Raw genomic sequence first — 188,880 nt, 5'->3', positions numbered from 1 at the left:
GTTGTACCCGGTGAACCCCGCTTTCGTATTTCAGTCTGAAATATGCACCCCCCCCCTTGATCATGAAGGTAACCTCCTTAAAGCCGCCGATGCCGTTCTCATTGAGGCTGAGCATCTCGGTTTTCCAGCGGCGGGACTCCGCGTATTTTACATACATACGATAAATCTCTGCTGCAAAAAGTGCTGCCTCATCACCGCCTGCACCTCCACGGATCTCAACGATAACGTTCTTGCTGTCGTTAGGGTCCTTCGGAAGAAGAAGGATCTTCAGCTCATGCTCCAGCTCCTCCACTCTCTTTTTTGCATCGGAAAGTTCTTCCTTCAGCATTTCACGCATCTCTTCGTCCTTCTCGCTCTCCAGCATGGAAAGACTGTCCTCGATGGTTTCCTTATTTTTCTTATATTCTTTATATGCGTCAACGATTGGCTGCAGGTCGCTCTGCTCCTTCATCAGCTTCTGAAAATGTGCCGGATCGTCGGTTACTCCCGGTTCTCCCAGCTCATTGAGAAGCTCTTCAAAACGTACCAGCAGATCATCCAGTTTATCAAACATGTATTTCCTCCTGTTTCTGTCCAAGCACCACACGGTCAAGGCCCGGCAGATCCTTTACGATCTGAACCCCGGTAAACCCGGCTGCTTTCATCATTGTACTGACTGCCTCACCCTGGGTGCAGCCGATTTCATACAGAAGCCATCCGCCTGGTTTCAGGTACCTTCCGGCCTCTGCTGTGATCTTTCTGTAAAAATAAAGCCCGTCTTCCATTCCGTCAAGAGCCTTCCTCGGATCATGAAGGCGGACTTCTTCCATCAGTGTTTCAATTTCTTCTGTTGCGATATAAGGCGGATTTGAAATAAGGATATCATATTTCCCACTATCTTTTCCACCTTTTTCACAAAAATACGGTGCTGAGAACAGATCGCTTTCCACAAAATCCGCCCGGTTCTCCACCTTTAGAATACCTGCATTCTTTTTTGCCACTTCCAGTGCTTCCGGTGAAACATCCACACCGGTCCCACAGGCATCCTGCCGTTCCAGAAGAAGGCTGAGCAGGATGCAGCCGGAGCCGGTACACATATCCAGGATCTCCGGTTTTTCCACATCCCCAAGGTGTTTCAATGCCTCTTCCACCAGAGTCTCCGTATCCTGTCTAGGAATCAGCACGTTTTCGTTTACATAAAACTCATAGCCCATAAAAAAAGCCTGATGAGTCAGCTGCTGTACAGGAATATGTCCTGCCCGCCTGTCGATCAGCGTAAGATACTCTGCTGCGGTCTCATCAGACACCGGTTCATCTCCATGCGCAAAATAATATGCCCGATTCTTTCCGGTCTTAAATTCCAGAAGGAGCCAGGCATCCAGCCCGGCTTCTTCCAATCCGTTATCTTTCAGTATTGTTGTACCTTTTTTCAGAAGGGACTCAAGAGTCTGCATTTTCTGTCTCCTCTGTCTCATATGGGATGTCCAGGTCAAATTCCTCTTTCAGATAAGCTCTCCAATCAAAAACAGCCTCAACTGCTTTAATGGCTACCTCTGCCATATCTGCAGCAGGCTCCTTTGTGGTGAATTTCTGCATGGCAAGACCTGGTTTACTCATAATGTCCGCAAATTTACTGTCTGTTCTTCCTGCCCACTGGATGATCTCAAAGGAAATCCCCGCAACTACCGGTACCATGAGAAGTCTTCCCAGCAGTCTCACCCAGTAAAACGGCACCGCCACAAACATAAAATGCAGCACAATACTTACCAGCATGACCAGAAACAGAAAGCTTGTTCCACAGCGCTTATGAAGCCTGGAGCTCTTTAACACATTCTCTACCGTCAGAGGCAGACCATGCTCCACACAGTTGATACATTTGTGCTCCGCACCGTGATACATAAATGTCCTCTGGATATCCTTCATTCTGGAGATCAGGAACATATATCCCATAAACAGTGCCAGCTTCACAAAGGCTTCCACTATGGTGACCAGAAATTCCGAAGCACCTACCCCTCGGATCAGACTGGCCAGTACATACGGAAGAAACATAAAAGCAGCCACAGAAACCACCATGGAGATAGCTACCGTAATGTAAAGAAGCCACTTGAACTGCTTATCCTCTTTGGCTTTCTTTGCAGAACGCTCTTCTTCTGTAAGCTGCTCATTCTTCCTGGCTGTTTCCTCATCTTCCTCGTCTCCTGCGATCTCCGCAGAATACATCAGGCATTTCGTGCCTACCACAAGAGAATCCACAAAGCTTACCACACCACGGATGATCGGTTTCTTCAGAAATGCGTGATTTCCGAAGATACATTTATAATCCTCTACCTTCAGCTCGATCTCCTGGTCCGGGCGGCGCACTGCGATAGAATATTTGTCCTTGTGGCGCATCATGATGCCTTCCATGACCGCCTGTCCGCCGATATTCGATGATCTCATTCATTCTCTCCTGTGCAAATTTAAAATTTTTCAGTTAAAGAAAGGTTGAGATTTCCCAACCTCAACCTTCTCATTTCCTGTATTCGCAATAATTACTTATTCAGGCCGTATTTCTTGTTGAACTTATCGATACGTCCACGAGCCTGTGTAGCCTTCTGCTGTCCTGTGTAGAACGGATGGCATTTGGAACAGATCTCAACATGGATGTCCTCTTTAGTAGAACCTGTTACGAAAGTGTTTCCGCAGTTGCAGGTTACAGTTGCCTGATAGTAGTTCGGATGGATTCCTTCTCTCATGATTTTCACCTCTCTATATATTTAATATTATTCGTATTCAATTGACGAATTCCATTTTAAACAGCTTGCTAAGTATAACATAGCTTTCCGTAAAATGCAAGGACTTTATAAAAATTTCTGTTTCTTTACAGTCTGTACCAGTTCTGCATTGTTCCTGGTTCTGGCAAAGGTATTCAGGATCTGTTCTACTGCCTCATCCGCTTTCATTCCGTTAAGAGCTTTTCGCATAATATAAACCGCTTCCTGTTCATCCTTGCTGAGAAGCAGATCCTCTCTTCTGGTTCCGGATTTCTGGATATCAATGGCCGGGAATACCCGTTTCTCCTGTAATTTACGATCCAGGACAAGCTCCATATTACCGGTTCCCTTGAACTCCTCATAAATAACATCGTCCATCTTGCTTCCAGTATCCACAAGTGCGGTTGCCAGAATCGTCAGGCTTCCGCCCTCGCGCATATTACGGGCTGCGCCAAAAAATCTTTTGGGCATATGGAGAGCCGCCGGGTCAAGACCACCGGATAAGGTTCTTCCGCTTGGCGGGATGATCAGATTATAGGCTCTGGCAAGTCGTGTGATCGAATCCAGAAGAATAATCACATCCTGTTTATGCTCTACAAGACGGCGCGCACGCTCCACAACCATCTCGGAAACTCTCTTATGATGTTCCGGAAGTTCATCAAATGTAGAATAGATCACTTCCACATTCGGTCCCTGGATCGCCTCTCTGATATCGGTAACCTCCTCAGGACGCTCATCGATCAGAAGAATGATCAGATGCATATCTCTGTTATTCCTGAGGATAGACTTGGCAACGTCTTTCAGAAGGGTTGTCTTACCTGCCTTTGGCGGAGATACGATCATTCCTCGCTGGCCCTTTCCGATAGGACTGATCAGATCCACGATACGCATGGCCGTTGTACCGCCTGCACGCTCCATGACAAGTCTCTCATTCGGAAAGATCGGTGTCATATCTTCAAAATTATACCGTCTCTGTCCCTCACTCGGATGGAAACCGTTAATGGAAGATACGTAGAGAAGGGCACTGAACTTCTCTCCCTGGGTCTTGATGCGGATATTTCCCTGGATGATATCACCTGTCTTTAAATTAAAGCGGCGGATCTGGGAAGGAGAAACATAAATGTCGTTCTCACCCGGCATATAATTCTCACATCGGATAAAGCCATATCCATCCGGAAGGACCTCCAGGATCCCGTTAGCCTTTTCACCACTGTCCAGCTGGGTGGATTCTGACGGAACATTCCCGTTCTCCCTTGTAGCTTCCCGGTTATATTCACGGTTGTACTCTCTGCGGATATTTGTGCTTCTGTGTTCCTGCTCATTCTTATCACTACGATATTCCTTCCGCTGCTCCTGAAGTCCTTCCCCTGCCGGACGGGTACGATATTCTGTTTTTTCCGAATCATAGCTTTTTTCTTTTACAGTATTTTCTGCCGGTGTACTTTTGTGTACTTCTTCGGGATTTCCTCTGTCGGACTCTTTGGCGTCCTCCTCCAGCATCCGCTCAATCAGTGCCGGTTTTCTCAGAGTAGAAATTCCCTTCATCCCTCTCGCCTTTGCCAGATCCTTCAGCACCGCCAGAGATAATGATTCATACTTTTCTCTCATATTAAATCCTCTATTCTTAAATCTGATAAATTATATATTTGTTGTTTATGGAATCAGATACAACCTGACATGGCTGCACTTTTTTTGAATGAAAGCGTGTTTTCAGCTTATGTTTCATTATACACACCTTATAGAGTCTATTGCAAGAAATATTTATCGACATTTTTTTTATACTTTTCTCACAAAAAAGAAAAAATCTGCCCGGGAGATCTCTTCCCGGACAGATCCAACGTTCCTGTATGCTTCTTTTTTAGCTCCAGAACGGTCCGTATATATCCATGACCCTCTGGATACGTTCATCAGTAATTTTATTCAGAGCCGCCACGATCGCTGCATACGTTTTTGGTCTCTGTCTCTTAAGTGTTGACGGACTTGTTACATACTCAAGCACTGATTCTGCAAAATATTCTGAACTGTTCTGCGTTGCATAGCTTCTGTTGATACCTGTAAATTTGGATTTTTCGCTGTTATAAACTGCGGCAAAATCACTTGTTCTGTCTACGTTTCCCGCAACAAAAGCAAGGAAATGTCCCAGTTCATGGTAGATTGTCTCATTCTCAAAACGAAGGATGATGCTTCTTGAATGTGCGTTAAAGCAGCCTCCGTAGTTAACAGACGGATCGATCGTTACAGTAAATCCAAGCTTCTTGTAGGCTTTGAGCACCCTGCTGTCCATCTTCGGTGCAATGGAAGCAATATTGCTTACTGAATATTTGCTGTCCATGTTGATGCTTTCTACTTTTTTTGTGGAAGCTGCATTCGCTTTGCCGGCAGTAGCTGAAGCCGCCATGACTGTTGTGGTCGTCTGAATGGTTGTAGTTACTTTCCGTGTCTGAACGGCTGTTTTTGATTTCTTTGTGTATTTCTGTGTTGTTGCAGTCTTAACTGTCTTTAATGTTTTTACGGTTGTATTTCTGTTTGTTTTCTTTGTGGTCGTACTCTTCTTATTGGTAGTCGGAAGCTTCTTGGTATAAGTCTTGGTCGCCGCTTTTTTCAGCCTAACTTTTTTTCTGGTTGTCTTGGTATTTGAAGTCGTTTTGGTAGTCACCTTCGGTTTTGAAGCAAGTGGAGTGTCGTCCTCTGTGATGGTAGTCTCCACTACCGGATCTGTAAAATCCGGAAATTCCGGAACCTGTGACGACTGCCAGACATTAAAGCCACCTGCCAGTACAATAACAGCTGCAAGGCATCCTGCTAAAGCTTTTTTCCTGCCTGTAAAAATTTTACGGATATCTGTTCTTTTCATATCATTCACACCTTTCTGAAAGCCGACGTTTCAGTTTCCAACCTAAACCGGATTTTAGGCATCAAAAAAGCCGCTTATTCTAACGAAATAAACGGCCGCATTAACACACAGATTCTTGTTCATAGATGTTATCTGAATACGTCATTAAATCGGAATTTAATGCGGCAACCGGCTGTCATAGTCATCCTTCGGACCTTAGACCCATGGCTTTGCGTCCCTGTCTTTCAACAGGTTTGCCTTTATATATAGAGTATATGTTTTTTTCCCTGAAATGTCAACATTTTCCACTGCATTTTGAGCCCTGCTCCTGTCTTTTTTTCACGGAATCTGCTATACTGTTCAAAAAGAAAGCATGATATAACAGGAGAACGGAAACAATGTCAAAATTTTTACCAGTCCGTCTCTTTTTTGTATGGCTGCTTTTCGGAATCCTGCTGGCAGGCTGTGGAAATTCTCCTTCCTCCGATGAAGAACCTCCGGTATATTCTCCGGCCAGAGTCCTCACCCCGGAGGCCCCCGGCAAAAAAACACTGGGCAGTTCCCCTCTGATCCTGGATATTTCCAATCAGGATCAGGGATATCTGACTGCAGAATCCGATTCCGATGATTCCCGCATGAACATTCAGCTTACTGCTCCCTCCGGTGTGGTCTATTCCTATTTTCTGGAACCTGATGAACAGACGGTACTTCCTTTTTCCGAAGGCTCCGGTGAGTATCTCATCACCTGCTATCAGCAGGTTGATGGAAACCAGTATGCCGCCCTTTACACGGAAACGCTCACAATAAAGCTTCAGAATGAATTTCTTCCGTTTCTATATCCAAACCAGTACGTGGACTTTTCTTCCAAAAGTGAAGCCTGCAAACTGGCAGCCTCTCTTGTCAAAGAAGACATGACCGATATCGACATCCTGAAAACCTTCTATACATATGTTACCAGTCATATTTCCTACGATTATGACAAAGCTGATTCTGTCGAAGCCGGTTATCTTCCTGATGTAGATGATACGTTAAGCACCGGCACGGGGATCTGTTTTGATTACGCTGCACTGACTACTGCAATGCTCCGCAGCCAGGACATTCCCTGCAAGCTTCAGATCGGCTATTCCGGTGATGTAAAGCATGCATGGATCGATGTTTATATCCGTGGCAGAGGCTGGGTGACAAAGGCAGTATCTTTTGACGGCGACACCTGGAAGCTGATGGATCCCACCTTTGACGCCAACAGTGATGGTGATGAAGCGATCCAGGAATATATCGGTGATGAAAGCAATTATACGGTACAGTTCACGCGCTGACCAACTAAAGGAGACCTTATTATGAAAAACAAACTGACAGCCCGGGAATTATCCAGTTTCTGCGGGCAGATGGGAATGCTTCTGCATTCCGGCATATCCACAGCGGAAGGACTTCACATCCTCTGTGACGAAAGCAAGACCGATGCAGACCGGCAGATCCTCACACCCCTGATCCGTTCCGTGGAAGAAAACGGTTCTCTTTCCCGGGCTCTTGACGAATCCGGGATCTTTCCCACATCCATGACCGCCTATGTCCGGACCGGTGAGGAAACCGGCTGCCTGGATGAGATCATGGAAAGTCTCAGTTCCCACTATGAACAGGAGGAAGAAATCTCAGGACAGATACGGTCTGCAGTCACTTACCCGCTGCTCATGCTTGGCATGATGGCTGTTGTGATCCTGGTCCTTCTGATAAAAGTCCTGCCAGTATTTCAACAGGTATTTAACCAGATGGGAATGGAAATGAACGGGGTTTCCCGGGGACTTCTGAATGCAGGTAACGTGATCAGCCGGTATTCCTCTGTTTTTCTGATCCTCGCCGCAGCCCTCATTGGCTGCATCCTGTTTTTCAGTCTTACGGAAAAAGGCCACAGCCTGCTGCGAAAAATGGTCATCCATCTCCCGTTTTTCCGTGAGATCCCGGTTGCCATGGATTACAGTCGTCTGGCCCAGGGCCTTTCCCTGGGGCTTCGGAGCGGACTTTCCCCTGAAACCAGCCTGGAGCTTACAAAGGATCTGATCTCACAGCCGGTGATACTCGAAAGACTCCGGAAGGCTTCCTCTATCCTGGATAGCGGAGAAACTTTTTCCAGGGCTCTTACAGAATCCGGTCTGTTCGGCGGCATGGAAGGCCGTCTCATCACGATATCCTTCTATTCCGGTTCCAGTGACGAAACCTTCCGCAGGCTTTCCCGGCAGTACACCGAAAGATCCATAGATCTGATCTCACAGGCAGTCTCCATTGTGGAGCCTACCATCGTGATCCTGCTGTCTCTTCTTGTGGGGCTGGTCCTTTTATCCGTCATGATGCCGCTTCTGGGGATCCTCTCAGATTTTGCAATGTAAGGTGGTGACCGCATGGAACTTTTTGAAAGCCGCAGAACAAAATTTCTCAGAGCATTTTTTCTTCTCTTTCCGGCGCTGCTTCTGGTTTTATCCTGCACCTTGTTTGTGGCAGGTGTCAGCAGCACCTCCGATCAGGCCGTACACAAAGAACAGGATGCTCTGGAACAGGCACTGAAAAACGGTGCCATCCGCACCTATGCCCTCACAGGCACATATCCCGAAAGCCTGTCCCAGCTTCTCTTGGATTATCATATCACTTATGACAAAACCAAATTCGTAGTAGAGTATGTTCCTAACGGTTCCAATCTCCTGCCGTCTATCAGCGTGATCGCTCTGTCCGGCAGTACGAAAGGAGGGAATGCCTCATGAATCACCGGAAGAACACCGGACATTCCGTTTCTTCTCTTTTTTCGCTTCTTCTTTTTGGTGTTTTTGTTCTGTTCCTTATACTGATGCTGCTATTTTCCGCCCGGATTTACCAGCAGACTGTGAAACAGACTGACTCCGATTCCGAGCTTGGGACCGCAGCAACTTATCTGACTACCAAATTCCGGCAGCACGACCGCGGCGATGAGATCTTTTCCGGTTCCCTGGATGATATTCCTGCCCTTTGTTTCCGGGATGATATCAAAGGAAAAGAATATATCACGTATATTTACCTGAAGAATGACAGTCTGATGGAGCTTTTCACTGCAAAAGGCTCTCAGGCCAGTTCCGATGCAGGAACCGTCATCTCACAGCTTTCCGATTTCCGGTTTTCGGAAATGGAAAATGGTTTTTACCACTTTTCCCTGGAAAGTACCACGGGAGTCTGCTCGGAATTCCTGCTTCATCGCACTGGCAAAAAGGAGGCATCATGAAAGAATCAAGACATAATTCCGGTACCAGCCTTTTTCTGATGGAAATGATCCTTGCCCTTTTGTTTCTGTCACTTTCCTCAGCTGCCTGCATCCAGATCTTCGCGGCAGCACGGAAAAACCGGCTCCAGGCAGAACAGTGGAACCAGATCCAGGCTCTCACAACCTCCGTGGGCGAGATACTGGAAGGCACTGACGGAACCGATGAACAGTTCCTCTCCCTGCTTCCGGGGGGTATCAAAAAGAACACCAACCTGATCTGGTATTATGACCGTAACTGGCAGAGCTGCTCTTCTGGAGAAGCCGCCTGTGAAATGATCCTGGAAACAGATATTTCTTCTTCAGAAAAATCCGGCGAGCTTTCTTTCCGGCAGCTTTCCAACTGCAGTGAGCTTTACCGGATCACCCTGCGTTTTCCTGTTGATGACTACAGAAGGGAGGCTGTACATTGAAACAGAAGCATACGTTTTTTGTAACTGTCGGCATTCCTTCCCTGTTTCTTATCTTCTCTGTGCTGTGTCTCTGTGTACTTGCTCTGCTTACTCTTGGAAGCTCCAGATCCAGTCTTAACACAGCCAGACATTCTATGAAACAGACCGAAAATTATTACACCGGCTGCGCAAGCGCCACAGAAACCGTTTCAGAAATCCGTGATGATCTGGAGCAATACAGGGAAAAAGCTTCCGATGAGACCAGATATTTTTCCATGATACAAACGCTTGCGGACACAAGGAACGATCTCAGCTGGGATTCCCACAGCCACACCCTTTCCTTTTCCGTTGGAATTTCCGAGACACAACAGCTTTCTGTAGTGCTTGAGATTTTTTATCCGCAGAAAAAAAGCTCTTCCGCTTATCAGATCCTGCAATGGAACACAGAGCTTACCGGATTCTGGCAACCTGACAACCACCAGAATGTATTTAAAGGAGAATAAACCTATGGATACCCCTATTCCTGAATTTTTAGCAGAAGCTGCCAACCGGCGTGTCTCTGATATCTTTATCATCGCAGGCCGCCCCCTGGCAGAAAAGATCGACGGTCATCTTTTGGACCGTGGTGACAGGCTGATGCCTGATCAGACAGAAAATTTACTCCGCACCATTTACGGCCTTGCGGAAAACCGCGATATATCCCGTCTTATGGAAACCGGTGATGATGACTTTTCTTTTTCCATTCCCGGTGTTTCCAGATTTCGTGTCAATGCCTACAAGCAGCGTGGTTCCCTGGCTGCCGTGATCCGCGTGATCGCCTTCCGGCTGCCGGATCCTGCAGAGCTTTCCATTCCGGAGGATGTGATGAATATCTCCGACTATACCCGTGGCATGGTCCTTGTTACCGGTTCTGCCGGAAGCGGTAAATCCACCACTATGGCCTGCCTGATCGACCGGATCAACCATACCCGGGAAGGCCACATCATCACTCTGGAGGATCCTCTGGAATATCTCCACCGCCATGATCGCTGTATCGTCAGCCAGCGCGAGATCTGTACCGACACCGAAAGCTATCTGACTTCTCTTCGTGCCACACTACGCCAGAGCCCGGATGTAATCCTTCTTGGAGAGATGCGTGATCATGAAACCATCCAGACTGCCATGACCGCTGCGGAAACCGGTCATCTTGTCCTTTCCAGCCTGCATACTCTGGGAGCAGCCAACACCATCGAACGCATCATGGACGTGTTTGAGCCATCCCAGCAGCATCAGATCGCCCTCCAGCTTTCCATGGTCCTTCAGGCTGTGATCTCCCAGCAGCTGATCCCGGATGTGGACGGACGCAACATTCCTGTTTTCGAGATCATGCGCCTGACTCCTGCCATCCGCAATATGATCCGCGACAATAAAGTACACCAAATCGAAGGCGTGATCTCCACATCCGGTCAGGAGCAGATGCGTTCTATGGACCAGAGCCTTCTGGAATTATATAAAAAAGGCCGTATCACCAGGGATACAGCTCTGAAATACGCTTTAAACGCGGACATGCTGAAGCGCAGATTTATGTAAGGATCTTCTCGGTATACCTCTGCCTGATATGTAAAAACACATAAAGAAATCCCTTACCGATCTCTGATATGTTTCCGGAATACAGAACACATATTATTTTACAGATCCGGTAAGGGATTTCTTTATTTTCAATCCGATCTCGATCAAAAAGACATTCCTTCTCTGCGATCGATCAATGCACTACATTTCCTACAATTCCATAAGAAACAATATACATAATGGCACTTGCCATAAAAAGTCCGCACAGGATCGCAATGGAGGATTTTTTGATATCCACCTCAAGAAGAGAGGCGATCAGTGCACCTGTCCAGGCTCCTGTGCCCGGAAGAGGGATTCCCACAAACAGCAAAAGTCCCAGAAATTCATATCTCTTGATCTGGTCACTCTTTCCCATAGCTCTGTTTTCCAGCTTTGTGATCAGACCTCTGAACGTCTTTGTTTTTTTCATCCATTTAAAGATCTGCCGGATAAAAAGCAGGATAAACGGAATCGGAATAATATTTCCCACGATACAGATCGGCAGTGCCTTCGCAGCCGATATCTTCAGCAAAGAAGCTGCCAGAAGGCCGCCGCGAAGCTCCAGTATCGGGATCATAGAAATGATGAACACAGCTCCCTCGGGAGAGATAAACTGTGCAAGGTGGTGTGAAAACCATTGTACCAGTACTTCCATAGTACCTCCTTAACTGTTATTTCTGCAGATATTCCGTCAGGAATTCTACCAGCTTTTTCATCTCCTCATCGGTACCGATGGTGATACGGAGATGATTGTCGATCCTGTCCTTCGGGAAATATCTTACATAGATATGTTTCTCCCTCAGTGCTGCGAAAAGCTCTTTGGCCGGACAGCTCTCATGTGTGGCAAAGATAAAGTTGGATCTGGAATCCTGGAAGGAAAATCCAAGCTTCCTGAGCTCTGCCTTTGTCCACTCTCTTGTTGTAATGATCTTATGGCAGCATTCCTCAAAATATGCCTTATCCTCCATAGATGCCACACCAGCCGCGATGGTAGTACGATCCATGGTATAGGAGTTAAAGGAATATTTCACATCATTGAGATATTTGATCAGCTCCGGATTTCCGAAGGCATATCCGATACGCATTCCTGCCAGGGATCTGGACTTGGAGAAGGTCTGCACAACAAGCAGATTATCATATTTTTCGATCAGCGGCAGTGCGGATGCTGCTCCGAAATCCACGTACGCCTCATCTACAATCACGATACTCTCCGGATTCTTTGCCACGATCTCCTCGATCTCAGAAAGAGGCATTTCCACGCCGGTCGGTGCATTGGGATTAGGGAATACGATTCCGCCGTTTTCACGGAAATAATCTTCCTTACGGATATGGAACTCCTCATCTAATGCCGGGCGCTCATATGGGATCCTTAAAAGATCTGCCCATACATCATAGAAAGAATAAGTGATGTCCGGGAACAGGATCGGTTTCTCTGAATTAAAAAATGTGAGAAAACACATAGCCAGTACGTCATCGGAACCAACGCCTGTAAATACCTGCTCGTCCTTCAGGCCGTAGAACGCGGCAATACTGTGTACCAGGTCTCCTGCTGTCGGATCCGGATAAAGTCTCAGGGTATCGGCATCAAGGGCCTTCAGCGCCTTCTCCACACCCGGAGCCGGTGAATATGGATTCTCGTTTGTATTCAGTTTGATCATGCCGCTCTCATTTGGCTGCTCGCCAGGAGTATACGGCACTACTTTTCGTATATTAGCTTCCCATGGTTTCATGCTGTGCTTAACCTCCTATCATATTCTTTTGCTATTGTACTCACTGCGAGGACATTTGTCAAAGGGTAATACCACCTGCTGGGAAACAAAAAGACACCCGTACCGGGTTACAGAGTACGGGTGTCTGATATATTCTTCTTAATGAAGGGCTGTTTTGGTTCGTATCAGGCGCTTAAGATCAGATACGTGCTACGCCTGTTGCTTTTGCTGCCTCTGCTACTGCTTTTGCGACAGCCGGTCCGACTCTCTTGTCGAATGCCTTCGGAATGATATACTCCGGAGAAAGCTCCTCATCTGTGATCAGATCTGCAAGAGCCTTGGAAGCTGCGATCTTCATCTCATCGTTGATATCACTTGCTCTTACATCAAATGCACCACGGAAGATTCCAGGGAATGCAAGAACGTTGTTGATCTGGTTCGGGAAGTCACTTCTTCCTGTGGAGATAACCTTTGCTCCGCCTGCTTTTGCGTCATCCGGGAAGATCTCCGGTGTCGGGTTTGCGCATGCGAAGATGATGGCATCTTTGTTCATGGTCTTAACCATCTCTGTTGTAACTGCTCCAGGAGCGGAAACACCGATAAATACATCCGCGCCAACCAGCATCTCTGCAAGAGATCCCTGTTTCTTCTGAAGGTTTGTGAGCTTGCTCATCTCTTCCTTAACCGGGTTCATTCCTTCTGTACGTCCCTCATAGATGGCACCCTTTCTATCGCAGAGTGTAACATCCTTGAAGCCTGCTTTCAGAAGAAGTCTGCAGATAGAGATAGCAGCTGCACCTGCACCGTTCATAACGATACGAACATCCTCTTTCTTCTTTCCGACAACCTTCAGAGCGTTTGTCAGACCTGCAAGTGTGATAACTGCAGTTCCGTGCTGATCATCGTGGAAGATCGGAATATCACATTTCTCTTTCAGTTTTTTCTCGATCTCAAAGCATCTCGGAGCGGAGATATCCTCAAGGTTAACACCACCGAAGGATCCGGAGATCATGTAAATAGTATTTACGATCTCGTCTACATCATGGCTCTTAATGCAAAGCGGGAATGCATCTACATCGCCGAATGCCTTGAACAGTACACATTTACCTTCCATTACAGGCATACCGGCTTCCGGTCCGATGTCACCAAGACCAAGAACTGCGGAACCGTCTGTTACAACAAGACACATATTCCATCTTCTTGTAAGCTCGTAGGATTTATTGATATCTTTCTGGATCTCAAGGCAAGGCTGAGCTACACCTGGTGTATATGCAAGAGAAAGGTCGTCTTTATTCTCAACCGGCACTCTTGTAACAACCTCGATCTTACCTTTCCAATCTCCGTGCAGTCTTAATGACTCTTTTGCATAATCCATTTTCTTTTCCTCCTTGGATAATTATGATATATTTCATTTCAAAAGGATTACCTGAATTAATAATTACCATTGAAGAATTTACTGTCCTTCGGAAGCTCATAGCCTTCAAAATAAGAGCCAAAATCAAGCTTCAGATAACTGCAGAGATCAGCAAGCTCTACCATGGTATTGTCGTTGACCGGAATGCCATTCTCTTTTCTGTCTTTTTCAGCAGCTACCTCTTTCTCGCCGTGTGTATAGATCCTGTCCTGACCGTCTGCCTTCGGACTCTCCCGAAGTGCCTCAAGATATTCTGAAAAATGCTTGCGGATCGCATCCGGATCTCCGAATGCCGCCGGGTTAATCGCCATAAATCCATGGCAGATACCGGTCTTATCCGGGAATGTACAGCATTTATCGGAGGTAACGCCCATGGAAAGAATAGAGCTGAACAGCTCACAGAGCATTCCATAGCCATATCCCTTATGGCTTCCGCTGACTTCCTCGTTTCCACCAAGAGGCATGATTCCGCCGCCCTTCTTGGCTACGATGTTTGCAAGTACATCCGGTGCATTATTGCTGGCATGACCGTTTTTGTCAAGTGCCCAGCCATTCGGAAGAGGCTTGCCCATCTTATTATACATTTCCAGTTTACCTCTGGTTACAACTGTTGTGGAACAGTCAAAGAAAAACGGATACGGGTCTGCAGGCATAGCGACTGCGATCGGGTTGGAGCCCAACATAGCCTTTCTTCCAAAAGTCGGTACCATGATCGCCTCGGAGTTGGTACATGCCATTCCAAGAAGGCCTTCATGGCAGGCCATGTTCGCATAATATCCTGCAATACCGAAATGGTTGGAATTTCGTACACTTACGATTCCCACACCAGTTGTCTTTGCCTTCTCAATTGCCTTTTCCATGGCAAAATGGCTGATCAGCTGGCCCATTCCATTATGTCCGTCTATCACAGCAGAAATCGGTGTCTCAAAAACAACTTCCGGTTTCGCCTGGGGATGAATAGTCCCCTTCTCGATTCCTTTATGGTAACGAACCATTCTCTGCATTCCGTGGCTCTCGATCCCATACAGATCAGCAGTCAGAAGAACATCTTTAATGATGCTTCCTTCTTCCTCAGAAAAGCCAAACGCTTTAAAAACGTCTCCGCAGAAATGGTTCAGTGTGTCATAACTCCATTTTACATATCCCATAATCGCAAGTCCTTTCTCCTGATATTTCCGGCAGGTTACCGCCCACGCTGTGGCCTGAAGCATATTTTATACGATACTGCAGGGGTACAGTAACCTTCATCCTGTGCTGTCTCGTCTTATGCTGTCCTGCCTCATGCTATCTTACCTTACGCTGTCTAGTCTCATGCTGTCCCAACTTACGCTGTCTCATCTTATGCTGTCTCGTCATGAAGCCTTCAGGATGCTGCCATAATATCAAACTTTTTTGGTATTACCAATACAGTCCCTATTATAGCACGCGGTCTTACCAAAATCAATAGTGGTCTTACCAGATTAACGGGATTTTTACTGAAATTTTATTTAATTTTTTCAGGTGGATCAGCGATGAAATACAAGGCTGTTCTCCCCCTGCTGCTGCGCAATCTCCAGTATATATTTCTCAATGGTTTCCATATGTTCGCGCATCAGCTTCTCCGCCTGGTTCCGGTCTCCGGAAATAATGGCTTCCACCAGCCTTCTGTGCTGCTCATCCACCTCCAGAGCGGAATTATGTTTCTGCATAATATAGGCTCGGGTGCCGGAAATGATCTCCTCAGTCAGCTGCGCTGCCGCATCCAGGACATTGTAGATCATAGGATTCCCTGCGATCCTGCCAATCTTCGTATGAAGCTTCTTATCAAGACCTGCACGGGCTTTCTCGTCCTCTGAGCTCTCCAGCTGTGCCAGGATGGAACGCAGATCTAATGCATCCTTCTCCGTACAATTCCCGGCTGCAAGAAGCGCAGCCTCCTGCTCCAGCGCAGAACGAAGTTCCTGTACCTGCTGTACATGGCTGTTATTCAGCTGAAAAAGAAGGGCCAGTGGTGCAGAAAGCCACTGATCCATATTCTCGGTAATATAGTTGGCCCCGCCGCGGACCGTTGTGACAATTCCCATCAGCTCCAGTGCCCGCAGGACTTCACGGACAGCAGGTCTGGAAACTCCCAGTGATTCTGCCATAACACGTTCCGCAGGTAAAGTGTCCCCCGGCTTCAGTTCTCCCCGCCGGATATTTTCTATGATCTGCGCTAATATTCCGTCAAATGCTCGTTCTTCTGTAATCTTTGTAAACATGTCGTCCGTTTCGGCCGCCTTCCTTTATTATTGTGTTGCCTTCCTTTACATAAAAATCCCGGAATATAGACAAGTGGATATTTACCATTCTCAGTCATCATGCAGTTCTGCAACAGCTGATCGCTCTGCAGCCATTCAGCCAGTCTGTGCATTTTGACTATTTGCCCTCTCTATTTTCCGGACTTTTATAGTAAATATTATACGATAATTCCCCAATTTAATCAATAGTAAATAATAAATTGGTAAGACATATTATTTTATTCCATTATTGAGAATGTTTTCCACTTCCTCCATCTGGCCCAGAAGCATTTTCTGGCGGTCGTCAAAAAGAAGACCTTTATTATGCCTGTAATACTGGTCAGAACCGTTCTCCCGAATGAACCAGAGACTATAATAGTTGGCATTCAGTTCTGTGATAAATGCCACCATTTCCTGGCTGTCCCCAAAAGCAGCTTCCATGAAGTCGAAGACGTTCTGAAGAGTAAGAGATATTTCATCGGTTCGATTTTCGTAGGCTTCGGTTTCGGATTCAAAGAGGGCTTTCACAAACTCATAGTTCCGGTTTGATGATGGAACTTCCGATTCTGCTGCGGCACTTCCGCCTCCTGCCAGCTCTGAACCTGATCCGGTTTTATCTGATCCGGTTGATTCCGATCCAATTGATCCCGAGGTTGATTTCAATCCGGACGCATTTTCAAAAAATGACACAACACGTTTCTGTATACGCTCCTGCTGTTTTGTAAGAAGCTCACTCTTTTTGTCCTTTTCAAGATCCGCCTCTGCTTTTTCCATGAGATTTTTTGCTGTGAGGCTGTCCTGATTTTCTCTGAAGTACACCATATAATCATACAGTTTCGTGAGGTAGGCATCGGTAAGATAGCATTCTGTAAAAAGCTCGCTGAGCTTTCCGTTGAGAAGGCTTACAATGCTCAAATGCTCGTCCAGAGAGGCTGTGCGGATCTTACCCAGAGTAATGGGATCCCACTTTCCTTTCAGGATGTCCTCCACTTTATAGTCCGTTCTGTACTTATAATAAAGAGCCAGATAGCCTGCAAAATCCTTCGCGATCATCCTGTGCTGAATGTACTGACTGACCACCTCACGGTCTACGGTTTTTCCAAGGATCTCATAAACCTGGATCAGACGGGAAAGATCCTCCCAGCCTCTGGCTGTGGCAAAGATTTTTCCGTCTACGGTATTCTCCACCCTGTAGAAATTTTTTCTGCGAAGCTCCAGATAGGAGATCACCGCCGGATGAATTCCCTGCTGATAGGCGTATTCCTTCCATACATCAAAGTCTGCCTCCACATCGATCTTCTTGATACGGTCCAGAGTGACCACATCGAATTCCCGGACGGATTTGTTATATTCTGGCGGGTTGCCTGCTGTGACGATCACCCAGCCTTCCGGCACCTTCTGGTTTCCGAAGGTTTTTCCCTGAAGGAACTGCAGCATCATCGGCGCTAGTGTTTCAGATACGCAGTTGATCTCATCAATGAACAGGATGCCTTCTTTCAGACCTGTTTTTTCCATTTTGTCGTAAACGGACGAAATGATCTCACTCATGGTATATTCCGTGACAGAAAATTCTTCCTCACCATAATTCTTTTTTACAATAAAAGGAAGTCCCACAGCACTCTGCCTGGTGTGGTGGGTAATGGTATAGGAAACAAGAGCAATCCCGCATTCCCTTGCTATCTGTTCCATAATCTGTGTCTTTCCGATTCCCGGAGGGCCCATAAGAAGGATCGGTCTCTGTCGGATCGCCGGGATCCGGTACTCACCGAATTCGTCCTTTGAAAGATATGCTTCTATGGAATCTCTGATCTCCTGCTTTGCTCGTTTTATATTCATGGTATTCTCCTTTTCACGGCATATAAAAAACTGCCTGCAGGATCCTCCGCCTAAAACGGGTTGCCTTGCGCGACATCTGCAAAAAATATGCCTGAATCCAATGATAAATCGAAAATTGAATTCAGGCAAGTTTTTCACTACTATATATTTTTTTTATTCTGCTGTCAGTGTGTGTATCAGGTTCAGAATACGTCCCGCACACATTCTGACAACTTCTTCCGAAAGCTTTCCGTCTTCAAAAGCTTTTCGGATATTTTCTGCGTCGGCTGCATTACCAGGCATGATAATATCATTTCCTGCTGTCACGCATTTCCACGGAATACTTCCATCTTCCGGAACCGTTGTATTCCAGTCTGACATGATCACACCGTCAAATCCCCATTCTTTTCGGGCAATGGCTGTACAGAGATCAACACTGTTTGCAGCATGGACACCATTCAGTAAATTATAGGAAGACATGATTGCCACCGGTCTGCTTTCTTTAACTGCAATCTCAAAACCACGCAGGTAAATTTCCCTCAGGGCACGTTCTGATACCTGTGCATCTACGCCCATACGATTATCTTCCTGATTGTTGCAGGCAAAATGCTTAACGGTAACACCGCAGCCAGGTCTGCTCTGCACTCCTTTTGTCATGGCTGCTGCCATGATTCCGGAAAGCAGCGGATCTTCGGAATAATACTCAAAATTTCTGCCGCACAGAGGGTTTCTCTGAATATTTAGACCAGGTGCTAGCCAGAGATCTATGTGGAATTCTTCCATTTCTTCTGCCACTGCTATTCCAACTTTTTCCACAAGGGCAGTATCCCAGGTCTGAGCCAGTGCAGTTCCAACCGGAAATGCCGTACAGAACTGATAATATCTGTCTGCGTTTTCGTGAGTCTCATCTGTTCTCAGGTATCCGTTTTCCAGAGATCCAAGGACACCGATTCCATATACTGTGTCTGTTTCTCTGTCTACTTCATAATTCTGCTGAAGTCTCAGTCCTGCCGGCCCATCGGCCATGATCAGTGGGGAAACACCATATTGCTCATAAAGAGCAGCCGTGGTCTCACCGGCAGAACCAGGAACACGGATTCCTGCCGCCCCCAGATTACTGGAGATTCCAGCAATATTTCCATAAAACAGCGGGAGCAGATCCTTTGCAGGAATCTTATTTTCCGGTTGGCAGGTGCATTCTGTTCTCTTCTCTGGTTCAGGATAATAGATATATCTTCCAATCTTCTCATTCTCTGCCTTCTCTTTCCATTTCAGAGTTCTGGCAGAAAGATTCTGGCGGTCATAAACTTCTTCAGTAATATCAGTCTGATTCTCAAGGATATTCGTTTTATCCAGGATCACACTCTCCGGCACTTCAAGCATTGCAGCCAGCGTAAGCGATGCAATGCTGTTTCCGACCCAGACAGCATAATAACCTTTTTCAGCAATCCAGGCATGCTGCTCTTCGGAAAAATATGCCAGTGTCTTTCTGTCGATCCCGATTTTCAGCAGTTCTTTTTCCCCCGGCTTCAGAAGTTTTGTTTTTGCAAAGCCAGCCAGCCGACGGTATTCCTTCCCTGATTCATCCTGTGGAAGAGACACATAGACCTGCACGACCTCTTTTCCCGAAAAAGTTTCTCCTGTATTCGTTACCTCTGCTTCAACTTCAACGCCATCCCCTGATGTTTTCATCCCATGGAAGCGTATCTGCATTTCTGTGTAAGAAAGTCCATATCCAAACGGAAACAGCGGTTTTACACCAAAAGTATCAAAATAACGATATCCTGTATAAATTCCTTCCTTGTACTCTTCTCTTTCAAGCTTGCCATTAAGATAGCTGTATTCCTCTGCACACGGATAATCCTCATACCTTCTGGCCCATGTTGCAGTCAGCTTGCCGCCTGGAGTTACCTTTCCCAGAAGGACATTGGCGAGGGCAAGTCCGCCTCTTTGTCCAAGCTGGGAAATATTCAGGACAGCACAGATATTTTCTGTTTCTTCCAGAATATCTGTCAGTTCTACCGGACCGCCGGAATTCAGGATAAGTACTATAGGAATCTTCTGTGCATCAAGGAACCGGATATCCTCCTGCTCCCGTCTGCTCAGATAATAATCTCCCTCGACCCTGCGCCTATCCTTTCCCTCACCGGAAATCCTGCTTACCACATAGATTGCTGTCTGGGCATCGACAGTATCTTCTGCTGTGACTGCACGGCCTTCCGGCATTGCAAAGGGATTTTCCGCATAGGCATCAAAAGGATTTTCCACAAACTTTGCTTCTTCCAGTATTTTTTCTTTCCATGCCCTGCGTGCTTCTGCGTATATTGACTCATAATTGGCCAGCCATTTCTCGCTTACGATCTGAATACCGTTTTCTTTCAATCCCTGATAAATAGAAATGTTACTTCTGTTATTCACATCACCGGAACCTGTTCCGCCTTTCACTGTCTTTCCCGCACCGGCGCCGTATAAACCTATTTTCGTGGAAATATTCAGAGGGAGTGTTTTTTTATCATTTTTCAGCAGTACAATACCCTCCTCTGCTACTTTTTCCGAAAGAAGACCGTTTCGTATTTCACGGTCTGACATGCTGTGTTTCTTTGTTCCGCTGTGTTTCCATTTCTTAACTGTCATATCTTACCTGCTACCTTTTGTTATTCTTTTACGCCTCCAAGTGTCACTCCTGCGATGATAAACTTGGAAAGAAGGAGATATACGATAATGATCGGCACAATGGCAACTGTGATCATCATGTAAATCTTACCCATATCAAAATTCATATAATCTGCTCCACGAAGTGTTGCAATCAGGATTGGAACAGTCATCTTGCTTTTAGACTGGATAACCAGAGCAGGAACGAAATAATTGTTCCAGGAGCCTACAAATGTAAAAATCGCCTGTACAGCGATTGCCGGCTTCATGATTGGCAGGACAATACTGTTGAAAGTACGGAATTCTCCGGAGCCGTCAATTCTGGCTGCTTCTACCAGCGACATCGGCAGTGAGGACTGCAGATAGCTGTACATAAAATAGAATACGGCCGGTGACGCAACAGACGGAATGATCAACGGAAGCAGGGAATCATATAATCCCATCTTTGTGATCAGACGAAGGAAGCCCATTGCAGTTACCTGTGTCGGCATGACGAGGATCGCCATGATAAATGTAAACGCTACATTCCTTGCCTTGAAATCATAGGCATAAAGACCATATGCTGTCAGTGAGGAAAAATATGTACATAATACTGCACTGCATCCGGACACGATAATACTGTTAAGAATTCCCCTGAACATCGGAAAGCTTCCGTCATTTGCAACATTCATCAGGTTTTTCCAGAAATATTTTCCAGGAAGAGCAGAAAATCCCTTCTGAAGCTCTGCATGAGAATGAGACGCATTCACGATCAGTACATAAAAGAAAAAGAGACACATAAAGGAAAGAATAATAAGTACCACATGTGCCACGATACTTCTGATCCTGCTGGCTGTCTTATCTTTCATCATTTTGTTTTTCTCCTTTCTGCTCTTGCTCTCTTTTTCGCTGCTTTCTTAGATCCGTCCGGATCATTGTCGTTAGTCATACGATATACAAAGAAGCAGAGGATTGCACTGATAATAAACAGGTATACAGACAATGCTCCGGCCATACCATAATTCTTGCTCTTCAGATGGCTGTTCAGGAACATAATCAGTGTCATGGATGTTCTGTCCGGATTACCCTGTCCGTTTGTGAGGATCTGCGGTACATCAAACATCTGAAGGCCACCGATGATGGAAGTGATCAGAGTATAGGAAAGAATCGGACGAATCAGTGGAAGCGTAATATAGAAGAAACGCTGAATGCTGTTGCATCCGTCCAGATCCGATGCTTCAAAAACATCCATACTGATTCCCATTACTGCTGCCATCAGCATGATGGTCGTGTTTCCGAACCACATCAGGAAATTCATGAAACCTACCAATGATCTTGTTCCCAGAACAGAGCCCAGAAAATCAATCGGTTCCTTTATCCAGCCCAGTGAACACAAAATGGAGTTTACAGGTCCGTTTGTGGAAAACATGGTAAAAAACAGAAGTGCAAATGCTGATGCCATGATCAGGTTCGGCAGATAAATTACAACCTTAAAAAACTGCTTGCCATGAAGCTTCAGCCTGGCATCAGTAAACCAGCATGCAAGCACCAGTGCAACAACGATCTGCGGAACAAATCCGATCACCCAAAGGATCAGTGTATTCAGTCCGTATTTCAGCATGTCAGAATGCAGAAGACTGACATAATTGGCAAGTCCTATAAAATTAGGACCAATCTGCTTGATTCCAGAACGGAAATATTCAAAAAAGCTGTATCTCACTGTATCAAACAGCGGAATCAGCGAAAAGATAAAATAGATCACAAAAAACGGAAGAATAAATATGTATCCCCATTTTCCGTAATTAACGCTCTTTTTCTTCATAATGCTCTTCCTTTCCAGCAAACTGCAGGATCCAAAGATCCTGCAGCATCAACAATTATCCTCATGTGGTATTTATTCCGGCCACTGGATCTCTGTGATCTCCGGATAACGCTCCTGAATAGCTGTCTCAAAGTTGGCTTTTGCTTTGTCAAAGTCTACTTTACCCTGGAAGTAATCACTGAAAGCGTTCTGGATCAGCTCTACACAACCCTGGTCATATGCGGAAAGCGGTGCGATCTTGATATTCTCTGCAACCGGTGCAAAATACTCAAACGGGTTCTGTCCACCAAGGAAATCAGATGCGAAATCTGCATTTGTAGCTGCATCTTTCATACCGGATTTTGTATTTGTAAAATCAGAGTATTCTTTGGAAATCTTAAGAAGATTATCCTGATTTCCCGTCATTGCCAGGATAATATCTTTGACATGTTCCGGATTATCTGTTCCTGTTGCAGCCTGAATGTAAGAGCCACCCCAGTTGTATTCCTGCGGAGGATTTGTAACAGCCCAGTCACCTTCTGCTCCATCCCAGTTTGGTTTCAGAGTAAAGTCGATACCCCATGCCGGGAAGAGGAATGCGAATACCTTGGACTCAGAACTCATTGCCTTGTTCCAGTCATCGTTCCACTGACCTTTTACAGTTTTGTTAAGATAACCTGCATCCAGCCACTCTTTGGAATCTTTTACCCAGTCCATGATCTTTGAATCTACTTTGATCACAGAATCACCGGACTCTACCCACGGATTCTCAATGCTGTTTCCATATAAACGAAAAGTGTCTGCATAAGAAGCAAATGTATAATATCCTTTTTCTTTCAGCTGAGCTGCTGTTTCTTTAGCTGTATCCCAGTCTTTCATCTTCTCGCCAACTTCTTTCGGGTCATCAGTACCGAAAACATCTTTCGCAATGTCACGACGATATACAAGGACACCCGGGCAGCACTGCCATGTGGCGCCTCTCTGTACTCCATCCGCATCAGAAGCTGTTGTTTTCGTGAAATCATACTGATCTGCAAGATCCTTGTCCGGATCAATGCCAAGATCAGTAAGAGGCATTGCAACATCTGCATCTTTGTCTGTATATTTGAACACATAATCTGTCTCAGAAAGGAACATGTCTACCTTATCATCTGCACTTGCATCAGCCTGGTTGAGAAGTGCCTCATCCAGTTTCTGCTGATATACGCCATCCTGGTTCGGATTTACGATCCAGTGGATCTCTGTACCATCTTTCAGTTTTGTAACTGTACCATCTTTGGAAGTGGACTCTACTTCCGGATAAATAGCTTCCAGTCTCTGACGGAACTCATCATTCCAGGAATAAATATTGATCACTTTTCCCTCATCCGATCCTTTTGCAGATACACAGCTTACATTTGCTGCCATCATTCCACAAACCATTGCTGCTGCAAGGATCATAGATACCGCTCTTTTTTTCATAGTATAAATCCTCCTTTTTCTGTAGCATCCCCGATGCTTTACCTTTGATGATGAAAATATACCATTTTTTTATCTGCGATTATATTATTAATCTTAACAAAATGTCAGATTCATGTCATAATATAAAAAAACAACACATTCCTTAAACATCAACATATAAGGAGGATATCAATATGTCCATTTCCCAAGACTGGATTACTAATGAGCTGAAAGATACAGAACCGGAAGCTCTTCATCGCTCTCCCTCTGTGGAATATTCTTTTTACAATGCCGTAAGAGCCGGTGATATGGAAGCTGTAAACAAAAACTGCGAGGAAGACTCTTTTCTTCATCTGAAGGGAACCGGTATCCTCTCCAAAAATCCTCTGACCAACCTGAAGTATCATTTCGTTGTCACTACTGCCATGCTCACCCGTTACTGTATTGACGGTGGACTGGAGCCTGAACAGGCATATCGTCTCAGCGATTTTTACATTCTGAAAATGGATTCCTGCACCACTGTACGCCAGATTGCAGATCTGCATCATATTATGGCCAGAGATTTTACCGGAAAAATGATCCTCCAGAAAAAAAGCTCTATTCTTTCCAGACCGGTCATGCAATGTGTGGACTATATTTACGGTCACATTAAAGAGCGTATCACCATTCAGGATCTGTCAGAACATACCGGACTCTCTCCCAGTTATCTGTCCAGAGTATTCAAACAGAATCTTGGAGTATCCATAAGTGATTACATCCGCGAGAAAAAAATCGAAAAAGCCACTCACCTGCTCCGATACTCTGATAAAGCAGTAGTTGATATCGCCAATTATCTGAATTTCTCTTCACAGAGTCATTTTATCCAGATCTTTGAAAACTTCACCGGCCTTACCCCAAAGAAGTACCGTGACAAATATTACAAATCCATGTGGTAAACATCCTTATTATTATGGCTGATATTTTTTATCAGCATCAAAAACGACATCCCGCAGCTTTTTACAACTGTGGGATGCCGTTTTCCTATTGATACTTCTGTTTCTGTAATTTAACAATTATGTATAACCGATTTCTGTTACATCAGTTCCACTTTGATCCTGTGTGTTTCTTTTACAGAAAGCTTTTCGAGCAGTTCCCGATCTATACGTACACAGGTACTCTGTTTGTTTTTCATTTCCTTTTCATCACACCATACTGTTTTTATTTTATATTCTGAAGGAAGTTTTTTCTCCGGATTGCAGATACAGATCTCCAGCTTTCTTCCGGCAAATTCCATAGTAAGAGATGCCTGTCCATTCTCATTATACTGCTCCGGCATCAGTGCCGGCGCGATCACCAGATCTCCAAGATCTCCTCTGACGCCAAATACCTCTGTGATCATAGTCAGCATATACCAGCTTGCAGCACCGGTAAGATATGCATACAATCCTCTTCCCTGATTATCAAAATATTCCGGAATTCCAGGATACATCCTGCTGTTCTCAAAATCCATGGCAGCGTCCAGAAGCGTTTCCAGAACCTTATGTCCTTCTTTTGCATAGCCGTTTTTATACAGTGCATTGCCATACATAACAGCCATATGGGAAAATACCGCTCCGTTTTCCTTTTCTCCATAAGCAAACCCGAACATTCTTCCCAGATCAAATTTTTCTTCATGGAAATTGGTATTCAGACGATATCCTCCTGCCTGACGGTCAAAAAGATATTTATCCACACTTTTACAGATAGACTCAATCTGATCTTTCTGTGCGGTTTTACTCATGATCGCAAATACCTGACTGGTAAGCATCATACGTACCTGGCTGCTTTCTGCCCTTTCCACAGGACGTTTATGATCATCATAATATCCGTTGAACCAGCCGTTTTCTCCGTCTTTTACCCATTCTCTTCTGCGGATGTTTTCCATCATCCAGTCTGCCTTTTCATCCAGATTCCGGCTAAGCTGGTCCAGACGGATCACAATAGTATTTCCGCTGATATCATGTGCACATTTTTCTGTGTACTGTCTCAGAAGCTGCTGCTTTTTCTCCGGGCTTTCATAAAGCTCACGGTCTCCGGTAAACAAGATTTCCATTTCTTCCGCAACTTCAATCCTGTCAAACATTTCCTTTTCCTGAAGTTTTCTCAGATATTCTGCGATGTTCTTCATATTTCCAGCATATGCACAGGTAAATGCCACACTCTCACCATTTTCCCATGCCATATCCATGGCATCGTTCCAGTCTGCCCCGTGAAGTTTCATCTCGTTGTGCTCTCCTACATCATAAAAAGCACAGAGATTTTCCAGCAAAATGTGTTCCAGAACCGTTCCGTAATAAATCTCACCGGATTCTGTTTTCTGATTTTCTCCATAGGCACTGCTCCATTTTTCATCATGCGCAGTTCCTCTTTTTGTCTGAAGATCCTTGAAATATGGAATCTTCTCAAAAAGGACATTCATATCCCCGGTCTGATCCATATAAAGCTGCGTTGTCACAAATGGCCAGAAAGCATGATCCATCCACACGCGGGCAATGTTGTTACGGTCTGCGATAAATTCACCCTGTCTGTTTCCGATGATCGTGGCATTGGTTCCATCGATGCGTACTCCACCGTAATTATCGACGATCATCTGACGTACAACAGAAGGATCCATGATCAGAAGTGCCAGACAGTCTTGCCAAAGATCACGCCAGCCTCTTCCACCTTTTCCATAATCATGATACGGGAGGAATGAACAACCGTAAATTCTTCTTAATATCGGCTGGAAACAGATCCATTTCAGATAATTATCTCTGTCCTCATCACCTGTCTCAAAAGAAACATTCACTTTTTCTGTCCAGTGTTTTTTTACATGTTCAAATTCTCTTGCAACCTGTTTTTCAGTTCTGTAAAACCGTGCAGTCTCCTCCGGCAGCTGATTTTTTTCAGATATTCCCGCTGTCACAACATATACAGCTGTTTCATGTGGTCTCAGAACCCTGGATGCAAAACGAATACCACCGACAGCTTCCTTTCCTTCAATTTCTGTTCCTGCCGGAACACCTTTTTTCTCTTCTCTGACCACCTCCGGAATCAGGAAAGAACCGCCTTCTCCGATAAACATTTCCACATCAGGATAAAAGCTTTCCGGTTCCGTTCCTTCGCCTTCAGATCCATATACAAAATATGTAGTATTATTCTTCTGATGACCTCTTTCATCAAAAGAAAGCACCGGTTTTACTTCAACACCGTACTCCGTTGTTCTTATCCTGTGCAAAAGGGAAGTCACATGCCTGTGATCTCTGAGATTGTCTGCACTTCTTCCATATACAGGTATTACAGCAACCGGTGTGATCTCCTGTTCTTCCTCTTCAATATTGGTAATCTTTACAAGATGGACCTCCGCATCACCTTTCACTGTCACAAAAGACAAAATCTCTGACTGAAGTCCGTATTTCTCAGAAGTTCTGTGCAGCTTCTGCCACATAAATCCGGCTTTCAGGCTGCTTTTATCCTGTTTATCAGTATATTTCTGAAATTCCTGTTCTGCCGAAACTCCGCATGCTGACCAGTAACCTTTTCCTTTTATCTTGCACCAGAAATTTCTGGTGTTTCGATTATTATGAAGATTCTCAATGCTTACCGGTTCCAGCAGAAAATGATTCTGATCCAGTTTGCTGTCTCCTCCCAGAGAAGGGGTGATCGCGGATTTCAATCCGTTTTCTCCGGCCAGAGGTATATATAAACCGCTGTAATTCTCCGGATTTTCTATGGAAAAGCTTCCATTTTTATCCTGAAATTTTATATATTTCATTCTGTGATCTCCTTCCTGCCAAAATAAAACGGTATTTATATTCCATTTTACTTTGTATTCATAAATGTGATCTCCTCGCAATTTATATCCATTATGTCATGACATATAGAATTCAATTTCTGTCTCACCGGTAAGTTTCTCCTGCGGAATATAATTACCCGGAAGTTCTTCTCCATTTACATAGAGTTTTTTACATCCAGCTTCCACATGTCCCGGATTCTTCACAGTGATATGGAGATGACATCCACGGAAATCCTTGCTTATCTCAAACTTCTCCCATTCTTTTGGAATCGATGGTGCTATACGTAAGCCATAGAAATCCGGACGCATGCCAAGAATTCCTTCTACACATCCTACCATCACAGTAGATGCTGTTCCTGTCAGCCAGTGCACATGAGATCGTCCGAAATTCGGGCTTGCTTTTCCTTCTGTAAACTGTCCATAGCAGTATGGCTCCAGCTGTCTGATCTCAGCCCTGTCATTCTGCGCTGCCGGAGCATTCTCCAGGAAATAATTAAATGCACGCTCACCATGTCCGCAAAGTGCTTCTGCCAGAATGAGCCATCCCTGTGACTGTGAAAAGATTCCCGCATTTTCCTTTGTTCCTGCATTGTAGATAACCGCAAGTGCTCCGTCGAAAGCATTTGCATGATATGGAGGATCCATAAGGATTGCACCGTATTCTGTATTCAATCTTTCATAAACCATTTGAAGGGCCAAATCTGCCTGCCGCTCTGTTGCAAGGCCGCTGATCACAGCCCAGCTCTGTGGATTCAGCCACATATTTGCCTCCGGGTCAGTTCTCTTTCCGATAACCTCTCCCCGCTCCGTAAACCCACGGATAAAACGATCTTCATTCCAACAGAGTTCCTGGATCAATTTTCCAAGCTGCTCTTGTTTTTCTTCCAGGTATTTTATATATTTTTCATCTTTTTTGTACTTTGCAAACTCTTTCAGGATAGTCATTGCATAATAGAACTGTAATGCAACGAAAGTAGATTCCCCATCCTTTCCAAGTCTCAGACAATCATTCCAGTCTGCATAAAGTCCGGCCGGCATTCCATGTCTGCCAAGATGGTTCATGGAGAAGTCAATAGCTCTTTTCAGATGCTCGTATACAGTTCCTTCATCCTTGTTTGCAAACGGGATCACTTCATCGATGAATGCAAAATTTCCTGTCTCTGAAATATATTTGTATACAGTAGGGAACAGCCAGAGTGCATCATCTGCGCGGTATGCCGGATGACCGGTTTCCTGTACATAGGACGCATCATCCGGTGTATCCTCATGTCCCGGATTATGTGTGAATTTCACAAGTGGAAGACCGCCGCCGTTATCTACCTGTGCTGACAACATGAAACGGATCTTATCCAGTGCCATTTCGGGTGCAAGATGGATCACACCCTGGATATCCTGTACAGTATCACGGTATCCATATCCGTTACGAAGTCCGCAATAAGTAAAAGATGCTGCACGTGACCAGATAAATGTCATAAAACAGTTATATGCGTTCCATGTATTGATCATGGTATCGAATTCCGGACTTGGTGTTCTGATCTGAAAATGTGCAAGCTGTCCGTGCCAGTAACTGATCAGTTCTTCAAGCTCCACCGCGCATGTTTTTTCACAGTCTGCATAATGTGCTATAATCTCCGCTGCTTCATTATCCTCCTTCATTCCTGCCAGAAAAGCCATTTCCCGACTTTCTCCCGGTTCCAGAGTAATTACAGTTGAAAGAGCTCCACAGCTGTTTTCATTATAATTTCCCTCATTACATAATACTCCGGCTTCAACCCCTGCTGGATTGTTGTATCCGTGATATCTTCCAAGGAATTTTTCCCTGTCACCACACCAGGAAGAAACCTTCTCTCCAGCCAGGCCGAAGAATCGGTTGAACACGTTCTTGTTATCAACCTCTTCCCCATCCTTAAGGCCGTCCAGATTCGCATGGATCATCTGACGTACACGATCTCCACAGAATACTGTTCTTGTAATATACTGGGAATACTGCAGATTCACCTGATCCTGTTCATAATTGCTGTTATTTGTAAACTCTGCATATCCAGTCACACTGATCTCACGTTTTCTGTCTGAGCAGTTGGTAACTTTCAGATTCCATACCTCGTAGGACTGCCCAAGCGGTACATAGTATCTCACCTCTGAATGTATCTCGCTGTAATCTGCCATCATTTTAGTATAGGCTGTGCCATGATGACATTCACTTTTATACTCACTGAGATCTTTGCCAACCGGCTGCCAGGATGCTGACCAATAATCTTTTGTGTCATTATCCCTGAGATAAATATATCTTCCCGGCTGATCAAACTGATTAAAAATATATCTCAGGATTCTGCCGTTCGCCCCGGATTTTGCAAAGCTGTATCCCCCTGCATTATTGGAAACGATTGCTCCGTATTCCGGCGATCCCAAATAATTCACCCACGGAGCAGGTGTGTCCGGCCTGGTAATCACATATTCCTTTTTTTCTTCATCAAAATACCCATATCTCATGCCATACAATCTCCTGTTCTGTATATTTTCCGTAACATTGTCTGTTGTTACCTATTTTCTACACTATAACTGATATGCAGATAGCAATATACAAAATAAAAGATTAAAATATCAGATTCATGACATAAGATATGGATATAATTCTTTACAATTCTTCCTCCGTGATCACCAGCTTCATGGCCCAGGCCGGGATATCCACATCCTCAGGCTCCTGCTCCATAAATACAAATGCTGTCCGGTATGGCGGCATCTTTGCCGGAAAAAGCCCGTATCCGTCTGTAAAATACACCAGGCCCTTAAGATTTTCAAACTCACGTTTTTCCATCAGCTCTTCCACATAAGCAAAAGCCGGACGGAAATCTGTACCTCCATCACCGTAAAGTTCCAGGCTGTTCATATACTCCTGCAATTCCTCTGCACCGGTGATCTTTACATCCGAATGCACCTTCTCATCACACTGGATAATGTGTATATTTACCTTCTGGAAAAAATTCCTGCTATCGCTTAAGATCCCATAGGTTTCCTCCAGAAATCTCTGTACCAGTTCTCCTGAACAGGACATGGAGGTATCGATCACAATGACAAATTCCGAAACTTTTTTCACTTCTCTGGTTTCCAGGGGTTCGATCAGCGGCATATTCCCGTAAAGGGAAAGCCCGTAGGTATAAAAATTATAATCAAAGCTGTCCGGATCCACAGTCAGTTCTTCCCGAAATACTGCAAATTTCCGCAGAAATTCCCGATAATCATATCGTTCCCGGTTCTCTATTTTCAGCTGGTCCAGAAAATCTCCGTCCTGCTCTCCTGACTCCCTGGAAAAGGTCTCCAGATCTGTCTCGATCCCATCGCTGATATCTCCCCATTTTTTACTCATCAGGGGATTGGGTTTCCGGTCAGGCTGCTGGTTTGCCCAGTATTTATGGTCGTCCACATAGAACTCTTTTTCCAGCTGTGCCAGTTCTTTTTCCTTCAGAAATTCTTCTTTCAGAATCTTGTAAATTCTCTCTGCATTCAGCGTCTTCTTTTCCTTTTCCAGAAGACGGTAGGTTTCCCTCCGGAGAAGACTTCTGGAATATCGGACTGAGCGGTGGTAGATCCCGTCGATCATATGCTCCACTGCAATATCGCAGCTTAAATTCCACAAACGCTTCTCTATTCCCGGCTTCCCAAAGTGCCGGAAAATGCAGTGAAATACCATATGGAGATATCCTCGATTCACAAGAATCCTGTTTTCTTTATAAAGCCCGCCAAGCTGTGCCGGATGGAAGTATATCACAGCCCCGTCTGTTCCAAACGGACTGACCGAACCATCCATCTGATAAATAAAGCTGCTCAGCGCCACATCCAGAAAACGCATGCCAAGATACAGCTCGTCTCTTGCCGCCCGGAGGATGCTGCTGCCGATGTCCTGGAGACGCTGGGCTGCCTCCTGGGGATTGGATCCCTGACCGGGCAGGAAGTTATTTTTATTGTTTTCAGTTGTTTCTATGCCATTCAGGATTTCCACCTCCTCTGATCTGCTGTTGCAATTCTTTTTTCATTAATTTACCATTATTGTTTACACATAATCTCATAATTCACTTGTAGCTTATTTTTCTCATATTCTCTCAGACACTCTATAAACTTAATTTTTCTGCATAAAGCAAATGTTCGTATACCATTCTACGCAAGATCTCCTCAATTTGTCATCAGGCTCTTCCAACTTACAGCTGAAATTTCTTCCTCCGTCTCGCTGGCCGCCCATCATTTTCTGTCTCCCCGGCCACCTTCTGCTCTTCCTTCAGCATCCGGCTGCGTTCATTCATCAGAAATGCGGAAATCTCCATATCCTTCTTCCTGGCCGCCACATCAATACTATGTTCCAGGCCCTCTCTGTTCCAGAGTTTTTCCCGAGAAAGCAGCTCCAGACCATTTAAGCTTCCGCTTTCCACCAGAAATTCCCCGATATCCTTAAGGTTTCCCCGGATATAATCCTCATACTGTTTCTTCGCCTTTTCGCTCAGCTGCCACGGATAACGAAGCCGCCCAAAGCTCATATCAACCAGAACCTCCAGCTTATCCATTACCACTGCCATATCAAACAGGCTGTCATACTCTGCGAAATCCAGTTCTTTGCTGTAGAAGCATTGCCGGTAATTGGTCCCTGAGCCATGATACTCCGTAAACAGAATTCTCGCAGGCGTATTCTCCACCGCCTCATCATAATGCTCCGGAAAAACCATATGCGCACGTTTTCCACCTGCCTCACCATTTTCATACAAAAAATCCACATCGATCTTCTGCCACAGCTCACCGAGGATCTCCTTTGCACAGGACTTGAGCCCTTTTTTCTGATGGATCACAAGCTCCTTCAGCCCGCTGCAGCCCGTAAACGCCCCGGTTCCCACCTGCATCAGCGTATCCGAAAATTCCAGCCGTTCCAGTTTTTTGCATCCATAAAAAATATATCTTCCGATTTCCTTCAGTGTATCGGGAAAAACGATCTCTTGCACTTCCTCTCCGGCAAGAAGTCTCTCTTCTCCGAACGAAATTACATCTTCGCTCTCCCAGGTTTCTGCATCTTCTTCTCCATCCTTATGTGCAGAAAACGCATACGGCGCCGCACTGACTACCGGAAGACCATTGATCTCTTCCGGCAGCACGATCCGGTCATCGGTACCATAACACCGAACGATCTCTATTGCATTATTTTTAATTCTGTAATGTATTTTCATCGTACACTTTCTTCCCTATGTCACAATAATAAAAATTTCTGTTTCCTATTGTAGACTTATTCCAAACAAAAAACAACCCATCGGACCACTGATGGCAAGTCAGTATCCTGCGGGTTGTTCGTTTCTTTTATCATAAGGTTGGAGGAATTGCTATATTTTTATCGGTCTATACTTTGAGTTTTTTCTCTTCAGGATTTAAAGTTTCCTGTAAACTTCCATACCATATCCGGCTGTTCCGGAAGATAGGTAACGTTAGGTCTCCAGGTCGCGATCACGGTATCTTTAGAATTGACCCAGAAGGAATACTCTTCCCTGTAGGAAGTGTTGAGCAGTCCCACAGACAGATATAACGTTTCCTGATCCATTCCATAAGCAATGCTGTGATATCTCTTTGTAAAATCATCCGGATAAAGATCGTTCTGTTTCCAGCTCTTAAATCCTGCATAAGCAATCTTTTTCTCACCCTGGACTATCATTTCCAGACGCAGTTTACATCCTTCCGGAATGATCTTTGCACTTTCAATGTTTCTCGGATTTTCTGTAAAAATAATCTCCCGGTTAAATAATCCACTGAGTTCTTTTTCCGCAGTTTTCAGTCTGCCTTCCGGCTGTGGCAGAGAAAGGCTTTTTATTTTTGCTTCCAGATATTTCTCTCCTTCTTCCCGTTTTTCTTCCGGGCAAGGTATGGAAACTGCTTCCTTCATATATTTAAGGCAGATATCTGCCGCAAGATATTCTCTCGCACCTGCGGTAATGCCAATGGCAACCGGAAGTTCCCGGAAGCACACCAAATACTGTCCAAATGCTCCTTCTGCCGCAAAGATCTCTTTTCCTGCTTTGATGTGATATGCATAATGAGTCAGTGCTTTTTTCTCATCTCCGGGAATTACGACTCTTGACTGTCCCATCTCTTCGATCCACCACTGTGGCACCAGCTGCTCACCCTTCCAGTTTCCTTTCTGGAGAAGGAGCTGTGCCAGTGTGGAAATCTGATCTGCGGTCAGATACATGCCCCAGCCGCCAGTATTATGTCCCTCAGGACTTGTAAGCCAGTTGATCTTTCCAAAACCAAGTTTGTCAAAAACACGTTTCTGCATAATGGACAGACAGTTTTCACCCATAACTTTGGTCACGATCCTGGAAAGTGTATAGCTGCATCCGGAATCATAATGAAAAACTTTTCCGATATCTTCTTTCAGCTTAGGCTGTCCAAGCCAGTTCTTCTCCCAGTCTTTTTCCAGTCTGGAAAACCATACATTATTACAGCATTCCGGGGAACCGGCCTGCATGGTAAGAAGATCATATACGGTAATATTTTCCAGGGCTTCATCATATTCATCCGGAAGATCTTCTCTCACATAATCCAGAAATTTATCCTCCAGATGAAGTTTTCCCTCATCCACCGCAAATCCAACACAGATACTTGTTCCGATCTTTGATAAAGAATGCAGCATCTGCGGCTCTTCCATTGAGAAAGGTGCCCAGGCTCCTTCAACAACCTTTTCTCCTTTATACCGTACAGAAATACTGTGTAATTCTACGGTGTTCTCAAGTTCCTCAAGCATTTTTGCCAGCTTGAACGGATTTAATTCATTCATTTTTTTCCTCCTCTGCAGGCTGCCATATGGATGTCTCGATACGGATTCCACCTTTTCTGGTGAGATATACACCAATCAGGATCAATGCAACCATAACTATAACAGCAGATACTGCATATACAAGTTTAATACTGAAAATTCCTTTTATAAAAATAATCGTGTAAATGATGATACTGATGGTACAGAATACGTAAAGTCCTGCACTGGAAAGGTGAAATTTGTTCTTCTTCCAGGTATCCGGATATTTCTTCGGAAGACGTGAAATTGCATACACAACTGTAACATTCATAAAAAATGTGATCACCTGGAAAATATTTGTGATCGTCACGATACTCATATCAAAAATGATCGGAAGCAACACTACGATCAGTGTGTAGGTATAGATCAGGTACGGTGCTCCGAAACGGTTTTCCTTCAGAATTCCTTTCGGCAGCCATCCATCCTTGGCAGCCTGAGCGATCGGATATCGTACATCATTAAATACACCATTCAAAGTAGTGATGATTGCCATGATCGGTCCGCCGATCATAAAAAGTTTATACACAATACCAGGAAGGATCTCCTGTGCTGCCGGAAGGATTGTTTCCACACCTGCAACCTCATCGTGAGGAAGCACCCCACCTGTAACCATCGCAAGGCCCACATAAATAAAAAGCAGACATGGCACGCAGGACATTGCCGCAAACGGAACATCTTTCGTTGCTCTTTTCGCGTCTTTACCATACCACAGAACATTGTAGTAACCATTTGCGGAATTGATAAGAAGAAGTGCCGCCAGCATAAAGCCTTTAAAGCCGCCGGTAAACATCTTATCTCCTGAAAAATTAAAGATCGGCTGTCTGATCTGTGTAAGTCCGAAAACAACATACAGAACCATTGTGATCAGAAGAACCGTTGATAATATCTTGCTTACCTTTGCAAAAATATCCATTCCCAGAAGATTCAGAACAAACAGGATAACAACACCTGCGATTGCCAGTGCTTTCACTGTAATTCCCGGGAGGAGATTATTCAAATACAATCCCAGTGCCAACGCAAAAGAACTGTTGAGGATCGGCGTTACCAGTTTCGTATAAGCTACCAGACCTCCGGTGCTGACTCCGGAAAGGTTCGTTACGATGGAATACGGGCCTCCTGCCACGCGCATGGTCCCACCAAGAATAATATACGGAAAAACCATAAAGAATCCCATGACAATCGCTGTCAGATAAGCAAGCCATACAGAATAACCGGTATAAGCCATTGCCGGTCCGATCAGAGTTACCATTCCGGAGCCGATTACCATTCCTACTGCGATCGCAAAAAGATCACTACGCTCAAGTATACCCGGTTTCGGTTCCGGCTTGTTCACAATTATGTTCTTGTCGTTCATTTCATTGCGCCTTTCTTTACTTTTTTACTTTTTATTTTTTATTTTTTATATTGTATACATAAAGAATAGTGAAAAACGCCGTAACTGTCAATAACAATTAACAATTTCGGCGTTTTGTAAAAATTATCTGTTCTGTTTTTGTATACTTTTTACAGAAAAATGGTGATTTCTACAGCCTAATTATACCGTTGCACAAAGTTCTCACAACTGCTTTTTATATGTTTCTGCATACGCAGATAACATTCCATAGCATCACCTTTTCGAATACTTTCTACAATTTCCTCATGCTCTTTCAGAGATTTTCTTACGTACTCTTCTTCATTTACCAGTACGCCTCTGGACAGTCCGTTCCACAGTTCTGACAGCATATTTTTAAGTTTATCATTTCCTGCTGCTGTCCATAATTCCATGTGCAAAGTCTGATTGAGACTTGAATAACTTTCAAAATCACCTTTTTCTATCTCTTCTCTGGAAACCTTGAGGATCTGATCAATCCTCTGAAGATCGATCTTATTTTCACAACACAAAACACAGGCTTCACTTTCCAGTGCCGCCCGCACCTGAAAATGTTCGCGGATCGTTTTTTCATTCACTCCAAGAACTACTGCACGTTTATTTCGCTCCAGTTCCAGAAGTCCATCTCTTGCCAGAATCTGAAAGGCTTCTCTTGTAGGTGTAATGGACACTCCAAGTTCCTGCGCAGTACTTTCCAGTGTCAGAATTTCCCCCGCCGGAATTTTTTTTGAAAGAATTGCCTCTCTGAGATTCGCCGCAATCTTTTCTCTTATGGGTAAAGTCTTTATTGGTTTAAGTCCCAGCATGTATATACTCCTGTTCTTATAGATCTTTTTTATTTAGATGAATATTAACAGTATTCTATTCTAGCGTATTTTTACTGTATTGTAAATTCCCATTAAGACAGGTACCCACATTCTTGCAGGAGACTTAACTGACTTACACATTTTATAAATACTGGCTGAACTCCACCTTCTCCTTATTCGGTCCCTCAATAGTAAAGAACTTCACACCATTCTCCCAGAACGGCAGAAAATGCACCTCGTCATTGGTGGTATTCAGTCCTGCTGCTGTCACCAGCTCGTGGACTTTCTCCACATCCTTCACATCAATGGCAACATGGTCAATGGCGCCGGATTCCATTTTTGCTGCTTTGTTCTCGTAAGTCTCGATCACAAGATTTCCAAGCTTCAGGAAAGCAACCTTCTCATTGGCAGCCTCGTTCACCGTCTGGAAAGCGATCTTAAATCCCAGTGCCTCATAAAATTTAATGGTTGTCTCAATATCATTGGTTGGCACACCTACGTGCTGAACTCCGTTCATCTGATCTTTTAAATTCATTTCAAAACCCCATCCTTTCATAAATCTGACATACTCATAAACACAATCGCTTCGCAATTTAGATTCAACTCTGCTACAGTTTTATGAATACGATCACTTTGCAATTCTGCGTTCCACCTGTGCAAGCTCCGGCATTGCCGGGATCGCACCTTTTTTCTCCACGCAGAGACTGGCCACTGCATTGCCGAAACGGGCAAATTCCTTCAGATCCTCCTGGGTCAGCTCGTCCAGATGTTTCTCTGCTGTGCTGACTTTGTACAGGAAACCGCCCCAGAAAGAATCTCCGGCTCCGTTCGTGTCTGCGATCTGTTTCACTGCAAATCCCGGTACCATACAGCCGCCATCCTTGCCGTAAAGATAGGCTCCTTCGCCGCCAAGTGTAACTGCCACAACTTTCACGCCCTGGCTGTACAGTGCTTCTGCTGCTTCCCGGACATCCTTATGATCTGTCAGAAGTTCTGTCTCTTCATCCGAAATCTTCATAAGATCCACATAGGGAACCAGGCTTCTCATATGCTTCTTCGCTGTCTTTTCATCCGGCCACAGAGATGCACGGTAATTGGGATCGTAAGAAATCACGCTGCCCTTGTTTTTTGCTCTTTTTACCGCATAAAACGTGGTATCTCTTGCAGGCTGATCCGTCAGGGACAGGGATCCAACATGAAAAATATGGGTATGATCCAGCACATCCACATCCACTTCTTCCTTCTGGATCTTCGTATCCGCTCCCGGTTTTCTTGCAAAAGAGAAAGTCCTCTCTCCAGTCTCGCTGACTTCCACAAAAGCCAGTGTAGTAAAATAATTTTCATCCAGGAGCATACCCTTGGTATCCACGTTTTCTTTCTCAAGAACAGATTTCAGGAACTTTCCGTGCATATCTTTTCCTGCTTTACCGATAAATGCAGTATGAGCTCCCAGTCTGCTGGCTGCAACTGCAACATTGGCTGGTGCACCGCCCGGATTTCTGGCATACAGCATCTGTCCATCCTCATTGATATCCTGAGATGTAAAATCGATCAGGATCTCACCAAAGGTTGTGATATCATAGATGGATCTTTTCACAGCATCTCCTGTGTCCATAATAAGGTTCTGATCAAGCAGCTGAAAAAAGATCTTCTCGCATTCTTTCTCATTATCTGTATGTATATGAAGCTCTCCCTCGTCAAACTCAGGCATACTTAAGACACCAAGCATAGACTTCGCATTTACAACATAACGGCCATAACATAATTCTACATCACAGGGGATGGATTCTGCAATACTTACCAGCTTTCTTGCATTCTGCATTGTGCCTAAAATTACTTTTACTATCATTTTTGTCTACTCTCCTATGCAAACAGGCTGATCACAACAGCACAGACCAGACCTGTTACTCCTACGATGGTTTCCATCATTGTCCAGGATTTCAGGGTTGTTTTCTCATCAATCTCAAGAAGGGAACCTACCAGCCAGAATCCGGAGTCATTTACATGGCTGAATGCCGTTGCGCCTCCGTTGATGGCACAGACCATTGCTGCCAGATAAACCGGTGACAGGTCTGCAACTCCGGGCATAGCCGCCATAATTCCTGCTGCCATTGTCATAGCCACAACTGCCGCACCAACCGATGCACGGATCAGAGCTGCAATAAGGAATGCAACCAGTACAAGCGGAAGTCCGCTTTTTTCCAGGGCTGGTCCTATAATATTTCCCATACCGCAGTCCTGCAGCACCCAGCGGATGATACCTCCACCAGTGATGACCAGAAGAATCTGTCCGGTAGGCTTCAGAGAACGATCCAGGATTTTCTTAAGCTGCTCTCCATTATAGCCCTGCTTCTTTCCAAGAAAATACATGGCAAGCAATACTGCTATGATCAGTGCCACAAATGGTGTTCCCAGAAATTCCAGAACAGGACGTGCCGCGTCGATTCCCGGAATGTATTCAGAAACTGTATTGCACAGGATCAGTACCAGCGGAACAAGAATGATACATAATACTGTAGAAAATTTCGGCAGATTGGCTTCTTCTTCCTCACGTACCTCCTGGATATTGGAGGGCAGCCCTGTATTGATCTTTTTGCCGATAAATTTGGACCATAAGATTCCTGCAAAGATCAATGATAAAATGCCCACAGGCACACCTACCGCGATCATCACTCCGAGATCCACATTCAGCATATTTGCCACCAGAACAGATCCTGCTGATGGCGGTATAAATGCAAATCCGGTGGCAAGTCCGGCGAGAAGATGAATCACATAATATAAAGTAGATTTCTTTGTTTTCTTCGCAAGTCCGAATGCCAGAGGGATCAGGATCACAACGCCAGCCTCAAAGAATACCGTAGTTCCTACCACAAGTCCTGTGATCCCAAGAGCGATTCCCGCTTTTTTCTCACCAAATTTGTTTATCAGTGTCTGAGCAACGCACTGTGCGCCGCCGGACACTTCCAATATCCCACCGAACAGAGAGCCCAGTCCGATCAGGAGTATGATTCCCTGTAAGGTTTCTCCTGCGCCGTTTTCCACAGTGCTTACCAGCGTTGGAACCGGCATTCCGGCGCCAAGCCCGATAACCAGTGCAGCGATCAGCAGGGATAAAACCGGGTGGATCTTAAATTTTATGATAAGTAACAATAATAATAAAATTCCTGCTGCTGCCGCGATCAACAGTCTTGCCGGGTCTGCCGCAAATACCGGTTCTGTCATCTTTCCATTTACCTCATTTCTCTTTATTCAATATTTACATAAACTGTTCTCGTAACCCTGGTTTTATTTTACATATTTATGAATAGTTGCCTTTACAGCTCCGGGGCCGACGATCATCTCACGGAACATGTCCTCGATCTTCTCTCCGACACCATCTTTATAGAGGTCTGTGAAGAACAGTCTCTCATTGGAAAGGATCGGCTTCAGCTGATTCTTAAAGGTCTCCGGTTTTCCGATCACGATATCTCCAAGCTGCTCCTGAAGTTCCTCATTCATCGGGTCCGGTGCAAGCTCAAATTTGTTTCCTTCATCATCTACAGCCAGCATGTATCTCAGCCATCCTGCGATTCCAAGCGGGATTGCTGTCAGCCTGGAAGCATCTCCAAATTTCTTCACATATGCTTTTACAGTCTCACCGAAACGGATACCTACCATCTGGGACACATCTACAGCCAGACGAAGGTTGGTATCTCCAAGATACTCATTCGGGAAACGGTCATTAAAAAGCTCATCCACAAATGCCTGTGGGGAAAGGATTCCAGGATCTGCAACTACCGGAAGTCCTTCGTCATAAGCAACCATACGGGCCATTTTCATCATATCTTCGTTGGTGTTCAGCATATGTGCAAACAGATCATAGCCAAGTACCACACCAAGAGGGCCGGTTGCGGAATGTACAGGATTCAGGCATACGGTTACTTTCATTCTCTCGGAAAGATTGACGGTATTTCTGTCCGCCATGTATACGCCGAAGCCTTTTTCCAGAGCAGGGCGTCCGTTAGGGAAGCTGTCCTCGATAACAAGATACTGTGGCTTCTCAGCATTAACAAATGGTGCTATGTATGTCTTCTTTCCTGTGATCACCGGCTGCATGTCTTCAACGCCAAGCTTCTCAAGGTCTGCTGCGATCTGCTCGCTTGGACGAGGTGTGATCTTGTCGATCATGGTCCACGGGAATGCAACCACCTTCTCGTCCGTTACATAATCTACGAAGCCATCATCTACGAAGCCCGCTTTATGCCATTCCTCTGTCATAGTCAGCACGGACTCACGAAGCTTGGCGCCGTTCTGTGAGCAGTTGTCCATGGATACCAGGGCGATCGGATATTTCCCTGCTTTATATCTCTCATTCAGCATAGCCACAAGAACTGCCATTGCTCCCGTTGCCTTATCCGGTCCGTTCTTAATATCTGCTTCCACAAACGGGAACCATGTTCCGTCTGCTTTCTGGAGTGCATAACCCTTTTCTGTGATAGTGAAGGAAACCAGCTGCAGGGATTTAGCCGCAAAAATTTCTTTCAGGCGGTCCCATTGTCCAGCATCAGATGACTGTGCTTTCACTGCTTCTGCAAGCGCCCCAAGAACTTTGTATTCACGGGTTCCATCACCGTGGAGAATGACATTTAAGCCAAGGTTGTCATATGGCGCGTAAATCTTATCTACTACATCATAATCAAAGGTCTCTACACATGTGATGCCTCTGTCAAGAACTCCCCCTTCCAGAAGACCATCTGCAATACCTCCGATAAATACACGGAAGATATTTCCGATTCCGAAATGTACCCAGCCTGGCTCCTTCTTCGCTTTCTCAGTAACTGCCTCTACATCGTATCCTGGAAGATTGATGCCTGCTTTCTCCCATGCTTCACGCTCTTTGATTCCTTCTCTTGTTAATTTCATGATAGAACCTCCTTTTTTTCGTTCATTTCGTTATTTATGTCTTTTACTTATGTTTATGTCTTAACTGTAAGTAGAGTATAAAACTTTCCTTTTTAAAAATCTATTGGCAAAGCGTCTAATTTTACTCTTATTTTTTTGTTTACTTTTACCCGTTCTCCCCTACATTGCATTTCCCGCAAATTTATACTAAAATACATTTAACAAATGTAGCAAGAATTCTCTCACCTCTTCAGGTGGTGAGATGAATTGCACATCGGAGCATGTCTGCTCAAAAAAATCTCTATAGTATAAAAGAAACACTTGTTCTCCCTTCCCTGATGTAGTATACTGAAAAGAACAATTAGTTCATAAATACATATCCGTTGATATAAGAAAAAGGATGATAAATATAATGGAGTTAGACCATGAAAGATGCATTCTGGGGTCAGATATTCTGTCTGCTCAGTGCAGGCGGAGCAACGATTGAAACGATACGGCAGTATATAGAAAGCCAGGGTGAGAAGAATGAACCGCGCCGTAAAAATAAGGATTTATCCAAATAAAGAGCAGAGAGTTCAGATAGAGCAAACAATCGGCTGCAGCCGCTTTATCTATAACCAGATGCTTGCAGATAAGATCAGCTATTACCAGAAAGAAAAAAAGATGCTCCGGAATACACCGGCCGGATATAAAAAGGAATATCCATGGCTGAAAGAGGTGGATTCCCTTGCCCTGGCGAATGCGCAGCTGCATCTGGAAAGTGCGTTCCGGAAGTTTTTTCGGGAACCAGCCTGCGGATTTCCGCGTTATAAATCAAAGAAGCATGCAAGAAATTCATATACGACCAATGCACTAAACGGAAATATCCTTTTACAGGATACCCATCTGAAACTTCCAAAGATGTCCGTCATAAGGATAAAACTTCACCGTCAGATTCCATCAGACTGGAAACTGAAGTCTGTAACTGTGAGCCGTGAGCCATCCGGGAAATATTTTGCCAGTCTTTTGTTCTGCTGTGAGAACCAAACAGTGGAAAAAAGACCGGTAGAGAGATTTCTTGGGATCGATTTTGCCATGCAGGGAATGTGTGTATTTTCTACAGGAGAAAGAGCCGGGTACCCTATGTTTTACAGAAAAGCAGAGAAAAAACTTGCAAGAGAACAGAGAAAGCTCTCCCACTGTGAAAAAGAAAGCCGGAACTATCAGAAACAGAAAAAAAGGGTAGCTTTATGTCATGAAAAGATAAAGAACCAGAGAAAAGATTTCCAGCATAAGCTCAGCAGGGAGCTTGCGGAAAGATATGATGCAGTATGTGTGGAAGATCTGAATCTGAAGGGAATGTCCGGAGGGCTGCACCTTGGGAAAGGTGTGCAGGATAACGGGTACGGGCAGTTTCTGTTCATGCTGGGATACAAGCTGGAAGAATGTGGAAAACATCTTATAAAAGTAGACCGTTATTTTGCATCCAGCAAGATCTGCAGTCTATGCGGACATAAGAAAAAGGAACTGGCATTGTCGGATAGAATGTATGTTTGTGAATGTGGAAACAGGATGGACCGGGATGTGAATGCAGCAGTCAACATCCGTGAAGAAGGAAAAAGAATCTATAAAGAATGTGCCTGACGGCACAAGAAAAAAATCCGTAACCGGATAAACATAAAAAACAAAACCGCGGGACACGCGGGGATAGCCTGTTTTAGCTTTGCCCTAAAGGGTAATCGAGCAGGAAGCCCCCACTTCAAAATCGTAAGATTTAAGTGGTGGGAGCATGTCACGACTTAAACATATCTATAATTACTTTTATCAGGAGAATCTCATGAGTGAAAAAGGATTAACCACCATCAATTTAAAAAAAATAAACCGCTCCAAGGTTTACCAATATATATACAAAACACACCAGACTTCCAAAATGCAGATCGTCCAGGATCTTCAGATGGGGCTTTCCACCGTAAGCCAGAACCTGAACCTGCTGGAAAAAGAAGGGCTTATTGACAGAAACGGATATTTTGATTCCACAGGTGGTCGAAAGGCCCAGGCCATCCAGATCGTCTCGGATTTCCGGATTTCCATTGGAATCGGGATCCTGAAAAACATGTTCCATATCACAGCAATCGACTTATATGGAAATGCCTTTTATACAGAAACCATTGCTCTTCCCTATTCCAACACAGAAGAATATTACAGACAGCTGACCGATAAAGTACGAAAATTCATCGCAGAAAATCACTATCCGAATGAAAAGATCCTGGGTATTTCCATTGCCACACAGGGGATCACTTCTCCGGATAATTCCACTGTGATCTACGGAAACATCATGAACAATACCGGAATGAAACTGGAGGATTTTTCCCGGCATCTTCCTTACCCCTGCCATCTGGAACATGATTCCAAATCCGCTGCTTTTCTGGAGCTGTGGAATCACCCGGAGCTTGACAGTGCTGTCGTGTTCCTTCTGAACCGAAACCTGGGCGGTGCCATTATCACCAATCATCAAATTCATCAGGGAAGTTCCATGCACAGCGGAACCCTTGAGCATATGTGCGTCAATCCTGACGGCCCTTTATGTTACTGCGGAAACCATGGCTGTCTGGAAACCTACTGCTCTGCCAACGCTCTGGAACAGTCTGCCGGGATGCCTGTGAAGGAATTTTTCCCGCTGCTCCGCGAAAAAAAATCTCCCCGGCTTGCTGAGCACTGGGAAGATTACCTGAACCATCTGGCATTTGCCATGAAAAACCTGAACCTGATCATCGATGCGCCGATCATCATCAGCGGATATCTGGCACCTTATTTTACGGAAGAAGACATCACTTATCTGCTGGAACACATCAACACAGGCGCACCCTTTACCCTGGATAAAGATCAGATTCTGGTCGGCACCCACGGGCAGTATACACCTGCCATTGGTGCAGCTTTATATTATGTGGAAAAATTTATACAGAGCGTGTGAATACAGGCAGCTTCACCTGAACCGCTCAAAAAAGCATGTCATACACAGCCAGACGGATATAACTTGATCCGCTCTGTCCTAAAGTATGACATGCTTTTTTATTTTACTTATTATTTTTTCAGTTCTTTCAGAAGCTGCCCGATCTTTGACACAAACAGATCAAAGGCCACATTATTCTTACCGCTGTTGATCACAATATCTGCTTTCGCCCGTGTAGACTCCACATACAGATAATGCATCGGTTTTACTGTGGTAAGATACTGATCGATGATTCCGTTTAAATCCCGTCCACGTTCCTCCACATCTCTGGAGATCCGTCTTAAGATCCTCTCATCTGCATCTGCTTCCACATAAACCTTGATATCCAGAAGATCTCGGATACGCGGATCTGCAAGAAGCAGGATTCCCTCTACCAGAATGACCGGTCTTGGTTCGATTTTCAGCACTTTGTCGGAGCGGTTGTGCTGACTGTAATCGTATACCGGACATTGGATGGTTTTGCCCTCCTTGAGTTCTTTGAGATGCTCTACCAGAAGATCGGTTTCCAGTGAATCCGGGTGATCGTAATTCACCTTCACACGTTCTTCAAAAGGAATTCCGTCCTGTCTGCGGTAGTAATTATCATGATAGATCACCACCACATCGTCTCCGAAATGCTTCTTCAGTCTGTTTGTAAATGTAGATTTGCCGGAGCCTGACCCTCCGGCGATCCCGATAATAATACTTTCCATCGTCTCTTTACCTCTTAAGCTAGAATTCTTCCGCTGTGGATCCCGCAGGCTTCCCGAAGAGTTTTTCCGTATAAAGAAGCTTTTTCTTACACAAAAGCTGCCCGGTCGGTGTGCATCTCCTGCATCCGGTTCCGGACAGCTTTTCTGGTTATTTTTTATAAAGCAATCGTTCTGATCAGATCTCAGCCTGCTCCAGAAGTGCCGGGATCTTGGACTCCCATCCAAGTGCCATGATATGTACACCCTGGCAGTATGGCTTGCACTCTTTAATGATACGTGCAGCGATCTCAACACCAGTGATACCAGCTTTTGTTTTCTCTTTGTCTGCTTTCAGCTCCTCGATCATCTCATCCGGAACATGGATGCCGGCTACGTTGTTGTTCATGAACTTAGCCATTCCAGCAGATTTCGGAATGATGATACCAACCTGTACAGGTTTTCCGAACTGTTTTGCTTTTTCCATAAATTTGATGAATTTCTCCGGCTCAAATACAGCCTGTGTCTGGAAGTAGTCTGCACCTGCAGCAACCTTTCTTTCCATCTTTGCAAGCTGAGCGTCAACGGAATCGCTGCATGGAGATACAACGGCACCCTTGGAGAATTTCGGTGGCTCACCAACCAGCTGGTTTCCTCCAAGATCTACACCGGACTCGAGAAGCTGTACTGTATGAAGAAGAGATACAGAATCAAGATCGAATACCGGTTTTGCCTGCGGATGATCACCCATCTTCGTATGGTCACCTGTCAGACAGAGGATGTTCTCAATACCAAGCATAGCAGCACTTAAAAGATCAGACTCCAGTGCGATACGGTTTCTGTCACGGCATGCAAGCTGGAAGATCGGATCCATTCCGGCGTCTTTGAGAACTTTACACATTGCAAGAGATCCAAGACGCATAACCGAAGACTGGTTATCTGTTACATTGACTGCATGAACGCCTTTGAGATAAGTTTTGGCTTCTTCTACCAGTTCATCTACATGGATCCCTTTTGGCGGTCCTACTTCTGCAGAAACTACAAATTCACCACGGTCGAATAATTCTTTCATTTTCATATTATATTTGCTCCAATCATTTAAAATTTGGGGTACGGTCCACCTGCTCTGCTGCATACATTGCGGAATATTTCCGGTGAACCGTATCATAATTTAATTTGGCTTCTTAATAAATCTTTGCTTATTATTTCACTTCATCATCTGTAGCGAAATTATGGATCTGTGTCGGGCATTTCAGTGCGTCAAGGCGTCCGATCTCTTTCAGACGTCTGTAGATGCGCTCCCATCCACACTCCATGTCACTGTCAACTTCGCATTTACCATTCTTGGAACCGCCGCACTGGCCGTTGACAAGACTCTTGGAGCATGCTGTGATCGGGCAGATCCCGCCGGTAAGGTTCAGATAACACTCACCACACTGGTCACATTTATATTCTAACGGTGTTACACCCTGGAAACCAGGTACCGGGTATGTATCGCAGGCTGCGCATACCATCTTGTCTTCCAGATATTCTGCGATGGTCTGTACACCAACACCACAGGAGAATACCAGGACCAGATCCGCTTCCCTGATCTTATCCATGTGTTTCTGAAGACGTAACTGCATATTTTCCGGATTACAGATATAATCCGTTGTCATGATCCCTGTCACATTTCCTTCAGCGGAAAGCTCCTTCTGAAGTTCAACAGCTTCTTTTTCCGGAAAACGAACTTCCTTGCATCCATGGCAGTTGATGATAAAAACTTTCTTTCCGGCTGCCAGTGATACGATAGTTTCTTTTGCTTTTAACTGGGTAATCAACATATCACTTCATCCCCCTTACTGCATTTTTTCCGGCTTTGATACTGTTAATGATCGGAATCTTGGAAGAACAGATATACTGACAGCATCTGCACTCAACACAGTCCATGACATTCATGTCCTTCATGCCCTGCCAGTTCTCTTCTTTCGCATATTTTACGAAATACAGAGGAGAAAGTTCCATCGGACATACGTCCACACAGCGTCCGCACTTGATACATGGCTGCTCTTTGGTCTCATCTGTATCAATGGCGATGATACCGTTGGAGCCCTTCATCATAGGTACCTCCAGAGTGTTCAGAGGGAATCCCATCATAGGTCCGCCCATCTTGACCAGAACATCGTCATCTGTAAATCCACCGCAGTAATCGATCAGCTCTTTTACGCTGGTACCGATCTTGATGATAAAGTTGCCAGGATTCTTAATCTTCTCGCCTGTTACGGTTGCAACACGCTCGATCAGCGGCATACCCTTCTGGATCGCATCGGAGATCGCTTTTACAGTACTGATATTATCTACGATAACGCCAACATCTGCCGGAAGGCCGCCGCTTGGAACCTTTCTGCCCATGACACGCTTGATGAGAGTTTTCTCAGCACCCTGCGGGTATTTGGTTCTTGCAACAAAAACTTCCATATTTCCGATATCGGCAACTTTTTCCTGCATTAATTCGATCGCATCCTGCTTGTTATCCTCGATGACAATGATGCCCTTCTCAGCACCTGTTGTCTTAAGGATCGCTTTCAGACCGAAAATAATATCATCAGCAAACTCAAGGAGAACCTTATGGTCTGCTGTTAAATATGGCTCACACTCACATCCGTTGAGAAGGATGGTATCAACCGGTTTTGCAGGTTTCAGCTTGACACAGGTCGGGAAACCTGCACCACCCATACCAACGATTCCGGCTTCTTTTACGATCTCAATGATCTCATCCGGTGTAAGTTCGTCCAGGGCTTTATGTGGCTGTACGGATTCGTGCAGAGTATTTTTTCCGTCGGATTCGATGACAACTGCCATCACCTCACTGCCTCTTGTACCATGCATACGTGGCTCAACAGCAACTACGGTTCCGCTTACACTAGAATGTACCGGTGCGCTGATAAATCCGGCAGCTTCTCCGATCTTCTGTCCAACCTTTACTGTGTCGCCTACTTCCACGATCGGGTTGGCAGGTGCACCAAGATGCTGGGACATGGAGATCACAACCGTCTTCGGATCCGGGAATTTCTTCAGATCGATATGCTCGCTGAATTCCTTATGCTCTGACGGATGAACGCCACCATAGTATCCATTCAGTCTGTCCTCTCTGATAGACTTCACGTAATCATTGATCACCTTAAAGTTAACCTTGGAGTAATCACGTACCTGTACCGGCTGATTCAGGAACTCTTCCAGACGACCCTGTTTTGCCAGTCTCTGGTAGATCTTCTCCCATGCGCAGTCCTTGTTAGGATCCACTTCACATTTCCCGTTCTTTGCTCCGCCGCACTGTCCATTCACAAGACTCTTGGAACAGTCGACGATAGGACAGACGCCTCCGGTAATGTTCAGATAGCACTGTGCACATGCATCACAGCTCTTTTTGGTAAGTGCCATGCCGTGATGGCCTCTGTAGTTAAGGGTATTACTTGCTGCGATCACCGGCTTACCGGTCAGATCTGCAACAGTCTGGATACCAAGACCACAGGAGATCACAACTACATTCTCTGTACCTTCCGGCAGCAGATCCTGTAATTTTCTTTCTGTGTGCATCTTGTTGCACAGAAAATCGAATTTCGCACTGCCTGTGACGGTTTTTCCCTGCTCCGCAGCAAATTTCAGGAATTCCTCGCAATCCGGTTCGTCAACGGTCTCAAATTCCTTGAAACACTTGTTACAGGCGATTACAAACAGATTGTCCCTGCCGTTCAGCACTGATGCAAGCTCATCACTGCTTTTCAGCTTGTACTTAGTATAGTTTTCCAATTGCTCACCTTCCTTATAAAGATTATATCCTTATGATTATCTGCTCTTATCCGTTCCCTCCTTCTCTGCACTCCCAGGAAAGAAACAATAAAACCAAATAAATAAGTTCTTTGTTATTTGTTCAGCCCTTCGAAAATCCCGGTCCCAAAAAAGGCCGCAGTATTTCCTCTGACCGCTACAATAAATGTACCATAATTTGAACATATTATCCAGTTTTATTAGCTATTTTTATAAATTTATTCTATGATTTCATCCCAATCGTCTATGGATGTACGGATATTTGTACAACTTCTGTTATGCTGCATGCGTTAGTTATATGCAACTTATATAATTTTGTTTATAAAATATCCTTTTTATGCATTGAGCATATTGCACAAGGATTTTATCTTTAACAGGGCAGATCCGAAAGGTGTCTTTTGTCATGGGGTAAGACGCTGTCCGCAATATTCACAGGTGCTCAGACGACCTTTTATTACCTGATTCTTTGCACCGCAGCTGGGGCAGGTAACTGTAATATAGATCTTCTCATTTACGCGTCTGTTCGGTGCAGTGATCATAATATAATTTCCTTCTCTGTCTATCTGGATATTCCGGATATATCCCCCCGCAATAAATTTTTCCAGCTTTTTCACTGCACCTTTTCCCAGTTCCTGCTCAAACTTTTCAAATGAGACAGTATTCTGGGCATAGGATTCAAACCAGCAGGCAATTTCTCCAGCTTTTTTCTTCTTTAATGCTTTTTGAATTTCCCGGAAGGTTGGATACAGAAACAGCAATCCAAGTATGATCTCTGTTGCTGCCATTCCCCAGCGCCCTTCACCAATATACTTCTCCGATGCGCCAATAGCTCCCAGGGAAAAAAGTATAAAAAAGCCACAAAGAACCCATTTCAGTTTCCCAAGTATTCCTGTTTTTTTATTTTTTTCTGTCAAAAAATCGCTCATGTCTATTTCCTCTTTCCTATTATTCAAAATCTTATGCTATATTTGTGAATGCTCCGTCAGCTCACGCCAAACTCCCTCTGTCCGAATATGTTTCTGCATTCTGTGGATCTTCTATTTCAGTGTGGTTACGATCAGTTTACTTTCCAGTGCAGCTGCTATCAGATCCTCTTTGCAGCTGTATCCCGCCTTGGCGATCATTTCCTGAAAATTCCATCTCACCCCAGAAGCAGAACAGTCCATTTTCCTTGCGATCTCGGAATATGACATCCCGTGAATATACAGGCGCAGCATCTCCAGCTGTCTGGGACTGATATCACCGCTTGTGATCCAGTTAAGTTCCACCTCCGGTGCCACATCCGGAAATACATGCTCCCCATTTAACGTTCTGTAGATCACACTCCGTATTTCCTCTTCACCGTGATCCTTATACCATAGACTGTCTGCACATCCGCTCTTTGCTCTTTCCAGCACCTTGGGATCGATCAGCGAAGTAACAACCAATACCTTTGTATATGGATATTTTTCCCTGATGATCTTTCCGGCACTCAGCCCATCATGATTATGAAATGTCTGCACATCCATAAGCACAAGATCAATTGCCGAGTAAGAGCAGATCTTTACAGCTTCACAGGCATCCGAAACTGTCTGGACATGTCGGAATTCCGGTTCCCGCATGATAATACTTTCAAAATACTTCTGCATGATCCTCTGATCTTCTACTATCAGTATCCGTACCATAGACTCCCATCCTTTCTGTCAGTGGCATTTTCAACACCAGACAAAACTCCGGCGAAAAAGAAACCTGCATAATACATTTCTCCGACTCCGCAGCTTTTCTCAGTGCAGACAGACCACCACCTTCTTCTGCATTTTTTTCAGGTGCATCTCCATCATTCGTTATCCGGATGCTGTATTCATTTGCACCTTTTTCTATCTTCACCAGAACTGTACTTCCATGGGCATGTCTGGCACAATTTGTCACACATTCACGGATCGCTCTGTCTGTCAGCAGCCTGTAGGAGGGATGCTGAGGGAAATCCCCGCTGATCTGAACATAAATTCCAAGTTCTTCTGCATGCCTGATCGTATCCGCGCATAATTCTTCCATATTCTCAACAGAAGAATCTGTAAGAATATAGACCAGATGCTTTAATGCAGATAGCTGTTCATCCATTTTATCCTGATTTTCTTTTCTTTCCAATATCCTGCGTATTGACAGAAGGCTTCGGCCAAAATTGTCATGAACCTGCATTTTCATGGCAAGTGTCTCCTGCTCTCTTATTTTATCTCCGATTTTTTCATACATTTCCTCTAGCTTATGATTCAGGATTTCCAGCTTTTCATTATTTGCTCTGATCTTTTCACCATTGTAATAAATTTCTGATACATTAACTGCCACTGTCTGCAGATATCCTGCACAATCCGGCTCCTGCAGACGATATTCCTGAAACATCCAGACGGAATCATCCGGAAAATAAAATACATTACTGTCACTGTTTAATCTGCGAAGTCCCTCTGCTTCGGATCCTCCATTTATTACTTTCCGCAATGCCTCATAATCCTGCAGATAGGAGCCTATCATTATCCTGCTCAGTTCATGCATCTTGGTGTTGCATAAAACGATCCTTCCAAGAGGATCCGAAAAACACACCCCACAAGGAACATCATCAACAGCTTCATTCACAGACCAGTAAGACAGAGAATGGTGATATCTGCGTCTCTCTCTCCAGATTGCCCAGCAAAGATAAAGCAACAATACCACCATCGCTGCCATCAAAACACTGACCGGACACATCCGGAGCATTAGCTGATATGCGCTTTCCCCCTGGCAATATCTGTGATCATTCATCAGGAACCCCATAAGCATAAAAGAAACTGCAAAAACAGTCACTGCTGTTATAATTTTCTTTTTCCCGTAAAAACAGGTTATCCTGATCAACAGAAGGATCAATTCCAGAATCAGGCAGATTTCAAGAAGGATCATCAAAAAATCCTGCATTGCCATACTGCATTCCGCAAAATCAGTCATCTTCCGCCTCTCTTTCTGAATACGATACATCCGATAAACCATTCGTTTTCATCTTCCTGCTGCACATTTAATTCCGGTCTTTCTGACATTAATCCCCGAAGATCTGCTTCTGCTACAATATGAACCGAGATCCGCAAAGCATCATCGATCTGCGACACACGGTAAAAAACAGACTGCATTGTATCAAACAATCGTTCCACAAGCCATTCAAAGGTATCATAGCATTTTAGTATATCATCTGCATTCAGCTGCACTTCACCATTTTCGACATAATAAGCTGCCCGGATCTTACATAATTTTAAGCTGTCACAGGATTCCGCAAGACTCTGTCTGAGATCCTCCATTGTAAGCAGATTTCCGTCTGATGCATATTGTGTCAATACCAGATTTTTTCTTCTTTTTAAATATGTACCAACAACCACGATTTTTCCCAAGATCCGGTCATAGTGTTCCCTTGACTCCGTTCTTTCCAGCTCATCCATCAGCTGTGACAGCAATTCCAGCTGCCCGGCTGTCTGATTCTGTATCATGTTCAGCAGTCGGTTCTGTTCTTCTGTTTTTCTCCGCTCAGCTTCTTTCTGATAGGTTTTCTGCAACAGACGATTTCTGGCAGTCAGCTCCTCCTGCTGTTCCCGGATATCCTGATACTGATCCAGAAGCACCGAAATATCTTCTGACCAGAACAAATGTCCTCCTCTTATAGGAATATGGTTGATCCGGATTCCCTGTTCCTGTACAGCTGATCTGTTTATTACAATTTTACGCAGTTCCGGTGACAGCTCAGGAAAATCACCGGAATGATAATAACGCTGAAAGGAATCATCCGTAATCTCTGCATCCAGTCCTCCGGAGGTCTGGAATAATTCAAAATATCGATTGTTCGTCTGTATCAGGCCGCATAATATACATCCCTGGTAAATTGCCGCCATCAAAAGGCAGCATACCGCTGTCATATCTCCGGCAATTGTTTTGATCAGAGGCAGACGGAGTAAATTCCCGATATTCCATCCCAGAAGCAATATTCCCGGAATAACCGGCAGCCAAAATTGCTTTCTTCCCGGAATCCTGCTTTTTCTGATCAGCATGATTTCCATCCATATCAGGCAAAATATGATCCATCCCTGGATTACTATAAAAAGAATACCATAGCTGTAATCTCTATCTGAAAGCGGCGGCCGCCCGGAAAACCGAAACACCAGCTGATGCAGATCATTTGTAAAAACACTGATGATCAAAACCACCGCAAAAGCAAGCAAGGCAATAATTTTTCTGACTGTTTTCTCTCCATCCTTTTCCCCTAGAAACATCGCTGCTGCCAGTCCAAGGACCGGAATCAGGATCATCGGGATATAATACAGATACCAGCAGATATGTTCTCCAAGCGGATCATGAAAAATATGAAATTTTACTGTCCGTACAAAAAACCAGAAGACCATCAGACAGCCAATTGCAGTCAGACATCTGCGCGTTTTTCTATGCACTACATGCTTTTCCAGATAAATCACCCAGGCACAATACATTCCCAGATAAATACAGTTACGACACTGATCTGCGAGATTTCTCATAAAAACATTTTCCGGTCTTCCCAGCCTGCAGAAATACGCCAGAAATACACTTATCAGGATTCCTCCATACGACAGTGCCCTTTTTTTATTGTATGTCATGAAAATTCCTCTCTCATTAATACACATCTGTGATAAGTATACTATAAAACTCTCTTTTATTATATAGTTTTCAGAGAAACCATCCATTCTCAACCCCTGTTATCACAAACAGAGTGAACAATTCTGTCCACTCTGTCTATCATCACTCAAAATGGTCTTGGCTGGCCACAGTATTCGCAGAACCTTCCGGTATTCTCTGCACCGCACTGACATTTCCATAAACTGCCGGGCTGCTGCATTCCGTTGTTCATCTGCATTCCAGATTGCTGCATTCCGCTGTTCATGTACATCCCGGGCTGCTGCATTCCATTGTTCATGTTCATTCCGGACTGCTGCATTCCATTGTTCATGTACATCCCGGACTGCTGCATTCCGCTGTTCATGTTCATCCCAGGCTGCTGCATTCCAGCCGCATTTGGTGTCAGGGCGGCTATGATCTGATGACCTGTCTGCTCCACTTCCATCAATTCACCTCTGTTATCGCTGCTTATGGAAAAAGTATTCAAACGAAAATCCATATCATCAAACCATGGATTTTTTACCTTAATACGCATAGTATAATCAAATTCATACTTATATACCGGTGGCTGATAGCTTACGGTTTCTCCATCCTTTGTTGTATATGTTTCCTCGTTCTGCTGTCGCTCTACATCAACTCTGCACTGCACAACAGCGGATAAAGGAACTATATCCGGATTTTCATTGACATCCAGCTTCCGTGCAACAGTAAAATTCCCCTTATTGTCATCAATAAAAACATTGTAATTTCTGGTATTGATCTGACGTGTTATACAAAAATCCATTACGGCTTTTTTGTTTTTTTCACGATATTCCAGTTGACGTTTTATATCCTCTACCGTACTGTGCCGCCGGTCTTCAAACCATGGTGACAATTTTTTTGCACAATCCTTACACAGATTTCCGTCATCCAGTTTTCTGTTGCCTAATAAACCTATTTTCTCTCCGCAGATATCACAGATCTTCTTATCAAATAATCCCATACCCAATCCTCCTTCTTTTTATATTTGTGTTTTTGTTTATCTACATTATGCGTGAATGCTTCGCCATTTGCACTAGCATCTCTGACAGTAACTGAATTCATCTTCATATCAATGTCAGGATCATAAGGCTCGTATCTGAAAATCCTGTCCGTTTCTATATGTTCAGGATATGCCGTATGGGATACTCTCTGCCAGACACAACCGTCCCGAGGATGTCAAGTCATTGCTACAAAAAATATGCGGCTTTTTTGCCACGAAAATGGCTTAAAACCGCATATTTCTGTATAGAGGACGTTATATAATTGTCACAAAGTAGGTGGGGAGGATGTAACGTCATTGCTAGAATTATTCCTAATTCTGAAAAGGTATTTGTACCGGTGATTTAGGCGAACAAATTATTTGCCCATTATTACTATATCTATCGGACTTTGTTACCTTAACATAATGAATAAGCTCCAGTATTTTTCTTTTATTGTCTCCACTTTGTATAAGCTGCTGCCATAATGCTCTTTCTTTTGTTTCTATACCTTTAGGTATTTTTTGTCGTCCAGGAGAAACAATAAAAGCATGCTTTTCAATATTATTCGCAACTATCACTTTTAAGTCATCATCTTTCTTCAAGAACTTAATTGTGTCAATAATTTGGTCATACGGATTATAGCCCTCTTTAACAGATATATTTGCACCTTTAAGTTCTATAAAACATGTTTGCAATACCTTTTGACAATATATTAAAAAATCACACTTTTGTTGATCTTGTATATTAGGTATCAATTTTCCATCTGGCTCTGTCAAATATACTTCTTCATCACAAACCTCTATTGGCATAATTGAATTTTTATCAGACTTTGAATCTTTTAGAGTTCTTTTTTCTCCATTTTTTAAGCACTCAAAATTATCCGTATATTTTCCTAATGCTAATTTATTTGGCTCCTTTTTCTTATTTTCCTTGTATTTATTTTTTCCTTTATTTTTTCCTTTATTTTTTTTCGCCATTTGCTTCTCCTTACAGCACATCATTTTCTGACATTAGCAAATAATATAATTCCATATATTTTTCATTTACGCTGTCAGAAATTTCATCAATCATTTCCGTATTTAATTCTTGAAGTTCCTCATTAATTAAGTTTAAAATACTTTTATCTTTATTGATTTTTAATGCTGTAACTTTTTGTGGATCAATCTCACAATTACTATCAATTATGTCATATACTTTTTTTGAATACGTAGAATTCTTCTCAATCACCTTCCCAGCACAATACAACGTGTTGACCGATGTTAAAATATACGGACTGTGTGTTGTAATCAAGATTGAGCTATTGTTAATATTCGCAAAATATGAAATAAATTCCACTACCTTACTTTGTAAGCTTGGATACAAATGTGCTTCTGGTTCTTCAATAATTACAAATGCTTTTTCCTTTTTTAACATTAAAATATACAGTTGATTAAGTAACCATAAAACCTCTTGCTGACCAGATGATGCGAAATTAATTGGTATTTTTTCACTATGTTCCTCTTCATCCTCAACAACAATATATTCTTTTCCTGCATTATAAAGATAATCGCCTTTCAAATCTGAAATTAACATTTCCGCAGTTTTAGTTACATCAAATCTTCGTTCGCCGTCAGGATAGCGTTTATGAACATTTCTAATTCCATCCTCAAAAACTCTATGAATATTATCAATAACCTGCATAAATTGCCTTGTTATCAAATCCAAATTATCATTTTCTAATAACGATCTATTGTTGACTAATAAAGTCAGCATACTACGTCCAGCAGGGATATAGTAGGTTTCTTTATAATCATCAAAAATCTTATTTACACTGTTTTTAAAATTATCATAATTGCGAAGTCTTTCCTTACTTGCATATGCCAAACTAATAGTTGTGGTTTCTGGCTTTTGCTCGAAAAGTTCTAATGCTTCTTTTTCTAAGTCTTTTAGCGTTTGTGTTAATTTAGGCGAATAACGAACACTTATATATTTTCGTTTTCCGTTTTTATTCAATTTTACATCAAGCCATATCCCCGATGCATATTCATATTTTAAATATAATCGTTTATCTAAATCCCAACTATATCCAAATAAAGAAATGAAAATTGATTTTAACTCTTTCTTTAACACTTTATTAAACCCATCACTAACATCATTGCCATTGTATAATGCTGTATCGTACACTTGACACAAATAGTCCGTCAAAGTAGATTTTATGATTCTAAAAAAATATATAGCTTTTGCCACAGTACTTTTTCCTGTAGCTTGTTCACCTATAAGTAAATTAAAATCTTTGATATCCATTTCCAGTTCTTGTACTGGTCCCAAATATTTAATTTCTATTTTTTGCATATTCCACCTATACCTTCTACATATACTCTTTCAACAAACCTAATCATTTCCTTCATTATAATAAATACTACTACTACTTTGCAATATCTTTACTAAATTTCCACTTCACCTCCACTCTCCCATCATCATACACATATATTCCCTGCACATATTCTTCCAACATTTCTCGTGTCAGCTTTTCATAGCCTAAATACTTCAACATCTGCTCCACTGGAACATTCTTTTTCATCAGGATTTCTTTCTCACCATTTATCAGTTCTTCCAGTTCCTGTACACGTTTCTGCAGTCGTTCTCTTTCTTCTTCCAACTGCTTCTTGACTTCCATAAACTGGTTCTGGTTCATCTGTCCTTCGTGATACTTCTCATAGTTCTGACGGTTCTGAATCTTTATCTGCTCCTGACACTTTTCACAATCTGCACTTTCCGTCTTATAGACTTCTATGCTGTCCGTATGCTGTTTTCTCATAGATTGCTGCATCTGTTCTTGGCTGATATTCTGACGTAAATATGCCTTAATTTCTGCCAGCACAATATGCTCCAGCATTTTGTTATCCGCTTTTCCGGCAAAACATCCTGTATCTTCTTTTCCTTTACTGTAAGCGCAGCTATAAAGGATATGACCATGAACCGGACTGCTTGAAGTCAGACTTCTGCGACAATTTCCACACTTCACCTAGCCACCTAACAGTGTTGTTTCCCTGTCAAATTTACTTTTCTTTGTGTATCTGATCTGCAGGGACTGTGCTTTTTCAAAAACTTCTTTTGATACGATCGGCTCATGGTGATTTTCCATCACTTTCCACTGATTTCTCGGCACTGCTACTTCTTTCCCTGTTCCGGGATTTGGAATCTTGGTCTTTCCATAGACCATACAGCCTATATAAGTCTTATCATCTACAATCTTCCGTATCATATCACTCGTCCACTGTAATCCTCTTGATGTAGCTTTCTTGCTGTCTGATTTCTGTCGTCTACTCATGGACTGCAAGGGAGTCAGTACCCCCTCTTCATTGAATAACTTGCAAATTTCCATCTTGGAATACCGCTGGTTGGTCAGTTCAAATACTCTGCAGATTACTTTCGCTTCGTCCTCTACAATCACCAGTTCTTTCTTATTTTCAAGATTAATTCAATACCCATAAGGTGCAGAACCACAGCAATCCTCGCCTTTTCCACGTCTAGTGCTGACTGCCGCTTTTACCTTTACGGACTGGTCTTTCACATAAAAATCTGCAATCAGTCCTTTAAACTGTACTTCGCTGTCCGAACTCTTTCCTTTATAATCTTTAGAATCATATTGGTCTGAAATAGAAATGAATCGTACTCCAAGAAATGGAAAAATCTGTTCCAGATAAGTTCCCATATCAATATAATTTCTAAAATCTTTTACCACAATACACTGCACAAACGCCATAGAATCGATCAACTCCAGTTTTCGGAAAGTAACCAAGAAAGGCTCTTTCCAAAATTAGGATTCGGTAATGAAAGCATTATATTTGCGAATTACGGAGCTTTACAAAAAGCGAAATGGTCGATTAGTTTCGAATTGGGCTATAGTAAGAAACCAGCTCTCCATGGACGATTAAATTCAAGCACGGATACTGAAATACGAAAATTTCTAATGGAATTCAGAAGGATTTTTATGAGTAAATATTATGACTATTTTGAAGAACAGGAACATAATTCAGGTGAAATAACAATGGATAACGCTCATGAATGAACTTCTTACCTGCTATCAGTATCTCAAAGAGCACGATATGTTGCTTCTATATAAAGCTTATCGCAATGGTGAGGAACTTCCTTTTGATTAGTAGATGCAAAATAGCGGTCAAAAAATGACCGCCAAAAAATATAAATTTACACACTTTACTTGACAAACTCTGTTCACAACGCAGCTACATTACTAAGAGCTGAAATATATTCACCTATCATTTGTGGCTGCTTGTTATTACATTTAAATTCTACCCACTCAGTCTCATCCGGCAATTTTGCAAGCTCTCGTACCAGACTTCTCAAATATTCTACTAATCTTATTGCCATAACATCACATACTTTTTTTCAATCTACTGAGATAACCCATAAACTACTTTCAGACTCAATGCGCTGATTATTTAATATTTTTCTTTCTACGAACATTTCTTTTATTGGGGTTATTAGTGGTAAGATTCCCAATCCATATTTCCTCTTGTTCATCCCAACTTCCAACATAGTATATCGGAAATTTCTTCTTCTGTTTTTCTAATCTTTTTATAATGTCATAATTTTTTATTCTTCCATTTTTCCCCAAATCTATCTTCATATTTCCTTTTTTGATAATTGCTAATTGTGAACAGTCTTGTTTCAATTTAATTTCAACTTTTCTTTCAGGTAAATACTGCAATAAACTTGAATTCAACGAAAATGTACCATCTTGAAAAATACTTATCACCAAATTATTTTCTCGCTTTCTTAAATTTGAAATAGTGATAAAATCAGAAAAATCATATTTTGAAACAGTATTATCCTTTTCTTTCACATTCTCTTCTTTCCATATATATACGCCCCTTCTCACATTAATTAAAGCAGGATTTTCCTTCTTTAAGCTAAATAATGCATTTCTAAGCGCACTTGAACCTTTATCTATTCTCACCTTATGTTGCTCTACATATAATTTTATTTCATCAACAGTTCTTTCCACCCCTACTTTAGTTTTCATATATTCTATAATACCTTCTTTTATCATCATTTGCTGTGATTCTTCCATCTTATTTTTCCTTCCTGTAAACAACAATTTCAGAGATATTTACACTGTAAATATCTGCTATAACCCCTAAATTTTGCAAGCTTGGTGGATTTTTCCCATTTATATAATTTCGAATCGCACTTTTTGATAGCCCTGTTATTTGAGATAAAGTCAATACCGTATCTCCTTTTTCGTCCATTAACTTTTTAATTCTCTTTCCTGTTTGAACTTTATCGACTTTCATTTCATCTGCTATCATTAGTCTTCTCCTTACGTTTTTATTATCTAATTTTAATTATAACGAACGTTTAAACTAATTCAAGTACAAGTTTACTTCTAAGTCTAACATTTGTTTAGGAGTTTTAATATAAACTTCGCTCCACTCTCTACCACAACATTTAACTTTCACATATGAGGGAGACTTTTGGCTGTACATAAAATCCCCCATCCCACCTCCACATTCGGATATTCCTCATATCCGCCCACACTCTGTGCGCCTTTCCTCAGATATGCCTTCACCTTTTCCCCATAAAGAAACGGATCATTTCCTTTCACGATCCCCCATTCCATAAGCAGAGCTGCGCTTCCGCTGACAAAGGGTGCCGCAAAGGAGGTTCCGGTGACAGTGGCGTAGCCTCCGCCGGGAACCGGGGCGGAGATGGATACACCGGGAGCTGCGAGATCAGGCTTCCGGATCGGCAAGAACTGACTTCCCCTTCCGGAAAAATCTGCGTAGGCATTCTGTCTGGAATCATAAGCTCCAACAGAAATAACTTTTCCGGCAGTGGAAGGAATCGTCAAAGTTCCCACAGCCCGCGGAGAATAAAACCCGGTTCCGCGATTCAGTACATTTCCACCCGGCAGCCAGAGGAAATACTGCCCGGAGCGCACACGTTTTCCACTTAAAAGAACTTTCCAGACACCGCTGTCCACATAATTACCCTCAGGAATGAAATCTATGTAGATTTCCTGGGACAGCTGATAGGGACCGGGTTTTCCATAATAGATCAAAAGCTCTGTATTTTCCAGCAGATGCCGCTGTGGACCCAGCCTTTCATATAATGGACCGATCCGTTCTCCGGACGGACTTTCCAGATAAATTTCCATCTCATCTTCATAATCCTTCCATAACTGTACATTTAATGTGGGCTCAAAAGCTCCCACCGCCAACTGGATCTCTTCTGTTTTCCCCTGCTGCAGGATTCCTCCTGCATGCCAGGGCTGGCTGCCGTTATTTCCGGTTCCTGTAACGATCACAGTCCGCCCCATGGCCGCAACTGTATCAATATAGTTTTCCAGAAGAGAATCCCCTCTGTGTGTTCATTATAACTAGGGGAAAATTACTGTAAAAAAATTTGCAGTCTTTACACTGCCTGTTTTTCTACCGGATAAGGCGACTGATACTTAAATACAATATCAATGCTCTTATCTCCATTCACAACAATTTTTTCAATCAATTCTGTCACAATTTCTCTTGTCACTTCGGATAATGTTCCATACTTGATAAATTTCTCTATCCAGTTTTCATAAGATTCTTCTGCCTCTCCAAAGCTGTCTTTCTCTTGTTCTGCCAACTGAATCTTCGCCCTGATATCTTTATCCTGCTTTTCATATTCTGCCTTATAGGAGAGATATTCTTCTTTATCCAGAACACCATCTACATAATTTTCGTAAGTTTTCTTTTTATACTTTTGGACAGCCGCAAGTTCTTTTTGTAACCGTTCAATCTGCTGGTCTGCTTCTGCACATCGTCTCTGCACCTCCTTCTTCCTATCTGCTACTTTTAATATTTCATCCTTATCACTTTCTTTCAGTGCCAGTTCCGCTTGTCTTTGGATTTCATTTTTTACAATAGAATCCAATACTTCTTTTTTAATGAAATGAGAATAACAAACTGTGTTTCCTTTTTTGTGATAGGTACCGCACTCATAACCGTCCCGACAAGTAACCCTCTGGAAATTATATCCGCAATCTCCACAAACAATAATTCCTGCGTATGGATTTACCTTTCTCACTTCGCTATTAAATCCCGGTGTCCGTGTTCTTTTCTTCATAAGTTCCTGTACCTGCTCAAAAGTATCTTTGCTAATAATTGCTTCGTGCATTCCTTCCACAATATACTGCTGTTCCTCTGGAATATATTGATACTTTTCCACTTTATAGGATATCTTTTCTGATTTATGCTGTACCATAGCCCCTGTATAAACTCTGTTTCGCAAAATTACATTGATCGTAGGATATGCCCAGCCCTTTGCACCCGCTTTTTCTAATGCATTGGCATATTTCAATCCCTGCACCTTTCTCTTATACTCTGACGGTGTCAGAATTCCTTCCTGATTCAGTTTCTTTGCAATACCATCCCTGGAATATCCTTCCAAACTCATATAAAAGATTCTCCGTACCACTTTAGCTGCTTCTTCATCTACAAGAAAATGATGCTTATCTGCCGGATCTTTTACATATCCATATGGGGCAAACCCAGACATAAACTGTCCCCGTTTCTTCTGGGCGGTCAATGCACCTCTGATTTTCTTAGATATATCACGACTATACATATCATTAAACAACGTCTTAAACTGTGCCAATTCTTCATTACTGTGATGAACAGAATCCACGCCATCCAAAATTGCAATATAACGCACACCCAAAGATGGAAAAACACGCTCAATATAGTTACTGGTTTCAATATGTTCACGCCCAAGCCGGGAAATATCTTTCGTAATAACGCCTTGAATTTTCCCTTTGTAGATATCCTCCATCATCCGCTGAAATTCCGGTCTATTCGCAAAATAAAGCCCCGAATAACCGTCATCAATATAAATATCTGCGATTTCCAGATCCTCTGATTTAGTCACATACTCACGAATCAGTTTCATCTGATTTTCAATACTCTCACTAACTTTATTCTCTCCATCATCCTTCGACAGACGACAATATACACCCATCTGATACATCATATCACCCCATCTTTCTCAAGTATTCTATCTGGTGAACTCTCTACTGAAGCAAACTTAAAATATATATCTATTTTCTGCTCTGGATATACATAAATTTTATCAACTAACTCCACAAGCGCTTCTCTGGTAAGCTGCTTTACCGTTATTCTTCTGCGATTAAAGTGCTCCAACCATATCTTTGTTTCATTGACCGCCGCCCGCTGCCTTTGCTCTTCATGGTTCAGTTCTGATAATTCTTTTTGATATTTCTGATTCTCTGTTTCATACATCTGTTTTAATTCCAGATATTCCTCTTTGGAAAGTACTTCATCCATAAACTGTTCATATGCTCGTTTCCGGTATTCCAGATTTCTTTCTATTTTTGCCTGCAATTTTGCAATTTTACCATCCAGTTCCGGCTGTTTCTGTCTGATCTGAGTTTCCAGATTCTTCATATCCATCTTCATCTGTTTCAATTGCTGGTTGATTGCAAATACAACCAGTTCATCCAGCTTTTCAAATGTAATATGATTCAGCTCACAGTAATTCTGCCCCTGCTTCTGATGAAAACCACACATATATCCGTCATAGTCTTTATGAGATGCCAGATAACGTTTTCGCATGGCTGTTTTACATTTCCCACAAAAGAGCAGTCCCACATATTTATGTGGTTCATTGTTTTTATCAAAATAGGAAACTCTGCGCCCCTTTCTTATTTGCTGAACCCTATCAAACTCTTCTTTAGAAATGATTGCCTCATGTGCATCCGGCACCAGCTCCATTTCTTCCAGGGGAATTGCCTTTTTGTATTTCAGCTTATAAGACGGTCTTTCATGTTTCCGAATCACAACCGCCCCAGTATAGACCGGATTCTTTAAAATTCCACTTACAGTAGACGATGTCCACAGACCTTTTCCCGAATCCCATACATAATTGGTTTTTAAAACTTCCTTTTTATATTTTGCGGGACAAGGGATTTCATCTTCATTCAAAGTCCTGCAAATAACCGTACAGCCAAATCCATTTTGATACATTCTGTAAATTCTTCGAACAACCTCGGCTGCATAAGGATCAATTTCCAGATGATTATGAATTGTTTTACTTTTCACATATCCAAAGGGGGGCTGTTTCGGAGTATATTCGCCCATACTTCTTTTGGTCTGAATCGTTGTCTTAATCTTTCTGGATGTATCTCTCAAATACATATCATTCAGCAAAGTTTTTATTTCTAACATTTCATCATAAGTTCCAACGGCTGAATCATAATTATCCAGAATCGAAACAATCCGAATCTGTTTCTCCGGGAAATATTTGCCTAGATAATAGTTGGTATCAATATGTTCTCTTCCAAGTCGAGATACGTCCTTAAAAATCACCATATTGATAACACCAAGCTCAATATCTGCCAGCATCCTCCGAAATTCAGTTCTTTCAAAATTACTTCCAGAAGCCCCATCGTCTACATAAACTTTTTTCTCTGCAATATCTTTATTCTCTGCAATATAATCTCTTGCCATCTGAATCTGAGAGTGAATACTATTGCTGTATTCACCCTCTTTATTTTGCTCTTCAATGGAAATTCGGCAATAAATTCCTGCCTGATACATTCTATCCCTCTTTTCATCGGTCTTGCGTAGTCATTGTCTTTAATTGTCTTTATTTTACAACAAGAACTTAAGAAAATCAACCTGCAATTTTTCGTTCAGTAAGATTCTGAATGCACTGGATCAATGTCTTTTCCCCATTAAAATGCACTCGAATCTGATATCCTGCATGTTCATAGCTTACATTCTCTTTTTGGATTTCTTTTTTTGTATCCAGAACTTCTACAGAATCAAATAACGTATTCATGCTATATGCCTCCTTCAGCATACAGTTCTCTCTACATCCTATGCCGGCAGGATTGTACAAAAGTTCTGTATGAATTGAATTCGGCTTTCGAAAGCCTGATTACATTCTAAAATTATTCTGCACCAATCACATTGAATTGAAATTGACCGCAGATTGAGTTTTTAAGATTCATTTTCTTCCTATACAGTATCAATTCCTATTGTCCGGAACATTTGTTCGTGTTATAATAAAAAGACTTTAAGAATATAAAACACGAAAACCAAAGGAGGGATTTCTGTTGGAACGATGTGATTTTTCTTCTATTAGCACATGCCTAAAAAATCAAATCAGTGAAAGCAATCAGATGAACCAACCTGATTTTTTATACGAATTATTTGAAGATTTTATGAATGATCCGATAAATGAAGATTTTTCTATGGATAATGGTCTAATTTGCCGCTGGATAACCGGACAAGCAAAAATCAGTCCCAAAATAACCTCATATTATGCAAAACCCAGCAATCAGAAAAAACTGGCAACAACCATTCAGCGGAACTTACTTCCCTTAATGGCAGACTGCAACATGGTTATACAGGACATTTACACGTTATTCATACAGGACGATACGATTTCGGATACAAAAAAGCAGGAACTTGTATCTCTATATAAACCTTCTGATTCAAGGCTGTTGTTTTTAGCAAAAGTACTTTCTTTTGGTATGGAACGGCAATTTATTAAACGTGATACAAGAAATCAAAAACTGATTGCAGGAGGTGTTCTATCTCCGATTGTTCTGGATTACATTATGGACAGCGAAGTCCCAAAACCATGCCGTCATTTTCTAGGAAGAGAAGAAGAACTGGATGAACTCCATACTTTGTTTGAAGAGAACCGACATATATTTCTTTATGGAATTGCCGGAATTGGAAAAAGCGAGCTTGCTAAAGCCTATGCAAAGCAATACAGAAAACAGTACACCAATATTCTCTATATGGAATACACCGGTAATCTATATCAAGATATTGTAGACATGGATTTTATTGATGATCCACCAGAAATCAGTGAGCAGGAACGTTTTCAAAGACATAACCGTTTCTTACGCTCTTTGAAATCTGATACACTGCTGATCATAGACAATTTTAATGTCACATCCACACAGGACAGTTGCCTGTCAGTCGTATTAAAATACCGTTGCCGGGTTTTATTTACAACCAGAAGCCAACTGTCTGAATACTGTAGTTTTCAATTAAAAGAACTGAAAGATATACCCACTCTTTTTCAACTGACATCTGTATTTTATTCAGAAGCAGAGGAAAACCGGGCAATCGTAGAAAAAATCATAGAAACTGTACACTACCATACTTTTGCTGTCGAACTGGCAGCCAAACTTCTGGAAAATGGAATTTTAACTCCAGAGCAATTATTGATAAAACTTCAAGAGGAAAAGGCTTCTCTTCATAATGAAGATAAGATTAAAGTAATGAAAGATGGTCAGAGCAAAAAAGCCACCTATTACAACCATATCCATACCCTGTTTTCGTTATACTCCTTATCACGGAAACAGCAGGATATTATGTGCAATATGTGTTTTATGCCTTCATCTGGTATTTCTGCCCGTATATTTTCCAAATGGCTGGAGCTGCCTACTTTAAATGACGTGAATGATCTGATCGAGACAGGTTTTGTACAGTCAAGTCTCCGGCATACTATTTCTCTGCATCCAATGATTCAGGAAATTGCAGTTTCCGAGACCGCACCTTCTGTTACAAGCTGCCACACGTTATTGGATTCTCTGCAAAAAATATGTTTGATGCATGGCATTGAAGTTAGCTATTATAAAAAATTATTTCAAACAGTAGAAAACATCATGCTTTTCATTGAAAAGGACGATATTCCCCAATACCTGTTATTTTTAGAAGATGTTTTTCCATATATGGAGAAGTACCACTATCAAAAGGGTATGAAAAAAATCATCCAGGAACTACAGCATTTTATAAAAGCAAATACTTACGGGACTGCATCTGACCGTGCCTTACTATTGGATTATCAGGCAACTCTGGAACCCAAAACAGAAAAAGCGATAAAATTAGAAAAAGAAGCACTTGCTCAAATAAAAGAAACCACAAAAGAAAATGCCCACCTGGTTTCCAACCTCCATTCCAATCTTGGAGGGCTTTACCGAATCAACGGACAACTTGATCTCGCTAAAAGGCACATGAAAATGGGTATCTCTCTTTTACAACAATACCAGCTTCTTTATACTAATGACAGTATTCCTCAGATTAATAATTATGCTGTCCTCTTAATTGAAATACAAGAACCTGACCTTGCCCTGTCTGCTCTTCAGAAATTAGCACAGATTATCAAAGAATATAATTCAAACCACTGTTTGGATTATGCCCAGGTACAGGAATCCCTTGGAAGTATCTGCCTGATCACTGCAAATATTTCGCAAGCGAAAACCCATTTTAAAAAAGCCTTGAAAATTTATGAGGATATATGGGCAGACGAACCCGAATTGATTGAAGAAAAATATCAAGCAATTCAAGAATTGTATCCACAAGCTGGAATTGCTCTGGCAAAAAGTATTCTTCTCACCAAGCACTAACGGTTCCTACAAACACTTGTAAAATATATTGCCTCAATAATGTAAACGCCTAGTTTTGAGATACACTCCAAGACTAGGCGCTTGTCCATTTCCATTTTTTCTTAGACATGGAGCGTTTACATAAGGATCACTTTTCTTTTTTTGACACTTTTCGCTCCTCCTATCTCAAATTTTTTATAGTCTAGGTATATTGCCTTCATCAATGCCTGAGAACTTGTAAATATGCTCCTCTGCTTGTTCAATATGTAATAAAAGCAAATGCTCCGCCTATAGTGAATTCTCCTTTTATTATAAAAAGCCCACTTAATATATATAATAACGCATTTACAACCGTGTCTATTACTACAACACTGACAGTACTATATTCATCTAGCATTGCGTTCTTTTTATATGAATCCATCAAATCTTTTTGCAGACCTTCAAATTGAGATTTTTTTACCTGAAACAGATTCCAGAGCTTCATTTCATGAATTCCATTTATACACTCGGCAAACCAACTCATAAACTTTCGTTTATCCTCAATCCACTGTTCAAACACTTCCCGTTTCTTGTTTGCACAATAGGACACTATTATAAATTTCAGTGGAATAATTGCTTCTATCAATATTGCTAATTTCCAGTCTAATAAGGACAGCCCAACTACTCCTCCTATTATTTGGAGAATTGATGATATAGAAAACTGAGTAATCTGATCCACAACAGATGACACATTATCAATATCCATACCAATTGTATTTATAATCTCTGCACTTCCTCTTTCAGCAAAATACTGTATTTTCATCCTATTGATTTTCCAGTAAGTCTTTTTATAGAGAGAATGTGTAAACTGATTATGTACATTTGAAAATAATTTTGTTTGGATTATATTTAACTCTTGCTGGGTTAAAGAAATTATTATTAATATAACAGAAAATAAAAGAATGTATTTCATGTTTTTCTGCAATATACCACAATCTGTTATTTGTCTTATAAGCAGTGGGTGTATAAACGTTATGAATGATGAACCCAAAAGGCAACAGATAATCCCTGGAAAATACTTTTTATATTCACACAACATTTTACAAATTCGATACCATGTTTTCCCATTTTCTCTCATATCCAATTGCCATCCTCACTATTCGTTAAGCAAAATATTGACAAACAAGCTCATATATATCCTCTATATTGTAAGTTATTCCTATTCGATCTTCTGCATACAATTCATACATATTATTTTTACGCACAATATACATATCTATATCTGATGCCTTACTACTTTCAAATATTTCTTCCTCTTGATTCAAAAGAATAATATCAGGTTCATAAGCTATATATACTGTATAAAGGATATCGTTCAATGACTCATTGGAATCGTCATAATATTCTAAAGGAATTACATTTTCATCTAAAGGATTTTTCTGCAGATTTATTGCGTAATAACCGTTCTGACTAAACATCACTTTTAGCTGTATCATTTCCTCGTAATCTAAATCAATACCGGCAATTACCGGTATCTCTATATTGGTTTTATCCCTTATTACATTTTCTAGTATATCCGGATAATCAGATTTATGCGTTGCTATAGTCATCAAAAAGTCCATAACATCATCAAATCCTGCTGTGGGCTTTCTGTTTAAATATGTAGCAATATGTCCAGTGACAACAGGAGCCGCATAACTATTGGCTTGATTTACGATCCCATTCCACGAAAAATTTGCTATAATAGAATTCTCAATATTATAACCTTTTTGTTCTTGAAACAGAATTTGACCATTTCCCAAAAGACCATAACGATCCTGCCTGACACCAAAAACACCTGGATATGCAGCTGGATAAGTCTTTATATTTCTGTTATGATATGCTGCTACTATAATCGCATCAGCATCAAGTAATCTTTTTATTTGAATCCATAAGGGTTTAATATCAAAATAATTGATTGTTCCAAGACTCATGTGAATTAACTTTATTTTATTTTGAATACACCATTCCAAAGCTTCCAGCAAAACTGTGATCTGTGTTGTTCCTGCAGAGTCAGTCACATTCAAGTCCCATAATTCTATATCACTACATATGCTTGTGATAATTCCGACGCATACAGCGCCATGGAATGATTTATCGTCTTTATACTCACTTGGATCGCATTTAGAAGCCAAAAAAGATTTATGAACAATCCTTTGATTCCTGTTATTTCTCATATGATAAGGTATACCGTTATCAATCAATGCGAGCTTAATCATTTGCACTATTCCTATTCTTACCTGTTATATATCCAAGCCAAATATCGCATATTTATTATTCTCATGATAAACCTTGTAATTCTATGGTCAATAAAAATTCAAGTGTCGCTGAACCCTAATATGCTTCTCCAATCACACTGCCATCATAAGCATTGATCACATAAGAAAGCTCCTGTAGAGAATTTCCACCAATACTTTCCCTGACAGTAAAAATCCATGCTGGAACCAACCATGCGTGTTTCGGCTCCTGATAGGCTGTGGTATAAGTATACTGCAATTTTGCGTTTACCACATCATACTCCAGTGCGGTAGTGTCGTTGGCAGACTGGCCTTTTCCGGAATACCAATAAAAAATCTGATCTGTCAGCTTTGCCTGTATTTTTTCAAAAGGCAGAAGCTTTGTATTTTCCGTCACCGTACAGACTTCTTCCGATATCCCATCCCATTTAAAATATTTAATTCCTTCCTCTGTTATCAGAATAGAGATTGTTTCTACCTGGAACGGAGGCACATAACTATCCACTGTTTCTTCCGCAACCACGCCATCAGGAACTGAAGTAATACCCTCTACACTTTTCGAAAAACAATACAGATATCCCGGTAATCCTCTATCCAGATCTCCCTGCCACAAAGCATCACTACCAAGTCCCAGACCATTGCGCTCTGAACATGCGCCATTCGGGAACCACACGGTACGATCAGAATCTACAAGGCCCATTCCATCGATACCTAAATCCTCTAAAACTTGTTCTGCCTGTTCCTTTCCATCTTCCTCTGTAAAGGTGATCTTGTCCATGCACTTTCGATACGCATCTGCCAGTTCATGAAATTTCTCTGTATAGCCGTTGGTATCCATGCCAAAGCTACTGTAATACTCACTCTGCATTTCCTCAGTTTCTATTGTTTCTTCTTCTATAAAATTAGAACCCTCCATCCAGAGAAAACTACTGTCATTGTCAATTTCCTGATTATACCGCTCTGCTTCTATATATGCCTTCCTGTCCTCGCCCACATCTGCAGTAAAATAATCCTCTGTATCTGTGTTTTCCAATTCAGTACTCATCCAACTCCGTGCCGCTTCCACACCGTGATCCTCTGTTTTTTTTTGAAATTTTATCTCCATCTTTTCCGGTGCAGACGCTTCATCCGGTGCAAGCTCCATCCCCTCTCGGGTTGCGTTTTGAATCCCTGCAATCGATGTAGAATATGCTGATTGCAAGTAACTTCCTTCCTTGCTGGAAATCCTGTCTAACACTTCCTGATACGCATCCTTTGTCACCATCTGTGGCATATATAGTTCCTCACCGTCCGTAAAATAATCAATCAATCCATTCAGTTCTTCCTGCGTTAACTCGTGATTTTGCATCTCTATGACTGGAAGATTGCCAATGCTTTGTTCGCCCAACTTAATATCTGCCTGGATAACCACACGGTCGTTGCTTTTCTTTTCTTCAAATTTCCAATGCGTTGGAACATTTGTCTCTCTCTTTTCTCCTTTTTTAAGAGGTTCACAGACAGCCGCCTCGCTAATCCCATCCACTTTGCTGACTACCGAACTCTCCTCTGGTGTTTCCTGACAGCTGGAAAGAATAATACACAACGCACCTACCATAATTGCTAGAACACTTTTTTTCATTTTTCCTCCATATATCTTATAGAATTGTCGCTTTTTCACGAAACTTCAATTATAAACTCTTTAACTTATAAATACCTTCCTGACACTATTAACGTTTTCGTATATTTTTTAGAAACAGACTACCTTATTTATTTTGGAATTTGCGCCAAACAATATGCACACATTCTCAAATTCCAACATCCTAAACATTTTTCTTTAATCATCTTACCATGGTTAAGTAGGAAACTCATTTTATCAAAATCAAATCCCGAATCCAAACTTCCGATGCACATTTCTGAATCTTCTTCCGAAACTCTTTCACATGGAAAAAATTCACCTTTTGTATCCACAAATAGTCTTCTAACTGCAGGAATGCATGGACCACCATGATGTGTTTTTTTGCCTTCAGCAACATGACTATGTAGCTGTTCATATAATAACTCAATATCTTGCAGTTCTCTTCGCAACAATCGACTTTGTGCATCCCATTTTCGCTTCTCTAATACAGATAAAATCATCTTTATATATGCTAGTCGATGTACTCTGAAATTTTTTTGTGTTATGCGCGACAATGTCTCATCTTTTAAACCAACTGGATTTACATAATTGAAATTCACTGTCCCTGCTTCAAACAGCTCTTCTTCCGAATAAAATCGATATATATATTTTCAAGATCTGATGAAGAACTAATAACACAATTAAACAAAACTTTTGAATAGTACTCTTCATTGTAAGCTTTCAGTCTACTCAAATTTTCTAAAATAATGTCAAATGAACCTTTTCCTGTTTTAAATCTTCGATTTATATCGTGACTTTTCTTATCACCATCAAGGCTAATCATAAGATTAAACTCATATTTTACCAAAAATTCTATGACATCTTCTGTCATTAAAGTCCCATTAGTCGTCATAGTAAAAAGAATTTTTTTATCCCCTTTACGTTGTAAAATATAGGAAACACATTTCTTAATCAATTCAAATTCCAGAAGAGGCTCACCCCCATAAAATGATAATGCAAGTTGATCCGCTTTTTCGCTTCTTTTCAAATAAAAGTCTATTGCTTTTTTGGCTGTCTCGAAATCCATCCTATTTGACGTATGGGAACGATTATAGTAGTTTCCAGAATATGCACAATATTTGCATCTCAAATTACACTGCTGAGTTACCTGCAAAATCAGATTGCCCATATAATGTTCTGCCAACAAATGTAAGTTTTCTGTCTCAGGATGCTCAATTTCTTCTATCGCAGTCTCACGCAATAATCCGCTTTTCACAAACCGTCTTAACACTCCATCAGGAACCAATTTTGTCTTTTCCACAGTTTTTAATATCTGATATTCTTCATCATTCACCATAACTACAGAATCCAAAGAACGATCATAAAAATATTTCTGCATTGGTGTTTGAATGCATTTAATTAATACCTTTCCCATATTCTTTCCCCCGTATTTTTATTTTATCTGCGTCAGGACACCTGCATCCATCTCACAGATCGTATCGCAGAGCCATTCGATCTCCAGCATGTTATGTGCTGCGATAAGAATAGTCTTCCCTCGTTCCTTTAATCCCCGCAAAAGCTCGCAGACCTCTCCTGCCCCCTGCTTGTCCAGACCATTAAAAGGCTCGTCCAATATCAAAAGCTCCGGATCTTCCATGATTGCCTGTGCGATACCAAGACGTTCACGCATTCCAAGAGAATACTGTCCTACCTTCTTTTTAGACAGAGGATCAAGCCCTAGGGCACGCATCGTCGCCCTCACATCGTCATCGGAAATACGGTGTTTCAGAGACGCCAGTCTCTTTAAATTCGCAAAACCGCTGAGATCCAGAAAGAAGCCAGGGTTTTCAATGATAATGCCTACGGAATCTGGAAAGTCCAGCTCCTTCCCGATCTGTTTTCCCCCTACGAGCACTGTGCCGCTCTCAGGTTGTAAAAATCCACAGATGCATTTAAACATTACGGTTTTCCCTGAACCGTTAAACCCCATAATCCCATGAATCTTCCCTTTTTCAAAATCATGGGTAATGTTCTTTAATACTTTTTCTTTTTGAAAGGATTTTGTCAGTCCCTTCAACCTGATTGCATATTCCATTTTGCCCTCCATTTATTCGTTTGTCTGCGTAAAAGAGAAATTATAGCCCTTAATTCGGACGGCTGACAAGCCGATCAGCGCTATGATTAATATTGCAAATATGAACATGCTCATCCCGATCCCTGGCAGGTAATCATAACCAAAGCTGTGCATGGGAAAGGTAGCTTGGTTCAACGGAGACAGCCAGCCGCAGAACACGTTCGCCCTATATTCCTGACTTTCTGTAAAATGAAACAGTTTCCGGAAAACATCTGGGTTCAGCAGGAGCCCATACAGACTGACTGCAAAAGCACCGATCACCCCTGCCATATTTCCCGCAGCCAGATTTAAAAACAACATGAGAACTGCGATAAAAAGAGTATATAAAAGTACAAGTCCAAACACTATTGCTGCGCACATATAAGGAGTTGAGCTTTCCATTGTTTTTATGGAAACAGGAACGGTTATGCTCTCCCCACCGCCATAGCCCAACATTGCCGCTGTTTCGCTCCACACATTTCCCGTAAAGGAAAAGGGAGCTCCCATAATTCCAAGCATCACAGCCAAAAAAATATTATAGATCACAGTCGCCAGGATCACATAGATAATCTGACCCGCAAGCCATATCTTCCGTTTTGTGCGTACAAGCCAATACGGAGTTGCCTGACTGATAAATGGCATGTCCGCAAAGAGCAGGATTAAAAGCAGGGAGGACAGCATAACAGAGGATGCATCCCCATATGTCCAAATAAACGGCTCGAATACCTGAAGGATTGTCTCATATTTTATCGCATGGGAAATAATCTGATCCGACAGCATCAGACATAATATAGCTGCCAAAATAAAGGTCATCCAGATCCTCGGACTTTTTTTCCATCCATAGAAATTCTGGCCTGCAATCCAAAAAGCCTGTTTAATATCACGCATACCGCAACCTTCTTTCTATTGCGCACATAAAGATCAGTGCCGTTAAAAAACTTCCAACCGCTAATATAGCAATGCAGAAGATATCATTGTAGTAAATAGACGCCGCCCAATAGCGGGGACTCAGAAAGAATGCTTTTTGATAGTAACGCTCCTGAAATACGGTCAGGACATAATAAAGAATAAAAGGAACGGCATAGGACATATAGCGATTTTTTGTTATGACAGCCGACGTACCGCCAATTAGCGCCCAAAAAGCGCCATTTAAAAACAATCTCAGAAAGCTTACCGCCGTTCTGCCCACAAGCACTGCCATCTCATAATTTCCGTCAATCAGAGAAGGATACTGACCGAACCTCAGTATACAGATTACAAGAAGGAACACCATGGCTAAAAAAGCTGTCAAACCTCCGGAGACCAACAATCCTGCTGCTTTTCCTACGAGATACTGTTTTCTCCCTGAACGGATATAACTGAACAGAAAAAAACGACTGTGCAGCTCAGCCTCCGTATTCTCTCCACCCGCAAAAGCAACGGCAATGGGAACAAACAGAAGCATATTAACGCTGTTCATACAATAGGTGTATGCTACGAACCAGCCTGGTCCTTCTGCAGATCCGCCTGCATTTATGATCTTCTGCAACATCTCATGCTCAGACATCAGGGTAGCCGAAACGATTAGAAAAATCCCCAAAATAAAGCGAATGCTTCGAATATTGTTTTTTATGTCCGTTGCCAACACATTTCTCATACGCTTTTCTCCTCACTTCAAACAGCTATAGACTTGATTTTTTTATTTTTATAAAATCCTAGTTTTTTGCAATAATATCACTATTTGTATAAAACTACACTCCTTATCAAACAACAGTTAAGGACTTGCAAAAACTGTTGTTCCTACTGAAAGCATTGCAACAGCTGTAAAAATTGATAATATTTTAAATTTTCTATTATTCTAAGTTCTACAAATACATAAGCCGCCAGTTAAGTACGATTAGTTTTATTATAATTCAATAAATTCCATCCAACTTTCCACATTTTATTGTACAATATTACCATTTATATAATAACATGTCAACATTTAATGAACGTTTATAACAAAAAAATGCAGGGCTATAAAAAACTAAAGAAATTGCTCTATTTTACAAAATTATATCCTATTTTTCAATTCCAACTCAATTTTCCCTCAATGTCTTTTTCCTCCAACTTTCGTATGCTTATCTCACAGCAAAGCAGTACCACACCGGTACAGCCTGCTGAATTAATCAATACGAAAATGGAGGTGTTTTTTATGCGAGAACTCAGAAACACAAAAATCATTGCTGTAGATCACGGCTACGGCAACATGAAAACAGCAAATACCGTCACACCAACCGGAATCAAAGCCTATGAAACAGAACCCATCTTCACCGGGAATATTCTGGAATATAACGGCATTTACTACCGGATTGGCGAAGGACACAAAGAATTTATCCCAGATAAAGCTATGGACGAAGAATATTATCTTCTAACTCTCATGGCGATTGCAAGGGAACTGAATGTCTTTTCCATCCGTGAAGCAGACGTTCATCTGGCTGCCGGGCTTCCTCTGACATGGATCAGAAACCAGAGAGAAGATTTCCGTTCCTATCTGCTCCAGAATCCAGAAGTCCATTACCGATTTAACAGCAAAGAGTATCATCTCCGTTTTGTGGGATGCAGCCTTTACCCGCAGGGATATCCGGCTATCGTAAACCGACTTGGAGATTTCAAGGGGACAAATCTTCTTGCAGATATCGGCAACGGAACCATGAACATTCTGTATATCAATAATAAGAAAGCACAGGAAAGCCGGTGCTGGACAGAAAAGTTTGGCGTAAACCAATGCATGATTGCCGCTAAAAACGCTGTTCTGGACAACTTCGGAGTAAAGATTGAAGAATCTACCGTAGAGCAGATTCTGCGGTTTGGAACCGCTGACATTTCAGCGTCTTATCTGGATTGTATTACTGCTGTTGCCAGACAGTATGTCACAGATATTTTTGCCACGCTCCGCAAATATGAATACAATCCTGGCCTGATGCGCCTGTATGTGGTCGGAGGCGGTGGATGCCTGATCCGTAACTTTGGAGCGTATGACAAATCACGAGTTACCATCCTTGATGATATCTGTGCCACTGCCAAAGGTTATGAATCTCTGGCTTATATGAGCCTGAAAAGGAGGGGATAAGCCATGCAGAACCATATCCGCAACACAAACCTGCGATTTAATCTGGACAAAGACCAGCAGCGGAGAGCCTGGGAATATTTACAGACGATGGACAGACAGAATTTTAAATCTTACAGCCAGGTAATCTCCCTTGCACTGGTCGATTATTTTGACCGCTACTACCGCACTCAGGCTGATCCCTATCTGGAAACAAGGGAACGGGAAGAACTTTTTGTGAAACAGATTGTAGAAGCAGTAGAACACAGCCTGAAACAGTCATTGCCGATTTTTCTGTCCGGGCTGACTGCAGGCATGTTGGAAAGGGAATCCCCCATCAGGATGCCCTTTCCAGCTCCTGAAAAAGAACAGCCGGATCGTGATATAGACTGGGATTTTCTTGGAGAATAAACCATTGTGATTGGAGGTGAACACATGACGGACTTTCTGACAGCAGACACAAGCCTGCCATCTTATATGATGTTTCCCCGTTTTCTTCTGGACATGGAAATAAACGAAACTGCCAAAATGCTTTATATGATCCTGCTCGACCGTGCAAGGCTTTCCCAGAAAAATGAGGGCTGGTCAGATACAAATGGTCATGTGTTCCTCTACTTTACGATTGAAGCACTGGCAGAAGTTCTCCACAAAAGCCAGATGACGGTGAAAACTGCTCTGGCAGTACTGGAAAAACAAGAGCTTATCTTCCGAAAACGGCAGGGACCCGGACACCCTAATCGGATCTATGTAAAAATCCCGAAAGAAACCCTCAGCAATACAGACAGAATTCTTTCCTCAAGACAGACAGAAAACTGTCCTATTGACAGACAGGATTCTTTCCCTGATACAGACAGAAAACTGTCCAGTAATAAGAAAGAGATAAAAAAGAACCATTTAACAATAAGAGGGAGTAAAGAGCCACGCTCACCCTATGGAACATTTCAAAATGTTTTTCTGTCAGAGACGGAGCTGGAAAATATCCGGCAGACAATCCCTGACTGGCAGGACTATATGGAACGCTTATCCGGTTATATGGCTTCTACCGGAAAGCAATACCAAAACCATGCAGCTACCATCATCCGTTGGGCAAGACAGGATCATCCTGTTTCCCGGCAACGAAATTATGAAAGTGAGGAATACGAAACATTATGACAACATTTACAGAAAAACCAACAGCTATCACACCAAACAGAGAGCTTCAGTCTGATGAATATTTTAACGAAACAAATCACCTGATCTACTGTTCCAAATGCAATACGCCAAGACAGTGCAGGCATGAATTACAGGGAAAGGTTCTTATTCCTTCCATCCGCTGTAAGTGCCAGCAGGAGATCTTTGAACAGGAGGAAGCCCAGAGAAAACTTCATGAAAAGCAAATGGAAATAGAGCATCTCAAAACCAGCGGCTTACAGGACAAATCACTTTATGACTACACCTTTGCCAAAGATAACGGCAGCAATCCGGAAATGAAACTTGCACACAATTATGTAAGTAACTGGGAAGAGATGAAAGCAAACGCTTCCGGACTTCTCATCTGGGGCGATGTCGGTACTGGAAAATCTTTCTTTGCAGGCTGCATTGCCAATGCCCTTCTGGAAAAAGGCGTCCCGGTACTGATGACCAACTTTTCCCGGATTCTGAATACCCTTACCGGAATGCATTTTGAAGACAGGAATCAGTTCATCCACAGCTTAAACCGCTACAGCCTTCTGATCATTGATGACCTCGGAATTGAACGGAACTCTGACTTTGCACTGGAACAGGTATTCAATGTGATTGACAGCCGTTACCGCAGTAAAAAGCCCCTGATCATAACAACCAATCTCACTTTATCAGAGCTGAATAACGCCGCTGATATCGCACACAAGCGAATTTATGACCGGATTCTGGAGAGATGTGTTCCCATCCGTATCAATAACCGGAATATCCGTCAGGACAATGCAACAGCTAATTTAAAAAAAACGAAAAAAATTCTGTTAGATAATCACACTTCAAACCAGAGTTGAAACAAAGCAGCATCGCACAATAACTATTTTTCACTGACAGTAGTACTACTTTCTTTTCTTATTTATCACCAGAGACATGCCACTGTCAGTTATCTAAAACTATAGTACTAAACCACAAGATTTTAAAACTAAATCGCCCGGATACGGGCATAAAAAGGAGGTGCCAGATATGGCAAATAAAAGAATTATGACACCAGAAGAAAAAGTGCTTTTACAGGCAAAACACAGACTGGAAGAAATCGAAGCAAGAAACCGTAAAAAGGAACGTAATGCCAGAACACGCAGATTGATTCAAGAAGGAGCGATTCTGGAAAGCATTGCTCCACATATTAAAGAAATGGATTTAGATACCCTAAAGCGGGAGCTGATGCTCCGGCTAAGAGGAATGTAAATACACAAGTTCTACTCCCGAAGGGCGCACTTACTCACCACCCGATAAATCGGGCGGTGGTATCCCCTACGGGGCTCGTGCGCTCTGCCGAGGGCTATCCGCTGTTGCAGGCAACATCGAAAGGAGGTGCCAGATATGGCAATTTATCATATGCAAGCCAAGGTCGTCAGCCGTGGTTCCGGGCGGTCTGCTGTCGCTGCATCTGCTTATATGAGCTGTAGCCGCATATACAATGATTACGATGGCATCCAGCATGACTACACCCGAAAACATGGACTGATCTATCAGGAAGTAATGCTTCCCCCTATGGCTCCGCCTAAATGGAAAAACCGGGAGCAACTCTGGAATGCTGTAGAAGCTGCTGAAAAAACAAAAGACAGCCGACTGGCAAGAGAATTTGTTGTCGCACTCCCTATTGAGTTGGATAAAGACAGCAATATTTCTCTTCTTCAGAATTTTATTCAAAAGAATTTTGTAGATATGGGAATGTGTGCCGATTTCGCCATTCACGATACAGATGGTCACAATCCCCATGCACACATTCTACTTACTGTCCGTCCATTAAACGAAAACGGAACATGGCAGTATAAAACCGAAAAAGAATATCTATGCATCAAAGATGGAGAGGAAAAGGGATTTACTGCTTCTGAATTTAAGGATGCTCAGAAAGAGGGCTGGGAAAAACAGTATCGTTATAAAGCTGGGAAAAAGAAAGTATATCTGACTCCCTCGGCAGCACAGGAGAAAGGTTATGAACGTATCGACAAACATCCAAAAAGCACCCGGTATGGCAGACAAAACCCGATTTCCGAACAATGGAACAGTGAGGAACAGCTCTGCCTCTGGAGAGCAAACTGGGCAGATGCCGTAAATAAAATGCTTGCCCTTAATCAGATAAATGCCGCCATTGATCACCGCAGTTTTGCAGCTCAGGGAATCACTGAACAGCCAACCATCCACGAAGGCTACATTGCCCAGAATATGGAAAAGAAAGGCATGATAGCAGACCGGTGTGAAATCAACCGTCGGGTTCGTGCGGATAACAGAATACTACGGGAATTAAAAACACAGATAAAAAAATTGGTTCAAGCTGTCGAAAAATCTATTCCGGTAATTGCAGAAACATTAGAAGCAATCCGCAATCATATGATTTTTACACAATATCATTTACTTCATAATGAAATGCAAAAAGAAGTGATCCATGACTGGATGCAGCATTTTCGTCCTATCCTAAATAAATATGATACCATTAAGAAAAAGCTCAAAGCGAAAGTTACTGAAAAGAAAGAACTAAATGTGCAAAAAAGTAAAACCAGTATTCTAAATCCTTTCCAGCATATAAAGTTAAACCAGCAGCTTACAACCGTAACAGAAGAAATCGAGGAACTGAAATCTGCCAAAGAACAGCTGCTGTTTCAGGCTGAATGCTCCACAGAGAAAGATATGGCGAGCCTTTCCAGAAAATACGACCAGATGGATAAGAATCTGGATATTCTCGATTCTCAGGATATGGCTCTCAAAGAGCAGCTTGAAAAAGATGCTGTCGCTTTCCAAGAGGAAAAACTCCGGCCTAAACCAGAGCAATATACAGAATTACTGGATGCCAGAATCCAGATACGACCTACTTTCCGAGAGAAACTGATTGAGCAGCTCAAAGGTACTTTTGGTGAATATTATGACTATCACTATCGTGATATCGCAACCCATGAAGTGGATGATCTCAATATGGAAGATCCCTATAGCTTCTCTCATCGTACCTGGGAACTTGAATATCAGAGGAAACAGGAATTGCAAAAAAAACATCCTGTTCAATCCAGGCAAAAATCGCACAACACAGAACTATAATGTTTAAACTACTAATATAAAAAATATCCCGTTTTCTCAAAACAGTTATATTGCTTCATCCCAATAATTCACAAACTGCTAACCACCGAGCAAAAGTGAGGCACAAAGTGCGTAAGCATAATTTGATTTCTTTCCGCTTACGCACTCTCTTTTTATCTTGAGCAAAAAATTCCTACTTTGTAAAGCCAACAAATGGGGTTTGGGGGGCTCCCAAAGTGCGTTTGGATATCCAAACGCTATGCTTGCAAAACCAGTTCCACTAATTTCCCTCGATACTCCCTTCTTCTAAAATCAATGATAATTATAACATTGCCAATTTTGTAAAGTAATAATCAACTTAAAATATAGACGACAAACAATAAAACCATGATACTGTTACAAAAAGCAGTAGCATGGTTTCTTTATATTTCATTATAGATTTTCTCTATCTATCATATTTTCTATTGTTTCTGAGAAACAACACTCTTTCAAATCAATACTTTTGTCCATCTTCACAAGATTTGTATATTTCTCATCTGTATAGTGTTTTGATATTACAGCAAATACTTTATATGTAGGCTGTGCTGTTACATCTCTGATGTCCTTTTTCAGCAATGTGTTCGGTACATTTAATTTCGTATTTTTATCTTTTACGAAGCCAATACAACCACATATATTCCCGGCAGCTTTTTCTGTATATAATTTCGGTCCTCGATCTGTAAATTCTCCTATCATTGTTACGTTTTTCTTAATAAGCATCATACGTTCCAATATATCCAATTTTTGCCCCGTAGAGCCATCTTTTGCAAAAACAAAATCATTTTCTGTTAATCGCTTATCCAGGCATTTCTGGTAAAAATGAATTGCAGAAGCTGTCTCTTTTTTATTCAATCGAACTCCTGTCAAATGTAAAAAATTGTATCTATGGAAAACAACTTCATATCCCTGTACAGATGACAAAATCTTATTACTTTCCTGTAATTGCTTATTCACCTCTTTCGGTAAGCCATATAGGAACAAAACCTTCTGATCCTCAAGATGTTCTTTATATAGTTGTGCCGCTTTTGTCATAATCTGAATTGCACGTCTTTTGTCCATAACTTAATCCTTATCCCATAAAATTTAGAGAAGGGAATGTTCACGCCGCAGCACTAAACATTCCCTTCTCATGGTTGATTTTTCCGTTGTCTGCCAACCTCCAGCACCTTCGTCTGGAAAATATCAGGTTTTTCCGTTGCCTGCCAACCTCCGACACCTTCGTTCGGAAAACGTATCAGATTTTAGGTGTCAACCCACCGCTGATGCACAGCTTTTCTAATTACATTTTACACGAACTATGTGGAAAATGCAATTACAATTTTATCTTATGATGCCCTGCTACATTTTATACACTATTTATCTTACATTTCATTCTTGATAAATTATCTCTTTATCCACAATCTCCCTCGCACATACTTGTATATTGTTCATTCTTCCTATCCATTCCAAGACATTTTCCACCTTTAGCTGTTCTGTAATGCCTTGTGCCTGTTTCATCTGTTCTACAAGTCTTTCAAAGCGTTCCTGTGCCTGTTCTTCTATATCAGCCAAATAACCATTCAGCCTGCCGCTTGTAAGCATATTCAGATATAGCAATCTGCGGTATTCCTTCAAATACCGCAAATGTCTTTGTCCCCATACACCGACAACCCTTTGTTCTTCTTCCTTCGGTAAGGTAAGAGCAGGGATAAGATAATCCCCATGTCTGATATAAGTACCGCCCATCTCTTCAAAAATTGTTTTCTTCATTGTCTGTTCTACCTTTCTTATCGTTCTCTATTCATAGATTTTCTTTACGACCGTTCCAATTTTACAGTAACAATAATTCTTCAATTTTCAGTTCACATTGCCCCTCCCGAAGAAGTATGATAGAATAATTCTATTAAATTGAATCGGAGGTGCCACATGGCTATCAGTTCCAACAATATTCAGGTCTATACTACTTTGTCCAAAGAACTGGTTGCTGAGATTGATAAGGATGCAAAAGCGAACTATCGTACACGTTCCCAGCAGATTAACATGATCCTGACCGAGTATTATAAGACTCAAACAACAACCAAACATGAATCCGAGTAAAACACTGAATTGCCTGAAAACACAGGAAATATCAGTGTTTTCTTATGTTTTCCCTTAATTATAAGGTTCATGAGAACCATAATTATTCCCAAAGCTGACGTTTATAACGATCGGTTTTCTCATCTTCACTGCCTGCCGTATCAGGTAATCAATACCCTCCATCAGCTCCGTTGTCCGCGGAAATGAATTTTCCCGTGGATTTCCCATCTTTACCACCAGAAGATCACTTCTATACGCAACGCCTCGATTCACTCCCTCCGATGCTCTCCCATTTCCTGCTGCTATTCCAAGAACTGCTGTTCCATGTCCGCTGAAATCCCCAGACGGAACAAGGCGCCTGCCTTCGGTTTCCCCGAGTGCAAGCGCCTCATCAATTTCTTCCTTCGTATATTCAGTTCCTGATACATAGCCTTTCGGTGGATTTCCAGCTACACTCTGATCCCACAGTCGCAGGATCCGGGTACTGCCATCCTCATTTCTGAAATCCGGATGAAAATAGTCCACTCCGGAATCCACAATGCCCACCAAAATCCCTTCACCGGTTAAGCCATCGGCTCCATTCTGCACCGACAAAATGCAGCTTGCCTCCCGCTCTTCAAAGGTCTCAAAATAAAGTCTCTTGGGCTTTTCTATAAACTCGATCTGCTCTCTGACTGAATATGCAGCAATTTCCGATTCCGGCAATGTCACTACTGCATAACCACCAAGCAGCGGGACCACCTGGATCCTCTCACCACCAAGTCCGCTTTCCGGGCCACTGTACTTCACGATCACATCCCACAACCTGGTGGTGGGATCATATCCCACATTCAGATTTTCCGATTTCGCCCGCTCCTGCGGCAGGGCATTCATGGCAAGATTAAGAAGATTCTCTATTTTCTGATCTGGCATAAGGCTTTCATTTCCATTGATACATTTTTTTTATTATATGCAAAGCCTTCGTTTAAAGCACCAACCATCTGTTCCAGCATTTCTCTTTTAATTCCGGGAACGAAGCTTAACAACGGACGAAGCGGCATTCCTTCCATCATCGCAGCCATCATTTCCTGATTATTTAAAAAGACCCTTGGTTTTTCTGTCAGCGCATTTATTTTGCGCTGCAAGCTAGAGGAAGGTAAAGAATTGCTGCAATACACTAACAAATCCATCAGTACGATCAGTACCTTTTTATGCTTCTCCAGCCAAACAAAAATACGTAATCTCATCCGATAATATTATGCCGTTGCTTTTTTATCATCTGTCTTCTCAAGCAGTTTCTTCACGCCCTGGATTGCTACCAGTACACCAAGGATCAGCAGTAATACTGCAAATACAAGCTGTAAGGTGTTTCCAAGATCCAGCCCTGTTGTTATCAGTGCCTTTGAAAGCTTTGTGATGGTCATACCAAGTGCTGTGAAAGTAACTGCCATCATGAATACCATCGGGATCCAGAGCATGCAACCCTGACGTTTTGTTTTCTTTAAGAATACTGCACAGGCTACAAGAGCGAGTACAGATAACAGCTGGTTTGCGGAGCCGAACAGCGGCCAGATTTCTGCATAGCCGACCTTTGTAAGCATGTAGGCAAGTACCAGTGTAATGACTGTTGCGAAATATTTATTTGTTACTACCTTCAGGAACGGGCTCATGTTTTCCTCATCTGTATCAGAATCAAGGAAAAATTCCTGGAATGACAGACGTCCGACTCTGGCTACAGAATCAAGAGAGGTCAGTGCAAATGCGGATACAGCAAGGTTGATCAGGGTAAATACCAGGGAATGCGGAAGGCCAACTACAGAAAGGAAGTTTGCGATAGCACCTGCAAAAATCTGCGGCTGTGTTGTAAGTCCCTGTGCTGCTGCTTCACCATCTGCAAAGGATGCAACTGCGATCAGTGCGATGATGGCAAGCATACTTTCCATCAGCATTGCTCCAAAGGAAACAGGAAGCATGTTTTTCTCATTTTTGATCTGCTTGGATGCAGTACCGGAAGATACAAGTGAATGGAAGCCGGAAACAGCACCGCAGGCGATGGTTACAAACAGGATCGGGAACATATACTGTCCGTCTACGTTAAAGCTTGTAAATGCCTTCAGGTTACAGGAAGGATTGGCAACAAATACACCGATAACCGCACCGACGATCATAAAAATGAGCAGATAGCTGTTCAGATAATCACGTGGCTGAAGCAGTGCCCATACAGGAGCGACACTGGCGATCAGGATGTATACAAAAATGATGATATGCCAGGTTCCAAGACTTACATACATGGGGAAATTAAGTCCCAGCACAATTGCTGCTACCAGCAGTAAAATTGCGACTGCAGTGTTGACCCATTTGTTGAATTTTGTATATTTAAGGAAAAATCCAAGTGCAACAGCCTCAAATATAAATAACATGGAAGTGGTTGCAACAGCTCCGTTTGCCGCTACCTTTGTAACTGTTCCTGCATCATTTACGGCAAATCCGTTAAAGGTTCCTGCTACAACATCTGCAAATGCGGCAACGACCAGAATACAGAACAGCCAGCAGAATAAAAGAAATAATTTTTTTCCAAGCTTTCCGATATACGCTTCGATGATATATCCGATCGTACGTCCTTTATTCTTTACGGATGCATACATGGATGCAAAATCCTGCACAGCTCCGAAAAATACACCACCGATGAGGATCCATAACAGAACCGGCAGCCAACCGAAAATTGCGGCCTGGATCGGTCCGTTGATGGGACCTGCACCTGCTATGGATGCAAACTGATGTCCAAATACTACATTTGTATCAGCCGGTACATAATCAACTCCGTCCTCCATTTCGTATGCCGGAGTTTTTGCTTTCGGATCAATTCCCCATTTGTTCTGGAGATAACGGCCATACAGAAGATATGCGCCTCCGAGAACTACAATGGCTATGATCATCATTGTTATTCCGTTCATAATATCAACTCTCTTTCCTTTGTATTTTTTATACATGATACAATGACCGTAAAACAGTTATTGCATCAAAAAACGCCCTTGCTATCCTTTCGGATAACAAAGGCGGAATGTTCCGTGGTACCACTTTGTATTATCGTATTTATTGCTAAACGCGACCACTTATTACTGTCATATCAAACAGCCTCTTCTGTAACGTGAAGACTACGTCCCGGCTTACTTAACCTTTCTATTCAGCGGGATGCTCCCAGGTGATATCACAAAATACCTTCTGCCGCTTCTCACCAGCTGCGGCTCTCTGTGATCCGGTCTGCTTCTTGTGATCTGTCCTGTTCCATGCATTTCTCTTTTTTATTTATCTAATGTTTTACTCCTTTTTTTATAAAAATTCAACAAATAATTTATATATATTTTATAAATTTGCATATGTTTTTTTATGCATTTTTTAGGTAAAAGCCAAAACACGGCGTATGTAACGAAGCCAGATCTAATCCCAGCTCTGCTTTACAATCCGTTTCCCGTCACATACGCCGCATTATCCATTATTCAGAAAATGTATATCTTACCATGTATCCTTTTCCGTCACCGGTTACGATCACGACTCCGCCATCGGGATTCTCGATCTTATCAATGATCGGAAATCTTCCTTTTTCTTTTACGAAAGCTTCCGGGCTCTCGATATTTGCTTCAATGATCTCCTGCTGAGAATGACGATCGCCGCCGCAGGGATTAATGGTTTCAATAATGATCTCATATTCCTTCATACCCTTCACCTCTTTCATTTAATGCAGTTTTTCAGTTCTTATACTTACATTTTATCGTAAAAATCCCAATCATGCAAAATGCGTTCTGCACAAATTTTCAGAGGATTTATTGGTATTTTTCACTACATTCAGACTTTTTCTGTTTCCGGATGTTATCTTCCTCAAAGAAGGCTTTTTTATTCTACAAAGTGGATCCTGCTCTCATCAAAACGATCCTGCTGCATTCTGCTCTCTGCTGGGTACCCCAGGGCAAAAAGAGAAAATACCTCCACATTCTCCGGAAGCTTCAGAATATCATGGATCAACGCCATACGATCCTTAAGCGGTGCAATTCCGATCCACACGCCGCCAAGTCCCAGTGCATCCGTTTCCAGCCAGATATTCTCCTGTGCGATAGACATATCGATCTGTGCCATATCCTGAACAGGCAATCCCTCTTTCCGATATACCGGAACGATCACAACCGGTGCACCTGCTGCACATCCGGAATAGGGAGTGGCTTTGGAAAGCTCCAGGATCTTCTCCTTATCTGTCACAACATAAAATTCCCACGGCTGCTGATTACATGCGCTTGGCGCCTGCATACCTGCTTTCAGGATCTGAAGGATCTTTTCCTTCTCTACGGGTTTATCTTCATATTTACGGATACTTACTCTGTGAAAAATATTCTCCATGCTATTTTCTCCTCGTCATACTCATATCACTTGTTACAGTTCATACTCATCATACAGCTTCTGACGCCATTTTACATCCGTCATCACACGCTGCACTTCATCCGACCGTCCATCCAAAAACAAACGATTGATCACTCCCACCGGTATATACAAATTATACCACATCATCAAAACATAAAAACCCCATAAAACGTATTTTTACAAACTCTACAGTAACTTAAAATGGAAAACGCTCCAGAATACGAAGCTTTCAGAATGTCCATACAGACAAGAATCCTATAAGATATAATAACCATACCACACATCAATAAACAAATCACTCAAAACTGTTCCAAAAATTCTCCCATAATCTGACACCGCCACCATCTGAAAACTCCCGGACAGCCAAACATCCGGGAGTTTTTCTTATATCACTTATAATCTTCAGAAATTATTTCTCCTGCACATTGATAATAACCTTCATGGTTGTCTCACGGTTCTCATCAATATACTGATAAGCCTTCAGATAATCTGCGAACTTAAATGTCTTTGAGATCAGCGGCTTTAAATGAACCTTTCCCGCATTTACAAGATCAATGGCATCTACATAATCATCATGGCGGTACATCATAGTACTCTTGATATCCAGCTCGTGGTCATTGGCAACAGCAAGGTCAACGGTTGCCATATCCGCAAATACCGCTACCAGTACGATCACGCTGCCTTTTCTCGCATACTGGATGGCCTGTCCCATGGTGATGTTATTTCCGGCACAGTCATAGATCACATCTGCCTTATCCGGACCAAACGCCTCTACCAGTGCCTCTCCGAAATTTTTCTCCTTTGTGTTTACACAGATATCAATGCCGCACTCTTTTGCTTTTGCAAGACGAAGGTCACTGACATCCGTGATCATAACCCTGGCTGCCCCCATTCCTTTGGCTGTCTGCGCAACAAGATTTCCGATGGGACCTGCACCGATCACTGTGATGTTCATCCCTTCTACATCGCCCATCTGCTTCACGGCATGGACTGCAACTGCCAGCGGCTCGATCATTGCACCTTCCTCGTAAGACATCTCCTCCGGGATCGGTGTTACCTTAGATGCATCTACTGCAAAGAATTCAGAAGCTGTTCCTGTTGTCTGGAAGCCCATAACCTTCAGTTCCTCGCAGAGATTATATTTTCCATGGCGGCATGGATAACAGTGTCCGCAGTATACCTGAGGCTCGATGGTTACTTTCTGGCCAACCTTAAAACCTGTCACATTCTTTCCAAGTCCCGTGATCTCACCGGATACTTCGTGTCCCTGTGTTACCGGATATTTTGTAAAAGGATGCTTGCCGTGATATACATGGATATCTGATCCGCAGATACCAATGTTCATGATCTTAACCAGAACCTGGTCATCTCCCACTTCCGGAACTGGAACCTCTCTGAAAATAATCTCTCCTGGATTTGTCATTACCTGCTGAAGCATCTTATTCTCCTCCTTTAATTTCTTTCTATTGCATATCATCTTTTATTAATTATTTTATTAAAGTAATTACATTATTATTCTTTTCTCCTGATCTGTCAAGATAGTTTTCTATGATTCTGCTTATTGAACAAGTTTGCAGCTTTGTTTTTATGCACATTCCATAATTATCGGTAAACGGAATAGTCAAGCGAATATTCGCAATACGCTTCGCTACTTGCTCATGACCGAATAACTCCTTCGTGGTTTATCGGTTAAAAAACGAAGCCTGCGAATTCAGCATTTCTGTACTCATATGCTGAATCCACAGGCTCCTTATACGTTTTTATAAATAGTTTTATAAAAGTATGATATTCCTTTCCGGCAGGTTTGTAAAGGCTTTTATCAATACCAGCGTGTCATCGGCAGATCATTATTCACACCCTTGGTCATAAGAATCTGGTGAAGATCGATAATTCCGTTGTGGAAGGTTGCCGCACATGCTGACAGGTACAGATCCCACATACGCAGGAACTCTTCGTCAAACATAGTCTTTTCTTTTTCAATATTGTCCCGGAAATTCTTTTCCCAGTGAAGCAATGTCTTATTGTAATGCAGACGGAGATTTTCGATATCCAGGGTATGGAAATTGTCCTCTGCCATATGGTTCAGGATCTCACGTAAGCTCGGAACAGTTCCGCCCGGGAAAATGTATTTCTTGACCCACGGATCACCCGGATGCTCCTTCAGAGCACTGATAAAGTGAAGCAGAAACAGTCCGCCCGGCTTCAGGACCTTTTCTACGCAGTCAAGAAACAGCTGATAATTATCACGTCCAACATGCTCCAGCATACCGACACTGACAACACGGTCAAACTGATACTCCTTCTTCGGCAGATCACGGTAATCCATCAGCTCTACCGTAAGATAATCTTCCAGCCCCTGATCCTTGATCCGTCTCTGAAATTCTGCATACTGTTCATGACTTAAGGTGATACCGGTACCATGAACCTTATATTTCTTAGCTGCCTCGATCAGCAGAAAACCCCAGCCGCAGCCGATATCCAAAAGACTCATACCCTCTTCCAGATGTAATTTTTTAAGGATATAATCAACTTTATTTACCTGTGCCTGATACAACGTATCATCCTCATGGATAAAATACCCGCAGGAATAACTCATAGTCTCATCCAGCCAAAGTTTATAAAAGTCATTTCCAATATCATAATGGCTGGTCACTTCCTTTTCCTGGTTCTTCTTTGATGTTGAACTGAACATGATCTTTTTCAGAGCAGATTCATTGGTAGAAAATTTTCCCATCTGACCCAGAAAATGATCCAGCGCTTCATAAAGATTTCCCTCGATATCCAAATCCCCACGCATATACGCCTCACCCAGTGCAAGGGATGTGCTCTTCATCAGATCCGCCAGAGGAATCGCTTTCTTAAAATTCACCGTAAATGTAGGTTCACCCTCTCCGATGTGATACTCGGAATTCTTGAACTTTACCAGAAATGGATAATCTGTAAAGCGTTCAAGGAACTGCACCATTGCTTTCTCTTCCGTCTTCTCCTGTAATGTCTCAAACATAATAGTCTACCTCCTTTAACACAGCACTATGATACACCCGGAGGAAGGCTTTATGTCAAGGGAGATATACAACAAAATTTTATCAATAAAATGAGAATATTTGGTAAAACTCTTCCTTATAATTATTTATAGTTATCCAAATTAACTCGATATTTAAAGTCCACATTTAACCCAGCCCTCAAAAGCACTGACATTTTCAAAACATAATCGTTAATTATATATCATTTCCCGGTAATCATCTTTGTATTTTACGCATTTTTTATTGCTTTATATACAATTCAGACTTATAATAAAAGATACAAAAAAAGAGCGAAAACCATATAAAAATCCAACACTGGAGGGAACCTTATGAACGAAGAACTTTTTAATGAAGCATCAAAATCCAACATCCTGTCAAAACAGCTGGTCGATCAACTTCAGGAAAGCATGACCTACAGCAGCATCTCCTTCATCAACTGGACCATCGAAGTCCTCAAGCTCCTGAAAGCCCGCATCGAACGCGGCGACAAGATCAAAGATGAGACCACCGGCGTGATCTACGATCTCTACACCTTCCGCCAATTTGTAGAAACCAACTTCTCCACCTACATCACCGGCCAGGTCTTCAACACCTCCATCCGGTCCCAGAAAATCTACTTCACCCTGGAAGCCTGCCCAGGCGGCTACAACCTCCTCATGGCAGACTCCGGCAACGAAAAAACCTACCGCTGGATCTCCAGCTTAAGCAAACGCTTCTCCCTGGTAGAAATGATCGCCACCGGAATCGTCTACGTCAAAGACAACCGGACCGACACCTACCAGCCATTTATTTCCGAAAACGGCAAATACTGCAAATACAACAAAGACCTGGGAAAACTCACAGAACTCTGATCAAAACGGGGAATCCGCAACCGCAGATTCCCCGTTTTTCTCATCCATCCAGCGCAGCGCTAATGACCCATTCCCCTCTTCAAGCCACAGGGAATCTCAGCCTTTCCTCCCAGCCATCCAGCGCAGCGCCGATGGCTCATTCAACTCCCGTCATACCACAAGGAATCTCAGCCTTTCCTCCCAGCCGTCCAGCGCAGCGCTGACGGCTCATCCAACTCCCGTCATACCACCCCACTAGCAACACTCCCCACGAGATTTAACACGTCTCACGGCCAATGCACAGCCAGTGAGGGGCTTCTTTCCAGACTGACTCTGCAGGAGGGGAGCTGATTCTTAGGTGGCGGAAATCTGCGTTGCTTCAAAAAATCTCGCTGTTTGAGCGGCTTCAGACGCGAGTTCGAGATTTTTTGAAGCGCTTTTAGCAGAATTCCGGCACCTTAGAAGCCAGCCCCCGACGAAGCCCCAGCCTGGAAAGAAGCCCCTCACTGGCGTCCCCTTCCGCCATATAACTACCTCCGTTTAAATCTCCCCAAGAAATCCAAACACCTCCTCATCCTCAAGAAAATGCATCAGCATATAAGCACACATGATCGCAACCCTCTCCTCCTTCAGGATCCTCCTGACCTCATCCCGGTCCGCGATCACAACCTCGATCTCCTCACTATCCTCCTGAGCAGCCTTACTAACCTCACCACTGGCATACCCATAAACCGTAGCACAGGATTCATCCGTCATCCCAATCGTCGTAAAATAAGGCTTCTCAAAAGCCTCCGCAACCTTGATCGGCTCCAGCTTCAACCCGGTCTCCTCAAACATCTCCCGCACAGCACCCTCATGGAAATCCTCCCCAGGCTCCACAAGCCCCGCCGGAAACTCATAAATATACCCGCCGATCGTATACCGATACTGACGGATCAGCACAACCTTATCCCGCTTCTCTCCATAAACACTGTAAATGATCACCCCATCCGGATGATTCTCCCCTGTAGAAAGCTTCATATCCTCCACACTCTTCGCCCTGGAGGCCACAAAATAAGAAACCGGCGTATCATGTACACTGGTCGCATCCACTCCATAAAGATTCACGAACTTATTATCTGTAAGTTTTTTCACACTATTGATCTTACCCATCTGAAAAACTCCTTCCCGAAAATTTTTTCTAAAAACATTTTATCCCATCCAAAACCAAAGGTCAATTTTTTATACTTACACTCCCTTCACAATAGTGCTATAATAAATACTCTGCTATAAAATTAAAAATCCACTTATCACATTACCAAACAGCTACTGCAGACAAGAAAGAAGGAAAAAACATTGAAAAACCAGACCAATGCTGCCCAGGCCGAAAACCCTCTGGGAACCGTCCCTGTAGGCAGCCTGATCGCCAAATTCGCCATTCCCGCCATCATCAGCATGCTGGTCAGCGCTCTGTACAATATCGTTGACCAGATCTTTATCGGCCAGGGCGTAGGAATGCTTGGAAACGCCGCCACAAACATCGCATTTCCCGTAACCATTATCTCTACTGCTGCTGCATTGCTCCTGGGAATCGGCAGCGCCTCCAATTACAACCTGGAAATGGGCGCAGGAAACGAAAAAAAAGCCAGCTCCATTGCAGGAACCGGACTCTCCGCGCTGATAATCTCCGGTACGATACTCTCTGTCATCGTCCTTCTGTTCCTGAAGCCACTGCTTCATTTTTTCGGCGGAACACCGGACGTCATGCCCTATGCCATTGATTACATGGGGATCACCGCCATTGGACTTCCCTTTTATGTTTTAAGCACAGGCGGCAACCACCTGATCCGAGCAGACAGGAGTCCTACCTATTCCATGACCTGCATCCTGGCCGGTGCCGCCATCAACACCATCCTGGACCCGCTTTTCATCTTTGGATTCGGCTGGGGCATCAAAGGTGCAGCCTGGGCAACCGTGATCGGCCAGATTGTATCCGGACTTCTGATCATCTTTTATTTTTCCAGACTCCGAAAAATGTACCTGGACCACTCCATGCTGATTCCTAAGGCACGCAATCTGTCTGCCATTTTTTCTCTGGGAATGGCATCCTGTATCAATCAGGTTGCCATTGCTGCAGTGCAGATCGTCATGAACAATACACTTCGCCATTACGGAGCACTCTCCGCCTACGGGAGTGATATTCCGATCGCCTGTGCAGGGATCATTTCCAAAGTCAATCAGGTATTTATGGCCATCTGCATCGGAATCTCCCAGGGCTCCCAGCCCATCTGGGGATTTAACTACGGTGCCGAAAAATACAGCCGTGTACGCCAGACATACCGCTATTCCGTAACCTTATGTACTGTGATCGCAACCATATTTTTTATCTGCTTCCAGTTCTTCCCGCATCAGATCGTAGGCATCTTCGGAAACGGCAGCGACCTGTACTTTCATTTTGCAGAAAAATATCTCCGCATCTTCATGCTGATGACCTTTGCCAACGGGATCCAGCCTATGTCCGCCGGCTTTTTTACCTCCATTGGAAAAGCCCGGCTTGGTGTGATCATGTCCCTCACAAGGCAGGTGCTCTTCCTGCTGCCGCTGATCGTCATCTTCCCGGTCTTCTTCGGAATCGATGGCGTCATGTACGCAGGACCAATTGCAGATACCTCTGCATTTGTGCTGGCCGTTGTTTTTGCCAGACGTGAGCTTGGAGTCATGAAAGCTGCAGAACAAAACGCCTGACATAAAAAATGCCATGTAATTTACTGCCCATCGGCAATATATTACATGGCATTTCTCACATTCTCAGATATTTATCTGAAACCACCAATTTCTGATCTTTTCTTCATCCTCCGGCAGCTGCTTATGATCAGTCACCCTTCAGTACAACACGGATCTTCTTATAAATTACAAATACGATCAGAGATGTCAGTGCATATTTAAAGATATTAAACGGAGCAATGATCAGCAGTGCAAAGGTAAGCAGTCCGTTTACGGAGCTGTGTACTGCGCTTCCCATCTGGATAAAGGTCTCGATTGGCATTCCAAACGCCTTACCGTAAGCCGGAAGCAGCACAAAGGCATTGACAAAGCATGCAAGGATCGCTGTCAGGACTGTTCCTGCTGCCATACCTGCAACTGCATGTACTCTGCTCTTTTTGTGACGGAAACGGTAGATCAAGCCGGCCGGCACCACATAGGCACATCCAAACAGGAAATTGGCAACATCACCAACACCGGCAGTCATGGTTCCCTTCGTCACAAGATGTACGAGAATCTTCACAAGTTCGATCAGGATACCTGCCACAGGTCCCATAGCGAAGGTTCCTACCATAACCGGTACCTCGGAAAAATCAAGCTGATAAAAAGACGGTGCAAGAAACGGGATCGGAAACTCAAGATTCATTAATACTCCTGCCACAGCACCAAGCATGGCTACCTGCGCGATGGTCCTTGTTCTGCTTCTTTCCACGGCATTTCCTCTCTGTAATATCTGTTCACTCATAACTCTCTCTCCTTCTTCAGAAATATTCAAAGAAAATTTCCACAAGAAATCTTTATGCGAAAAAAATTTCTATTTCTTCACATAAAAAGCCCCGGGAGCTTCTTCCCGGGGCACTGAGCACGTTCTTTAAATACTGCGCGTTCTTCTCTCATCCAGACTTTACTGTCGGTTCCGGAATTTCACCAGATCAGCCGCCAAAGCGGGTCGCGGACTATACCGCCGGTAGGGAATCACACCCTGCCCCGAAGAAATTTTCTTTTTTATGAGTTCATTATAACGCGCTCTTTTTATAATTACAAGGCTTAATTCTGTCACAGAAGCATTCTGCTCCATTTATATAAATCTAAGATCCACTCCTTTATGATCAAACCCAGATTTTCTTTACCGTACTCCAGCTACTGTAAAGAACCTTTTTTCCGACTCTTTTATATGACCGGATGCGGACATAATAGGTCTTTTTGTTTTTCAGTCCTGATATCTTATATCTGGTCGCAGACTGTTTTCCAACTGTGACCGTTTTTCTTTCTTTTGTAAATCTGCTGTCTGCTGCATACTGGATCTGATAGCCGGTTGCCTGTATATTTTTTTTCCAGCTTGCAGTAAAGGATCTGTTTGCTTTTTTCAGTCCTGTCAGCAGAGTTTTTGGAGGCAGGATCTTAAAGGTAAGCGTTTTGTTGATACGACTGTATTTTCCGATTCCTCTGACCTGCACAGTTCCAATTCCGGAATTTTTATTATTTTTGTAATACAGCTTATAAGCACTCGCCCCGATCTTCTTTCCATTTACAGTTACGGTTACTGATGGCCGGATGGTTTTTCCCGTATAAGTGTAAGAGGTTCTGTTTAGCTTAACATTGCTGACAAACTTTTCTGTCTTTTTTATGATCTTGAAATGAATGGTTGCGGTACCTTTATAATAACCGGTACCATAAATGGTTACCGTTGCAACACCCGGATACTGATTATCCTCGTAGTACATATAATAATCTTCGCCGGCTTTCAATCCGGGGATTACGATGGCAGGTGTGAGTTCTTTTCCTGTATATGTCTGATCAGCTATTGGATCCGCAGCCGGTAGTTTTCCGTAAATAGTAAAATATAATGTTTCCGATCCTTTATAATTGCCGATTCCCGTGAGCTCTGCACGAGCTTCACCAGGCTTTTCATTATTAACATAGGTTACCGTATAATCTTTTCCCTGTACCAGTCCGTCAATTACCACTTCCGGTTCCACTTTTTTTCCTTTAAAGGTGGTTTCCAGGTATGTTTCATTATTTTCCGCAAAATAGCACACATACATTCCATTTTCATCTGGCGTAATCTTGAAACTCCGCTCTACTGTACCGCAGAAAATATCTTTTCCCGTGATCTTTACAGTCGCAGTTCCTGCATTGATGTTATTTTCATAAGTTACTTCATAATCGAAGCCCTGCTCAAGTTCCGGTGCGGATTCACTGGATTCTATTTCGGGTTCATGGCTTTTTCCATTATATTCATAGTCTGAAGTGATCTGTTCAAACCATTCATTCTGAAGCGGTATCCGGTTGTCTGCTGACAGCTCCACAAACGTGCAGCCACGGTCCTCTGCGTATTTCTGAAGTGTGGAATCCTTTTTTCCCGCGATCAGTGCTGAATCCCTGAACGCATCATCCGCCCAGACAGTATCTGTGCTCAGTACTCTTATCCTGCACCCGGAAGACAGACGAAGTCCATTTTTCCCAACTGATTTTACAGATGCGGGAATTATAATATCACGGATCCCTGAACTGCTCTGGAATGCATATTCACCGATTTCTTCCAAGCCTTCGTTCAGGACAGCTTTCGTAAGCGACGAACAGTTTCCGAAAGCACCTTCTCCAAGGCTTCTGACACTTCCCGGTACTGTTATGGAAGAAACATTTACACAGTAATAAAAAGCATAGTCTCCCACGCTTACAGTTCCATCCGGGATCTGGTAATCTCCGGAACGTCCGGACGGAAACACGATCAGTTTTGTGCCATCCTTGCTGAATACCACTCCGTCTTTTTCAGAAAAATACGGATTTTCCGGATCTACTTTAATTTCTGTCAGACTGGACTCAGACAAGCCCTCCACAAAAGCAGCCAGCCCTATAGATGACACATTTGGGGGAATCGTAACAGATTTCAATTTCTCACAGTTGTAAAAAGCATTCTTTTCGATGGTTGTAAGCGAATCCGGCAAAGTAACAGACTCTATATCAGAAGCCTGGGTGCAATACTGGAAGGTACTGTTTCCAAGAACCGTTACTTTTCTTCCGTCAATAGTATCCGGAACTACGATATTTGTATCCGTTCCTTCATACTGATACAGCCTGAGTGTTCCATCATTCAGAATCTTATAAGAATAGTCATAGTCCATTTTGGACAATTCATAATGTCTGGGGGCATTTCCCGTATATCCGCAGTCAACCAGATATCTTTCTCCGTCAATTATGACTACAGAGTTCCTGTGACCGCTTCCCGCCCCCGGATCATTTGCCGCATACCTTGCATACACGGTCAGTCCCAGTTTTTCGCACATATAGTTCACTGCGCTGGTATTGGCCCAGCAGTCTCCGCCGCCATCCAGCATCAGGCCTGTATAACCGGAATGATACTGACTGTAATTGAAGTTGTTGGCAAGCCATCTGGCGATCGTCTCAACCTTTTTATAATCGGACATTTCCGCAGTAATATTTTCTTTGAGGAATGTATCCATTTTTTGTTCTGCGTAATACTCCGCATAATCTTTGAGTATGAATTTATAATAAACGGTACTGTTTCCATCCTGTACAGAGATCAGGGTCTCTCCAAACATGTATTCCCACTGGCTCTTTACGTCATTTCCGTTTTTGTCTACATAGGTTACATACTGCATTTTAGGAGTAACAAGACCGGTTTCGCTGACTTTCGCAGTATAACCGGAAACAACCGTATATACCGGATTTTTGCCGGATGTCTGGATCTGATAAGATGTCTGCATGGTATCCGGCATGGAGATCACACTGCTGTAAGTATCATTCATCGCATACAGATATATTTCTGTGCTCTCTACATCTGTTTCTTTTTCGGAAGTGCCTGCTGCCGGAATATCATCTGTGAATATATCTTCCTGCTGCTCCTGGTTTTCTCCGTCACCAAAAATTTCTTCCGGTGCCGCAGCCTCCTCTGTATCCTCTGTTCCTTCTGCTTTTCTGATGACCGCCGAAGGTTCTTCCAGAATTAATCCTTCATCAGAATCCTGTTGTATTTCCTCACTCTCTGAGCTTTCAGCTTCATCCGTTTCCGTTCCGATATCTGATCCCGGAAACTCTTCTTCTGTAATCTGATCTGTGCTCACGGCAGTATCTTCTTCCGTGATCTGATCTGTGTTTACGGTATTTTCTGATTCCTCAGAATTCCCGTCATCTGTAAAAGTATCAATGGTGTCTGTCATATCCGTCTGTGCATCTGTAAAATCTTCGGCCGCCACCGGTCCACATGGAACAACAGACATACATAATGACAGACCAAATGCTATCAATTTTTTCGGAAATTTCATTTCGTACCTTTCCTTCCTTTTTATGTAAACCGTTTATATGTAAGTTCTGTTTTTATTATAACGCGGCCCTGTCTTTTCGCAAGCTGCAATAATGTCCCCTACTCTGCAAAAAACCGCTGTGATCTTCATTTTAGATCACAGCGGTTTATGTTTTATTATCGGAACATCAGACTTTCCACAATTTCAGCATTACTGTTCTTTCCATATCCGCATTCGATCAACCAGTTTTCTGGCTGGATACTGCCAACACCACGTTCTACTGTGATGCTGCATGCTCATATGCATTCTGTATTCTTACAGAATATCGATATGCTCTCCTGCAAGTGCCTTGTTCATGCTTCGTACTGCGCAGAATTTACCACACATGGAGCAGGTATCCTCATGCTCCGGTTTGCGCTCGTTCCAGATACGTTTTGCTGTTTCCGGATCCATGGCGCATTCCCACTGTGCCTCCCAGTCAAGCTTTCTTCTGGCATCTGCCATCTTGTCATCGATCTCACGGGCACCGCGGACACCTTTGGCAATGTCTGCTGCATGAGCTGCGATCTTAGATGCCATGATTCCCTGTTTTACGTCCTCAAGATTCGGAAGTGCAAGGTGCTCGGCCGGTGTTACATAGCAGAGGAATGCTGCTCCGGACATAGCAGCTACTGCTCCGCCGATCGCGGATGTGATGTGGTCATATCCCGGTGCAACGTCAGTTACGATAGGTCCTAATACATAGAACGGTGCACCCTGACAGATGGACTGCTGTACTTTCATATTTGCCTCAACCTGATCAAGCGGCACATGTCCCGGTCCCTCAACCATAACCTGAACGTCCTTTTCCCATGCACGTTTGGTCAGCTCGCCAAGACGTACAAGCTCCTCGATCTGGCATACGTCTGTTGCGTCAGCCAGACATCCCGGACGGCAGGCATCTCCAAGGGAGATGGTCACATCATACTCGCGGCAGATATCCAGGATCTCGTCGTAGTATTCATAGAACGGATTCTCCTCACCGGTCATGCACATCCATGCAAATACAAGAGATCCTCCTCTGGAAACGATATTCATTTTTCTCTTGTGGTTACGGATCTGGTCGATGGTCTTTCTTGTGATTCCGCAGTGAAGAGTTACGAAGTCAACACCATCCTGTGCATGGAGTCTTACTACATCGATAAAATCTTTAGCTGTCAGCGTATCAAGATCTCTCTGATAGTGGATAACGGAATCATAAACCGGAACGGTTCCGATCATTGCCGGACACTCGGATGTAAGCTTGCGTCGGAACGGAATGGTATTTCCGTGGGAAGAAAGATCCATGATAGCATGGGCGCCCATGTTTACAGCTTCCATTACTTTCTGCATCTCTACATCGTAGTCCTTGCAGTCTCTGGATACACCAAGGTTTACATTGATCTTGGTGCGGAGCATGGAACCTACGCCCTCCGGATCGATACATTTGTGATTTTTATTTGCACAGATCGCCACCTTACCGGAGGCTACCAGCGGAAGCAGTTCCTCTGTTGTCATGCGTTCCTTCTTAGCTACGATCTCAAGCTCAGGTGTGATGATGCCTTTACGGGCTGCCTCCATCTGTGTACTGTAATTTCTCATGTAAAAAAAATCTCCTTCCATAAATTCTTTGTGTTTATACAACAAAAAACCGGCTGCTGCAACGCATACGCATCACGGCAACCGGCTCTTACTCTTACGTACTTAATGAAAATCTTCTGTACTTCTGATCTCTTCTGTACTCTCTGATCTTCTGTGTCTTTAAGAATCCTTCGTGCATATGTCCCTACGTTGGCATTATCCAAATCAGGTTATGGGTCAAGACATTTACAGTCTACTCTCAGCTCGCTTCAGCGGGCCCCCCTGTTTTCATATGTTGGGGACGTTTGTTCGTCCATGTGGTTATTATAGTATACCGGCTAAAATTTGTAAACCACAATTCTGCATTTTATGACTTTTTCTTTCGACATAATCTGCCATTTTATCTCTCAAACTCCCCCGGATCTTTCTTTACAGACATTCTTCCACAGCTTTTCTGTTCCCCGTCAGGAGGATATCCGCAATCCGCATTCACTGCTTATTGCTTTTCGCAATTACAGCAGTCGATTTCCCTGATCCGGTCAATCTCTGCAAGGTTTTCTGCACCTGCACGGCGGATCCCCGCAAAAATGGAACCCGCAATATTGTGCCATACACTGAAGATCGCGCCCGGAAGTGTTGCAAGCGGATTGGCTGCAAAATTAGCTGCTGCCAGTGAGACAGCAAGGCCACTGTTCTGCATGCCTACCTCTATAGCTATAGCAGTTGTTCTGGAATACTCCACATGGAAGATTTTTGCAGCCAGAAATCCCAGCATCATACCACAGAAATTGTGGATCGCCACTACTCCAAGCACCAGAACTCCACAGCTTACGATCTTCTCTGCATTTACAGCTACAATTCCTCCGATGATCATAACAATAGCTACAACCGACACCAGCGGCATAACATCGGATACCTTATCCACATGCTCTCCCGCAAGACTCCGAAGAAAAACTCCCAGGAGAACCGGGATCAGAATTACCTTTACCACAGAAAGCACCATGGCCCAGAAGGATACTTCCACCCAGGCTCCTGCCAGAACATATACAAGAAACGGTGTCATCAACGGTGCTGCCAGTGTGGAAACTATAGTCATTCCCACAGAAAGCGCCACATCACCTCCTGCGATATAGGTGATCACATTGCTGGCTGTTCCGCCCGGACAGCATCCCACCAGGATCACTCCCAGTGCCAGATCTGCCGGAAGGTTCATCACTTTACACAGAAGCCAGGCGATCAACGGCATAATGGTATACTGAGCCACTGCACCGATCACCACTTCTTTGGGTCTGGAAAAAATTGCCCGGAAGTCATCCAGCTTTATGGTCAGGCCCATACCAAACATGATCACTCCCAGAAATACAGACGTATAGTTCGTCATCCAAGAAAATCCGTCACGCCAGAAAAAAGCCAGGCAGGAAAAAGCGATGATAATGATCCCGATATATCTGGATGCAAGGCTGCTGATAATTCCGATTTTCTTTAAAACTTTTCCCATACATTATACCTCGTAGCTGAAGTTGTCGATCAGTCTTGTTTTTCCGATGTAAACAGCCATTGCTACAAGAACGCTGCGGTCAGCTTTTTCCACCGGCTGCATGGTAAGTGCATCTACCATGGATACATAATCAATCTTTGCCAGAGGCTCTGCTTCGATCACTGCTCGCATTTTTCCGAGAAGCTCTTCTGCCGGGATTCCTGCGTGAATGGCTTCCTGTCCGGCTTTTACTGCCTTTGACAGGCAAAGAGCTGCTTTTCTCTCTTCAGGGCTTAAGTAGGTATTTCTGGAGGATTTTGCAAGTCCGTCCTCCTCACGGATGATCGGACAGCCTACGATCTCAATATCGAAGTTCAGATCACTCACCATCTTGCGGATGATGGCCAGCTGCTGTGCGTCTTTCTGTCCGAAATATGCTCTGTCCGGTGCCACAATATGGAACAGTTTGGTCACAACGGTACACACACCTTTGAAATGGATCGGACGTGTTTTTCCGCAAAGTGTCTCTGACAGAGTATCTATACTTACAAATGCGTGGGGATCATGATACATCTCGGAAGGCTCCGGGCAGAAGATCAAGTCTGCTCCCAGGCTTTCGCAGAGTTTGCTGTCACGCTCAAAGTCTCTCGGGTAGGCTTCCAGGTCCTCGGTAGGACCGAACTGTGTAGGATTGACGAAATCGGATACCACTACGATATCATTCTGCTCTCTGCATTTTTTGATCAGGCTTGCGTGTCCCTCATGGAGAAATCCCATGGTTGGCACAAGGCCTACTGTTTTTCCTTTTTTTTTCCACGCTTTGATCTGTTTTCTTGTTTCTTCTACTGTTTTTGTTACCTGCATTGTGCTCTCCTCTTTTCCGGTTCCGGAACCGGTTTTCTTAATAGATTTGAGATAGCCTCTTTTCTGAATTCACCTTCGTCTTATTATCTTCCTGATCTGCGTCAGGCCATATCCTTCAGCAGTCCGTGTTTCTCATAATTGGTCACTCTGCTGATCCTGTTCTCTTCATCTACAAATACAACTGCAGGCTTGTGAGTACGGGCTTCTTCCTGCTCGTACTGTGCGTAAGCCATAATGATGATCTTGTCACCGGTGCTTACACATCTTGCTGCTGCTCCGTTCAGGCAGATCATACCGCTTCCGCGTTCTCCGCAAATGGTGTATGTCTCGAAACGGCTGCCGTTGTTCACATCTACGATCTGAACCTTCTCATATTCCAGTATCCCGGCAGCTTCCAGCAGTTCCTCATCCACAGTGATACTTCCTACATAATCCAGTTCCGCCTGGACAACGGTTGCTCTGTGGATCTTTCCTTTTAACATCTCTATTGTCATCTTATATAAGTCCTTTCCTGCAGGGAATAATTTTCAAGTGGATAAAAGCATCCGCTTCTGTATTTAATAAAAAAGCGTCTCGGGGTACACTTCGACCCTGAAACGCTTCTGATTGATTCCCTGTATATTGAGTCCTGTTTTTTATACACGAAAAGCATGCTCTTCAACAGTTGCTCAAAATTCCCATAACTGTTGTAACGCCTTCGTTATCATCGATACAGGCTCGTATCTTTTATAATTTTCATATATCCGTCCGTTCCCGATCCCGGGTTCCGGTGGCTATTTTTATATAAGATTCCAGTGATTTCAGCCAGAGTATAGTTTTGAGTCCAAATACTATCTCTGTGGGGTATTATTGCACCCCGACACTGGTTTGTCAATAATTTTCATACTCTCTACTATCGTGAATGCCAGTAACAATCCCAAAACCCGTTACTTTCACCAAAAAAGCCCTCCCACACAGCAATTTCTCTGCCATGTGAAAGGGCTTTATCTTTCTTCCTTTATGCATATTATTTATGAATATGCACATCCAGCTGCTTATAAGGAATCTCAATTCCATAATAATCAAAATCTTCCTTGATCCTCTGGTTCAATCTCCATCTGGCTGCCCAGTAGCGGTCGGTATCTACCCAGACACGAAAGCCCATGATCACAGAGCTTTCTGCCAGCTCATCTACGAATACCACCATCTCTTCGTCTTCTCTTGTATCCGGATCTTCGGTGAGGATATCTTCCAGGATATCCTTGGCCTTCTGGATATCTGCATTATAAGAGATCCCCACTTTGATCTCCAGCCTTCGCTGATCCCTTGCTGTTACGTTGGTGATGGTCGCATTGGAAAGAGTACCGTTGGGGATCACGATGTGCTTGTTATCAATGGATAACAGCGTTGTATAACAAATCTCGACCTTGGCTACCGTTCCCTCGCTTCCGTCCTGTCCGTTAACGATGATGTAATCCCCTACCTGGAACGGCTTGAACAGAAGAAGCATCATACCTCCTGCCAAGTTGGCAAGTCCACCCTGGAGGGCAAGACCCATAGTAACACCTGCAGTTCCAAGAAGTGCTGCCAGAGATGATTCCTTTACTCCAAAGCTTGTGGATATATTAAAGATCAGGAGTATGTAAAGTATGATCTTGACCAGAGAGGACATAAACTGTGCCACTCCTGTATCCAGCCTGGATTTTGTCAGTGATTTCCTCACAAACTTTACGATCCATTTAATTACCGTGCTTCCTACCCAGAAAGCAACGATAGCCAGAACAACCTTGATTCCGAATTTTGTGATGTCCGGCAGGTAATTTTCAAACATCTGCCTGTACTGGCTTACCTGATTTCCGACCTCCTGCACGGTCTGTACAGTACTATCCAAATATAATCCCTCCTGTCTGATCGATTATTCGATATACATATGCGGATCGATCTATGAGCTTCAAAGCTTATTTCTGATATAAGCATTTCCTATAATCCGCATCTGATAATATAATAATATAGCAGTGGTTTTTCCCTGTAAACCTGATTTCTCCGGTTCTATAAAGTATAGGGTATAAACCACTGCTGTATTTCTGTTATAGCTTTATTGTATATCGGTCCGGTAATCCGCCGCAGAATGCTGCAGAATATACTTGCCTGCTTCTCTTTACTCAGTTTTTCTCTTTATTTACTGATTCCCTTCATGGAAAGGCTGATCCGTTTTTTCTTCATATCAACACCAAGAACACGGACATCCACGATATCTCCCACACTGACTGCTTCCAGCGGATGTTTGATGAATTTCTCGCTCATCTCGGAAATATGGACCAGGCCATCCTGATGCACACCGATATCCACAAAAGCACCGAAGTCAATGACATTGCGGACAGTTCCCTTAAGAACCATGCCCTCTTTCAGATCCTTCATATCCAGGACATCGGTACGGAGGATCGGTTTCGGCATCTCGTCACGTGGATCTCTGGCAGGTTTTTCCAGTTCCTTTACGATATCACGTAAGGTTGGCTCTCCGATCTCCAGCTCCTTTGCCAGTTTTCCGTAATCGCGGATCTTCCCGGAAATACCGGTAAGCTTACGCTCTGCCACATCTTCCGGTGTGTAGCCCAGCTTTTCCAGGAGTTTTTTTGCTGCGTCATAGCTTTCCGGATGGACACTGGTTGCGTCCAGAGGATTTTTGCCTCCTGTGATCCGTGTGAAACCTGCACACTGCTCAAAGGCTTTCGGACCAAGCTTGGCAACCTTAAGAAGCTCTCTTCTTGTCTGGAAACGGCCGTTTTCCTCACGGTAGGCTACAATATTCTTTGCGATGGCCTTGCTGATTCCGGAAATATACTCCAGAAGGGATGCAGACGCAGTATTCAGATCCACTCCGACCTTGTTTACACAATCTTCCACAACGCCGTTAAGGGCTTCTCCCAGCTTTTTCTGGTTCATATCATGCTGATACTGACCGACACCGATGGATTTCGGATCAATCTTTACAAGCTCTGCAAGCGGATCCTGTACACGTCTTGCGATGGATGCGGCGCTTCTCTGTCCAACATCGAAATTCGGGAATTCTTCCGTAGCAAGCTTGCTTGCGGAATATACAGAAGCACCTGCCTCGTTGGTGATAACATACTGGACCTTTTCAGGGATTTCCTTAAGAAGCTCCACGATGATCTGCTCGGATTCTCTGGATGCCGTTCCGTTTCCTACAGAGATCAGTGTCACATGATATTTGCTGATAAGCTTTTTCAGGGTTTCCTTTGCGGCACGGATCTTGGTCTCATTGGTTGGTGCTGTGGGATAAATAACTGTGGTATCCAGAACCTTTCCGGTAGGATCTACCACTGCCAGCTTGCATCCGGTACGGAAGGCAGGGTCCCAGCCAAGAACTACCTGTCCTGCAATTGGAGGCTGCATGAGAAGCTGCTCCAGATTTTTGCCAAAGACATGGATGGCACCGTCCTCTGCTGCCTCTGTAAGGGCGCTTCGGATCTCACGCTCAATAGCCGGTCCGATGAGACGTTTATAGCTGTCCTCAATGGCTTCTTTCAGAACAGGTGTAGTGTATGGATTATCGCGGACGATCACCTGTTTTTCAAGATAACGGATGATCTCTTCCTCAGGTGCAAGGATCTTCACAGTAAGGAATTTCTCTTTCTCACCACGGTTCAGAGCAAGGACACGATGACCTGCAAGCTTTTTCACCGGCTCCTCAAAGTCATAATACATCTCGTATACAGACTGCTCCTTCTCATCTCTTGCGGTGGAACATATAGTTCCCTTATCCATTGTTCTCTTACGGATACTGATACGATAATCTGCTTCATCAGAAATGTGTTCTGCAATGATATCTCTGGCACCGCTGATGGCCTCTTCCACAGTTTTGACTTCTTTTTCCTCAGAAAGAAATGCTTTTGCCTCTTCTTCAAGAGGTTTCTTCGTCATCTGGAGAAGGATGATGTCGGCCAGAGGTCCCAGACCTTTTTCCCTGGCGATGATGGCACGTGTACGGCGCTTCGGGCGGTACGGACGGTAAAGATCCTCTACCACAACGAGTGTCTGCGCTGCCTCGATCTGTTTCTTCAGCTCCGGAGTCAGCTTGCCCTGCTCCTCGATGCTGCCCAGAACCTGAGCCTTTTTATCCTCAAGATTTCTTAAATAAGTAAGTCTCTCATTAAGATTACGAAGCTGTTCATCGTTCAGTGTACCGGTTGCTTCCTTACGGTATCTGGAAATAAAAGGAATGGTGCAGCCTTCATCGATCAGCTTAACCGCTGCCTCGACCTGCCATTTCTCAACGTTCAATTCTCTGGTAATTACCTGAATAATATCCATTTTTATCTTTCTCCCGTTGTTTCAAATTTGCCTGAGGCTGCTTTTTCCTCTTTACACAGCTTCTGACATTTATCAAAGATCAATCTGTGCGATCACGTCCTTCAGAGCATTGGCGCTCGCATGAAGCTTCTCTGTCTCCTCCTCGGTCAGCGGAACACGAACGATACGTTTTACACCTTCCGGTCCGATAGAAGCCATGGTACTAAGACATACGTCTTCAACACCGTACTCTCCGTGAAGCATGGTTGATACACTGACTATTGTATCAGATGCTGCAAGAAGAAGCGAGCAAAGTCTGCAAACAGATACGGCTACCGCATAAAATGTAGCACCCTTCTTGGCGATCACAGTTGATCCTGAAGTATGAACATACTCCAGAACCTCTTCTCTGTCAAGTGGCTGCAGATCTTTCTGATCCTCATGAACGATCTTGTCAAACTCATCAAGGGTCGCACCTGCAACAAAGGCTCTGGACCACGGTACAAAGGAAGTATCTCCATGCTCTCCGAATACATAGGCGTGGATGTTTTTCTCAGATACACCGTAGTGCTGAGAAAGTCTGCAGCGGAGACGGGCCGTATCCAGGGCGGTTCCGGAACCAAGGATCTGATTTTCCGGCAGTCCGGAAAGCTTTGCAAATGCATAAGTCATAATATCACATGGATTACTTACGATAATATAAAGCGCTTTGGGAGCCACCTTTACGATCTCCGGAGTAATACTCTTCATAATGTTGACGTTGGTCTGTGTCAGCTCGATGCGAGTCTGTCCCGGTTTTCTGGCAATACCGGAAGTGATGATCACAATGTCAGAATCTACAGCATCCGGGTAATCTCCTGCCACGATGGAGATCGGCTCACGGAAACTGGTTCCCTGCTCAATATCCATAACCTCACCTTCAGCCTTATCTTTGTTAATATCGATCAGAACAATCTCTGATGCAATACTCCTCTGTGATAAGGTATAAGCGATAGTTGCTCCTACACTTCCTGCTCCGATGATCGTAATTTTACTGCTCATATTTGTTCTCCTTTCAGCGTTGTTTGTCATTTTAATAACAACTTTAATTACACACATTCAAACATAACATAAAACATTGCCCTGTGCAATAAAAATTTTATTGTATTTCTCAGGTTAATTCCCGCTAATTTGCATTTCAAATTATTTAAACCGATTATATTTTCTGATATTTTCCATATTATTCTGTATACATTCCTGTTATTTTTTTATCGATTTATAGAAGCAATTTCAGAAACCTAGCAAAAAACCTCTGAACTTCAAAAAAAATCAAGAAGTCCAGAGGTTTCTTTCACCTCTTATTATTGGCTTAGATTCAGATGTTTATAGCTGCTCCAACGTTCACCCGGTTAATTCTTTGCCTGGGCAAGGGCTTTTTGTGCAGCGTCCAGGATCCCTTCGGAAGAATATGTGGCTCCGCTGACAGTATCGATTCCATCCGCCGACTGGTTTGCCATGATCTGAGAATAGATCGTGCTCCATGCAGGATCAAAAAATTCCGGTGTATCCTGATTTGTCTGCTCAATGGATACGATCTGGCCTCCTGAGATCGTAATTGTCAGATATGTTTTTCCTCCATATCCAAAAGCCGAGCCTGTATACGTTCCATCTCTGTACATTCCCACCGGTTCCGGTGCTTCCGTTGGCTCCGGTGTTGCATCCGGCTCATCTGTCCCTGGTGTTGGAGTTACATTGGGTTTTTCAGGAACCGGCGTCACATCCGGGTCGTCCGGCTCCGGCGTCGGGGTTGCTGCCGGCGTCTCTGTTGGCTTCGGTGTGGCTGTTGGTTTCGGCGTTGCCGTAGGTTTCGGTGTGGCTGTTGGCTTTGGTGTCGGTTTCTTTGTCGGAGTTGGTGTCGGTTTCTTTCCATACTCCGGATTGATCGCTTCTTTAAGAGCTTTTTTTACAGCGTTGAGAATTCCGTTGGAGGAATAGGTTGCTCCGCTGACTGCATCAATATCATCTACAGAATCCGTACCAATGATCTGTTCCTCCAGCACGCTCCATGCTTTTTCAAAAAACTGCTCCGTGTCCGTATTTTCCTGTTTCAGGGCTTCGATCACTCCATCCTTGATGGTCACAGTTACCTTCACGTCTCCATTGAAGCCCTTTGCCGAAGCTGTATATTTACCGTCCAGATATTTTTTCGGACTGTCCGGATCTTCCGGTTTCTTTGTAGGAGATGGTTTTTTTGTAGGTGACGGAGCTGATGTCGGAGTTGGTAAAGCAGTTGCTGCAGGTGTAGGGGTGACCTGCTGGCTGTTTCCATCTGCCGCTGCCTGGGAGAGGGCATTCTGAACTGCCTGGATGATTCCGTTGGAGGAATAGGTTGCTCCACTTACTGCATCTACATTCGGTGTATTTCCGGCGATCATCCTGCTGATCACACCCTGAGCTGACGCAAAATACGACGCAGTTTCTCCAGATGCCTCCAGAATATCTATGGCCGCAATCTTTCCACCGCTGATTGTTACTCTCACGCGAATTGTCCCGCCAAATCCGGTTCCGCTTCCTTCATACGTACCGTCCTTATATCCATCTGCCGGAACGCTTGCTACCGGTGTCTGCGTGGTTCCCTGTCCTGCGGCGCTGGCATTGCTTTTTGCAGATTCGGAAACCGTTCTTGTACCTGAGCTTTTTTTCGCTGCTGTTTTTTTTGCACTTTTTTTCGATGAGCTTTTCTTTTTTGTTGTACTGTTTTTCTCAGCTGTGGCAGTTGTGCTGTCAGAAACAGTATTTTCTTTTTCATACCCGAGATATTTTTCCAGCTCTGAAGCGGACATTACGGTCGTCTCTGCCTGCCCGACTGCTTCTGTCTCTCCATCAGAGCCCTTCGCCTTTATGCCTGAAAACACAAGCGCCGCAATCACAGCAGCTGCAGGGACCAGCTTGGTCCAGGGTATCTTCGGAGTATTTTTTTCCTCCTGCTTTTTATCTTTCAGATCTTTTTCCATGCTTCCTTACTCTCTCCTCTTTTCTTGCGGCCTCTGTCAGACATTGCTCTTCAGAAATCAGCAGACCTCTGCCGCAGACATTGCTCTATGTCTGCGGCAGAGGCTCCCGGATATCTGTGATCACATTCGGTTCAACAGTGAAATTATTTAACTGTTACCACAAATTTCTTTGTAATTCCGTTGCATTTCACTGTGATCGTTGCTTTACCTTTTTTGATTCCCTTTACAACACCCTTGCTGTTTACAGCTGCAACTTTTTTATTGCTGCTTGTATATGTAACCTTGCCTGCAGGTGCTGCTTTGGATCTGATGGTTGTTGTTTTACCTTTTTTGATCGTTGCAGAAGATTTTACAAGACTGAATGCAGGATTCTTGACAACTACTTTGCAGGTTGTCTTCAGGGCTCCTGCCTTTGCTGTAATCGTAACGGTTCCTGCTTTAATTCCTTTTACAACACCTGTTTTACTGTTTACGGTTGCAACCTTTGTGTTGCTGCTTGTGTATTTTACAGTTGCAGATGGTGTTGCAGTTGCTTTTACAGTTGCTGTTTTTCCTTTGTAGATCGTTACGGAAGCCTTTGCGAATTTAATTGTAGAAGCTTTTACTGTTACCTTGCAGGTTGCTGTGGCATTTCCGACCTTTGCTGTGATAACTGCTGTTCCGGCTTTTACGCCTTTAACAACACCCTTGCTGCTTACTGTTGCAACCTTTGTGTTGCCGGACTTAAATGTCACTGTTGCATCGCTGTCATTTGTTGTTGCCTTAAGAGTCGTTGTTTTTCCTGTATATACAGCTGCTGCTGTCTTATCAAATGTAACTGTTACCTTCTGAAGCTCTTTCTCTGCTCCCTGAAGATGTTCAAGTGCTTCATTTACCTCAGCCTGACTTGCATCTGTTTTTGCAAGAATGTCTTCTGCTTCCTGAAGCTCACCGGCAAAGGACTTCCAGGTTGCAATTGTGTAATCTGCCTCTGCCAGAGCCTTTGCAGCTTCCACTTCTGTTTTAAGACTTGTAAAATCAGTCGGCTCCATTGTAGGATTTACGATATTCTCTGCAGTTGCCTGGAAGCTGTAGGTATAGTCATTATATCCAAGAGCATACACTGTCAGTTTCCAGTATCCTGTTCCGTCTGTTCCTCCCGGAAGCTTGCAGCGTGCAGATTTTGTAAGTCCAAGCTGGATTCCCATTGCTTTATGCATCCAGTTATCTGCGGCAAACTTGGTTCCATAAGAAGCGAGGCATTTTGTATATGTGGAATCATCTCCATAATAATCCCAGCGTACAGCCTGCATATTTGCACCAAGATCGCCATAATTTCCATTGAGATCCACACGGAGGAATTCGCCGTAGCTTCCGCTTGCTGCTTTTACACTCGGCTTGATCTCTGTTGCTGTTTTTAACGCCTGATCCTTGATACCGGAAGCTGTTCCGTCTGATTTTCTTGCTGTAAATGTAAAGCCGTCACCATTTTTCTCCGCATATTTCAGACCATTTGTCTGTGCATTTACGTCTGCCACAAGGCCTTTATAATACTGGAGATTGTTTTCACTGTATCCTCCGGAGAGCACAGCTCCATCCTGTACGACATTATACTTTTTGCAGAAATCTGCAAAATCTGCGGTCTTAACTGCTACCGGAACATATTTCAGACCATATATCTCATAATGATCCATCGTATAGGTTTTTCCATCTTCTGTTGTTATACTGCCTCTGTTCCATTTTACCTTGGAACCGTCTGTAAGATAAAGTGTGCTTCCTTTATCCTCCCAGTAGGATACGTCGAATCTGGTTCCGTCTTCAGCAATGATCGTAGCTTCTGTCTGATAGCTTCCTCTGTGGAGTCCATGATTTGCAGTCGCTCTTGTTACTGTATCAAAAGCTCCTGTATCAAACTCACTATGTGAATCCTTCTCTTCTGAAGAGCTTGTATCTCCAGCTGCATATACGCCTTCTGCTGCCCAGTACTCACCCCAGGTAAGTCCTGCATATACGTACTGATACTCGCCTGTCAGCTGGTCAGAATCGGAAAATGCTTCCGCCACTTCATCGCCTTCTGTGAAATCCTCTTCCCCTGTAGAGAACGGGTCTGCTTCCTCTGCTGTATCTTCCTGCTGGATATCCTCTGTCTCGTCTGCAACAGCTTCTGGCACTGCTGCATCCTCTGCTGCTTCTTCTGTTATGTCTGCAGCATCCTCTATAGCTTCTTCTGCTACAGCTTCAGTATCCTCTGTGCTAAAATCCTCCGTATCTCCTGTCTCTGCCTCGGAAACCACGGCTGCATCAAGATCAGATGCCATTACAGCGGTCGGAAAGGTTGTTGCTGCCACTGCAAGACTTAAAATGCATGGAGCTGTTTTTTTCAATAGATTCCACTTCTGCATTGCTTATTCCTCCTAAAAATATGATATATTTATAGAACCCTTTCCAGGTTTACTATCGCAAGTACTGCGGATATGAGCATTCCCCTCTGCCAAACAGTCATAAACCGGATTGCCGGGAGATCAGCTTCACTCTGCAATACCCTCCACACTATAGGAATCCGCAAGCAGGCTGAACCGCTCCTTCATCCCCTCAGTGAGATACACATGATGGTCTTCATCCACAAAAAGTCCGTCTACACCGTAAGCTTTCAACAGCTGTGTCCCTTTTTCCACCCCCAGCACAAAACATGCTGTGGAAAGCGCATCTGCCTCCAGACCTGAGTCACAGACTACCGTTACCCCGGTCACTCCGCTTTCTGCCGGATAGCCGGTAGACGGGTCCATAATGTGGTGATACCTTACACCATTTTCGATAAAATATTTCTCATAATCTCCGGATGTGGAAAGAAATTCTGTACCATTTAAGGCAACCACACCAAGATAGTCATCCTCATTTTCAGCTCTGGGATCTGTCACTGCCACATTCCAGGAAGAACCATCCGGCTTGCTTCCGTAGGTCATGACACTGCTTCCTCCCAGATTCATAAGTGCTGCTATTACATCCTTCTTTGTTTCCAGTTCTTTAAGGATCAGGTCACAGCCAATACCCTTTCCCGCTGCTCCAAGATCCAGAGAACAGCCCTCCTCCATGTGGACCGTATTTCCGTCAAGAAAAATCTTCTGATATCCGGAATCCTTCAGAACATTCTTAATTTCTGCTTCTTCCGGAATTTTCTGGTTTTCCCCTCCAATATCCCACAGGCGGATCAGCTTCCCGATGGTTGGATCAAAGGCTCCGTCAGAATCCTCTGCGATCTTCAGAAGACGTTTCAAATATCCGGAAAGCTCGTCGGAAATCTCCGTATCTTTTCCGCTGTCTGCATTCACCTTATAGATCTGGGACTTCTCATTGGTCCAGGAAAGAAGGTTCGTCTCCACATCTGTCAGCACAGCTGTCAGCTTACTGTTTATATCGTCACCTGTGGTATAGAGTGTTTCTGATACCACAGTATCCATTGCAAAATCTGTATCGGTATATGTCTGTACATCATTTTCCGAAGCAGCCATGCACAGCACAGGAAACAACACCGCAATTCCTGTAAATGTAGCTGCTGCCAGAAAAGTTTTCTTTTTCAGAGCCTGATATCTCATAGATCATTTTTCCTCAATTGTTCCAATGTGAATATTTTTTCTCGGGCATGCTGCGGCACATGCGTGGCAGCAAAGACATTCGCCGGATCTGCCTGTGTCGCCGTCGATATCCAGATGAGCCGGACATCTTTTTTTACAGAGACCACATTTCGGCGGACATTTCTCACGGTTTCTCCGAAACAGTGCACCCGGAAGGATTGGCATTAATGCAAAAACCGCTCCCATGGGACAGAGAAACTGGCAGAAAAACCTTTCCTGTGTACACATTCCCACAATGATCAGCACCAGGAGCACAATTCCCACCAGATATTTGCTGTTCGGGAGCCGTCCTGCCGTGAGCATAGAAAAAACATCCCACGGGCTGGTTCCCGTAAGCTTTCCGTATACACCTGTAAGGCAGGAAAGCAGGATCAGTGCCAGTACGATATATTTGACTTTCTGAAGCCCGTGAACCATTTTTTCGGAAAGAGCCGGTTTCTTTTTTTTGTGAAAGCATTTCATCCGGATCCAGGAAAAGCCTTCATATACGGCATCTCCGAAAGATCCGAATGCACACGCATATCCGCAGAAATGTCTTCCGAAAAAGCAGGTAAAGATCAGAAGCACTGTCGTTACAGTCAGAAAGGAATTCCACTCCACCGGCTGACCGGCCGCAATGGCAAGAAAGATCGATTTGATACCTGCAAAGGCTGTAGAAAACAGAGACGGGGCGGCAATAAAAAATGCCAGCTGTATTCCCGCGCGCATCAGCCTTACCTCCCGCTGTCTTTTTTTCATGAGTTTTCCGCCTTTCCAAGTGCCGCATCCACTGCGTTCAGGATTCCTGTGGAGCTGAACGTTGCTCCGGATACGGTATCCACATCTGTACTCTGAGCACTCAGGATGGAATCGATCACACTCTCTGCCTGTGAAAGATATGCACTGTCCTCACCTGGGGCGCTGACTACGTTGATGGATGTGATCTCATCACCGGCAAGTGTCACTTCCACCTGAATGGTCCCGCCGTATCCCTCAGCTTCTCCTGTGTAGGTTCCATCTTTATATACATTATCGGAATCTGCGGTTGCTGTGTCCTCTGCGTCTGCATCGGATACATTGCCGTCTGAAGTGTCTGTTGTTTTGTCATCGCCTGCTGTATCTGCATCACTGCTGCCTGATCCTGCAGATGCTGCCTGATTCTGCATACGATTTACATAACTCGTCTCCAGCGCACTGAGAAGTTCATTCTGCTGCTCCTGAAGTGTATCTACCTTATCTGTCAGAGCCGCGATCTCTTTTTCATTTGCCTGGGCTTTCATGCTGCTGTTATAAAAAAGTACAGCCAGGATCACCAACAGTAAGGAGATCACTCTCATATAAAAATTCTGATTTTTCATCTCTTTTCTCCCTTGTATTTTTAACAATTCTGTAAATTGCTGCATCAGACTCACGCTATGCGAACATATATTGCTACGTCAGATGCTCTCGATCCAGTCCTGTAATCTGCGTATAACTGTCTTTTGGATAAATTATATAGTTTTTATCCATATACATAAATTAGTTTTGATTAATCTTTTTTGTAAAATTAGACGATGCTAACTTACAGTTAGGTATTATATCACCTGTTTTTTTTCTTGTCTACACTTTTGTTAGTAGTCTATAACTTTTTTCAATATGAATTTTTCTGTTTTATGTCTTTTATAAAAAAAAATCATCGCCACTCCTCCCTTTCCGTTGGGAACAGCTGTATGAATTATGGTTAGATATCATTAACTTATGTTTGCCTTTTAATTTCGATTATGATATGATTTTTTCTGAATCTGTAACAGAAATGGAGATTTGTTTTGAAGAAAAAAGAATTGATTTTTATTGCCGGGATCCTGATTCTGGCGGGGGTTCTCTGGCTTGGTTTTCAGATTGCGGGGAAACGTTCCCATAATACGATCCGTATTACCGTTGACGGAAAAGAATTCGGAACCTATTCGCTTTCCCAGGACCAGATCATCCACATCGGAGACACCAATGTCTGCGAGATCAAAGATGGAAAAGTTACAATGATCGAAGCAACCTGCCCGGATCATTACTGTATGAAACAGAAGGCTGTGGACGAGCACGGCGGTTCCATCATCTGCCTTCCTAATAAGGTTGTGATAGAAGGGGAAAATACTGCAGAGGATTCGGAGAGTTCGCCTAAAATTGATGCGGTGACATAAAATTTCCGGAGAATATGCGCAATGCGTGTTCTCCGTAGAGTTTTCTCTGACAGATGATATTCTGTCTGTGCTATTCCTGCAACGATATTCCTGCAACAAATGAAAGGATTTATTTATGAAACGAAAAACAGCTTATCTCGGATTATTTGCCGCAGTAGCGATCATTTTTGGATACGTGGAGTCTCTGGTCCCTGTATTTACAGGGATTCCGGGTATCAAGCTCGGGCTTGCAAACCTGGCGGTGCTTTTTATACTGGACCGATATTCCTTTAAAGAAGCGGCTCTCGTGTCCGTTGTCAGAATCCTGGTGATCGGATTTATGTTTGGAAATCTGTTCAGTATTTTGTATAGTCTGGCTGGCGCTGCGCTTAGCCTGACTGTGATGGATCTTTTGAAAAAACATTCCGGCTTCAGTCTGATCGGTATCAGTGTGGCCGGTGGTGTCACACATAATATCGGGCAGCTGATCGTTGCCATGATCGTGGTGAGCAATACGAGTTTGATGGTTTATGCACCGGCACTGCTGGTGGCAGGAGTCCTGGCGGGGATTCTCATAGGTGGGTTGACAAAGGAGGTTGTGGGACGACTTCCTTTGAATCTATAATTATGTGGTTTGCTTTTTGGATTATGGTTTTCACTTTTTTGAAGTGAGGGGAAATTGTGTGGTTTGATTTTTTAGATTATAGTTTTCACTTTTTGAAGTGAGATAAATTGGGTAGTTTGATTTTTTGGGATTGTAGTTTTCACTTTTTGAAGTGTGAGGAAATTGGATGGTTTGATTTTTTGGATTATAGTTTTCACTTTTTGAAGTGAGATAAATTGGATAGTTTGATTTTTTGGGATTGTAGTTTTCACCTTTTGAAGTGAGAGGAAATTGGATGGTTTGATTTTTTTGGATTATAGTTTTCACTTTTTGAAAGTGAGAGGAAATTAGATGGTTTGATTTTTTTGGATTATAGTTTTCACTTTTTGAAAGTGGGTAATTTGCGAGAAGGGGAAGCACTCATAGTTGCGAAGGCCGTCTCCCCTTCTCGCGCTCTTCCCCTCCTGGCCACGCCGCTGTGATGCGTTATGGAATGTGTAAGTGTATCGGCTCAGTCCTGTATTCTGCTGTATCGGCAGTGACAGGCTGAGCCGATTATTGATTCTGCCATGTATTCTGCTGCACTGGCAGTAACAGGCTGCGCCGATTATTGATTCGGACTTATATTCTGCTGTACTGGCAGTGACAGGCTGAGCCGATTATTGATTCTGTCTTGTATTCTGCTGCACTGGCAGTAGCAGGCTGAGCCGATTATTGCTTCGGCCATGTATTCTGCTGCACTGGCAGTGACAGGCTGAGCCGATTGTTGCTTCGGCACTGTTTATTGCTTCTGGCTGAATGGGAAAGTGGACTGCGTAGCGGGCTTGTTCTCTGGATTGTGGTGTATCGCTGTTATTCAGGAACAGGCTTCGCCAATATATTTACGTCAGCATAAATCGGCTCAACCTTCCACAGCCAACGTAGTAGAATCCATCGCCCCTCCAATATCTTCACATATTTCTACAGCCTACAATAGCTGCGTGCCCGGAAAGGGGGAGCTCGAGGGGGAAAAGCGGGCTTCGCAACTTTGAGTGCTTTCCCCCTCGTACCTGCCCATGCCAAAATGGTCCCCCTGAAAGGGAAAGTACCTGCGTCTCATGCATCCCCCGGAAAGGGCATCACCTGCGTTTCAAGCATCCCCCCCGGAAAGGGCATCACCTGCGTCTCAAGCATCCCCCCGGAAAGGGCATCACCTGCGTCTCAAGCATCCCCCCGGAAAGGGAAAACATCCTCCGGAAGGCGATCAGGCTTCGGTTTCATCATGGAACTGCGGAATCGGAGTTACCGGAGGATGAGGCTCCTCCGGAGGTTCATCGAACTCTCCGGAAATATTCCGATAGAAAACTGCCATACAGGTTTCTATATAAGGCACCAGCCAGATCAGTGCCAGATACAATGTAAATATGGAAAAAATGATCCACGGAACAAAACTTAAGAGCATTTTCATATATTCCCAGTAATGTCCCTTCATAAGCTTTGCACTGGCTTTCAGTGCCTGTACTCCTTTTATGTCCGAATTATCGGACAGGATGTAATAGCTCATGGTGAACGGCATAGCTGCCAGCAGGTTCAGCGCGAACCCGAGAAGTGTGAGCAGCATGTAAGTTACTGCCCAGTTCATCTGCTCCTCCGTTGTATTTCCCATATTGCTTGTAAAAGAAAACCACGCCAGTGGAAGTGATGTCACCAGATTGATCAATGCCAGCACAAAGGATGCCACGATCACATGATCCGGCTGATGGCTGAAAAAGTACAGAAGGTCTCCGAAAGAGTAGGCTTCCCTTCTGGAAATATTCAGATAGATCCGGTAAAGTCCTGCGGAAAAAATACAGATCACCAGAGAAAGGACAAAGCTGAATACCTCTCCTCCAATGATCGCATACAGGGAATCTCCCGGAAAAAGTGCTGTGGAAATATAGCTTGAAACTGCGCTCATCGCCGCAACCGCAATACTCCCGATCACAGGGACCGTAAAATTACCGGCCAGAGTTTCCCCTGCCAGCTTCTTACAGCCCTTCAGATTTTTTCTCATAATTCTGTATCCCTTCGTTATAGAAGGCGGAGACTCATCCAAGCCTCCGCCCCGTCATTTTTTACTTCAGATAAATCATATTCTCATATTTCACATCTGTTTAGTCTGCAAGATTAAACGCATCATGTACCGCATTCATGGCACGTACGCCATCTTTCTCGTTAATGAGAACCGTCACACGAATCTCAGATGTTGCGATCATATTGATGTTCACACCCTCATTGTAAAGGCTTTCGAACATTTTTGCAGCAACACCCGGATTGCTCATCATACCTGCTCCTACAATAGAAAGCTTGGCAATGTTTTTCTCCGCATGAAGCTCAGAATAGGCGATGCGTGCCTGGTTAGCTTCCAGAACACCCATTGCATCGTCCAGATCATTTTTATCAACAGTAAAGGAAATGTCCTTGGTTCCGGCACGGCCGATAGACTGAAGGATCATATCCACATTGATATTTTTCTTAGCCAGGGTATCAAAAAGCTTAAATGCCACTCCTGGTGAATCTTTAAGTCCGATCACAGCAATACGTACTGCATCTGTATCCAGAGCAACACCGCTGATCAGCATTCTCTCCACTGTTACTTCCTCCTTTACCACAGTTCCTTCGCTGTTGTTGAGACTGGAACGTACCACCAGCGGCACGCCGTATTTCTTTGCCATCTCCACAGAACGGTTATGAAGCACTCCCGCACCCAGAGTTGCCAGATCCAGCATCTCATCGTAAGTGATCTCCTTGAGCTTGCGGGCATTCGGAACCTTACGCGGGTCAGCGGTATAAACACCGTCCACATCGGTATAGATCTCACAGGCATCTGCATGAAGCGCTGCCGCAAGAGCTACGGCTGTGGTATCAGAACCGCCACGTCCAAGTGTGGTATAGTCATTATATTTATCAATGCCCTGGAAGCCTGTGACCACAACGATCCTGCGGTTATCCAGCTCTCTGCGGATACGTGCCGCCTCGATCTTTTTCAGGCGTGCGCTGCCATGTGCACTTGTTGTGTGCATAGCTACCTGAAAAGCGTTCAGAGAAACAGCCGGTACTCCCAGACTGTCCATAGCCATGGACATCAGTGCCACTGACATCTGCTCTCCGATGGTAAAAAGCATATCCATCTCACGTTTCGGAGGTTTGTCATTGATATCCTTTGCCATGGTGATCAGCTCATCGGTATACTTACCCATTGCAGAAAGCACGATCACCACGTCGTTTCCTTTTTTGTAATCTTCGATACATCTTCTGGCAACATTAAAGATACGCTCTTTGTTTGCCACAGAAGTACCGCCGAATTTTTTTACAATCAACATGTTCTTTTCTTCCCTTCGGCATCAATCCTTTACACGGATCATTGCCAGTACTTTTCCGGTGAGCTTGCTGATCTTCTCATAATATTCAGCCTGCTTCATCACCGGTGTGATAAATCCGAATTCGTCCGGAAGGTCATCCGGCTCGATGGTCTGTACATCACCAAAAGCTTTTTCCACTTCATCCATAGTAGTATCAGACACACGTACGAAGAAACGTCCCTCAACTTCATCCATATCCATAAGCTTCAGGGCATAGCTGCTCCAGTTTGTCATGATATTTCTGTGGAGATGCTTTGCTTCATCCACAACATCTGCAACTACTGCACTTGCAGTCGGAAGCTTACCTGCTCCGCTTCCGTAGAACATGGCATCTCCAAGAACATTTCCGTGCACAAATACTGCATTAAACACATCATTTACACTGTAAAGCGGGCTACTCTGGCCTACCAGGAACGGCGCTACCATTGCATAGAAAGAATCTCCGATCCTGCGGCTTGTGGCAAGAAGCTTGATGGTCATGCCAAGCTCTTTTGCATATTCCATATCTGCCGGTGTGATCTTTGTGATTCCTTCTGTATAAATATCCTCGTAATTCAGGAATTTTCCGTATGCAAGTGAAGAAAGGATGGCGATCTTACGGCATGCGTCAGCACCTCCTACGTCTGCAGTCGGATCTGCCTCTGCATAGCCCTTTGCCTGAGCTTCCTTCAGAACCGTATCAAAATCACAGTTCTCTGTGCTCATCTTGTAAAGCATGTAGTTGGTGGTTCCGTTAAGGATTCCTGTGATCTCATCGATCTCATCTGCTGTCAGTGAAGAATTCAGTGCACGAATGATCGGGATACCGCCGCCGCAGCTTGCCTCAAAAAGGAAATTGATATTTTTTTCTTTTGCGATCTCCATGAGCTCAGAACCATGCTTGGCTACCAGAGCCTTATTGGATGTGCTTACGCTCTTTCCTGCCTGAAGCGCTCTTTTTACAAAGGTATAAGCCGGCTCGATCCCGCCCATAACCTCAACAACAATATCTACCTCCGGATCGTTTACGATCACTTCATAATCATGAACCAGAACTTTCTCAACCGGATCTCCCGGAAAATCTCTTAAATCAAGAACGTACTTGATGTTAATCTCATCTCCAGCTCTCTTGTTAATGCTCTCATGATTGGTGTTGATGACTTCAACAACTCCGCTTCCTACTGTACCGTAGCCTAATACTGCTATGTTTATCATATGCTTACTCCCTGCCTAAAATTTTCAAATAGTGTATACCGTCTCTCTGCTCAATATCCTCCACCATAGCCTCTGCGTCGCCTTCTCCCGGAAGGATGTCAACGCTCAGCGTCAGCGTTGCGACTCCGTTAATGGGAATACTCTGATGTATGGTCAGGATATTACCGTGAAAACGGGCAATCGTCTGCAGCACCATTGATAAAAGCCCCGGCTCATCGTCCATCTGAATGATAAAGGTGATGGTCTTTCCCTTGGTCTCCTCGTGGAAAGGAAAAATATCGTCCTTATATTTGTAAAAAGAACTGCGGCTGATCCCGGTCCTTTCAGCAGCTTCCTGAACAGTAGCCACCCGTTTGGATTCCAGCAGTCTCTTGGCCTCAACCACCTTGAGAAGTACCTCCGGCACTGCCCGTTCTCTTACTACATAGTATTTTTTCTTTTCAACCTGTTTCTGCATAGCAACCTCTCTGACTGCTGTTCACATTGTGGCCAGCAGCCTCCTGTCCGTTTCATAAAGACAACTGTTTTTGTACAAGAGATATATTATCATAATAAAAGAAACTCCACAAGCGCTTTTTTGCCTGCGGAGTCCTTTTCTCTGTCTCTATGGGGTTCCGTGACAGTAATGTTATTCTTTCTTTTTCGCCAGCGCGATCCATTTCAGGTATGCATTGATAAAAATGTCAATACCACCGTCCAGAACTGCGTCAACATTACCGGTTTCTTCATTGGTTCTATGGTCTTTTACCATGGTGTATGGCTGCAGGACATAGGAACGGATCTGGTTTCCCCAGCCGATATCTGTCACTTCGCCTCGAATGCCGGAAAGCTTCTCCTCGGCTTCCTGCTGTTTCAACAGATACAGCTTGGCCTTCAGCATCTGCATAGCCTTGTCCTTATTCATGTGCTGAGAACGTTCATTCTGGCACTGTACCACGATTCCTGTTGGGAAATGGGTGATACGGATCGCAGAGGATGTCTTGTTGATATGCTGTCCACCGGCACCACTGCTTCGGTAGGTATCAATACGGATATCGTCATCATTGATCTCAACATCCAGATCCTTCTTGATATCCGGCATAACATCGCAGGATACAAAAGAGGTCTGTCTCTTTCCTGCTGCATTAAACGGAGAAATACGTACAAGACGATGAACACCCTTCTCGGATTTCAGATAACCGTAGGCGTTCTCTCCGTTCACCTGGAAGGTTACGGATTTCACACCGGCCTCATCACCGTCAAGGTAATCCAAGACCTCCAGCGCAAAGCCTTTCTTCTCCGCCCATCTGCTGTACATACGATAAAGCATTCCGCACCAGTCGCAGGCCTCTGTTCCGCCGGCTCCTGCGTTCAGCTTGATGATGGCGTTCTCTCCGTCGTACTCTCCGGAAAGGAGTGTCTTCACACGGATGCTGTCAAAGCTTGCCTGAAACTCGTCCAGCATTTCCTGGATCTCAGGGACGATCTCAGGATCATTTTCCTCATATCCCATCTCGATCATGGTTTCCATATCTTCCATCTGTGTTTCCAGATTATGGTATGTCTCAATATCGTCCTTGAGACTCTTTAACTGTTTCATCTTCATCTGGGATGCTTCCGCATTATCCCAGAAATCAGGCGCTTCCATCTCGCGCTCTAATTCTTCGACCTTCTGCTCTTTGTTAGCGAGGTCAAAGTGAATCCCTCACTTCCACTAATGGCTCTGTGTATGTTGCAAGAATACTCTTGAACTGATCTAACTCAACCACAGCTTCACCTTCTTTCTATATATTGATACAGGATTTCCTGCCTGTCTTATACAATACCATATGGGCATGGAAATTACAACGAAAACGTGGTCAGGGCGTAAATATCCTCTCTCCTGTGCTTCAGAAGCGGCAGCTGCTCCCGGACTTTTTTTACCTCGTCCAGTTCCAGTTCCACAACCTTCACAGCCGGCTTCTCTTCCATCTCCATGAGGACTTTTCCCCAGGGGTCTGCGGCAATGGAGTGGCCCCAGGAATGATACCCGGCGTTCAGGTCTCTGGCGGGGGCAGCTCCAATGGTGTATACCTGGTTATCCACGGCTCTCTGGCGGAACATCAGCTCCCAGTGAAGGGGCCCTGTTGTCATGTTAAAAGCAGCCGGCACAATGATCACCTGAGCGCCTTTGTCCACCATCAGCCTGGCAAGCTCCGGGAAACGGAAGTCGTAACAGATGCAAAGACCCATCTTTCCGAATTCCGTATTAAAAACCGTCACCTGATCTCCCGGTGTCAGGGTATCGGATTCTTTAAAATACTGACCGCCTTTTACATCAATATCAAAAAGGTGCATCTTCCGGTGTTTTCCGATCTGATGGCCGTTCCTGTCAAAAACATAGGAAGTATTATATATATGACCGGTTTCGTCTCTTTCCGGCATACTTCCTGCTACGAGATAAATCCCATGATCTTTTGCCATCCGGGAGCATTTTTCCCAGGTATGTCCACCCTCAGTTTCGGCATATTCCGGGAAGTATTTATTCTCGTATGGACAGCAGAACATTTCGGGCAGAACTGCCAGATCGATCTCCTGAAGCTCCGGGCTGGCAAGAAGTTCTGCTGCCTGGGTGATATTGCGAAATTTATCAGTATATACATGTGTCTGGAGAATTGCAGTTTTTATAATTGCCATATTATCATATCCCTTCTCTTACAGCGAAAATTAAGTATCTGCCATATTGGCGCAGGATGACTTTCTCATATGCAGGGCGAGGGAATGAAGCGTATCGGTGGCTACGGCGATTGACGACAACGCAGCATATGAAAAATCAGACAAGTCTATATGACGGTTACTTAATATTCGCTGCACTCTATTCCTGTGTAACAGAAATTCCAGAAAAAATAGCCCCACCGCATCATCCGGGTGAGACTATTTTTATCTTTATTCTCAGATCTTGGCAGCCTTACGTCCGCAGCACTGTTTGTATTTCTTGCCGCTTCCGCATGGGCACGGATCATTCGGGTATACTTTATCTTCTTTTCGCTGAACCGGTTTCTTCGGGCCTGCGCTGTCATCTTTGTTTGTGCCGGTTACCTTAGCAACCTGCTCACGCTCGATCTTCTGCTCCACATGAACATGATACAGCATACGTACAGTGTCTTCCTGAATGGAGCTGATCATGCTGTTAAACATCTCGAATGCGTTCATCTTGTACTCAACAACCGGATCTCTCTGGCCGTATGCCATCAGACCGATACCCTGACGGAGCATTTCCATATCATCGATGTGATCCATCCATTTGCTGTCGATGCATTTCAGAAGGACAACTCGCTCAAGCTCACGAAGCTGTTCCGGTTCCGGGAACTCAGCCTCCTTCGCTTCATAAAGCTTCACAGCCTCTTCCTTCACAATGTGCTTAATCTCATCTTTCTTATGGCCTTTTACCTTCTCTGCGGTCAGCGGGTGGATCGGGATGATCGGAGTGATCGCAGTGTTAAACTCATTAAGATCCCACTCAGAAGAATCCATGTCATCGGAAAAGCACATGTCTGTCATGCTGTCTACGATATCTGTGATCATCTTATAGATGGCATCACGCATATTCTCACCGTCAAGTACCTGGCGGCGCTCCTCATAGATGATCTCCCTCTGCTCATTGTTAACCTGGTCATAGTCGAGAAGGTTTTTACGGATACCGAAGTTGTTGAACTCGATCTTCTCCTGAGCTTTCTCGATGGCATTGGAAAGCATCTTGTGCTCGATCTGCTCATTCTCCTCAACACCAAGGGATGTGAACACCTTCATCAGTCTCTCGGAACCAAACAGACGCATCAAGTCATCCTCAAGGGAAATGTAGAAACGGGATTCACCCGGATCTCCCTGTCGTCCGGAACGTCCACGGAGCTGGTTATCGATACGTCTTGACTCATGACGCTCGGTACCGATGATCTTCAGACCGCCGGCCTCTCTTGCCACATCGTCAAGCTTGATATCGGTACCACGGCCTGCCATGTTGGTCGCGATGGTAACGGCATCTGCCTGTCCTGCCTGAGCTACGATCTCAGCCTCAAGCTCATGGAACTTGGCATTCAATACATTGTGGGGGATTCCCTCTCTCTTCAGCATTCTGCTGAGAAGCTCAGAAGTCTCGATGGTGATCGTACCAACCAGTACCGGCTGATGTTTTGCGTGAGCTTCCTTAACTGCCTCTACAACGGCGTTGAATTTCTCTTTCTTTGTCATGTAAACAGCATCGTCAAGGTCTTTACGCTGTACTACACGGTTGGTCGGGATCTCTACAACGTCCATGCCGTAGATATCACGGAACTCTTTTTCCTCGGTGAGGGCTGTACCTGTCATACCGCCTTTTTTGTCATATTTGTTGAAAAAGTTCTGGAAGGTAATGGTTGCGAGAGTCTTGCTCTCTCTCTTAACCTTCACATGCTCTTTCGCCTCGATCGCCTGATGAAGACCATCGGAGTAACGACGGCCCGGCATGATACGTCCGGTAAACTCATCAACGATCAGGATCTCGTCATCTTTTACAACATAATCCTGATCCTTGTGCATCAGATTATGTGCACGAAGTGCAAGGATGATGTTGTGCTGGATCTCCAGGTTTTCCGGATCTGCCAGGTTCTCGATATTAAAGAATTTCTCAACCTTCTTGATACCCTGCTCGGTAAGGTTGACGATCTTATCTTTCTCATTTACAACGAAGTCACCGGTCTCGATAACCTCCTCACCCATGATGGCTGCCATCTTGGTCATCTCATGGCTGGCCTCACCACGCTCCAGCTGCTGTGCAAGGATATCGCACACCTCATAAAGCTTGGTGGACTTGCCGCTCTGTCCGGAAATGATCAGAGGTGTACGTGCCTCATCGATCAGGACAGAGTCGATCTCATCGATGATACAGTAGTGAAGATCTCTCTGAACAAGCTGTTCTTTATAGATGACCATATTGTCACGAAGATAATCAAATCCAAGTTCGTTGTTTGTTACGTATGTGATGTCACATCCGTATGCCGCACGACGCTCTTCCGGCTTCATGTCGTTAAGTACCACGCCTACAGTCAGGCCAAGGAACTCGTGAACCTTACCCATCCACTCAGCATCTCGTTTTGCCAGGTAGTCGTTGACGGTTACGATGTGGACACCTTTTCCCTCAAGGGCATTCAGATATGCAGGAAGTGTGGAAACAAGAGTTTTACCTTCACCTGTTTTCATCTCGGCGATACGGCCCTGGTGAAGGATGATACCACCGATGATCTGTACACGGTAATGCTCCATTCCAAGTACACGTTTGGCTGCCTCACGTACGGTGGCAAATGCCTCCGGAAGAAGATCATCCAGTGTTGCACCTTCTGCAAGACGTTTCTTATATTCTCTTGTCTTGTCTCGTAACTGCTCATCCGTAAGCTGCTGCATCTGAGACTGATAGCTCTCGGTTTTTTCAACCAGCGGCATGATACGTTTTACCTCACGCTGGCTGCGGGTTCCAAATACTTTTGAAAAAACATTCATGTTTCTGCTCCAATCATTTTATTCGAATAAGACTGCTGTCTCTGATCTGTCCAATTTTGGATCATTCCAGTTCTCTGTTGATATCCGTTATACTGGATCACATATGGTATATATTCTACCACTTTCCTGTTATAAAAACAATGAACAATTATTTAACAAATCATGTCAGGAACAACAGAGTTATTGTTCACTCCGTTCTCAGTAACACAATAGAAAATATCCCGCATAGGACCCAGTTTTCGAGGATCCCGCGGGATATTACAGATCTTATTTCCTTACTTTTGCATTTTTTACACTGCTCCAGGCACCGTAATATGTCTTTCCGCTCACTTTTTTGTATGCACGGATACGAACATAATAAGTGCTTCCCTTTTTCAAACCGGAAAGTGTTCGGGTCAATGCACTGGCGGACACTGTCCTGGACCCTCTCATGGACCTTGATGCCGCATACTGGATCTGATAGCCGGAAGCGCCAGCTGCTTTTTTCCAGCGGACAGTCAGCTTCCCTGAAGCCTTGCTGGACGGTTTGTACTGCACCGGAGCTGTCAGGCGGACGATCCTGCTGCCGTTTTTGTTATAAGCACTTAAAGCAGAGCCCTTGTATGCGCGGACTGTATAAGTATACATGGTTCCTGCTTTTACTGATCCGTCTGTGTAGACCAGCGTATTGCTTCCGCTTACGGTAGCGATATTGACCCACTTGCTGCTGTTTCCGGTCCTTCGATAGATCTTATAGCCGGAAGCATTTGCAGCTTTTTTCCATTTGAAGACGATGCCGGCAGGGCTGTTGGAAGTGCCGGATAACCCGGGCCTGGTAAGCTTTACCGTTGTAAGGGCCGCGGACCGGAACTGGTATACGGCTGACTGTACTTCATCAGTCTTTTTCCATTCAGATTTCTGATAAACATACTTCTGGAAAAAGATATACATGTTATAAGTTGCGGCTTTGTTTATTCCTTTGGCAGATCCGATCCGCCATGTAGTATTCTTCCTGTTATCGGTTGGATTTGGTGAAGTACTCCAGTAAACTGGCACCCACTTCACATCTCCAGGCCCGGGATTTAAATTTGTAGTTCCCGCACCGGTCACGGTAAAATTATAATATTTATTCGGAGTAAATTTCAGCGGAGAATCCAAACCTCTTACAAAACTATCTTTAACATCCGGTATATAAGGTGTATAGGCTGGCGTCGGCGTCACATCATATTTCGGGCGGGTTCCCCTGTAATTCAACTTTAATTTTTTCAGGTTGCTGGTTCTTCCGTCTGAACCCAATACCTTAAGATACAGATCAAATTCTTTCTCTGTATCCAGATTCTTAAGATATATCACAAAGCTTCTGTTTGCAGTAACCGCCACACGAGAGTTTCCCGTATCGACCCTCGGAACATCAGATGTTCCGTCCTTTTTTCTCGCTACAGCTTTGTAGTAGCAGGCTCCGTTTGCATCAACTTTAAGTGTCACATTTACAGAACTGCGGCTTACCCATTTTTCTCCGGTCCATTTTACGTTTATTTTTGGCACCGGTGTTGGTGTCACTGTCAGTTCAGGATCCGCTGTCGGTGTCACTGTCGGTTCCGGACCCGCTGTCGGTGTCACTGTCAGCTCTGGAGCTGACGCTGACATAGCTTCTGCGTTTTCTTCTATACTGTCTCCTGCTTCTTCAGGTATTAGTTCTGTCAATAATACTTCCGGATCATCCTCACTGGAGATCTCTTCTGAAACTCCTTCCTCAGCTCCGCCGAAAGCATCCTCGCTGTTCTCCGCATTTTCCGCGTTTTCCACATCTTCCATGGTTGCATCGGAAGAGTTATCCACCATTTCCTCAGAAATATCCTCACTGTCTTCTGCAGGCTGCTCAGTCTCTCCCATAGACTCTGTAGTTTCCTCTGCGGAAAACATTTCCTGGCTGTCCGCAGCATTTTCTGTGATTTCTGCATCACCGCTGCCATACTCTGCAGCCATACCGGTCGCCGGAAGCACCGTCACACAAAGTGCAGCACTTAAAAAAAGTGCCAGAACTTTTTTCTTCATTTACCTTCCTCCTTTTCTCCGTGAGTTACATATTTGTTATGTCAAGGAGATATTCGCACTCCACACAGTATTATTTTTCAGAAAGTGGGGCTGACTGAAACTTGTACTGTACAGACTGTATCTTATCCGTAGATTGCCATTTGGAATCCTTGCAGGTATATTTGCGGAAGAAAACATACAGATTAAAAGTTCCCTCCTGGTCGATTCCTTCCTTGGAACCGATCTTCCAGGTGCTTCGGATCCGGTTGGAATTCGGATTCGCAGATGTACTCCAGTAAACAGGCACCCACTTAATGTCTCCGTTTTCCGGATCCTCATTATCGGTACCTGCACCGATAACCTTAAAATCATAAAATGTATCCGGGTAGAATTTCAGAGGAGAATCCAGCCCCTCTACCGTACTGTCCTCTGCCTTTGGTTTGGATGCTTTATGTTTTTTCTCAGAATCTGTTTTTTTCGCCGGGCGGCTGTCCTGATCCAGCTCCATCCGCTTCAGATCACTTAATTTCCCATTCTCATCCTCAATCTGGATATACAGATCAACTGCCTGGTCTGTATCCAGGTCTGCAAGTGTGATCCCGAACTCTTCATCCTCACTGATCAAAACCTCATCATTCACGGTATTTCCGGTCTCGATCTGAGGCACCTGGGAATTTCCGTCTTCCCCCCGCTCTGCCCATTTATAATAGCAGACGCCGTTAACGGCTGACGTAAGCGTTATCTCTGCCTGGGAATAGCTGTCCCATTTAAACCCTGTCCATTGTATTTCTGACTTTTTGGAATCCTTTGTATTGTTTTCTCCGGAACTCAGTTCCAGATCCTCCACAGTCTGTTCTTTTATGGTGTCACCACTTTAAATTCCGCTGCCATACAGGTAGCCGGTATCATGGTCATACCAAGAGCTACACTTAAGATTACCACAGGAAGCTTCTTTTTCATTTTTCCTTTCTCCTTTCGCATATGTCTTCATTATATAATTCTCCCCTATTGCTTGCAACAGAAAAGAAGCCTGATTTTGCTGTGACATAAAAGGCTCCGGAAACCTGCCGATTTCTCACACAGATTCCCGGAGCCTTCCATTCAATATTCAGTTGTGATAATAAAATTCCCTATCAGAACTCTGGTTCGATCAGTCCGTAAGTATTTCCTTTACGTTTATAAACTACGTTAACCTGCTCTGTCTCAGCATTAAAGAATACAAAGAAATTATGTCCGAGAAGCTCCATCTGTACGCATGCATCTTCCGGATACATTGGTTTGATCCCGAATTTCTTGGTACGGATGATCTTAACTTCCTCATCCTCTTCATAATCCTTATCAAGGTATGCCTTCTGGAAGTTTGTGGATTCCTGCTGCTTGTCAACGATCTTGTTCTTGTATTTACGAAGCTGACGCTCAATTACCTCTTCAACCAGATCGATGGATACATACATATCATTGCTTACCTGCTCGGAACGGATAATGTTACCTTTCACAGGGATCGTTACCTCGATCTTCTGGCGATCCTTCTCAACGCTTAAGGTTACTGAAATCTCAGTTTCAGGAGTGAAATACCTTTCAAGTTTACCAAGCTTGTCCTCAACAGCTGTTTTAAGTCCTTCGGTTACTGCTATATTCTTTCCACTAATAATAAATTTCATGACTTCCATCCCCTTTGCTGTTTTATGTTGCTATTATAACATATTAAATTGAATTTTAACATCACTTTTCAAAAATTTCATAAATTTTTTCCAAATTTATTCGATATATTCCTTCAAAATGTTTTTTTTGTCGTGAATGCGCAACTATTAGAGTATTTCATCTAATTAATTCATTACAAATGTATATCTGCACACCAGTGCCAGAAGATTGATGGGACAAAAGCATCTGCTTCACTATTTGTATATACTATTTCATTTTAGCCAGAGCTTCAAAGGGTATACTTCCGCCAAAAATATCCAAAGCACTGCCAACAGTCACATCCAGTCTGCCCTGACCTGCTTTTCGAAGCTCTTCAATATCTGCCATAGAACCCACACCGCCTGCATAGGTCACCGGATGGGCTGTATATTGTCCCAGAAGCTTTGCAAGCTCTGTTTCCACACCTCGGGCCTTTCCTTCCACATCCACTGCATGGACCAGAAATTCGTCGCAGAAGCTTCCAAGCCTTTCCATCAGCTCCGGTGTCACGATCTCTTCTGTAAATTTCTGCCATCGGTCTGTGACAATATAATATTTGCCATCTTTTTTGCGGCAGCTCAGGTCAAGTACAAGATGTTCTTTCCCTGTAGCATCACGGATCTTCTCCAGATTTTTCCAGGAGATCACTCCGTTTTTAAACACATAGGAGGTTACGATCACGTGGCTGGCGCCAGCCTCCAGATATTCTGCCGCATTCTCCGGGCAGATGCCGCCTCCGATCTGAAGCCCTCCGGGATATTTTCCCAGAGCCTGAAGTGCCTGGGCTTTCGTTGCTTCATAGTTCGGGGAATCCTTTCCGTTCAGAAGGATCACATGACCGCCCTTTAATCCTGCCTTCTTATAAAGCTCTGCATAGAATGCCGCATCCTGCTCTGACACAAAATTTTCTGCCGCCTGATCCCCCTGATCCTTCAGGCTTCCTCCTACGATCTGTTTTACTTTTCCGTTATGTATATCAATGCATGGTCTGAATTTCATAATCCTGTCCTCCATTTTCTTTCCATGCACTGATAATAGCATCTGAAACAGTTTTATGCAATGCTGTGGTAAAATATCTGTTATCTTCCTTCTACCGCATTTCCCACTGCGTTTCCGATATCATCCACTGCATTACCTACGCCGTCGCCAAGGTCCTTTACACTGTCACCCAGCTCACCGGATACAGTTCCGTCATTTTCGTTTCTGTCAGCATCCGCAGCTCCGGGTGCTGCTGTCCCGTTATTTCCATTTCCTGCAGGCGTCACGGTAATATTTCCATCGGACATCTCATTGTTATCCGTGCCGGAATCCTTAATGCTCTCTCCATTGTCCTTCACACCGTCATTGTCTGCTTTTTCTTCCATAGTTTCATCTTCTGCGGCAGTATTTTCGTTTGTATCTTTTTCCTTATCCTTCGTGTTTTTATCTTTTTCATCCACTGTTTCATCCGCATTGTTTACCTCTGTGCCGCAGGCTGTAAATGTACACAGAGACAGGGTAAGCAAAGTACCAAAAAGAATCGCCTTCCATTTTTTCATATGATCTTCTCCTTTTTCTAAAAAATTCTGTATTCCTAATATGGCACTTTTTCCGCTATCCTATTCTGGGAAAAATTTCAAAAACCGCAATTTCATCAAAAAAAGACGGGGTCCGATCTTACACGAACCCCGTCTGTATTACCTGTATTTTATTCTGTTGCGGCTCAATCTGTCAGAATCAGCCGATCACGTCACTCATATCATAACGTCCTGCCGGTTTGCCTGCAAGGAATTTGGCTGCTTCTACAGCACCTTTTCCAAAAATAGCCTTGGAATATGCAGTATGCTTGAACTCGATCACTTCGTCCTGACCTGCAAAAATTATCTCATGCTCACCTACGATAGTTCCACCGCGAACTGCGGAGATACCGATCTCCTTATCATCGCGTTTTTCACGTTTCTGGCTGCGGTCATATACATAATGATACTGATTATCCATAGCTTCATTAATGCTGTCTGCCAGCGCAAGTGCAGTACCACTTGGTGCGTCTAATTTCAGGCGGTGATGCTTCTCTACGATCTCCATATCAAAGCCTGCAGCTGCAAGAACCTTAGCTGCGTCCTGAACCAGCTTCAGAAGTGTGTTGATACCAAGAGACATGTTTGCGGATTTCAGCACTGCTACCTTTCGGGATGTTTCTTCCACTTTTGCAAGCTGCTCCTGGCTTAAACCGGTACTGCACAGAACAACCGGGATCTGGCGTGCCGCGCTGTACTCAAGAAGCTTGTCTGTTGCCTTTGCGGAAGAAAAATCAATGATCGCATCTGCCTCTACCTGACATGCGTCAATATCGGTAAATACCGGATAGCTGTTTTTTCCCTGATCTGCAATATCAATACCTGCTACGATCTCAGCATCCGGATCTTTCTCCACAATGCCGCTGATGACCTGGCCCATATGTCCGTTGCAGCCGTGCATGATGATTTTTACCATAGTATATTCTCCTTTACCTTTCGCTTACAGTCAGATCATTTAGCAAGCTTAAGGCCGAATTTCTCGATCTCTTTTGCAAGAGCTGCCTTTGTGTCCTCTTCCATCTCGCAGAGCGGCATACGAAGCGGCCCTACGTTCATTCCCATAAGGTTCATAGCTGTCTTAACAGGAATCGGGTTTACTTCGCTGAACAGCGCATTGATCAGCGGAAGAGCTTTCAGCTGATCCTCTGTTGCTCCCTTGGTGTCGCCGTCGAAATATTTCATGACCATGTCATGTGTAAACTTCGGTGCAACGTTGGAAAGCACGGAAATAACTCCAAGTCCGCCAAGAGAAAGAATCGGAAGTACCTGATCATCATTTCCGGAGTAAAGCTCAAGCTGTCCGTCTGCCAGAGACATCATCTTGGCGATCTGGGAAAGATCTCCTGTTGCTTCCTTGATTCCGACAATGTTCTTTACATTCTTTGCAAGGTAAGCTGCTGTAGCCGGCTGGATGTTGCAGCCTGTACGGCTCGGTACGTTGTACATGATGAGCGGAGTTTCCGGAACTGCATTGGCAATTGCTGTGTAGTGAGCGATAAGACCCTTCTGTGTAGCCTTGTTATAGTAAGGTGTTACAATAAGAAGAGCGTCTGCGCCATAGGAAGCTGCTTCCTTGGACATCATGATCGCTGTCTCTGTACAATTGGAACCTGTTCCTGCAATAACAGGCACACGTTTGTTAACTTTATCAATTGTGAACTTAATTGTCTGAAGATGCTCTCCGTGTGTCAGAGTAGAAGATTCTCCTGTTGTTCCACAGATAACGATGGCGTCTGTGCTGTTCGCGATCTGATCCTCAAGGATCTCCTCAAGTTTCTCAAAATTCACTTTACCGTCTTCATGCATAGGTGTTACGATTGCAACGCCTGTTCCTTTAAAAATTGCCATTTGTCTTCCTCCTTCTTTCTTCTGTGAAATATTGCTTATTCCCGTTCCTGGTCAGTCAGCTCTGTTGTTATCGTGGTAATACTATCCACATAGGGCTTCAAAGCATCCGGAAGCCAGCGTCCGGTCATAATTATATGCATACTTTCATCCTTCTGCTTAAGCATATCGATGATCGTCTCAACTGGAGCGATTCCTTTATCCATAAGCCCGAGGATCTCATCCAGTAGCAGAAAATCACACTCTCTGGTAGCAATTACCTTCCGTGCGAAATTAAGGCCATTGAGAATATTGGTTCTCTCTTCTGCCTTTTCCTGCTCACTTAGGTCATTATAGCAGGTGTCCATTTTTTCGAAACGGAAAATCTTGAAATCAAAATTATCCAGTTCCTCAAGGAAATCCAGTTCTCTGCGTTCCCTGCCCTTGAGGAACTGTATGATGATCACACTTTTTCCCTGTGTAGCAAAGCGCAGCCCCCGGCCTACAGCCAGAGTTGTCTTTCCTTTCCCGTTCCCGCAATAAACCTCTGTTATTTCTCTTTCCATGATTTTTCCTCTTACTGTTAGTGAAACCGGTAATTCCCCATTTTTCTGATTTTTTTAATATTACCGCAGATTGGCTGGAAATGCAAGTGTTACCTTAATGTTCTCACCACTATTCCAAAATATATCCAATGTTACTCAACATATTCCAATTTACTCACCGAAACTTCATAGGCAATCCTTTTTTCTGTTTCGTTTTCACTAATCCGTTTCATGTACTCCCTGCTCTGGATCCTGCCCCAGATCAGTACATGCCCGCCTACTTCAAAAGCAGAAGCATATCTGGCATTTCTTCCCCAGCATATACATGGTATGTAATCGGATTTTCCGTAAGGTCGATTGACTGCCATCAGAAGATCTGCGATCTCTCTTCCCAACGGTGTTTTTCTGTATACAGGCGGTTTACAGATATATCCGTCCAGAAAGATCTGATTGACCGGCACAGTTTCTTCTTCCTCCCCCACAAACTTCACTTCCCGGGCAAAGACTGAAAGCACAAGCCGGTTTCTCTTTTCTTCATGACGGTTATAGGATCGGAACTGTCCGTGGATCTCGATATATTCTCCCACATAATCCTGTGTGATATCGATCAGCCGCTCAGACACCATCACCGGGATCCTGTCCTCCGAATCGCTGAGACGTTTTACCAGGATATCCATCATGTAAAATCCTTCTCCAAAGACCTGATGGCTGAAAGTAAACCCCGTAGCGATCCGTCCCATAACGGATACCTGATTGTTTTCAATAATTTTATCTGCCATAATAAGTAGCTCTCCTTCCTCTTCGTGTATTTCGTCTATATCAATCTATGTGTATTTACGGTATAATATGCCTGAAAAATGAAAAACCAAAAATATTTTTTTATGTCTTGTAATCTCACAAAAATGTGATAGACTATAAATTTGGACATCATTTTTAACAAAAAAGATTACTTATATATGGAAAGAAAGGATTTGGATTATATGAAGACCAAGCGTGAAGATGTTCGTAACGTGGCCATTATCGCCCATGTCGATCACGGTAAAACAACACTTGTTGACGAGCTTTTGAAACAGAGCGGTGTTTTCCGTGAGAACCAGGAAGTCCAGGAACGTGTCATGGACTCCAACGATATTGAGCGTGAGCGCGGCATTACGATTCTCTCCAAAAACACCGCAGTTCATTATAAGGATGTAAAAATCAATATCATCGATACTCCAGGTCATGCGGACTTCGGCGGCGAGGTAGAGCGTGTGCTGAAGATGGTAGACGGCGTTATTCTTCTTGTGGACGCCTTCGAGGGTGCCATGCCTCAGACTAAATTTGTACTTCGTAAAGCTCTCGAACTGAACCTGCATGTTATTGTCTGCATCAATAAGATCGACCGTCCGGAAGCACGTCCGGAGGAGGTTGTCGACGAGGTTCTGGAGCTTCTCATGGATCTGGACGCATCTGACGAACAGCTGGACTGCCCGTTCCTGTATGCCTCCGCAAAGGCCGGCTACGCAGTTCGTAACCTCGATGATAAGCCTGAGAATATGGCTCCTCTTTTTGAGACCATCCTTGATGCGATCCCTGCTCCGGAGGGAGATCCGGACGGAGATACACAGGTTCTTATCAGCACCATCGACTACAATGAGTATGTAGGCCGTATCGGTGTCGGTAAGGTTGAGCGCGGAACCATTTCCGTGAACCAGGAGCTGATGCTTCTGAACCATCATGACCCTGACAAACACGAGCGCGTAAAGATCAGCAAACTCTACGAATTTGACGGACTGAACAAAGTTGAAGTTAAAAGCGCTACCATCGGAGCTATTGTTGCAATCTCCGGTATCGCGGATATCCACATTGGAGATACCCTCTGTGCAGGAGACAACCCGGAGTCCATTCCGTTCCAGAAGATTTCCGAGCCAACAATCTCCATGAACTTCCTTGTAAACGACAGTCCTCTTGCAGGACAGGAAGGTAAATACATCACTTCCCGTCACCTTCGTGACCGTCTCTACCGTGAGCTGAACACAGACGTCAGCCTTCGTGTAGAAGACACCGATACAACCGAGTGCTTCAAGGTTTCCGGCCGTGGTGAGCTTCACCTCTCCGTTCTTATTGAGAACATGCGCCGTGAGGGATACGAGTTTGCAGTCAGCAAACCGGAGGTTCTCTATCACACAGACGAGCGTGGACGTAAACTGGAGCCGATCGAAATCGCATACGTTGACGTTCCGGAAGAATTTTCCGGTACTATCATCCAGAAACTCAGCGAGCGTAAAGGTGAGCTTCAGGGTATGAGCACAGCAAGCGACGGAACTGTACGTCTCGAGTTCTCCATCCCCTCCCGTGGACTAATCGGATTCCGTAACGAATTCCTTACCTCCACCAAGGGTACCGGTATCCTGAACACCATGTTTGACGGATACGCACCATACAAGGGAGACTTCCCGTACCGTAAACAGGGTTCCCTCATCGCTTTCGAGGCAGGCGAGACTGTTACCTACGGTCTTTTCTCTGCTCAGGAGCGTGGTACTCTCTTTGTCGGACCTGGCGAGAAGGTGTACAGCGGTATGGTCATCGGACAGAACGGAAAGGCCGAGGATATCGAACTGAATGTCTGCAAGACCAAGCACCTTACCAATACTCGTTCCTCTTCCGCTGACGATGCACTGAAGCTTGTTCCGCCAAAGATCTTAAGTCTTGAGCAGGCCATTGAATTCATCGACCAGGATGAGCTTCTTGAGGTAACACCGACAAGCCTTCGTATCCGTAAACGTATTCTGGACTCCAGAGACAGAAAACGTGCCGCATTCCGCAAGAGCTGATCGAACCTGGCTATCATTTACTGTTGAGCAGAAACCTTTTACAGTAATTCGGCGCAAAGCCGCATAGTGAATGCGGATGCTTTTATCCGCCTGACCTATATTTATATAAACTGCCATATGGGAAGCATTTCCTGTATGGCAGTTTTTTTCTGCATTTCTGAAAAAAATCCCGATAATTTCCGCCTAATTATTCTGAAAATTTAAATAATTTCAAGTTTTTTGGTTTCTTATGTTATCACGCTTTACTTTGCCACAATATTTTTGTGATTTTTTTATCAAAATTATTCCGTATTTTTGTTAATTATTTATCGAATTCTCTATTGACGTCTGGAATCACTTGAATTATAATGTGTACATGATCGTTTGACAAAAGTTTAACGTTAATGTTTTAACCACATGTTGCGTTTTATCTTTTGCCCACCCTTCATATGTGTGCATGTTTTTTGTCAGTGCTGACAATTTTTTAACATGTTTTTTGTGCACAGTGCTGAATTTTAAAAATTTTTTTTAAGATTTTTCCAATAATTCAGCGTTCTGCAAAGTAAAATTTACAGTATTTTCCCCTAATTTTCTGTTCGTCATTTTGCACATAGCGGCAAAATTCAGAATTTGCGTTTTTTTCAGAATTTTGATACTATATCAGTATCGAAACTGAAAATTCAATCAGATTGAATCAACAACGAAACGCAGCGCGGGGACTTACAAAAACTCTGCAGCATCTGCCGGCGAAAAAAGGATAAGCCCGCAGGACCACAGACCATTATCATATGAAAACAGGAGGATTCCACATGGCAAAGAAAGAAACTATCCCTACCATCATCGACACTCCAGAAGCCCTGACCGCGAAAATGGCTGCAATGAAAGAGGCACAGAAGATCTTTGCTACCTACACACAGGAGCAGGTCGACAAGATCTTTAAGGCAGCTGCTACTGCTGCTGACAAGATGCGTATCCCACTTGCCAAAATGGCTGTTGAGGAAACAGGCATGGGTATCATGGAAGACAAGGTTATCAAGAACCATTACGCAGCAGAGTATGTTTACAATGCATATAAGAACACTCAGACATGTGGTGTTGTAGAAGAAGACAAGGCATACGGACTCAAGAAGATCCTGGAACCTGTAGGACTGATTGCTGCAGTTATCCCTACAACCAACCCGACCTCCACAGCAATCTATAAATCTCTTATTTCCCTAAAAACCCGTAATGCGATCATCATCAGCCCGCATCCGCGTGCTAAGAAATCCACTATTGAAGCTGCAAAAGTTGTTCTGGAAGCAGCTGTTGCCGCAGGTGCGCCGGAAGGAATCATCGGATGGATCGATATCCCAAGCCTTGACCTTACCAACATGGTAATGCAGAACGCAGATATCATCCTTGCCACCGGTGGTCCCGGAATGGTCAAAGCAGCTTACTCCTCCGGTAAACCGGCTGTTGGTGTAGGACCCGGAAATACACCTGCCATTATTGATGACAGCGCAGATATCCGTCTTGCAGTTAACTCCATCATCCACTCCAAGACCTTTGACAATGGTATGATCTGTGCTTCCGAGCAGTCCGTAACTGTTCTGGAGAGCATTTATAAAGAAGTGAAGGAAGAGTTCCTTTACAGAGGATGCTACTTCCTTAAAAAAGACGAGATCGAGAAAGTCAGAAAGACCATCCTTATCAACGGCGCACTGAATGCCAAGATCGTAGGACAGAAAGCTGCTACTATCGCTGAAATGGCAGGCGTTACTGTACCGGCTGAGACCAAGATCCTGATCGGTGAGGTTGAGTCCGTTGATATCAGCGAAGAATTCGCACACGAGAAGCTTTCCCCTGTACTTGCCATGTACAAGGCCAAGAATTTTGACGATGCTGTTGCAAAGGCTGCGCAGCTCGTTGCAGACGGCGGCTATGGTCATACCTCTTCCCTCTACATCAACGTAAATGAAACAGAGAAGATGGATAAATTCGAAGCAACTATGAAAACCTGCCGTATCCTTATCAATACACCTTCTTCCCAGGGTGGTATCGGTGACCTTTATAACTTCAAGCTTGCTCCATCCCTTACTCTTGGCTGCGGTTCCTGGGGCGGTAACTCCGTATCCGAGAACGTTGGTGTCAAACACCTTCTCAATACCAAGACTGTTGCTGAAAGGAGAGAGAATATGCTCTGGATGAGAACACCGGAAAAGGTTTACTTTAAGAAGGGCTGTATGCCGGTTGCTCTTGATGAGCTCGGTACTGTTATGGGCAAGAAACGCTGCTTCATCGTAACAGACTCCTTCCTCTACAAGAATGGCTACACCAAACCGATCGAAGATAAACTGGATCAGATGGGCATCGTTCATACATGCTTCTCTGATGTAGCTCCTGACCCGTCTCTCGCTTCCGCCAAAGCCGGTGCCAAGGCTATGACAGCCTTTGAGCCAGACTGCATCATCGCTCTTGGCGGCGGTTCCGCAATGGATGCCGGCAAGGTTATGTGGATGCTTTATGAGAATCCGGACGCTGACTTTTCCGATATGTCCATGGACTTCATGGATATCCGTAAGAGAGTTTATACCTTCCCGAAGATGGGTAAAAAAGCTTACTTCGTAGCGATCCCGACCTCTTCCGGTACAGGCTCCGAGGTTACTCCTTTCGCCATCATCACAGATCAGGATACCGGCGTTAAATGGCCACTGGCTGATTACGAGCTTCTCCCGGATATGGCGATCGTAGATACCAATAACATGATGAGCGCACCGAAGGGACTTACCCGTGCTTCCGGTATCGATGTTATGACACATGCCATTGAGGCTTATGTTTCCATGATGGCTTCCGATTACACCGATGGTCTTGCACTGAAAGCGATCAAGCTTGTATTTGAGTATCTGCCGCGTGCATATAAAGATGGCAATGACGTAGAGGCCAGAGATCACATGGCTAACGCTTCCTGCATGGCAGGTCTTGCATTCGCCAATGCATTCCTCGGCGTTAACCACTCTCTCGCTCACAAGCTCGGTGCTTTCCACCACCTGCCACACGGTATCGCAAACGCAGTTGTTCTTCTGGATGTTATGCGTTACAACAGTGCTGAGGTTCCGACTAAGATGGGTACTTTCCCACAGTATCAGTATCCGAAGACACTTGCACGCTACGCTGAGATCGGACGTTCTGTAGGTCTTACAGGCAAGAACGATGCAGAAGTATTCGAAAAACTTCTTGCTAAACTGGATGAGCTTATGAGAACTATCGAGATCCTGCCGACGATCCGTGATTACGGCGTAGATGAGAAGCATTTCCTGGAAACTCTGGATGAGATGTCCGAGCAGGCCTTCAATGACCAGTGTACCGGTGCCAACCCGAGATATCCGCTTGTATCCGAGCTGAAAGATATCTATCTGAAAGCTTATTACGGAGAAATGCCAAATAAAGAAAAGAAAAAAGCCAAATAAATGTGGAACATCCTTTTAATGAAACACAGTCGGGAGTCTATTCACTCCCGACTACGTTTCATTTGCTTATTCCCTCTTGCAAAAGATCCCCGATACAGGGCTGCATGAACAGACTGTACCGGGGATCTTTTATTCAACTGCTTGGTAATGATCGTTTATTTCAAGCCATACTCTGCTGCAAGTTTTTTAAATTCAGGAAGAGAATTCACAATTGTCTCATAAGATACACAATATGCAAGTCTCACATAACCGGGGCATGCGAAGGAGCTTCCCGGTACCATAAGGATGTTATATTTCTTACCGGCTTCACAGAAGGCTTTTTCGTCTTCAACCGGAGATTTTACAAAGAGATAGAAGGCACCCTGTGGTTTGATACACTCAAATCCGCATTCTTTCAGGCCATTATAAAGTGCCTGCCGATTTTTATCATAAGCTACAAGATCCGTCTTGGCGTCTACACATTTTGCAACTACCTTCTGGATCAGGGACGGTGCATTTACACAGCCAAGTGTACGGTTTGCAATGGTTGCTGCAGAGATCAGCTCTTCGCTTCCGTCTGCCTCATCAGGGATCACCAGATATCCGATACGTTCACCCGGAAGGGAAAGAGATTTGCTGTAGGAATAGCCCACAACAGTATTGTTATAATATTTCGTCAGGTATGGGACCTCCACGCCATCATAAGCCAGCTCACGGTATGGCTCATCGGAGATCAGGTAGATCACACTTCCGAACTCTTTCTGTTTTGCTTCCAGGATTGCGGAAAGTTTCTTGATCGTTTCTTCTGAATATACAACTCCGGTAGGATTGTGTGGGGTATTTACGATAACTGCTCTTGTCTTCGGTGTGATCTTCTGTTCAAATTCAGCGAGATTTGGCTGGAAGGTTGTGGTATCCGGAGAGATTTCCACAAGGACACCATCATAATTGCGGACATATGCACCGTATTCCAGAAAATATGGTGCAAAAACGATCACCTCTTCTCCAGGATTCAGGATTGTTTTCAGGATCACATTCAGTCCGCTTGCAGCACCGACGGTCATGATCAGATTCTTTGCGGAAAATTTCGTATCGAAACGTCTGTTGAGGGATTCTGCGATGGTCTGGCGTACATCCTCAAAGCCTGCGTTGCTCATATATCCGTGAAGAACTGTCGGATCCGTAGTGTTTACAAGCTCGATAATTGCTTCGCGGACGCTGTCCGGTGCCGGTACACTTGGATTTCCGAGACTGAAATCAAAAACCTTGTCTGCGCCGTATTTCGCACGGAGGCGGTTTCCTTCCTCAAACATCATACGGATGGCGGAATTATTTTTTACGTAGGGTTTCATTTTTTCTGATATCATTTTGTGCTCTCTCCTTTTATCCGATTTTACAGGGTTTCATATCATTATTTCTACCATAGTCAGAATCTGTTGTACTGTCTACAATTTTACCCCGTCTTGCTTCAGCGTGTCAATACTTTGTCTAGGTAAAGTGCTTCATATTTTCCTATGGACAATGCTAGTGTACCTGTTTGTCTTCCGGTTTCGTTCGCACGATCCATACTGACAGCGTGCTTCCCACCAGCGCGATCACGAATCCGGCCAGAACATCTGTCGGATAATGAACCCCAAGATACAGTCTGGAAAATGCCACCAGTGCTGCCAGGACTACTGCCGGGATTCCGAATTTCTTCGGAAGCATCCGAAGCATTACCAGAGCAACGGCAAAGGATGCTGTGGTGTGACCTGACGGAAAAGAGAAATCCTTCGGTTTGGTGATCATAGGGATGAGAGCTTCGATTTCCGCAAAAGGCCTTGGTCTTGCCACTATATTTTTGAGAAGCAGGTTGGTAACGATCGCCCCGAAGATCAGGGACAAGGCTGCCGCATAGCCTGTTTTTCTTGTCTTTTGAACAGCAAGAAGAACAACTGCACAGAGGATCCAGAACCATCCTCCGTTTCCCAGAAATGTAACAGATTTCATAAATGGTGTCAGCATATCCGTTCTTAAATATCGCTGGATCAGGAGAAGGATTTCTCCGTCCAGCTGTTGTATTGACTGTAAAATATTCATATACCTTTTACTGATCAGACGCTACCGCAATCTGCTTTGCGAGCTGTTCATAGCCATGCAGCTGCTCGGCAGTTTACCTGGTCAGATCAGCTTTCTCCTCTTTCTTTATTTTTCATTTCTTTATTTTTCAGCAGACAGAACAGCTTTCTTTTATATTTCTGCATCTGCAACTGTCTGATTTACTTATCATCTATTATACTGTATTTTTCTTGATTTTCTGATAACAAAAGCTAAATATTTTATAAATAAAACGCCCCTGCACTGCCGAAATTTCACACAGTACAGGGACATCTCCTTTCCGTTACTTAAAACTTTCTATATAAACTTTTCTTTTTCTTTCAGGATGGCTGCGCTTTACGCTCCGCGCTCTGCCTCCCGCTCCTTATAATGATGTGCCTCCTCCAGCATCATATCTTTCACCTTCATCAGTCGGATCTGGGTACTTCTCTCGTTCTCATCCAGCTTCATGGTGATGTATTTGATGTTTGCCTGTGCTTCCGGTATAATGACATGCTCCAGGGCATTTACACGACGCCTTGTTTTTTCGATCTCGGAAGCCATAAGCTGACAGGCCTTTTCCACTTCTGCCAGACGAAGCATATCCGGCAGGATGTCTGCCAGGGATTTTACCGCTCCGTCCAGATCACTGGATGTAAAAGCAAAGCCATAGGAATAGATATCGTTAGCATCCGGTGTTCTTGTTTTGTATTCAAAAACAGGAATATCCACACTCATGACATTCTTTTTTCCGGTTTCCAGATAAACTTCCTGCTTGGGAGCCATCAGTGCCGTATTCAGCGTCTCCTCCGACATTCCTGCTTTTGCAATGACAAAATTGGTGTTGGCGCTTCGGATACCGGCTTCTACTTTTTTTCGCAGCTCCATATTCTCCCGTACCAGATCCAGGAACTGTCTCATCAGCTCGTCCCGCTTATCCTTCAGGAGCTTATGGCCACGTACTGCAGTCACCAGCTTCTTTTTCTGCTTCGTAAGCTCCATACGGGTAGGATTCACCTGTGTTGATGCCACAAATCATCCCCCCTTTATACTTTTCCGTAATACTGATCAAGGAATTTGTCATCGATACGTTTCAGCTCGCTTCTCGGAAGAATGGAAAGCAGCTTCCAGCCGATGGCCAGTGTTTCCTCAATATCACGGTTAGCCTGATAGCCCTGGGAAACATATTCCTTCTCGAAAGCATCTGCAAATTTTGCATAAATCAGGTCAATATCGGAAAGAGCTGCCTCACCAAGAATGGTCATCAGCTCTTTGGCCTCTTTACCACGGGCATATGCGGCAAACAGCTGGTTCATGGTGTTTGCATGGTCTGCTCTTGTCTTGCCTTCACCGATACCCTTATCCTTCAGTCGTGACAGAGACGGAAGAACATCGATGGGCGGTGTGATTCCCTTACGGTAAAGCTCACGGCTCAGGATGATCTGTCCCTCTGTGATGTAACCGGTAAGGTCCGGGATCGGATGGGTCTTATCATCCTCAGGCATAGTCAGGATCGGAACCATGGTGATACTTCCTGATTTTCCTTTCTGACGGCCTGCACGCTCATAAAGAGAAGCAAGATCTGTGTACATATATCCGGGATATCCACGACGTCCCGGAACCTCCTTACGAGCCGCGGAAACCTCACGGAGCGCATCCGCATAGTTTGTAATATCTGTAAGGATTACCAATACGTGCATGTCTTTTTCGAAGGCAAGATATTCAGCCGCTGTCAGTGCCATTCGCGGAGTAGCGATACGCTCAACAGCAGGGTCATTTGCCAGGTTTACAAAAAGAACAGTACGGTCTATCGCTCCGGTTTCCTTAAAGCTCTCTACAAAGAAGTTGGACTCCTCGAAAGTGATACCCATGGCTGCAAATACAACGGCAAACTGCTCATCTTTTCCGCGAACCTTCGCCTGTCTTGCGATCTGTGCCGCAAGCTGTGCATGGGGAAGACCGGATGCGGAGAAGATCGGAAGCTTCTGTCCGCGTACCAGGGTGTTCAGTCCGTCAATCGCAGATACACCCGTCTGGATAAACTCCTCCGGATAGCTTCTGGCCGCCGGATTCATGGGAAGTCCATTGATATCTCTTCTCTCTTCCGGAAGGATCTCCGGGCCGTCATCAATGGGACGTCCCAGTCCGTCAAAAACACGACCCAGCATATCGCCGGATACACCCAGCTCCATGCTCCGTCCCAGGAAACGTACCTTGCTGTTGGAAAGGTTGATACCCGTGGAGCTCTCAAACAGCTGCACCAGTGCATTGCTTCCGTCGATCTCCAGAACACGGCATCTTCTTGTTTCGCCATCGGCAAGCTCAATCTCACCAAGCTCGTCAAATGCTACATCTTCAACGCCCCGTACCAGCATCAAAGGGCCGGCAACTTCCTGTATGGTCCTATATTCTTTTGGCATTTTACAGGCCCTCCTTTCCCAGAAGTTCTGCAGTCTCTGCTGCCAGCTGGCGGGTTACTTTCTCATATTCTGCTGCCAGCTGATCTTCTTTTGTATATTTATAACGGCCGATCTGCTCACGTACCGGAAGCTTTACGATATCATTGATATCTGCGCCCTGTTTCAGCACATCCAGACCCGCATCATAAAATGCAAGTACCAGACGCATCATATTGTGCTGTTTTTCCAGAGATGTGTAGGTATCGATCTCGTGGAAAGAGTTCTGGTGGAGGAAATCCTCTCGGATGGAACGGGCTGCTTCCATTTTCAGTCGGTCACCCGGAGAAAGCGCATCCATACCTACCATCTTTACGATTTCTTCCAGCTCTGCCTCTTCCTGAAGAAGGGTCATCATTCTCTGACGGAGCTTCATCCAGTCATTCGCTACATTTTCGTCAAACCATCCGCCAACGCTGTCCAGATACAGAGAATAGCTGGTCAGCCAGTTGATCGCCGGGAAATGACGTTTGTATGCAAGGTTTGCATCCAGTCCCCAGAATACCTTTACGATTCGAAGTGTCGCCTGGGAAACCGGCTCGGAGATATCACCACCTGGAGGAGATACGGCGCCGATCGCTGTCAGGGCACCCTCTCTTCCGTCTTTTCCACTGCAGATCACATGTCCGGCACGCTCATAGAACTGTGCAAGACGGGAACCAAGATATGCAGGATAACCTTCCTCGCCTGGCATCTCCTCCAGTCGTCCGGACATCTCACGGAGAGCCTCAGCCCATCTGGAAGTAGAATCTGCCATCAATGCTACGGAATATCCCATATCACGGAAATACTCCGCAATTGTAATACCTGTATAGATCGACGCCTCACGAGCTGCAACCGGCATATCTGAGGTATTGGCGATCAGAACCGTACGCTCCATCAGGGATTGTCCTGTTTTCGGATCCTTCAGCTCCGGGAACTCGTTCAGAACATCTGTCATCTCATTTCCACGCTCACCGCAGCCGATATAAACCACGATATCTGCCTCAGCCCATTTTGCAAGCTGATGCTGGATAACCGTCTTACCGCTTCCGAACGGGCCGGGAACTGCTGCCACACCACCCTTGGCAATAGGGAACATGGTATCAATAACACGCTGTCCTGTTACCAGAGGCTTGGCTGGCGGAAGTTTCTTCTTATATGGACGGCCACGTCGTACCGGCCAGTGCTGCATCAGGGTCAGCTCTTTATCGCCGTCTGCTGTGGAAAGAACTGCAACGGTCTCATCCACGGTAAACTCGCCGGATTTAATTTCCTTCAGAGTACCTTTCATATTGGGAGGTACCATGATCTTCTGTGTAACAACGATAGTCTCCTGAACGGTTCCAAGAACATCGCCGCCCTCCAGCGGATCTCCCACCTTCGCAACCGGAATGAAATTCCATTTTTTGTCCCGCTTCAGGGCAGGAACCTCAACGCCTCGTTTCAGGTTGTTGCTGCCTGCTACCTTCATGATGTCATCCAGCGGACGCTGGATTCCATCGTAAATGCTTGTAATAAGGCCAGGACCAAGCTCCACGGAAAGGGGCACCTCCATGGACTCTACCGGTTCTCCCGGACGAAGTCCTGAAGTCTCCTCATATACCTGTATGGAAGCCTCATCTTCATGCATCTCAATGATCTCACCGATCAGACGCTGGCTGCTTACACGAACCACGTCATACATATTTGCATCCCGCATACCCTTGGCAATTACCAGCGGTCCTGCCACCTTCTTAATGGTTCCTCTGCTCATCTGAACCAATCACCTGCTTTCTTGTCACTCATTACTGAAAAGAATATCGGAGCCAACTGCCGTCTCCACGGATTTCTTTACATTTTCGATACCTGCACCTGTATTTCCGGAAATTCCGGGAATCTGAATGATCGCAGGCATCAGCTCCTCACTGTATTTACTGATCTCTGCGGAAAGCTGGGCCGCCAGCTGTTCCGTAATATAAATAACCGCATATTCACCGGCCGCCAGACGGTTAAGCTTCTCTTTACCATCTGCAGGATCCTCCACCGGAAAAGTATCAAGGCCAAGAGCCGCAAACCCGTAAATGCTGTTATAATCACCTAAAACTGCGATCTTATACATACATTTCCCTTGCCCTTTCCCGGATAAACTCTTCCGGAAGGCCGCTGCGCTTTCCGGTGAGAATGATCCGCACCGTCTTGATCTCATTTTCACGGGCAAGCACATAGGCTACCAGCGGTCCCAGTGAAAATGAATTGTACAGCTGAGGGCGGATGGTCTCCATGATCTGGTTATCACACCATCTCTCAAAAGCGGAAGCTGATTCCGCCAGTGCCAGAGCTCCGTCCCCATATTTCGTTTCTGCCAGATAACCCATGATCTGAGCCATTCCGCTTACTGCCGCGTGGATCAGTCTCTCCTTATCCAGTGTGTCACATTCTGCCATGGCTTTTTTCATAAAGTCCGAACTTTTTCCTGTTTTGCAGGCACGGACTGCGATCCGGATATCTGCTACCGCTACCGTGGATTCCGCATACTGCCGGACGATCTCTTCTTTTGACCGTTCTCCGGCTTTTTTTATGGCATCCAGTGCTGCCCTGTCTACGATAATATCCGCAAGCTGTCCGTCTCTTGTGTGCAAAAAGGTCTCATAGGCTTCTCTTGCCGCTTCCCGCATATCCTCAGGAAAACGATCATATTCCTTATCTGTCAGGAATTTCACCATATCCTCTCCGTCAATGGAACAGTCGCTGAAAAAAATATTCGGCGCTGCCCCTTGCAGGATGCTTGCCTTCACAGCCGCTTTCAGGTTATGGAAAAGATCCTGATAGGAAAGAACAGAAAACACAGATCGGTCCGCTACCAGCGAATCCATGATCTCCCAGATCTTTTCTCTCTCTCGAGAAAGAATGGCATCCGCACCGGCTGCAGGATCACCGTTTCCCCAGCCCTTCTCTGTAAGGATCTGAAGGCACTGCTGCTCATCCTGACATGCCAGAAGCTGCTCGATCGCTGCCTGATTCAGAAGTCCGGTCTCCAGAACACGTATCCGCGCCACCGCATAGGCATAATCTTCACCAAACATCATTCACGCCCTCCTTTTTGCGATGGTGTTTTACGCAAACAAAATCTTTCTTACCTGATCCAGAAGCTCATCCCGCTTCTCTGCGAACATGGCATCAATGGAACAGTTTTCCTCAATGCCGCCGTATATCAGGATAAAACCTCCGTCTATGTTTCGGGTTTCACCGGAAATTTCCAGCACACCACCCTTTTTCTGTGCCAGGCTCTTTATTTCCTCACGGAAACCTGCCGGCATACGTTCCAGATCCTTTTTTGAAAAACAGATCTCTCCTTCTCTTGGAAGAAGATATTTCTCAGCCATATTCTTAAGGATCCCAAAATATTTTTCTTCATCCAGATTCTTCACACGGTCACAGGCATCTGCGATCACATTTCCGATCAGCTCCTGCTTGGCTGCAAGAACTGCGGTACGCTTCTTCATATCTGCAGCGGAAGCTGTCCGCTCTTCATAGCTTTTCACCTTTGCCCTGGACTGTTCTTCTCTCTGCTGCCGGATCTTATCTGCCTTTTCTCCGGCTTCCCTGAGGATCTCTGCGGCTTTTTTCTCCGCATCACTGATCGTAACGGCTGCAGAAGCATCGGCCTCTTCAAGAATCTGGCTTACCATCTTCTCTAATCCTGTCATGCTCTGCCCCTCCTGATGAATCAAACCTGAATTCCGCTGACTGCAAGAATGGAGATCAGAAGAGCCAGAATCGCATATGTCTCAACCATTGCAGGGAAAAGCATGGCTTTACCGAACTGCTCCGGTTTCTTGGCTACGATACCGATGGAAGCTACGGAAGTTTTTCCCTGATGGATTGCAGAAAGAAGACCTGCGATAGCAATCGGAAGACAAGCCACAAAGATCATAAGACCGGTTTCCAGGGAAATATCAGCAACACCTCCGCCCAGGATACCAACCTTGGAAAGTGCAAGGAATGCTACCAGCAGTCCGTAAATACCCTGCGTACCGGGAAGAAGCTGAAGAAGCAGAACCTTGGCAAATTTGTCCGGGTCTTCTGTTACAACGCCTGCTGCTGCACGGCCGGCTGTACCAACACCGATGGCGGAACCTATACCTGCAAGAGCTACGGAAATTGCTGCTCCCAATAATGCCCAAACGATACCACTCATAATATTAATCCTCCTTAATATCTACATATTTTGTATTTTCGCGGAAGGGGTGGAACTCTTTTCCTCCGCCCTCAAAGAATTTACCGAAAAACTCTACGTACTGTAATCGGCAGGTGTGCACGTATGCACCCAGAAGATTGATCAGAAGGTTAAAGATATGACCAATCACAAATACAAGGATAAATACGATCCATCCCAGAATACTGTCTCCCAGCATACTTCCCATCTGGTTCATAACTGATGCGATAACTCCGGTAGCAAGTCCCAGGGCCAGAAGTCTGGAATAGGAAAGGATATCACTGACCCATCCCGTGATATTGTAAAGATCGTAGGCTCCAAGCGCCAGCCTCAGGAACGGATTCTTCTTATCTCTTCCTGACATAAAGAGAATTCCCACAGCACCGATGATCGCCATCCATTTTCCGACCTGTATCACTGCCGGTGAAAGATTCAGATCCATCTGAGAAATAGAACGGAACATGCTGCTTGGGATAAAGATCAAGATCAGTCCCATAAGAAGCAGGAACCAGAGTACTACGTCACAGAAAAAGTCGAGATATTTTCTGTCACGTAACAGCATGTAGCCCTTAAGACCCATTCCCAGAAACATATGGATCAGACCAAACAGCATGGAGAACACCAGAAGTCTCATTGGCTCATTTAACGGTGCAAACCATACCGGCTTCACCGTGACCGGCCTGTGCAGATATACCTTCGAAAATACATCGATAAAATCTCCGAAATATCCGCCAAACATCACGCCCCAGAACAAAGTGGACAATCCACAGTACATAAAAAGCCGGATGGATTTCTGCATTCCGCTCTCCATCCTGGGGAACTTCAGAAGTACTCCCAGACAGACTGCAAAGACGATCAGTCCATATGCTGCGTCTGACAGCATCAGTCCGAAAAGAAATACATAGCAGGCTGTCATGATCATGGAAGGATCGATCTCTCCCTTTCCGGGAAGACCAAATGCTGCCAGAACTCCCTCTCCTGCTGCTCCGAATTTGCCGTTCTGAAGGGCAACCGGAACATTTTCTCCCTCAGCATCTTCTGCTTCAAAAACAATATCGTACTTCTCCGTAAGCCGTTTCTCCATTGCAGGAACCTGTTTCTTCGGAAGATATCCTGTCACAAAAAAAGTGCTCTCCGACTGGCGGAGCTGTCCTAATACCTCATATTTCTGTGCACGGATCCGGAAATAATCGGACAAAAGCTGAAGAGAGCTCTTCCTGTCGTGAAGAGCGCGTATCTGTTCCCGGATCTGTTCGGACTCTTCCTGAATGCGTACCACTTCATTCTTAAGGTTCTCCAGCTCCTGTGCCGGAACCTCTGATACCAGCTGTGCCGGTCTTGCAAATCCCTGCATCCGAAGCGCTTCTTCCAGTTCCTGTGCCTGTGCTTTCAAGCAGACAACCACCAGGCTCAGCTTACCGGCATCATTTGAGATTTCCCGAATGTCAAAGGCTTCAAGCTGTGGTGCATCCGCTGCCAGCTGACTGTATACCTGATCCAGAGTTATATTTCCATCAATACTTCCCACAAGTACCGCTGCTTTCGCTGTACCGCCGAAGTTCATCGGAATATCCAGCTTCAGCCATGGAGCAAGAGCTGCTTCCTGCTGTTCTAGCTTAACTGCCGCCGCACTGTTCTCTGTAAGCTTCTTCCGGTATCCCTGAATTTCTCTGGCTGTTCTCAGGATCTCTTCCTGATCCCGGATAGCTTCTTCCTCCTGCTTCCTTCCGATCAGCGGTTTCCCTGCCAGGGATGCCAGCATGGATTGCTTTTCCTTCGAAAATTCATCCAGTATTTCGATTGCCTGATCACAAAGGGATGCGTTCTTCTCAAAGATCAGCCGGGCATTCATAGTATCCATCGTCTTAAGCTCCGGATCCAATTCCGCTGCATCGATCTCCAATACTCCAAGTGACTGCAGTTCTTCCAATATGGCCTTACGGTTCTTTTTCATTGCGCAGATACTGATTCGCTGCATCTGCAATACTGCCATTTTCGCACTCCCCCTCTCAGAACAAACTGTCCATTACTGTCTGGATCGCCTGCTCGTGCTTCGACTCCGCTTTCTTTTTCAAAGCTGCAAGCTCTTCCTCCGCCTGTCCAACGACAGTGTTCTCTGTACTGTGTGCACGTTCTTCGGCTGCTTTCATATCAGATGCCGCCTGTTCGCCGGCGGCTGTTTCCGCCTTTCTGATAATATTCTCTGCCTCTTTCTCAGCTTCGCTGATGATACTCTGTGCACGGACGGATGCATCCTTTATCTTCTGCTGTGCTTTTGCCTCCGCCTCTTTCACTGCCTTGATCGTTTCCTGGATCATCTGATCACCGCCTCTCTGCATATCCAAATTGTACCACAATCGCTTTTTCAAAACAATGTTTATTATGCAATTTAACGATAAATTTATTTGTATTGTGTCAAAAAGTCGTCATATATGTTATATTTTTGCCATTTTTTCGCGCACTTTTTATTTGTTTATTCTATTCATATTTTTTATTTTTATTCAAAAAAAGCCATCAGCCCGATGAAAATGTTTTTTACATCTTCATCAGACTGATGGCTTTCAATTATGAACAGACGGTGAATGCGGACTAACCTATTCACCCGACCTACAGTGGCTATCTGTTCTATTTGTTAATTGTACAGGTAATTTGCAATGTCTTCGCTTTTGATATTCTCAGCATCAATCCATATCGGATCAAGTAAAACCTTCTTATCAATCTTTGTTTCCTTCTTCGGTGCAGTAGACTGAATAGCCGCCCACATGGTCTGATATCCCATCGCATAAGGATTCTGTGAAAGCACTCCCAGTTCTTCCCCTTTCTGGATCGCTTCCTGCTGTTTGCTGGTTGCATCTACGCCTACCATAGCAACTTTATTTTCTCCTGTGTCCTTATTTACCTCCAGAAACATTTCAGAAACCTCGGCATTGGTGCAGAAAACACCATCCAGTGCCGGATATTTATCCAGAACTTCCTTCATGGCTTCCTTCATATCATCAACCTGGTCAGAATATACGGTTTCCACCACTTTAATATCCGTATAATTTGCAATATTATCCAGAAATCCCTTTACACGTTCCTGAGCGCTCTGTGTTTTCTCCTGTGCGGAAAAAACAGCCACATTTCCCATTTTTCCAATGGCGCTGCCAAGCTTATATGCTGCATATTTGCCGATCTGTGTATTGTCTGTTCCACGGAAAGCTCTGACCAGCTTCGTATCACTGACATTGGAATCAAATGCGACCACCGGAATTCCGTTCTCTTTCGCTGCTTCCAGCTGTGCCTGACAGGAATCCATATCTCCGGCAGAAAGACACACTACAGATGGATTCTCAGCGATCACTGCATCAAGAGTATTGATCTGACTTTCTACGTCCTCTTCATCATCCGGACCCTCAAAGGTCATCGTGATCTGCTTGTCTTTTTTGAAACCATACGCCTCATTTACATCCTTGACAGCAGCTTCCATTCCTTCTTTTACTTTATTCCAGAACTCGCCTTTTTTGCTTTTGCTGACAACAGCTATTCTGGCACCTTCTTCAATAGAAAGAGTGTCATCGATCTCAGGGATCAGCGGGCTTTTTTCTTCTTCCACTTCGGTTGCTTCAGGGGTTTCCTGGACATCTGCTACAATCGGTGCAACAAGCTTTTCTACTTCTTCTTTCTGACAGCCTGTCAGCAGGGTTGCCACAGCCAACAAGGCTGCTGACGCTACTGCAGCTCTTTTCATTGTAATCTCCTCTTCCTCGCTGGTTACTGTTCTCTATGTTCTTTATCGTCTGCCTTGTCCATCCACAGTAACTTATACTTTACAAAAATCTTACATTTGGTTACTTGCTTTTTACATTATACACTTTTTCGTATTTCCGTCCAGAGTTTTTACACTTTTTTCACAAAATCCAGAAACGCACTTCCCTGTGGCTCTGTTTCAAACTTCATCATTTTTCCTGTTCTGGGGTGTTTGAATTCCAGACAACTGGAACAAAGTCCCAGTGATGTACCTTTTTCTCCCGAAGGATTATATTTCCGGTCTCCGAGAAGGGGCAGTCCCTCATGAGAAAGCTGCACACGGATCTGATGATGCCGACCTGTTTCCAGCCTGATCTTAAGAAATGTCCGGGATTTTCCGTTTATCTCCTGCTGATCCAGAACTTTATAGTGAAGGATCGCTTTTTTTGCTCCTGGTGTATTGGCAGACACCACCTGAGACATGTTGGCTTTTCCATTTTTTTTCAGATAGTCTGTAAGAGTCCCTTCTGAGCTCTTTGCTTTTCCCTCTGTTACTGCCAGGTAATATTTTCCGGCGCCTCCTGCCATCATCTGTTTACTCAAATTTCCTGCTGCTTCAGATGTTTTCGCAAATACAAGAATGCCTTCTACCGGCTGATCAAGGCGATGTACTACTCCCAGATATGGGATCTTTCCCGGTGTTTTTTGTGCCAGATAATTTTTCAGGGCACTTTCCATATCCATTGTTCCTATTTTTGCTGCCTGCACCGGCATTCCTGCTGTTTTTCTGCACACAAGGATCTCTTTGTCTTCATATAAAATATTTTCTTCAATCTGATAATTCCACATATTTTCTCATCTTACTTCCTTTCTCACAGAAGTATAACTGATGATGTTTTTGATGGCAACTGATAAATATAACTGTCCGGAAAATCTCTGATCGAAAATTTTGCTCTCTGCTCGGATCATATTATTTTATCCAGGGCTTTTCGGAACGGTTATATACTTAATATATGCAATCTTATATACACAACGAGACGGTCATCACTTTTTTTACTTTTACAGTTTCCAAAAATGATGACCGTCTCAACACTCTTCGTTATTCAATTTTTCTTCCTCTTCGTTCTTTCGAATAAAGTTTTCTTGTTATACTTATCAATCGAAATCTTTGATTTTATATACTTTATAAAATAATTTCGATTCTCTTTATTCAATTTTGAAATTTTTCTTTTTCAGATTCTCTCTTCTTTTTTATTTCCTGCTCATAAACGACTGATATATGTAAGTATATCTCTTCGATTATTTAGAAAGTTTTATAGATCAGAAATCATTTTTTACGATGTTTGATTTCCTGTTTATCTGAAGAATTTCGGTGGTTATACTTTTTCCTGTTCACTAAACAATTCTGGACTTAACTTCTTAAATTCAAAACCATTTGTCATCTCTGTACTTTGCAATCTGCTGATTCAAATCGACCTATTGGGATTTTCTCCTCTGCAGTTCTTTAAAGTATCCTGGAAAAAAGTTCCTGCCCGATTCTTCTATTTTTAATATCCTCTCAGATATTCTTCTGATGCAAAGCTTCAATCCATATCCTAATGGTTCTGATATGCATTTCAAAGTATCGTTCTCATCTTCACGTTTGTTCTTGGAATCTCTTCTTTCCAACGAACCGGTGAGTTGAGGGTTTTACTCTTTCGGGAAATATTTCTTTACATATTTCCTGAAATCTTTGTATCAGGTGTGTGACAGTTGTTCAATATGAGTTACCGATTCTATATTACCTGAAATACTGATTTCCTTTTGTTTCTGATTTCTTAAAATATAAGTAAGATTTAAGAGGATCTTATTTATATTTCATAAAAGAAACTTCTGTTTTCTTAAGGTGTATCATATGTGATCTGTATCAGGTCTTTCTTGCAGGAAATCCGGTTCCTGTCACTCTCATATTGATGATGGTGTTTGTTTATGTTCCCACTGGAATCACCTTTTCCTTTCTTCATCCTTCATGTGCATCTATGCTATGAATTGAATGATTTTCTTTTTTGTTTTTTGTTTTTCTCTTGTTGTTTTTGATGGTCTTATAATAACATCGTTGCGTGTATTTGTCAATACATTTTTGTGTTTTTATGCTATTATTTTTATTTATTTGTTTTATTAGGTGTTTATATTTTATAATTTGTTTGTGTTTTTTATTATTTTCTGTTAATTTATGCTATTGTGAAGTTGTGAAGGTAGGGTATGTCGCGAACGGACGGCCGTGAAGGACAGGCGGGGCGGGTGAGGCTTCGGAGGTCTAGTGCTTCTAAGGCTGCAGGGATTCTGCTAAAACCGCTGAAAAAATCCCAGAACTCGCTTACGCTCAAACAGCTGGGATTTTTCCAGCAACGCAGCCTCCCCGCGGCCTAAGAAGTACTACGACTCCTGCAGAGTCACCCGCCCCGCCCGTCCTTCCCGCCCTGACTTTCGAACATGGAAAGTTAGTTAGAAAAGTTTCTGTGTGACTGTATTGGCCCTGCAAACATTGCAATGTTTGTACTTTGCAATGTTTGCAGGGGATTGAGATAAACTTTATTCGAAAGAACGAAGAAGAAGAAAAATTGAATAACAAAGAGTGTTGAGACGGTCATCATTTGTTGAGCTTTTTTTGATATTTTTACCGGGGCTGGGGTTTGTCTCTGGGAATGTCAGCGTGAGGTGTCCTGTGGAGAGCAGGGGCTTCGGAGTGAGCCTTTGGTCATACTTGGCGTCTGAGGTGACCTGTGGAAAGGTATTCTGCGGATACAAGCCGCAGAATAAGGCCCATCTGTCTGAGCCAGGTACGCATCAGCGTACATGGCGAGTTATGGGCCGGCCTTTTCACAGGTTGCCTCAGACGCTTAGTATGACCAGGCGAAACGACAGCCTCTGCTCCCCACAGGACACCTCACGCGTCCGCATCGTCATAAGTATCCACAACCCTAAAAACTTCCCACAACCACACCTCTAAAAGTAAAAAAGCAGACCGGCAACCTCGATTAAAACGGTCACCAGTCTGCAAAACAACACGGAAATTCTTAAATTACTATATTCCGCTCTGCAGCATATTCATGAACACAGCTCCAACGCCTTCACGCTCTACATATGTTCAATCCCTGCATCTATTTACGATTATAATTGATCAGACAACCCTTAAGGATGATCTCTCTCTCATCATCTGTCAGCTCACCCAGAGTTACATCGAACTCCTTCAGAGCGTCACCTTCAACAGTATATCCCTTGATCACGTCTGCTTTTTCCTCAACCGCCTTGCGGATTCCCGGGAAGAACAGATAATCACCGTTCTTGAACGGAAGATCTCCGGACGGGATCAGGAATGGAAGCATACCCCAGTTGATCAGATTGGAACGATATCTCTTGGTTGCATACTCATTGGCAATGTTTGCCCAGCCGCCAAGTACCTTCTGGCAGGATGCAGCCTGCTCTCTGGCAGAGCCATCGCCCGGTTTCACTGCAAAGATGGTGCTTCCTACACCAAGGTTTGTCTTGTCAACATCCGGGTAGGATTTATGGATGGTTTCCATAACCGGTTTCAGTTCCGGAACAGCCTCTGCCGGGCAGTTACCTGCCTGGATCGCCTTCTGTGCTGCCTGGATCTCTTTTGCACGGCCAACATAAGCCGGATCCTTTCTGGACAGTGTGAACTCTGCAAGTCCAAGCGGATTGGAACGGTAGGAGGATGTCTCACCGGACGGGATCAGCTCGTCAGTGGTAGTAACCGGATCGTGGATCTCGGAAACAACCTTCAGGATCAGGTTGTCTGCAAGTGCAGCCATCTCCGGCCAGTCTTTGATATTCGGTCCAAACTGGATCTCTACGCTTGGATCTGCCACGCCCTTGCTGTCAAATACACGGTTCTCGTAGATAGACTTATCGAAGTAGTATTTATGCTCGGAATAGCTTCCGTCAAACTCCTCTGCTGAGGTAAGGAATCCCTTGTTTGCTGCTGTAGCTGCAATAGAACGTGCATCCATAAGTGCAACCGAAGAGATCTGACCGTTCTGGATCTTGGAGCCTTCACGGTTCGGGAAGTTTCTGGTTGTATGACGGATACTGAATGCATTGTTTGCAGGTGTATCTCCGGCGCCGAAGCACGGTCCGCAGAATGCAGTTTTCACAACTGCGCCTGTTCCAATCAGTTCTGCAAGAACACCATTCTTAGCCAGTTCCATGTAGATCGGAGTACTTGCCGGGTATACACTTAAGGTGAAGGCATCATGGCCGATATTTTTGCCCTTGAGGATATCTGCTGCTGCACAGATATTCTCGAATCCGCCACCTGCACAGCCGGCGATGATTCCCTGCTCAACATAAAGCTTGCCATCAACTACCTTGTCTCTCAATGTGAACGGAATCTTTCCGTCAAGGCTTACCTGTGCTCTCTTCTCCACATCTGCAAGGATATCGTCAAGGTTTGCCTTCAGCTCATCGATGGTGTAGGTGTTACTTGGGTGGAACGGCATTGCGATCATTGGTTTGATCTCACTGAGGTCAATCTCTACACAGCCGTCATAATATGCAACGTTGCCCGGTTTCAGTTCTTTGTAATCCTCCGGTCTTCCGTGGATCGCATAGAATTCCTCGATCTTCGCATCTGTCTGCCAGATGGAGGAAAGACATGTAGTTTCTGTTGTCATAACATCAACACCGATACGGAAATCTGCACTTAAGCTGGCAACGCCTGGTCCAACGAACTCCATAACCTTATTCTTCACATAGCCGTTGGCAAAAACCTCGCCGATGATGGCAAGCGCAACATCCTGCGGTCCTACACCCGGACGTGGAGCACCTTTCAGATAAATAGCAACTACTCCTGGCATATTAATATCGTATGTCTGGCAGAGAAGCTGTTTTACAAGCTCCGGTCCGCCCTCGCCCATAGCCATGGTTCCAAGAGCACCGTATCTTGTATGACTGTCAGAACCGAGGATCATTTTTCCGCCGCCTGCAAGCATTTCTCTTGCGAACTGATGGATAACTGCCTGATGAGGCGGTACATAAACTCCGCCGTACTTTTTGGCACAGGTGAGACCAAACATGTGGTCATCTTCATTGATGGTTCCGCCTACTGCACAGAGGGAGTTATGGCAGTTGGTCAGTACATATGGTACCGGGAATTTCTCAAGTCCTGAAGCTCTTGCTGTCTGGATGATTCCTACAAATGTGATATCATGGGAAGTCAGTTTATCGAATTTGATCTGAAGCTTCTCCATGTTATCGGATTTATTGTGAGCCTTGAGAATAGAATATGCGATGGTATTCTTAGCAGCCTCTTCTTTCGCTACAGGCAGATCAGCCTGGTTCTCGGGAATGATTTCCTGTCCGTTCTGAAGATAAACGCCGGTATCGTAAAGTTTCATTTCGGTTCCTCCAATCTGTAATGATTCTTTTTTTCATAATTTCGTTTATTATAGAGGATTTTTACACATTAGTCAATAAAAGTGAACACACCTGGTGCATTGTTTTGCGTACAAGCGTTATTGCCCTGTGCTTTACTTTCCCTGCAAAATCCGCTATACTGAAGACCATATCGGACGGATATTCATATTCTGCCGGCTGTGGCAGTTTCAATACGGAGGTACTGTTTATGTTTCGTTTATGGGGAAAAATATGGAAAGACAATCGCATGCTTCAGGACACCGTTGTCTGTGATGACAGCGATGATACCAGAACCCACAAGATCTTTCACGGACTTGAGGAAATCTGTTATCAGATGGATCTGGGAAATCCTATTTGGCTGGATGCCACAGTGCGGGATTTCAAAAAGCATGATAAGGCCCGCTTTTATCAGGATAATTTCATTGAACATATTGAATTCGACTACCTGGAGATCCAGGTGATCGAGGAAGACTGAGTAACATGTAAAAGGACGCAGGAAAGCCACGAATGCTTATCCTGCGTTCTCTTTTTTCAGAAATCCCCAATCTGGGAGGTATATTTCAGAAGATCATGCTTACTGCCTTTAATGAAGTTTATGCTCTCAGCCAGGAGAAAAATGTAACGCTCCGTATGGCAGCTTACATGGTTGCGATCAAGAGGATCACCACAGCCGGCAAGCTCCGTGGCGGCCCAATCTCCATGGGTTGATAAGGTATAGCTGATAAATTCCTTATCTTACACAACTGCATACATAAAAAAGCTCTCCGGCGGATACAGAGAATCGTATCTGCCGGAGAGTTTTTTATAAGTATATATTTTGTCAAGCGGATATCCTCAAGTCCCCACCTGCTGCTTATTGCTTTTCGCAATTGAAACAGGAAACTTACTTGATTCGGTTAATCTTCAGCATTTCCAAAGATCATTGCATCCGGTTCCCTTATTCCGGAATATCTTTGTGTACATTTCTGTATTTTCTCAAATATACCGGGATATGTTTTTACTCTGCATTCATAAACTCCCGTATGATCTCCCGCATGATCTCTTCCTCCTCCGGAGAAAGCATCTTGCTGAAGTGGCTTCCGGTAGCAGCCGTCTGACGGATACTTCTGGTGATCTTATCTACGATTTCTTCCTGCAGAACAGGATCCGGCTTTTCTGCGACCGGTACTTCCTCCACCCAGGTACGGACCTGTTCCACATAATCTGCAAGAGTAGCCATCACAAGCTCTTCCTTATAAGAAAAGTCCAATGCCTGACGAAGAAGAAGCAGTACTACCGGCACTGCCGCCCCTATATAAAGATAAAGCATAGACAATCCTTCCCTGTATCCCAGTCTGCTGTTGAGAAAAACAGACAGTCCCAGAAGAAATGTACAAAACAGTGACGGATACCATACAAATCGGTTCATCCGGTGCCAGAGCCTGTCCCTTGACTTCCACAGGTTCAGCCATTTTTCTTTGAGATTCTGTAATCGCTGCGTATTTCGGATCATTCTTCGGTAGGTAAGGTTTGTTGCCAGCATCCCCAGACCGCCGATACATCCCATGGATGTCATGACGTAAAGGGGGATGTTCAGCTTCATGATCATCTCCAGCATAAGCCCTCCCTTTTTTCACTGCCGCACAGTGCCTGAGCGTGCTTTCGTTCTATAGCCGCACTGCTCATCGCCTTAGGAATATTATACTTCTATATAACTTAACTGGAAAGAATTTTCGTTCGTCAAATGCTGCCTCTGTTTTCGGTCTTTTTACATTTCCTGCAGTGCTTTGACTACATTTTCAAATTTCATGAAGTGAGAAGCCTTTACGAGGATGGTATCTCCAGGTTTCACATAGGTGTTCAGGTTCTTAAGAAGGCTTTCCAGATCTTTTTCCTGGATGACTGTCAGGTCCGGATTGGTCTGAGATGCTTTTTCCGCGATATGGGCTGCAAGTGGTCCTACGCAGATGCATGCATCGATCCTGCACTGACCTGCATGAACGCCTACACCTTCATGAAGTGCAGCTTCATCCGTTCCAAGCTCACCCATATCGCCAAGGATGGCAACCTTTCTTCCAAGTCCGTCCTGAAGAACATCCAGGGAAGCCTTCATGGACATGGGATTTGCGTTGTAGCAGTCATCTACGATCATGAATTTATCGGTCTCGATCATATTGAATCTTCCGCTGACCGGTTCCAGGCTTTCGATGCCATTTTTGATCTGCTCTGCATTCAGTCCGTAAAGTCTGCCCACAGCTGCTGCTGCCAATGCATTGGATACCATATGACGTCCCGGCATTGGAATATCTACATGAAATGTCTGGAGCTCTCCGTTCTCTGCCATTTTTCCTTTCAGACAGATGTCACAGCTCATTCCCTTCAGGCCACGGCTTTCCACATTTTCACAGGTAACAGAAGCATTTTCTCCGTTTCCGAAAAATACCGGCTGCATGCCGTTGTATTCCTTTACTGTAGAAAGCTTATCATCATCACCGTTAAGTACGATATTTCTCTTCACATACTGAAAAATCTCTGTTTTTGCCTTCAGGACGCCGTCTCTGTCCCCAAGGTTTTCCAGATGGCAGGTTCCGATGTTTGTGATCACGCAGGTGTCCGGTTTTGCGATCTTTGCAAGACGGGTCATCTCACCGAAATCACTGATTCCCATTTCCAGAACTGCGATCTCATCTTCATCACGAAGGCGGAATACTGTCAGTGGAAGTCCCAGCTCATTGTTGAAATTTCCCTGGGTTTTCAGTGTACGGTATTTTTCCTTCAGCACAGAGGCGATCACCTCTTTTGTGCTGGTCTTTCCAACGCTTCCTGTGATTCCCACAACCGGAATATCAAGCTGCTCCAGATAAAACTCCGCAATGTCTTTTACTGCCTGAAGGGAGGAGCCTACCTGGATATACGGATGATCCGCCCCTTCAAGAGTTCTCTCGGATAAGGTCGCGAGTGCACCTGCTTCCATTACCTGCGGGATAAAACGGTGAGCATCCACACGCTCTCCTACTACCGGTACAAAAAGACCTCCTTTTTCCACCTTACGGCTGTCCGTTGTGATCGCAGTCACTTCCTCCTGAAGTTTTTCCTGCGGGCCGTGGTAAATACCATTGCAGACTTTTGTGATATTTTCCAATGTAAGATTTTTCATGAATAAAATCCTTTCTTTTGCCAGAAACTCCTCCTGTCAACAGGAGGAGTTACGGTCAGATATTTTATTTGCTGTATTTCTTATAAGAAATGCGGATCAGTTCTTCACAGAGGTCCGGATAGTCGATTCCCAGGACCTTTGCTTCCTGAGGGATCAGACTGGTGGGTGTCATTCCCGGAAGTGTGTTTGCCTCCAGGCAGTACATATCACCGTTTTCTTTCATCATGAAGTCAAAACGTGCATAGCCCTCAATGCAGAGAGCCTTTGCGCCAGCTTCCGCATAATGCTGCATCTTCTCAGTCAGTTCCGGTGAGATCTCGGCCGGACAGGTTTCTACTGTGGAGCCTGCCTGATATTTGTTCTTATAATCATAAAAGCCCTGCTTCGGTGCGATCTCGATGATTGGATAAGCCTTTCCGTCTACAACTGCAACGGAAAACTCACGGCCCCTGATATACTCTTCAACAACTACCTCATCTTCATAAGAATAAGCACCATCAATGGCATCCTCATATTCTTTCTGGTTGTTTACAATATAAACACCTACGCTGGAACCACCGCAGCATGTTTTTACAACAACAGGAAATTCCATACCAAGATCATGGATGTTTCTTGTACAGTTTTCTTTCAGCATGGAAACGCCCTTCGGTGTCGGTACCTGATCCATGAGAAAGATCTTCTTGGTGAGGCCCTTATCCATAGCAAGGGCACTGCTTAAATATCCGGTTCCTGTGTAACGGATCCCCAGAAGATCGAAGGTTGCCTGAACCTTTCCATCCTCTCCGTTGGAACCGTGAAGTCCCATAAATACAATGTCTGCTGCCTGACACAATTCCAGTACATTCGGTCCGAAAAAGCTTCTTCTTGTGCGTTTGATCTCTTCGATATCATCATCGAAGCTTCTCATATACTCTGCCGCAGAATCTACCTCATAATCTTTATCTCCAAAGGGCTCATCCCAGTCCACCGGCTCCAGTCCGCAGAAAATATCTACAAGAATGGCATTATGGCCTTTTTTACGAAGTGCCTTGCAGACACCGGTTCCTGTTACGATGGAGATCTCTCTTTCTGTACTGGTTCCGCCTGCCAATACAACGATATTCATACTTTCATCTCCCTTGATGATCTTGTGTTTTCTTTTTTCGTATTCTTTTAATATTTCTTTTAATCTCTTATTCATAAACTACGATTGGTACTCCTACACTAATATTATTATAAATGATTGCCGCCTTATCCTTCGGGGTGTTTACACAGCCATGAGAACCATTTGTGATATAGATCTGCCCGCCATACTGTGAACGCCAGCTTGCGTCATGGATTCCGACTCCTCCGGAAAACGGCATCCAGTATGTAACCGGTGATGCATATCCAGGTCCCTTCAAAACTGCCGGTGAACGCATGGCATCCAGTGCAAAGCATCCGGTCGGTGTGGAATGGCCCTTTCGGACACAGCCGGTAACTACCGGTGTATCTACCAGAAGCTGTCCGTCTTTATAGAATACCATTCTCTGGTTGGTCAGGTCAATCTCTACATATGTATTTCCGATATCATTGGTATCTCTGCAAAGTCCGCTGTAAGCATACGCCGGCTGTCTCACTTCTGTAGTTCCTGCAAGAATGGCATTATAAAGCCATTCAGTCTCTGCGGTCTGATCGATAGCCCATCCGTAATCACCGCCCTTGATGGTTTTCTGGCGGCCATCGTAGGTGGTAAATGTCCTCGTGCAGCCAAAGGTATCATATTTATATCCCAGGCTGTTCACATAAGCTGTAACCTGATCTTTGTTTACTATATAATCTCCGTTTGCGTCCCTGACCAGCCAGTCTTTGATGGTATTTCGGTCAAGCTGTTCCGACCGGTCCGAAAAATCATAGGTGATCACGCAGCTGATAAGCTTGTTCATCTGGTCACAATCTTTTTTCAGAGCTTCATCGTCTTTATATATCGATGGTTTTTTGTAGCAGTTTTTCTTTTCCAGACTAACTGTTTTGTCTCCTGCGGAAACAGCTGCACGGATCACCTTCTGAACCTTTTTTGTATCCAGGGTCGTTCCTTCTTTTTCCGGCTGGATCTCGTAGGTTTCGCCATTATCCTTAATGCATGCGTCTGCAGGCTTTTCCATATTGTCCTTCTGCATGCATTTCAGATTCTTCACAGCCTCTGTCAGCTTGTTCTGATCTTCATAAGCAGTATCCGTTGCCAGTGTATATTTTTTCTTCTGATTAAAAGCAAGGAACCATTTGTACCGGGCCTGTTTCTTGATCAGCTTTTTGGCTCCGCCATCCGGCTTGTAGACCAGGCCGGCTTCTTTTGCGGTAATGCTCTCTTTTCCGTTATTTCTTGTATCAACGGTAAGAACATATGCCTGCACTTCCTTTGCAAGAAGCTTTTCTGTTTCATCTGCAGTTTTATAGGAGCAGTTAAAACCATTCACCTGAGATCCCGGCAAAAAATGATCTGTAAAATAGTGTACACCATATCCATAAGCCCCTGCTGTAAGGATCAGCAGGATCATGATCAGTGCAATGACCAACTTTTTGCCCGTTTTCATTTTTTCTTTTTCCTCATCCATGAGCTCTCTCCAATAGTTATGACTGCCCGGTATTACGCATGCTGAAATACCGGGCAGTCTGATGTGATCGATTTATTTCTCCAGAAGTTTTTCCACACTTACAAGCTTCACACAGAGAACAAATACCTCTGCTGCCTTGCCAAGCTCCTCAACGCTTGGGTAGCTTGGTGCAATACGGATATTGCTGTCTTTCGGGTCCTTTCCATATGGATAGGTTGCGCCTGCTCCAGTCATAACAACGCCTGCTTCTTTTGCTTTGGCAACGATGGCTTTCGCACAGCCTTCCATAGAATCAAAGGAAATGAAATATCCGCCGTGAGGTTTGGTCCACTCACCGATTCCAAGTCCGTTAAGCTCTTTATCCAGTGTTGCGAGAACAAGCTCGAATTTCGGACGAAGGATGTCTGCGTGTTTCTTCATATGCTCATGCAGTCCGTTGATATCTTTGAAGAAACGAACGTGACGAAGCTGGTTCAGTTTGTCGTGTCCGATGGTCTGTACAGTCATGTATTTGCGGAAGTCATCCAGGTTCGCCTTGGATGCAGCAACTGCTGCGATACCGGAACCAGGGAAGCTTACCTTGGAGGTAGAAGTAAATTTATAAACAATGTCCGGATTTCCTGCTTTCGCACACTCATCAAGGATCTCAAGAAGGAAATCCTGATTGTCATCATAAAGATGATGGATGCTGTAAGCGTTATCCCAGTAAATACGGAAGTCCGGTGCAGCCGGCTTCAGATGCGCAAAACGCTTAACTGTTTCTTCGGAATAGGTGTAGCCCTGCGGATTGGAATATTTCGGAACACACCAGATTCCTTTTACTGCCGGATCTTCATTGACATATTTCTCAACCATGTCCATATCCGGGCCTTCCGGAGACATCGGAATGTTGATCATCTCAATGCCGAAAAATTCTGTGATACGGAAATGACGGTCGTATCCTGGTACAGGACAGAGGAATTTCACCTTGTCAAGCTTGCACCATGGTGTATTTCCCATTACTCCGTGGGAATAGGAACGTGCAATGGTATCGAACATTACGTTCAGGCTGGAGTTACCATAGATGATGATATTCTCTGGCTCTACCTCTGACATCTCACCGAGAAGTCTCTTGGCTTCCGGGATTCCGTCGATGACTCCATAGTTACGGCAGTCCACACCGGTCTCACATTTCAGATCTGCATCCCCTGCAAGTACTTCCATCATTTTCATGGAAAGATCAAGCTGATCCGGTGCAGGTTTACCACGGGACATATCCAGTGCCAGACCTTCGGCTTTGATCTCGTCGAACTCACGGTCGAGTTCTTTCTTTAAATCGAGTAGCTCTTCCCTGCTCATCTCACAATATTTTTTCATAAGTTTGCTTCTCCTCTTTTTGTGCACAGTTTCATATCTGCGGTTGCTGTGTTTCTTCTGTTAACGATTTCTGTCTGTCAGGAATTCTCTGCAAAATCTCTTCCGCAAAAAACAGCCACAGTTTCACGGAAACGGGAAACCTCTGCCCCGGCAGAAAATCTCTGCGTACATTTTAGTATGTAAAAGCGCTGTTGTCAAATCTTTCGTGGAAAATCCTGCACTTCTCTTGCACAGCATCCATTTTTCCTCTATACTGGAAAAAACATTATTATGGCGTTTTTATGGATTCATGTCCCGATCAGTCGGATCTGGTACAGTAATCTCCGGAAATGCTATATAAAAATGCTATATATATCTTATAAATTTACTATTATGAAAGAGGTATTGATCATCATGTGGATTGCAGATGGATGGAAAGAATATGAAGTTATTGATACATCAAAAGGAGAAAAGCTGGAGCGCTGGGGGGATTATCTTCTGGTTCGTCCGGACCCGCAGGTAATCTGGGATACTCCCCGCAAAAACCGTGGCTGGAAGCATATGAACGGACATTATCACAGAAGCAGCCGTGGCGGCGGTGAGTGGGAGTTCTTTGATCTGCCTCATCAGTGGGAGCTTCATTACAAGGACCTTACTTTTAATCTGAAGCCTTTCAGCTTCAAGCATACAGGACTTTTCCCGGAGCAGGCTGTGAACTGGGACTGGTTCGGTGAAAAGATCCGCAAGGCAGGGCGTCCCATCAAAGTGTTGAATCTTTTTGCGTATACAGGTGGTGCTACTCTGGCTGCTGCTGCTGCAGGTGCTTCTGTCACTCATGTGGATGCTTCCAAGGGTATGGTCAACTGGGCAAAGGAGAATGCGGCCGCTTCCGGTCTTTCCGGCGCGCCGATCCGCTGGCTGGTTGATGACTGTGTGAAATTTGTAGAGCGTGAGATCCGCCGGGGAAATCATTATGACGCGATCATTATGGATCCGCCTTCTTACGGCCGCGGACCGAAAGGTGAGATCTGGAAGATCGAGGATGCTATTCATCCGCTGATCAAACTTTGCACTAAGATCCTCAGTGATGATCCTCTGTTTTTCCTGGTAAATTCCTATACTACAGGTCTTGCACCGGCTGTTCTGACTTATATGCTTGCTACGGAGCTGAAGCCCTGGAAGGGTAATGTGGAGTCACAGGAGATCGGACTTCCTGTAACAGAAAGTGGTCTGGTTCTTCCTTGCGGAGCTTCCGGACGGTGGAGCTCCTCCCGGTAGGATAGGGATGTTGTGGCATCCTTATTAGCTGGCACTTTTTTCGCTGTTGCGAACTACTGTGAGTTGGGGTTTTTCCTTTCGAGGGGACACTTTGGCGTGGGCAGGTTTTTATCAGGTATCTTTTTGTATTTTCTGATTATTTGTATTGAAACGCTTTTTTGATAGGTCTATAATATAGAAAAAAGGAGTGTGATCTTTATGAGTACGGAAACTACGAAGGATACTCTTCCTTTTACCTGCACGCCGGCTTATGACCGGGATGCCTGTAAGGGATGTGTCTGTTCTACCTGCTATGAACAGGAATTTTGTGACCGGTGCAGCTCCTGTGTAGAGCAGGGACATCGGAAGGAACGATGCAATGCTTATGAGGGAGCCTACAATTACTAACAAAAAAAGGATCTGAAAAAGGCAGAACTATTTGTGAAATCTCGCCTTTTACAGATCCTTTTTATTAGTTTCTTTATCTGTCAGATAGAATCCCTGTCCAAAATCCTTGTATGGTCTGCACATTGCCAGATTTATATTATCAATCACTATATTGCTCCCATAATATAATCTTACAATGTACCCCCGTTATTTTTGCACAGAATTCCCAGATCCTCTAATATTGTTTCAAAATCCAGTGTATGCTCAACATCATAATTTTCTTAATCCAATAATTTTCCTGCCTCATAAGAACATCTAATATAGTCTGGATTACTGTAATATACACTGGAATTATAATCAGATATCTCATCGCTGATAAAAGAACTGTAAACCATTTTTATCGCTTCAACAATGTCCTGATATAAAGAAGCTACTTCTGATATCAATGTCTGATATACACGTCCTATTGCTGTTACAGTCGGTACTTCATATCTGCATTTTGAAATATTATCATAATTCCCATTCGGTATCCCATAATCTTCAATCCATTCATCAGCTACCTGTTCGAAGGAAAGACAATGATTAATGCCTGCAGCTTTCAGCTGATGTGCCAGAGCTTTATCAGACATTCGAACTACAACATCTTTACTTTTATTATGCGTTTTTCTGGAAACGTACTCAATCATTGTGCACACATAAAATAAATCATCTTTATTCCATTGTATCGTCATTGACAGATTCACTCCTTTCATATTCCAGACATTCCAAAGCACGAATACTATGAAAGCTTATCTGATGCGTAGGATGTTTGAACTTTGCATACTCCCAGAACACACTTCGACTGATATTATGATTCAAGAAATCATTTACAAAATTCCAGATTGTATCATCTGCCATTGGACCTTCTACAATATCAAATTCATGCACTTTTCCCATCCGGCATTCCGCTATAAAATCCAGCCATTCATCGCACATATTTTCAAATTTTTTTATGTTAAGTTTTTCATTTTCCACATAAGAGTATACATTAACAATTCCCTGACCATGTTTACGCCCTGCCCAGCGATAGGCCTGTTCATAACTTTTCGTGCAATAAAATCCCCATGAAAAATCTTTTGTATACTTGGTTTTTCTGATTTCCGGAAATTCAACAATCTGACCACTCCCATGATATAGTTCTACCTTACCATGCTCCATTTTGCACCCTCCATACTTTGCAGTTCATACATTATTATCCATCATTTGCTTTCATCTTAAGCCATATTTTTTTATTTCATTAAGCATTTTCAATAGTATTTTTTTCACCTTTTAAAATCATATCCTATAACACAGTATACCATAACCAGATAAACTACGTCACATATTTTTAACCGATCCAATTCCCAGTGAACAGGCCCACAAGCGGGCCGCCTTCCCGTCCACCCCCCAACAAATCGGCACAACGCTTCACATCCAACACAGTAGAATCCATCATCCCGCCAATACATAATCACATTCCACAACGCCGAACAGCGGCGTGGCCAGGAGGGGAAGAGCGCGAGAAGGGGAGACGGCCTTCGCAACTCCGAGTGCTTCCCCTTCTCGCAAATTACCGCCTTCCAAAAGGCCGAACCTTTATCCCCAAAATAAAAAATTATAAAAAAAAAGAGACCGTCAGACCAATAAAGTCCAACAGTCTCAAAAAAGAAAAAAACTCTTTTTATTCTTACACTTTTTTATTTATTCTTAACCTTCTCCAGCATCTCTTCAGCTCTCTCAATCTCACTCTTCTCATCCTTCGGAAGAACAATATTAAGAATAATCGCAAATACCGCTGCCGGAACAATACCGGAACCGCCGAAGATCAGGCTGATCGCCTGTGGCAGATGCACCAGGATCGCTGTATTGGAGCCAAGTCCATAACCAAGACCAAGTGCTACAGAAACGATCGTAACATTTCTCGGTCCGATCGGCCACTTGGTAATTAACTGGATACCGCTGACAACAATGGATGAGAACATCATAACAGCAGCACCGCCAAGAACGCTCTGCGGCATGATGGAGATCAGTGCAGCAAGCTTCGGGAACAGTCCGCATGCGATCAGGAAGATTCCTCCTGTAGCGATACAGAAACGGTTTACAACCTTATTCATTGCAACCAGGCCAACGTTCTGGCTGAAGGATGTGTTCGGAAGCACACCGAACAGTGCTGCGAAAGAAGATCCAAGTCCGTCACACATAACACCACCGGAAAGCTCTTTGTCTGTAGCCTCTCTTCCAAGACCACCCTCTGTGATTCCGGAAATATCACCAACTGTTTCAACTGCAGTTACAATAAACATGATCAGGATCGGCACGATCGCACGTGCGTCAAACACCCATTTTACAGGCATCAGTGCCGGTACCGCAAACCATTTTGCCTGAGCAACCTTGTCCCAGTTGAGAACCCAGGCCTTTGTAGCCTCCACAGTAGCACCTGTGTCATCTACATATGTAAATGTTGTAGGAAGTACCATAGCCATGATACTTACCAGAATGTATCCCACGATAATACCGATGAGGATTGAAGAAAAGCTTGTGAAGCCTTTTGTTCCATGCTTCAGTACAATGATCACGATCAGAACTACAAAGCCTACGAAAAGGTTTTCAAGAGAACCGTAATCCTTTGCGGAGCTTCCGCCACCGAAAGAGCTGATTCCCACACCGATCAGTGAAAGACCGATTGAAAGTACAACCGTACCTGTTACAACAGATGGGAAAAATTTTCTCAAGGGCTTCAGAAAGCTTCCCAGAACAGTCTCAAAAAGACCGCCGATAAAGCAGGCTGCCATGATCGAACCATAGGCAACGACACCATTTCCCATGACTCCGGCAACGCTCTGACATACGCCGATGAAGCCTGAACTTGTTCCCATAACGATAGGAAGCTTGCCACCGACCGGTCCGATCGTAAAGACCTGTACAAGTGTAACAATTCCTGCGATCAGCATTGCATTCTGAAGTAATGCAACCTGAAGATCCCCTCCTGCTTCGATCCCGCAGGCTGCCGTAATGATCAGAAGCGGGGTAAGGTTACCCACAAACATGGCAAGCACGTGCTGCAGTCCAAGGGGAATTGCCACCTTAAGAGGTGGGCGTCCGTCCAGCTCATAAGGGCTGGCTGTGTTTTTCTCCTGTTTTTCCATAATGAATCCATCCTTTCTTTCCCTATGTCCTGACGATAACATAAAAAAGAAGGCAGTTATACCCACTGCTGAATATAACCGCCCTGTTATCTGTCAGTACACGTATCGTGTCTCTTCTGTTTCGACACTCTTATCTGAACTGTTATTTCAGACTCCTGAAAAACGGGTTCATTATACAGTATCCCAACATCTATATCAAGTGTTAATTAACAAGTTGTTGATTTTTTTGCAGCTTTTTTCGCCTGGCTCTCACTCCAGAGCTCATCTGCCTGTTTCTTCCATACCTCTGCATAGTGATCACATTTTGCGCAGAGATGCTCCGCTGTCTCCGGAGACTGAAGATCTGTAGATTTCGCTCCTGCACGCTCAACCATCTTGCGGAGAAGCTCAGGATTTTCAAGCATCGGACATGGACGAAGCATATTTTTGTTGAACGGCTGACCCTTGTGATATTCCATAAAGATCGGGCTCTTCAGCGCCTCAAGGAGTGTACATTCTTTAATGTTCGCATTGGAGAAATGAATGAATACGCAAGGATCCACGTCTCCGTTTGCATTGATATGGAGGTAACGACGACCACCTGCGATACATCCGCCTACATACTCTGCATCGTTCTGGAAGTCCATAGTGAAGAGAGATTTTGTGGCACGGAATCTGCGGACACTGTCGTACATTTTGATTCTCTGCTCCGGTGTGGGAAGGAGATCTGCTGCTGCATCATTTCCAACCGGCATATAGTGGAAGAACCATGCAAAATAAGCTCCGCACTCGATCAGATGATCAAAATACTCCTCACTGCTTACTGCATCTACGTTTGCGGATGTGTAACATGTGGAAACACCGAACGGAAGTCCGTGGCTCTTCAGAAGCTCCATGGCATGCATAACCTTCTGGTATACGCCATCTCCACGACGTCCGTCTGTAGTTGCCTCTGTTCCCTCAAGGCTGATAGCCGGAACGAAGTTTTTCACACGGAGCATTTCCTGACAGAATTCTTCGTCAATAAGAGTTCCGTTTGTGAAGGAAAGGAACTCGCAGTCCGGATTCATCTCACAGATCTTAATGAGATCCTTTTTGCGGACCAGTGGCTCACCGCCTGTGTAGATGTACATATAGGTTCCCAGTTCTTTACCCTGTTTTACGATAGAATCGATGGTCTCAAAATCCAGGTTCAGCTTGTGTCCATACTCTGCTGCCCAGCATCCTGTGCAATGAAGGTTACATGCGCTGGTAGGATCAAGAAGAATTGCCCACGGTACATTGCAGTCATTCTCTTCTGATACCTTTTCCTGCGTTGCGCTTCCCTTAAGACTGGCATTTACAATAAAGTTGCGGAAAAATGTCTGGCGTACGCCTGCATCCAGCTGATACATACGAAGGATCAGCTGATACCAGTTGTCCTTTGCCTCGATGGAGTGACGGATCGCATTTCTCTGTCCTGCATACCAGCCATCCGGTGTTACTTTATCAACCATTTCCATGATCTTCGGTATGTTTGTCTCCGGATCCTTCTCAAGATAATCCAGTGCTTTTGTTACGGTAGCTGCGATCGCTGCCTGTTTTGCTTTGTCTACGATTCCCATACTCTATTTCCTCCTATGTTATTATCTAAAGTGATTGGTTATTTTTATGTTTATGTTTAAAGCCGACTCTTGATGATCTTGATCGTCAGGATCCCGACCCATAGATTGAGGATCCCTTCCAGTAAAATGGAAAATCCTACCAACACCATCATCATAGCTGCTGCTTCAAATGGTCTGATAAAAACCAGAACTCCGATCACTCCGGTGACCAGTGCGATCAGCAGGATCTGCCACCACAACGCCAGACCGAATCTCTTCGCATCTACAGACATCTGGATCTTAAACAGGGCATCTGCCAGGATCAGAATTCCGAACACGGAAAAAATAAGATCCACTGCGAAATTTTTTCTGGCTATCAGGATCACTCCCACTGCCATCAGCAGGATCCCGAAAGCCAGATCAAACTGAAATGCCAGACAGAAAGCATCTCTCGTGAAATATCCGCTGATCTTAATAGCTCCGTACAGAATCAGCATGATTCCCATGAGCACGCACAGCATTTTTACAGAGCTTTTGGGCCTTGCCATCAGAAAAATACCCAGCACACAGAACAGTAATGACATGACGATGTAGATGTTTTTTACAAGCTTCAGCTGTTTCAGGTCATCCATACGTTCCCTCCTTGATAATTTTTTCTCATTTATTGTACTGAATTATACATCCCTGTGTCGTTTAAAAAAACAGACAAAAAAGAGCCAGTGCCTAAATTTCAGACACCAGCTCAAAATTAACCGTTTCTATACCTTAATAATATTCGAGGACATTCCTGTTTTACACTAAATGGATATTTTTAATCTTCATTTAGTTGAAATCATAGCTTTTCTTTCAGATTTTTGTACTGACTCTCAAGGCTCTTCTCGTAAATATACTCCAGCTTATGCATATCTGACAGGATATCATAATCCATATCATGCCGCAGCCAGTCCAGGATCACTCCCACAAATACACATTTATAATACCGGCTTATAAGATGCATATCTTCCTGATCCATTTCAAAGTCTTCAACCGCCCTGCTGACCAGCTCCTCCACCACACGCTCTGCGGCATGGTCCAGATAATCGGCAAATACATCCCTCTGGATCGAACGGTACAGATGTATCATGGCTTTTTTGTTCTTCTGAACTGCATTGACAAGAATTTCCATACAGTCGCTGACTGATTCCGGTGCTTTCTGATCCTTCAGAATGTCATTCAGCTCTTCCCTTACCATTGCTTCCACTGCATCCGGAATATCCCTGAAATGGTAGTAAAATGTATTCCTGTTTACTCCACAGCGTTCCACGATGTCCTTTACCGTAATCTTGGACAATGGTTTTTCGTTCATAAGTTCCGTCAGTGTATGCAGTATGATCTGTCTTGTAAAACCTGGCATTTTCTCTCCCCCATCACAAGCTTTCCTCGGGTTATCCCCTTATTATGTCACAAAAATAACACTCTTTCAAGCGACAACATGTTAGAAAATGTCCATAAATCCCCAAAAATCTTCCTCCCGATAACTGTCCCATGACCTGACTGAACAAGGTTTTGTCAGATCTCTTCTTTCTGTTCCTGCACTTTTTTCTCTGGCTGAATATGAACGATCCCCTCCACAACGGTATGGTTTCTGACCTGATTTACCACAATATCCAGGTTTTTCCAGCTGCATCGGAATTGTTCTCCGTCCTCCGGTACACGTTCCAGGACTCCACAGACAAAGCCGCTGAAGGTATCATATTTTTCTACAGGAAGCTCCACATTTATGACCTCTGCCACATCATCCAGGATCGCTCCTCCCTGTATTTTCCAGATATGTTCTCCTGTCTTCTCAATATCATCCGGCTTCGGCAGATCCGTCCTGTCGTCAATATCTCCCACCAGTGTCTCCACAAGATCATGCAGAGTGACAATTCCCACAAAGCAGCCGTATTCATCCAGCACTACTGCAAAATAATCCCGTTTTTCCCTCATTTCCCGGAAGATCAGGTTGGCACGCATGGATTCCGGTACAAAAAACGGTGAATAACAGGCATGCTGCAGAACAGCTTCTCTGGATCTGTCATCCAGGCGGAAATAATCTCTGGTGTCCAGAATATGGATAATATCATCCTGATCTTCCCCGCATACCGGATAAAAGGTGTGACGGTTCTCTCTGATGATCCGTTCCCATTCCTCATCGGAGTCTTCCATATAGAGGACAACCACATCTCTTCTGTGTGTACAGATCTCATCTGCCGCAGTATCATCCAGGTCAAAAACATTCTGGATCATCTCGCTTTCTTCCTGCTGGATGCTGCCCTGTTCATTTCCCTCTGTAAGCAGCATACGGATCTCTTCCTCTGTGGCCTGCTCCTCTTTTTCTTCCGGTTTGATTCCCATCAGATACAGCACACCATTGGCAGTTACTGTCAGAAGTGCAGTAGCCGGCCAGACTGCGATCATCGCGATCTTAAGAAGTCCTGCCAGACGCAGAGACAGCTCATCCGGATTTTTCATTCCCAGACGTCTTGGCACCAGTTCTCCGAACAGAAGACTTACATAGGAAAGCAGTATGGTCACAATGATCATGCATACGATCTTCAGAACATTCTGTGGTACATCTATCCCTGACCTTATCAGTGCCTCTGTCATCGGCTGTGCAAAATATTCTGCCGCAAAAGCGCTCTGCAGAAATCCTGCCGTAGTTACCGTTACACGGATCGCTGTCATAAAATGTGCCGGCTGTTCTGTAAGCTTTATCAAAATCTGCGCCCGGTGATCTCCCTCTTCTGCCAGCTCCTTCATCTTCGCTTCATTCATGGACAGAACCGCCATTTCCGCACCTGCGAAAACAGAATTCAGAAAGATCAGGAACACCAGTAAAACAATTGCCTGTATCATATTTTTATTCCCCTCAGTATAGTCGTCCGGAATTATCCCGAACCAATTATAATACAGAAAGCGGACCGTTATCATCCGCTTTCCTGTTGCTTACTCTGATTATTATTACATAAGATAGCATAACCCTTCCGGTCTGTCAAACCATCAACCTCCAACCAGCAATATACTATGATATAAAAAGCAGCAGATACATACAACAGAACGGCCTTTCATCTTCCACTCTGCTGCATGCCTATGAACATCATCGCTGCACGACCTATGTTCACTCTGCTGCTTTCTTTTCCATATGATGTTTCGGAAATTCCATAATGATCTCGGTTCCCTGTCCCGGTTCACTGTTAAGCCACAGCCTGCCGTTCAGAGTTTTTACCCCGTGCTTCACAATGGAAAGGCCAAGACCGGTTCCGCCGATTTCCTTGGAATGGCTTTTGTCCACCCGATAAAAGCGTTCAAAAATGCGTTCCTGATCTTCCTTCGGAATACCGATCCCTGTATCCCGCACATTCACGCGAACTGCATCCTCGCCATCCTTCAGTCTCACAAAGACCTCTCCACCCCGGCGGTTATATTTGACAGCATTATCGCAGACATTATAGAGAACCTCTTCCATGATCGTCGGCACTGTATCCAGCACTGTACTTCCGCCTTCCATATACATATGCACTTCCTGCTTTTCGGCAGCTTCATGTAAGGTAGAAAAAATATCATGAGTCAGACTGTAAAGATCCAGTTTTTCCCACTGATACGGCAATCCGCCCTCATCCAGACGGGAGATCCGGATCACATCCCCAACCAGACGGATCAGTCTCTGCGCTTCCTTATAGATGCGTCCTGCAAAAACCTTCACATCCTCATCCTTCACAAATCCGTCCTGCATGATCTCAGCAAATCCGGAAATGGAAGTCAGCGGCGTTTTCAGTTCATGGGAAACATTGGCGGAAAATTCTCTTCGCAGCTGTTCCCTTTCTACTTTTTCGGTCACATCCACCAGAAGGATCACCGCACCCTCTGTCTTATTTTCTCTTGTGACAGGATTGGCGATCACCTGAATCTCACTGCCATCCAGACGAAGGATCTTGTTCTCATGCTTTCCTTCAAGGACCTGCCCAACGACACCTCGAAACTCCTCCGAGCGGTTCAGAAGATATACACTTTCTCCTGTTTTGACCTCCTTTACTTTAAGAAGCTTTCCCACACTGGAGTTGACAGAAAGTACCATGGTATAACGGTCGATCACAAGAAGTCCCTCCTGCATGTTCTCCGTGATAATAGAAAATTCTTTCTGCTGTCTTCTGGCTGCCTCAAGCTGCAGACGGATCTGCCGGCTCTGTCTGCCGATCTTGCTAAGAAGCGGCTGTACCTCATCATAGGCATCATTCTCATCCGGATGCTCCAGATCAAGCCCATTAAGAGGTTCCACAACCTTCCCGGAAAGCCTGGATGCAAATACGCCGGACAGGAGCAGCATAAGTATCAGAACTGCAGCAAAAGGCGGAAGCAGCTGCAGGAGCAGCATCCATACAGAAGCCTGGTTACTGGAAACTCTCAGCACATTGCCATTTTCAAGGCGTACTGCATAATACATTGTTTTTTCGGAAAGCGTGGATGACATTCTTTCATCCGCACCTTCTCCGTTGATCTCTGCTTCACGGATCTCCTTGCGATGTCCGTGATTATCCATGCTTTCCACATTTGCCTCATTGTCGTAGATAACTTTTCCACTTTCATCCACATAAGTAATCCTGGAATCCTCATCATTCAGCTTCTTCAGATAATCTGTCCCGGTACTTTCCACGCCTCTGGAAATATACACGGCTTCTTTCTTCAGCTCACCCATCAGCTGTCCCTGAAAATAGTGATAAAGGATTCCCACGACAAATGCCAGTCCCAGTGCTGTGATCAGTGATGAAACCAGCATGATATACTTAAATATTTTTTTACTCAAAGCTCAGCCCTTTCCTTTCTCCGAAATCTATATAGCATTTTACAAAAGCAATGTAAAAATAATTATCCGGAAAAAGTTAAATCCTTGTAAATTTTATCACATTATAAAAAGTGCTGTGATATCCTTTCAATACCACAGCACTTTTTTTTGCAATAATGCAACTCTTTGCAATCTGCTCTTACTTATTTCTATTCCTCAACAAAATAGTTATCTGTATGACTGGAACCGCTTCTGTGGTTTCCTGTGATGGAATATTCCACCCACTCTGCAATGTTCACAGCGTGATCACCGATACGCTCGAAATATTTTGCAGCCATAAGGATATCCAGACCGATGTTTGCATCCGGCTTTCCGTTATTCAGGACCTCGGCCAGCTTTTCCTTAATATCATTGAAGGCATCGTCCACCTTATCATCATCGTCAATAACCTTTCTGCAAAGCTCAAGATCACCCTTTACAAAGGCATCGATGCTTTCTGTAACCATCCGGACAGTATCCTCTGCCATCTTCCGGATATTAATGATATCTCCGGTAACTGCTTTGTCCTCGATATGCTTGGACAGATCCGCAATATCTGCTGCCTGATCACCGATGCGTTCCATATCGGAGATCATCTTCAGCGCTGCGGAAATGGATCGCAGATCTCCGGCTACCGGATGCTCATGAAGAAGAAGCTTCATGCAGAGATTTTCAATCTCTTTTTCCTGTGCATCGATCTCTTTTTCCGTCTCAAAGATCTTGCCAATGAGAGTCATCCCGCCTTCACCCTGAATAGCTTTGGCAGAAAGTGAAATTGCTTTTTCGCAGAGACTTCCCATGGTGATCAGTTCCACGTGAAGCTCTTCCAGCTGTCTTACAAAACGTTCTGACATAATATCAACCAAACCTTCCTGTAATATAATCCTCTGTACGCTTATCCGCCGGCATGGAGAACAGCTTGTCTGTATCCGCAAATTCCACAACCTCACCAAGAAGGAAAAATGCTGTCTTGTCGGAGATACGGGTCGCCTGCTGCATGTTATGTGTGACCATGACAATGGTGTAATCCTTTTTAAGCTCTACTGCCAGATCCTCGATCTTGGAAGTGGAGATTGGGTCCAGGGCAGATGTGGGCTCATCCATAAGAAGTACCTCCGGCTGTACTGCCAGGGCACGGGCAATACAGAGACGCTGCTGCTGTCCGCCTGACATTCCAAGAGCACTTTTTTTCAGGCGGTCCTTGACCTCATCCCAGATTGCCGCATCACGGAGAGATTTTTCCACGATCTCATCCAGCTTTGCCTTGGAACGGATACCGTGTGTTCTCGGACCGTATGCAATATTATCATAAATGCTCATCGGGAACGGATTGGGCTTCTGGAATACCATTCCCACACGTTTACGCAGAAGATTCACGTCCATATCTCCGTAAATATCTTCCCCGTCAAGCTCTACCTTTCCTGTGATGGAACAGCCTTCCACAAGGTCGTTCATACGGTTTAAGGATTTCAGAAGTGTGGATTTACCACAGCCGCTTGGTCCGATAAATGCTGTGATCTCTTTTTCCGGGATCTCCATATTGATTCCCTTCAGGGCATGAAAGTTTCCGTAATGGAGATTCATATTGTCAATTGAAATTTTTGTATTTTCACTCATGATCGATCATTATCCTTTCGCAATTTTTCTGGCTACCAGACCGGACAGTCCGTTGATAACAAGTACAAATGCCAGAATGACTACTGCTGTTGCAGATGCCTGGTTTACATGAAGTCCCTCACTGGAAAGCACATACATGTGAAGTGCCAGGGTACGTCCGGAACCCATCAGGCTGTTTGGAACTGCCGCAACAGTACCGGAGGTATAAAGAAGTGCTGCAGTCTCACCTACCACACGTCCGATGGCCAGGATCACACCTGCCAGGATTCCAGGAACTGCGGAGGGAAGTACAATCGTAAAAATAGTACGGAGCTTGCCTGCTCCAAGTCCGAAGCTTGCCTCACGGTAAGAATCCGGAACAGATTTCAGTGCTTCCTCAGCGGTACGCATGATCAGGGGAAGTACCATGATCACCATAGTCAGTGCACCGGAAAGAAGAGACATGCCCCAGTGCAGTGCAGTTACAAAGAACAGCATACCGAACAAACCATATACGATAGATGGAATACCGGAAAGTGTCTCTGCGGTAATACGGATCAGCTTTACAAAACGGCTGCCTTTTTTTGCATATTCCACAAGGAAGATCGCTGCAAAGATTCCTACCGGAGCGGCAATCGCCAGAGATACCAGTGTCATGATCAGGGTATTGATCAGTGACGGGAGAAGGGAAACGTTCTCTGAGGTATAGGTAAGGCTGAACAGACTTGCATTCAGATAGGGAATACCTTTTACAAGCACATAGCCGATCAGGAAGAACAGCAGTGCAAACGTGATCACTGCTCCCAGCAGTGTGAGAAATGCCAGGATTCCTGCACCAGGATGTCTTGCATAAGACTTCAGCTGGTCTCCTATGGTAAGTGTATTTCTTTTTTTCATGGTTGTTTCTGCCGCAGGATCTGCAGTTACTGATACGTTAGTTTGCATACTCCGCCCTCCTGTTCAGCAGTGAAAGACTTAAGTTGATGATCAGGATAAATACAAAGAGTACAACTCCTGTTGCGATCAGTGCTTCTCTGTGAAGTCCTGATGCATATCCCATCTCTGTTACGATGTTTGCAGTCATGGTACGGACACCCTGAAGAAGTCCCTTCGGCATACGTGGCTGGTTTCCGGCTACCATGATCACGGCCATGGTCTCACCGATGGCACGTCCGATCCCAAGGACAACGCCTGCCAGGATTCCTGACTTTGCTGCCGGAAGCATAACAAAGAAAATGCTTCTCTCTTTTGTTGCGCCAAGTGCAAGTGAGCCTTCATAATAGCTTTCCGGAACGCTTCGTACTGCCGATTCCGTAACTCCGATGATCGTCGGAAGGATCATGATTCCCAGAAGGATACATGCTGCCAGCATACTGCTTCCGGTTCCTCCGAACAGCTGGCGGATCAGCGGCACCAGGAGAACCAGACCAAAATAGCCATATACGATGGATGGAACGCCTGCCATAAGCTCAATACCGGATTTCAGTGGTTTATAGATTTTTTTCGGGCAATATCTTGCCATAAATACGGATGTAAAAAGTGCGATCGGAACTCCGATAAGGATTGCTCCTGCAGTTACATAAATACTTGCCACGATCATTGGCAGGATTCCGAATTTATCGTTTGTTGGTCTCCATTCTGTTCCGAAGAGGAATTTTAAGGGACCGATCTTTCCCATTGCAGGAAGGCCGTTTGCAAAAAGGAACACACAAATAAGAAATACTGCAAGAACCGATGCACAGGCCGCAATGAGAAAAACGACCTTCATGGCCTTTTCTCCTAAATGATTCATAAGACACCTTTCTCTCTGTCCCAGTGGATATCCACTGTGCTGATATATAACGGAGCGGCTTTCCTGACCTTGTCATGATCGCCGCTCTTTGTAAGATACTTCAATCGTTTTTTATCCGGGAATTTATTTGGTCACGTCTTCCCAGTCTGTGATATCACCTGTGAAGATGGATTTTACTTGGTCACTTGAAAGCTCCTCAAGGTCATTGTCGTTGTTTACGATGACTGCGATACCATCTTTTGCGATCTCTGTAGCTTTAACACCTTTCTCTGTTTCCTCGTCCTTCAGCTCACGGGATGCCATTCCGATATCACATACACCCTCTGTTGCGCTATTGATTCCTGTTGTGGAGTCGCTGACCTGAACCTCTACTGTGATGTTTTTGTTTGTTTTCTGATATGCCTCCGCAAGCTTCTCCATTACAGGTCCTACGGAAGAAGATCCCATAACTACGACTTTGCCTTTTGCATCTCCGGCTTTGTATGCCTCTGCTTTTTCATCTACTTTGATGTAGCCTTCTTTTTCGATGATGTCCTGTCCGTCAGAGCTCATGATGTAGTTGATGAAATCCTGTGCTGCATCACTGAGCTTGTCGCCTGTTACGATGTTGAACGGACGTGCTACTTTGTATGTATCATCTGCAACGTTCTCTGCTGTTGCCTCTGCTCCGTCGATCTTTACTGCTTTTACTGTATCGTTGAGGGAACCCAGAGATACGTATCCGATAGAGTTCTCATCGCCTGCTACTGTGGTAAGCATTACATCTGTGTTGTTTGTGATGCTTGCTTCCTGTGTTGTCATATCTACTTTCTCGCCGTCTTTTTCTTCTTCGATCCCAAACAGCTCTACGAATGCTCCACGTGTTCCGGATCCATCCTCACGGGAAATTACGTCAATTGCTCCGGATGGTGCTGCCATTACAACGGTTCCCATTACTGTAGTTCCGATAAGTGCTGCTGTTAAGATACCTGCGATTCTTTTTTTCATGATTTTTTTCTCCTCATTTCTATGATCATTTTTACTTGCTTACTGCTTAAATACAGGTGTTATTATAGGAATGGAAGGTAAAATATAAAATCGCGGTTTTGTAAAATGTTAGTAAAAAAATGTGATATAAAAAAAGCTGCTTGCGCAGCTTTTTTTATATGATATATTCGTCCGCCTTCACGGCTTGCCAGTTCATCAGGTCTTCCAGTGTTATATGATCTACCACACCTTTGATGGCGTCGTCCAGCTTTTTCCAGAGGATCTGGGTGACGCAGTTCTCCTCACGGTCACAGATGGCTCCGTTGTCGTCCAGACATTCCACAGGGGAAAGGCTTCCTTCTGTGAGGCGGAGGATCATTCCGATGGTGTATTTATCCGGGGTCTGCTGCAGTGCATAGCCACCCTGAGGGCCACGGACACTGCGGACAAAGCCTGCTTTGTTCAGAATGGAGATGATCTGCTCCAGATATTTATCGGAGATCTCCTGGCGCTTCGCCACATCCTTCAGGCGGATCGGTTTTCCTGTATAATTTGTAGCAAGATCCAACATCAGTCTCAGCGCATATCTTCCTCTTGTAGAAATCCTCATGTAATATTTACCTCCAATATTTCAGTATTCTTCTGATTTATAGCCTTTTGCTCTTTCTGTTATTGTGCAGCTGTTCAGCCGGAAATATTCCTCTGTATTCCATAACCGGCACCCTTCTCTGTGATGCACAGGCAGCTTCCTGTATCTTCTTTCATAGGAAGCAGAATCTGCTTTGCAGACTTTATTCTTTATATTGTTAATAGGTTTTGTTTGTTTTCTCTATTATACCTGAAAAAGCTACAAGATACAAGCAAGTCCCCACACACTGCTTATTGCTTTTCGCGGGACCTTACCAGTGAACAGTAACCACAGCCCCACAGAGGGCTTACTTAATTCGATGAAATCAAGAATAAAACCGGCGCTCCGGCAGCCTGCTTGGACAGGCATTCAGGAGCGCCGTAAATAATCCCGCAGAATCACGCTTCGGGGCAAAAGAAGCGGTCTTCGGATCGATTATTTTGTAAACAGTGGTGTGGAGTAGTAACGGTCTCCACTGTCCGGAAGAAGTGCTACGATCACTTTCCCCTTGTTCTCCGGGCGTTTTGCAAGCTGGATCGCAGCATAGAGAGCTGCACCGGAGGAAATTCCTGTAAGGATTCCCTCTTTCTTGGTAAGGAGTTTGGATGTTTCAAATGCATCCTCGTTCTCTACCGGAATGATCTCGTCATAAACCTTGGTGTCAAGTGTGTCCGGAACAAAACCTGCGCCGATACCCTGGATCTTATGCGGGCCTGCTTTTCCCTCAGAAAGTACAGGAGAAGTTGCAGGCTCAACAGCAACTACCTTCACATTCGGGTTCTGGCTCTTCAGGTACTCACCTGTACCGGTGATCGTTCCGCCTGTGCCGACACCTGCTACGAAGATATCTACCTTTCCGTCTGTGTCCTTCCAAATCTCAGGACCTGTTGTTGCTGCATGTGCCTTCGGGTTAGCCGGGTTCTCAAACTGTCCGGGGATGAAGCTTCCCGGAATCTCCTTGGCGAGCTCTTCTGCCTTGGCAATGGCACCCTTCATTCCCTTGGCTCCGTCTGTGAGAACTACCTCTGCACCATATGCCTTCAGGATGTTTCTTCTCTCAACACTCATGGTCTCCGGCATGGTGAGGATCGTCTTATAGCCCTTGGCAGCTGCGATGGCTGCAAGTCCGATTCCTGTGTTACCGGATGTTGGCTCGATAATAGTTGCGCCTGGTTTCAGGACACCTTTCTGCTCTGCGTCCTCGATCATTGCTTTACCGATTCTGTCCTTAACGCTTCCTGCCGGGTTAAAATACTCAAGCTTGGCAAGTACTGTAGCCTCAAGTCCCTCAGACTTCTCTACGTTCTTAACCTCTACAAGCGGTGTGTTTCCGATCAGTTCCAGTGCGCTTCCGTAAATTTTACCCATGATGATATCCTCCTTATTTCCTTTATGTCCATTTCCTTATTTCCTAGTAACTATATATGTTTTCTGTGATTTGATTGAATTATATCATAGTACAGGGATTTGTCAATACATTTCAGCCAAAAAACGCAGGAATTTTTCTCCGGAAAAACCCCTGCGCTTCATATAATTTCATTTATTCTTTTTTAGGATTTTTACAAGCAGATGCATAGTCAGACGGATATTCATATTCTTTATTTTTCAGATTCTGTTAATGTAATATCCCCATCGCTGCATTCCACATTTAAAGTCGGTGCTGAAGCACCGGCCTTGTTCTCATAAACAGAGGTGTCTTCCTCATTGTCGGTTTTTCCCCTGGAAAGCCCCTCCGTGTCCACATCTCCGTCTGCAGTTTTCAGATAAATATTGGTTTTCTCTGCACTGCCGTTCTTCATTTCTACAGAAACATCACCGCAGGAGCTATTGATCTTCATATCTCCGTTAAAGCTACTGTTGTCTATCTGAATATCTCCGTCGCTGAGAGCTATCTGCCCATCTGCAAGCTCTGCCTTTTTTATGGTCACATCTCCGTTTCCGGATTTCAGCTGCATGTTATCTGTACATTGAAGTTCTTTTACATTCAGATCCCCGTCGGAAAGCTTTGCATCAAACTTTTCGAACTCGCCCTTATCCAGCATCAGATCTCCATTGAGAAGTTCCAGGGTCATTTCTTTACACAAAAGCTGATCGGCAGTAAGATCTCCGTCGGAAAGCTGAAGCTCCGCTTCGGAAAGCTGTGCCTTCTCCGGAATGTAAAGAATAACCGTATTCAATGCATCTTTCGTTTCTGTCAGATCCGCATGTGTAGAGAATATCCCCAGATCATAGGTTATATAATAACTTCCACTGCCGCCTGCAGACTCCTCAAGCGTGAGCTCTCCATCCTTATCCTTCCAGGTCAGAGGATTTTTCCTCCCGTTTTTCTCAAGCTTATATTCCATATAATAATGGTCATCATCTGAGGTACGGATATCCAGATCAAAATCATCAAAATCCACATTCAGCTTCGTAAAATCATCAATCTGTTCTTTTTTCATTACTGTAAGATTTTTACGACTGGAAGAATTTCCTCCGGATACATACATATGATCTGAAGTATATGTGAAATCTTTTCCCCCTGCAAAATATCCTGCTGTGGAAAGAACAACTCCCGCTGCACAGAGTGCTGTACCTGTCATCAGCACTGTTTTTGCAATCTTATTCATTTTTATGCACCTTCTTTCTTACAAGTCTGTTAACCAGACGGCCGATTCCCATTGCACACCATTTACATATATATATGGTAAGTACTCCAACGAGGATTCCCGCACCTGCCATCAGAAATCCACTGCCGACCATCATGCAGGATGCTGCCAGAGATCTTGCGATCAATGTCATGCCGCAACCTGTGAGCACGATGCCTCCGGCAATTGCTGATACCCCGGTAACTGCCATGGAAAAAATCACTGCTGCGATGACAATCACCACTGCTGCCAGTACTGCAAGGCCTGCAAACAGCAGCGCAATGCTCACCGGCGATGCACAGATCACCAGAAATGCGAGAAGAATGATCTTTCCGGGGGAACGCTTCTTTCCTGCGGATGTACTGTACCCTGTTGTACTCAGGTTTCCTGAATCTGTCCGGCTATGTGCATGGGAGCTCTCTCCGTAATATGAACCTGCTGCCGGCAAAGCTGCTGTTTTTTCCTCGGTGATGTCTTTACTGTCACCAACACTCTCCTGTAAAAGGTTCAGAAGCAGTTCCCTTGCCGCCTCTTTAGGTTGTCCCAGTTCTTCCATAACCTGCTGTTCATTCTCAGGTCCAGCCTCATCGAAGTATTCCGAAAAATACTCAATGGCATTGTCATAATCTTCTTTTGGAAGCCGCTTCAGATATTTCTTCAGCTGCTCCATATACTCTTTTCTTGTCATTTTCGAAGTCTCCCTTCCACAATATCGTCTATAGTATCGCGGTATTCTCTCCACTCTTTCCTCAGATATTCCAGCTGATCACGCCCGGCTTCTGTGATGGAATAATACTTTCGCTTCCTGCCCTGGAACTCTTGGGAATACGTTGTAAGATAACCACCTGTCTCCAGCTTCCGCAGGATGGGATACAGGGTAGACTCCTTGATGGATGCAACCATCTTTACAGTCTGGCTGATCTCATATCCGTAGGAATCCTGCTGTTCCACAACAGAAAGGATCAGACATTCTGTCAGCACAGCTGATACCGGATAGTAATACATACGCTCACCTCTTTATGTAATTATTTTATATATAAAATTTTTATATATAATTATTTTACATATATAGTATCATATTTTCCCCTGTTGTCAAGCCCAATTTCACAATTGCTTTTTCCTATCTCCTTATTTATAATATTTACAAATGCAAACACCCACCAAGAAAGGACGTATTTTTATGGAAAAAAAGCCTCATCTGATGGCAATCGTCCTGTTTCTGACGGGTCTTATCTGTATTGGACTGCTTTTTGGACTCAGCTATAAAACCTACCGGAAGATCGATGCCGTTGACCAGAAAATGGCCTCCGTAATCAAACCGGTCCAGAAAAAGCAGAAATCCATGAAAGAGGATATCGAACTTTATACAGCCAAGATCGAAAAGAAACAGGCAGCCAACAAATACCTGCAGCAGCGGGCACAGACAGAAAAAGCTGTCAAAAACAACACCGGTGAACATGAACGGGCACCGGAAACCGAAAACAGTCAGAAAACGACCAAACCCTCTGTTTTCAATGAAGCCGGTGGTGAGGGATTCACCGATGGCGGTAATGATACCTCTTCTGCTTCCAACAACGGCCATATCGTCGGAATCGATCCCGGACATCAGGGCGAAAATGTTGATATGAGTGCCACAGAGCCGAACGGCCCCGGTTCCTCCACCATGAAGGCCAAGGCTTCCACCGGAACCAGAGGTTCCTTCAGCGGTCTCCCGGAGTATCAGCTGAACCTGGATGTTTCTCTTCTGCTTAAGGATATCCTGGAACAACGTGGATACCAGGTAGTAATGACAAGGACAGACAATGATACCGCTATCAGCAACAAGGAGCGTGCAGAGCTGGTCGCTTCCCAGGGTGCGGAGATCTGTGTCCGTATCCATGCAAACGGAGATGATTCTGCAGATGTCTCCGGTGCTCTAACCATGTGTCCGTCCCAGCAGAATCCTTATGTTTCCAGTCTCTATGACAGTTCCAACAAACTATCCAAATGCATTGTGGATTCCTACTGCGCAGCTACCGGCTTCCAGAACCGCGGGATCATCTACACAGATTCCATGACAGGTATTAACTGGAGCACGATCCCGGTGACGATTGTGGAAATGGGATTTATGACCAACCAGAGCGATGATCTGAAAATGGCGGATTCCTCCTTCCAGCAGACTATGGCAGAAGGGATCGCCAATGGAATCGATGCTTATTTCCAATAATAAAAAGGAGTTTGTTTATATATGAAAAAAAATACATTTCTATATATTGTGATCGCAGTGCTTGTCATCGCACTGGCAGGACTTGGGGCACTGAATGTCCGCTCCCTGGACAAGCTTGCATCTCTCCAGACAAAAGTTAACAAGCTGCAGAAAAGTGTGCAGGAGGTTTCTGATTCTGCCGCTGAGCTCAGCAGCAAAGCCGATCAGCTGGATGCTCTTTATCCTGATGATCCTACCGTTTCCAGCGCTGCTGCCGCAGCATCTTCAGCTGAGGTCCAGGGTCCTTCCGCACAGGAAGAATCCACAGATACATCTGCAGCCTCCGATTCTTCCGAAGCTTCTGGCAGCAAGGACAGTTCTTCTTCCACTCAGGAAGAAGGAACTCTTTCCCCATCCAGCGGAAGTACTTTCACAGACAATTCGGATTCCAGCATGGACAACCTTCTGAATCAGGTACAGTCTCTTCTTCCCACCGATAACGGAACCTGGTCCGTATATGTATGCAATCTTGCAAAAAATACCGAAGGTACCATCAACGATCAGCAGATGCAGGCTGCCAGCCTGATCAAGCTCTATATCATGGGTGCCGTATATGAAGATTATGACAGTCTTTCCTCCAAATACAGCAAGGATCAGCTGGACAATGCACTGAACTCCATGATCATAGTCAGCGACAATGATGCTGCCAATACACTTGTCAATTATCTTGGCGGCGGAGATGACGCAGCCGGAATGGCCCGTGTGAATAAATTCTGTCAGGATCACGGATACACCAGCACTTCCATGGGACGTCTTCTTCTTGCAGATAATTCCAATGGGGATAACTACACTTCCGCAAAGGATTGTGGAAAATTTCTGAAGACCATCTATCAGATCGACAAGGGTACTGCTACCGATAACAACGATACTCTGGCAGGAGCCGAATATATGTATCGTCTTCTGAAAATGCAGACCAGGAAAAACAAGATCCCGGCTCAGATGCCTTCCGAGGTAAAGGTTGCCAACAAAACCGGTGAACTGGATCACGTAGAAAACGATGTCGGCATCATCTATGACACTGCAAAGGGGATCGACCTGGTAGTCTGCTTTATGTCACAGGATCTTAACGATACCTCTGCTGCACAGAACACCATCGCACAGGACAGCCGTGCGATCTATGGATACTATAACGAATAACAAAAGAAAATATCTTTATATTATATTGGTAAGGAAAACATCATGAATCAGACAAAAGAGAAAAAAACAAGATACTTATTATGGCCTGCGCTACTGCTTCTGCTTCTTCTGCTGGCGCCGGGCAACATTGTCCGTGTGCAGGCCGCCTCTGACCAGACTGCTGTCCAGCTGAAACTCAGTCAGGGTATCCGCCGCTATGATTATGCTTACCAGGTCCTTGATCTGGTAAATCAGGAACGTGCCAAAAAGAACCGGAATCCTGTCACTATGGATAAGAACCTTCTGGAATGCGCCATGACCAGAGCAGAAGAACTGACCGTTTGCGCCAGTCATACCCGTCCCAATGGTTCCATCTGTTTTTCAGCCTTTCCTTATTTTGAGAATCCAAGTGAAAATCTTGCGATCAACCAGGGAACTCCTGAAGAAGTTATGGAATCATGGATCGAATCTTCCGGACATTACACGAACATCATGAATTCCAAAAATGTTTCTGCCGGAATCGGCTGCTACTCACAGAACGGTCATCTCTACTGGATCCAGTGCTTTTCTTCTCACGCAACAGAAGCCTGCACACAGCCTGCCAATCAGACTGTGTCACCTGTTATTTCCGTGCTTCCAAAGCTGATAAATATCCATTTCAACGAAGCTTCTCCGATCACATTCACAGAAGAACAGAAAACACTGGCTATCTATATAACCTGTAATGGATTCAGCTATATGAGTTCCAGCCTTGACCCAGCTTCTTTCACATGGTCAACCGGAGATCCTTCCATTGCCACTGTGGATCAGAGCGGTGTTATCCGACTGAAAAGCAGAGGAACCACTACGGTTTCTGCCACACTGAAATCCTGCCCGGACAAAACACTGTCTGCAGATCTCAATGCATACTATGATCTGGAAAATTCCAGAGAGACTTCTCTGCGCTATACAAGTTCCTGGAACTATACCGGAAGTCCCATTACTTTTTCTCCTGAACTAAAATTCCATGGTCGTACGCTGACTGAGGGAAAAGATTATACGATTTCTTTCTCCCACAATCAGAACAGCGGTGTGGGAACTTTCACGATCACAGGTCTTGGCCTTTATTCCGGAACTCTGACGAATAATTTCGGTATCTGGCAGATCAATCTCTCTCAGGCAGAGATTGATTTTTCCCAGTCCTCCTATCTGTATACCGGAACTCCACTAACTCCGAAGCCCACTGTCACCTGGAATGGTATAACCCTGACAGAAAATGTAGATTATACACTCTCCTGGCATAACAATGCCCAGCAGGGAAACGCTTATGTTACTGTTTCCGGTAAGGGAAATTTCACCGGTGAAAGTAATAAATATTTCTACATCGACCTTACCCCGATCACGGAAGCTGAGATTGGTGATATCCCGGATTATGAATATGCTCCTGGCAAAGAATTCAAGCCGGAGCCAACGGTCACATTAAATGGTGTTACTTTAAAGAAAGATGTTGATTATACCCTTTCTTATTATGATAACACCATGGCAAGTTCCAGAACCAACAGACCTCGTGTCCATATAACCGGTATCGGCATTTACAGAAGCGGTTTTTCCAAATACTTCACCATCAATCCACTGAAGCTCTCCGGTGAGACCATCCAACTGGCAGATTCAAACTGCAAAAGTGAAAGTGTAACCTCTTATCTGCGAAATAACCTGGTCATCACCTATAATGGCACACAACTGACCTCTGATGATTTTCGCATTACTTCTGTATACTATTCCTCCAGCAATGAGATCCTGGATTTTTCACTTTCCTATAAGCAGAATTATTCCGGTTCAAGGCATATGACATCTGTAAAGCTTTGCGATCTTTCGGATATTCCGGAACAGATCTTCAACGGCAATGCAGTAACTCCGAAGCCTACTGTAAAATACGGCTCGGACACGCTTCAGGAAGGCACGGATTATATCCTTACCTGGAAAGATAACGCCAAAACCGGCACTGGCTCCGTAACGGTTACAGGAATCAACAATTATTTTTCAAGTCAGTCCCTGACCTTTAAAATATCCGCTCCAGCACCAACGAGCACTCCAACTCCGAAACCTACTGCTACCCCAACGCCGAAGCCTACTGCTACTCCAAAGCCGAAGCCTACTGCTACCCCAACGCCGAAGCCTACTGCTACCCCGACTCCGAAACCTACTGCCACTCCAACGCCGAAGCCTACTGCCACTCCAGTTCCGAAGCCATCCACTACCCCGGCTCCAATGCCATCTGGCACTCCGGCTCCTGTGATCACGAAATTAACTGCACCGTCAATTAAGGCCTCTGCCTCCTGGAACAGCTGTACGCTCCGCTGGAACCGTATAAACAATGCCCGGAACTATATTCTCTACAGAAAAACAAATTCCGGAAAATACGCAAAGATCAAAACTTTAAACACAAATACTACTTCATACAAAGACACAAAGATCACTATCGGAAATAAATATTCTTACGTGATCCGTGCAAGCAAAAAAACATCCTCCGGTTATATCTACAGTCCAGTTTCCAAAGCAGTGACTGTGAAACCGAATCTGCTCCGTCCGTCCATAAAGCTTAAAACCCTCAAAGGAAAACAGACCCTTTCCTGGAAAAAGATTTCCGGAGCAACCGGCTATGTCATCTATCAGAAAAAAGGAAATGGTTCCT

General features: G+C 44.1%; 165 protein-coding genes, 3 pseudogenes and 3 riboswitches (1 of these 171 running past the window's edge). Of the genes and pseudogenes, 33 read left to right on the top strand and 135 right to left on the bottom strand.

The window, feature by feature from the left end; genetic code table 11:
• The 6 genes from BN3261_RS15665 to BN3261_RS18040 all read right to left on the bottom strand — a co-directional run.
• Positions 1–553 (bottom strand): PCRF domain-containing protein (locus tag BN3261_RS15665; RefSeq protein WP_199874133.1); only part of this gene is annotated, 553 nt, incomplete at its 3' end.
• Positions 546–1,433 (bottom strand): peptide chain release factor N(5)-glutamine methyltransferase, encoded by an 888-nt coding sequence (gene prmC, locus BN3261_RS15660; RefSeq protein WP_022426857.1) that lies wholly within the window; start codon positions 1,431–1,433, stop codon positions 546–548. The genes BN3261_RS15665 and prmC, both read right to left, overlap by 8 nt.
• Entirely contained in the window at positions 1,420–2,418 is a 999-nt protein-coding gene (locus BN3261_RS15655) for a DUF1385 domain-containing protein (protein ID WP_015526150.1), read from the bottom strand. The genes prmC and BN3261_RS15655 overlap by 14 nt, the downstream gene beginning before the upstream one ends.
• Positions 2,419–2,510: 92 nt before the next feature.
• The gene (gene rpmE, locus BN3261_RS15650) at positions 2,511–2,714 is read right to left on the bottom strand and encodes a 50S ribosomal protein L31 (RefSeq protein ID WP_015526151.1); all 204 of its coding nucleotides are present in this window, start codon (positions 2,712–2,714) and stop codon (positions 2,511–2,513) included.
• Between the two features lie 105 nt (positions 2,715–2,819).
• Complete coding sequence (rho, locus tag BN3261_RS15645; protein ID WP_021652109.1) at positions 2,820–4,340, bottom strand: transcription termination factor Rho; 1,521 nt, start codon at positions 4,338–4,340, stop codon at positions 2,820–2,822.
• Between the two features lie 250 nt (positions 4,341–4,590).
• Positions 4,591–5,586: an anthrax toxin lethal factor-related metalloendopeptidase gene (locus BN3261_RS18040; protein ID WP_235812401.1), complete on the bottom strand. Its 996-nt coding sequence runs from the start codon at positions 5,584–5,586 to the stop codon at positions 4,591–4,593.
• Between the two features lie 160 nt (positions 5,587–5,746).
• Positions 5,747–5,834: riboswitch (cyclic di-GMP riboswitch) on the bottom strand.
• A gap of 129 nt (positions 5,835–5,963) precedes the next feature.
• Here BN3261_RS18040 and BN3261_RS15630 point away from each other — a divergent pair.
• The 7 genes from BN3261_RS15630 to BN3261_RS15600 are packed head-to-tail and all read left to right on the top strand — an operon-like array spanning position 5,964 to position 10,803.
• Entirely contained in the window at positions 5,964–6,881 is a 918-nt protein-coding gene (locus BN3261_RS15630) for a transglutaminase-like domain-containing protein (RefSeq protein WP_059086730.1), read from the top strand.
• A gap of 21 nt (positions 6,882–6,902) precedes the next feature.
• Positions 6,903–7,946 carry a type II secretion system F family protein gene (locus BN3261_RS15625; RefSeq protein ID WP_059086729.1) on the top strand — a complete coding sequence of 348 codons (1,044 nt, stop codon included), beginning with the start codon at positions 6,903–6,905 and terminating at the stop codon, positions 7,944–7,946.
• Between the two features lie 12 nt (positions 7,947–7,958).
• Positions 7,959–8,315 carry a hypothetical protein gene (locus BN3261_RS15620; RefSeq protein ID WP_059086728.1) on the top strand — a complete coding sequence of 119 codons (357 nt, stop codon included), beginning with the start codon at positions 7,959–7,961 and terminating at the stop codon, positions 8,313–8,315.
• Positions 8,312–8,806, top strand: coding sequence for a DUF4860 domain-containing protein (locus BN3261_RS15615; protein WP_022426851.1), 495 nt, complete (start codon positions 8,312–8,314; stop codon positions 8,804–8,806). The genes BN3261_RS15620 and BN3261_RS15615 overlap by 4 nt, the downstream gene beginning before the upstream one ends.
• Positions 8,803–9,255, top strand: coding sequence for a hypothetical protein (locus BN3261_RS15610; protein WP_015526159.1), 453 nt, complete (start codon positions 8,803–8,805; stop codon positions 9,253–9,255). The genes BN3261_RS15615 and BN3261_RS15610 overlap by 4 nt, the downstream gene beginning before the upstream one ends.
• Positions 9,252–9,737 (top strand): hypothetical protein, encoded by a 486-nt coding sequence (locus tag BN3261_RS15605; protein ID WP_059086727.1) that lies wholly within the window; start codon positions 9,252–9,254, stop codon positions 9,735–9,737. Before BN3261_RS15610 ends, BN3261_RS15605 begins: the two co-directional genes overlap by 4 nt.
• Before the next feature lie 4 nt (positions 9,738–9,741).
• Positions 9,742–10,803, top strand: a complete 1,062-nt coding sequence (locus BN3261_RS15600) for a type IV pilus twitching motility protein PilT (protein WP_059086726.1) — start codon at positions 9,742–9,744, stop codon at positions 10,801–10,803.
• Positions 10,804–10,975: 172 nt separating this feature from the next.
• On the opposite strand, the gene BN3261_RS15595 is transcribed toward BN3261_RS15600, so the two are convergent.
• The 10 genes from BN3261_RS15595 to BN3261_RS15550 form a co-directional block, all read right to left on the bottom strand.
• Positions 10,976–11,476, bottom strand: a complete 501-nt coding sequence (locus tag BN3261_RS15595) for a COG2426 family protein (RefSeq protein ID WP_059086725.1) — start codon at positions 11,474–11,476, stop codon at positions 10,976–10,978.
• 16 nt (positions 11,477–11,492) lie between these two features.
• Positions 11,493–12,551, bottom strand: coding sequence for a histidinol-phosphate transaminase (hisC, locus tag BN3261_RS15590; RefSeq protein WP_022426847.1), 1,059 nt, complete (start codon positions 12,549–12,551; stop codon positions 11,493–11,495).
• 178 nt (positions 12,552–12,729) lie between these two features.
• A complete protein-coding gene (locus tag BN3261_RS15585) occupies positions 12,730–13,905 on the bottom strand; it encodes an NAD(P)-dependent malic enzyme (RefSeq protein WP_015526165.1) in 1,176 nt (391 codons plus the stop codon).
• 56 nt (positions 13,906–13,961) lie between these two features.
• Positions 13,962–15,155, bottom strand: coding sequence for an Ldh family oxidoreductase (locus BN3261_RS15580; protein ID WP_330383284.1), 1,194 nt, complete (start codon positions 15,153–15,155; stop codon positions 13,962–13,964).
• Positions 15,156–15,449: 294 nt separating this feature from the next.
• A complete protein-coding gene (locus BN3261_RS15575) occupies positions 15,450–16,184 on the bottom strand; it encodes a FadR/GntR family transcriptional regulator (protein WP_015526167.1) in 735 nt (244 codons plus the stop codon).
• 252 nt (positions 16,185–16,436) lie between these two features.
• A complete protein-coding gene (locus BN3261_RS15570; protein ID WP_059086724.1) occupies positions 16,437–18,038 on the bottom strand; it encodes an ATP-binding protein in 1,602 nt (533 codons plus the stop codon).
• A gap of 153 nt (positions 18,039–18,191) precedes the next feature.
• Positions 18,192–20,651, bottom strand: a complete 2,460-nt coding sequence (locus BN3261_RS15565; RefSeq protein ID WP_059086723.1) for a glycoside hydrolase family 3 protein — start codon at positions 20,649–20,651, stop codon at positions 18,192–18,194.
• Between the two features lie 20 nt (positions 20,652–20,671).
• On the bottom strand, positions 20,672–21,517 hold the full coding sequence (locus tag BN3261_RS15560) for a carbohydrate ABC transporter permease (RefSeq protein WP_044961860.1): 846 nt from the start codon (positions 21,515–21,517) through the stop codon (positions 20,672–20,674).
• The gene (locus tag BN3261_RS15555; RefSeq protein ID WP_021652092.1) at positions 21,517–22,470 is read right to left on the bottom strand and encodes a carbohydrate ABC transporter permease; all 954 of its coding nucleotides are present in this window, start codon (positions 22,468–22,470) and stop codon (positions 21,517–21,519) included. The genes BN3261_RS15560 and BN3261_RS15555 overlap by 1 nt, the downstream gene beginning before the upstream one ends.
• 72 nt (positions 22,471–22,542) lie before the next feature.
• Positions 22,543–23,910: an ABC transporter substrate-binding protein gene (locus BN3261_RS15550; protein WP_015526173.1), complete on the bottom strand. Its 1,368-nt coding sequence runs from the start codon at positions 23,908–23,910 to the stop codon at positions 22,543–22,545.
• 173 nt (positions 23,911–24,083) lie between these two features.
• Between BN3261_RS15550 and BN3261_RS15545 the strand changes: the two genes are divergently transcribed.
• On the top strand, positions 24,084–24,824 hold the full coding sequence (locus tag BN3261_RS15545; RefSeq protein ID WP_021652091.1) for an AraC family transcriptional regulator: 741 nt from the start codon (positions 24,084–24,086) through the stop codon (positions 24,822–24,824).
• Positions 24,825–24,961: 137 nt separating this feature from the next.
• Here the strand turns inward: BN3261_RS15545 and BN3261_RS15540 are convergent, their stop codons facing one another.
• The 11 genes from BN3261_RS15540 to BN3261_RS15490 form a co-directional block, all read right to left on the bottom strand.
• On the bottom strand, positions 24,962–27,661 hold the full coding sequence (locus tag BN3261_RS15540) for a GH36-type glycosyl hydrolase domain-containing protein (protein WP_059086722.1): 2,700 nt from the start codon (positions 27,659–27,661) through the stop codon (positions 24,962–24,964).
• A gap of 96 nt (positions 27,662–27,757) precedes the next feature.
• The gene (locus BN3261_RS15535; protein WP_059086721.1) at positions 27,758–30,172 is read right to left on the bottom strand and encodes a glycoside hydrolase family 94 protein; all 2,415 of its coding nucleotides are present in this window, start codon (positions 30,170–30,172) and stop codon (positions 27,758–27,760) included.
• Positions 30,173–30,317: 145 nt separating this feature from the next.
• Complete coding sequence (locus tag BN3261_RS15530; protein ID WP_059086974.1) at positions 30,318–31,628, bottom strand: vWA domain-containing protein; 1,311 nt, start codon at positions 31,626–31,628, stop codon at positions 30,318–30,320.
• A 247-nt stretch (positions 31,629–31,875) separates the two neighbouring features.
• Complete coding sequence (locus BN3261_RS15525) at positions 31,876–32,886, bottom strand: leucine-rich repeat protein (protein ID WP_015526177.1); 1,011 nt, start codon at positions 32,884–32,886, stop codon at positions 31,876–31,878.
• A gap of 188 nt (positions 32,887–33,074) precedes the next feature.
• Positions 33,075–34,484, bottom strand: a complete 1,410-nt coding sequence (locus tag BN3261_RS15520; RefSeq protein WP_015526178.1) for a serine hydrolase domain-containing protein — start codon at positions 34,482–34,484, stop codon at positions 33,075–33,077.
• Entirely contained in the window at positions 34,477–35,856 is a 1,380-nt protein-coding gene (locus BN3261_RS15515; protein ID WP_021652086.1) for an APC family permease, read from the bottom strand. Before BN3261_RS15515 ends, BN3261_RS15520 begins: the two co-directional genes overlap by 8 nt.
• Before the next feature lie 176 nt (positions 35,857–36,032).
• Positions 36,033–36,677: a GntR family transcriptional regulator gene (locus BN3261_RS15510; protein ID WP_059086720.1), complete on the bottom strand. Its 645-nt coding sequence runs from the start codon at positions 36,675–36,677 to the stop codon at positions 36,033–36,035.
• Between the two features lie 142 nt (positions 36,678–36,819).
• Positions 36,820–37,212, bottom strand: a complete 393-nt coding sequence (locus BN3261_RS15505; protein ID WP_015526181.1) for a VOC family protein — start codon at positions 37,210–37,212, stop codon at positions 36,820–36,822.
• 93 nt (positions 37,213–37,305) lie between these two features.
• A complete protein-coding gene (locus tag BN3261_RS15500; protein WP_015526182.1) occupies positions 37,306–38,526 on the bottom strand; it encodes a PfkB family carbohydrate kinase in 1,221 nt (406 codons plus the stop codon).
• Between the two features lie 14 nt (positions 38,527–38,540).
• Positions 38,541–39,899: a GntP family permease gene (locus tag BN3261_RS15495; RefSeq protein WP_059086719.1), complete on the bottom strand. Its 1,359-nt coding sequence runs from the start codon at positions 39,897–39,899 to the stop codon at positions 38,541–38,543.
• A 63-nt stretch (positions 39,900–39,962) separates the two neighbouring features.
• Positions 39,963–41,579 (bottom strand): mannitol dehydrogenase family protein, encoded by a 1,617-nt coding sequence (locus BN3261_RS15490; RefSeq protein ID WP_015526184.1) that lies wholly within the window; start codon positions 41,577–41,579, stop codon positions 39,963–39,965.
• Positions 41,580–41,986: 407 nt separating this feature from the next.
• Between BN3261_RS15490 and BN3261_RS17520 the strand changes: the two are divergent.
• The 3 genes and pseudogenes from BN3261_RS17520 to BN3261_RS15480 all read left to right on the top strand — a co-directional run.
• Positions 41,987–42,121, top strand: a pseudogene (locus BN3261_RS17520) (hypothetical protein); the annotation flags it as partial.
• Entirely contained in the window at positions 42,084–43,181 is a 1,098-nt protein-coding gene (locus BN3261_RS15485) for an RNA-guided endonuclease TnpB family protein (protein ID WP_110925836.1), read from the top strand. The pseudogene BN3261_RS17520 and the gene BN3261_RS15485, both read left to right, overlap by 38 nt.
• Before the next feature lie 193 nt (positions 43,182–43,374).
• Positions 43,375–44,508, top strand: coding sequence for an ROK family transcriptional regulator (locus tag BN3261_RS15480; RefSeq protein WP_059086717.1), 1,134 nt, complete (start codon positions 43,375–43,377; stop codon positions 44,506–44,508).
• 110 nt (positions 44,509–44,618) lie between these two features.
• Here the strand turns inward: BN3261_RS15480 and udk are convergent, their stop codons facing one another.
• The 14 genes from udk to BN3261_RS18025 form a co-directional block, all read right to left on the bottom strand.
• Positions 44,619–45,239 carry a uridine kinase gene (gene udk, locus BN3261_RS15475; RefSeq protein WP_015526187.1) on the bottom strand — a complete coding sequence of 207 codons (621 nt, stop codon included), beginning with the start codon at positions 45,237–45,239 and terminating at the stop codon, positions 44,619–44,621.
• Between the two features lie 175 nt (positions 45,240–45,414).
• Complete coding sequence (locus BN3261_RS15470) at positions 45,415–46,293, bottom strand: methylenetetrahydrofolate reductase (RefSeq protein ID WP_015526188.1); 879 nt, start codon at positions 46,291–46,293, stop codon at positions 45,415–45,417.
• A 124-nt stretch (positions 46,294–46,417) separates the two neighbouring features.
• The gene (locus BN3261_RS15465) at positions 46,418–47,038 is read right to left on the bottom strand and encodes a methylenetetrahydrofolate reductase C-terminal domain-containing protein (protein ID WP_021976351.1); all 621 of its coding nucleotides are present in this window, start codon (positions 47,036–47,038) and stop codon (positions 46,418–46,420) included.
• A 1-nt stretch (position 47,039) separates the two neighbouring features.
• Positions 47,040–49,004, bottom strand: coding sequence for an electron transport complex subunit RsxC (gene rsxC / locus BN3261_RS15460; protein WP_092069875.1), 1,965 nt, complete (start codon positions 49,002–49,004; stop codon positions 47,040–47,042).
• A 419-nt stretch (positions 49,005–49,423) separates the two neighbouring features.
• A complete protein-coding gene (locus tag BN3261_RS15455) occupies positions 49,424–49,948 on the bottom strand; it encodes a hypothetical protein (protein WP_022426202.1) in 525 nt (174 codons plus the stop codon).
• Positions 49,949–50,059: 111 nt separating this feature from the next.
• Positions 50,060–50,686 (bottom strand): response regulator transcription factor, encoded by a 627-nt coding sequence (locus BN3261_RS15450; RefSeq protein WP_022426201.1) that lies wholly within the window; start codon positions 50,684–50,686, stop codon positions 50,060–50,062.
• Positions 50,634–51,977 (bottom strand): ATP-binding protein, encoded by a 1,344-nt coding sequence (locus BN3261_RS15445; RefSeq protein WP_235812400.1) that lies wholly within the window; start codon positions 51,975–51,977, stop codon positions 50,634–50,636. The genes BN3261_RS15450 and BN3261_RS15445 overlap by 53 nt, the downstream gene beginning before the upstream one ends.
• Complete coding sequence (locus BN3261_RS15440) at positions 51,974–53,641, bottom strand: histidine kinase N-terminal 7TM domain-containing protein (RefSeq protein ID WP_059086716.1); 1,668 nt, start codon at positions 53,639–53,641, stop codon at positions 51,974–51,976. Before BN3261_RS15440 ends, BN3261_RS15445 begins: the two co-directional genes overlap by 4 nt.
• Positions 53,642–53,787: 146 nt before the next feature.
• Complete coding sequence (locus BN3261_RS15435; RefSeq protein WP_059086715.1) at positions 53,788–54,642, bottom strand: DUF4428 domain-containing protein; 855 nt, start codon at positions 54,640–54,642, stop codon at positions 53,788–53,790.
• Positions 54,643–54,993: 351 nt separating this feature from the next.
• Positions 54,994–55,638, bottom strand: coding sequence for a hypothetical protein (locus BN3261_RS15430; protein WP_059086714.1), 645 nt, complete (start codon positions 55,636–55,638; stop codon positions 54,994–54,996).
• A 10-nt stretch (positions 55,639–55,648) separates the two neighbouring features.
• Positions 55,649–56,992 (bottom strand): AAA family ATPase, encoded by a 1,344-nt coding sequence (locus tag BN3261_RS15425; RefSeq protein WP_059086713.1) that lies wholly within the window; start codon positions 56,990–56,992, stop codon positions 55,649–55,651.
• A 73-nt stretch (positions 56,993–57,065) separates the two neighbouring features.
• Positions 57,066–57,665, bottom strand: a complete 600-nt coding sequence (locus BN3261_RS18035; protein ID WP_235812399.1) for a recombinase zinc ribbon domain-containing protein — start codon at positions 57,663–57,665, stop codon at positions 57,066–57,068.
• Complete coding sequence (locus BN3261_RS18030) at positions 57,666–58,094, bottom strand: recombinase family protein (protein ID WP_235812398.1); 429 nt, start codon at positions 58,092–58,094, stop codon at positions 57,666–57,668. It lies immediately after the preceding gene.
• Positions 58,095–58,121: 27 nt separating this feature from the next.
• The gene (locus tag BN3261_RS18025) at positions 58,122–58,406 is read right to left on the bottom strand and encodes a serine integrase family protein (RefSeq protein ID WP_235812397.1); all 285 of its coding nucleotides are present in this window, start codon (positions 58,404–58,406) and stop codon (positions 58,122–58,124) included.
• On the opposite strand from BN3261_RS18025, the pseudogene BN3261_RS18425 reads away from it, so the two are divergent.
• Positions 58,384–58,578 (top strand): annotated as a pseudogene (locus BN3261_RS18425) (IS256 family transposase); the annotation flags it as partial. The gene BN3261_RS18025 and the pseudogene BN3261_RS18425 overlap by 23 nt on opposite strands.
• 521 nt (positions 58,579–59,099) lie before the next feature.
• Here BN3261_RS18425 and BN3261_RS15415 read toward each other — a convergent pair.
• The 6 genes from BN3261_RS15415 to BN3261_RS15390 all read right to left on the bottom strand — a co-directional run bounded on the left by BN3261_RS15415 (position 59,100) and on the right by BN3261_RS15390 (position 64,501).
• Positions 59,100–59,735 carry a hypothetical protein gene (locus BN3261_RS15415; RefSeq protein WP_059086712.1) on the bottom strand — a complete coding sequence of 212 codons (636 nt, stop codon included), beginning with the start codon at positions 59,733–59,735 and terminating at the stop codon, positions 59,100–59,102.
• Between the two features lies 1 nt (position 59,736).
• Positions 59,737–59,973, bottom strand: a complete 237-nt coding sequence (locus BN3261_RS15410; protein ID WP_059086711.1) for a helix-turn-helix domain-containing protein — start codon at positions 59,971–59,973, stop codon at positions 59,737–59,739.
• A gap of 146 nt (positions 59,974–60,119) precedes the next feature.
• Entirely contained in the window at positions 60,120–60,971 is an 852-nt protein-coding gene (locus BN3261_RS15405; protein WP_235812396.1) for a S8 family serine peptidase, read from the bottom strand.
• Between the two features lie 107 nt (positions 60,972–61,078).
• Positions 61,079–62,671, bottom strand: coding sequence for a recombinase family protein (locus tag BN3261_RS15400; protein WP_005428244.1), 1,593 nt, complete (start codon positions 62,669–62,671; stop codon positions 61,079–61,081).
• Positions 62,668–64,257 (bottom strand): recombinase family protein, encoded by a 1,590-nt coding sequence (locus BN3261_RS15395; RefSeq protein WP_009245397.1) that lies wholly within the window; start codon positions 64,255–64,257, stop codon positions 62,668–62,670. The genes BN3261_RS15400 and BN3261_RS15395 overlap by 4 nt, the downstream gene beginning before the upstream one ends.
• A 76-nt stretch (positions 64,258–64,333) precedes the next feature.
• Positions 64,334–64,501 carry a hypothetical protein gene (locus BN3261_RS15390; RefSeq protein ID WP_009245398.1) on the bottom strand — a complete coding sequence of 56 codons (168 nt, stop codon included), beginning with the start codon at positions 64,499–64,501 and terminating at the stop codon, positions 64,334–64,336.
• Positions 64,502–64,844: 343 nt separating this feature from the next.
• Here BN3261_RS15390 and BN3261_RS15385 point away from each other — a divergent pair, with 343 nt between their 5' ends.
• The gene (locus tag BN3261_RS15385) at positions 64,845–67,088 is read left to right on the top strand and encodes a tetratricopeptide repeat protein (protein ID WP_005428247.1); all 2,244 of its coding nucleotides are present in this window, start codon (positions 64,845–64,847) and stop codon (positions 67,086–67,088) included.
• 238 nt (positions 67,089–67,326) lie between these two features.
• Here the strand turns inward: BN3261_RS15385 and BN3261_RS15380 are convergent, their stop codons facing one another.
• From BN3261_RS15380 to BN3261_RS15350, 8 genes are all read right to left on the bottom strand, one after another.
• Positions 67,327–68,184 carry an ABC transporter transmembrane domain-containing protein gene (locus BN3261_RS15380; RefSeq protein WP_015526198.1) on the bottom strand — a complete coding sequence of 286 codons (858 nt, stop codon included), beginning with the start codon at positions 68,182–68,184 and terminating at the stop codon, positions 67,327–67,329.
• Between the two features lie 25 nt (positions 68,185–68,209).
• Positions 68,210–69,304 (bottom strand): S8 family serine peptidase, encoded by a 1,095-nt coding sequence (locus tag BN3261_RS15375; RefSeq protein WP_009245400.1) that lies wholly within the window; start codon positions 69,302–69,304, stop codon positions 68,210–68,212.
• A 115-nt stretch (positions 69,305–69,419) separates the two neighbouring features.
• Entirely contained in the window at positions 69,420–70,940 is a 1,521-nt protein-coding gene (locus BN3261_RS15370) for a DUF6034 family protein (protein WP_005428257.1), read from the bottom strand.
• Between the two features lie 128 nt (positions 70,941–71,068).
• Entirely contained in the window at positions 71,069–71,536 is a 468-nt protein-coding gene (locus tag BN3261_RS18015; RefSeq protein ID WP_235812395.1) for a hypothetical protein, read from the bottom strand.
• Entirely contained in the window at positions 71,533–72,351 is an 819-nt protein-coding gene (locus BN3261_RS18010; protein WP_235812394.1) for a radical SAM protein, read from the bottom strand. The genes BN3261_RS18015 and BN3261_RS18010 overlap by 4 nt, the downstream gene beginning before the upstream one ends.
• An 18-nt stretch (positions 72,352–72,369) precedes the next feature.
• On the bottom strand, positions 72,370–73,011 hold the full coding sequence (locus BN3261_RS15360) for an ABC transporter ATP-binding protein (protein WP_009245407.1): 642 nt from the start codon (positions 73,009–73,011) through the stop codon (positions 72,370–72,372).
• A gap of 12 nt (positions 73,012–73,023) precedes the next feature.
• Entirely contained in the window at positions 73,024–73,917 is an 894-nt protein-coding gene (locus tag BN3261_RS15355) for a hypothetical protein (protein WP_005428264.1), read from the bottom strand.
• Complete coding sequence (locus tag BN3261_RS15350) at positions 73,910–74,665, bottom strand: hypothetical protein (protein WP_005428267.1); 756 nt, start codon at positions 74,663–74,665, stop codon at positions 73,910–73,912. The genes BN3261_RS15355 and BN3261_RS15350 overlap by 8 nt, the downstream gene beginning before the upstream one ends.
• Positions 74,666–75,202: 537 nt before the next feature.
• Between BN3261_RS15350 and BN3261_RS15345 the strand changes: the two genes are divergently transcribed.
• The 6 genes from BN3261_RS15345 to mobQ all read left to right on the top strand — a co-directional run bounded on the left by BN3261_RS15345 (position 75,203) and on the right by mobQ (position 80,338).
• Positions 75,203–76,120 (top strand): ParM/StbA family protein, encoded by a 918-nt coding sequence (locus BN3261_RS15345; RefSeq protein ID WP_009245410.1) that lies wholly within the window; start codon positions 75,203–75,205, stop codon positions 76,118–76,120.
• 3 nt (positions 76,121–76,123) lie between these two features.
• Positions 76,124–76,507 carry a hypothetical protein gene (locus tag BN3261_RS15340; protein WP_005428271.1) on the top strand — a complete coding sequence of 128 codons (384 nt, stop codon included), beginning with the start codon at positions 76,124–76,126 and terminating at the stop codon, positions 76,505–76,507.
• A gap of 24 nt (positions 76,508–76,531) precedes the next feature.
• Positions 76,532–77,248 carry a replication initiator protein A gene (locus BN3261_RS15335; RefSeq protein WP_005428274.1) on the top strand — a complete coding sequence of 239 codons (717 nt, stop codon included), beginning with the start codon at positions 76,532–76,534 and terminating at the stop codon, positions 77,246–77,248.
• On the top strand, positions 77,245–78,102 hold the full coding sequence (locus BN3261_RS15330; protein WP_005428275.1) for an ATP-binding protein: 858 nt from the start codon (positions 77,245–77,247) through the stop codon (positions 78,100–78,102). The genes BN3261_RS15335 and BN3261_RS15330 overlap by 4 nt, the downstream gene beginning before the upstream one ends.
• Positions 78,103–78,271: 169 nt before the next feature.
• Positions 78,272–78,493, top strand: a complete 222-nt coding sequence (locus BN3261_RS15325; protein ID WP_005428277.1) for a hypothetical protein — start codon at positions 78,272–78,274, stop codon at positions 78,491–78,493.
• A 135-nt stretch (positions 78,494–78,628) separates the two neighbouring features.
• A complete protein-coding gene (gene mobQ / locus BN3261_RS15320; protein WP_023924145.1) occupies positions 78,629–80,338 on the top strand; it encodes a MobQ family relaxase in 1,710 nt (569 codons plus the stop codon).
• A 411-nt stretch (positions 80,339–80,749) separates the two neighbouring features.
• Here the strand turns inward: mobQ and BN3261_RS15315 are convergent, their stop codons facing one another.
• Both BN3261_RS15315 and BN3261_RS15310 read right to left on the bottom strand, forming a co-directional pair.
• Positions 80,750–81,415, bottom strand: a complete 666-nt coding sequence (locus BN3261_RS15315) for a PBECR4 domain-containing protein (protein ID WP_005428282.1) — start codon at positions 81,413–81,415, stop codon at positions 80,750–80,752.
• A 309-nt stretch (positions 81,416–81,724) separates the two neighbouring features.
• Complete coding sequence (locus BN3261_RS15310) at positions 81,725–82,105, bottom strand: TnpV protein (protein WP_005428283.1); 381 nt, start codon at positions 82,103–82,105, stop codon at positions 81,725–81,727.
• Between the two features lie 156 nt (positions 82,106–82,261).
• Here BN3261_RS15310 and BN3261_RS17835 point away from each other — a divergent pair, with 156 nt between their 5' ends.
• Positions 82,262–82,432, top strand: coding sequence for a hypothetical protein (locus BN3261_RS17835; protein ID WP_005428285.1), 171 nt, complete (start codon positions 82,262–82,264; stop codon positions 82,430–82,432).
• 54 nt (positions 82,433–82,486) lie between these two features.
• On the opposite strand, the gene BN3261_RS15305 is transcribed toward BN3261_RS17835, so the two are convergent.
• The 8 genes from BN3261_RS15305 to BN3261_RS15280 form a co-directional block, all read right to left on the bottom strand.
• The gene (locus BN3261_RS15305) at positions 82,487–83,323 is read right to left on the bottom strand and encodes a S8 family serine peptidase (protein ID WP_059086710.1); all 837 of its coding nucleotides are present in this window, start codon (positions 83,321–83,323) and stop codon (positions 82,487–82,489) included.
• A complete protein-coding gene (locus tag BN3261_RS17830) occupies positions 83,305–83,637 on the bottom strand; it encodes a hypothetical protein (protein ID WP_199874132.1) in 333 nt (110 codons plus the stop codon). The genes BN3261_RS15305 and BN3261_RS17830 overlap by 19 nt, the downstream gene beginning before the upstream one ends.
• Positions 83,638–83,646: 9 nt before the next feature.
• The gene (locus BN3261_RS15300) at positions 83,647–85,344 is read right to left on the bottom strand and encodes a carbon starvation CstA family protein (protein WP_059086709.1); all 1,698 of its coding nucleotides are present in this window, start codon (positions 85,342–85,344) and stop codon (positions 83,647–83,649) included.
• 539 nt (positions 85,345–85,883) lie between these two features.
• Entirely contained in the window at positions 85,884–86,105 is a 222-nt protein-coding gene (locus BN3261_RS15295; RefSeq protein ID WP_059086708.1) for a hypothetical protein, read from the bottom strand.
• A 176-nt stretch (positions 86,106–86,281) separates the two neighbouring features.
• Entirely contained in the window at positions 86,282–86,779 is a 498-nt protein-coding gene (locus BN3261_RS15290) for a nitroreductase family protein (RefSeq protein WP_059086707.1), read from the bottom strand.
• A gap of 33 nt (positions 86,780–86,812) precedes the next feature.
• Complete coding sequence (locus tag BN3261_RS17825; protein WP_161209391.1) at positions 86,813–86,950, bottom strand: hypothetical protein; 138 nt, start codon at positions 86,948–86,950, stop codon at positions 86,813–86,815.
• A 259-nt stretch (positions 86,951–87,209) separates the two neighbouring features.
• Positions 87,210–88,238: a zinc-dependent alcohol dehydrogenase gene (locus tag BN3261_RS15285; RefSeq protein WP_059086706.1), complete on the bottom strand. Its 1,029-nt coding sequence runs from the start codon at positions 88,236–88,238 to the stop codon at positions 87,210–87,212.
• Between the two features lie 381 nt (positions 88,239–88,619).
• A complete protein-coding gene (locus BN3261_RS15280) occupies positions 88,620–89,804 on the bottom strand; it encodes an SAM-dependent methyltransferase (protein WP_015526215.1) in 1,185 nt (394 codons plus the stop codon).
• 348 nt (positions 89,805–90,152) lie between these two features.
• On the opposite strand from BN3261_RS15280, the gene BN3261_RS15275 reads away from it, so the two are divergent.
• Positions 90,153–90,674 (top strand): hypothetical protein, encoded by a 522-nt coding sequence (locus BN3261_RS15275; protein WP_021652735.1) that lies wholly within the window; start codon positions 90,153–90,155, stop codon positions 90,672–90,674.
• A gap of 519 nt (positions 90,675–91,193) precedes the next feature.
• Here BN3261_RS15275 and BN3261_RS15270 read toward each other — a convergent pair.
• Positions 91,194–91,805: an NUDIX hydrolase gene (locus tag BN3261_RS15270; RefSeq protein WP_015526218.1), complete on the bottom strand. Its 612-nt coding sequence runs from the start codon at positions 91,803–91,805 to the stop codon at positions 91,194–91,196.
• A gap of 183 nt (positions 91,806–91,988) precedes the next feature.
• Here BN3261_RS15270 and BN3261_RS15265 point away from each other — a divergent pair, with 183 nt between their 5' ends.
• A complete protein-coding gene (locus tag BN3261_RS15265; RefSeq protein ID WP_059086705.1) occupies positions 91,989–93,377 on the top strand; it encodes an MATE family efflux transporter in 1,389 nt (462 codons plus the stop codon).
• A 127-nt stretch (positions 93,378–93,504) separates the two neighbouring features.
• On the opposite strand, the gene BN3261_RS15260 is transcribed toward BN3261_RS15265, so the two are convergent.
• The 14 genes from BN3261_RS15260 to BN3261_RS15195 form a co-directional block, all read right to left on the bottom strand.
• A complete protein-coding gene (locus BN3261_RS15260; RefSeq protein WP_022426189.1) occupies positions 93,505–94,140 on the bottom strand; it encodes an ECF transporter S component in 636 nt (211 codons plus the stop codon).
• Positions 94,141–94,276: 136 nt separating this feature from the next.
• A riboswitch (FMN riboswitch) is annotated at positions 94,277–94,394 on the bottom strand.
• A 110-nt stretch (positions 94,395–94,504) separates the two neighbouring features.
• Positions 94,505–97,681 carry a fibronectin type III domain-containing protein gene (locus BN3261_RS15255; protein ID WP_059086704.1) on the bottom strand — a complete coding sequence of 1,059 codons (3,177 nt, stop codon included), beginning with the start codon at positions 97,679–97,681 and terminating at the stop codon, positions 94,505–94,507.
• 294 nt (positions 97,682–97,975) lie between these two features.
• Positions 97,976–99,280 (bottom strand): phosphomethylpyrimidine synthase ThiC, encoded by a 1,305-nt coding sequence (gene thiC / locus BN3261_RS15250; protein WP_059086703.1) that lies wholly within the window; start codon positions 99,278–99,280, stop codon positions 97,976–97,978.
• A 164-nt stretch (positions 99,281–99,444) separates the two neighbouring features.
• Positions 99,445–99,553: riboswitch (TPP riboswitch) on the bottom strand.
• A gap of 202 nt (positions 99,554–99,755) precedes the next feature.
• Positions 99,756–100,757 carry a bile acid:sodium symporter family protein gene (locus tag BN3261_RS15245; RefSeq protein ID WP_059086702.1) on the bottom strand — a complete coding sequence of 334 codons (1,002 nt, stop codon included), beginning with the start codon at positions 100,755–100,757 and terminating at the stop codon, positions 99,756–99,758.
• A gap of 3 nt (positions 100,758–100,760) precedes the next feature.
• A complete protein-coding gene (panC, locus tag BN3261_RS15240; RefSeq protein WP_059086701.1) occupies positions 100,761–101,600 on the bottom strand; it encodes a pantoate--beta-alanine ligase in 840 nt (279 codons plus the stop codon).
• Between the two features lie 101 nt (positions 101,601–101,701).
• A complete protein-coding gene (panD, locus tag BN3261_RS15235) occupies positions 101,702–102,094 on the bottom strand; it encodes an aspartate 1-decarboxylase (protein ID WP_015526224.1) in 393 nt (130 codons plus the stop codon).
• Positions 102,095–102,606: 512 nt separating this feature from the next.
• A complete protein-coding gene (locus BN3261_RS15230) occupies positions 102,607–103,470 on the bottom strand; it encodes a mechanosensitive ion channel family protein (protein ID WP_320442566.1) in 864 nt (287 codons plus the stop codon).
• A 284-nt stretch (positions 103,471–103,754) separates the two neighbouring features.
• Positions 103,755–105,911, bottom strand: coding sequence for a Tex family protein (locus tag BN3261_RS15225; protein ID WP_059086699.1), 2,157 nt, complete (start codon positions 105,909–105,911; stop codon positions 103,755–103,757).
• Positions 105,912–105,983: 72 nt separating this feature from the next.
• Positions 105,984–106,931 (bottom strand): L-lactate dehydrogenase, encoded by a 948-nt coding sequence (locus tag BN3261_RS15220; RefSeq protein WP_015526226.1) that lies wholly within the window; start codon positions 106,929–106,931, stop codon positions 105,984–105,986.
• Between the two features lie 347 nt (positions 106,932–107,278).
• Positions 107,279–108,883 carry an FMN-binding protein gene (locus BN3261_RS15215; RefSeq protein WP_059086698.1) on the bottom strand — a complete coding sequence of 535 codons (1,605 nt, stop codon included), beginning with the start codon at positions 108,881–108,883 and terminating at the stop codon, positions 107,279–107,281.
• Between the two features lie 143 nt (positions 108,884–109,026).
• Positions 109,027–111,264: a penicillin-binding Tp47 domain A-containing protein gene (locus BN3261_RS15210; protein ID WP_092069790.1), complete on the bottom strand. Its 2,238-nt coding sequence runs from the start codon at positions 111,262–111,264 to the stop codon at positions 109,027–109,029.
• 126 nt (positions 111,265–111,390) lie between these two features.
• Positions 111,391–112,455: an FAD:protein FMN transferase gene (locus tag BN3261_RS15205; RefSeq protein ID WP_059086697.1), complete on the bottom strand. Its 1,065-nt coding sequence runs from the start codon at positions 112,453–112,455 to the stop codon at positions 111,391–111,393.
• A gap of 3 nt (positions 112,456–112,458) precedes the next feature.
• The gene (locus BN3261_RS15200; protein ID WP_059086696.1) at positions 112,459–113,232 is read right to left on the bottom strand and encodes a 4Fe-4S binding protein; all 774 of its coding nucleotides are present in this window, start codon (positions 113,230–113,232) and stop codon (positions 112,459–112,461) included.
• On the bottom strand, positions 113,229–113,831 hold the full coding sequence (locus tag BN3261_RS15195; protein WP_059086695.1) for an FMN-binding protein: 603 nt from the start codon (positions 113,829–113,831) through the stop codon (positions 113,229–113,231). The genes BN3261_RS15200 and BN3261_RS15195 overlap by 4 nt, the downstream gene beginning before the upstream one ends.
• A 447-nt stretch (positions 113,832–114,278) precedes the next feature.
• On the opposite strand from BN3261_RS15195, the gene BN3261_RS15190 reads away from it, so the two are divergent.
• Positions 114,279–114,647, top strand: a complete 369-nt coding sequence (locus BN3261_RS15190; RefSeq protein WP_059086694.1) for a NusG domain II-containing protein — start codon at positions 114,279–114,281, stop codon at positions 114,645–114,647.
• 115 nt (positions 114,648–114,762) lie between these two features.
• Complete coding sequence (locus BN3261_RS15185) at positions 114,763–115,251, top strand: Gx transporter family protein (RefSeq protein ID WP_022426176.1); 489 nt, start codon at positions 114,763–114,765, stop codon at positions 115,249–115,251.
• 1,222 nt (positions 115,252–116,473) lie between these two features.
• Here the strand turns inward: BN3261_RS15185 and BN3261_RS15180 are convergent.
• From BN3261_RS15180 to BN3261_RS15105, 16 genes are all read right to left on the bottom strand, one after another.
• Positions 116,474–117,262: a DUF975 family protein gene (locus tag BN3261_RS15180; RefSeq protein WP_059086693.1), complete on the bottom strand. Its 789-nt coding sequence runs from the start codon at positions 117,260–117,262 to the stop codon at positions 116,474–116,476.
• 100 nt (positions 117,263–117,362) lie between these two features.
• A complete protein-coding gene (locus tag BN3261_RS15175; RefSeq protein ID WP_059086692.1) occupies positions 117,363–118,571 on the bottom strand; it encodes an aspartate kinase in 1,209 nt (402 codons plus the stop codon).
• A 21-nt stretch (positions 118,572–118,592) separates the two neighbouring features.
• On the bottom strand, positions 118,593–119,804 hold the full coding sequence (locus BN3261_RS15170; protein ID WP_021652697.1) for a homoserine dehydrogenase: 1,212 nt from the start codon (positions 119,802–119,804) through the stop codon (positions 118,593–118,595).
• A gap of 4 nt (positions 119,805–119,808) precedes the next feature.
• Entirely contained in the window at positions 119,809–120,261 is a 453-nt protein-coding gene (locus tag BN3261_RS15165) for an ACT domain-containing protein (RefSeq protein WP_059086691.1), read from the bottom strand.
• A 171-nt stretch (positions 120,262–120,432) separates the two neighbouring features.
• Positions 120,433–121,552 (bottom strand): peptide chain release factor 2 gene (prfB, locus tag BN3261_RS15160; protein ID WP_110104007.1). Its coding sequence is split into 2 segments (ribosomal slippage): positions 120,433–121,476 and positions 121,478–121,552, totalling 1,119 coding nucleotides; the frame shifts between segments, so codons are not numbered across the junction.
• Positions 121,553–121,625: 73 nt separating this feature from the next.
• The gene (locus BN3261_RS15155) at positions 121,626–122,459 is read right to left on the bottom strand and encodes a carbon-nitrogen hydrolase family protein (protein ID WP_059086690.1); all 834 of its coding nucleotides are present in this window, start codon (positions 122,457–122,459) and stop codon (positions 121,626–121,628) included.
• Positions 122,460–122,714: 255 nt separating this feature from the next.
• Complete coding sequence (gene secA, locus BN3261_RS15150; RefSeq protein ID WP_021652694.1) at positions 122,715–125,294, bottom strand: preprotein translocase subunit SecA; 2,580 nt, start codon at positions 125,292–125,294, stop codon at positions 122,715–122,717.
• Positions 125,295–125,561: 267 nt separating this feature from the next.
• Positions 125,562–127,328, bottom strand: a complete 1,767-nt coding sequence (locus tag BN3261_RS15145) for a fibronectin type III domain-containing protein (RefSeq protein ID WP_059086689.1) — start codon at positions 127,326–127,328, stop codon at positions 125,562–125,564.
• A gap of 70 nt (positions 127,329–127,398) precedes the next feature.
• Entirely contained in the window at positions 127,399–128,154 is a 756-nt protein-coding gene (locus BN3261_RS15140) for a hypothetical protein (RefSeq protein WP_059086688.1), read from the bottom strand.
• Between the two features lie 286 nt (positions 128,155–128,440).
• Entirely contained in the window at positions 128,441–128,968 is a 528-nt protein-coding gene (gene hpf / locus BN3261_RS15135) for a ribosome hibernation-promoting factor, HPF/YfiA family (protein ID WP_015526242.1), read from the bottom strand.
• Positions 128,969–129,215: 247 nt separating this feature from the next.
• Positions 129,216–129,986: a phosphoribosylformimino-5-aminoimidazole carboxamide ribotide isomerase gene (hisA, locus tag BN3261_RS15130; protein ID WP_059086687.1), complete on the bottom strand. Its 771-nt coding sequence runs from the start codon at positions 129,984–129,986 to the stop codon at positions 129,216–129,218.
• An 80-nt stretch (positions 129,987–130,066) separates the two neighbouring features.
• Complete coding sequence (locus BN3261_RS15125) at positions 130,067–130,525, bottom strand: hypothetical protein (RefSeq protein WP_021652687.1); 459 nt, start codon at positions 130,523–130,525, stop codon at positions 130,067–130,069.
• A gap of 178 nt (positions 130,526–130,703) precedes the next feature.
• Positions 130,704–131,459, bottom strand: coding sequence for a 4-hydroxy-tetrahydrodipicolinate reductase (gene dapB, locus BN3261_RS15120; protein WP_015526245.1), 756 nt, complete (start codon positions 131,457–131,459; stop codon positions 130,704–130,706).
• A gap of 35 nt (positions 131,460–131,494) precedes the next feature.
• The gene (dapA, locus tag BN3261_RS15115) at positions 131,495–132,391 is read right to left on the bottom strand and encodes a 4-hydroxy-tetrahydrodipicolinate synthase (RefSeq protein ID WP_015526246.1); all 897 of its coding nucleotides are present in this window, start codon (positions 132,389–132,391) and stop codon (positions 131,495–131,497) included.
• 35 nt (positions 132,392–132,426) lie between these two features.
• Positions 132,427–132,933 (bottom strand): cob(I)yrinic acid a,c-diamide adenosyltransferase, encoded by a 507-nt coding sequence (locus BN3261_RS15110; RefSeq protein WP_015526247.1) that lies wholly within the window; start codon positions 132,931–132,933, stop codon positions 132,427–132,429.
• A gap of 131 nt (positions 132,934–133,064) precedes the next feature.
• Positions 133,065–133,691 (bottom strand): single-stranded DNA-binding protein, encoded by a 627-nt coding sequence (locus BN3261_RS15105; RefSeq protein ID WP_015526248.1) that lies wholly within the window; start codon positions 133,689–133,691, stop codon positions 133,065–133,067.
• A 201-nt stretch (positions 133,692–133,892) separates the two neighbouring features.
• Between BN3261_RS15105 and typA the strand changes: the two genes are divergently transcribed.
• Positions 133,893–135,725, top strand: coding sequence for a translational GTPase TypA (gene typA, locus BN3261_RS15100; RefSeq protein ID WP_059086972.1), 1,833 nt, complete (start codon positions 133,893–133,895; stop codon positions 135,723–135,725).
• Between the two features lie 788 nt (positions 135,726–136,513).
• Complete coding sequence (adhE, locus tag BN3261_RS15095; RefSeq protein WP_059086686.1) at positions 136,514–139,150, top strand: bifunctional acetaldehyde-CoA/alcohol dehydrogenase; 2,637 nt, start codon at positions 136,514–136,516, stop codon at positions 139,148–139,150.
• Positions 139,151–139,305: 155 nt separating this feature from the next.
• Here adhE and BN3261_RS15090 read toward each other — a convergent pair whose 3' ends face one another.
• The 14 genes from BN3261_RS15090 to BN3261_RS15025 all read right to left on the bottom strand — a co-directional run bounded on the left by BN3261_RS15090 (position 139,306) and on the right by BN3261_RS15025 (position 156,966).
• Entirely contained in the window at positions 139,306–140,496 is a 1,191-nt protein-coding gene (locus BN3261_RS15090) for a pyridoxal phosphate-dependent aminotransferase (protein ID WP_059086685.1), read from the bottom strand.
• A 157-nt stretch (positions 140,497–140,653) separates the two neighbouring features.
• On the bottom strand, positions 140,654–141,208 hold the full coding sequence (locus tag BN3261_RS15085; protein WP_059086684.1) for a phosphatase PAP2 family protein: 555 nt from the start codon (positions 141,206–141,208) through the stop codon (positions 140,654–140,656).
• Positions 141,209–141,562: 354 nt separating this feature from the next.
• Positions 141,563–142,237 (bottom strand): V-type ATP synthase subunit D, encoded by a 675-nt coding sequence (locus tag BN3261_RS15080; protein WP_021975777.1) that lies wholly within the window; start codon positions 142,235–142,237, stop codon positions 141,563–141,565.
• Positions 142,238–142,251: 14 nt separating this feature from the next.
• Positions 142,252–143,625, bottom strand: coding sequence for a V-type ATP synthase subunit B (locus BN3261_RS15075; protein WP_015526254.1), 1,374 nt, complete (start codon positions 143,623–143,625; stop codon positions 142,252–142,254).
• Position 143,626: 1 nt separating this feature from the next.
• Positions 143,627–145,396 (bottom strand): V-type ATP synthase subunit A, encoded by a 1,770-nt coding sequence (locus BN3261_RS15070; protein ID WP_059086683.1) that lies wholly within the window; start codon positions 145,394–145,396, stop codon positions 143,627–143,629.
• Between the two features lie 24 nt (positions 145,397–145,420).
• Positions 145,421–145,741: a V-type ATP synthase subunit F gene (locus tag BN3261_RS15065; protein WP_015526256.1), complete on the bottom strand. Its 321-nt coding sequence runs from the start codon at positions 145,739–145,741 to the stop codon at positions 145,421–145,423.
• Complete coding sequence (locus tag BN3261_RS15060) at positions 145,734–146,705, bottom strand: V0D/AC39 family V-type ATPase subunit (RefSeq protein WP_059086971.1); 972 nt, start codon at positions 146,703–146,705, stop codon at positions 145,734–145,736. The genes BN3261_RS15065 and BN3261_RS15060 overlap by 8 nt, the downstream gene beginning before the upstream one ends.
• A gap of 30 nt (positions 146,706–146,735) precedes the next feature.
• Positions 146,736–147,329, bottom strand: a complete 594-nt coding sequence (locus tag BN3261_RS15055) for a V-type ATP synthase subunit E (RefSeq protein WP_015526258.1) — start codon at positions 147,327–147,329, stop codon at positions 146,736–146,738.
• 20 nt (positions 147,330–147,349) lie between these two features.
• The gene (locus BN3261_RS15050) at positions 147,350–147,820 is read right to left on the bottom strand and encodes a V-type ATP synthase subunit K (RefSeq protein WP_015526259.1); all 471 of its coding nucleotides are present in this window, start codon (positions 147,818–147,820) and stop codon (positions 147,350–147,352) included.
• 4 nt (positions 147,821–147,824) lie between these two features.
• The gene (locus BN3261_RS15045; RefSeq protein ID WP_059086682.1) at positions 147,825–149,831 is read right to left on the bottom strand and encodes a V-type ATP synthase subunit I; all 2,007 of its coding nucleotides are present in this window, start codon (positions 149,829–149,831) and stop codon (positions 147,825–147,827) included.
• A 16-nt stretch (positions 149,832–149,847) separates the two neighbouring features.
• Positions 149,848–150,183 (bottom strand): V-type ATPase subunit subunit G family protein, encoded by a 336-nt coding sequence (locus BN3261_RS15040; protein WP_118752836.1) that lies wholly within the window; start codon positions 150,181–150,183, stop codon positions 149,848–149,850.
• Between the two features lie 287 nt (positions 150,184–150,470).
• Complete coding sequence (locus BN3261_RS15035; RefSeq protein ID WP_022427345.1) at positions 150,471–151,568, bottom strand: substrate-binding domain-containing protein; 1,098 nt, start codon at positions 151,566–151,568, stop codon at positions 150,471–150,473.
• 149 nt (positions 151,569–151,717) lie between these two features.
• On the bottom strand, positions 151,718–152,416 hold the full coding sequence (locus BN3261_RS15030) for an RluA family pseudouridine synthase (protein ID WP_059086681.1): 699 nt from the start codon (positions 152,414–152,416) through the stop codon (positions 151,718–151,720).
• A 2,291-nt stretch (positions 152,417–154,707) separates the two neighbouring features.
• Positions 154,708–156,966, bottom strand: coding sequence for a hydratase (locus tag BN3261_RS15025; protein ID WP_059086680.1), 2,259 nt, complete (start codon positions 156,964–156,966; stop codon positions 154,708–154,710).
• A 227-nt stretch (positions 156,967–157,193) separates the two neighbouring features.
• Between BN3261_RS15025 and BN3261_RS15020 the strand changes: the two genes are divergently transcribed.
• Both BN3261_RS15020 and BN3261_RS15015 read left to right on the top strand, forming a co-directional pair.
• Positions 157,194–157,460 (top strand): hypothetical protein, encoded by a 267-nt coding sequence (locus BN3261_RS15020; protein WP_015526267.1) that lies wholly within the window; start codon positions 157,194–157,196, stop codon positions 157,458–157,460.
• 32 nt (positions 157,461–157,492) lie between these two features.
• Complete coding sequence (locus BN3261_RS15015) at positions 157,493–157,693, top strand: hypothetical protein (protein ID WP_059086679.1); 201 nt, start codon at positions 157,493–157,495, stop codon at positions 157,691–157,693.
• Positions 157,694–157,982: 289 nt separating this feature from the next.
• On the opposite strand, the gene BN3261_RS15010 is transcribed toward BN3261_RS15015, so the two are convergent.
• The 5 genes from BN3261_RS15010 to BN3261_RS14990 all read right to left on the bottom strand — a co-directional run bounded on the left by BN3261_RS15010 (position 157,983) and on the right by BN3261_RS14990 (position 164,050).
• Complete coding sequence (locus BN3261_RS15010) at positions 157,983–158,582, bottom strand: hypothetical protein (protein ID WP_059086678.1); 600 nt, start codon at positions 158,580–158,582, stop codon at positions 157,983–157,985.
• 150 nt (positions 158,583–158,732) lie between these two features.
• Positions 158,733–160,121, bottom strand: coding sequence for a UDP-N-acetylmuramoyl-tripeptide--D-alanyl-D-alanine ligase (locus BN3261_RS15005; RefSeq protein WP_059086677.1), 1,389 nt, complete (start codon positions 160,119–160,121; stop codon positions 158,733–158,735).
• 64 nt (positions 160,122–160,185) lie between these two features.
• Positions 160,186–161,226 (bottom strand): D-alanine--D-alanine ligase family protein, encoded by a 1,041-nt coding sequence (locus BN3261_RS15000; RefSeq protein WP_059086970.1) that lies wholly within the window; start codon positions 161,224–161,226, stop codon positions 160,186–160,188.
• A 67-nt stretch (positions 161,227–161,293) separates the two neighbouring features.
• Complete coding sequence (locus BN3261_RS14995; protein ID WP_059086676.1) at positions 161,294–162,694, bottom strand: L,D-transpeptidase family protein; 1,401 nt, start codon at positions 162,692–162,694, stop codon at positions 161,294–161,296.
• Positions 162,695–162,766: 72 nt separating this feature from the next.
• Positions 162,767–164,050 carry an aspartate aminotransferase type Ic gene (locus BN3261_RS14990; protein ID WP_021651427.1) on the bottom strand — a complete coding sequence of 428 codons (1,284 nt, stop codon included), beginning with the start codon at positions 164,048–164,050 and terminating at the stop codon, positions 162,767–162,769.
• 393 nt (positions 164,051–164,443) lie between these two features.
• Here BN3261_RS14990 and BN3261_RS14985 point away from each other — a divergent pair, with 393 nt between their 5' ends.
• Both BN3261_RS14985 and BN3261_RS14980 read left to right on the top strand, forming a co-directional pair.
• The gene (locus tag BN3261_RS14985; RefSeq protein ID WP_059086675.1) at positions 164,444–165,307 is read left to right on the top strand and encodes a class I SAM-dependent methyltransferase; all 864 of its coding nucleotides are present in this window, start codon (positions 164,444–164,446) and stop codon (positions 165,305–165,307) included.
• 198 nt (positions 165,308–165,505) lie between these two features.
• Positions 165,506–165,694, top strand: a complete 189-nt coding sequence (locus BN3261_RS14980) for a hypothetical protein (protein WP_015526276.1) — start codon at positions 165,506–165,508, stop codon at positions 165,692–165,694.
• A gap of 48 nt (positions 165,695–165,742) precedes the next feature.
• Here BN3261_RS14980 and BN3261_RS17505 read toward each other — a convergent pair whose 3' ends face one another.
• The 20 genes and pseudogenes from BN3261_RS17505 to BN3261_RS14890 form a co-directional block, all read right to left on the bottom strand.
• Positions 165,743–165,871 carry a DUF3990 domain-containing protein gene (locus BN3261_RS17505; protein WP_110925834.1) on the bottom strand — a complete coding sequence of 43 codons (129 nt, stop codon included), beginning with the start codon at positions 165,869–165,871 and terminating at the stop codon, positions 165,743–165,745.
• Positions 165,865–165,945, bottom strand: a pseudogene (locus tag BN3261_RS18330) (hypothetical protein); the annotation flags it as partial. The gene BN3261_RS17505 and the pseudogene BN3261_RS18330, both read right to left, overlap by 7 nt.
• A gap of 9 nt (positions 165,946–165,954) precedes the next feature.
• A complete protein-coding gene (locus tag BN3261_RS14975; RefSeq protein WP_059086674.1) occupies positions 165,955–166,404 on the bottom strand; it encodes a hypothetical protein in 450 nt (149 codons plus the stop codon).
• On the bottom strand, positions 166,385–166,870 hold the full coding sequence (locus BN3261_RS14970; protein ID WP_059086673.1) for a DUF3990 domain-containing protein: 486 nt from the start codon (positions 166,868–166,870) through the stop codon (positions 166,385–166,387). The genes BN3261_RS14975 and BN3261_RS14970 overlap by 20 nt, the downstream gene beginning before the upstream one ends.
• Positions 166,871–167,388: 518 nt before the next feature.
• Positions 167,389–168,837, bottom strand: a complete 1,449-nt coding sequence (locus tag BN3261_RS14965; protein WP_022426900.1) for a uracil-xanthine permease family protein — start codon at positions 168,835–168,837, stop codon at positions 167,389–167,391.
• A 206-nt stretch (positions 168,838–169,043) separates the two neighbouring features.
• Positions 169,044–170,420, bottom strand: coding sequence for a radical SAM/SPASM domain-containing protein (locus BN3261_RS14960; protein ID WP_059086672.1), 1,377 nt, complete (start codon positions 170,418–170,420; stop codon positions 169,044–169,046).
• 56 nt (positions 170,421–170,476) lie between these two features.
• The gene (locus tag BN3261_RS14955) at positions 170,477–171,031 is read right to left on the bottom strand and encodes an HdeD family acid-resistance protein (RefSeq protein WP_015526279.1); all 555 of its coding nucleotides are present in this window, start codon (positions 171,029–171,031) and stop codon (positions 170,477–170,479) included.
• 200 nt (positions 171,032–171,231) lie between these two features.
• Positions 171,232–171,792: a TetR/AcrR family transcriptional regulator C-terminal domain-containing protein gene (locus BN3261_RS14950; RefSeq protein WP_059086671.1), complete on the bottom strand. Its 561-nt coding sequence runs from the start codon at positions 171,790–171,792 to the stop codon at positions 171,232–171,234.
• Between the two features lie 155 nt (positions 171,793–171,947).
• Positions 171,948–173,276: a hemolysin family protein gene (locus BN3261_RS14945; RefSeq protein WP_059086670.1), complete on the bottom strand. Its 1,329-nt coding sequence runs from the start codon at positions 173,274–173,276 to the stop codon at positions 171,948–171,950.
• 262 nt (positions 173,277–173,538) lie between these two features.
• Positions 173,539–175,221, bottom strand: coding sequence for a sensor histidine kinase (locus tag BN3261_RS14940; RefSeq protein ID WP_059086669.1), 1,683 nt, complete (start codon positions 175,219–175,221; stop codon positions 173,539–173,541).
• Between the two features lie 188 nt (positions 175,222–175,409).
• Positions 175,410–176,093 carry a phosphate signaling complex protein PhoU gene (phoU, locus tag BN3261_RS14935; protein WP_059086668.1) on the bottom strand — a complete coding sequence of 228 codons (684 nt, stop codon included), beginning with the start codon at positions 176,091–176,093 and terminating at the stop codon, positions 175,410–175,412.
• A 4-nt stretch (positions 176,094–176,097) separates the two neighbouring features.
• Positions 176,098–176,856, bottom strand: a complete 759-nt coding sequence (pstB, locus tag BN3261_RS14930; protein ID WP_021652472.1) for a phosphate ABC transporter ATP-binding protein PstB — start codon at positions 176,854–176,856, stop codon at positions 176,098–176,100.
• 9 nt (positions 176,857–176,865) lie between these two features.
• On the bottom strand, positions 176,866–177,780 hold the full coding sequence (pstA, locus tag BN3261_RS14925) for a phosphate ABC transporter permease PstA (protein ID WP_110103591.1): 915 nt from the start codon (positions 177,778–177,780) through the stop codon (positions 176,866–176,868).
• Positions 177,770–178,627, bottom strand: coding sequence for a phosphate ABC transporter permease subunit PstC (pstC, locus tag BN3261_RS14920; RefSeq protein ID WP_021652474.1), 858 nt, complete (start codon positions 178,625–178,627; stop codon positions 177,770–177,772). Before pstC ends, pstA begins: the two co-directional genes overlap by 11 nt.
• Positions 178,628–178,750: 123 nt before the next feature.
• Positions 178,751–179,614 (bottom strand): substrate-binding domain-containing protein, encoded by an 864-nt coding sequence (locus tag BN3261_RS14915; RefSeq protein ID WP_021652475.1) that lies wholly within the window; start codon positions 179,612–179,614, stop codon positions 178,751–178,753.
• Between the two features lie 154 nt (positions 179,615–179,768).
• Positions 179,769–180,203 (bottom strand): RrF2 family transcriptional regulator, encoded by a 435-nt coding sequence (locus BN3261_RS14910; RefSeq protein WP_015526289.1) that lies wholly within the window; start codon positions 180,201–180,203, stop codon positions 179,769–179,771.
• Positions 180,204–180,656: 453 nt separating this feature from the next.
• Positions 180,657–181,589 carry a cysteine synthase A gene (cysK, locus tag BN3261_RS14905; protein ID WP_059086667.1) on the bottom strand — a complete coding sequence of 311 codons (933 nt, stop codon included), beginning with the start codon at positions 181,587–181,589 and terminating at the stop codon, positions 180,657–180,659.
• Positions 181,590–181,819: 230 nt separating this feature from the next.
• Positions 181,820–182,830, bottom strand: a complete 1,011-nt coding sequence (locus BN3261_RS14900) for a DUF4097 family beta strand repeat-containing protein (RefSeq protein WP_059086666.1) — start codon at positions 182,828–182,830, stop codon at positions 181,820–181,822.
• A complete protein-coding gene (locus BN3261_RS14895; protein WP_059086665.1) occupies positions 182,823–183,536 on the bottom strand; it encodes a DUF1700 domain-containing protein in 714 nt (237 codons plus the stop codon). The genes BN3261_RS14900 and BN3261_RS14895 overlap by 8 nt, the downstream gene beginning before the upstream one ends.
• The gene (locus BN3261_RS14890) at positions 183,533–183,853 is read right to left on the bottom strand and encodes a PadR family transcriptional regulator (protein WP_021652481.1); all 321 of its coding nucleotides are present in this window, start codon (positions 183,851–183,853) and stop codon (positions 183,533–183,535) included. Before BN3261_RS14890 ends, BN3261_RS14895 begins: the two co-directional genes overlap by 4 nt.
• Positions 183,854–184,028: 175 nt before the next feature.
• Here BN3261_RS14890 and BN3261_RS14885 point away from each other — a divergent pair, with 175 nt between their 5' ends.
• The 3 genes in view from BN3261_RS14885 to BN3261_RS17495 are tightly spaced (at most 42 nt apart) and all read left to right on the top strand, a layout consistent with a single transcriptional unit that may run on beyond the window.
• Positions 184,029–185,054, top strand: a complete 1,026-nt coding sequence (locus BN3261_RS14885; protein ID WP_235812392.1) for an N-acetylmuramoyl-L-alanine amidase family protein — start codon at positions 184,029–184,031, stop codon at positions 185,052–185,054.
• 21 nt (positions 185,055–185,075) lie between these two features.
• Complete coding sequence (locus tag BN3261_RS14880) at positions 185,076–186,230, top strand: serine hydrolase (RefSeq protein ID WP_059086664.1); 1,155 nt, start codon at positions 185,076–185,078, stop codon at positions 186,228–186,230.
• Between the two features lie 42 nt (positions 186,231–186,272).
• Positions 186,273–188,880: the 5' portion of a CAP domain-containing protein gene (locus BN3261_RS17495; RefSeq protein WP_110925833.1), read on the top strand. The gene runs 158 nt beyond the window's last position; the window shows 2,608 of its 2,766 coding nt (coding positions 1–2,608); its start codon is at positions 186,273–186,275; its stop codon lies off the right edge, out of view.

This window comes from Blautia massiliensis (ex Durand et al. 2017) (assembly GCF_001487165.1).
Taxonomy (GTDB): domain Bacteria; phylum Bacillota; class Clostridia; order Lachnospirales; family Lachnospiraceae; genus Blautia_A; species Blautia_A fusiformis.
The sequence above is the reverse complement of the archived record's forward strand: the minus strand, read 5'-3'. Positions and strand labels throughout refer to the sequence as shown.

What these genes read in the sequence shown, in the direction of transcription:
- prmC (WP_022426857.1), bottom strand. Translation starts at nt 1,433, where the DNA reads ATGCAGACTCTTGAGTCCCTTCTGAAAAAAGGTACAACAATACTGAAA.
- BN3261_RS15655 (WP_015526150.1), bottom strand. Translation starts at nt 2,418, where the DNA reads ATGAGATCATCGAATATCGGCGGACAGGCGGTCATGGAAGGCATCATG.
- rpmE (WP_015526151.1), bottom strand. Translation starts at nt 2,714, where the DNA reads ATGAGAGAAGGAATCCATCCGAACTACTATCAGGCAACTGTAACCTGC.
- rho (WP_021652109.1), bottom strand. Translation starts at nt 4,340, where the DNA reads ATGAGAGAAAAGTATGAATCATTATCTCTGGCGGTGCTGAAGGATCTG.
- BN3261_RS18040 (WP_235812401.1), bottom strand. Translation starts at nt 5,586, where the DNA reads ATGAAAAGAACAGATATCCGTAAAATTTTTACAGGCAGGAAAAAAGCT.
- BN3261_RS15630 (WP_059086730.1), top strand. Translation starts at nt 5,964, where the DNA reads ATGTCAAAATTTTTACCAGTCCGTCTCTTTTTTGTATGGCTGCTTTTC.
- BN3261_RS15625 (WP_059086729.1), top strand. Translation starts at nt 6,903, where the DNA reads ATGAAAAACAAACTGACAGCCCGGGAATTATCCAGTTTCTGCGGGCAG.
- BN3261_RS15620 (WP_059086728.1), top strand. Translation starts at nt 7,959, where the DNA reads ATGGAACTTTTTGAAAGCCGCAGAACAAAATTTCTCAGAGCATTTTTT.
- BN3261_RS15615 (WP_022426851.1), top strand. Translation starts at nt 8,312, where the DNA reads ATGAATCACCGGAAGAACACCGGACATTCCGTTTCTTCTCTTTTTTCG.
- BN3261_RS15610 (WP_015526159.1), top strand. Translation starts at nt 8,803, where the DNA reads ATGAAAGAATCAAGACATAATTCCGGTACCAGCCTTTTTCTGATGGAA.
- BN3261_RS15600 (WP_059086726.1), top strand. Translation starts at nt 9,742, where the DNA reads ATGGATACCCCTATTCCTGAATTTTTAGCAGAAGCTGCCAACCGGCGT.
- BN3261_RS15595 (WP_059086725.1), bottom strand. Translation starts at nt 11,476, where the DNA reads ATGGAAGTACTGGTACAATGGTTTTCACACCACCTTGCACAGTTTATC.
- hisC (WP_022426847.1), bottom strand. Translation starts at nt 12,551, where the DNA reads ATGAAACCATGGGAAGCTAATATACGAAAAGTAGTGCCGTATACTCCT.
- BN3261_RS15585 (WP_015526165.1), bottom strand. Translation starts at nt 13,905, where the DNA reads ATGGATTATGCAAAAGAGTCATTAAGACTGCACGGAGATTGGAAAGGT.
- BN3261_RS15580 (WP_330383284.1), bottom strand. Translation starts at nt 15,155, where the DNA reads ATGCTTCAGGCCACAGCGTGGGCGGTAACCTGCCGGAAATATCAGGAG.
- BN3261_RS15575 (WP_015526167.1), bottom strand. Translation starts at nt 16,184, where the DNA reads ATGTTTACAAAGATTACAGAAGAACGAGCATTTGACGGAATATTAGCG.
- BN3261_RS15570 (WP_059086724.1), bottom strand. Translation starts at nt 18,038, where the DNA reads ATGAATATAAAACGAGCAAAGCAGGAGATCAGAGATTCCATAGAAGCA.
- BN3261_RS15565 (WP_059086723.1), bottom strand. Translation starts at nt 20,651, where the DNA reads ATGACAGTTAAGAAATGGAAACACAGCGGAACAAAGAAACACAGCATG.
- BN3261_RS15560 (WP_044961860.1), bottom strand. Translation starts at nt 21,517, where the DNA reads ATGAAAGATAAGACAGCCAGCAGGATCAGAAGTATCGTGGCACATGTG.
- BN3261_RS15555 (WP_021652092.1), bottom strand. Translation starts at nt 22,470, where the DNA reads ATGAAGAAAAAGAGCGTTAATTACGGAAAATGGGGATACATATTTATT.
- BN3261_RS15550 (WP_015526173.1), bottom strand. Translation starts at nt 23,910, where the DNA reads ATGAAAAAAAGAGCGGTATCTATGATCCTTGCAGCAGCAATGGTTTGT.
- BN3261_RS15545 (WP_021652091.1), top strand. Translation starts at nt 24,084, where the DNA reads ATGTCCATTTCCCAAGACTGGATTACTAATGAGCTGAAAGATACAGAA.
- BN3261_RS15540 (WP_059086722.1), bottom strand. Translation starts at nt 27,661, where the DNA reads ATGAAATATATAAAATTTCAGGATAAAAATGGAAGCTTTTCCATAGAA.
- BN3261_RS15535 (WP_059086721.1), bottom strand. Translation starts at nt 30,172, where the DNA reads ATGAGATATGGGTATTTTGATGAAGAAAAAAAGGAATATGTGATTACC.
- BN3261_RS15525 (WP_015526177.1), bottom strand. Translation starts at nt 32,886, where the DNA reads ATGAAAATACATTACAGAATTAAAAATAATGCAATAGAGATCGTTCGG.
- BN3261_RS15520 (WP_015526178.1), bottom strand. Translation starts at nt 34,484, where the DNA reads ATGAATGAATTAAATCCGTTCAAGCTGGCAAAAATGCTTGAGGAACTT.
- BN3261_RS15515 (WP_021652086.1), bottom strand. Translation starts at nt 35,856, where the DNA reads ATGAACGACAAGAACATAATTGTGAACAAGCCGGAACCGAAACCGGGT.
- BN3261_RS15510 (WP_059086720.1), bottom strand. Translation starts at nt 36,677, where the DNA reads ATGCTGGGACTTAAACCAATAAAGACTTTACCCATAAGAGAAAAGATT.
- BN3261_RS15505 (WP_015526181.1), bottom strand. Translation starts at nt 37,212, where the DNA reads ATGAATTTAAAAGATCAGATGAACGGAGTTCAGCACGTAGGTGTGCCA.
- BN3261_RS15500 (WP_015526182.1), bottom strand. Translation starts at nt 38,526, where the DNA reads ATGATAGTAAAAGTAATTTTAGGCACAATGCAGAATGCAAGAAAGCTG.
- BN3261_RS15495 (WP_059086719.1), bottom strand. Translation starts at nt 39,899, where the DNA reads ATGACAGAACCGGTATTTGCGGCAGACCCGGCAAGACTGTTGATCGCG.
- BN3261_RS15490 (WP_015526184.1), bottom strand. Translation starts at nt 41,579, where the DNA reads ATGAAATTAACAAGAGAAGGAATCAAAGAGCGTGAAGCATGGGAGAAA.
- BN3261_RS15485 (WP_110925836.1), top strand. Translation starts at nt 42,084, where the DNA reads ATGAACCGCGCCGTAAAAATAAGGATTTATCCAAATAAAGAGCAGAGA.
- BN3261_RS15480 (WP_059086717.1), top strand. Translation starts at nt 43,375, where the DNA reads ATGAGTGAAAAAGGATTAACCACCATCAATTTAAAAAAAATAAACCGC.
- udk (WP_015526187.1), bottom strand. Translation starts at nt 45,239, where the DNA reads ATGGAAAGTATTATTATCGGGATCGCCGGAGGGTCAGGCTCCGGCAAA.
- BN3261_RS15470 (WP_015526188.1), bottom strand. Translation starts at nt 46,293, where the DNA reads ATGAAAATGAAAGAATTATTCGACCGTGGTGAATTTGTAGTTTCTGCA.
- BN3261_RS15465 (WP_021976351.1), bottom strand. Translation starts at nt 47,038, where the DNA reads ATGTTGATTACCCAGTTAAAAGCAAAAGAAACTATCGTATCACTGGCA.
- BN3261_RS15455 (WP_022426202.1), bottom strand. Translation starts at nt 49,948, where the DNA reads ATGAGCGATTTTTTGACAGAAAAAAATAAAAAAACAGGAATACTTGGG.
- BN3261_RS15450 (WP_022426201.1), bottom strand. Translation starts at nt 50,686, where the DNA reads ATGGTACGGATACTGATAGTAGAAGATCAGAGGATCATGCAGAAGTAT.
- BN3261_RS15445 (WP_235812400.1), bottom strand. Translation starts at nt 51,977, where the DNA reads ATGACTGATTTTGCGGAATGCAGTATGGCAATGCAGGATTTTTTGATG.
- BN3261_RS15440 (WP_059086716.1), bottom strand. Translation starts at nt 53,641, where the DNA reads ATGACATACAATAAAAAAAGGGCACTGTCGTATGGAGGAATCCTGATA.
- BN3261_RS15435 (WP_059086715.1), bottom strand. Translation starts at nt 54,642, where the DNA reads ATGGGATTATTTGATAAGAAGATCTGTGATATCTGCGGAGAGAAAATA.
- BN3261_RS15430 (WP_059086714.1), bottom strand. Translation starts at nt 55,638, where the DNA reads ATGGCGAAAAAAAATAAAGGAAAAAATAAAGGAAAAAATAAATACAAG.
- BN3261_RS15425 (WP_059086713.1), bottom strand. Translation starts at nt 56,992, where the DNA reads ATGCAAAAAATAGAAATTAAATATTTGGGACCAGTACAAGAACTGGAA.
- BN3261_RS18025 (WP_235812397.1), bottom strand. Translation starts at nt 58,406, where the DNA reads ATGGCGTTTGTGCAGTGTATTGTGGTAAAAGATTTTAGAAATTATATT.
- BN3261_RS15415 (WP_059086712.1), bottom strand. Translation starts at nt 59,735, where the DNA reads ATGGAAGAATCACAGCAAATGATGATAAAAGAAGGTATTATAGAATAT.
- BN3261_RS15410 (WP_059086711.1), bottom strand. Translation starts at nt 59,973, where the DNA reads ATGATAGCAGATGAAATGAAAGTCGATAAAGTTCAAACAGGAAAGAGA.
- BN3261_RS15400 (WP_005428244.1), bottom strand. Translation starts at nt 62,671, where the DNA reads ATGATGTATCAGATGGGTGTATATTGTCGTCTGTCGAAGGATGATGGA.
- BN3261_RS15395 (WP_009245397.1), bottom strand. Translation starts at nt 64,257, where the DNA reads ATGTATCAGGCAGGAATTTATTGCCGAATTTCCATTGAAGAGCAAAAT.
- BN3261_RS15390 (WP_009245398.1), bottom strand. Translation starts at nt 64,501, where the DNA reads ATGAATACGTTATTTGATTCTGTAGAAGTTCTGGATACAAAAAAAGAA.
- BN3261_RS15385 (WP_005428247.1), top strand. Translation starts at nt 64,845, where the DNA reads ATGAACCAACCTGATTTTTTATACGAATTATTTGAAGATTTTATGAAT.
- BN3261_RS15380 (WP_015526198.1), bottom strand. Translation starts at nt 68,184, where the DNA reads ATGAGAGAAAATGGGAAAACATGGTATCGAATTTGTAAAATGTTGTGT.
- BN3261_RS15375 (WP_009245400.1), bottom strand. Translation starts at nt 69,304, where the DNA reads ATGATTAAGCTCGCATTGATTGATAACGGTATACCTTATCATATGAGA.
- BN3261_RS15370 (WP_005428257.1), bottom strand. Translation starts at nt 70,940, where the DNA reads ATGAAAAAAAGTGTTCTAGCAATTATGGTAGGTGCGTTGTGTATTATT.
- BN3261_RS18010 (WP_235812394.1), bottom strand. Translation starts at nt 72,351, where the DNA reads ATGGGAAAGGTATTAATTAAATGCATTCAAACACCAATGCAGAAATAT.
- BN3261_RS15360 (WP_009245407.1), bottom strand. Translation starts at nt 73,011, where the DNA reads ATGGAATATGCAATCAGGTTGAAGGGACTGACAAAATCCTTTCAAAAA.
- BN3261_RS15355 (WP_005428264.1), bottom strand. Translation starts at nt 73,917, where the DNA reads ATGCGTGATATTAAACAGGCTTTTTGGATTGCAGGCCAGAATTTCTAT.
- BN3261_RS15350 (WP_005428267.1), bottom strand. Translation starts at nt 74,665, where the DNA reads ATGAGAAATGTGTTGGCAACGGACATAAAAAACAATATTCGAAGCATT.
- BN3261_RS15345 (WP_009245410.1), top strand. Translation starts at nt 75,203, where the DNA reads ATGCGAGAACTCAGAAACACAAAAATCATTGCTGTAGATCACGGCTAC.
- BN3261_RS15340 (WP_005428271.1), top strand. Translation starts at nt 76,124, where the DNA reads ATGCAGAACCATATCCGCAACACAAACCTGCGATTTAATCTGGACAAA.
- BN3261_RS15335 (WP_005428274.1), top strand. Translation starts at nt 76,532, where the DNA reads ATGACGGACTTTCTGACAGCAGACACAAGCCTGCCATCTTATATGATG.
- BN3261_RS15330 (WP_005428275.1), top strand. Translation starts at nt 77,245, where the DNA reads ATGACAACATTTACAGAAAAACCAACAGCTATCACACCAAACAGAGAG.
- BN3261_RS15325 (WP_005428277.1), top strand. Translation starts at nt 78,272, where the DNA reads ATGGCAAATAAAAGAATTATGACACCAGAAGAAAAAGTGCTTTTACAG.
- mobQ (WP_023924145.1), top strand. Translation starts at nt 78,629, where the DNA reads ATGGCAATTTATCATATGCAAGCCAAGGTCGTCAGCCGTGGTTCCGGG.
- BN3261_RS15315 (WP_005428282.1), bottom strand. Translation starts at nt 81,415, where the DNA reads ATGGACAAAAGACGTGCAATTCAGATTATGACAAAAGCGGCACAACTA.
- BN3261_RS15310 (WP_005428283.1), bottom strand. Translation starts at nt 82,105, where the DNA reads ATGAAGAAAACAATTTTTGAAGAGATGGGCGGTACTTATATCAGACAT.
- BN3261_RS17835 (WP_005428285.1), top strand. Translation starts at nt 82,262, where the DNA reads ATGGCTATCAGTTCCAACAATATTCAGGTCTATACTACTTTGTCCAAA.
- BN3261_RS15305 (WP_059086710.1), bottom strand. Translation starts at nt 83,323, where the DNA reads ATGCCAGATCAGAAAATAGAGAATCTTCTTAATCTTGCCATGAATGCC.
- BN3261_RS17830 (WP_199874132.1), bottom strand. Translation starts at nt 83,637, where the DNA reads ATGAGATTACGTATTTTTGTTTGGCTGGAGAAGCATAAAAAGGTACTG.
- BN3261_RS15300 (WP_059086709.1), bottom strand. Translation starts at nt 85,344, where the DNA reads ATGAACGGAATAACAATGATGATCATAGCCATTGTAGTTCTCGGAGGC.
- BN3261_RS15295 (WP_059086708.1), bottom strand. Translation starts at nt 86,105, where the DNA reads ATGAAGGAATATGAGATCATTATTGAAACCATTAATCCCTGCGGCGGC.
- BN3261_RS15290 (WP_059086707.1), bottom strand. Translation starts at nt 86,779, where the DNA reads ATGGAGAATATTTTTCACAGAGTAAGTATCCGTAAATATGAAGATAAA.
- BN3261_RS15285 (WP_059086706.1), bottom strand. Translation starts at nt 88,238, where the DNA reads ATGCTTCAGCAGGTAATGACAAATCCAGGAGAGATTATTTTCAGAGAG.
- BN3261_RS15280 (WP_015526215.1), bottom strand. Translation starts at nt 89,804, where the DNA reads ATGTTTGAGACATTACAGGAGAAGACGGAAGAGAAAGCAATGGTGCAG.
- BN3261_RS15275 (WP_021652735.1), top strand. Translation starts at nt 90,153, where the DNA reads ATGAACGAAGAACTTTTTAATGAAGCATCAAAATCCAACATCCTGTCA.
- BN3261_RS15270 (WP_015526218.1), bottom strand. Translation starts at nt 91,805, where the DNA reads ATGGGTAAGATCAATAGTGTGAAAAAACTTACAGATAATAAGTTCGTG.
- BN3261_RS15260 (WP_022426189.1), bottom strand. Translation starts at nt 94,140, where the DNA reads ATGAGTGAACAGATATTACAGAGAGGAAATGCCGTGGAAAGAAGCAGA.
- BN3261_RS15255 (WP_059086704.1), bottom strand. Translation starts at nt 97,681, where the DNA reads ATGAAATTTCCGAAAAAATTGATAGCATTTGGTCTGTCATTATGTATG.
- thiC (WP_059086703.1), bottom strand. Translation starts at nt 99,280, where the DNA reads ATGAGAAATTACAGTACACAGATGGAGGCAGCCCGTAAAGGCATCATC.
- BN3261_RS15245 (WP_059086702.1), bottom strand. Translation starts at nt 100,757, where the DNA reads ATGGGAAAAGTTTTAAAGAAAATCGGAATTATCAGCAGCCTTGCATCC.
- panC (WP_059086701.1), bottom strand. Translation starts at nt 101,600, where the DNA reads ATGCAGGTAACAAAAACAGTAGAAGAAACAAGAAAACAGATCAAAGCG.
- panD (WP_015526224.1), bottom strand. Translation starts at nt 102,094, where the DNA reads ATGACAATAGAGATGTTAAAAGGAAAGATCCACAGAGCAACCGTTGTC.
- BN3261_RS15225 (WP_059086699.1), bottom strand. Translation starts at nt 105,911, where the DNA reads ATGGATATTATTCAGGTAATTACCAGAGAATTGAACGTTGAGAAATGG.
- BN3261_RS15220 (WP_015526226.1), bottom strand. Translation starts at nt 106,931, where the DNA reads ATGAGCAGTAAAATTACGATCATCGGAGCAGGAAGTGTAGGAGCAACT.
- BN3261_RS15215 (WP_059086698.1), bottom strand. Translation starts at nt 108,883, where the DNA reads ATGGAAAAAGATCTGAAAGATAAAAAGCAGGAGGAAAAAAATACTCCG.
- BN3261_RS15210 (WP_092069790.1), bottom strand. Translation starts at nt 111,264, where the DNA reads ATGCAGAAGTGGAATCTATTGAAAAAAACAGCTCCATGCATTTTAAGT.
- BN3261_RS15205 (WP_059086697.1), bottom strand. Translation starts at nt 112,455, where the DNA reads ATGAGATATCAGGCTCTGAAAAAGAAAACTTTTCTGGCAGCAGCTACA.
- BN3261_RS15200 (WP_059086696.1), bottom strand. Translation starts at nt 113,232, where the DNA reads ATGAAAAAAAGACAGCGGGAGGTAAGGCTGATGCGCGCGGGAATACAG.
- BN3261_RS15195 (WP_059086695.1), bottom strand. Translation starts at nt 113,831, where the DNA reads ATGAAAAATCAGAATTTTTATATGAGAGTGATCTCCTTACTGTTGGTG.
- BN3261_RS15185 (WP_022426176.1), top strand. Translation starts at nt 114,763, where the DNA reads ATGAAACGAAAAACAGCTTATCTCGGATTATTTGCCGCAGTAGCGATC.
- BN3261_RS15180 (WP_059086693.1), bottom strand. Translation starts at nt 117,262, where the DNA reads ATGAGAAAAAATCTGAAGGGCTGTAAGAAGCTGGCAGGGGAAACTCTG.
- BN3261_RS15175 (WP_059086692.1), bottom strand. Translation starts at nt 118,571, where the DNA reads ATGTTGATTGTAAAAAAATTCGGCGGTACTTCTGTGGCAAACAAAGAG.
- BN3261_RS15170 (WP_021652697.1), bottom strand. Translation starts at nt 119,804, where the DNA reads ATGATAAACATAGCAGTATTAGGCTACGGTACAGTAGGAAGCGGAGTT.
- BN3261_RS15165 (WP_059086691.1), bottom strand. Translation starts at nt 120,261, where the DNA reads ATGCAGAAACAGGTTGAAAAGAAAAAATACTATGTAGTAAGAGAACGG.
- BN3261_RS15155 (WP_059086690.1), bottom strand. Translation starts at nt 122,459, where the DNA reads ATGGCAATTATAAAAACTGCAATTCTCCAGACACATGTATATACTGAT.
- secA (WP_021652694.1), bottom strand. Translation starts at nt 125,294, where the DNA reads ATGAATGTTTTTTCAAAAGTATTTGGAACCCGCAGCCAGCGTGAGGTA.
- BN3261_RS15145 (WP_059086689.1), bottom strand. Translation starts at nt 127,328, where the DNA reads ATGAAGAAAAAAGTTCTGGCACTTTTTTTAAGTGCTGCACTTTGTGTG.
- hpf (WP_015526242.1), bottom strand. Translation starts at nt 128,968, where the DNA reads ATGAAATTTATTATTAGTGGAAAGAATATAGCAGTAACCGAAGGACTT.
- hisA (WP_059086687.1), bottom strand. Translation starts at nt 129,986, where the DNA reads ATGAAATTCAGACCATGCATTGATATACATAACGGAAAAGTAAAACAG.
- BN3261_RS15125 (WP_021652687.1), bottom strand. Translation starts at nt 130,525, where the DNA reads ATGAAAAAATGGAAGGCGATTCTTTTTGGTACTTTGCTTACCCTGTCT.
- dapB (WP_015526245.1), bottom strand. Translation starts at nt 131,459, where the DNA reads ATGGTAAAAATCATCATGCACGGCTGCAACGGACATATGGGCCAGGTC.
- dapA (WP_015526246.1), bottom strand. Translation starts at nt 132,391, where the DNA reads ATGGCAATTTTTAAAGGAACAGGCGTTGCAATCGTAACACCTATGCAT.
- BN3261_RS15110 (WP_015526247.1), bottom strand. Translation starts at nt 132,933, where the DNA reads ATGGAAAGAGAAATAACAGAGGTTTATTGCGGGAACGGGAAAGGAAAG.
- BN3261_RS15105 (WP_015526248.1), bottom strand. Translation starts at nt 133,691, where the DNA reads ATGGCAGATAAAATTATTGAAAACAATCAGGTATCCGTTATGGGACGG.
- typA (WP_059086972.1), top strand. Translation starts at nt 133,893, where the DNA reads ATGAAGACCAAGCGTGAAGATGTTCGTAACGTGGCCATTATCGCCCAT.
- adhE (WP_059086686.1), top strand. Translation starts at nt 136,514, where the DNA reads ATGGCAAAGAAAGAAACTATCCCTACCATCATCGACACTCCAGAAGCC.
- BN3261_RS15090 (WP_059086685.1), bottom strand. Translation starts at nt 140,496, where the DNA reads ATGATATCAGAAAAAATGAAACCCTACGTAAAAAATAATTCCGCCATC.
- BN3261_RS15085 (WP_059086684.1), bottom strand. Translation starts at nt 141,208, where the DNA reads ATGAATATTTTACAGTCAATACAACAGCTGGACGGAGAAATCCTTCTC.
- BN3261_RS15075 (WP_015526254.1), bottom strand. Translation starts at nt 143,625, where the DNA reads ATGCCAAAAGAATATAGGACCATACAGGAAGTTGCCGGCCCTTTGATG.
- BN3261_RS15070 (WP_059086683.1), bottom strand. Translation starts at nt 145,396, where the DNA reads ATGAGCAGAGGAACCATTAAGAAGGTGGCAGGACCGCTGGTAATTGCC.
- BN3261_RS15065 (WP_015526256.1), bottom strand. Translation starts at nt 145,741, where the DNA reads ATGTATAAGATCGCAGTTTTAGGTGATTATAACAGCATTTACGGGTTT.
- BN3261_RS15060 (WP_059086971.1), bottom strand. Translation starts at nt 146,705, where the DNA reads ATGTTTGGTGAAGATTATGCCTATGCGGTGGCGCGGATACGTGTTCTG.
- BN3261_RS15055 (WP_015526258.1), bottom strand. Translation starts at nt 147,329, where the DNA reads ATGACAGGATTAGAGAAGATGGTAAGCCAGATTCTTGAAGAGGCCGAT.
- BN3261_RS15050 (WP_015526259.1), bottom strand. Translation starts at nt 147,820, where the DNA reads ATGAGTGGTATCGTTTGGGCATTATTGGGAGCAGCAATTTCCGTAGCT.
- BN3261_RS15045 (WP_059086682.1), bottom strand. Translation starts at nt 149,831, where the DNA reads ATGGCAGTATTGCAGATGCAGCGAATCAGTATCTGCGCAATGAAAAAG.
- BN3261_RS15035 (WP_022427345.1), bottom strand. Translation starts at nt 151,568, where the DNA reads ATGAAAAGAGCTGCAGTAGCGTCAGCAGCCTTGTTGGCTGTGGCAACC.
- BN3261_RS15030 (WP_059086681.1), bottom strand. Translation starts at nt 152,416, where the DNA reads ATGTGGAATTATCAGATTGAAGAAAATATTTTATATGAAGACAAAGAG.
- BN3261_RS15025 (WP_059086680.1), bottom strand. Translation starts at nt 156,966, where the DNA reads ATGAAACTTTACGATACCGGCGTTTATCTTCAGAACGGACAGGAAATC.
- BN3261_RS15020 (WP_015526267.1), top strand. Translation starts at nt 157,194, where the DNA reads ATGTTTCGTTTATGGGGAAAAATATGGAAAGACAATCGCATGCTTCAG.
- BN3261_RS15015 (WP_059086679.1), top strand. Translation starts at nt 157,493, where the DNA reads ATGCTTATCCTGCGTTCTCTTTTTTCAGAAATCCCCAATCTGGGAGGT.
- BN3261_RS15010 (WP_059086678.1), bottom strand. Translation starts at nt 158,582, where the DNA reads ATGCTGGAGATGATCATGAAGCTGAACATCCCCCTTTACGTCATGACA.
- BN3261_RS15005 (WP_059086677.1), bottom strand. Translation starts at nt 160,121, where the DNA reads ATGAAAAATCTTACATTGGAAAATATCACAAAAGTCTGCAATGGTATT.
- BN3261_RS15000 (WP_059086970.1), bottom strand. Translation starts at nt 161,226, where the DNA reads ATGAATATCGTTGTATTGGCAGGCGGAACCAGTACAGAAAGAGAGATC.
- BN3261_RS14995 (WP_059086676.1), bottom strand. Translation starts at nt 162,694, where the DNA reads ATGGATGAGGAAAAAGAAAAAATGAAAACGGGCAAAAAGTTGGTCATT.
- BN3261_RS14990 (WP_021651427.1), bottom strand. Translation starts at nt 164,050, where the DNA reads ATGAAAAAATATTGTGAGATGAGCAGGGAAGAGCTACTCGATTTAAAG.
- BN3261_RS14985 (WP_059086675.1), top strand. Translation starts at nt 164,444, where the DNA reads ATGTGGATTGCAGATGGATGGAAAGAATATGAAGTTATTGATACATCA.
- BN3261_RS14980 (WP_015526276.1), top strand. Translation starts at nt 165,506, where the DNA reads ATGAGTACGGAAACTACGAAGGATACTCTTCCTTTTACCTGCACGCCG.
- BN3261_RS14975 (WP_059086674.1), bottom strand. Translation starts at nt 166,404, where the DNA reads ATGACGATACAATGGAATAAAGATGATTTATTTTATGTGTGCACAATG.
- BN3261_RS14970 (WP_059086673.1), bottom strand. Translation starts at nt 166,870, where the DNA reads ATGGAGCATGGTAAGGTAGAACTATATCATGGGAGTGGTCAGATTGTT.
- BN3261_RS14965 (WP_022426900.1), bottom strand. Translation starts at nt 168,837, where the DNA reads ATGGAAAAACAGGAGAAAAACACAGCCAGCCCTTATGAGCTGGACGGA.
- BN3261_RS14960 (WP_059086672.1), bottom strand. Translation starts at nt 170,420, where the DNA reads ATGGGAATCGTAGACAAAGCAAAACAGGCAGCGATCGCAGCTACCGTA.
- BN3261_RS14955 (WP_015526279.1), bottom strand. Translation starts at nt 171,031, where the DNA reads ATGGATGACCTGAAACAGCTGAAGCTTGTAAAAAACATCTACATCGTC.
- BN3261_RS14950 (WP_059086671.1), bottom strand. Translation starts at nt 171,792, where the DNA reads ATGCCAGGTTTTACAAGACAGATCATACTGCATACACTGACGGAACTT.
- BN3261_RS14945 (WP_059086670.1), bottom strand. Translation starts at nt 173,276, where the DNA reads ATGATACAGGCAATTGTTTTACTGGTGTTCCTGATCTTTCTGAATTCT.
- phoU (WP_059086668.1), bottom strand. Translation starts at nt 176,093, where the DNA reads ATGTCAGAACGTTTTGTAAGACAGCTGGAAGAGCTTCACGTGGAACTG.
- pstB (WP_021652472.1), bottom strand. Translation starts at nt 176,856, where the DNA reads ATGAGTGAAAATACAAAAATTTCAATTGACAATATGAATCTCCATTAC.
- pstA (WP_110103591.1), bottom strand. Translation starts at nt 177,780, where the DNA reads ATGCAAACTAACGTATCAGTAACTGCAGATCCTGCGGCAGAAACAACC.
- pstC (WP_021652474.1), bottom strand. Translation starts at nt 178,627, where the DNA reads ATGAATCATTTAGGAGAAAAGGCCATGAAGGTCGTTTTTCTCATTGCG.
- BN3261_RS14915 (WP_021652475.1), bottom strand. Translation starts at nt 179,614, where the DNA reads ATGAAAAAAAGAATCGCAGGTATCTTAACAGCAGCACTTATCGGAACT.
- BN3261_RS14910 (WP_015526289.1), bottom strand. Translation starts at nt 180,203, where the DNA reads ATGAGGATTTCTACAAGAGGAAGATATGCGCTGAGACTGATGTTGGAT.
- cysK (WP_059086667.1), bottom strand. Translation starts at nt 181,589, where the DNA reads ATGGGTAAAATTTACGGAAGCGCACTGGAACTGATCGGAAACACACCG.
- BN3261_RS14900 (WP_059086666.1), bottom strand. Translation starts at nt 182,830, where the DNA reads ATGAATAAGATTGCAAAAACAGTGCTGATGACAGGTACAGCACTCTGT.
- BN3261_RS14895 (WP_059086665.1), bottom strand. Translation starts at nt 183,536, where the DNA reads ATGACAAGAAAAGAGTATATGGAGCAGCTGAAGAAATATCTGAAGCGG.
- BN3261_RS14890 (WP_021652481.1), bottom strand. Translation starts at nt 183,853, where the DNA reads ATGTATTACTATCCGGTATCAGCTGTGCTGACAGAATGTCTGATCCTT.
- BN3261_RS14885 (WP_235812392.1), top strand. Translation starts at nt 184,029, where the DNA reads ATGGAAAAAAAGCCTCATCTGATGGCAATCGTCCTGTTTCTGACGGGT.
- BN3261_RS14880 (WP_059086664.1), top strand. Translation starts at nt 185,076, where the DNA reads ATGAAAAAAAATACATTTCTATATATTGTGATCGCAGTGCTTGTCATC.